Below are 230686 nucleotides of genomic sequence, written 5' to 3' on the forward strand. Positions count from 1 at the left end.
ACGAACAGATCCTTGGCGCTGAGCACCCGGCAATCGGCGGGAATCATGTCGCCGGCCGAGAGCACGATCAGATCGCCCGGCACCAGTTGCTTGATCGGCAGTTCAGTGCGCGGCGCATCCCGGCGCAGCACGGTGGCGGTGTTGCTGACCATCGCCTTGAGCGCGTCGGCCGCCTGGTTGGATTTGCTTTCCTGCCAGAAGCGCAGCAGGGTCGAGAGCACCACCATCGAGAAAATCACGGTGGCGGCTTTCAGGTCGTCAGTCAGCCACGAGATCACCGCCAACAGGGTCAGCAGCAGGTTGAACGGGTTTTTGTAGCAGTGCCACAGGTGGGTCCACCACGGCAGCGGTTGCTCATGCTCGACTTCGTTGAGGCCATGCTGTGCACGCAGCACATCGACTTCGAAATCGGTGAGGCCGTCGGTGTGCGTGCCGAGGTTCGACAGCAGCACGCCGCTGTCGCAATGGGCGGCGTCCACCAGCGTATTGGCCAGGGTGGGCGGCACTTCACGGCTGACCGTGGTGTCGCGAAGACTTTCCAGCACGGCCAGACGACGGAAGTGCCGGGCGATGTGACGGGTCCGCAGGAAGCCTGCGAAAAATTCCTTGAGCGTAAGTTTCATGGCTGTTGCCCCTATGGTCAGCCGGGAAACCGTCAAGCAGGTACGTCCAGCCCTCTTGCACCGAAAATTCGGCACGGCAAGGGTTGGCGCGCCAGTCAAAAAAGACAGGCGTGTCGATAGGGCTGCGATTGCGACAATGAAGTCGAAACCACGCTCTTTTCAGCGTCGATGAGAAGGACGTCGGGACATGGTCTCAGCTGACCATGATCGGGATGCCGCTGCTCGCTGTTCGGCGAGACAACGGCACAAAGGAATGCGCGTTATCTTGCCGAGAATCTGCCGGTTACAAGGACCGGCCGACAACTGTCACTCGAACAAGTACCCACTGTGGGTCTCCGCTATTGATGAAAACGCGCGAAGCTTACGCCCCGATGCCTGGAGAGTAAACCCGTAAAAGGAATGAGGTTGGGGGATGTGGAGGTCATTCAGGAAGGGTTCAGGATTGGCCCGGAAACGACTCCCGCGCTCGGCGCGGGAGTCATCAGGACGTCATCAGCTGGCAGTCGCCAACAACAGATCCATCACCGAGCGGCTGTGCCCACGGTTCTTGCCATGCTCATACAGCGAGCCGGCAATTTCGTCCGCGCGGATCGGCAGGATCGACAGCAGCGTATCGCTCAGACCGTGGCTGGCCTGGCAGAAGCCCTGCATGTACAGACCGGCCTTGCAGCGCTCGTCGGTGATCAGTTTGTAGTTGCGATCGACCTCGAAGTCGCCCAGGTACTCTTCCAGCGGCGCCAGCAGCTTGCGGTGCATCTGACGCTCGTAACCGGTGGCCAGCACCACGGCGTCGTAGACGCGGACGGTAACTTCACCCGTGGCGTTGTTGCGCACCGCCAGTTCGATGCCGCGTTCGGTAGCGGTGGTTTTCTCGACAGTGGTCAGGGTGCGGAACGCGTGGCGTGCCACGCCCGAGACTTTCTGGCGGTAGAAGATGCCGTAGATGCGCTCGATCAGGTCGATGTCCACCACCGAGTAGTTGGTGTTGTGGTACTCGTTGACCAGACGCTCACGCTCGCTGCTCTGCTGCTGGAAGATCAGGTCGGTGAATTCCGGCGAGAACACCTCGTTGACGAACGGGCTGTCGTCCGCCGGTTTCAGCGCCGAGCCGCGCAGGATCATGTCGACCTGCACTGACGGGAACGAATCGTTCAGGTCGATGAAGGCTTCCGCCGCGCTCTGGCCGCCGCCGATGATCGCGATGCTCATCGGCTGGTTGCTCACGCACGGTTGCTTGGCCATCTCGGCCAGGTATTGCGAGTGATGGAATACCCGGGCATCGCCCTTGAGCGCCTTGAACGATTCGGGAATGCGCGGGGTGCCACCAGCGCTGACCACAACGGAACGTGCGGTGCGCACGAATTGCTGGCCGTCGGTGCCACGGGAAATCACTCGCAACGCTTCGACCTGATGGTTGTGCAGCACCGGCTCGATGGTCAGCACTTCTTCGCCATAACGACTCTGTTCGGTGAACTGCGCGGCCACCCAGCGCAGGTAGTCGTTGTACTCCATGCGGCACGGGTAGAAGGTGCCGAGGTTGATGAAGTCCACCAGACGACCGTGGTGCTTGAGGTAATTGACGAACGAGTACGGGCTGGTCGGGTTGCGCAGGGTCACCAGATCCTTGAGGAAGGAAATCTGCAATTCGCTCTGGGTCGACAGCGTATTGCCGTGCCAGCTGTAGGTCGGTTGTTTGTCGAGAAACAGCACATCCAGCTCGCCGAGGGTCGGAGCACGCTCCTGCAGAGCGATGGCCAGCGCCAGGTTCGAAGGGCCGAAACCGACGCCGATCAGATCGTGAACGATGGGCGATGCAATTGCCTGTGTCATTTCCAGTGTCCTCTGGATGAACCCCCGAACAGCGCGGAGGAAGAGCTTGGGTGACCGGCCGGCCCGGGACAGGACAACAGGTCGTCTGTTGAGTAGGAACGAGGACAGTGAAATAAAATTTAACGCAGGGGCTTCAGTGAGCATCCCATTGCTTGATTCGCTGGCGGCAATGCTTCATGGCGTTGACGATGTGCTTTTCCACCAGGGCCTTGGAAATGCCAAGGCGTTCGGCGATCTCGGGATGGGACATGCCTTCGATCTTGCGCAGCAGAAAACTGTCGCGGCACAGCGGCGCAAGCTCGGCCAATGCGCGTTGCAACATGTCCAGGCGCTGGCCGTGGTCGAGGGTGCTGTGGGGCGACGGGGTGAAATAGCGCTCTTCGCTGTCGAGCACTTCCAGGGATTCGACCTGACGCAGGGCATTGCGCCGATGATCGTCGATCACCAGATTCAGCGCGGTGCGATAGAGGAAGGCCCGGGGTTGTTCGATCGGCGTATCGCTGGAGCGCTCCAGTACCCGCACATAGGCGTCATGCACCACATCTTCGGCCACCTGTCGGTTGCCGAGCTTGGCGTTCAGGAAACACACCAGCTCGCGATAGTAGTTTTCCAACATGACTCCCGGCCGCTTGAGTGCGGGTTCTGTCCTTGAGCACACCGTTTTTTCGGCCCCCGCGAAGCGGTAGCACGATGGTGGCAACGTGAGGCGCGTAATTTATAGTAATTCTCATATAGATTTAAAGTGGTGATTCTCCTTCGCTGACAAATAGCCCGTTCCGGCAACCTGTAACTTCGTGTGTGAACACTTAAATTCCCTTGCACATGCATCGTTTACAGGACAGCTCCCCCGTGTCTGTCGTGCCTTGCGACAGCGTTCAGCGACCGACCGAACCTGCTCACCTGCTGAACGACGGGCCGAATTCCACTGGCCGGAACCCTGCATGAAACGTCCCCTCCCCGCCCGCCGTGCCCTGTTCGTTGCCCTTTGCCTGATCCCCGTCATCGCGGTTGCCGCGTGGCAGGTACTGCCGCCCGGTCGTGAAACGCTTGCCACCGTTCAAGTAACCCGTGGCGAAATCGAAAACAGCGTGACCGCCCTGGGCACCCTGCAACCACGTCGCTATGTGGATGTCGGTGCGCAGGCGTCCGGGCAGATCCAGAAAATTCACGTCGAGGCCGGTGATGTGGTCAAGGAAGGCCAGTTGCTCGTGGAAATCGATCCCTCCACGCAAAAGGCCAAACTCGACGCTGGCCGGTTTTCCATCGAGAACCTGAAGGCGCAGTTGCAGGAACAACGCGCCCAGCATGAGCTGGCGCAGCAGAAGTACCAGCGCCAGCAGAAACTCGCCGCCGGGGGCGCCACCCGCGAGGAAGACGTCCAGACCGCCCGGGCCGAAGTACGCGCCACCCAGGCCCGGATCGACATGTTCCAGGCACAGATTCGTCAGGCCCAGGCCAGTCTGCGCAGTGACGAGGCCGAGCTTGGCTACACACGCATCTACGCGCCGATGTCCGGCACAGTGGTGGCCGTGGGTGCCCGGGAAGGCCAGACACTTAACGCGCAACAACAGACCCCGTTGATTCTGCGGATCGCACGGCTTTCCCCGATGACCGTGTGGGCCGAGGTTTCCGAAGCCGACATCGGTCACGTCAAGCCGGGCATGACGGCTTACTTCACGACCCTCAGTGGCGGCACCCGGCGCTGGAGCAGCACCGTGCGGCAGATCCTGCCGGTGCCGCCGCGTCCGCTCGAACAGAGTCAGGGCGCCAGTCCCACCAGCGGTCGCAGCGGCAGCGAACGGGTGGTGCTTTACACGGTATTGCTGGATGTCGAAAACACCGACAACAGCCTGATGACCGACATGACGGCCCAGGTGTTCTTCGTTTCACAGCAGGCGCAAAACACCCTGACCGTGCCCACCGCTGCCCTGCAGCGCAGCAGCCGTGCGGAATGGCAATCGGCGCAGGTCGTCGCCGCCAATGGCGAGATTCAATCCCGGGAAGTCCGGATCGGCATCCGCGACCGCTTGCGCACGCAAATCCTCGAAGGGCTTGCCGAAGGCGATCACGTCCTGAGCAGTCCGGCCACCGGCAACGGAGGCTGAATGCAAACGCCCCTGATTGACCTGCGGCAGATCCGCAAAGCCTACGGCGGCGGAGACAGCCCGCTGGTGGAAGTGCTGCGCGGCATTGATCTGTCGATTCATGCCGGCGAATTCGTGGCGATCGTCGGTGCCTCCGGCTCCGGCAAATCGACACTGATGAACATCCTCGGCTGCCTCGACCGTCCCAGCAGCGGCGAGTACCTGTTTGCCGGGGAAAATGTCGCCCGGCTGGACACTGACGCCCTGGCCTGGCTGCGACGCGAAGCGTTCGGATTCGTGTTCCAGGGCTATCACCTGATTCCGTCCGGTTCAGCCCAGGAAAACGTCGAGATGCCGGCGATCTATGCCGGCACACCGGCCGCCGAACGTCACGCCCGGGCCCACGCCCTGCTCACCCGCCTGGGCCTCGGCAGCCGCACCGCCAACCGCCCGCACCAGCTCTCCGGCGGACAACAGCAGCGGGTGTCAATTGCCCGGGCGCTGATGAATGGCGGCCATATCATTCTTGCCGACGAACCCACTGGTGCGCTGGACAGCCACAGTGGCGCCGAAGTCATGACCCTGCTCGATGAGCTGGCGGATCAGGGCCACGTGGTGATCCTCATCACCCACGACCGCGAAGTCGCGCAACGCGCCAAACGCATCATCGAAATCCGCGACGGCCTGATCATCAGCGATACCGCCAACCCGCAATCGCCTGCCACACCCGCCGCCGGTTCCGGCACATTGCAAGCCGTGGATCTGCGCGAGCGTCTGACCACCGGCAGCACCCAGAGCGGCGCCTGGAAAGGCGAACTGGTGGATGCCGTGCAAGCGGCCTGGCGCGTCATGTGGGTCAACCGCTTCCGCACCGCGCTGACTCTGCTTGGGATCGTCATCGGCGTCGCGTCCGTGGTGGTCATGCTGGCGGTGGGCGAAGGCAGCAAGCGCCAGGTGATGGCGCAGATGGGGGCATTCGGCTCCAACATCATCTATCTCAGCGGCGCGGCGCCCAACCCGCGCACACCGCCGGGCATCATCACCCTCGATGACGTCGCCGAACTGGCCGCCCTGCCTCAGGTTGAACGCATCATGCCGGTCAACGGCGCCACCGCCGGCGTGCGTTTCGGCAATGCCGACCACACCAGTTACGTAGGTGGCAACGACACCAACTTCCCGACCATCTTCAACTGGCCGGTGATCCAGGGCAGCTATTTCACCCAGGCCGATGAAGACAGCGCCGCTGCCGTCGCGGTGATCGGGACCAAGGTGCGCGACAAACTGCTCAAGGATGTCGCCGACCCTGTCGGTCAGTACATCCTGATCGAAAACGTGCCGTTCCAGGTGCTCGGGGTGCTCGCGGAAAAAGGCTCCAGCTCCGGCGACTCGGACAGTGACAACCGGATCGCCGTGCCCTACTCCGCTGCCAGCATGCGCCTGTTCGGCAGCCGCAATCCGGAATACGTGGTGATTGCCGCGCGGGATGCGCGCCGGGTCAAGGAAGCCGAGCACGCCATCGAACAAGCGATGCTGCGCCGGCACAACGGGAAGAAGGATTTCGAGCTGACCAACAACGCCGCGATGATTCAGGCCGAGGCCCGTACCCAGGGCACGCTGTCGCTGATGCTCGGAGCGATTGCCGCCATTTCCCTGTTGGTGGGCGGTATCGGCGTGATGAACATCATGCTCATGACCGTGCGCGAACGCACCCGGGAAATCGGCATCCGCATGGCCACCGGCGCCCGCCAGCGCGACATCCTGCGCCAGTTCCTGACCGAAGCGGTGATGCTCTCGGTGGTCGGCGGCATTGCCGGGATCAGCCTGGCGATGCTGGTCGGCGGTGTGCTGCAACTCAGCGGTGTGGCCATGGCGTTCCAGTGGATCGCCGTGATCGGCGCCTTCGGTTGCGCGCTGGCCACCGGCGTCATCTTCGGCTTCATGCCGGCCCGCAAGGCCGCCCGGCTCGACCCGGTCAAGGCCCTCACCAGTGAATGATCGACCTATGAAAGCCCACCTGACACTTCTCGCCGCCAGCGTTTTGCTGGCGGCCTGCGGCAGCCCCGCGCCGCGCCCCGACAGCGGCCTGCAACCACCGCCGGCATGGCAATCGCCGGAACCTCCCGGCGCCAGCCAGAGCGATCGACAATGGTGGACGCACTTCGGCAGCTCGGAACTCGATCAACTGATCGATCAGGCAAGACTGGGCAGCCATGACCTGGCCGCCGCCGTCGCCCGGGTCAGGCAGGCCCAGGCCGGTGCGACCATCGCCGGCGCCCCGCTGCTGCCGGAAATCAAGGCCGGCCTGAATGCCAACCGGCAGAAACTCCTGCACGGCAAAGGCTATAGCCAGCTCGATGTGAACCCGAACAAACGCTCGCTGGATTATTACGATGCCGAGTTGAGCGCCAGTTACGAAATCGATTTCTGGGGTGGTAAACGTGCCGCCCGGGACAGCGCGGTGTTCGCCGTGCAGGCCAGTGAGTTCGACCGCTCGACGGTGGAACTGACCCTGCAAAGCGCCGTCGCCAACAGCTACACCCAGGCGCTGGCGCTGCGTGAGCAGGCGCGAATTGCCGAGCTCAACCTGGCCAATGCACAGAGCGTGTTGCATCTGGTGCAGACGCGCTACGACGCCGGCGGCGCCACCGCGCTGGAGCTGGCCCAGCAAAAAAGCCTGGTCGCCGAGCAACAACGCAAACTGCCGTTGACGCAACAACAGGGGCGTGAAGCCCTGATCACTCTGGCGGCACTGCTCGGCCAACCCGTACAGGAATTGCCATCGCCCAAACAGTCGTTCGCCCAATTGCAATGGCCAGACATTGCCAGCGGCGTGCCCAGCGAGCTGCTGCAACGACGCCCGGACATCGCCAGCGCCGAAGCAAAACTGGCCGCTGCCCAGGCGGATGTGACCGTTGCCCGCGCCGCCATGCTGCCCAAGTTGACGCTGACCGCCAGCCTGGGTACCGGCGCCGACCTCGCGGCGGATTTGCTGCGTACCACCTTCTACAATTTGTCGTCGGGCCTGGTGGCGCCGATTTTCAACAACGGTCGCCTCAGCGCCGAGCGCGACAAGGCCACGGCGCGTCAGGAAGAGCTGCTGGAAACCTATCGCGGCGCGATCATCAATGGCTTTGCGGACGTCGAAAAAGCCCTCACGAGCATTCGCGGCCTCGATGAACAACGTCAGTGGCAAAGCGAAGAACTGCGCCAGGCACAGACCGCGTTCGACATTGCCCAGAGCCGCTATCAGGCCGGCGCCGAGGATCTGCTGACGGTGCTGCAGACTCAACGCACGCTGTACGCCGCCCAGGACTTGAACGTGCAACTGCGGCTGTCACGCCTGCAGGCCAGCATTGCGCTGTACAAGGCGCTGGGCGGGGGCTGGCAAGTGATCTGAAAACAGCCCTGTTCCAGGCAAAAAAATCGCAGCCACCGGGCTGCGATTTTTTTGTCTTCAGAGCTGCCGCCCTTTGACCTTCAGGTGCCTGGCGTACCACGGCCGCTGCGGAATCCGGCGAAACAGATCGGCCATGTTGTTTTCATCGCCGAAGGTGATGCGCAGCGCCAGTTTCATGGTTTCCGGGTCCATCTCCACCGAGCGCCCCACCTGCAGGCCGGGAACGGTGCTGCAACCATGGGTGTCCGGGCCGAGCCACGGGTCATCGACCTCGACCCATCGCCCCGGCGCAAACCATGGCACGCCATTGACCTGCATGCGGCTCACTTCACCCGGATGAAAGCGTTCGTGAGCGCGATACCAGTCCTCGATGCGGTCGTCGATCCAGCCATGGAAGCGCCAGAACACCGGGTTCACATGGGAGGAAAACGGGTCGCCGAGGAAGTCGTTTTCGGCGGCGTACCAACGGGCCGCGAAGTCCGCCTGATCCCGGGCCATCGGCAGCGGAATATCGTTGGAAGGATCGCGCGCCACTGACGCCCAGCGCATGTGCAGCCAGTCGTGCAGGCCCAGTTCGACTTCCGAGCCGAACTGGCCGAGGGTCAGTTTCGAGAGATAGCGCGGATCGGTGTACTGCGACTCCCAGACCTGGAAGTTGCTGTGATAGGTCTCGGCGGCCTTGATGTCGCTGACCCACTTTGTGTATTCGTCATCGCCCTCCGCCAGCCAGGTCGGCGGCAAGGCGTTGCCGTCGTGGTTGTCGAAGTAGCGGGCAAAACCCTGACGGTCACGTTCCAGTTCCGGTTGCGGCGCGGGGAATCTCGACCACGACGGCAGATCCTGCATCGAACGGGCGACGCCCAGCATGTGGCGATGCATGAAGAAAAAGTCGACGCCAGAACCGTTGCGATCCTTGCGCGGGCCACGCGCGTCGCGCTCCTTGTCCCGAGGGCCGGGTTGCCAGCCGATGCCGCGCAACGCGTCGCGTTTTTTCTCCGACAGTTTGTGCCACTTGTCCCGCGAGGCATGCCAGAGCTGGTGAAACAGGCGATGTTCGGGCGACACCAGCCACGCCAGCAATGTCGGGTTCAGGCCGGTCCGCTCACGGGCCTCGGGGAAGCGGCGCTTGATGGCGATGAAACGATTGTCGAGTTCCGGCAGAGCCAGCGGCCGGTCCAGCCGCAGCACCTGCCCGGTAAACGTGCCGCTGCCGGCATTGCCGAAGGCCGCCCAGACTTCGTCCAGCTTGACCCTGAACTCATAGACTGCCGGCGCTTGCGGCATGTCCGTACGCATCAGGCGCCAGTAAAGCTCCGCGCCATTGCCCGGAGCCAGATCGCCAATGACTTCATAGTGCGGCGTAGCGTCGGTGCGCAAGCGCGGGCCGGTATCGAGACACCCGCGCAAACCGCGCCCGCGCTGGGCAATATCGAGAAACAGTTCCAGGCCTTCACGGGGCAAACCGTCGAGTCCGGCATTGGCCCCCGTGAAGCGGATGTCCCAGATCCCGCGCAGGTTGTCGGCCAGTTGCTGCCCGGCGGTGTCCGCCAGATCGACCGTGGCCTCGCCCGGCGTGATCGGCTCCTCCTCGCGGGTCAGCTCACGATGTGCATAAAAAGCGGCAGGCAGCGCAGCGCCCGTGAGTGCCATGCCCGCCATGAACCAGCGTCGAGAGATCGTCATTGCCCTACCTGTGTCAGCCATGAAGCAGGCTTTATCCAAGCTAGAACGTTTGCTGGATCGGTAAATTTATCGCTGTCCGAAAAGAACCTCGTCATGCTCGGCTGTCTTCGCCCGTTGTTTTGCCGCCACGCTAAATTCTTTGTCGCCTCAGTCGTTCCTCCCAGATAGCAAAGGCCCCTGCGCCTGTAACTCGACGGCGAACCTGAATGAGATGGCAATGACAAAACCGCGTTCGAAAAAGGCTCTATACATTGGCCTGCCGCTGGCCATGGCAATCAGTGCCGGCTCAGGCTTCCTGGCCTGGGATTACTGGTTCAGGGACAACCCCGGCTACCCGGTCAAGGTGATGAAACAGGCCACCGAACTGCAGGACCGGATCCTGTCCTTCGACAGCCACATCACCGTGCCCCTGAGTTTCGGCGCTCACGGTAATGAAGCCGACAAGGATGGCTCCGGGCAGTTCGACCTGATCAAGGCCAATCGTGGACGGTTGTCCGGCGCGGCGCTGACCGTGTTCGGCTGGCCGGAAATGTGGAACGGCCCGAACGCGCCACACCGCCCTACCGACGGTTTCGTCGAAGAAGCGCGCAATCAGCAGGAGGTGCGCTACAAGATCATTTCCGGACTGGTGCGCGACTTTCCCAATCAGGTCGGCATCGCCTACACCCCGGACGATTTCCGCCGCCTGCACGGCGAAGGCAAGTTTGCGATTTTCATCAGCATGCTCAACGCCTACCCGCTGGGCAACGACCTGAGCAAACTGGACCTGTGGGCCGGTCGCGGCATGCGCATGTTCGGCTTCAGCTACATCGGCAACAACAGCTGGGCGGACTCTTCGCGCCCGCTGCCGTTTTTCAATGACTCCCCGGATGCACTTGACGGTCTCTCCGACATCGGCAAACAGGCCGTGCACCGTCTCAACGACCTGGGCGTGATCATCGATGTCTCGCAGATGTCGACCAAGGGCCTGGAACAGGTCGCGCAGCTGAGCCGCACCCCGCTGGTGGCGTCGCACTCGGCGCCGAGAGCGGCCGTGGACATTCCGCGCAACCTCAGCGACAAGGAATTGCAGCTGATCAAGAACAGCGGCGGCGTGGTGCAGGTGGTCGGCTTCTCGCAATACCTCAAGCCGCTGACCCAAGGCACCCAGGACAAGCTCAACGCGCTGCGTGCGCGTTTCGATCTGCCGCCACTGCCGAACCTGGCCATGGCCCTGATGCCGGGCGACCCGATCATCACCGCCTGGTCTGAACAGAAACTCGGCCAGTACGCCAGCGGCCTGTACGGGATTCTCGAAGAAGAGCCGAAAGCCACCCTCAAGGATCTCGGCGACGCCATCGACTACACCGTGCGCAAGATCGGCATCGACCACGTCGGCATCGCTTCCGACTTCAACGACGGCGGCGGCATCAAGGGTTGGGAGAACGTCGGCGAGATCCGCAACGTCACCGCCGAACTGATCCAGCGCGGTTACTCCGAAGCGGACATCGCCAAGCTGTGGGGCGGCAATTTCCTGCGGGTCTGGGAACAGGTACAGAAAGCCGCCAAACCTGCGCTGCTTTCTCGCCAGGACACGACCCGACCATGACCGACCGCCGCACTTTCCTGAAACAGGCCGGCGTACTGGCGGCCACCCTGCCGCTGGGCGTCAGCCTGGCTGCACCGGCCCGGGCGGCCGATCCGCAGGCCTCGCCGCAAGACAAATGGACGACCCTGCGCGGGATGTTCGAACAGGATCCGCAGTCGATCCACTTCGCCAACTTCCTCGTCACCTCCCACCCAAGACCCGTGCGTGAAGCCATCGCTCGCTACCGTGCAGACATCGACCGCAATCCGGGTCTGGCCATGGACTGGGATCTGGGCGTCACCGAAAAACGCGAGGAAAACGTGCGGGTCTGGGCCGGCAAATACCTGCAGGCCAGGCCGAGCCAGATCGCCCTGACCGGCAGCACCACCGAAGGTCTGGCAATGATCTACGGCAGCGTGCAGGTGCGCCCGGACCAGGAAATCCTGACCACGGTTCACGAGCATTACTCGACCCGCAACATCCTCGATTTCCGCACCGCCCGCGACGGCACCCGGGTGCGCAAACTCAAGTTGTTCGAGACCCCGCAAGACGTGTCGATGGATCAGGTGCTCGACACTATCAATCGCAATATCCGCCCCGAAACCCGCGTCCTCGGCATGACCTGGGTGCATTCGGGCAGCGGCGTGAAACTGCCGATCGGCGACATCGCCCACCTCGTCGACCAACACAACCGGAATCGGGACGACAAGGACCGGATCATTTACGTGGTCGACGGCGTGCACGGTTTCGGCGTCGAAGACCTGGATTTCCCGCAGATGAATTGCGACTTCTTCATCGCCGGCACGCACAAATGGATGTTCGGCCCACGCGGCACCGGGATCGTCTGCAGTCGCAGCGACGAAGTGAAATACGTCAGTCCCAGCGTGCCGACCTTCTCCGAAGCCACGACCTTCGCCAACACCATGACCCCGGGCGGCTATCACGCCTTCGAACACCGCTGGGCGGTGGACGAAGCGTTCAAGCTGCACCTGCAACTGGGCAAGGCCGACGTGCAGGCCCGCATCCATCAGCTCAACAGCTACCTGAAACAGCGTTTGCAGGAACAGCCAGGAATCGAACTGGTGACGCCGGTCGATCCGAAGTTCTCCGCCGGTTTCAGTTTCTTCCGGGTCAAGGGTCGCGACAGCGATGACATCGCCGCCCGCCTGATGAAACACCGCGTGGTCTGCGATGCCGTCAGCCGCGACGTCGGCCCGGTGATCCGTACCGCACCCGGCCTGCTCAACACTGAAGCCGAAGTAGACCGTTTCCTCGATTTGCTGGGCAAGACGCTGCGCGCCTGAACCCTGCGCCCCGGTTTCCTTTACACAGAGACGACCCATGAAAAAGCCTCATGCCTCAACCGCCTTCAAGGCGTTGCCCGCCCTGGCCCTGACCGCCCTGTGCGCGGCCCTTCTGCCCGGCACTGCCTCGGCCGCCACCCCGCCGGCCCCCGGCAAGGTGTTCAAGGACTGCAAGGACTGCCCGGAAATGGTGGTCCTGCCGACCGGCAGTTTCACCATGGGCACACCCGACGACGAAGTCGGCCGCGAACCCGACGAAGGCCCGCGCCATCAAGTGACCTTCACCCGACCGTTCGCCATCAGCCGCTTTCAAGTGCTGGTCGGCGAGTGGGACGCCTACGTCCGCGAGACCGGCGCCAAGCCCTATGACTTCGATGATCGCCCGGGCCGTCGCTGCACCGCTGGCAAGCCGGAATTCAAGCAGACCAAGCGCGATCCGGCCGTGTGCATGAACGTCGCCGAAGCCCAGGGCTACATCGACTGGCTGTCGAAAAAGACCGGCCACAGCTATCGCTTGCCGAGCGAGTCGATCCGCGAATACGCGGCCCGTGGCGGCAGCACCGGCCCGTTCCCCTTCCCGTTCGATGAAGGCAGCGATTACCAGATCTCCAAACATGCCAACACTTATGGCGCCGCCGACGGTTACAACTTCACCTCCCCGGCCGGCACCTTCCCGGCCAACGCCTTTGGCGTGTACGACGCCCACGGCAACGTCTACGAGTGGACCGCCGACTGCTATCACAAGGATTACTCCGGCGTGCCCGACGACGGCCGTCCATGGACCCAGGAGAACTGCGAACGCCAGGTCATGCGCGGCAACGACTGGGGCGAAGCACCGGTGTTTTCCCGCTCGGGCAACCGCAACAGCAGCTGGCCGACCAGCAAGGGCGACTGGCTCGGTTTTCGCGTAGTGCGCGACCTCTGATCCTGCCTGTCGGCGACCGCAGCCCGTCTGCGGTCGTTGTTAAAGAAACCCCGTGACCATTCGTTTTCCTTACATACCGGCACTCCCTCCGCACCGAAGCAGGAATCCTCCATGACCAAGCCAACGCGTGGGGCGATCAACGAATTGTTCGCCCTGCTCAAGCCCTTCCGCCTGATTGTCTGCGTGTCCATCGTGCTCGGCATGATCGGCGGCCTGAGCGTCACCGTGCTGCTGGCAACCATCAACAACGCCTTGCACTCGTCCGACGGACTGACCCGCACCGTGGTGATGATTTTCGCCGGGCTGTGCGCCCTGGCCTTGCTGACCACGATCCTGTCCGATATCGGCACCAACTATGTCGGTCAACACATCATCGCCCGCCTGCGCAAGGAGCTGGGGGAGAAGGTGCTGTCGGCGCCGATCGACCAGATCGAGCGCTACCGCAGCCATCGCCTGATCCCCGTGCTGACCCATGACGTGGACACCATCAGCGACTTCGCCTTTGCATTCGCACCGCTGGCCATTTCCATGACGGTGACCCTGGGCTGCCTCGGCTACCTGGCCATGCTGTCCTGGCCGATGTTCCTGATGATGCTGGTGGCGATTGCCATCGGCACCACCATCCAGGCGATTGCCCGGGCCAAGGGCATGCGCGGTTTCTACGCCGCGCGCGACTCCGAGGACGAACTGCAGAAGCACTACAACGCGATTGCCGAAGGCGCCAAGGAACTGCGCATCCACCGTCCGCGCCGCCAACGCATGTTCGTGTCGGGCATCCAGAAAACCGCGGAAAAGATCTGCTACACCCAGATCCGCTCCATCAACACCTTCGTGATCGCCAAGTCGTTCGGCTCGATGCTGTTCTTCGTGGTGATCGGCATGGCGCTGGCCCTGCAATCGTTCTGGCCGAGCGGTGACCAGGCGGTGATGAGCGGTTTCGTGCTGGTGCTGCTGTACATGAAAGGCCCGCTGGAACATCTGGTCGGCACGCTGCCGATCATCAGCCGCGCACAGATCGCGTTCCGCCGGATTGCCGAACTGAGCGAACAGTTCTCCTCGCCCGAGCCACACCTGTTGCTGGAGGATCACGGCAGCAAACCCGGCGTGGTCAGCCACCTGGAACTGAACAACGTGCGCTACGCCTTCCCGCCCGTCCCCGGCAGCGAGCCGTTCCGCCTCGGGCCGGTCAACCTGCGCATCGAGCAAGGCGACATCGTGTTCATCGTCGGTGAAAACGGTTGTGGCAAGACCACCCTGATCAAACTCCTGCTGGGCCTGTATGCGCCCACCGAAGGTGAAATCCGGGTCAACGGCCAGCCGATCACCGCCCTGAACCGCGACGACTATCGACAGAACTTCACCACGATCTTTGCCGACTACTACCTGTTCGACGACCTGATCCAGGGTGACCGCGAAGTGCCGCAGGACGCCACCCGCTACCTCGAACGGCTGGAGATCGCGCACAAGGTCAGCGTGCGTGACGGCGCCTTCAGCACCACCGACCTGTCTACCGGCCAACGCAAGCGCCTGGCGCTGGTCAATGCCTGGCTCGAAGAGCGTCCGGTGCTGGTGTTCGACGAATGGGCCGCCGACCAGGACCCGACATTCCGGCGGATTTTCTACACCGAACTGCTGCCCGACCTGAAACGTCTGGGCAAGACCATCATCGTGATTTCCCACGATGACCGTTACTTCGACGTCGCCGATCAACTGGTGCGCATGGAGGCCGGCAAGGTCAAAAGCGAACTGCAAACCGCTTGATCGATGAAGCCGCGGCCAGACCGGAAAAAATATTTCCGGTTTACCGCGGCTTCCTCGTCTCAATCAGACAAATAAGAACCATTAACAACTATACCTGCCAAGGTCTTAATCACATGTCCGCATCCCGCTTCATGCTTCGACCACTGACCCGAGCCCTGCTCATGCACGGTGCCTCCCGCTCTCGCCTGGCCACCACTTGCCTGGGACTGGCAATGACGCTGGCCGTCACCCCGTATGTCCAGGCCCAGGAATGGACCCTGAACATCCCGGCGCAGCCACTGGCCCAGGCCCTGCAATCGCTCGGTCAGCAGACCAGCCTGCAGATCATCTACAGCCCGGAAAGCCTGCAAGGCCTGCGTTCCACCGCCCTCAGCGGCCGATACGCAGACGACAGCGCAATCGCGGCCATGCTCAAGGGCACCGGCATCCGCCATCAGCGTGACGGCAACACCGTGACCCTGCTGGCACCCGCCACCGGCAGCGCGATGGAACTGGCACCGACCAACATCAACGGCCAGCGTCTGACAGAGACCACCGAAGGCAGCAACTCCTACACCACCGGCGGCGTGACCATCGGCAAGGGCGTGCATTCGCTGAAGGAGACCCCGCAGTCGGTCACGGTCATGACCCGCAAGATGCTGGATGACCAGAACCTCAACACCATCGAACAAGTGATGGAAAAGACCCCGGGCATCACCGTTTACGATTCGCCCATGGGCGGCAAGTATTTCTATTCCCGCGGTTTCCGCATGAGCGGCCAGTACCAGTACGACGGCGTGCCGCTGGACATCGGCAGCAGCTACGTACAGGCCGACAGCTTCAACAGCGACATGGCCATTTATGACCGCGTCGAAGTGCTGCGCGGTGCCGCCGGCATGATGAAAGGCGCAGGCGGTACGGCCGGTGGCGTCAACTTCGTGCGCAAGCGCGGCCAGGACACCCCGCACACCCAACTGTCGCTTTCGGCAGGCTCGTGGGACAACTATCGCGGTCAGGTCGACACCGGCGGCCCGCTGAACGACGCCGGCACCATCCGTGGCCGCGCCGTGGTCACCCAGCAGACCCGTCAGTACTTTTATGACGTGGCCAGCCGCAAGGACCAGATCTACTACGGCGCCCTGGACTTCGACCTCAACCCCGACACCACACTGGGCCTGGGCATGGCCTATGAAGACGTCGACGCCACACCTTGCTGGGGCGGTCTGCCGCGCTACGCCGACGGCTCCGACCTGCACCTCAAGCGCTCCACCTGCCTGAACACCTCGTGGAACAACCAGCGCAGCAAACGCGCCACCTACTTCGGCGACGTGAAACACCAGTTCAACGACGACTGGTCCCTGAAGGTGGCCGGGGTCTTCTCGCGCAACACCCAGGACATGGAATACGCGTTCCCGAGCGGTGCGGTACCGGTCGGCGCCACCAGCTCGAACACGCTGATGCTGGGGAGCATCTACGACTACGAGCAGACCGACTACGGCTTCGATGCCTACGTGGACGGCAAATTCGACGCGTTCGGCCAGCAGCACGAAATCACCGTCGGCGCCAACGCCAGCCGCTCCCGCAAGGATGACTTCTACGCCGTGGCGGCCCTGCCACAGCGCCAGAACGTGCTGGACCCGAACCATCACCTGCCCAAGCCTGACGAAAGCTACTACCTGGCCAATGCCTCCCGGGGCGGTCCGGTAGACATCAGCATCAAGCAATACGGCGTTTACTCCACCGCCCGCCTGAAACTGGCCGATCCACTGACCTTCGTACTGGGCAGCCGTGTCAGCTGGTACAAGTCCGACTCCGACTCCGTGCAGTACTTCCGCGGCGAGGGCACTCCGGTCAACACCAAGTCCACCGAAACCGGACAGGTCACCCCGTTTGCCGGGCTGTTGTTCGATCTCAATGACAACCTGACCGCGTATGCCAGCTACACCGATATCTTCACCCCGCAGGGCGGCTACAAGACCATCGACGGCGGCACCCTCAAACCGCTGATCGGCCAGAGCTACGAGCTGGGGATCAAGGGCGAGTGGTTCGACGGTCGCCTGAACAGCTCCTTCAACCTGTTCCGCACCATTCAGAAAGATGCGGCCCAGGATGACCCGCGCTGTGAAGACAGTTCCTGCTCGCTGAACTCCGGCAAGGTCCGCGCCCAGGGCTTCGAAGCGGAAGTCAGCGGTGAAGTGATCGATCGCCTGCAACTGCTGGCCGGCTACACCTACACCCAGACCAAAGTGCTGGAAGATGCCGACGCCACCCAGGACGGCGTGGTCTACAACTCCTACGTGCCGCGCCACCTGCTGCGCGTCTGGGGCGACTACAGCCTGAGCGGTCCTCTGGATCGCGTCACCATCGGTGCCGGCGTCAACGCCCAGAGCGGCAACTACCGCACCTCGCCACTGGGCGGTGACAACATCACCCAGTCGGGTTACGCGGTCTGGAACGGTCGCATCGGCTACCGCATCGATGACACCTGGTCCGTCGCCCTCAACGGCAACAACCTGTTCGACAAACGCTACTACGCCACTGTGGGCACCGAAGGTTTCGGTAACTTCTATGGCGATCCGCGCAACTTCGTGATGTCGGTCAAAGCCGACTTCTGATTGCAGCGATCATGAAAAAACCCCGCATTGCGGGGTTTTTTTTGGCCTGCGATCGGGTCTGTGGCTCAGTTCAAAACGCGATGCAGCGCACGGCTCAGGGTTTCGTGTACCTGCAGGACATCGGGCATCACCGACGCCAGCCTGAGCAAGTCGTGCGTCAGCCCCTGGCAATGCTCGAGCTCGACGCTCACACCGTGCTCACGCAACTTGTCGACATACGCCTGCCCCTCATCGAGCAGCGGATCGAACCCGGCCAGCACCACAATGGCCGGGGCGACACCCCGCAGATCTTCGGCCAGCAACGGCGAGAAACGCCAGTCCAGATAATCTTCCGGGGTGCGCGCGTAATGCCCATAAAACCAGTCCAGTGTCTCGTCTTCGAGCAGATAGCCTTCGCTGAACAGGGCCCGCGAATCATGGGCACGCGAGGCGTCGGTAACCGGATAGCACAACAACTGAGCCTTGGGCGCGATGGCCACGGTGTGCGGCTGGACCACCGCTTGCACCGCCAGTACCGTGGCCAGCGTGGCCCCGGCGCTGTCACCGCCGAACGCGACCCGGCCCGGGTCCAGGCCCAACGACGCCGCGTGTTCGGCCAGCCACGACAAGGCGTCCTCACCGTCTTCCAGCGCCGTCGGGAAACGGTGCTCCGGCGCCAGTCGATAGCCCACCGAGAGCACCGCGCACGGCGTGCGCCGGCAGAACTCGCGGCACACGCCGTCATGGGAATCCAGGCTCCCGACCACAAACCCGCCACCGTGGAAATACACCAGCACCGGCATTGGCGCTGACTCACCGTGCGGGCGATACAGGCGCAGCGCCAAAGGCGCACCGTCCCGAGCGGTCGCGCTGATGGCTTGCACGTCCAGGTCCTCGGGCGCCGTCCAGCGCAACTGCGCGGTGGTCTGTTCGAAGGTATCCCGGGCCTGGGCCGGGGTCATTTGGTGCAGCGCCGGCAGACCGGCCTCCTGGCTGTCTTGAGCCAGGTCGAGAAAGGCTTCCAGATCAGGGTGTAACGACATCGCGAAGATCCTTGTATCAGCAAAAAAGGGGCGCGCCTCGGCAACGCCCCCCAAAAATGATCCAGCGTGCGAGGGTCAGCCCACACGCGCCATGCAATGCTCGATCAGCGCTTCAAGTTCACGCTGGTAATCCTGCATCAAGGCGTCCATGGTGCCGGCCCGGTAACGCTGGCTGCTGTAGATGCAGCGCAACGCCAACTGGCCGTCATACACCTGGCCGACAATTTCCAGCCAGTTGCCCAGGTTCGCCGTCAGGCTGTAGTTGTCACCGGTTTCTTCCAGCGCCGGCACCAGCAGGGCCTGCTCGTCGAAGCTCTGGTCGAACTGCCCCAGGTAGTTGAACGTCACCCGCGCCTGCGGCAGATCCGCCAGTTGCCGGGACACCTCGGCGCCCGCCAGATGACGCAGCACGCCATACCCGATGCCCTTCTGCGGCACCGCCGCCAGTTGCGCCTGTACGTCGATGATCGAACGTCCGATATCGTCGCTGTCCGGACGCAACCGTACCGGGAACATGCTGGTGAACCAGCCAAGGCTGCGGCTCAGGTCGATGGACTCGAACAGATCCTCGCGGCCGTGCCCTTCCAGCAGAATCAGCGCCGATGGCTGGCCGCTCCAGCGGCACAGCGCCCGGCCGAGTGCCGACAGCAGCAGGTCGTTGATTTGCGTGCGATAGACCGCCGGCGCCTGCTTGAGCAATTGTTCGGTGTGCTCGCGGGACAACTTGAGCCGCGCCTGCGCCTGCTGGCGCACCTGGTTCTTGCCACGGTAGTTGTCGCACGGCAGGTCGACGCCCGGCTGATCCAGTTGCTCCAGCCAGTACGCCAGTTCCTGCTCCGCAATCGCCGGGGCCCGGGCCTGCAAGGCCTCGGCAAACGAACGGTAGCTGCTGGTACGAATCGGCAGTTGCGGCGCCAGACCCTGCACACACGCTTCATAAGCGGTTTTCAGGTCATCGAGCAGGATCCGCCAGGACACGGTGTCGACCACCAGGTGATGAATCACCACCAGCAGTCGCGCCTGACCGTCAGGCAGGGCGACATGCATCACCCGCCAGACCGGCCCGTCGTCCAGCTTCAGACTGCGCTGGGCGAGGTTGGCCAGCGCTTCGACCTGTTCGCTGTTCTCGGCTTCACGGCGCCAGAGCACCGCATCGCCCTGTTCGCTGGCGGTGCAGTAACGTTGCAGCCAGCGACCGCCCTCCTGAGTGAAGCGCAGGCGCAGCGAGTCGTGGTGTTGCTCGATCCAGCCCAGAGCCTGTTCGAGCGCATCCAGATCCAGTGGCTGGCGCGCACTCAACAGCAGTGACTGGTTGTAGTGATGGGCTTCGGACATGCCCTCGGCGAAGAACCACTCCTGGATCGGCAACAGATTGAACAACCCCTCGCCCGCCATTTGCGTGACGTCCACCATCGGCTGTCCGGCGCCCTCCTTCGTCACGTTCTGTTCGACGATGCCGGCGATGGTCTGATAGCGCATCAGATCGCGCAGCTTCAGTTCCATCTGCAAGGTCGGGTGGTTCCTGACCCGGGAAATGACCTGCAGGCTGAGGATCGAGTCGCCGCCCAGTTCGAAGAAGTTATCCGTGATGCCCACCTGCTCGACTTGCAGCACCTGGGCCCAGATCTCGGCCAGCAGTGTTTCCTGCTCGTTGCGCGGGGCGACATATTCCTCGCTCTTGAAGTCCGGCTCCGGCAGCGCCTTGCGGTCGAGCTTGCCGTTGGGCGTGACCGGGAAAGCACTCAGGCAGACAATCTGCGCCGGCACCATGTACTCCGGCAGCGAGGCGCGCAGCCCGGCCTTCAGCTCATCGCCTACGTCTTCACCCGTTGGCGTCACGACATAACCGATCAGTTGCTTGCCGGACGCATTGTCCCGGGCGATCACCAGCGCATCGGTCACACCCTCCAGTCGGCGCAGGCTGGCCTCGACTTCACCCAGCTCGATGCGGAAACCGCGCACCTTGACCTGATGGTCGATGCGCCCGACGTAATCGACCACGCCGTCCTGACGCAAACGCACCAGGTCGCCGCTGCGATACAGGCGCTCGCCGGCCGCGAACGGATTGGGCACGAAGCGCTCGCCGGTCAGATCCGCACGGCCGTGGTAACCACGGGCAACCCCGTAACCGCCGATGTACAGCTCACCGGCAAAACCTGGCGGCAGCGGGTTCAGATCTTCGTCCAGCACGTACAGCGAACGTGCCCCGACGGCACGCCCGATCGGTGCATAGGCCGCTTCACAATGCTGGCTGACCGGCACCTTCCAGAGCATCGGCGTGACCACGGTTTCCGTCGGGCCATAACCGTTGGTGAAATACTCGGGACGCAGGGCCGCTTTCACCTGTTCGAAGGTCTGGTCCGGCACGGCATCGCCGCCGAAGCAGTAGATGCGCACCGCTGGCGGCGCGATGCCGCTGGCCGCCGCGTACTCCGCCAACTGCTTGAGATAGGCCGGCGGGAAGCAGGCGATGGTGACGCCATACTCGTGCAGGGCGGCGTAGGTCTGCTCCGGCGTCCACAGGCAACCGTCGCGAATCACCAGACGGCCACCGCTGTAGAGCGTGCTCAACCAGCGTTCATGGGCACCGTCGAAGGCAAATGACATGAAGTGCAGCTCGCAGCTGCTGGCGTCCATTTCATACAGTTCGGCGATGGCCTGACAGTGCATGCTCAACGGCCCTTGCGTGACCGCAACGCCCTTTGGCCGACCGGTGGAACCGGAGGTGTAGACCAGATACGCCAGCCCCTGCTCCTGAACACGGCAGACCGGTGCGTGATCGGGGTAACGGGTCTCGTCGAGATGATCGATCTCCAGGCGCAGCAGTCCCTCGGGCGCCGGCAACGTGGCGCGCAGGCTGCTCTGGGTCAGCAACAGGGCCATGCCCGAATCCTCGATCATGTACGCCAGTCGCTCAGGCGGATAATCGATGTCCAGCGGCACGTACGCCGCACCGCTCTTGAGCACGGCGAGGAAGCTGACGACCATCTCCAGCGAACGCGGCAGCGCCACGCCGATCACCACTTCCGGGCCCGCACCGTGTTCGGTCAGGCAGTGGGCCAGACGATTGGCCCGCTGTTCGAGTTCGGCATAGCTCAGGCTCAATCCGGCGCACTGCAGGGCGATGGCCTCTGGCTGCTGCTGTGCATGCCGGCTGATCAGCTGCGGCAGCAGCACCGGCTCGTGGCTGGAGACCGGTTCGGCACTCCAGGCCTGGATCGCCTGCCACTGCTCGTGCGACAGGCGCTGCAGATTGCCCAGTCGCTCGTAAGGCGCACGCATCATCGCTTCGAGGGTGTTTTCCAGCGTCAGGCGAATGCCTTCCACGGCCTCGGCGCTGAAGTGGCTGCGCAGGTACAGGTACTCGATCGACAGCTCGTCACCGAGCATCACCGCCAGGTCCATCGGTACGTTGGTCACGCCGTGGCCGATGGATTTGCCGAAGGTCAGGTCGGTGTCGTTTTCTTCTTGCAGGCGATCATCGATCGGGAAGTTCTCGAACACGATGATGCTGTCGAACAGCGCCTGGCCACCGAGGTTGGACCAGCGCTGCACATCGGCCAGCGGCGCCTGGGAATAGTCACGAATATCCAGGTTGTAGGCCTGCACGTCGCCCAGCCAGTCCGCCAGACGCTGATCGGCCTGCGGCGTCTGGATGATCGGCAAGGTGTTGATGAACAGACCCAGCATGTTGCCGACATTCGCCAGCCCTTCGGGGCGCCCCGAAACCGTGGCACCGAACGTGACCGTGCGCTGCCCGGTGTAACGCTGCAACAGCAGCAGCCAGGCCCCCTGAATCAAGGTGTTGGGGGTGATGCGCAGGTCGCGGCAGAACTGCAGCAGGCGCGCGGTTTGCGCCTGATCCCAGTTCGAGTAGATCGCGTCGTGGCCGGAGACATCGGCCGAATGCCGCGGATGGATCGCCTGGCTCAACGCCGTCGGCTCGTTGACCGCCGCCAGACGCGCTTTCCAGAACAGCTCCTGCGCATCCTGGTCCTGTGCCTGCAACCAGGCGATGAAGTCACGGTAACGACCGTTCTCACCGCTGACCTTGCCCTTGGAGTAGTACTGCAAGACTTCGCCGAACAGCCGCGAGCTGCTCCAGCCGTCCATCAGGATGTGGTGGCTGGTCCAGATCATCTGATAGCGGTCATCACTCAGGCGCAACAGCGTCACTCGCTGCAGACGTGCCTCGGACAGGTCGAAGCCGAGGGCACGATCATCGCTGGCGAACCCGGCGATCAACTCATCGCTGACCTCGCGCTCGCGCCAGTCGAGCACCTGCATTTGCAGCGGGGCCTGGCGATGGACCACTTGCAACGGTTTGGCCAGCCCGTCCTGCCAGTGGAAACTGGTCCGCAGGATCGCCTGGCGCTCGATCACAAACTCCCAGGCGCCCCGGAAGCGTTCCACATCCAGGCCCTGGATCGGCAGGCTGACCTGGTTGACGTACAGGCTGCTGCCATTGTCCGAGAGTGTGTGGAACAGCATGCCCTCCTGCATCGGCGACAGCGGGTAAACGTCCTCGATCAGATCCGCCGGCACCGGCAACGCATCGAGCTGCGCCTGCTCCAGACGCGCCAGCGGGTAGTTGTCTGGCGTACCGTCGGCCTGCTGCGCGGACTCCAGCGACGCCACCGTCGCCAGTTTCTGCACGGTCTGCTGTTGGAACAGATCCTTGGGGGTAAAGCGGATGCCCTGCTGGCGCGCACGGCTGACCAGCTGGATGGAGATGATCGAATCACCGCCCAGGCTGAAGAAGTTATCGGTCACACCGACCCGGTCAATCTTCAGGATGTCTTGCCAGACCACGACCAGTTGCTGCTCGAGTGCCGTGGACGGGGCGACATAGTCCCGGGCCGACTGATTGACGTCCGGTGCCGGCAAAGCCTTGCGGTCCAGTTTGCCGTTGGGGGTCAGCGGCAGCGCGTCGAGGCACAGCCACTGCGCAGGCACCATGTAATCCGGCAGGTGCGCCTTGAGGGCGGACTGCAGCGATTCGCTCAGCTCATCCTGTTCCTGAAGGCTGAGGCCGGAATGGGTCGGCACCACATACGCCACCAGTTGTTGGCCGCTGAGGCCGTCCACCGCCAGCACCACGCCTTCGCGCACGCTGTCATGGGCCAGCAGGCGCGCTTCGATTTCACCCAGTTCGATGCGAAAACCGCGCACCTTGACCTGATGGTCGATGCGCCCCACGTATTCGATCCGGCCGTCATCGCCCAGGCGCGTCAGGTCGCCGGTGCGGTACATCCGCTCGCCGGTTGTCGAGGCCGGGTTCGGCACAAAACGCTCGGCGGTCAGGCCTGGACGGAACAGGTAACCACGGGTGATGCCGTCGCCGGCCAGGTACAGCTCGGCCGCCACCCCGATCGGCGCCGCTTGCAGTTGCCCGTCCAGCAGGTACGCCGTAGTGTTGACCAGAGGGCGGCCGATGTTCGCCTGGCCGCCGGCTTCGCGGCGTGTCCAGGTCGAATACGTGGTGTCTTCCGACGGCCCGTACAGGTCATAGACGTGCTCGACCGACGTCTCGCGGTACAGGCTGTCGACCACACTTTGCTTGAGCGGCTCGCCGGCCAGATTGATGATGCGCACGCCACCCGGAATATGTCCGGCGCGGTGCAAGGCCGCGATGGCCGACGGCACGGTGTTGATCAGGCGCACCTGATCGCGCTCCGGCAGATCCGGCAGTTCCAGGGCATTGCGCGCCATGACGATCGAACCGCCGCGCGCGAGGGTGACGAAAATCTCCCACACCGACAGGTCGAAGCACACCGACGTCGAGGCCAGCACGCCTTGCAGGTCAGCCTCGCTGTAGACGTCGGCGGACCAGTGGATCAGCGCCTGGACGTTACGGTGGGCAATCGCCACGCCTTTGGGTTTGCCGGTGGAGCCGGAGGTGTAAATGACGTAGGCCAGACTGGCCGAATCGGCCCGCACTTCAAGGTTGTCGCTTGCGATGTCGGTAAAGGCCTCGCCGCCCGCCTCCACCAACACCACCTGAGCGTCGGTTTGCGGCAGTTGCGCCAGCAGCGATTGTTGCGTCAGCAAAACCTTCGCCTGACTGTCTTCCAGCATGTACGCCACACGGTCGGCCGGGTAGTCCGGATCCAGCGGCACGTAGGTGCCACCGGCCTTGAACACCGCCATCAAGGCAATCACCAGCTCCGCCGAGCGCGGCATCGCCACTCCCACCCGAACCTCGGCGCTGACGCCCAGCGTCGACAGATGACGGGCCAACTGGTTGGCCCGGCGATTGAGTTCGGCGTAACTCAGGGCCACACCGCCATGGCTCAGGGCCACAGCCTGTGGACGGGCCTCGACCTGCGCCTCGAAGCTTTGATGAATCAGACGTTGCGACGGATACGCGGCGTGGTTGTCGTTCCACTGCGCCAGCGTGGTGTGCTCCGCACTCGACAGCATTGCGACTTCACCCAGCAACCGCTGCGGTGCATCGAGGAACTGCTGCAGAACGGTTTCCAGGTGCGTGGCCAGTCCGACCACGCCGCGCTCGGAAAACTGCTCGGTCAGGTAGTTGAAGTCCAGACTCAGGACCTCGCCGGCTCCGGCAATCAGGGTCAGGCCATAGTTGGTCTGCTCGCGGTGTTCCAGACCACCGAAGCGCAGGCCGCCCGGGTTGGCCTCCAGCGTCTCCGAGACCGGATAGTTTTCGAATACCAGCAAGGTGTCGAACAGCGCTTCACCGTTGAGTTCAGCCAGACGCTGAATGTCTTGCAGCGGCGTCTGTTCGAAGTCGCGCAGCAACAGGTTCTTGTCCTGCACGCTGCGCACCCAGTCGCGTACGCTGATACCCGGCTGCGGGCTGGCGATCACCGGCAAGGTGTTGATGAACAGCCCCAGTTGCTGCTCGATGCCCGGCAAGTCCACCGGACGCCCGGACACCGTGGCGCCGAAAGCGACCGTGGCCTGACCGGTGTAGCGCTGCAGAATCAGCAGCCACGCCGCCTGCACCAGGCTGTTGAGGGTGACTTGCTGCTGCCGGGAGAAGCTGTTCAGGCGACGAGTGAAAGCGGCGTCGAAGGTGAGGCGATGCACACCCTTGCCCGCGCCCGGCTGAACCTTGCCCGGACACGCCGAAGCCAGTCGCGTCGGCTCGTCCAGTTCGGCCAGTTGCCCGCGCCAGAAATCCTGTGCGGCAGTTTTGTCCTGGCCTTGCAGCCAGGCCAGGAAGTCGCGATAACGCCCCTGCGCGCCTGGCACCGGATAGCCGGCGTAATCCTGCAGCACTTCACCGAACATCCGCGAGTTGCTCCAGCCATCCATCAGGATGTGGTGGCAGGTGAAGATCAGACGATGGCGATCATCGGCCGTGCGCAACAGGCACAGGCGCAGCAGCGGCGGGTTCTGCAAATCGAACCCGCGCTCCAGGTCGGCCCGTGCGCGGGCCTCCATGGCCACGGCCTGATCCGGTTCGTGGCGCAGGTCCACTTCCGGCATTTCCAGGGTCAACTGGCGATGGATGACTTGCAGCGGCGTATCGAGGCCATCGCGGCCCCAGATGAATCCGGCACGCAGCACTTCGTGACGGTCGACGACCCGCTGCCAGGCTTGCTGGAAACGCGCCACGTCGAGCCCTTCGATGTCCAGCAGCATCTGATAGACATAAGCGCTGGCATCGGCGTCGTAGAGGCTGTGGAACAGAATCCCCTGCTGCATCGGCGCCAGCGGATAGATGTCTTCGATCCGCTGGGCAGTGATCGGCAGGCTGTCCAGATGCGTCTGGGACAACCCGGCCAGCGGCACGTCGGACGGTGTGAGGCCGCCGCTCGAAGGGCTCAGGCAATGCTCGATCAGCTCGGCCAGCGCCACTTCGTAAGCGCGGGCCAGGGCATGAATCGTCGAGTCTTCGAACACGTCGCCACTGTAGGTCCAGGTCAGACTCAGTTGCCCCTGGTAAACCCGGCCGTCGATGCTCAGGGTGTTGGCCATCGGCGCGTGCTCGTCCTGCCCCGCGCCCTTGTCTTCGGTGGCTGGCACCCACAGCGCGCCCTCATCGAAGTTGTTGTCGAACTGGCCGAGGTAGTTGAACGTCACTTTCGGCTGCGCTGCGCCGCCCAGTACGGCTTGTGCTTCGGCACTGCCCAGATAACGCAACAGACCATAGCCGATGCCCTTGTCGGGGATCGCGCGCAGTTGTTCCTTGATGCCTTTGATCGAGGCTTCGAAACCGGCGCCCGGGGTCAGGCGCACCGGGAACATGCTGGTGAACCAGCCCACCGTGCGACTCAGGTCGACGTCGTCGAACAGGTCCTCACGGCCGTGGCCTTCGAGTTGCACCAGGGCACTGTCGGCGCCGGTCCACTCGCACAGCACCTTGGCCAGCGCAGTCAGCAACAGGTCGTTGACCTGAGTGCGATAGACCGCCGGCGCCTGTTGCAGCAACTGCCGGGTGCGCTCGGCATCCAGACGGGTATCGACGCTGCGCTCGAAACGGTTGCTCGACTGACCTTGCGGGTTGTCCAGCGGCAGCTCGACGACGGCCCCTTCCAGTTGCCCGCGCCAGTAATCCAGCTCGGCTTCCAGCCCGGCGCTGTGCGCATGCTTTTGCAGGCGCTCGGCCCAGTCCTTGTACGCCGTGGTCTTGGCTGGCAGGCGCACGGCCTGGCCCGATGTCAGTTGTTGATAAACGGTTTGCAGGTCTTCCAGCACGATCCGCCAGGACACCCCGTCGACCACCAGGTGATGGATCACCAGCAACAGTCGCTGACTGGCGTCCGGCAAATCCACCAGCGCCGCACGGATCAGCGGACCGTCGTGCAGATCGAGGCTGCGTTGCAATTCCTGGCACAGCGCGGGCAACGCCGCACTGTCCTGCAAGGTGACCGTGCGCAGCAGTTCCGAACTCGGCTCGACAGCAGCGTGGGTCTGTTGCCAGCCGTCCCCGGTGTCGCGATAACGCAGACGCAACGCGTCATGGTGCCGTTGCAAATGCTGCAACGCCTGCTCCAGTGGTGCAGCCGCCAGCGGCGAGGCCGGGGTCAGCAGGATCGACTGGTTCCAGTGATGACGCGCCGGAATATCGCTGTGGAAAAAATACTGCTGGATCGGCGTCAGCACCGCCTCGCCCAGCACATCGCCCTGGGTCGCGAGCACGCCGTCGCTCTGCTGCGCGACCGTGGCCAGACGCTGCACGGTCTGATGCTGGAAGATGTCCTTGGGTGTGAAGCGTATGCCCGCCTGACGGGCGCGGCTGACCACCTGAATCGAAATGATCGAATCGCCGCCCAGTTCGAAGAAGTTGTCGTTGAGGCCGACACGCTCGACCTTTAGCACGTCCTGCCAGATCGCGGCCAGTTGCTGCTCCAGCTCATTGCGCGGCGCGGCGTAGGCTTCCTGGGACTGAACGACCTGCGGCTGCGGCAGTTGCTTGCGATCAAGCTTGCCGTTGGCGGTCAGCGGCAGGCGTTCAAGGAATGCCCAGCTCACCGGCACCATGTAATCGGGCAAGTCATCGCGCAACCGGGCCTTGATCGACTCGCGCAACGTCGCCTCGGCATCGGCGTCCAGCGTCTCGTTCGCTACGATCCAGGTCGCCAGTTGCTGCCCGCTCGGACCTTCCACCGCGAGCACCACCGCTTCGCGCACGGCAGGGTGCTTGAGCAGTTGGGTTTCGATTTCCCCCAGCTCGATGCGGAATCCACGGATCTTCACTTGATGGTCGATACGACCGATGTACTCGATCACCCCGTCGCCCCGCAGGCGCGCCAGGTCGCCGGTGCGATACAGACGCTCGCCGGCCTGCGGGTTGAACGGGTCCGGAACAAAACGCGTGGCGCTCATGCCCGGCTGATTCAGATAGCCCCGGGCCAGGCCGGCACCGGCAATGTACAACTCACCGATGCAGCCTTGCGGCACCAGGTTCAGCGCGTTGTCGAGCAAGTACCACGACAGGTCGACAATCGGCTCGCCGATCGGGCTGCTGTGGCTTTGCTCGAGGTCGGCCATGGACAGCGGACGGTAAGTCACGTGCACCGTGGTTTCGGTGATGCCGTACATGTTCACCAGCGTCGGTGCGCAGTCGCCGAAACGCTCGAACCATGGGCGCAGGTTCTGCACTTCCAGGGCTTCGCCGCCGAACACCACATAACGCAACGCGTTGTCGCGCGAGGACTCGCTGGCCAGTTGCATCAACGGTTTGAACGCCGACGGCGTCTGGTTCAGGACCGTGACGTTTTCATCGCACAGCAGCGTGTAGAAATCTTCCGGCGAGCGGGTGATGTCGTGCGGCACGACCACCAGTTTGCCGCCGTACAGCAGCGCACCGAAAATCTCCCACACCGAGAAGTCGAACGCGTAGGAATGGAACAGCGTCCAGCTGTCGTCCGGACCGAAACCGAACCAGTGGTCGGTGGCGCTGAACAGGCGGATGACGTTGCTGTGCGGCAGCAATGCGCCTTTGGGTTTGCCGGTCGAACCGGAGGTGTAGATCACATACGCCAGGTTTTCCGGCGTGGTTCGGCAGACCGGGTTTTCGCTGTGGCCCTGCTCCGGCGGCTGGCTCAGGTCCAGGCAGGCAAGTCCCGGTGGAATCGGCAGTTGTGCCTGCAAGTGCCCCTGGGTCAGCAGCAGCGCGATGCCACTGTCTTCGATCATGTAGCTCAGGCGGTCTTGCGGGTAGCTCGGGTCCAGCGGCACGTAGGCACCGCCAGCCTTCAGCACCGCGACGATGGCAACGATCATGTCCAGCGAACGCTCGACCGCGACACCGACCCGCACATCCGGACCGACACCGCTTGCAATCAAGCGGTGTGCCCACTGGTTGGCCCGGCGGTTGAGTTCGGCGTAGGTCAGTTGTTGCCCGGCACAAGTCACGGCGACCGCCTCGGGATGCCGTTCGGCCTGGACCTCGATCACCTGATGGATGCACTGCTCGACCGGATGCTCGACCCGGGTCGGGTTCCATTGGGTCAACAACTGCTGCTGACGCGCGTCATCGAGCATCGGCAACTGGCCGATGCAACGCGACGGATCTTCGACGATGGCCTGCAACAGCGCGTTCCAGTGCTGGGCCAGGCGCTCGATGGTGGTGGCGTCGAACAGGTCGGTGGCGTACTTGAGCACCGCTTCGATGCCGTGGGCCTGTTCGGTGGTATTGAGGGTCAGGTCGAACTGGGCGGTCTGGCTCTGCCATTCCAGCGGCTCGATGCTCAGGCCGTTGAGGCGGGTTTCGACACTGCTGCGGCGTTCCGCCTGATGGTTGAACATGACCTGGAACAACGGACTGTGGCTCAGGCTGCGGCCCGGCTCCAGCGCCTCCACCAGTTGCTCGAACGGCAGGTCCTGATGGGCCTGGGCTTCCTGCGCGGTCTGTTTGACCTGACGCAGCAACTCGACGAACGGGGTCTGGCTGTCAATGTCGGCCTTGAGCACCTGGGTGTTGACGAAGAAGCCGATCAGGCGCTCGATTTCCACCCGGCCACGGTTGGCCACCGGCACGCCGACACGGATGTCCGACTGGCCGCTGTAACGGTGCAAAAGCGCCTGGAACGACGCCAGCAGCAAGACGAACAGGGTGACGTTTTCCTGCCGCGCGAAGGCTTTCAGGCCTTGGGTCAATTGCGCATCGAGAATCAGGTTGTGGCTGGCCCCGGCAAAGCTCTGATCGACACTGCGGGCGCGGTCGAGCGGCAGTTCCAGCACCGGCTGTTCGCCACCGAGTTTTTCCTGCCAGTACGCCAGTTGCCGCGCCAGCTCGCCGGCCTCCATCCACTGGCGCTGCCACAAGGCGTAGTCAGCATATTGAATCGGCAGGGCCGGCAGGCCGGCGTCGTGACCGAGGCTGAAACCGGCATACAGCTGCACCAGTTCTTCGATCATCACTTGCAGCGACCAGCCGTCGGAGACGATGTGGTGCAAGGTCAGGACCAGCACATGGTCGTTGGGGTTGACCTGCAGCAGGGCCGCGCGCAACAGCGGGCCTTGCTGCAGATCGAAAGTCTTCTGGCTCTGGGTCTGGACGAACGCCTGGATCGAGGCATCCGGGTCGCTCGCCAGCTCAGGGCTCAGCGGGTAAGTCTCCAGTGCAAACGACCCTGCCGGCAGGATCGTTTGCAGCGGTTGCTCGGATTCCTGGGAGAACACCGTGCGCAAGGTTTCGTGTCGTTCGATCAGCGCCTGAAGGCTGCGCTCCAGCGCGGACACATTCAGCGGGCCCTGCAAGCGCAGGGCCGTGGGAATGTTGTAGGCCGCGCTGTGCGGCGCCCATTGCCAGAGAAACCACTGGCGCTGCTGGGCGTAGGACAGCAGCAGCGGCTCTTCGGCCGTGCGCTTGAAAACCGGGGCAATGTCAAAGAGGTTGACGCCTTTCTGCTTGAGCAGAACCGCCAGAGCCTTTCTTTGCTTAGCCGAAAGTTGTCCTACCGACTCGATTAACTCTTGCACGCGTTTTTCCCTCTCAAGAAATCAGTTTTTCCAGATCATCGAGGGATAGACGTTTGAGGGCCTCCAGGGATTTAGCCAATTCATCCTGAACCGGCGACATTTCGACGCGCAGCGCCTCGATCCGGTTGCAGAACGCTTTCAGCGTATCGGCTTCGAACAGCTCCTTGAGCGGCACCTTGTCGCCCAGACGCTCCTTGATCCGGGTCACCACCAGCGTCGCCAGCAACGAATGGCCGCCGAGCTGGAAGAAGTTGTCCGCCAGGCCCACGCGCTCGACTTCCAGCACCTCCTGCCAGACCGTCGCCACTTCCCGTTGCAGGTCTGTCTGCGGCGCTTCGTATTGCTGCTGCGCCGGACTGGTACCCAGGGCCATCAGCGCCTTGCGGTCGAGCTTGCCGTTCGGGGTCAACGGCACCGCCTCGATCACATGCAGATGTCCGGGCACCATGTGCGCCGGCAGACGACTGGCCAATGCCCCGCGCAGACGTTCGATCAGCGCCGCCGGATCGCTCACCGCTTGCGCCGCCACGACATAACCGTGCAAGAGCTTGCCCGCCGCGCCGTCCTGGGCCAGCACCACCGCTTCGCGAACTTCATCCTGCTCCAGCAACCGCGCTTCGACTTCGCTGAGTTCGATACGGAAGCCACGGATCTTCACCTGATGGTCGGCACGTCCGAGGTACTCGATGTTGTCATCCGCGCCCTCGCGCACCAGATCCCCCGTGCGGTAAAGCCGCTCGCCGTTGCCGGCATACGGGTTGGGCACGAAGCGTTCGGCGGTCAGGCCCGGTCGCATCAGATAGCCCCGGGTCACGCCGGCACCGCCGAGGTACAGCTCGGCAGCTACGCCGGCCGGCAATACGTTCAGCTGAGTGTCGAGCAGGTACGCCACGGTGTTGGCCAGCGGCCGGCCGATATTGGCCTGACCTTGCGCGGTGCGCAGGGTGAACGTCGAATAGGTCGTGTCTTCCGACGGCCCGTACAGGTCGTAGACCTGCCGGACCGCCGTGGTCGCATACAGGGTGTCCACCAGGCTCTGCTTCAGCGGTTCACCGGCCAGGTTGATGGTCGTGACCGACGCCGGAATCTGCCCCGCCCGTTGCAGCGCGGCAATCGCCGACGGCACCGTATTGATCAGCGTGACCCGTTCCCGGGCCGGCAAGTCCGCCAGGGCCAGCGCGTTGTCCGCCAGCACCATGCAGCCGCCGCTGGCCAGGGTGACAAAGATCTCCCACACCGACAGGTCGAAGCAGATCGAAGTCGAGGCCAGCACGCCGCGCAATTGTTCCTCGCGGTAGACCCCTTGCGACCACTGGATCAACGCCGAGAGGTTGGCGTGGCTGATGGCGACGCCTTTCGGCTTGCCGGTGGAGCCCGAGGTGTAGATGACATAGGCCAGGTTCTGCCCGGTGATACCGGCCACCGGCGCGCTGGAGGGATAACCGGCCAGCCACTGCTCGCCCGCCTCCACCAGCACCACCCGGGCACTCAATGTCTCGGGCAGCATCGCCTGCGCCGCCGGCTCGGTCAGCAGCACCGCCGCACGGCTGTCGTCGAGCATGTGCAGCAAACGCTCCTGCGGGTAGTCCGGGTCCAGCGGCACATAGGCGCCACCGGCCTTGAGGATCGCCAGCAGCGCCACCAGCATGTCCGGCGTGCGGCGCATGCACACGCCGACCCGCACTTCCGGCCCCACGCCCAGCGTTTGCAGCTTGTGCGCCAGACGATTGGCCCGCTGGTCGAGCGCGCGATAGTCGATCTGCTGCTCGGCATACACCACCGCCGGTGCGTCGGGTCGTTGCGCGACGCGTTCTTCGATGAATTCCAGCACCGTGCGCGGCGCCAGCGCCGTGACGTCAGCCTTGCCCCAGGCGATCGCTTGCTCGCGCTGCGAGTCGTCGAGCAATTGCAGCGCGCCCAGTGCTTGGGTGGCGTTGTCGAGGAACTGGCGCAGCAGGCGTTCGAGCTGTTGGCTCAGATCAACGATCGTCGCAGCATCGAACAGGGCCTGATCGTAACTGACACCCAGGCTCAACTCGCGACCGGTGACCGCCACCAGCGTCAACGGGTAGTTGGTCTGCTCCTGTCGGCGGATCGCCGAGAACACCAGACCGGTGTCCGGCCCCTGTTGCAGGGCTTCGGCCATCGGATAGTTCTCGAACACCAGAATGCTGTCGAACAACGCCCCGGCGCCAAGTCCGGCCCAGCGCTGAATGTCATACAACGGCGTGTGCTCGTGTTCACGCAGCGCCAGGTTGAGGCCCTGCACCTGCTGCAACCACTGTTCCGCCGACAGGTCGGCGGACGGCGCGGCCACCACCGGCAAGGTATTGATGAACAGGCCGATCTGCTGTTCGACGCCGGGCAAATCGGTCGGGCGACCGGCGACCGTGGCACCGAAGGCCACGTGATCCTGACCGGTATAGCGCTGCAACAGCACCAGCCACGCCGCTTGCACCAGGGTATTGAAGGTAACTTTCTGCTCCCGTGCGAAGCGATTCAGATCTGCCGTCAGTTGCTCGCTGAACACATGCTGGTGATCGGCATAACCGCTGGCGCCGGCCAGCGGCGCAGGCACGGCACTGGCCAGTCGCGTCGGCTCTTCAAGCTCGGCCAGCGCCTGTTTCCAGAACGCCTGACTGGCCGGCTGATCACGCTGGCCCAGCCATTCGATGTAATCGCGGTAACGCCCCTGAGCGCTGGCCGGGCTCATGCCCGCGTAACGCTGCAACACCTCGCCGAACAACTGCGAAGTACTCCAGCCGTCCATCAGGATGTGGTGACAGGTGTAGATCAGGTGATGCGTCGACTCGTCCGTACGCACCAGGGCCACCCGCAACAGCGGCGCACCGGTCAGCTCGAAACCGTTGGCCAGATCGTCGCCGGCCAGTTGCTCCAGAGCGCTGTCGAGATCGTTGCGGCCACGCCAGTCCTGCACGCTCCATGGCATCTGCACGTTCTGGCGAACCACTTGCACCGCCGCAGCGGCATCGCCCGGCCAGACAAACGCCGTGCGCAGAATGTCGTGGGCGTCGAGGGTCTGCTGCCAGGCCTGACGGAACCGCTCGACCTGCAGATGCTGCACGTCGACCCGCAACTGGTTGGTGTACGCCGGACTGTCGGGATCGTTGAGGCTGTGGAACAGAATGCCCTGCTGCATCGGTGACAACGGATACAGATCGCTGATTTCCCGGGCCGAGATTGGCAGTGCCGAAAGTTGCGCCTGAGTCAGGGTCGCCAGACTGAAATCCGACGGCGTGACGCCAGCGTGGCCGCTGTCGCAGCAGTGCTCGATCAGGCGTTCCAGCTCGACCCGGTAAGCGTCGGCCAGCGCCTGCATCGTTTCGACGCGGTACATCTGCGCACCGAACGTCCAGGTCAGTTCCAGCTCGCCGCCATACACCTGACCGTCGATGCTCAGCCAGTTGCCCAGCGGCGCCGCAGCGTCCTGATTGGCCCCGGTGCTTTCACCGGACGGCACGAACAGCGCACCCTCGGCGGCACTGAAATCGCCGTCGAACTGCCCCAGGTAGTTGAACGTCACCCGTGGTGGCGCCAATGAGCGCAGCTCGGTCGCGTTACTCAGATAGCGCAGCACGCCATAGCCGATGCCTTTGCCCGGCACGGCGCGCAGTTGTTCCTTGATCGCGCACAGCGATTCGCCCGGCGCCGCCTGCGGCGTCAGACGTACCGGGAACAGGCTGCTGAACCAGCCCACGGTACGGCTCAGATCGAGGTCGTCGAACAGGTCTTCGCGACCATGCCCCTCCAGCTGAATCAGCACCGACGGCTGCCGGCTCCAGTCGCACAACACCCGTGCCAGCGCAGTGAGCAACAGATCGTTGATCTGCGTGCGGTAGGCGGCCGGTGCCACCTTGAGCAACTTGTGGGTCAATGCCTGGTTCAGGCGTGAACTGACGCGTTGCGCCTGTTGCTGAGTCTGCACGTCCTGGGCAAAGTCCCGTGGCAACTCGGCGTCGCCGTCGCTCAGGGTTTTCAGCCAGTACGCGCGCTCCGCGTTCAGCCCTTCACTCTGCCCATAACGATGCAGATGTTCGGCCCAGCTCTGCAGCGAGCTGCTCTTGCCCGGCCACACCAGCGGTTGGCCGGCGGCCAGTGCGGCGTAAGCGGATTGCAGATCCTCCAGCAGGATGCGCCAGGACACGCCATCGACCACCAGGTGATGGATCACCAGCAACAGGCGTTGCTCACCGCCCGGCAGATTCGCCAGCACCGCACGCAGCAATCGCCCTTGTTGCAGGTCCAGGCTGCGCTGCGCCAGATCCGCCAGCTCGGTCAGTTGCTCCAGGTTGTCCAGCTCGCGCACCCATAGCCGTTCGGGGTCGCGTTGCGTCTGGAAAGTGGCCTGCCACCCATCGCCCGACGCCTGGAAATTCAAGGTCAGCGCATCATGCTGCTCGACCACGGCCGCCAGGGCGGCTTGCAAATGTCCGGCATCGAGCGGCACCTGCGGTTGCAGCATCAGCGACTGGTTCCAGTGCTCGCGCCGGGCGATCGGGGTTTCAAAGAAGCGTGCCTGAATCGGCAGCAATGCCAGTTGCCCGCCGACCTTTTGCGGCGCCGCCACAGGTTTGGCTTCGATCAGCTTGGCCACTGCCGCCAATTGGCCGACGGTCTGTTTCTCGAACAGTTGCTTGGGGCTCAGCTTGATGCCCTGACGCTTGGCCCGGGCAATGATTTGCAGGCTGAGGATCGAGTCCCCGCCCAATTCGAAGAAGTTGTCAGTGCTGCCCACACGCTCAAGCTTGAGCACATCGGCCCAGATTGCCGCGAGTTTTTCCTCGACCTCGCCCACCGGCGCAACATAACGCTGCGTCACCACACCCGGCACCGGCAAGGCGCGCTTGTCCAGTTTGCCGTTGGCCGTCAGCGGCAATTGCTCCAGCACGACAATCTGCGCCGGCACCATGTAATCCGGCAGACAGGCTTGCAGTTGTTCGCGCAGGTTTTCGGGCGTCAACGCTGCGCCCGCCGTTGGCACACACCAGGCCACCAGTTGCAGGCGTGCCGGGTCGTCATCCATCGCCAGTGCAAGCACCGCCGCTTCGCTGACACCGTCCAGACCGAGCAGCACCCGGGCGACTTCCGCCGGCTCCACCCGATAGCCGCGCACCTTGACCTGATCGTCGGCGCGACCGATGAATTCCACCGCCTGCCGGCGATTGCGGCGCACCCGGTCGCCGCTGCGATATACCCGCGCACCGGCCAGCCCGAACGGATCAGGCACGAAACGTTCGGCCGTCAGCCCCGGTTGACCGAGATAGCCGAGGGCGACACTGTCACCGCCGATATACAGCTCACCCGCAACCTGATCGGCCACGCTGTTGAGCACATCGTCGAGCAAATACACATGAGCCCCGGCCAGCGCCGTGCCGACCGGCACGCTGCGCACACCGGTTTCCAGCGAGCCGACTTCATGGGCCAGCACGCCCACGGTGGTTTCGCTCGGGCCGTAGTGGTTGATGATCCGGCAGCCCGGCTTGAGTTGCCGCACACGCTCCACCAGCGCCGGCGAACAGGCTTCGCCGCCGACGATCAGCGCCTGCTCCGGCAGCACGTCTGCCGCGCGGGATGCCTGCAGCAGCGCGGCCAGATGCCCCGGAACGATCTTCAGCATGCCCACCCGATGGCTGGCCATGTACTCGGCGAAACGATCGGGATCGAAGCCCAGTTCTTCCGGCAATACATGCAGCAAGCGGCCGGAACACAACGCGCCGAACAGCACGGTGAAACCCAGGTCTGCCGCAATGGTGGAGACCAGCGCCATGCTGGTGTCCGGCGTCGGTTCGAGACGCTCCAGCACCCCGCGCACATAGCTGGCTAACGCGCCGTGGCTGACCAGCACGCCCTTGGGCTGGCCGGTGGAGCCGGAAGTGTGAATCACATAGGCCGGGGATTGCGCCGACAACGCGCAGACCGGGGCCGTCACTGGTTGCTGTTGCCATTGCGTCGCATCGAACGCCAGCCCCTGACAACCGGCGACCGCCAGTTCCGAAACCCGCAAATCCCCCTCTGCACACACCACTGCCCGAGCCTTGGCAGCGCCGAGCATCTGCTGCAAGCGCGCCGTCGGTGCCTTGACGTCCAGCGGCATGTACACCGCTCCGGCCTTGAAGATCGCCAGCACGCAGGTCAGCCAGTCGAGCGAACGCTCCAGCAGCACGGCCACCGGTTGACCGGCGACCGCGCCTTGGGTCAGCAGATGATGAGCGAGGCGATTGGCTGCCTGATCCAGTGCCTGAAAGCTCAGCCCGCCGTTCAGGTCACGGGCGGCCATTGCCTGCGGCTGGCGCGCAACTTCGCGCGCCCAGTGCTGCAGCACCGGCAATGCCGGTTCGCACGGTGCCACCAGAGCGTCCGGCGAAATCGTCGCCACCGTGTGCAACGGCGCCTTTGGTGCTTTCAGCAATGCACCGAACAACCCGAGCAACGCCGGGACAAATCCTTCAACGGTCGCGTGCTGATAGAGGTCGCTGGCGTAGGTCATCTGGCCGTGGATCAGCGTGCCGTCGTCGGTGATGTCCAGCGCCAGATCGAAGTGGGTGCCGTCCTTGTCCAGCGGGTATTCCGCCACGCTCAGGCCCGGCAGCGCCATCGAGCGTTGTTTCTGCATGCCGACGTTCTGGTTGAACTTGGCCTGGAACAACGGGTTATGTCCCAGCGTGCGTTCGGCGATCAGTTCGTCCACCAGTTGTTCGAACGGCAGCTCCTGATGAGCCTGGGCGCCAAACGATGCCTCGCGCACCCGCGCCAGCAGGTCCTCGAAACTGCCCCGCTCGTCCACCTCGCAGCGCAGCACCTGGGTGTTGACGAAGAAACCGATCAGCCCTTCGACTTCGGCGCGGCTACGGTTGGCATTGGGCACGCCGACGCGGATGTCACGCTCCCCGGCCTGACGCGACAGAAACAACGAGAAACCGGCGAGCACCAGCATGAACAGACTGATGCCTTGCGCACGGGCGAAGCCGTTGAGCTGACGCGACAAGTCCGCGCCGAAATCGAAGCTCAGGGTCCGGCCTTCAAAGCTCTGGGTCAGCGGTCGAGCGAAGTCCGGGGCGACCTCCAGCAGCGGATGTTCCTCGCCCAGTTGCCCGCGCCAGTAGTCGAGCTGACGTTCGCCCTCGCCGGCTTCCAGCCAACGTCGCTGCCAGATGGCGTAGTCGGCGTATTGCAAGGCCAGTTCCGGCAATTGTGGCTCGCGCTCCAGGCTGAACGCTTGATAGCACTGCACGAATTCCTTGACCATCACGTCCATCGACCAGCCGTCGGAGACGATGTGATGCATGCTCACCACCAGCACGAATTCATCGTCGGCCAGGCAAAACAGACTGGCGCGCAACAGCGGACCATGACGCAGATCGAACGGCTGCGCCGTCACCTCCTGCACTTGCTCGGCCAGGGCCTGCTCACGTTCCTGCGCGGCAACACCGGTCAAATCGATGCGTTCCAGCGCGACGCCCTGGGATTCGAGAATCACCTGATGCGGCTGGTCACCGTCGGTGCGAAACACCGTGCGCAGCACTTCATGACGCGCCATCAGGTGATCCAGCGAGCGGGTCAGCGCCGACTCGTCCAAACGCCCTTTCAAGCGCAGGCCGGCGGCCATGTTGTACGCGGCGCTCTGCGGTTCGAGCTGCCAGAGAAACAGCAGGCGCTGCTGGGCGAACGACAACGGGATCTGCGCACAGTCGTGACGACTGACCGGCAGCGGCAACAGGCTGAAGTCCTTGCCCTCTTCGCGCAGCTTCGCCAGAAACTGCCGGCGCTGCTCAAGCGGCAAACCGACGAACCTTTTAGCGATGCGTTCCGCCATGTTGCCGCTCATACTTCTTCTCCTTCCAATTCATTCATGAACAGGTCCATGTCGGACCAGTCGTTATCCGTTGCACCCTCGGCCAGCTGTGCCACCGCCTGAGCCAGATCGCCGAGCAACGGTTGTTCGAACAGGTTGCGCAGCGGCAACACCACGTTCAGTTGTTTCTTGATGCGGCCGATCACCTGGGCCGCCAGCAGCGAATGGCCGCCGAGTTCGAAGAAGTGATCGTCGAGCCCGACCCGGGGCACTTGCAGGACATCCGCCCAGATCTGCGCCAGGGCTTGTTCGATGTCCGATTGCGGGGCCCGGTAGTCGACCTGCAATTGATCCACGTCCGGCGCCGGCAAGGCCTTGCGGTCGAGCTTGCCGCTCGGGGTCAACGGCAATTGCGCCAACAGCAGCAGATGGCCCGGCACCATGTAGTCCGGCAGCCTGGCTTGCAGCGCCGTCCTGATCTGCTGACGGAACGCCGACTGCCCGGCCACGCCCTCCAGCACGTCCTGCTCGACCACCAGATACGCCACCAATTGCTGACTGCCGTTCAGCGGCAAGGCCAGCACCACCGCCTCGCGGATGCCCGGGCATTGCTGCAGGCGCGACTCGATCTCGCCCAGCTCGATGCGGAAGCCACGGATCTTCACCTGATGGTCGACCCGACCGACGTACTCCACGGCACCATCGGCGCGCAAACGGGCACGATCCCCGGTGCGATACAGGCGTTCGCCATGGGCAAACGGATCGGCGATGAAACGTTCGGCGCTCAGCATCGGCTGGCGGTGATAACCCCGCGCCAGGCCCGGGCCGCCGATGTACAGCTCGCCCACCGCGCCTTGCGGCAGCAGGTTCAAATCATCGTCGAGCACGTACAGGCGACGGCCAGCCAGGCCATGGCCAATCGGGATGCCACGCCACGACACGGCGTCTGCGGTGAGCGTCGAGCAGTCATGGATGGTCGACACCACCGTGGCCTCGGTCGGCCCGTAGGTATTGAGCAGGCGCACATGACCCAGCCCGGCCTGTTGCCACAGACGCAGACCGTCCACCGCCATGGCCTCGCCGCCCACGTGAATCTGGCGCAGCGCACCGAAGTGCGGCGGCGGATTGGCCGCGTATTCCTGCACCAGCCAATACCAGTACGCCGCCGGCAAGTCGGCCAGGGTGATGCCGTGTTCGAGGATGGCTTGATGCAATGTCGCGCTGTCCCACAGACGCGCGTCGCGCAGCACCACGCCGGCACCGTGGCACAGCGGCGGGAAAAACTGCTCGACGAACCCGTCGAAACTGCTGGTCGCGAACTGCAGCACCCGGTCGCCTTCGCGCAGGTCGCTGTAGTCGATGGCGCGCTCGATGAACTCGCTCAGGGCGGCGTGACTGATCGCCACGCCTTTGGGCCGGCCGGTCGAACCGGAGGTGTAGATCACGTACGCCAGGTTTTGCGGCGCGACGGTCACCGGCAGATTGTCGCTGGCGCCGCTGTCCGGCAGCGTGTCCAGGCACAGGCTTTCCACGCCGTCGAGGGTTGGCAGAGCGGCCAGTGTCTGGCGGTCGGTCAACAACAGTTTCAGCCCGCTGTCGTCGAGCACATGACGCAGGCGCTCGGGCGGGGTTTGCGGGTCCAGCGGCACATAGGCGCCACCGGCCTTGAGCACGCCGAGCAAGGCGACCGCCAGTTCCAGCGAACGCCCCAGCGCCACGCCGACCAGCACGTCCGGGCCGACACCCCGGGCGCGCAGTTGGTGGGCCAGACGATTGCTGCGTTGATTCAGTTCGGTATAGCTGATCGAAGGCGCCGACTCGTTCGCCAGAACCACCGCCAATGCCTCGGGCGTACGCGCCACCTGGGCTTCGAACAGGGCCTGAATGCTGGCCTGTGGAGGGCTGGTTTCGGCGACCTGAATCAGGCCTTCGCGTTCGGCAGCGGCCAGCATCGAAACCTCGCCGATCAACTGCTGCGGATCGCGGCAGACCGATACCAGCACGTTGCGCCAGTGCCCGGCCAGCGCGGCAATGGTGGACGCGTCGAAAATGTCGGTGGCGTAGGTGAACGCGGCGAACAATTGCTCGCCCTCTTCCCGGGTATCGAGCATCAGGTCGCTGGTGGCCGCATGCTCACGACCACTGCCGGTCAGTTGTTCCTCGGTCAGGTAACCGACCTGCAAGCCGGCCGTCAGTTGCGCCTGCTGCAAATCCGTCACCAGCGGCTGATGGTTGAACATCACCTGGAACAGCGGGTTGTGACTCTGGCTGCGGGCTGGTTGCAGCGCTTCGATCAGGGCATCGAACGGCAGGTCCTGATGGGACTGCGCGCCGGCGGCGGCCTGGCGCACGCTCTGCAACAGATCGGCAAAACGGGTATTGGCAGTGACCACGCTGCGCAGGATCTGCGTATTGACGAAGAAGCCGATCAGGCCTTCGGTTTCACTGCGGGTACGGTTGGCAATCAGGCCGCCGACGCGGATGTCGGTCTGGCCGCTGTAGCGATGCAACAAGGTCTTGAACGCCGCCAGCAAGACCACGAACAGGGTCACGCCCTGACGTTGTGCGAGGTTTTTCAGTTCCTGCCGCAGGCCCGCGTCGATCACCGTTTCCAGACGCGCGCCACGGTGACTGGCCTGGGCCGGATAGGCGCGATCGGTCGGCAGCTCAAGCACCGGGTGTTCGTCGCCCAGTTGCGCACGCCAGTAGTCGAGCTGACGCTCGCCCTCACCCGCCTCCAGCCAACTGCGTTGCCACAGCGCGTAGTCGCGGTAGTGCACGGTGATCGGCGGCAATTGCGGCTCCGTTCCCGCCACCAGCGCTGCGTAGGTGCGCATGAATTCATCGATGAGAATGTTCATCGACCAGCCGTCGGCGATGATGTGGTGCAGCGTCAGCAACAGCACGTGTTCCTGCGCGTCCAGCCGCAACAGGCGCAGGCTCAGCAACGGCCCGTTTTCCAGGTCGAAGGCTTGCGTGGCCTCGGCCATCATGTGCTGCCGAGCCAGCGGCCAGCGTTGTTCTTCAGGCAACACGCTCAGGTCAGTGAGGGTCAGCTTGACGGGCTGCGGTTCGGCGACTTTCTGGAAGGCTTGTTCGCCCTCCTGCCCGAACGTCGTGCGCAGGCACTCATGCCGCGCCACCAACCGACTGAACGCCTGCTCCAGCGCCTCGGGCTGCAACTCACCGCTCAGGCGCACGGCCATCGGCAGGTTGTAGGCGGCACTTTGCGGGTCCATCTGCCAGAGAAACCACATCCGCTGCTGGGCATAGGACAGGCCGTCGCGCTCGGCGACGCCGATGCAGGCGGTCATGGGCAGCTGCGCAAAATTGATCCCTTCACGGGCCATGCCGGCGAGGAACAAACGGCGTTTGTCCTGAGGCAATTCGATAAAGCGGCGGGCTAGTTTCTGTGCGTCTGCGGCATTCATGCATTGGGTCCTTGCTGATCGGCGGCGTGACCAGGAGGCCCGGTCGTATCAACAAGAACGAATGACAAACGCAATGATTTAGCGGGGCCGGGCAATCCCCGGGCGATAACCAAAGGGATCGACACGCAAATGCCGAAGCCGGTACAGAACCGGCTTCGGCACCCTGTCACTCAAGCGGCGCGCCCCTTCAGAGCGCGTCCTGCGAATGCCCCTCGGCCATGGCGACGATGACCTTGCGCGGGCCTTCGAACGGCGAACGGGCATGAGCCGACAACATGTTGTCGAGCATCAGCACATCACCTTCCTGCCACGGGAAACTGATGGCGCATTCATCAAGTACCGCGCGGATCTGGCTCAGGACCTCATCTTCAATGGGCGAGCCATCGCCGTAATAGACGTTACGCGGCAAGTCCTCTTCATCGACGATGTCCAGCAGACTCTCGCGCACTTCCGGTTGCAGGTTGGAAATGTGGAACAGGTGCGCCTGATTGAACCAGACCATGTCCCCGGTGACCGGATGCTGCGCCACGGCCTGACAGGTCTGGCGGGTGCGCAGTTCTCCGTCGTCCTTCCATTCGCAGATGATGCCGTGGGCCTGGCAATAGGCTTCGACTTCAGCCTGGTCGTCGGTGTTGAACACATCCTCCCAGGCCACATCCAGGCCGTTGCCGAAATTGCGCACGTACATCAGGCCCTTGCTGACGAAGCGTTCGCGGATCGCTACCGGAATCCGCCGATACACTTCGCGACTGTCGGCAATCGGCGTTTCACCACCGGATCTGGCCGCGATCATGCTGTAGAACCAGATCTTCATCGGCCAGTCCCGGGAGTAGGCCTGCTCGTTGTGCAGCGGAATACTCTGGTGCGCCGGGTACTCGGTGGAGGTGTACACGCCCTGGGTCACGTTGGTGCGTGGCGTGGAGCCAAACTCGTAGTTCAACAATGGATGGCCGAAGCTCGCGGCGAATTCGCGAAAGCGCTCCGCGCCATCCAGGCGGAACCCGCGAAACAGCAGGCCGCCATCGCGCAGCAAATGCTCATCCACCAGTTCTTTCAGCTCATCGAACACCGCCAGCAGATCCGTATCGGCATCGCTCGCCTCCACCAGCAGCGGCAGGCGACCGCGTTGCGGCAACAACGGACGGACGGAAAATCCCTCAGCAACAGCCATGACTGGCCTCCTCAAAACACTCGATAGGTGAACCGCGCTTCACAGCGCCGGTGCCGCCGACAGCACATGGCGCCGGTGATGGACTTCCAGGTGACTCTTGAGCGTGCGGATGACCCGGGCTTCATGTTCATGAATGAAGAAGTGCCCACCGGTCATCATGTCCACCGAGAAGCTGCCAAGGGTCTCTTTGCTCCAACCGATCAATTGTTCGGTGGTCGCCCGGTCTTCCTTGCCGCCCAGCACATGCACCGGGCAATTGAGCAGTGGCCGTTCCACCGGCGTGAAGCGGCCGCACATCATGAAATCGGCACGCAGCACCGGCAGGGTCAGGCTCATCAGCTCCTGGTTGGCCAACACTTCTTCGCTGGTGCCCTGAAAGGTGCGCAACTGGTCGATCAATTCTTCGTCACTGCGCGCCTCGGCAAAACCGCGGTCGTAATCGCTGCGCATGCTCGGGGCAGCCGTGCCGGAAGCGAACAGCGCCACCGCTTCGGGCGCGCCAAGATCGCGAAAGGCATGGGCCAGCTCACACGCCAGCAGCGCGCCCAGGCTATGCCCGAACAACGCGTACGGCGTTTGCAATGTGGGTTTGAGTTCACGGGCCAGTTGCCGGGCCAGCGCCCGCATGTCGATTTGCAGGGGTTCGTCGTAGCGCGCGCCGCGCCCGGGCAACTCCACCGGTTGCAGTTGCATCCACGACGGCAACTGGCGCCGCCAGCGGCTGTAGACCATGGCGCTGGCGCCCGAATAGGGCAGGCACAGCAGTGTCAGCTTTGTCACCGCGTTTACCTCAATGGGTTATCTGTAAAAGAGAACGGATGAGGTACTTCGGGAATTAGTCTGCTGCGTCGATCACTTCAAGTGACGGAAACTCTGCACCGCCGACGCCAGCACCACCGCCCCGGCCACTATCGCCAGCCAGAACCCGCTGCGGGCGCCGAACGCATCCACCAGCGCGCCGGAACCGGCAGCGCCGATGGCCACGCCGATGCTCAGGCCGGTCACCAGCCAGGTCAGGCCTTCGGTGAGTTTGGCCGGCGGCACGATGCGTTCGATCAATGCCATCGCCACGATCAGGGTCGGCGAGAAGAACAGCCCGGCAATGAACACTGCCACGGCCAGGCCGAAGATGTTGGTCGCCAGCAACAGCGGCAGCGTGGTCACCGCCGTCGCTAGACCGCCGTAAAGGAACAGGCGCGGCAACGGCAGCTTCGAGCGCATCGCCCCGAACGCAATGCCGGCCAGGCAGGAACCGATGGCATACACCGACAACACGATGCTCGCCGCCGCCGGTTGCCCCTGCTGCTGGGCGAACGCGACGCTGACCACATCGACCACGCCGACGATCATGCCCATGGCGACCATCAACAACAGGAGCCATTGCACGTCGGTGGAACGAATGATCGAGCCCTGATGATGCGATTCATGCGGATGCACCGGCGGCTCGGTGCCGCGCTGGGCGACGAATGCCGTCACGCCGATCGCCAGCATTATCAGCGCCGCCAGTGGCCCGGCTTCAGGAAACACGCCGACGCACAGCCCCACCGACAGCGGCGGCCCGACAATGAAGCAGACTTCATCGAGCACCGACTCCAGCGCATACGCGGTCTGCAATTGCGGCTGGCCGCGATAGATTTCCGTCCAGCGCGCCCGCACCATCGCCGACATGCTCGGCATGCAACCGGCCAGCGCGGCGCAGACGAACAGCGTCCAGTTCGGCGCCTGCAAACGGGTGCACAGCAGCAACATCAGCAACGCCCCGCCACCGATCAGCGCCGACACCGGCAGAATCCGCCCCTGACCGTAACGGTCCACCAGTCGCGACACCTGCGGCGCACAGAATGCCGTGGCCAAGGCGAAGGTTGCCGCCACGCCACCGGCCAGCGCATAGCCGCCGGTCAACTGCGAAAGCATAGTGATCACGCCGATGCCAGTCATGGAAATCGGCATGCGCGCGATCATCCCGGCCATCACAAAGGCCCGGGCGCCGGGGGCGTTGAACAGTTCGCGGTAAGGGTTTGCCATCGTTTGTTGCCTCATCAGGGGCGGCCAACTTGCCACAAAGCCCGAGGGGCGCGAAAGCGAGGAATTGTTGGTGGAATGTGAAGTCCCCAATGCGTGCAAGGCCAATCGCTGGGCTGCAAAGCTGTCGATCATTTCATGTACGCGGATGAACTCTCGCCGCCGGCCGCCAGTCAGCTAAGTAAGCCCTCAACCCAAGGCGCGACCCTGCATGCAGATTTCCCTCGCTCGCCAGGTGGCACTGGTCACCGGCGCCAGTTCCGGCATCGGCCACGGCGCCGCCAAAGCCCTGGCCGCCGCCGGTGCCGCCGTCGTCATCAACTACAACCGTCAGGCCGATCCCGCCGAAGCGCTGGCCCGGCAGATCGTCGCCGACGGTGGCCAGGCCATCGCCATCGGTGCCGATGTTTCGAAGGAAGAGGATGTGGAGCGACTGTTCCAGCAGACCCTCGACGCCTTCGGCACGCTGGACATTCTGGTGGCCAATTCCGGCCTGCAAAAAGACGCGGCGGCTGTGGATATGTCGCTGGCCGACTGGAACACGGTGATCGGCGTCAACCTTACCGGCCAGTTCCTCTGCGCGCGCGCCGCGCTGCGGATCTTCAATCGCCAGGGTATTCGCGAAGGCGTGTCCCGGGCCGCCGGCAAGATCATCCACATGAGCTCGGTGCACCAGCGCATTCCGTGGGCCGGGCACGTGAACTACGCGGCGTCCAAGGGCGGCGTTGATCAGTTGATGCAGACCCTGGCCCAGGAAGTCAGCCACCAGCGAATCCGCATCAACGGCATCGCGCCGGGAGCGATTCGCACGGCGATCAATAAAGAGGCCACCGAAGGCGACGCCGGCCAGGCTTTGCTCAAACTCATCCCTTACGGGCGCATCGGCGATGTCGAGGACGTGGCCAACGCGGTGGTGTTCCTCGCCTCCGATGCCTCCGACTACATCGTCGGCACCACCCTGTTCATCGACGGCGGCATGAGCCTCTATCCGGAGTTCCGTGGCAATGGCTGAGCATCCTTCCGAACGACAAAGCCCCATCGACGCCCACGGCATCATTGGCGACATGCGCAGTGCGGCGCTGGTCAATGACAAGGGCAGCGTGGATTTCTTCTGCTGGCCGGAGTTCGACAGCCCATCGATTTTCTGTTCGCTGCTGGACACGCCCGATGCGGGGATTTTCCAGTTGGCCCCGGACCTGCCCGATGCCCGCCGCGAGCAGATTTATTTGCCGGATACCAACGTTTTGCAGACCCGCTGGCTGAGCGATCACGCCGTGGTGGAAATCACCGATCTGCTGCCCATTGGCGACAACGATGAGGCATTACCGGTTTTGATCCGCCGGGTTCGAGTGGTCAGTGGGCAGGCAACGTTTCATCTGCGTTGCGCCGTCCGGCATGACTATGCCCGCGCTGAAACTCACGCCGCAATCGACAAGAAGGATGTGCTGTTCAGCGCCAGCGGGCAGCCGACACTGCGGCTGGCCTCAGATCAAGCCTTGAGCGTCGATCACGATGCGGCAATCGGGCAATTCACCCTCAAGCAGGATGAAACGGCAGCGTTCATGCTCGGCGCCAGCGACGATCCGCGTTTTGCCGAAGGAGCCGCCAAGCTGTGCATCGAGCGCACGCTGAAGTTCTGGCGCGACTGGATCGGCCAGTCCAACTATCGCGGGCGCTGGCGGGAAATGGTCAACCGCTCGGCCCTGGCCCTGAAGTTGCTGACCTCACGCCAGCACGGCGCAATCCTCGCCGCCGCCACGTTCGGCCTGCCGGAAACCCCCGGCGGCGAGCGCAACTGGGACTATCGCTACACCTGGATCCGCGATGCCTCCTTCACCGTTTACGCCTTCATGCGCCTGGGCTTTGTCGACGAAGCCAACGGCTACATGCGCTGGCTGCGCGGGCGGGTCAGCGATTGCAGTGGCCAGCCGATGAAACTGAACATCCTCTACGCCATCGACGGCCGCCAGGAACTGCCGGAAACCGAACTCACGCATTTGTCCGGGCATGGCGGCGCAAAACCGGTGCGCATCGGCAATGGCGCCTACGACCAGATTCAACTGGATATCTTCGGCGAACTGATGGACGCCGTTTATCTGGTCAACAAGTACGGCGACGCGATTTCCCACGAAGGCTGGAAACATGTGATGGAAGTGGTCGATCAGGTCTGTGAGACCTGGCAGACCAAGGATGTAGGCATCTGGGAAATGCGCGGTGAGCAACATCACTTTCTGCACTCGCGGCTGATGTGCTGGGTGGCGCTGGACCGGGCGATCCGCCTAGCCTCGAAACGCTCGCTGCCGGCGCCGTTCGCCCGCTGGGACCAGACCCGCCAGGCAATCCACGCCGACATCTGGGACAACTTCTGGAACGAAGAGCGCGGGCACTTCGTGCAATACCAGGGCGGCACCGCGCTGGACGGTTCGATGTTGCTGATGCCGCTGGTGCGTTTCGTCAGCGCCAAGGATCCGCGCTGGCTCGCGACGCTGGAGGCCATCGAGAAGCATCTGGTGCGCGACGGCATGGTTTACCGCTATCGCAATGACGATTCGGGGATCGACGGCTTGTCCGGCACCGAGGGCGCCTTCGCCGCGTGCTCGTTCTGGTACGTGGAATGTCTGGCAAGGGCCGGGCAACTGGAAAAGGCCCATCTGGAGTTCGAGCAACTGCTGCGTTATGCCAATCCGCTGGGGTTGTACGCGGAGGAATTCGACAACCGTGGCCGGCATCTGGGCAATACGCCTCAGGCATTGACGCATCTGGCGCTGATCAGTGCGGCGAGTTTTCTCGATCGCAAGTTGAGTGGGGAGAAGAATTACTGGCAGCCGTAGTCATCCTTATTCGCCAGTGCCTGTAAGAAAGATCTCAACCCCAATCGCCGCTTGTAGGATGCCCACCTACGAGCGGCAAACACTCCCGAGCCTTGCAGTTGAAGGGCTGGCCCACACAATCGATTCCTTTCGATACAACTTGTTGATGGCAAGGCCTACAAAAACCTGCCAACCCCGTGTAACGCTTGGCCCGCAACTCGCACTTACACCCCGAAATACCTTGTTGCCAGCTGTTACATCCCCCCCTACCATCCACCGCAACGGGCACAGCGGAGCTGTCCAATAAAAACCCGATTCAAGGAACCAGAATGAGCCAACGCATCCACCGCCCCATCGATTCCCCTCTGCGCACGGGCCTGACCCGCGACGAGCTGTGGGAAGCCGCCGACAAGGGCCTGATCAAATGCTGGGAAATCGGCCGCCAGCGCGCCGCCCGCTTCCCCGACCTCGCCCAACGCTGCAGCGCCGACGAACTGCCGGTGCTGGGCTGGAAAGGTGGCGTCAGTCGCAGCCTGAAGAAGAATGAAAAGTACGGATCGTTGAAATACCTTGCCCAGTGGCAGGGGCTGCGCGGGGAAGATCTGGATATTGATCTGGGTTCAGAGCGGGTCATGACCTGCTCGCGGACGAAAATGGTGGTGACGTTTACCCCGGATCGCAGCAAGTATTTCAATCAGGTGGCGGAAGCCGAAACTTGAGGAATCCCGTATGACCCAAGCCGTGATGCAGTTTTGCAAGACTGAAAGTCTGACCATCGCCTATGAGCATCACGGCCCGGAAAACGGCACGCCGGTCATCCTGCTTCATGGTTTCCCCTACTCCCCCCGCACCTACGACGAAATCGCCCCGCCCCTCGCCGCCAAGGGTTACCGGGTGATCGTGCCGTATCTGCGCGGCTACGGGCCGACCCGTTTCAACCGCCCGGACACGCTGCGTTCCGGCCAGCAAGCAGCGCTGGCTCAGGATCTGCTGGATCTGATGGACGCACTGGGTATCGAGCAAGCGACGTTGTGCGGTTATGACTGGGGTGGTCGGGCGGCGTGCATTGTGGCGGCGCTGTTTCCGGAGCGGGTGCGCGGTTTGGTGACGGGCGATGGCTATAACCTGCAGGACATTCCGAATTCAATCCAGCCGTTGGATCCCGAGACCGAGCATCGTTTCTGGTATCAGTACTACTTCCACACGCCCCGTGGCGTTGAAGGACTGACGCAGAATCGTCGGGCGCTGTGCGAGTTGCTCTGGCAGTTGTGGTCACCGACCTGGGCGCGGAACGCCGAGCGTTATCCGCTGAGCGCACCGGCCTTCGACAACCCGGATTTCGTCGAGGTGGTGATTCACTCTTATCGCCATCGCTTCATGTATGCGCCGGGCGATCCGGCGCTGGAGTGGATGGAGCAGGCGCTGGAGAAACAACCGGTGATCAGCGTTCCGACGATTTCGCTGTGCGGTGCCGATGATGGCGTCGGCCCGGCACCGGAGGACGATGAAGATGCACACCGCTTCACAGGGATTTACGAGCGGCGGGTGCTGGCCGGTGTCGGGCATAACATTCCCGAGGAAGCGCCGAACGAGACGCTCAAGGCATTACTGGATCTGCTCCGGCACTGACCGAAAACCGCTCCCGATAAGCCTGCGGCGTCACGCCCATGGCCCGCAGGAAACTGCGTCTTAACGTCTCTTCACTGCCAAATCCACAATTGGCCGCCACCCGTTTGATCGGCAATCCCGTATCGCTCAGCAACCGGCGCGCAGTTTCAACGCGGATCAGTTCGATGGCACGGGCCGGGGTCTGGCCGGTGTCGGCGCGGTAGTGGCGCACGAAACTGCGTTCGCTCATGCCGGCCTGTTCGGCGAGCGTCGGGATGCCCAGATCGCAGGTCAGGTGTTCGGCAATCCACGCGTGCAAATCGTCAAAACGGTTGCCCTGCTTTTGCAGTGACAGCGTCACGCTGAATTGCGACTGCCCGCCCGGGCGCTTGAGGAACACCACCAGTTGCCGGGCGACGTCCAGGGCCATGTCGCGACCGAGGTCGTCTTCGACCATGGCCAGCGCCAGGTCGATGCCGGCGGTGACGCCCGCCGAGGTCCAGACCGGGCCGTCGTTGATGAAGATCGGATTCGGTTCGACCTGCAAGCGCGGGTGTTGCTGTGCCAGTTGCTCGCAGCGGGTCCAGTGGGTGACGACCCGGCGACCGTCGAGCCAGCCACTGGCGGCCAACAGAAATGCGCCGGTGCAGACCGAGGCCACGCGTCGGCAGCCGTTCGCGTGCTCTCGCACCCAACTCACCAACTCGACATCTTCGGAAGCCGCATACACGCCCCAGCCGCCGGCGATGATCAGGGTATCGCTGGGCTGTTTCGGCAGTGGTTCGGCCAGCATCGCCAACCCGGCGGACGAGTTCACCGCCCCACCGCCGCTGGCAATCACCGTTGGCGCGTAAGGCGCAGGCAAACCCTGCTGGCGGGCGATGTCGTTGGCCGAGGCGAAGACCTGCAACGGCCCGGTGACATCGAGCAATTGCACATTGGCGAACGCGAGGACGTGGATGGTTTTCGGCATTTGGCGTAATTCGAGGGCTGATTGGCGTATGCGCCAAAACCTACGCGCCTACAGTGAAGCCGTCCACCCCTTTTCACGGAGATGAATCATGGCGTTGCAGATCGGTTTTCTGTTGTTTCCACAGGTGCAGCAACTCGACCTGACCGGCCCGTATGACGTGCTGGCCTCGTTGCCGGACGTGCAGGTGCATCTGGTCTGGAAGGATCTGGTGCCGGTCACCGCCAGCACCGGGCTGGTGTTGAAACCGACCACTACCTTCGAGGACTGCCCGGATCTGGATGTGATCTGCGTACCCGGCGGCGCCGGGGTCGGGCCGTTGATGGAGGACGAGCAGACGCTGGCGTTCATCAAGGCGCAAGCGGCGCAGGCGCGGTACGTGACGTCGGTGTGCACCGGTTCGCTGGTGCTCGGGGCGGCGGGTCTGTTGCAGGGCAAACGGGCGACTACGCACTGGGCGTATCACGATTTGCTGCCGACACTGGGCGCGATTCCGGTGAAGGATCGGGTGGTGCGTGACGGCAATCTGTTTACCGGGGGCGGCATCACGGCCGGGATCGATTTTGCCCTGACACTGGCGCAGGAACTGGTCGGTGCCGACACGGCACAACTGGTGCAGTTGCAGCTGGAATATGCACCGGCTCCGCCGTTTGATTCGGGCAGCCCGGACACTGCGCCGAGCGGGATTGTCGATGAGGCGCGCAAGCGTGCAGCGCCTTCGCTGAAACTGCGCCGGGAAATCACCGAGCGCGCGGCGGCGAAGCTCAATCTGCGCTGATTCGTGCGTAGCACAGGCCCTGTGGGGATCAACCCACAGGGCCCGCGTCCCGGTTTCCCCCTGCACCTTCACTTGTCCCCTCGCCCCCACCCGTGTAGAAAGCCTGTCCACAAATCGTGCACAAGGACTTTCCATGACAGCTCTGCCATGGCTCTATCTCGGGCTTCTCAGCCTTGGTTACGGATTGGCGCTGAGCTTCGGCCAGCTCGGCTGGCTGGCGCTGATCTCCATCGCACTGCTGGTTTTCGCCGGTTACGCCGTGCGCCAGCAAACCGTGCCGGTCGGGCGCTTTCTCGGTCATGGCCTGTTTATCGTGCTGGCCGTGGCGCTGGCCATGCACTGGCTGCCGGGCTTCTATAACGGCCGGGCCATTCCGGCGCAGCGCTTCACTGACAACGCCGTGCCGTTCTCGATGTTCGTGAATCTGGACAAACCGCTGATTGGCTTCTGGCTGTTGCTGGTCTGCCCGTGGATCGTCGCGCGGCGCTCGTTGCGCCTGACCGTTTACGCCACCGCACTGGCACTGACGTTGAGCGTGATCCTGGCGCTGGGCGGCGCGGTGTTGCTGGGCATGATCACCTGGGCGCCGAAATGGCCGGATCAGGCGTGGCTGTGGGTGCTGAACAACCTGCTGCTGGTGACGCTGGTCGAAGAAGCGCTGTTTCGCGGCTATATACAGGGCGGCTTGAGTCGGCAATTCAAACACCTGGCCTACGGCGAAAACCTCGCGCTGCTGCTCGCGTCCCTGCTGTTCGGCCTGGTGCATGTGGGCGCCGGCTGGCAATGGGTGTTGCTGGCGGGCCTGGCGGGTGTCGGCTATGGTCTGGCCTATCGTTTTGGCGGGCTTGCTGCAGCGATCGCCACGCACTTTGGTCTGAACCTGCTGCATTTCGGCCTGTTCACCTATCCGATGCTCGCGGGTTGAAGCAAGCCCCGTTTTGCGACGCCGTACTTATAAATGAAAAAAAACTTCAACAAATCGCCGACCCCGCCGACAACCTTTCAAAGCCTTGCGGATTGAAAAACCATGCGTAATAACCAGCCCATTACACAACGCGAACGGACTTTCCCGGCTCAGCAACGGTTGATTTCCACAACCGACGCCAAAGGCGTGATCACCTACTGCAACGACGCTTTCGTCGAAATCAGCGGGTTTTCGCGTGAGGAACTGATCCGTGCGCCGCACAACCTGGTTCGTCACCCCGACGTCCCGGCTGCGGTGTTTTCGCACATGTGGGGCACACTGAAACAAGGCTTGCCATGGATGGGCATTGTCAAGAATCGCTGCAAGACCGGTGATCATTACTGGGTGAACGCCTATGTAACGCCGGTGTTCGATGGCAGTCAGGTGGTCGGTTACGAGTCGGTGCGGGTCAAACCGTCCGCCGAACAGATCCGCCGTGCCGAAGCGCTCTACCAACGCATCAACCAGGGCAAGTCGGCGATTCCTTCGAGCGACAAATGGCTGCCGATCGTACAGGACTGGCTGCCGTTCATTCTGGTCAGCCAGTTGAGCTTCATGATCGGCGCCACCCTGAACTCGCAGTGGGGCTTCGCCCTCGCCGCCGGCCTGTCGGTGCCGCTGGGCCTGCTGGGCCTGCAATGGCAGCAACGCGGGCTCAAGCGCCTGCTGCGTCTGGCCGAGCAGACCACGTCTGACCCGCTGATCGCGCAGATGTACACCGACAGCCGTGGCGCCCAGGCGCGTCTGGAGATGTCGATCCTCAGCCAGGAAGCGCGCCTGAAAACCTGCCTGACCCGCCTGCAGGACACCGCCGAGCACCTGACCGATCAGGCCAAACAGTCCGACGCCCTGGCGCACAACAGCTCCAGCGGTCTGGAACGTCAGCGTGTGGAAACCGAACAGGTCGCCACCGCCGTCAACCAGATGGCCGCGACTACTCAGGAAGTGGCGAGCCACGTCCAGCGCACCGCCGACGCCACCCAGGAAGCCAATCGCCTGACCGGCCGCGGCCGCGACATCGCCGGGGAAACCCGCGAAGCCATCCAGCGCCTGTCGGTCGTCGTCGGTGAAACCGGCCTGACCGTCACTCAACTGGCCAAGGACAGCGACGAAATCGGCGGCGTGGTCGACGTGATCAAAGGCATCGCCGACCAGACCAACCTGCTCGCGCTCAACGCTGCGATTGAAGCCGCGCGGGCCGGCGAGATGGGCCGTGGTTTTGCCGTGGTCGCCGACGAAGTCCGCCAACTGGCACAACGCACCAGCGAATCCACCGGCCAGATCCACGCCCTGATCGCCAAGCTGCAACAGACTGCCTCCAGCGCCGTGCAAACCATGGAAGCCGGCCATCGCCAGGCGGAAGAAGGTGTCGCACGGGTTCTGGAAGCGGATCAGGCCTTGGTCGGCATCAGCGAAGCGGTGGCCAACATCACCGACATGACCACCCAGATCGCCGCCGCGACCGAAGAGCAAAGTGCCGTGGCTGAAGAAATCAGCCGCAACATCAGCAACATCTCGGAACTGGCAGACCAGACCTCGGAACAGGCGCATAACTCGGCGTTGCTGAGTGAAGAGCTGACCAAGACTGCCAACACGCAGTATTCGTTGGTTGAGCGGTTTAACCGCTGATTGCTCTGGCAATAAAGAAACCCCGGACAGCGAAAGCTTCCGGGGTTTTTATTGCCTGTCTGAAATGTATGTGGCCATAACCGCCCTCTTCGTGGGCAAGCCCACTCCCACAGGGTTTCGCATTGGTCAAAAAATCTCGCAACACCACCATCATTGTGGGAGCGGGCTTGCCCGCGAAGAGGCCCGGCCTGCTGGCGAAAATCTCATTCGAAAAGCGCGGACGGTGCCTACAACTGAATCAGACCCAACTGACTGGCACGCGATGAAGCCTGGCTCTACTTTGTCGTTCAAACTTATTCACACGAGCTAGCCAGCATGAATACATCACCTATGCAGAATCCGAGGGTCAGGACCGACAAGTCTGTGAGAAAGGAAATCCGGGGTGAACTGACATTCCTTGACGTGCAGCGAGCAGCGCGTGATGGGCAGAAAGCATTCGATGAATTTGTGATCACTGGCAGGCTGTGACCTTTTGATAGCGATAAAAAAACCGGAAGCCAAACGCTTCCGGTTTTTTGTGCCGTTTACTCCTTCGGCACGAGGTTATCCAGCGCCTGATTCACCGCCAATTCCCCCAACATCACCACTTGCGCAATGCCCAACAGCGTCTTGCGGTTAGGCCCTTCCAGCAGCCCGGCAAAATCACCGAGCATGACCGTGGCTGACGCGAGGGATTCGCAGGCATTGGCTAGCAAGGACTCCGTGTCAATTTGCGGGTTGACCCTGAACATGTCGTTTGGGGTGTAGGGCGTGGCCATGATCTTGGCTGCGGGGGTCAAGTAATAGTCGAGGGCGCGTTCGGCGGCGTCGTGGAGTTTTCTTGAATCGGGAAACTCGTAGGGGGACACCGGATCTTCTAACGGTGGAATGACGGTCGTGGACATCAGCTGGAACTCCGGACAAGAGTCGCTTGAGGATTTGTGTAGACGGCTGCCAGGCAGTGAGAGGACAAGCCCCTCACCGAGGCGGCAACTACCGCGAGACGTGATGGTTATCCAGCACGCGATTGACCAGCAGCTCACTCAGCATGATGACCTGCTGCAGTATCTGCATCGCCTTGCGCTGCGACGTATCGACGGTGTCGCCGATATCCCGGGCCATGTCGCTGGCCGACGACAGCGTTTCGCACGCTTCGACCAGCAGCGTTTCGTCATCCACCGTTGGATTGACCAGATAGATCCTGCCCGGCTTGCGCGACGGCTTGGACGTCTTCTGCGCCCCGGGATCGAGGTAATGATTGATCGCCCGCTCGGTGGCCGTTTTTATGTTTTCGGCTTCGAGTGCGGCGTCGTAGGGGATTGAATCGGTTTCTGGTGGGTTTGGTGTGGCTTTGAACATAGATAGAGCTCCAGTTTCGAATGTTTAGGAGCCATCACCCTCGCTACCAAACGAAGGGTGGTGGCCATACGCGGGTTGGTAGACCGGTCGAAACGGGAAACCCGGCGCTCACAAAGGAGCCCCGCGCATGCCCACCATAAAATCTGAGCCCCAAACAAGGGACTGCATATGGTGACGCCATACGACGGTTTCGAAGCGGGCTACCAAACCCGATCACTGTTTTTCAGTGACAGGGAAACGATATAGCCCTTTCCGAACCGCGTAAGCCGGCGGATTCTGGCGTACGCGTAGGCAACGACGCAAGGTGTTGTAGCCCTTATGGCGTAACGGTTCGTGTACTTTAAACGCCGTCTCGGAATTACGTTTACGCACAGAAAACAAGCAGATCTTTCCCTGCTGCAATCCGCATGGCTCCTCACCACTCAACACGATGAGCGTTAGCTCGAGTACCGCTTTTGATCTTGATCCACGGGCGACGTCGGAAGGCTGAGTGGAGGGATTTATCCGGGGGTGGGAGCGCAGCGACCGTTTGGCGAAGCCAAACACATCGAGAGGAGGTGCAGCGAAGCAAACCGGAGGCGATGCCCCCGGATGAATCCCGGAGCGAAGGAACCCCGAGCCTCAGCGAGCGGGCCGGACGTAGGAGCAAGACCTTTTGGTTACTTTTGGGGCGTTTGCCAAAAGTGACCCGCCGTAAGGGCGGAACCCTAAGCAGCCATAACCGCAGCAACGGATATACACCCCAAAACCAAACCTCAACGAAGAAACCCGGCAACCCTCTCCGCCGCCAAAGCCAAATGCTGCTCATGCGTAAACCCGGAAACCTTGAGCGGCTTCAAATCATGATCCCCAGAGGCCAACCAAAACACCTCAATACTCGGCGATAGATCGTAAGCCTCAACGACGTCCCGATTCCCCAACGCATCCCGCTCGCCTTGCACGATTAGAGTCCGAGTCTTCAACCCAGCCAAATGCTCAACCCGAGGCTTCTCCGGTTTCCCAACCGCATAAAACGGATAACCCAAGCAAACCAACGCATCAGCGCCAAGCTCATCGGCAAGCAAACTCGCCATCCGCCCCCCCATCGACTTCCCGCCAACCGCCAAAACCCCAGTGACATGAAGTCGCACCAAGCCATAAACCTCACGCCAACATTCGAGCAACTTCGGCGCCGGATTCGGCGGACGTTTACTGCCATCAACCCGCCGCTGCGCCATATAAGGAAACTCAAACCGCAACACGTTGATACCAAGCCCGGCAAGGCGCCCAGCCACATCCGTCATCCACTCACTGTCCATCGGCGCCCCCGCCCCATGCGCGAGAATGAGCGTCGCCGAAGCCTCCCCAACAGCCGCATCCCAAAGCCACCCGTGATCCCGCAGGCACTGCGCCCATTGATCCCCGTCAATACTGGCCTTGTGCTGTTTGTCCATGCTTGCCTCGCTTTTAGTCTGCCTATAACTCCAGGCGAAGGATTCGCGGCGTTTTCTGCGCGCGCTCACTTCGGCTGAACCGTGGATGGGGAACCATGAACACTTCTATCAGTACCGCCTACAACTACAAGGTGGTCCGCCAATTCGCCATTATGACGGTGGTGTGGGGCATCGTCGGCATGGGGCTCGGGGTTTTTCTCGCGGCTCAATTGGTCTGGCCCGAACTCAACTTCAACCTGCCGTGGACCAGCTTCGGACGCCTGCGCCCGCTGCACACCAACGCGGTGATCTTCGCGTTCGGCGGCTGTGCCTTGTTCGCCAGTTCGTTCTACTCGGTGCAGCGCACCTGCCAGACGCAATTGTTTGCGCCGAAAATTGCTGCGTTCTGCTTCTGGGGCTGGCAGCTTGTGATCCTGCTGGCGGCCATCAGCCTGCCGCTGGGTTACACCAGTTCCAAGGAATACGCCGAACTGGAATGGCCGATCGACATTCTGATCACCATCGTCTGGGTCGCCTACGCCATCGTGTTCTTCGGCACGATCATGCAGCGCAAGACCAAACACATTTATGTGGGCAACTGGTTCTTCGGCGCATTCATCATCACCGTGGCGATCCTGCACATCGTCAACAATCTTGAGTTGCCGGTGAGCTTCACCAAGTCCTACTCGGTGTACGCCGGTGCAACCGATGCGATGGTGCAATGGTGGTACGGCCACAACGCCGTAGGCTTTTTCCTCACCGCCGGTTTCCTCGGGATGATGTACTACTTCGTGCCGAAGCAGGCCGAACGTCCGGTGTATTCGTATCGCCTGTCGATCGTGCACTTTTGGGCGCTGATCACCCTGTACATCTGGGCAGGTCCGCACCACTTGCACTACACCGCGCTGCCGGACTGGGCACAGTCGCTGGGCATGGTGATGTCGCTGGTACTGCTGGCGCCAAGCTGGGGCGGCATGATCAACGGCATGATGACCCTCTCGGGCGCCTGGCATAAGTTGCGTAGCGACCCGATCCTGCGCTTCCTGGTGGTGTCGCTGGCGTTCTACGGCATGTCGACCTTCGAAGGTCCGATGATGGCGATCAAAACAGTGAACGCCCTCTCCCACTACACCGACTGGACCATTGGCCACGTACACGCCGGCGCCCTCGGCTGGGTGGCGATGATCTCCATCGGCGCGCTGTACCACATGATCCCGAAAGTCTTCGGCAAAGAGCAGATGCACAGCATCGGCCTGATCAACGCGCACTTCTGGCTCGCGACCATCGGCACCGTGCTCTACATCGCCTCGATGTGGGTTAACGGCATCGCCCAGGGCCTGATGTGGCGTGCGGTGAACGAGGACGGCACGCTGACCTACTCCTTCGTCGAAACCCTGGTGGCCAGCCACCCTGGCTTCGTCGTGCGGCTGATTGGCGGGGCGATCTTCCTCAGCGGCATGTTCCTGATGGCTTACAACACCTGGCGCACCGTGCGGGCCTCGCAGCCTGCTGACGTCGTTGCTGCCGCGCAGATGGCCTGAGGAGTCCGCCATGAAACACGAAACGATTGAAAAGAACGTCGGCCTGCTGATGCTGTTGATGGTGTTCGCCGTGAGCATCGGCGGCCTGACCCAGATCGTCCCGCTGTTCTTCCAGGACGTGACCAACAAACCGGTGGAAGGCATGAAGCCCTACACCGCGCTGCAACTGGAAGGCCGCGACATCTACATCCGCGAAGGCTGCGTCGGCTGCCACTCGCAGATGATCCGTCCGTTCCGCGCCGAAACCGAACGCTACGGCCACTACTCGGTAGCCGGTGAAAGCGTGTGGGATCACCCGTTCCTGTGGGGCTCGAAACGTACCGGTCCGGACCTGGCCCGTGTAGGTTCGCGTTACTCGGATGACTGGCACCGTGCGCACTTGTACAACCCGCGCAACGTCGTGCCGGAATCGAAAATGCCGGCCTACCCGTGGCTGGTCACCCAACCGGTCGACAGCAGCCACACCGAAACCAAGCTCAAGGTCATGCGCACCCTCGGCGTGCCGTACACCGACGACGACATCAGCGGCGCGGTGGCCAGCCTCAAGGGCAAGACCGAAATGGACGCCCTCGTCTCCTACCTGCAAGTGCTCGGCACTGCGATCAAGAGCAAGAGGTGATCGAGATGGCCTTAGAAATGAGCGCGGGGCTGATTCGCGGCCTCGGCACGGTCGTGGTGTTCGTGGCCTTCGTCGGCCTGACCCTGTGGGTGTTCAACCGCAAGCGCACGCCGGAATTCGCCGAAGCGCGCCTGCTGCCGTTTGCCGACGAGCCGCAACCCGACCCAACCCAAGCTAATGAAACAAGGAGTACCCGGCCATGACCACCTTCTGGAGTACGTGGATCTGCGTACTGACCATCGGCAGCCTGATCGGCCTGACCTGGCTGCTGGTCGGCACCCGTCGGGGCGAGACCAAGGGCAGCGTCGACCAGACCATGGGCCACAGCTTCGACGGCATCGAGGAGTACGACAACCCGCTGCCGCAGTGGTGGTTCATGCTGTTCGCCGGCACGCTGGTGTTTTCCGTGGGCTATCTGATCCTGTATCCGGGCCTGGGCAACTGGAAAGGCATCCTGCCCGGCTACGAGGACGGCTGGACCGGCGTCCACGAGTGGGAAAAGGAAATGAGCAAGGCCGACGCCAAATTCGGGCCGATCTTCGCCAAATTCGCCGCCATGCCGGTGGAAGAAGTGGCGAAGGATCCGCAGGCGCTGAAAATGGGTGGCCGTCTGTTCGCCTCCAACTGCTCGGTGTGCCACGGCTCGGACGCCAAGGGTGCCTTCGGCTTCCCTAACCTCGCCGACCAGGACTGGCGTTGGGGCGGCAGTGCCGAGACGATCAAGACCACCATCATGGGTGGCCGGATCGCGGCGATGCCGGCCTGGGGCGAGTCACTCGGTGAGGTGGGCGTGAAAAACGTCGCCGCTTACGTGCGTCACGAGCTGGCCGGGCTGCCACTGCCGGCGGACAACAAGGCCGACCTGCAAGCCGGACAGCAGACGTTCAGCACCATGTGCGTAGCCTGTCATGGGGCAACCGGCCAGGGCACTGAAGCCATGGGTGCGCCGAATCTGACGCACCCGGCCGGATTTATCTATGGCACCAGCCTGACCCAGCTTGAGCAGACCATTCGCCATGGTCGTCAGGGCCACATGCCGGCTCAGAACGAGCTGCTGGGCAACGATAAAGTGCAATTGCTGGCCGCTTATGTGTACAGCCTTAGCCATGGATTGAATACAGAAAAACTGATTACTGAAGACAACAAACAGTAATCGCTGCATACAAAACTGCCGCACGTTTCCAGTGCGGCAGTTTCCAGTCTCTTTGCGACGCATTGTCGCACCCCTTCTTGCCCTCTCCTTTCGGTTCCCCGGATTCGGGTCTACGCTTGCTCGATGCGGACTGGCCCGTGCCGGTTCCAGGTCGACCCCGAGCGAGGCGTTGAACGAATCGGCTGACTGACATGGCCGCAAAGGCCGGTAGATACCGGCTGTCGTGCCGATTACCGTCCGTCACCCGAACCGAGCGTTCGAACACACCCCGTTACATCCGACCGGAACCCCTCGCTTTTTTCGTCCGCTGCGACATTTTGCCCGAGGGCAATTTTGTCCTTACGCGGCGCATGGAAAGGCCGCAGAATCAGCGTTGGAAAGCATTGACCCAGGTCATGGCGCGTTGCATTGACCCCCTGCTTTCTACATACTTGCGGCCGATTTTAATCCTAATAAAACACCCAAACCGTGGAACCTTAGAATGAGCACAGCAATCAGTCCGACTGCTTATAACTATAAGGTAGTCCGCCAGTTCGCCATCATGACGGTGGTCTGGGGGATCCTTGGCATGGGGCTCGGTGTCTTCATTGCCTCGCAACTGGTCTGGCCGGAGTTGAACTTCGGTCTGCCGTGGACGAGCTTTGGACGCCTGCGCCCGTTGCACACAAACCTGGTGATTTTCGCCTTCGGTGGTTGTGCACTGTTTGCCACTTCCTACTATGTCGTGCAGCGAACCTGCCAGACGCGACTGATTTCCGACAGCCTAGCGGCCTTCACCTTCTGGGGATGGCAAGCGGTCATCGTCGGCGCGATCATTACCTTGCCGCTGGGTTACACCACCACCAAGGAATACGCGGAACTGGAATGGCCTCTCGCCATTTTGCTGGCCATTGTCTGGGTCACCTACGGTCTGGTGTTCTTCGGCACCATCACCAAGCGCAAGACCAAACACATCTACGTCGGTAACTGGTTCTACGGCGCGTTCATCGTCGTGACCGCGATGCTGCACATCGTCAACCACGCCTCGCTGCCGGTCAGCTTCTTCAAGTCCTACTCGGCCTACGCCGGTGCGACCGACGCGATGATCCAGTGGTGGTACGGCCACAACGCCGTGGGTTTCTTCCTGACCACCGGCTTCCTGGGGATGATGTACTACTTCGTGCCGAAACAGGCCGAACGTCCGATCTACTCCTATCGCCTGTCGATCGTGCACTTCTGGGCACTGATCACCCTGTACATCTGGGCCGGCCCGCACCACCTGCACTACACCGCGCTGCCGGACTGGGCGCAATCGCTGGGCATGGCGATGTCGATCATCCTGCTGGCACCAAGCTGGGGCGGCATGATCAACGGCATGATGACCCTGTCGGGCGCCTGGCATAAGCTGCGCACCGACCCGATCCTGCGCTTCCTCGTGGTCTCCCTGGCGTTCTACGGCATGTCGACCTTCGAAGGCCCGATGATGGCGATCAAGACCGTCAACTCGCTCTCGCACTACACCGACTGGACCATCGGCCACGTACACGCCGGCGCGCTCGGCTGGGTGGCGATGATCTCGATCGGCGCGATCTACCACATGATCCCGAAACTGTTCGGCCGTGCGCAGATGCACAGCGTGGGTCTGATCAACGCGCACTTCTGGCTCGCGACCATCGGTACGGTTCTGTACATCGCTTCGATGTGGGTCAACGGCATCACCCAAGGCCTGATGTGGCGTGCAATCAACGACGACGGCACCCTCACCTACTCGTTCGTCGAAGCGCTGCAGGCCAGCCACCCTGGCTACATCGTTCGCGCCCTGGGCGGTGCGTTCTTCGCCAGCGGCATGTTCCTGATGGCCTACAACGTGTGGCGCACCGTTCGCGCCTCGGACCCGGCTGAAGCTGAAGCCGCCGCCAAGATCGCCGTAGTTGGAGCTCACTGATGAAGCATGAAGCTGTCGAGAAGAATATTGGCCTGCTGGCTTTCTTCATGGTCATCGCCGTCAGCGTCGGTGGCCTGACCCAAATCGTTCCGCTGTTTTTCCAGGACGTCACCAACAAGCCGGTCGAAGGCATGAAGCCGCGCACCGCCCTTGAACTGGAAGGCCGCGACGTTTACATCGCCAACGGCTGTGTCGGCTGCCACTCGCAGATGATCCGTCCGTTCCGCGCCGAAACCGAACGCTACGGCCACTACTCGGTCGCCGGTGAAAGCGTCTGGGATCACCCGTTCCTGTGGGGTTCCAAGCGTACCGGCCCGGACCTGGCCCGTGTCGGCGGTCGTTACTCCGATGACTGGCAGCGTGCGCACCTGTACAACCCGCGCAACGTCGTGCCTGAGTCGAAAATGCCGGCTTACCCGTTCCTCGTGGAAAACAAGCTCGACGGCAAAGACACGGCCAAGAAAATGGAGGTGTTGCGCACGCTCGGCGTCCCTTACACCGACGAAGACATTGCCGGTGCAAAAGACGCTGTGAAGGGTAAAACCGAAATGGACGCGCTGGTGGCCTATCTGCAAGGCCTGGGCACCATCATCAAAAGCAAACGGTGATTCTTAATGGATATCGGGATGATTCGAGGCCTGGGCACCGTTGTCGTGATGGTTGCCTTCATCGGTCTGGCGTTGTGGGTGTTCAGCCCCAAGCGCAAGTCGGAGTTTGAAGACGCGACCTTGCTGCCCTTCGCGGATGATCCCGAAGCCATCAAGCACGTCGAGCAAGCTTCTAGGAGTAACAAAGAATGACTACATTCTGGAGTCTGTACGTCACAGTCCTCAGTCTCGGTACGATCTTTTCCCTGACCTGGCTGTTGCTGTCGACCCGCAAGGGCCAGCGCACCGAGCAGACCGACGAGACGGTCGGCCACTCCTTCGACGGGATCGAGGAGTACGACAACCCGCTGCCGAAATGGTGGTTCATGCTGTTCGTGGGCACCATCGTGTTCGCCCTGGGTTATCTGGTGCTGTACCCGGGCCTGGGCAGCTGGAAAGGTCTGCTGCCGGGCTACAACTACCTCGATAACGAAAAGCAGACCCCATTCGCCAACGGCCAGACCGGCTGGACCGGCGTTCACGAGTGGGAAAAGGAAATGGCTCGCTCGGACGCCAAGTTCGGTCCGATCTTCGCCAAGTTCGCTGCGATGCCAATCGAGGAAGTCGCGAAGGATCCGCAAGCCCTGAAGATGGGTGGCCGCCTGTTCGCCTCCAACTGCTCGGTCTGCCACGGTTCCGACGCCAAGGGCGCTTATGGTTTCCCTAACCTGACCGACGCCGACTGGCGCTGGGGCGGCGAGCCGGAAACCATCAAGACCACCATCATGGGCGGTCGTCACGCGGTGATGCCGGCCTGGGCTGAAGTGATCGGTGAACAAGGCGTGGCCGACGTGGCGGCCTTCGTGCTGACCAACCTCGATGGCCGCAAGCTGCCGGAAGGCACCAAGGCAGATCCGGCCAACGGCCAGAAACTGTTCGCCGCCAACTGCGTGGCGTGCCACGGTCCGGAAGGCAAAGGCACCCCGGCAATGGGCGCACCCAACCTGACCCACCCGGCCGCGTTCATCTACGGCTCGAGCTTCGCGCAACTGCAGCAGACCATCCGTTACGGCCGTCAGGGCCAGATGCCTGCCCAGGAACAACTGCAAGGCAACGACAAGGTGCACCTGCTGGCGGCGTATGTTTACAGCCTGTCCCATGGTGAAAAAGCACCGGAAGCCGAAGCCCAGTAAGGCCGACGCTTGAAGCAAAAGAAGGCCCCGCCAGTGAGAACTGGCGGGGCCTTTTTACTTCCCCTCTATTGATTCAAAGAATATTGCCTCCGCCGAGACTGTCCAGGCCTGAAGGTCTGTGCGGCCTGCCAGCATCGTCCTGCGGGTTGCGCTTCTGCCTGGTCTCCTCGGCAGCTTCGGCCGACTCAAGCGCTGCCAGAGCTGCTTGCAGGTGCGCGACGGCAATGGCGGCGCCCGGAATGGAGCTATTGAGAATGACGTTCAGTGCGTCCATTTCTTCCTGAGTAATGCCGAGTGCATTGAGAGTGCTTTTGTTCATACATTTTCATCCTTGAATAAAGTCCGGTGCTCCGGATAAAGCCAATGAAAGTGGTGCCTTTTACGTTACTCAGGGACGACTGGCCCAGATGGACTTCACTGGAACCGTGTGTACGAAATTCGGTTTGCGCCAGTCATTGTTCTCGATCAGGTTGATGTGCAACTGCTTGCGATCATCAGAAAAGCTGGCCGTCAGGTAGGTTTGCTGGGACGTTGCGCCGCTGAGAAACATCGGCACCTTACCCATCCAGCGCTTGCCTCCCCCTTGCGTATGGTAGTGACCGGCAAAAATGGCGGTGACTTCATATTTCTCGATCATGTCCCGAAAGCGCTGCTCCTGTTGCCAGTCCCCCTGCCAGTCATCCCACTTGTGCATGTTGAGGATGATGGCGTAACCCTGGGTCCTCGCCACCCTCAAATCGTTTTCCAGCCAGTCCAGTGCGCTGGTGATGTTGAAGGTTGTCGGGTTCAACGCATGAGCAATCCTCGTGGCGTAGGTAGGCTCGTTGTTGAGTTGCACCAGATGAACTTCTCCGACATTTTTCGAGTAAGCGAGACTGCCTGAATAGCGAATATCCAGAAACGCGCCAGTGACCTTTAGATCAAAGCTGTCCACTTTGTTCTTATGGTGCTCATTGAACTCGACAATGCTGCCCGCCGCACAACTATTACTGAAACAGTCATCCACGTTATTTTCGTAATCATGATTACCCAAGCCGTACAAGTAATCACCCTTGAAGTATTTCTCCAGGGCCGACTTCATATATGACCGCTGCCAGCCATGGCCAAAAGCGGTAATGTCACCATTGATCATCAACGGGGTTGCCGCCTGCCCACCGTGAGCTTTTCGAAACTCGGCGATGCTGCCCAACTGACTGTCCACCAGCCACTTGGCACGCTTTTCGAAGTCCGCATCGGACTCCGGCGCACTGCTGTCGGTCTTGTCAGTCCAGGGATATTGCGTGTCCGATGCGAACACCATATGCCGTGGCATGCCCTCAACGGCATGAGCCAAAGTAACAGAAGAGAATAAACAGACACCCAGCAGAAATTTTACAACTCCATTAAAAGCCATAGCCTTGAAACTCCATTCAACTTGAATAATAGCCAGCGACCGAATATCGCCAGGCGCAAACATATTCGATCAAACGAAACCTTTCAAAGCAGACAGCAGGAACAATTAAATAAACTTGTTTCAAACATACAAACAACAAAGATCAGAGCACCTTGTTTCAACAAAATCTCTCGAAGTTTGAACATTAAAAAGCGAACAACAAAGTACCGGTTTTCGGCCATGCGGATCATCAGGCAGCGCAACGGCGACGAATCGCCTAGACTGATTTATCGGCACGGGAAAAAAGGGTGATCCTTCACAAGTCAATTGATTCAAGTCATTACACCATCAATTGACTTTGCCCAACGCGACCAAAGGTCGCACCCGTTCGTCGGCATCACAGGCGTATCATTGCGCCACTGCAACACCCTTTCTGACCCCGGCCGGCACGTATCGACCGAGGCATTTTTCCACTGCCGTGGGATGCAATGATGAGTAATCAGATTCCGGTACACGACGTCACGCCCCCCAACAAGAACGCGAACAACAGCGTCGACCTTTACGCCTCTCGAGAAAAAATCTACACCCGTGCTTTCACCGGCCTGTTCCGCAATTTGCGGATGATGGGCGGCACGGCGCTGTTCCTGCTGTATTTCGGTACGGTGTGGTTGAACTGGGGCGGTCACCAGGCCGTGTGGTGGAACCTGCCGGAGCGCAAGTTCTTCATCTTCGGCGCCACCTTCTGGCCCCAGGATTTCATTCTGCTCTCAGGCCTGCTGATCATTGCCGCGTTCGGCCTGTTCTTCATCACGGTGTACGCCGGGCGGGTCTGGTGTGGCTACACCTGTCCGCAAAGCGTGTGGACGTGGATTTTCATGTGGTGCGAGAAGGTCACCGAAGGCGACCGCAACCAGCGCATCAAGCTCGACAAGGCGCCGATGAGCGCCAACAAGTTCCTGCGCAAGTTCGCCAAGCACGCCATGTGGCTGCTGATCGGCTTCGTCACCGGCATGACCTTCGTCGGCTATTTCTCGCCGATCCGTGAACTGGTGTTCGACTTCTTCACAGGCCAGGCCGATGGCTGGTCGTATTTCTGGGTCGGCTTCTTCACCCTCGCCACCTACGGCAACGCCGGCTGGCTGCGTGAGCAGGTGTGCATCTACATGTGCCCGTATGCGCGTTTCCAGAGCGTGATGTTCGACAAGGACACGCTGATCGTTTCCTATGATCCGCGTCGCGGCGAAAGCCGTGGCCCGCGCAAGAAAGGCGTCGACTACAAGGCCCAGGGCCTGGGCGATTGCATCGACTGCACCATGTGCGTCCAGGTCTGCCCGACCGGCATCGACATCCGCGACGGCTTGCAGATCGAGTGCATCGGCTGCGCCGCGTGCATAGATGCCTGCGACAGCATCATGGACAAGATGGATTACCCGCGCGGCCTGATCAGCTACACCACCGAACACAACCTGTCCGGGCAGAAAACCCATAAACTGCGTCCGCGACTGATCGGTTATGCCGTGGTGCTGCTGGCGATGATCAGCCTGTTGGTGACGGCCTTCTTCATGCGTTCGCTGGTGGGTTTCGACGTCAGCAAGGACCGCGTGCTGTACCGCGAGAACGCCGAAGGCCGGATCGAAAACGTCTACAGCCTGAAGATCATGAACAAGGATCAGCGCGACCATACCTACGTGCTGGAAGCCGCCGGTCTGCCGGATCTGCGCCTGCAAGGCAAGCGCGAGATCAAGGTGCCGGCCGGGGAAATCTTCAGCATGCCGGTCGAGCTGTCGAGCGCGCCCGAACAATTGCCGTCGAGCACCAACGAGGTGAAATTCATCCTCAAGGATGCCGATGACGACAGCGTCCACGTAGAAGCCAAGAGCCGGTTCATCGGCCCACAAAATCGTTGAGAGAACTGAACATGCCCGCAGCAAACGCCGCAAGCCCTTGGTACAAGCATCTCTGGCCGTGGATCATCATCGGAATCCTGGCCTGCTCGGTGACCCTGACGCTGTCCATGGTGACCATTGCGGTGAACAACCCGGACAACCTGGTCAACGACAACTACTACGAGGCCGGCAAGGGCATCAACCGTTCGCTGGACCGTGAATTGCTGGCACAGACCCTGAAAATGCGCGCCAACGTTCATCTGGACGACGTGACCGGGGAAGTCGATCTGCGCCTGAGCGGCGACAGCCAGCCGAAAACCCTGGAACTGAACCTGATCTCGCCGACCCAGCCGGACAAGGATCGCAAGATTGTCCTGACCCGCAGCGAAACCGAACAGGGTCGTTACATTGGCCAGGTGAACGACAAGGTCGAAGGCCGTCGTTTTGTCGAGTTGCTCGGATCGCAAGGTGACCAGGTGTGGCGCATGTTCGAGGAAGAAGTGGTCAGCCATGACAAGGATCTGTTGCTCGGTGACGAACCGCTGCAAGGCGCGGAAGACCTGGACAAGTAAGCAACTCTCCTGATGACCACCCCACTCCCCTGTTACCACTGCGCCCTGCCCGTTCCGTCGGGCAGCCGCTTCACTGCTGTCGTGCTCGGGGAGTCCCGCGAGTTCTGCTGTCCGGGCTGCGAGGCCGTGGCCGAAGCCATTGTCGCCGGCGGGCTGGAAAGTTATTACCAGCACCGCAGCGAAGCCTCGGCCAACCCCGAGGCGCTGCCGGTGCAACTGGTGGACGAACTGGCGCTGTACGACCGCGCCGACGTGCAGCAACCCTTCGTCCGCCACGAAGGTGAACTGGCCGAAACCACGCTGTTGATGGAAGGCATCAGTTGCGCCGCGTGCGGCTGGCTGATCGAGAAACACCTGCGCACGCTGCCCGCCGTGGCCGAGGCGCGGCTGAACCTGTCCAACCATCGCCTGCACGTGCGCTGGGCCGACGCCCAACTGCCGCTGAGCCAGATCCTCGGCGAACTGCGCCACATCGGCTACGCCGCGCATCCGTATCAGGCCGACCGCGCCAGCGAACAACTGGCCAGCGAAAACCGCCTCGCCCTGCGCCAGCTCGGCGTCGCCGGGCTGCTGTGGTTTCAGGCGATGATGGCGACCATGGCCACCTGGCCGGAATTCAACATCGACCTCAGCCCCGAGCTGCACACCATCCTGCGCTGGGTCGCGCTGTTCCTTACAACGCCGATTGTGTTCTACAGCTGCGCACCGTTTTTCAAAGGCGCCATGCGCGACTTGCGCACCCGCCACCTGACGATGGATGTCTCGGTATCGCTGGCGATTGGCGCGGCGTATGTCGCCGGGATCTGGACCTCGATCACCGGGGTCGGCGAGCTGTATTTCGACGCGGTGGGCATGTTCGCCCTGTTTCTGCTCGCCGGACGCTACCTCGAACGCCGCGCCCGGGAACGCACCGCCGCCGCCACCGCGCAACTGGTCAATCTGTTGCCGGCCTCGTGTCTGCGCCTCGATGACGTTGGCCAAAGTGAACGCATCCTGCTCAGCGAACTGCGCCTTGGCGACCGGGTACTGGTTCAACCGGGTTCTGTGCTGCCGGCGGACGGCAAGATCCTCGACGGCCAGTCAAGCATCGATGAGTCGCTGCTGACCGGCGAATACCTGCCACAGCCGCGCACACTGGGCGATGCCGTCACCGCTGGCACGCTGAATGTCGAAGGTGCGCTGACCGTCGAAGTGCAGGCGCTGGGTCAGGACACGCGGCTGTCGGCCATCGTCCGCCTGCTGGATCGCGCCCAGGCGGAAAAACCACGCCTGGCGGAAATCGCCGACCGCGCCGCGCAATGGTTCCTGCTGCTGTCGCTGATCGCGGCGGCCACCATCGGGCTGCTGTGGTGGGAGCTGGATTCGTCGCGGGCGTTCTGGATCGTTCTCGCGATGCTGGTCGCCACTTGCCCGTGCGCGCTGTCACTGGCAACGCCGACTGCCCTCACCGCCGCCACCGGCACCCTGCATAAACTCGGCCTGCTGTTGACCCGTGGCCATGTGCTGGAAGGCCTGAACCAGATCGACACAGTGATTTTCGACAAGACCGGCACCCTTACCGAAGGCCGACTGGTGTTGCGCTCGATCCGCCCCCTCGGCGCCCTCGACAGCGATCAGTGCCTGAGCCTCGCCGCCGCTCTGGAAAACCGCTCGGAACACCCGATTGCCCGCGCCTTTGGCCGGGCGCCGCTGGCCGCCGAAGAGGTTCACAGCACACCGGGACTGGGCCTTGAAGGTCTGGTCGGCGAACAGCGTTTGCGCATTGGCCAGGCGGAGTTTGTCTGTGATCTCAGCGGCGCGCCTGTGCCGAAGATGCCCGACGAACCGGGCCAATGGTTGTTGCTCGGCGACAGCAATGGACCGCTGGCCTGGTTCGCCCTCGACGACCGTCTGCGCGACGACGCCCCGGCCCTGCTCGCCGCGTGCAAGGCCCGCGGCTGGCACACGTTGCTGCTGTCGGGAGACAGTTCGCCGATGGTCGCCAGTGTCGCCGCCGAACTGGGCATCGACGAGGCCCGGGGCGGTCTGCGCCCGGACGACAAGCTGCAAGTGCTGCAACAACTGCACAAGGCCGGCCGCAAGGTGTTGATGCTCGGTGACGGGGTCAACGACGTGCCGGTGCTGGCCGCCGCGGACATCAGCGTGGCCATGGGTTCGGCCACGGATCTGGCGAAAACCAGTGCCGATGCGGTGCTGCTGTCCAACCGGCTCGACGCGCTGGTGCAAGCCTTCTCGCTCGCCCGCCGCACGCGCCGGGTGATCATCGAGAACCTGTTGTGGGCCGCGCTGTACAATGGCCTCATGTTGCCGTTCGCCGCCCTCGGCTGGATCACTCCGGTATGGGCCGCCGTCGGCATGTCGATCAGTTCGCTGACCGTGGTGCTCAACGCCCTGCGCCTGACTCGCCTGCCGAGTGCGCCGGCCGTCAACGCCTCGTCAGAAACCCGCCCGCTGCCGGCCTGAGCCGCGCGGGCATGGAGTACAGATGCCAGCTCTCTACGTGATGATTCCGGCCGCGCTGCTGATCGTGGCCATCGCCGTCTACATCTTCTTCTGGGCGGTGGACAGCGGCCAGTACGACGACCTCGACGGCCCGGCCCACAGCATCCTGTTCGACGACCAGGACCCGAAGCACACCGCCGCCGTGGACGAAGCCAACCCGACAAAACCGGACGACAAGGCGCCGCCCCATGCTTGAACTGGCGCCGCTGCTGGTGTCTGCGCTGATTCTCGGCCTGCTCGGCGGCGGCCATTGCCTGGGCATGTGCGGCGGCTTGATGGGCGCGCTGACCCTGGCAATCCCCAAAGAACAACGCAGCCGACGCTTTCGATTATTGCTGGCTTACAACCTCGGACGAATCCTCAGCTATGCCACGGCCGGATTGCTGATCGGGCTGGCGGGATGGGCAGTGGCCAACAGTCCTGCGGCACTGTTCATGCGTGTGCTCGCCGGGTTGCTGCTGATCGCCATGGGCTTGTACCTCGCCGGTTGGTGGAGCGGCCTGACCCGCATTGAAAGCCTCGGTCGTGGACTGTGGCGCTACATTCAACCGGTCGCCAACCGCTTATTGCCGGTGTCGAGCCTCCCCCGGGCCTTGCTGCTTGGCGCGCTGTGGGGCTGGCTGCCGTGCGGGCTGGTTTACAGCACGTTGCTGTGGTCGGCCAGTCAGGGCAATGCACTGGACAGTGCCTTGCTGATGCTCGCCTTCGGGCTCGGCACCTGGCCGGTATTGCTGGCGACCGGCCTCGCGGCCGAGCGGGTCACAGCGCTGTTGCGCAAACGCAGCGTGCGCATGGCTGGTGGATTGCTGGTGATCCTGTTCGGCATCTGGACCCTGCCGGGGCCGCACCAGCACTGGCTGATGGGCCACTGACCCAGGCTTGATGCAAATCAAGATGCCCCGCCGCGCCCTCCCCTAGACTCGCTCACACTGCCAGCCTATCCGGGGGAATGCCCGCATGCTCGACGCCATTCGTTGGGACACCGATTTGATCCGCCGCTACGACCTGGCGGGGCCGCGCTACACCTCGTACCCGACGGCCGTGCAATTCAACAGTCAGGTCGGCACCTTCGACCTGTTCCACGCCCTGCGCGACAGCCGCAAGGCCCTGCGCCCACTGTCGCTGTACGTGCATGTGCCGTTCTGCGCAAACATCTGCTACTACTGCGCCTGCAACAAGGTCATCACCAAGGATCGCGGCCGGGCCCTGCCGTACCTGCAACGGCTCGAGCAGGAAATCCAGCTGATCGCCTGCCACCTCGACCCGGCGCAGAAAGTCGAACAACTGCACTTCGGCGGCGGCACTCCGACCTTTCTCAGCCACGATGAGTTGCGGCAGTTGATGGCGCACCTGCGCAAACATTTCAATTTGCTGGATGACGACTCCGGCGATTACGGCATCGAGATCGATCCGCGCGAAGCCGACTGGTCGACCATGGGTCTGCTGCGGGAGCTGGGCTTCAATCGGGTCAGCATCGGTCTGCAGGATCTCGACCCGGCAGTGCAACGCGCAGTCAATCGCCTGCAAAGCCTGGAAGAAACCCGCGCGGTGATCGACGCGGCGCGGACCCTGCAATTTCGCTCGATCAACATCGACCTGATCTACGGTTTGCCCAAACAGACCCCGGACAATTTCGCCCGCACCGTCGAGGAAGTCATCAGCCTGCAACCAGACCGGCTCTCGGTGTTCAACTACGCGCACCTGCCGGAACGCTTCATGCCGCAGCGGCGGATCAACGGCAACGAACTGCCGAGCCCGACGCAAAAACTGGAAATGCTGCAACGCACCATCGAACAACTGACCGCCGCCGGCTACCGCTACATCGGCATGGACCACTTCGCCCTGCCCGACGATGAACTGGCGATTGCCCAGGAAGAATCGACCCTGCAGCGCAACTTCCAGGGCTACACCACCCACGGTCATTGCGATCTGATCGGCCTGGGCGTGTCGGCCATCAGCCAGATCGGCGATCTGTACTGCCAGAACAGCAGCGACCTCAATCAATACCAGAACACCCTGGCCGGCGCGCAACTGGCCACGAGTCGTGGCCTGGTGTGCAACGCCGATGATCGCTTGCGCCGCGCGGTGATCCAGCAGCTGATCTGCAATTTCAGCCTGGATTTCGCCGAGATCGAGCGCAGTTTCAACATCGATTTTCAGGGCTACTTCGGCGCGCTCTGGCCGCAGTTGCAAGGCATGGCAAAGGACGGGTTGATCGAACTGGATCGCGAACGGATCAACGTGCTGCCTGCCGGGCGCCTGCTGGTGCGCTCGGTGTGCATGGTGTTCGACGCGTATCTGGAACAGCAGAACCGCCAGCGTTTCTCGCGGGTGATCTAGCTCTTCATCAGCAAGGTATTGGTTTTCAGGTTCTGGTCCGCAGTCAGGCCCGATTGGTCGATGACCTTGGCCAGGGACAGGTTGGCGGTAATCAGACCGTTGTTGAGGGCAGAAATGGCGCCTTTGAGGGCAGCGATCTTGGCGAAACGCTCTTCGTTGGAGAGGGTTTTGTTAGCCATCAGCGCGTTGATCTGGGCGTTCTTTTCGGCGATCTGCTGGCGCAACTTGCGAATCATCTTCAGCAATTGCTGGACGTTTTCCGGCAAACCGCTTTCATCGATATCGCTGTTTTTCCCGCCGACACCGGCGGATTTTGCAATGGCGGCACCGGACAGCGACACTTTGACGCCCTCGACCAAGGTCGGGGTTCCCAACGATGCCGCGTCTGTGCCGGACTCATCGTCAACGGAGGTTTCAGCACTTTCCAGCAACGACGCAACGCCACTGTTACCGGGGGTCAGCGTGCCAATAGCAGTCATCGAAGCGGTTCCTTGCATGCCGTCAGATACCTGTTTATCGGCCGTCATCCCTGCGGCTTTATGCCGTGGAGGCAATCTCGCCACAGGCTGGCCTGAATGTCCTCCCCTGGGTTACCCTTACGCCTTATGTGTGTTTTCCCACAAGGATTTAAGAAATGTCCGAGCCAGTTAAACTGCGCGCTCATAACCAGGCTAATTGCAAGGATTGCAGCCTGGCCCCTCTCTGCCTGCCACTTTCGCTGAATCTGGAAGACATGGATGCGCTGGACGAAATCGTTAAACGTGGCCGCCCGTTGAAAAAGGGTGAGTTCCTGTTCCGCCAGGGCGACACCTTCGATTCCGTTTATGCAGTACGCTCCGGCGCCCTGAAGACCTTCAGCCTGAGCGATACCGGCGAAGAACAACTGACCGGTTTCCACCTGCCGAGCGAACTGGTCGGCCTGTCCGGCATGGACACCGAAAAACACCCGGTTTCCGCCCAGGCCCTGGAAACCACTTCGGTCTGCGAGATTCCGTTCGAACGCCTCGACGAGTTGGCCCTGCAATTGCCGCAGCTGCGCCGCCAGTTGATGCGCGTGATGAGCCGGGAAATCCGCGACGACCAGCAAATGATGTTGCTGCTGTCGAAGAAGACTGCCGACGAGCGCATCGCCACGTTCCTGGTCAACCTGTCGGCGCGTTTCCGCGCTCGCGGTTTCTCGGCCAATCAGTTCCGCCTGAGCATGTCGCGCAATGAAATCGGCAATTATCTGGGGCTGGCGGTGGAAACCGTGTCCCGGGTCTTCACCCGCTTCCAGCAGAACGAACTGATCGCCGCCGAGGGCAAGGAAATCCATATCCTCGACCCGATCCAGCTCTGCGCTCTGGCTGGCGGCTCGCTCGAAGTGTGATCTCGACCCGCGGCCGAGCGTATCGTTTCAGCCGCGGGTATACTGCGCCGTTTGCAGCCCTGCCAGGACACCTCGACGATGGTCTTCGACTCCTTCGACATCAAATCCCTGATCCGCCCTGTGATCGATTTCCCGAAACCGGGCGTGATCTTTCGCGACATCACCCCACTGTTCCAGTCGCCCAAGGCTTTGCGCCTGGTGATGGACAGCTTCGCCCACCGTTACGTGGAAGCCGATTTCACCCACATCGGCGCGATGGACGCGCGTGGCTTCCTGATCGGTTCGGTGCTGGCCTATCAACTGAACAAGCCGCTGGTGCTGTTCCGCAAGCAAGGCAAACTGCCGGCGGACGTGCTGGCTGAAGGCTACGCGACCGAGTACGGCGAAGCGTTCCTCGAAGTGCACGCCGACAGCCTGTGCGAAGGCGACTCGGTGGTGATGTTCGATGACCTGATCGCCACCGGTGGCACGCTGATCGCAGCGGCCAACCTGATCCGCCGCATGGGCGCCCGCGTTCATGAAGCGGCAGCGATCATCGATCTGCCGGAGCTGGGTGGCTCACAGCGTCTGGAAGACATGGGGATTCCGACGTTCTGCCTGACGCAGTTTGCGTTGACCGATAAGTAAGCAACGCCTTCCATTACGCCTTCGCGAGCAAGCCCGCTCCCACATTCGACCGCATTCTCCTGATGGAGCACGATTGAATGTGGGAGCGGGCTTGCTCGCGAAGGGGCCGGCAGCCTCACTGCAAAACCTAAAGCCCCATCTGTTTGCTGATGATCTCGTTCATCACTTCCCGCGTCCCGCCGCCAATCGACAGGATGCGGTTATCCCGATACAGCCGCTCCACCAGGCTTTCGCGCATATAACCCAGCCCGCCGAGAATCTGCACCGCTTCGGTGGTAATGCGGTCCGAGGTGCCCGTGGCAAAGTTCTTGGCCATGGAGATTTCCTTGATCACGCTCTGCCCCGCCGCCATCTTCGCCGCCTGCCGGTAGGTGAACTCCCGCGAGACTTCCAGCGCCGTGGCCATCTCCGCGAGGCGATGCTTGATCACCTGAAACTTGCCGATGGGTTTGCCGAACGCCTCACGCTCCTTCGCCCACTTCAGGCTTTCTTCCAACGCCAGTTGCGCGGTCATGTTGGCCATCAATGCCAACGCCAGACGCTCGCTCTGGAAGTTGCCCATGATGCAGGCAAACCCCATGTTCTCCGCGCCGATCAGGTTTCCCACAGGCACCCGGCAATCGTCGAAGAACAATTCAGCGGTGTCCGACGCCCACCAGCCCATTTTCTTCAACTGCCGGCCGACGGTGAAACCAGGCGTGCCCTTCTCGATCAACAACAGGCTGATGCCGCCAAAACCCGGCGCACCGGTACGCACCGCGACGGTGTAGTAATCCGCGCGTACGCCACTGGTGATGAAGGTTTTGCTGCCGCTGACCCGATAGTGATCGCCATCGCGTACGGCGCGGGTCTGCAGGTTGGCAACGTCGGAGCCACCGCCCGGCTCGGTCACCGCCAGCGCGCTGATTTTCTCGCCGCTGAGCACTTGGGGGACGACACGTTCACGGACTTCGGGCCGGGCCCATTTGACGATCGGCGGCAAACCGATATCCAGCGAGCCGAGCCCGGCCACCAGGCCGCCAGAGCCGCAACGCATCAGTTCTTCGCTGGCGGCGATCTTGGCGAACAGATCACCTTCGTGACTGCCGCCCAGCGCTTCGGGATAACCGATGCCTAGGATGCCGGCCGCACCGGCCTTGAGATACAGCTCACGGGGGAAGCTTTCGGCTTCTTCCCACGCATCGATGTCCGGCAGGATCTCGCGCTCGACGAAACGTCTGACGCTGTCTCGGACCAATTGATGACTGGGGTCGAAGTATTCCTGGAAGGCGGGCATCGGCGAACTCCATGGAAGGGTTCGCCGAACTTAACCGAGCGCTTGCTTGGTTTTCAACAGGATTGTGTGGCTCAGAGAGAAATCGGCTTGCGCCCGGCAAACGAGTGCGCCAGCGTGCCGCCGTCCACCAGCTCCAGTTCGCCACCCAATGGCACGCCGTGAGCGATACGCGAGGCGATCAAACCTTTGTTGTTGAGCAATTGCGCGATGTAGTGCGCTGTCGCTTCACCTTCCACGGTCGGGTTGGTGGCGAGGATGACTTCGGTAAAAGTACCCGCCTCTTCGATCCGCGCCATCAGTTGCGGAATGCCGATGGCCTCCGGGCCGAGCCCGTCCAGCGGCGACAGGTGCCCCTTGAGCACGAAGTAACGGCCACGGAATCCGGTCTGCTCGACCGCGTACACATCCATCGGCCCTTCCACCACGCACAGCAACGTGTCGTCACGGCGCGTATCAGCGCATTGCGGGCACAGATCGTCTTCGGTCAGCGTGCGGCACTGGCGGCAGTGTCCGACCCCTTCCATGGCCTGGCTCAAGGCCTGGGCCAGGCGCGTGCCGCCGCTGCGGTCACGTTCGAGCAACTGCAACGCCATACGCTGGGCAGTTTTCTGACCCACACCCGGCAGAATTCGCAGGGCGTCGATCAGTTGGCGAATCAAAGGGCTGAAGCTCATGGGGAAAAAGTCCGACAAAACAACGAGACGCGGTTTATACCCGCGCCTCCGGCCAGCGTCAAATCCTCAGTCCTGGGCGACCCGTACCACCAGTTTGCCGAAGTTGCGCCCCTCCAGCAGCCCGATAAACGCCTGCGGCGCCTGCTCCAGGCCGTCGACCACGTCTTCGCGAAATTTCACCTTGCCCTCGCGCACCCACGGCACCATGGCGCTGATGAATTCCGGCTGACGATCGCCGTAGTCGTCGAACACGATGAAGCCCTGAATGCGTACACGCTTGGTCAGCAGGGTGCGTTGCAAGGCAGGCAAGCGATCCGGGCCTTTAGGCACTTCCGTGGCGTTGTAGCCGGCAATCAGGCCGCACAGCGGGATCCGTGCCTTGGGATTGAGCAGCGGCACGACCGCATCGAAGACATGGCCGCCGACGTTTTCATAATAGATGTCGATGCCTTTCGGACAGGCCTTGGCCAGTTGTTCGGCGAAGTCCGGCGCCTTGTGATCGATACAGGCGTCGAAACCCAACTCCTCGACCACGTATTTGCATTTCTCGGCACCACCGGCCACGCCGACGGCGCGCAGGCCTTTGATCTTGGCGACCTGACCCACCACCGAGCCCACCGCACCGGAAGCCGCAGCGACAACCAGTGTTTCACCCGCCTTCGGCTGACCAATGTCCATCAGCCCCATGTAAGCGGTCATGCCCGGCATGCCCAGCACGCCGAGGGCCATCGACGGGCTCGGCAGCCCCGACGGGATCGGGATGATGTTGCGACCGTCGCTGATGCTGTGGCTTTGCCAACCCGTGGCGCCGACCACCAGATCGCCGACCTGGAATTTCGGATGACGCGATTGCTCGACCCGGCTGACAGCCCCGCCGGTCATCACCTCGCCGATTTGTACCGGCGCAGCGTAGGACGGTGCGTCACTCATGCGGCCGCGCATGTAGGGATCGAGGGACAGGTAAAGGGTCTTGAGCAGCAACTGGCCGTCTTCAAGTGCCGACAGCGCTTCGCGCTCCAGACGGAAATTCTCGGGGGTCGGCGCGCCCACCGGCCGTGAGGCCAGCACGAAGCGTTGATTGAGGGTCAGGGGGTCGGACATGTCAGCGTCTCCTGTGAATAGTGAATTCGTCGGTATAGGGAGCAGACCGTTGCAGCTATTGCGCGTTCGATGTTTCGTCAGCCGGAAACGAAAATGCCAGGCGCGATGCCTGGCATTTTTTGTAGCTCATCTGCCACCCGAAGGCGAATCAGAACGGCAGTTTCATACCGGCCGGCAGGTTCATGCCAGCGGTCATGCTGCCCATTTTCGCCTGGCTGTTGGCTTCGATCTGACGCACGGCGGCGTTGACGGCAGCGGCTACCAGATCCTCGACCACTTCACGGTCGTCTTCGTCCAGGCCCGGCAGCACGCTTGGATCGATGCTGACTTTTTTCACGTCATGACGGCCGGTCATCACCACGGTGACCAGATCGCCGCCGGCCTTGCCGGTGACTTCTGCGTTGGCCAGTTCTTCCTGCATCTTGGCCATTTTTTCCTGCATCTGCTGCGCCTGCTTCATCAGGCCGGCCATGCCACCTTTCATCATGGTAATCACCTCAAAAGTACTTGGATCAATACAGCGCCCGGCCATTTCAGCCGAACGCCTTCAGTTATTAGCCCTGACTGACCAGGGCGTCGACAGGTTCAATAGTATCGTGTCGCACGACCGCACCGAACTGCTGGACCATCTGCTGGATGAACGGATCGCCGTGGATCGATTCCTCCGCCTCGCGCTGACGGTTGGCACGGCGCCGGGACGCGGCCTGGGCCGGGGTTTCCTGCTCGGGCTTGATCAGTTCCATGCTCAGGTTCAGCGTGCGGCCATGGTACTGGTTCAAGGCATCGTTCAGACGCCGCTGCTGAGTGGCGTTGAACAAGGCGCTGTGGGCCGGGTCCAGGTGCATCAGCCAGTTGTCGCCATCGACCGCGATCAGCGTGCAGTTGGCGGCGATGCTGCCGGTCATGCCGGAAATCGGCAGTTTCGGGAATAGCTCCAGCCATTGCAGGGCCAGGCCGGTGGCCGGCGCGGCGGCGGGTTCCGGCTCGGGTTCGGGGGCCGGTTCTGCGGCGTGCTCGCTGGCCAGATCATCGAGGTAGCTGTAGGCCGAATCCATGTCCGACTCGATGTAGTCCTCGTCCAGCGGCGGTTCGTCGTCCATGTCCATGCCTGGCGTGAAGGCATCGACTTCGGCCACGGACGGCTCAGGGATCGGCGTGGCGGCCCACTCAGGGGCATCCGGCACGACGCTGTCCGGGGTCGGCAACGGCATCGGTGGCAGCTCTGGCTGCTCGGCGGCCGTTTCCAGCACCGGTTCTACCGCTGGCTGTTGCACAGGCACCGGTTCTACCGGGTCATTCCACGGCAGATCGACGACTTCTTCGACAGCGACCGCCTCGGGCTCTGGCTCCGGCACGGGCTCAGGTGCAATTACCGGGGCAACCGGCGCGGGCTCAGGAACAGGTGCAGGTGCAACCACCGGAGCCGGCGCAACAGCCGCAGCAACTACCGGCGCAGGTTTCGGCGCGGCAGCCACTGAGTTTGCGGAATCAACTGTGGCCTGGCTGATCCCCACTGGCTTTAGCGGTTGCCTCGGGGCGTCCGCCGTGTCTGCCGGCCGGAAGGCCAGCATCCGCAGCAGGACCATTTCGAAACCGCCGCGCGGGTCCGGCGCCAGAGGCAGGTCGCGGCGGCCGATCAGGCCCATCTGGTAGTAAAACTGTACGTCTTCGGCCGGCAAGGCCTGGGCCAGTGCCAGCACCCGGTCACGGTCGCCGTGGCCGTTGTCGACACCTTCCGGCAGGGCCTGGGCGATGGCGACGCGGTGCAGCACGTTGAGAATTTCCGAGAGTACGCCGTTCCAGTCCGGCCCTTGTTCGGCCAGGTGGCGTACGGCTTCGAGCAACGCCTTGGCGTCGCCTTCAATCAAGGAATGCAATACGTCATAGACCTGACCGTGGTCCAGCGTGCCGAGCATCGCCCGTACGTCGGTGGCCAGAACCTTGCCTTCACCGAAGGCGATAGCCTGGTCGGTCAGGCTCATGGCGTCGCGCATCGAACCGTCGGCCGCGCGGCCGAGCAGCCACAGCGCGTCGTCTTCGAACGGTACGTTTTCGGCGGTCAGGACGTGGGTCAAATGCTCGACCACACGCTCCGGTGTCATGTTCTTCAGGGAGAACTGCAGGCATCGCGACAAAATCGTTGCCGGAAGTTTCTGCGGGTCGGTGGTCGCCAGGATGAATTTGACGTAGGGCGGCGGCTCTTCGAGGGTTTTCAGCAGCGCATTGAAGGAATGGCTGGAGAGCATGTGCACTTCGTCGATCAGGTAAACCTTGAAGCGCCCACGGCTCGGGGCGTACTGCACGTTGTCGAGCAGCTCGCGGGTGTCCTCGACCTTGGTCCGGCTCGCGGCGTCGATCTCGATCAGGTCGACGAAGCGGCCTTCATCGATCTCGCGGCACACCGAACACTCGCCGCAGGGGCTTGAAGTGATACCTGTTTCACAGTTCAGACATTTGGCGATGATCCGCGCAATCGTCGTCTTGCCGACGCCCCGCGTCCCGGTGAACAGGTAGGCGTGGTGCAGGCGCTGGCTGTCCAAGGCATTGATCAGAGCCTTGAGCACATGGGTCTGGCCGACCATTTCGCGGAACGAGCGCGGACGCCATTTACGTGCAAGAACCTGATAACTCATCGAAAACCGTCGCGGCAAAGGAAGCAGAAGCGGCTAATGCTAGCGGAGCAAGGGCAAAATTGCATCCGGTGCGCTCTTCTATTCTGGCTAAGCTGCATGGGCGGAGGCTTTTGTCGGCACGGGAACGGGAATTACCGGAGCATTTATGCGGTGGGCCGTGGGGGCAATACTGGGAATCAGCCTGAACGCGATGGCCGCGCAGCCGCCGCTGCGTTTTGCCATGGCCGACAGCTGGGCGATGCCGCTGGTGCAATACGAACGTGGCCGCCCGACCCAGGGCATTCTTTACGACATGATGCTCAGCCTGGCGACTCAGGTGGGCGTGCCGGCGGAGTTTCACGTCCTGCCCCGCACCCGCGTGCAGAGCGCCATGGAACACGGTGAAGTCGACGTGCGCTGTTATGCCGCGCAATCCTGGCTGCCGAACCAGTCCGGCGATTACATCTGGAGCATTCCGCTTTTTTTCCAGCGCGACCTGCTGATCAGCCGCCAGGATCAACCCTCCAGCGTCGATCCGGCCCACCTGCCCCGCCAGTCGGTCGGCACCGTGCTCGGCTACAGCTACCCCACGCTGCAACCGCTGTTCGACGCCGATCGCTTATGGCGCGAAGACGCACGCAACCAGGAACAGGTGCTGGAAAAACTCCTGGCCGGTCGCTACCGCTACGCCGTGAGCAATCAATGGACCCTGGACTGGTTCAACCAGCGCCTGCTGCCGGGGCAGCAACTGCAAGGGGTGGCGGTATTGCAGGAGCAGCAGGTCGGCTGCTACGTGCGCAACGATCCGAAAGTGCCGGTGCAGCGGATACTGAGGACGCTGCTGCAGATGAAGATGTCGGGGGAGATTGATGACATTATTCGGTTGTATACCGGTACCCCCGAAAGCGCCCCATGAGCCTTTGAATCGCTCGATCAATGCCCCGCCGTATCGCGGAATTTCTGGTACTCGTGATACTCGACCCAAGCAACCACATCGTACGGCACGTAAAGCTTCAGCCTGGCGCGGGAGATGGCGATGTACACGGCGCAGATCCTTTGATCGAACGCGTAGGCATCTTTGAATTTCTCGTTTGTCAGCAACCCCGGCGTCAGCAGAACCTTGTCAAACTCCATGCCCCCTGCCTCTTCCGCCAGCATCAGCATGCAGCCGTTGCCAGTGTTGTCGATCATTCGGTTCAGGCGTGTCAGGTCGGCGATCATGAAGCCGTTTTCCAGCTTGGCCCTGACCCGCAGAAACGATTCGTCGAACCGGTTGGCGTCGCACACCGCTTGCCAGTCAGGCAGGTCGCTGAAGTATGGATGCACGCCGTTTTCGCTGAATTCGGAGCGGTAGAAATCCGGTTTGAACAGTTCGATGGCGGTAGCCATGAAATGCTTCAGATCATCCTGGGTGCGCTTGTCCGGGAATCTGAATTTGCAGTTGGAATCGTGCAGGTCGATGGCCCAGATCATGGTGTCCCACGGCGATGCCGTCAGCACCACGCAACCCTCGGACGGCACAAAACCTTCCGGGTATTCCTTGATGACGACGTCGGCGTCACTGGCACCTTCGAACGGAATCTTGCCCTTCTGCGAGTGCCGGGCGATAAGCGGGTTGACCAGCCGTTCGACGTTGCGGCCCGAGCGCACGGAATAGCTGATATCGCTTTGGCGAACCTCACGGTGACGCTTGACCGGCACGCCGCTGGCCTGTTGATACTCGTCGCCGAGGGTGATCAGCACCTGGCGGCCGCGTTCGATGATCTGCAACAGCGAGCCGGGAATATCCTGGCTTTCGTCGATCAGCACGTGCGTGTAACGCGCCGGCACCACGCAACCGGCGATACAGGCGCGCTTGATCATCAACAGCGCTTCGAAGCCGGTCTGGCTGCCCCACGCCGGATTGAGTTCGAGGTAGCCCCACAGCCGGCTCGAATACTCCAGTAACACTTGCGCGTCCACGCTGGAGAGCGGCTGGTTGAAATGCGGCAGATGCTTCGCGGAAAAGGTGTGATCTCGGAAGCGGCAGTAGCGTTCGATCACCTTCAGGCAAAGTTCAAGGGTCGCCTGCCCGTCGTGGTGGCGAAAACCGTAGATGTTCAGTTCCTGCGCCAGCGCCTGCCGGGTCGGGATTCGCCCCCCCTCCGCCTGAGGCCTGCGACCGAGCATCAGCGACTGCGCAAACGCCAGGAAGGTCTTGCCGGCCTTCTTCTCGCTCGGCCCCACCATGCGCTGGCGAAGGACTTCCAGCTTGGCCGGGGTGCGCGCCAACAATAACGTCTTCTCCGGCCGCAAATGCTCCAGCAACGCCACCAGCAGATGGCTTTTGCCAATCCCTGCGTAGCCTTGAACGTGCAGGTCTTCGTCCAGATTGGCGCGGAAGGTCCTGACCAGTTTGTCCTGTGCCGGGCTCAACCAGCGCTCGCGCTGCCGGGGCGTCACGATCGGCTGACTGAACGGGTCATGGCTGCGATGGCGTCGAACCTTGTATTCGAAATCCCACTGACCATCGGGCAACAAATAGTCGCGTGCCGACACTTCTTCGGGCAGCAGAAAACGCAGGTTCAGCGGTTGGAGGACCTTCAGGCCGAAATACAGTTTGCGCGGGTCGAAAAGTCGCTGTGCTTCCGACAGCAGGCCCGCCGTTGCTGACTGCCGCTTTTCGGCAGCCCAGGACAAGAGCTTGGCCAGAATCTTTTCTGCCGCCACGGCGCCGAGATCCTGCTCTGTCGTCTGCACCAGATTCTGGATGACCAGCACTGCCGCCAACTCTGGGTCGGTCAGGGCTTCGAGGGCTTTGGTGCCACTCGCCTGCAACAGGTTCGCGCAGGTTTCATCCGTGACGGGCAAGAACACGGGGCTGGATAGATCGGAATGTTCCGGGAGCATAAAACCTCGCGGCCAGGGCCCAGACCTTACAAGGTCGATCCTGGCCAGACTCTTCATTTATTTCGGTTGTGGCGAGTATGCGGGATCGCAAGGGAAATGATTACCCCGCGTCGACGCCGTTGCTAGCAGAGGGTTTGGGGACGAACCGCCAAATCGCAGGCATAAAAAAACCGCAGTGGGCAAAACCCATGCAGTTCGGCGTTGATTCGTTCGATGTTCGTTAAGGTGGTAACCCTACCAGCCACACCCCGGCACACAATGTTCCCGCTGTGGCTGCTGCCTTCCGGCTCTGACCAGGTTCACGGGTAATCGTTGCGGGGGGACCGATAGGGTCACCATAACGACACTCACCTGTCGGCGAGCCGCGCCATTGTACCTATCTGAGACGAAGTTACAACCGCTGGTTGCAGATTAAAAATATGAAGGGCTTCAAGCACTTGCTATTGAGCCTGCAGCACCTCGTCCGCCCGGCCGCCCTCTTGCTGGATCACCAGATGAATGAAGTGCAGCTTGGCGATCGCCGCAGGCGGCAGCACGAACGGATAGAAGTCCGGCTGGCCCATGCTGCGTGACAGTTCGTTGAGCATGCCGGCCAGTTCGATCCACGCGTTGACGAAGGACAGGAACGCCGCGCCGCCGGGATGCTCGGGGTCGTACAGCGTGCTCGACGGAAACGGCTGATAGTCGAGATCCATCTCCCGGGCGCTCATGCCAAAACCCAGCGCTGTGTCCACCGCGTCCATCATGTGCAGGTAATGCGCCCAGGTTTCCGCCCAGTCTTCCCACGGATGCATGGTGGCGTAGGCGCTGACGTAATGCTGCGACCAGTCCGCTGGCGCGCCCTGTTGATAGTGCCGCTCCAGCGCCTCGGCATAACTGGCGCGTTCGTCGCCGAACAGGTTGCGGAACGAACCCAGCCAGGGGCCGTTGGCGATCAAGCGATCCCAGTAGTAATGCCCGACCTCATGGCGAAAATGCCCGAGCAGCGTGCGATAGGGTTCGTGCATCTGCGCCCGGACCTGTTCGCGGTGGGCGTCGTCGGCTTCTGCGATGTCGAGAGTGATCAAGCCATTGGCGTGGCCGGTCATGGGAGCATTGCCCTCCAGATCGACGCCGATGAAATCGAACGCCAGGCCGGTTTCTTCGTCGACGGTTTTCGGGATGACCGGCAAGCCGAGGCTGATCAGTTGCGCCACCAGTCGCCGCTTGGCGATTTCCACCTTGCGCCAGCGCTCGGGGTTTTCCGGGACGGACAGATCGGGAATGGTGCGATTCAGATCGCAAGCCGCGCACAGCGTGTCGTGATCGTTGGCGGGCAGCAGCCAGTTGCAGGCGGCCGGTGTGTTGAGGTTGGCGCAGCGCCGGAACAGTCCGGCTTCGGGATCGACGTCGAGCGTCCACGTGCCCTCTTGTGGCCCCGGTTGCAGCGAGGTCAGCCGACTGTGTTCCGGTTGATAACCCAGCGCTGCGTTGCAGGCCAGACACTGGCTGTTGCGAAAGAACAGCGACTGGCCGCAGCGGCACGGCCAGACTTTGCTGTTGCGCGAGGATTCGCCCATGAACGGCGCGACGATGCGGGAACTGAGCTGCTCGAAAAAGCGGTACATGGCGATCTCTCCCTGGGGCTTGCCAAGACTAGATCATTCCCGCGAGTCGATCGTTCCCGCGCGTTGCGTCAGGCGGAAATACCGTGCCCTTTCAGGAACGCGATAAACGCCTCTTCGTCCATGACCTTCACGCCCAGCTCGTTAGCCTTGGTCAGTTTCGACCCGGCGCCTGGCCCCGCGACCACGCAATGAGTCTTGGCCGACACGGAACCGGCGACTTTGGCGCCGAGGCTTTCCAGGTGCTCCTTGGCGACGTCGCGGCTCATCAGCTCGACCTTGCCGGTCAACACCCAGGTCTCCCCGGCCAGCGGCAGGCCTTCGACGACTTTCTTTTCGCTCTGCCAGTGCATGCCGAAATCACGCAGTTGTTTCTCGGCACTTTCCGCCAGTTTCCGATGCTCGGGCAGTTCGAAAAACTCACGCACCGAGTTCGCCTGTTTCTCCGGCAATGCCTGGCGCATGTCCAGCCAGTCAGCGTTCATCACCCCTTCCAGCGTTTCGAACTTGTCGGCGAGCTTCTGCGCCCCGCCCGGCCCCACCGAAGGAATGTGCAGCTTGTCGAGGAAACCGCCCAGCGTGGTGCTCGCGGCAAACTCGGCGCCCAGCTCGCCCTGATCCTGAATCAGCAAACCGTGACCCAGTAGCTCAGTGATCACTTGCTGGTTATGCGCATCTTCAAAGAAGCTGTGAATCTCGTGGGCCACTTCCAGGCCGATGTCCGGCAGGTACGTCAGCACTTGCGGCAAGGCCTGTTGAACGCGCTCCAGCGACCCCAGCGAGCGCGCCAGCACCTTGGCCGTCTCCTCGCCGACATCCGGGATACCCAGCGCATAGATGAAGCGCGCCAGACCCGGCTTCTTGCTGTCTTCGATGGCGGCCAGCAACTTGTTGCTCGACACTTCGGCAAAGCCTTCTAGGTCGACGATGTCGTCGAACTTCAGCGCATAAAGATCTGCCGGCGAACTGACCAGGCCTTCGTCCACCAACTGCTCGACGCTCTTGTCGCCGAGACCTTCGATGTCCATCGCACGGCGCGATACGAAGTGAATGATCGCCTGCTTCAGTTGCGCACCGCAGGCCAGACGACCGACGCAGCGATACACCGCGCCTTCGCTGATGGTTTCCTTGCCTTTGCTGCGTTTGACCAGTTGCGTGCGTTCGACGTGGGAGCCGCAGACCGGGCAGCTCTCGGGAATCTGCACCGGCCGCGCATCTTCCGGGCGGCGCTCGATGACCACTTGCACCACTTGCGGGATCACGTCACCGGCACGGCGAATGATCACCGTGTCGCCGATCATCAGGCCCAGTCGCGCGACTTCGTCCATGTTGTGCAGCGTGGCGTTGGCCACGGTGACGCCAGCAACCTTCACCGGTTTCAAGCGCGCCACCGGAGTGACGGCGCCGGTGCGGCCGACCTGGAATTCCACGTCGAGCAGTTCGGTGAGTTCTTCCATCGCCGGGAATTTGTGGGCAATGGCCCAGCGCGGTTCACGGGCGCGGAAGCCCAGTTCGCGCTGGTCGGCAATGCTGTTGACCTTGAACACCACGCCGTCGATTTCATAGGCCAGCGAGTTACGGCGCTCACCGATATCGCGGTAATAATCCAGGCATTCGCCGATGCCCTTGGCCAGTTTCAATTCGTGGCTGATCGGCATGCCCCAGGCTTGCAGTTGCTTGAGGTTGCCGATGTGAGTGTCGGAAATATCGTGAGAGACCTGGCCGATGCCGTAGCAGCAGAATTCCAGCGGGCGGTTGGCGGTGATCTTCGAATCCAGCTGACGCAGGCTGCCGGCGGCGGCGTTGCGCGGGTTGGCGAACGTCTTGCCACCGACTTCCAGTTGCGAGGCGTTGAGACGCTCGAAACCGGCCTTGGACATGAACACTTCACCGCGCACTTCCAGCGTCGCCGGCCAGCCTTCGCCGTGCAGCTTCAGCGGGATGTTGCGCACCGTGCGCACGTTGACGCTGATATCTTCGCCGGTGGTGCCATCGCCACGAGTGGCGCCGCGCACCAGCACGCCGTCCTGATACAGCAGGCTGACCGCCAGGCCATCGAGTTTCGGCTCGCAGCTGTATTCCACTGCCGCACCACCGCCGAACAGATCACCGGCCGGCAGGTCCAGACCTTCGGTCACCCGGCGGTCGAACTCGCGCATGTCGGTTTCTTCGAAGGCGTTGCCGAGGCTGAGCATCGGCACTTCGTGACGCACCTGGGTGAATGCGGTCAGCGCCACGCTGCCGACGCGCTGGGTCGGCGAGTCGCTGGTGATCAGTTCCGGGTTGGCCGCTTCCAGCGCCTTGAGCTCGTGGAACAACCGGTCGTACTCGGCATCCGGAATGCTCGGTTCGTCGAGGACGTGATAACGGTAGTTGTGCTGATCGAGTTCAGCGCGCAGCTCTAGAATGCGGTCTTTGGCGGCAGTCATGGGTGTTCTCTCATAAAGCAAAAGAGCAGCCGAGGCTGCTCAATCTATTTTGCCGATTGCCCCTTTATTGCGAGGCAACCTTTTCAATCAACGCTTCTGGGTCAGGGCGCGGCGTTCGAATTCGACGATGCGCTGACGGTAGTGCTCGATAGTTTGCGCGGTCAGGACGCTGCGCTGGTCATCTTTCAACTCGCCGTTCAGTTCCTGGGACAGCTTGCGGGCTGCTGCGACCATCACGTCGAAGGCCTGCTTCGGATGACGCGGGCCTGGCAGGCCAAGGAAGAAGCTCACCGCCGGGGTGCTGAAATGGTCGATGTCGTCCAGATCGAAAATACCCGGTTTGACCGCGTTGGCCATGGAGAACAGCACTTCGCCGTTGCCGGCCATGCTTTCGTGACGGTGAAAAATGTCCATCTCGCCGAAACGCAGACCGCTTTCCAGAATGTTCTGCAACAATGCCGGGCCCTTGAAGCCGGCCGGGTCGCGGCAGATCACGCTGATCACCAGTACTTCTTCGGCTTGCAGCTGATCCTTGTCGGCAACGGCCGGCGACGACTTGGCGACCGGCTCGATGAAGTCATCGTCACGACTGCTGAAGCTCGGGCCGCCGTCCAGGTCCAGATCGAGGTTCAGGTCGCCCTGGGCCGGACCGTTGTTGCCACGCTTGCCGCGCTTGGAACCGGATTCGCGAGGCTCGCGTGGTTCGCGGGCCGGCATGCTCACCGATGGCAGGTCGTGTTCGTCCAGTTGCGGCTCTTTATGGGTATCCAGCACGCGGGCCGGGCCCAACAGCTCGGCGCTGGTGTCCTCGTCCGGCAGGTTGGACAGACTTCGGTCAAGACGGAATTTCAGTTTTCCCTTGCCGCCGCGCATACGGCGCCAGCCATCGAAAAGAATACCGGCTATCACAATGATGCCGATGACGATCAGCCACTCGCGCAGACCGATTTCCATGTAATCCCGTGCCTCTATAAAAAATGCTGAAAAATAAGGGGTTTACACTGTGCAAACCGCTTTAAAACGTGGCGCCAACTCTATGTTCTGACAGGCGTTTTGCCCACGTATACGAAAAATTGACATTAAACTAGCACGACCAAAGACAACTTTACACCGTCTGTCTCATTGGCTTGCGCGATTATGTCGATTGGCCAGCAAGTCGAAGCGGGTAAATATGTCCTACAGACTGCAAATACCTTTCCGACAGCGCCGGCTCAGGCATCCACCATCGCCATCGCCTCCTCGACATCCACGGCTACCAGTCGCGAACATCCCGGCTCGTGCATCGTCACGCCCATCAACTGCTCGGCCATTTCCATGGCGATCTTGTTGTGGGTGATATAGATGAACTGCACGGTCTGCGACATCTCTTTGACCAAGCGTGCGTAGCGTCCAACGTTAGCGTCATCCAGTGGCGCGTCAACCTCATCGAGCATGCAGAACGGCGCCGGATTCAACTTGAAGATCGCAAAAACCAGTGCCAGTGCGGTGAGGGCTTTTTCGCCGCCGGACAGCAAATGGATGGTGCTGTTCTTCTTTCCGGGCGGCTGCGCCATGATCGTCACCCCTGTATCGAGTAGATCTTCGCCCGTCAGTTCCAAATACGCGCGTCCTCCACCGAAAACTTTCGGGAAAAGCGCCTGTAAACCGCCATTGATCTGATCAAAGGTATCTTTGAAACGGTTACGGGTTTCCTTGTCGATCTTGCGGATGACGTTTTCCAGCGTCTCCAGTGCTTCGACCAGATCGGCGTCCTGGGCATCCAGATAACGTTTACGCTCGGATTGTTGCGTGTATTCGTCGATCGCCGCGAGGTTGATCGCGCCCAGGCGCTGAATGCGTGCGGCGATGCGTTCCAGTTCTTCTTCGGCCTCCTTCTCACTGGCCTCGGCGCTCAAGGTATCGAGCACGCCGTGCAAATCGTAGCCGTCTTCCAGCAGTTGATCCTGCAGGGCCTTGCGGCGCACGGTCAGGGCTTGCCATTCCATGCGTTGCTGTTCGAGCTGGCCACGGATCAATTGCGATTGCTGTTCGGCCTGGGTCCGGCGCTTTTCCGCGTCGCGCAGTTCGCGGTCGGCGTCTTCCAGGGCGATCTGTGCGGTCTTGAGTTCATCGTCGACGCTCATGCGCTTGTCGAGCAACTCTTCGAGTTTGAGGCGCAGCTCCTCCAGCGGCGCCTCGCCCTCCTCCAGATTCAGGCTGAGCTGTTCACGCTTTTCGGTGAGGCGCTCGGCCTGCATTTCCAGACGCTCAAGGGCCTGGCGGGTCGAATCATGCTGCGCCCGCAGCGAGCCAAGACGCACGGCCAATTGATGGGCGTGATCCTTGTGCTGACGAGCCTCCTGACGCACACGGTCGAGGCGTTCGCGCAGACTGTCACGCTGGGCCAGCAACAATTCGCGCTGTTCTGTGTCGAGAGCCATGGCATCGAGGGCGTCCTGTAACTGGATCCGCGCTTCGCCGATGTTTTCGTGTTCCAGCTCGCGTTGCTCGGCGAGCTCGACCAGCTCCTCGTCGAGACGGGTACGACGCAGGGTCAACTGCTCGGCCTTGGCTTTGCCGGCGGACAGTTGAGCTTTCAATTCACCTTGCTGACGAGCTTCGTCCTGCAGCAAACGACGCAGATGTTCGCGACCGTTTTCCTGCTGACGCTGTTGCGCGCGCAGGGTCTGCAAACGGGTTTCCATGGCTTCGACCGTGGCTTCGCGTTCTTCACGTTCCGCATGCAGAGATTCGATTTCCTGGCCGCGCGCAAGCATGCCGCTTTCGGCTTCGCTGGCGCGGCGCACCCGCAGGAAGTGCCGACCGACCCAGTAGCCGTCGCGACTGATCAGGCTCTCGCCGGCAGCCAGTTGGCCGCGCAAAGCCAGTGCCTGCTCAAGGCTGTCGACCGGTTTGACCTGACCCAGCCATGGCGACAGATCAACCTGCGCCTCGACCTTGTCCAGCAGGCTGCCGGCCACGCGCACGCCTTCATTGCCGGGGCTGAGCAAACGCAGATCGCCCTGGGCAAAACCGGACAGATCGAAACCGTCGAAATCATCCACCAACACCGCTTGCAGGTCGGCACCGAGCACGGTTTCCACCGCCAGCTCCCAACCCGCCTCGACCTTCAGGCCTTCAGCCAGACGCGGGCGCTCGGTGAGGTTGTGTTCCTTCAGCCATTCGGCGGTGCCGGTGCCCGGATCGAGCGCGGCTTGCTGCAAGGCTTCAAGCGATGCGAGGCGACCATTGAGGCGCTGCAAATCGCCCTGCGCCTGTTGCTGTGCAGTCAGTGCCTGCTGCAATTCCTGACGCAGTTGCTCGAGTTTTTCGACCTGGGCTTCTTCGCTGGTCTGCAGATCTTCAAGGGTGGCTTCGGACTCGGCGAGCTGTTCGCTGAGTTCCATGATCGCCGCGTCTTCCGGATCAGCCGAGAGCAGCGCCCGCTCTTCGCCCAGACGCTTTTGCCGATCCGCCAGACGCTCCATGCTGGTTTCCAGCTGCTGGATCCGCGACTGCTGCACTTCGGCCTGACGGCGCGGTTCGGCGGCGGTCAGGTTGAAGGCGTCCCACTGCTCCTGCCAACCGTGCATGACGGTTTCGGAATCTTCCAGCGCTGCGGCGGCTTCTTCGGCGGCGGCGTTGGTGATTTCCTGCTCGGGGGTCAGTTGATCGAGTTCTTCGCCGAGGGTCAGCAGCAAGGTGCGGTCGTGGCCCAGGTGCGATTCGGTTTCGAGGCGCGCGCGCTCGGCTTCCTTCAGGTCGTCCTGCAACTGGCGCAAGCGTTGCTGGCCGTGCTGGATGCTCTGCTCGACCCGGGCGATGTCGCCGCCGACCGAATAGAAGCGCCCCTGCACCAGATTGAAGCGCTCGGACAGGTCATGGTGACCGTCGCGCAGGCGCTCAATGGCGGCGTCGGCGTTGCGCTGCTCGGCGACCAGCGCTTCGAAGCTGATTTCCTGGTTGCCGATAATCGATTCGCGCTGACCGACCTGATCGTTCAGATCCTGCCAGCGCAGGGCCGACAGTTGCGCCTTGAGCTGGCGCTCCTCGGCCTTGAATTCCTGATATTTCCTCGCGGCTTCGGCCTGACGGTGCAAGCGTTCGAGCTGGCGCTCAAGCTCTTCACGCAGGTCGGTCAGACGGGCAAGGTTTTCGTGGGTGCGGCGAATGCGATTTTCGGTCTCGCGCCGGCGCTCCTTGTACTTGGAGATACCGGCGGCTTCTTCGATGAAGTTACGCAGATCTTCCGGTTTGGACTCGATCAGCTTGGAGATCATCCCCTGCTCGATGATCGAGTAGCTGCGCGGGCCGAGGCCGGTGCCGAGGAAGATGTCGGTGATGTCGCGACGACGGCATTTGGCGCCGTTGAGGTAATAAGTGGTCTGGCTGTCGCGGGTCACTTTGCGGCGGATCGAAATTTCCGCGTACGCCGCCCACTCGCCCAGCAGTGTGCCGTCGGAGTTGTCGAACACCAGTTCGATGCTGGCCTGGCTCACCGGTTTGCGGCTGGTCGAGCCGTTGAAGATGACGTCGGTCATCGACTCGCCGCGCAGGTTCTTGGCCGAGCTTTCGCCCATTACCCAGCGCACGGCGTCGATGATGTTCGACTTGCCGCAACCGTTCGGCCCGACGACTGCCGCCATGTTGCTGGGGAAGTTCACCGTGGTCGGGTCGACGAAGGATTTGAACCCCGCCAGTTTGATGCACTTGAGGCGCAAGGTCAGGCAACCGTCAGGGCGGACACCACCAGATCGCAGCTGCGCTGGGCGTAAGCCGTCAGCACGATGCGGATCTGCGGCAGGTCACGGGCGAGGACGGCGGCCAGCAAGCGCTCGAACAGTTCGAGGAACTCGCTCATCTCGGCCTTGCGCTGTTCCAGCGCGAGGAAGTACGCACGGCTCATGGCCGGTTGCAGGTTTTCGACGGTTTCCTGCAGGTACGGGTTGTTGGCGAACGGGTACGCGGCGCGCATCACGTTGAAGCTGTCGTCGACGAAGGTGCGGATGTCCTGACGCTCGTAGCTGGCGCTCAGGCGCTGCTGGATCTGCACGAACGGCGCCATGTCGGCCTGGACTTGCCAGCCGTTGGCCACTGCGTTGCCGAGCAGGATGTACAGCTCGCTCATCAACGTGCACAGGCTCTGCACCTTGTGCGCCGTCAGCTCGGTGACGTGGGCGCCGCGGCGCGGCAGGATCGCGATCAGATGACGGCGCTCGAGGATCAGCAAGGCTTCGCGGACCGAGCCGCGGCTGACGTTCAGCGCCAGCGTGACCTTCTGTTCCTGGATACGCTCTCCCGGCTTCATTTCGCCACGAATGATCCGTTCGGCGAGGTGGTGAGCGATTTGCTCGGCGAGGCTGTCCGGCGCCTTGAACGTCATGGTTGTCCTTCAAACTCTTCGATCTGCACAAGCGGCGCAGTGTAGCGCAATGCGCGTTCATGGCGGAGTGCCCGCACAGCGGTTTTTGGCACGAATCCCGCAAAAAAGCAGTTGATCCAATGAGGGTCAATACTGAAGAGACACGTTGCAAAGCGACAAAACGGTTTTTCCTGACCTTTAAGTCAGAAAACCATTGACCGAAAAGTCAGACCTGCTAAATTCGGCTCAAGTCGCTTAACAACAATAATGAGTCTGCGAGGCCTTCCGTGATCCAGTTTTTACTCAACCAGGAACTCCGTAGCGAGCACGCCCTGGACCCGAACCTGACTGTGCTCAACTACCTGCGTGAACACGTGGGCAAATCCGGCACCAAAGAAGGCTGCGCCAGCGGTGACTGCGGCGCGTGCACGGTGGTGGTCGGCGAGTTGCAGACGGATGACGACGGCCGCGAGCACATTCGCTATCGCAGCCTCAACTCGTGCCTGACGTTCGTTTCGTCGCTGCACGGCAAACAACTCATCAGCGTCGAGGACCTCAAGCACCAGGGCGAATTGCACAGCGTGCAGAAAGCCATGGTCGAGTGCCACGGTTCGCAGTGTGGCTTCTGCACCCCCGGTTTTGTGATGTCGCTGTTCGCGCTGCAAAAGAACAGCGATGCACCGGACCATGCCAAGGCCCACGAAGCGCTGGCCGGCAACCTCTGCCGCTGCACCGGCTACCGGCCGATCCTGGCCGCCGCCGAGCAATCCTGCTGCGGCAAGCAACCGGACCAGTTCGACGCCCGTGAAGCGGAAACCATCGCCTGCCTCAAAGCCATTGCCCCGACATCGATCGGCGAACTCAACAGCGGCGACAAACGCTGCCTGGTGCCGCTGACCGTGGCCGACCTCGCTGACCTCTACGACGCGTATCCACAGGCCCGCCTGCTGGCGGGCGGCACCGATCTGGCGCTGGAAGTCACGCAGTTCCACCGCACCCTGCCGGTAATGATCTACGTCGGCAATGTCGCTGAAATGAAGCGCATCGAGCACTTCGATGACCGCATCGAAATCGGCGCCGCTACCGCCCTCTCCGACTGCTACGAAGCGTTGAACGCCGAGTACCCGGACTTCGGCGAGCTGCTGCACCGCTTCGCCTCGCTGCAGATCCGCAACCAGGGCACCCTCGGCGGCAACATCGGCAACGCCTCGCCGATCGGTGACTCGCCACCGCTGCTAATCGCCCTCGGCGCGCAGATCGTGCTGTGCAAGGGCGAGACCCGCCGTACGCTGAACCTGGAAGATTACTTCATCGATTACCGGGTCACCGCGCGCCAGGAAAGCGAGTTCATCGAGAAAATCATCGTCCCTCGCGCCACCGCCGAGCAGCGCTTCCGCGCCTACAAAGTCTCCAAGCGTCTGGACGATGACATCTCTGCCGTCTGCGCCGCATTCAATTTGCGCGTCGAAAACGGTGTGATCACCGACGCCCGCGTCGCCTTCGGCGGCATGGCCGCGATCCCGAAACGCGCCGCCCATTGCGAAGCCGTGCTGCTCGGCCAGCCGTTCAACAATGCTGTGGTCGAACGTGCCTGCACCGCGCTGGGCGAGGATTTCACCCCGCTCTCGGACTTCCGCGCCAGCAAGGAATATCGCCTGCTCAGCGCGCAGAACCTGCTGCGCAAATACTTCATCGAACTGCAAACACCGCACATCGAGACTCGGGTGACCGCTTATGTCTAACCATCACGGCGTAGAGAAAACACAAGCTGAACTGGCTGAACTGTTCGCCAGGGACCTGACCACCGGTGTCGGCCGCAGCGTCAAGCACGACAGCGCCGCCAAACATGTGTCCGGTGAAGCGCAGTACATCGATGACCGCCTGGAATTTCCCAACCAGTTGCACGTTTACGCACGGCTGTCGGATCGCGCCCACGCAAAAATCATCAGCATCGACACCAAGCCCTGCTACGCCTTCGAAGGCGTGCGCATCGCCATCACCCACGAAGACGTGCCGGGCCTGAAAGACATCGGCCCGCTGCTGCCGGGCGATCCGCTGCTGGCCATCGATGACGTGCAGTTCGTCGGTCAACCGGTGCTGGCCGTGGCCGCGAAAGATCTGGAAACCGCACGCAAGGCCGCCATGGCCGCGATCATCGAATACGAAGATCTGGAGCCGGTGCTGGACGTGGTCGAAGCCCTGCGCAAACGCCACTTCGTGCTCGACAGCCACACCCACCAGCGCGGCGATTCGGCCAATGCCCTGGCCACCGCTGAACATCGCATTCAAGGCACGCTACACATCGGTGGTCAGGAACACTTTTATCTGGAGACGCAGATCTCTTCGGTGATGCCGACCGAAGACGGCGGCATGATCGTCTACTGCTCGACACAGAACCCCACCGAAGTGCAGAAACTGGTGGCCGAAGTCCTCGACGTTTCGATGAACAAAATCGTCGTCGACATGCGCCGCATGGGCGGTGGTTTCGGTGGCAAGGAAACCCAGGCCGCCAGCCCGGCGTGCCTGTGCGCCGTGGTCGCACACCTCACCGGCCAGCCGACCAAGATGCGCCTGCCACGGGTCGAAGACATGCTGATGACCGGCAAGCGTCACCCGTTCTACGTCGAATACGACGTCGGCTTCGACAGCACCGGGCGCCTGCACGGCATCGCCATGGACCTGGCCGGTAACTGCGGCTGCTCGCCTGACCTGTCGGCCTCGATCGTTGACCGGGCGATGTTCCACTCGGACAACTCGTACTACCTCGGTGATGCGACCATCAACGGTCACCGCTGCAAGACCAACACCGCGTCGAACACCGCGTACCGTGGTTTCGGCGGCCCGCAAGGGATGGTCGCAATCGAAGAAGTGATGGATGCCATTGCCCGTCACCTGAACCTCGATCCGCTGGCCGTGCGCAAGGCCAACTACTACGGCAAGACCGAGCGCAACGTCACTCACTACTACCAGACCGTCGAGCACAACATGCTCGAAGAGATGACCGCCGAACTGGAAGAAAGCAGCCAGTACGCCGAGCGCCGCGAAGCGATCCGTCGCTACAACGCCAACAGCCCGATCCTGAAAAAAGGCCTGGCCCTGACCCCGGTGAAATTCGGCATTTCCTTCACCGCCAGTTTCCTTAACCAGGCCGGTGCGCTGGTGCACGTCTACACCGACGGCAGCATCCACTTGAACCACGGTGGTACGGAAATGGGCCAGGGCCTGAACACCAAAGTCGCGCAGGTCGTGGCCGAAGTGTTCCAGGTGGAAATGGACCGGGTGCAGATCACCGCGACCAACACCGACAAGGTGCCGAACACCTCGCCGACGGCGGCGTCCAGCGGTGCCGACCTCAACGGTAAAGCCGCGCAGAATGCCGCCGAAATCATCAAGCAGCGCCTCGTCGAATTCGCCGCGCGGCACTACAAGGTCAGCGAAGAAGACGTGGAATTCCACAACGGCCACGTCCGTGTGCGCGACCACATCATGACCTTCGAAGCGCTGATCCAGCTGGCGTATTTCAATCAGGTGTCGCTGTCGAGCACCGGGTTCTACAAGACCCCGAAAATCTACTACGACCGCAGCCAGGCCCGTGGTCGGCCGTTCTACTACTTCGCCTTCGGCGCGGCGTGCTGCGAAGTGATCGTCGACACTCTGACCGGCGAGTACAAGATGCTGCGTACCGACATCCTGCACGACGTCGGCGCCTCGCTGAACCCGGCCATCGATATCGGCCAGGTCGAGGGCGGCTTCGTCCAGGGCATGGGCTGGCTGACCATGGAAGAGCTGGTCTGGAACAACAAGGGCAAGCTGATGACCAACGGCCCGGCCAGCTACAAGATCCCGGCCGTGGCGGACATGCCGCTGGACCTGCGGGTGAAGCTGGTGGAAAACCGCAAGAACCCGGAAGACACCGTGTTCCACTCCAAGGCTGTGGGTGAGCCGCCGTTCATGCTCGGCATCGCCGCGTGGTGTGCGATCAAGGATGCAGTGGCCAGCCTCGGCGACTACAGGCATCAGCCGAAGATCGACGCGCCGGCGACCCCGGAGCGGGTGTTGTGGGGTTGCGAGCAGATGCGTCAGCTCAAAGCGGTGAAGGCCGTCGAAGCTGAAACCGAGTTGGCTCCGCTCTAGGACCGAGGCGCGGCCTTCGCGAGCAGGCTCGCTCCCACATTTGGAATGCATTTCCCTGTGGGAGCGAGCCTGCTCGCGAAGAGGCCCGAACAGACAACGACAGATGTCGAGGTGAACATGTACAACTGGATCGACGCCCTCGCCGACCTGCAGAACCAGGGCGAACCCTGCGTTCTGGTGACGATCATCGAAGAGCTCGGCTCGACGCCGCGCAATGCCGGCTCGAAAATGGTCGTCAGCGCCTGCCAGACATTCGACACCATCGGTGGCGGGCACCTGGAATACAAAGCCATGCAGATCGCCCGCGAGATGCTCGCCAGCGGCAGGCAGGACACCCATCTGGAGCGCTTCAGCCTCGGCGCCAGCCTCGGCCAGTGCTGCGGTGGCGCCACGGTATTGCTGTTCGAGCCGATGGGCCAGGTGCAGGCGCAGATCGCCGTGTTCGGCGCCGGTCATGTGGGCCGCGCACTGGTTCCCTTGCTCGCCGGCCTGCCCTGCCGGGTGCGCTGGATCGATTCCCGGGAAGAGGAATTTCCCGAACAGATTCCCCACGGCGTGCGTAAAATCGTCGCCGAAGAGCCTGTGGATGAAATCGACGACCTGCCCGCCGGCAGCTACTGCATCGTCATGACCCACAACCATCAGCTGGATCTGGAACTCACCGCCGCGATCCTCAAGCGCAACGACTTCACCTGGTTCGGCCTGATCGGTTCGAAGACCAAACGCGCCAAGTTCGAACACCGCCTGCGTGACCGTGGCTTCGACGCCAGTGTCGTGCAACGCATGCGCTGCCCGATGGGCATCAGCGAAGTCAAAGGCAAGTTGCCTGTGGAAATCGCCATCTCCATCGCCGGCGAAATCATCGCCACCTATAACGCCAATTTCGGCCAGCACACCGCCAGCGCCGAACCGATTGCCAAACTGCTGCCGGTTTCGCGCCGCAGTCAGGCCGCCACACTCAAAGCCTCAAACTGATTAGAGAAATCTCATGCCTCTGACTCGCAAAGCCTACCGCGCCGCCATCCTGCACAGCATCGCCGACCCTGCCGAGGTCGGCATCGAAGCCTCCTACGAGTATTTCGAGGACGGCCTGCTGGTGGTCGATGGCGGCAAGATCAGCGCCCTCGGCCACGCCAGCGAACTGCTGCCGACCCTGCCGGCGGACATCGAGATCACGCATCACAAGGATGCACTGATCACCCCGGGTTTCATCGACACCCACATCCACCTGCCGCAGACCGGCATGGTCGGCGCCTACGGCGAGCAACTGCTGGACTGGCTGAACACCTACACTTTCCCGTGCGAAAGCCAGTTCGGCGACAAGGCCCACGCCGATGAAGTGGCGGAGATCTTCATCAAGGAACTGCTGCGCAACGGCACCACCACCGCGCTGGTGTTCGGCAGCGTGCACCCGCAGTCGGTGAACTCGTTCTTCGAAGCGGCCGAGAAGCTCGACCTGCGGATGATCGCCGGCAAGGTGATGATGGACCGCAACGCGCCGGACTACCTGACCGACACCGCCGAATCCAGCTACGTCGACAGCAAGGCGCTGATCGAGCGCTGGCACGGCAAGGGCCGCCTGCACTACGCTGTAACCCCGCGTTTCGCCCCGACCAGCACCCCCGAACAACTGACCCTCGCCGGTCAGTTGCTGACCGAATACCCGGATCTGTACATGCAGACCCACATCAGCGAAAACCTCAAGGAAATCGAGTGGGTCAAAGAGCTGTTCCCGGAGCGCAAGGGCTACCTCGACGTCTACGATCACTACCAGTTGCTCGGCGAGCGTTCGGTGTTCGCCCACGGCGTGCACCTTTGCGACGACGAATGCGCGCGCCTGGCGGAAACCGGTTCGGCGATCTCGTTCTGCCCGACCTCGAACTTCTTCCTCGGCAGCGGCCTGTTCAACCTGCCGATGGCCGAGAAGCACAAACTGAACGTCGGCCTCGGCACTGACGTCGGCGGCGGCACCAGTTTCTCGCTGCTGCAGACCCTGAACGAAGCCTACAAGGTGATGCAACTGCAAGGTGCGCGCCTGAGCCCGTTCAAGTCGCTGTACCTCGCCACTCTCGGCGGCGCGCGGGCGCTGCGCCTGGAAGACAAGATCGGCAACCTGCAACCGGGCTCCGACGCCGACTTCCTGGTACTCGACTACAACGCCACGCCGCTGCTGAGCTACCGCCTGAAGCAGTCCAACAACATTGCCGAGACGTTATTTGTACTGATGACGCTGGGCGATGACCGCACCGTGGCCCAGACCTACGCGGCGGGTGCGCTGGTGCACCAGCGCTAGTTTTCTGCAGACAAAAAAATCCCCCGGTGGTGTTCACCCCGGGGGATTTTTATTGCCAGTCGATTCGTTTCAGAGCTTGGCCGCAGGCCGCCCCGGCTTCTTGGTTTGCAACAGATGCGAGAACACTGCATGCAGATCGTCCGACGCGCTTTCCTCGTCGAGGTTGAGCTTGCTGTCGATGTGATCCATGTGATGCATCATCAGGTCCACCGCCAGCTCGCCGTTGCGCGCTTCGATGGCGTCGATCAGCTGGGTGTGTTCGTCGTAGGAACAGTGCGAGCGGTTGCCGCTTTCATATTGGGCGATGATCAGCGACGTCTGCGAAACCAGGCTGCGCTGGAAGCTGATCAACGGCGCGTTCTTCGCCGCTTCGGCCAGTTTCAGGTGGAATTCGCCGGAGAGACGGATACCGGCACCGCGATCGCCACGGGAGAAGCTGTCGCGTTCGTCGTTGACCATCTGCCGCAGTTCGGCGATCTGCTCGGCAGTGGCGTGCTGCACCGCCAGTTCAGTGATCGCGCGCTCCACCAGACGCCGGGCGAGGAACACCTGACGCGCCTCCTCGACGCTCGGGCTCGCCACCACCGCGCCACGGTTCGGCCGCAACAGCACCACGCCTTCATGGGCCAGACGCGAGAGTGCGCGGCGAATGATGGTGCGGCTGACCCCGAAAATTTCCCCCAGCGCTTCTTCGCTCAACTTTGTACCGGGCGCCAGGCGCTGTTCGAGGATGGCCTCGAAGATATGCGCATAGACAATATCGTCCTGGGTTCCGCTGCGGCCGGCTTTGCCTGCTCGCGGTTGTTTCTTGAGGGGTTGCAACTGTTCGTTCATGGGCACTCGAGTCGGGAAGAGCGGCGGCGAATTGACCGTGACTGTAATACGGCACAGTGGGTCGCTGGCAAGTATCGCGTAAAAAACAGCGCGATTGTACACAATGGAAGGTGGCAACACGACTGTACGGCTATTTGTGACTTCGGCTGTATTGCAACGCATCGTTACGTTTGAGTTTAGGCTTAAACCCGAAATCCGTGGCTTGAACAAGGAACGCCGCTGTCATGAACGAAATCACCCACACCCGACTGCGCCCCTTCGCGGACACATCGCCCTCCGCCATCGTCGCCGGATTCATCGCGATGATGACCGGTTACACCAGTTCGCTGGTGCTGATGTTCCAGGCCGGGCAGGCAGCGGGCCTGACCAGCGGGCAGATTTCCTCGTGGATCTGGGCAATTTCCATCGGCATGGCGGTGTGTTCGATCGGCCTGTCGCTGCGCTATCGCACGCCGATCACCATCGCCTGGTCGACCCCCGGCGCAGCGCTGCTGATCACCAGCCTCGGCGGCGTCACCTACGGCGAAGCGATTGGCGCCTATATCACTTGTGCGCTGCTGGTGACCATTTGCGGCCTGACCGGCAGCTTCGAACGCCTGGTGAAAAAGATCCCGGCCTCTCTGGCGGCCGCCTTGCTGGCGGGGATTCTGTTCAAGATCGGCAGCGAAATCTTCGTCGCCGCGCAGCACCGCACCGGGCTGGTACTGGGGATGTTCTTCACTTACCTGCTGGTCAAGCGCCTGACGCCGCGTTATGCGGTGCTCGCCGCGCTGCTGATCGGCACCGCGTTGTCGGGCTTCATGGGGCTGCTGGATTTCAGCGGTTTTCACCTGGAAGTGGCAACACCGGTCTGGACCACGCCGCACTTTTCTCTCGCCGCGACCATCAGCATCGGCATTCCGTTGTTTGTGGTGGCGATGACCTCGCAGAACATGCCTGGCGTCGCCGTGTTGCGCGCCGACGGCTACAACGTCCCGGCCTCGCCCTTGATCACCACCACCGGCATTGCCTCGCTGCTTTTGGCGCCGTTCGGTTCCCACGGCATCAACCTCGCAGCGATCAGCGCCGCGATCTGCACCGGCCCCCACGCCCACGAGGATCGCAACAAACGCTACACCGCCGCCGTGTGGTGCGGGATTTTCTACGGGATTGCCGGGGTGTTCGGCGCCACGCTGGCGGCGCTGTTTGCCGCGCTGCCCAAGGAGCTGGTGCTGTCGATTGCTGCTTTGGCCCTGTTCGGCTCGATCATCAATGGCTTGAGCATCGCCATGACCGAGGTGAAGGAACGGGAAGCGGCATTGATCACCTTCATGGTCACGGCGTCGGGGCTGACGCTGTTCTCCATCGGTTCGGCGTTCTGGGGGATTGTTGCGGGGGTGCTGACCTTGCTGATCCTCAACTGGCGCAAGGCCTGACTCGTTAAAAAGCAGGCATAAAAAAACGGCGACCCGAGGGTCGCCGTTTTTTTCAGTATCACTTGGCCGCGTTGATCGGCTTTTCCGGATACCAGACGTCCAGCAGCGGGCTGATTTCAGTGGTGGTCAGCTCGGAGCGGGTTTTCAGCCAGGCTTCGACAGCAGCGCGCTGCTCTTCGGAGACCGAGCCACGCTTCTGCAGGCAAACCAGACCGAAGTCTTCGCCGCCGACATAGCCCAGACCGTTGGCTTCCATGGCTTCTTTGATGAATGCTTCGAGGAAAGCGTCAATGGCTTCTTCGGACAGGTCTTCTTTGAAGCCCAGGTTCAGTTCGAAACCCAGCTCTTGAAATTCATCGACGCACAGTTTTTTGCGCAGACGCTGGGAACGGTTAGTCGCCATTGGAACAATCCTCTTAAGTAATAACGGCCGGCACTTTACCAGTTTAAGGCGGCGATTGCCCGCCTATCCGGGACGTGCGTACGACCGCCCGTAAAAAAATAACCGATTGGGCCCCTTGGGAAAGGCACAAGCTGTTACACCTTGGGGCATAATGCCGACACTTTCATGACCACTGAGGGCCTTTTCATCCATGTCCTCGTCTTTTTCCCCTCGGCTGTAGGGTTTTATTTCATATGATCAAATCGTTGCGTCCTCTGCTCCTGGCCGGCCTTCTTCTTCCCCTGGCCCTGCCCGTCTCCGCTGCCACCATCAACACGTCCCTGACCCCCAACGTCGAAAAAGCCCTCAAGGCCAGCAAGCTGCAGCCTACTGCCCTGTCGCTGGTGATGGTGCCGCTGGACGGCCCGGGCACGCCGACCGTTTACAACGCCGATGTGTCGGTCAACCCGGCCTCGACCATGAAACTGGTGACCACCTACGCGGCGCTGGAAATGCTCGGCCCCAACCATCAGTGGAAAACCGAGTTCTACACCGACGGCGACCTGAGCGGCGGCATCCTCAACGGCAACCTCTACCTCAAGGGTGGCGGCGATCCGAAGCTGAACATGGAAAAACTCTGGCTGCTGATGCGCGACCTGCGCGCCAACGGCGTGACCCAGATCACCGGCGACCTGGTGCTGGACCGCAGCTTCTTCATTCAGCCGCAACTGCCTGAGTTCAACGATGACGGCAATGACGAGAACAAGCCGTTCCTGGTCAAGCCCGACTCGCTGCTGGTCAACCTCAAAGCCCTGCGCTTCGTGGCCCGCAATGACGGCGGCCGGGTACTGATTTCAGTAGAACCGCCGATTGCCAGCATCAAGATCGAGAACACCGTCAAGGCGCTCAACTCCAAGCAATGCACTGGCGGCGTTCGCTACAACCCGGTGACGCAGGCCGATGGCAGCGTGACGGTGACCGTGGCCGGTCAGTTGGGTGAAGGCTGCAGCTCGCAGACTTACCTGTCGCTGCTCGACCACGCGACCTACACCGCCGGCGCCGTGCGGGCGATCTGGAAGGAACTGGGCGGCAGCATCCAGGGCAAGGACCGTCTGGCCCCGACGCCGAGCAACGCCAAGGTGCTGGCTCGTGCCTTCTCCCCGGATCTGGCGGAAATCATCCGCGACATCAACAAATACAGTAACAACACCATGGCCCAGCAGCTGTTCCTGAGCCTTGGCCAGAAATTCCGCAACGAAGCCGACGGCGATGACGCCAAGGCCGGGCAGCGCGTGGTCCGCCAGTGGCTGGCGAGAAAAGGCATCACCGCGCCGCATCTGGTGATGGAGAACGGTTCCGGCCTGTCCCGTGCCGAGCGGGTCAGCGCCCGGGAAATGGCCGCGATGCTGCAAGCCGCGTGGCACAGCCCTTACGCGGCCGAGTACATCAGCTCGCTGCCGATCGCCGGCATGGACGGCACCATGCGCAAACGCCTGAAGACCACCGCGATGCGTGGCGAAGCCCACGTCAAGACCGGCACCCTGAACACCGTACGCGCCATCGCCGGCTTCAGCCGCGACGTCAACGGCAACACCTGGGCCGTGGTGGCGATCCTCAACGACAAGGCGCCGTTCGGCGCGTCGTCGGTTCTGGATCAGGTGCTGTTGGATCTCTATAAGCAGCCGCGAGTGCCGCAGACCGCTTCGGTTCTGTAAGCACACCATAGACACTGTGGGAGCCAGCCTGCTGGCTCCCACAAGTCCGATGCTTAACTCATCTGCCGCTCGACCCGATCCCGCCCGCCCTGCTTCGCCGCGTAAACCCCCGAATCCGCCCGCAACAACAGCGAGTCGGCGCCCTCTCCCGGCCGCCAGCTGGCAATCCCGAAACTCGCGGTCACCACACCGACCACATCCACCGGCGCCCCGCGCAAGCCTTGCCACAACTCCACGGCCAGCATGTACGCGTGATCGCCGTCGATGTCCGGGCACAGCACCATGAACTCTTCGCCACCGAGACGACAGAACACATCGGTCCGCCGCAGGCGATGGCCGATGCGCTCGCACACCGCTTGCAACACCCGGTCGCCGACCGCATGGCCGTACTGATCGTTGATCCGTTTGAAGTGGTCGATGTCGAGCATGATCACCGACAATTCGCCGCCCCCACGCTCGACCCGGGCCATTTCGGTGGTCAGGCGCTCCTGGAAATAGCGCCGGTTGTGGATGCCGGTCAGCGCATCGGTCACCGACAGTGCGCGCAGTTCTTCCTCCACGCGCTTCAGGTCGGAGATGTCCGAAATGTAGCCATGCCACAGCACGCCACCACCCGGCAGTTCCTCGGGCGTCGCTTCGCCGCGCACCCAGCGCAGGCCGCGCTCGGGCAATTGCACGCGGTACTCTTCACGCCACGGACTGAGGTTGTCCGCCGAGGCACGGATCGACTTGCGCACACGGCTGACGTCCTGCGGATGAATCCGGGTGAAGATTGATTCGGCATTGAGCAGCAGTACGTCGGGTTCCAGCTCGTAGATCTCGCGGATGCCGTCGCTGGCGTAAATCACGCTGAAGCGCCCATCGAATTCCATCTTGAACTGATAGATGCCGCCGGGAACGTGGGCACTGAGTTTCTTCAGCAGCACGTCCCGCGCCGCCAGCGCTTCGTGTACGCGCTTGCGTTCGGTGATGTCGATGCAGATCGCCAGGTGTCCGACCCACAGGCCCTGCTCGTCCAGCACCGGGGTGGCCAGCATGTTCACCGGCAGATGACTGCCGTCCTTGCGCACCAGCGTCCACTCGCGCGCCTCATGCCCGCCGACTTCACCGCCCTCCACCAGCATCGCCTGGCAGGTCGGGATGGCCTTGCCATAGCGGGCGCTCAGCTCCGCCGCACGGGTAATCAGCTCACGGGGGAAATGCAGGTTTTCCAGGGTCATGTGGCCAACCACCTCGGCGCTGCGATAGCCGAGCATCTGCTCCGCGCCGGGGTTGAAGGTGTTGATCACGCCGCGCAGGTCGGTGGCGATGATCGCCACTTGAGTCGCCGCGTTGAGCACCCCGCGCAACTGGCCATGGGTGCCCCGCAGCTCCTGTTCACGTTCATGTAGTTCCTGGGTGCGCAGCTCGACCATGCGCAAGGCCCGCTGACGCTGACTGACCAACACATACAGCAGCGCACTGAGCAACAGGCTGAGCAGACCGCCGAGAATCACCACGCTGCCAACCGACGAATGGTTCGCCTGCAAAAAGGCTTCGCTGGGCGAGATATCGACCTGATAGTCATGATCGGCCATGCGCACCAGCCGCGTGGTCGACAGATCGCTGGGCGCCGGATCATTGGTCGACTCGAACAGCACCTCGTGCTGATCATTGGTCGACAGGTCGAGGATGCGCACCGACAGGTAATCATGCAGGGCGTCCGGCAGCCCGTCGGCGAGCAACTGGCGCATGCTGATCACCGCCATCACATAACCGAAGGAGTTGGGCTCACCCTCGCGCCGCACCGGCGCCACCAGCAGCACGCCCCGCGCATAGGCCGGTTCGATACTGACCAGATGCATCGGCTGCGACACCGCCAGGCCGCCGAGCTGGTCGGCGCGCTCCAGGGTCGAACGACGCAGCGGCTGGGCCAGCAAGTCATAACCCAGCGGTGAGCCGAGGCGGCTCTGGGTCTGGCTGTACACCACGACGACGTATTCATCCCGGGCGGCGGCCAGTTGCAGTTCGCCGCGAGCATTGAGTTCGCGCACGCTGAAGGTGGTAATGCCTTCGTCACGCACCCGTTGCTCGAACGCGGCGCGCTCGGCACCGCTCACTCGCAAGGCGAACGAATAGGCCTGGGTGCGCAGTAATAAAGGTTGGGTGTAGCCGTCGAATTCGGCGCGGGACACCGATTCGGAGTTGGCGAAGAACCGGCGCAGGCCGTCGAGGCGTTGCTCCTGATCCTGGAAGCGTTCTTCGATACGGCTGTAACGCTCATTGGCCAGCAGTTGAAAACGCTGGCGCAACTGGCTGTGAAACTGATTGAGGGTGGCCCAGGCCAGCAGCCCCGTGAGAATCCCGCCGGCGAGCAATACCAGCAGCGCGACCAGCCAGGCCGAGACTTCTTCGCTGATGAAACCCAGGATCTTTGGGCGCACGGGGTGCAACGACATATGGGCCACTCACTACGCCAGTACTTGCGGGATAACCCCATTGGCCGTGAGTGAGTTATAGCTATTAGCCATTAATTTGGCTAGCTCTGATCGGATCCAAGAACCTTTAAAATCAAGGCTCTGTGGATCCAATCAGACAAAGCGTCAACGAGCCGTGATTTTCCAGGCGCGGTGGATCTTGCCGTTGCGGGCGAAATCCGGATCGATGGTGCTGGCAGTGATTTCCTCGACCGCATAACGCTCGGCCAGGTTATCTTCCAGCTGGAACTTGCGGAAGTTGTTGGAGAAGTACAACACGCCGCCGGCTGCCAGACGGGCCATGGCCAGGTCGATCAACTGCACCTGGTCACGCTGCACGTCGAAGATCCCTTCCATGCGCTTGGAGTTGGAGAAGGTCGGCGGGTCGATGAAGATCAGGTCGTACTCTTCCCGGCAGCTTTCCAGCCACGCCATTACATCGCCCTGCTCCAGACGGTTCTTGTCTGAGAAGCCGTTGAGCGACAGGTTACGGCGCGCCCAGTCGAGGTAGGTTTTCGACAGGTCGACGCTGGTGGTGCTGCGCGCGCCGCCCTTGGCCGCGTGCACACTGGCGGTCGCGGTGTAGCAGAACAGGTTGAGGAAGCGCTTGCCGGCCGCCTCTTTCTGGATCCGCATGCGCATCGGCCGGTGATCGAGGAACAGCCCGGTGTCGAGGTAGTCGGTGAGGTTCACCAGCAGCTTCACGCCGCCTTCGGTGACTTCGTTGAACTTGCCCTGAGCCGCCTGACGCTCGTACTGCTTGGTGCCGCTCTGACGCTCGCGGCGCTTGACCACTACGCGGCTCTTGTCGATGTTCAGTGCCTGCGGGATGGCCGCCAGGGCGTCGAACATGCGGATCGAGGCTTTTTCCGGGTCGATCGACTTCGGCGCGGCGTATTCCTGAACGTGCACCCAGTCGTGGTACAGGTCGATGGCCATGGCGTATTCCGGCATGTCCGCATCGTAGACGCGGTAGCAGTCGATGCCTTCGCGCTTGACCCACTTGCCCATCGCCTTGAGGTTCTTCTGCAGGCGGTTGGCAAACATCTGCCCGCCTTCGCTCAGGCGTGGCTGCTCGATCACCGGAGCCGGGGCCGGCGTCGGTTTGATCGGGTTGCCGTTTTTGTTGTACTTGCGCTCTTGCGGCTCGTCCGGCGCCTGATCGTAGGCAGCCTGCTCGCGCTCGGCCTGACGTTGCTCCGGAGTACGACGCTCGCCGGTGACGAACTGATCCGGCAACACTTTGATCAATAGCAGCTTGCACGGCAGCGCGCCGTTCCAGAACGAATACTGCTTGTGGCTGCGGATGCCCATGCGCTTGCCCAGATCCGGCGCGCCGGTGAACACCGCGGCTTCCCAGTTCAGGCAAGCCTGACGCAGGCGCTCGCCAAGGTTCTGGTAGAGGTACAACAGGCTGGCTTCATCGCCCAGACGCTCGCCGTATGGCGGGTTGCAGATCACCAGACCTTTCTGGTTCTGGTCCGGACGCGGTTCGAACGTCGCGACTTCGCCCTGATAGATCTTGATCCACTCGCTCAGGCCGGCGCGCTCGACGTTGTTGCGGCCCGGCTGGATCAGTCGAGGGTCGGCTTCATAACCACGGATCCACAGCGGCGGCTTGGCCAGACCGGCAGCGGCACGCTCGACGGCTTCTTCATGCAATTTCTTCCACAGCGCCGGGACGTGACCGAGCCACGCGGTGAAGCCCCACTGCTCGCGACGCAGGTTCGGCGCCATATCGGCGGCGATCATGCCGGCTTCCACCAGGAACGTGCCGACACCGCACATCGGGTCAGCCAGCGCGCCACCTTCGGCAGCAATGCGCGGCCAGCCGGAACGGATCAGGATGGCGGCTGCAAGGTTTTCCTTCAGCGGCGCAGCGCCCTGCTGCAAGCGGTAGCCGCGCTGGTGCAGGCTGTGGCCGGAAAGGTCGAGGGACAGGATCGCTTCGCCGCGATCCAGACGCAGGTGAATGCGCAGGTCCGGGTTGAGCTTGTCGATGCTCGGGCGATCACCCTGCGGGGTGCGCAGTTTGTCGACGATGGCGTCCTTGACCTTCAAGGCGCCGAAATGGGTGTTGTCGATGCCCGAGCCGTGGCCGCTGAATTCAACAGCCAGGGTGCCGTCGGCCAGCATGTGGTCTTGCCAGTCGACGTCGAGCACGCCGTGGTACAGGTCTTCGGCGTTTTTCATCGGGAAGCGTTTGAGCACCAGCAACACGCGGTTGGCCAGACGCGACCAGAGGCACAGGCGATAAGCGGTTTCCATGGTCGCCATGCCACGCACGGCGGAGGTGTGCTCGCGGGCTTCTTCAAGGCCAAGCCCGACGGCTTCCTCGATGAGCAGGCCTTCAAGGCCTTTGGGGCAAGTGAGGAAGAGTTCGAAACGGTCGGACATGTTTTTTCCAGAGCCTTTGGCTAATGAACCGGCAACGCATTGCCGATCCGGTTTTGAATCAGGCGCTTTTCTACAAGAGCGCCCGCGTGGCACGAAGGTGTGCCGTTCCATCCCCGCTGCTCGGATTAAAAGAGCTTAGATGCCGGGACAGATAAAAAAGTTGATGCAACAAAATGACTCAAAGCAACCCTTCGTCGAAAAGTACCCGACGGTAAACGTGGGTCATTCTCACTAAGGCATTAAACCTGTCATACAGCGCAGGGCCGATCATACCGGGGTTTGGTGAATAAACATTCATGAAACCTGCCGTTACTTATCGCCATAGCACCCTTTTCGTTACGTCCTTATGACAAAACGGTCATTCCCTCGATGTGACTCATTGGTTAGAACTGGACACAGGTTGACGTCGCAACGGCGTCAACACCTTGGCTCGCCACGCCGGCAGCGAGCCGCCAACGGCAGAGTTTTTCTGCCAGACCTCAATTGAGGTCGACGCGACAAAAACAGTCAACAAGTGAGGGAAACACCCTATGAGAAGACTTAAGCGTGATCCGTTGGAAAGAGCATTTTTGCGCGGATATCAATATGGCGTTGGTGGCAAATCCCGTGAGCTTTGCCCATTTACTCTACCGTCGGTACGTCAAGCCTGGATCAACGGCTGGCGAGAAGGACGCGGCGACAACTGGGACGGTATGACCGGCACTGCGGGAATCCACAGACTCAACGAACTTCACGCCGTCGGCTGACACAGGGCATTTATTCCGACACGACAATCTGATTTCGCAACACCCTGATCACCATGCACGTCCTTCCCGGACGGCGGGCTACGGCCCAGGGGCTCCTTCGAGGAGCCCTTTTTTATGCCTGCCGTTTATGTCCGATGATCAGCGCCGGGCAGCGATCGCGTCCACGGATTCGCGGATCAGCGCCGGGCCTTTGTAGATGAAGCCGGAGTAGATCTGCACCAGGCTCGCGCCGGCAGCGATCTTCTCGGCCGCATGCTTGCCTTCGGTGATGCCGCCCGCCGCGATGATCGGCAGTTTGCCGCCCAGCTCGGACGCCAGCACTTTCACGGTGTGGGTGCTCTTCTCACGCACCGGCGCGCCGGACAGACCGCCCGCCTCGTCACCGTGTTCCATGCCTTCGACGCCCACGCGGCTGAGGGTGGTGTTGGTCGCGATCACCGCGTCCATCCCGGTTTCGATCAGTGCTTGCGCGACTTGCGCCGTTTCTTCGTCGGTCATGTCCGGCGCGATCTTGATCGCCAGCGGTACATGCTTGCCGTGGCGCAGGGCCAGTTCGGCGCGACGTGTGGCCAAGTCCGCCAGCAACTGCTTGAGCGAATCGCCGAATTGCAGGCTGCGCAGGCCCGGAGTGTTCGGCGAACTGACGTTGACCGTGACGTAACTGGCGTGGGCGTAAACCTTGTCCAGGCAGATCAGGTAATCATCCACCGCACGCTCGACCGGGGTGTCGAAGTTCTTGCCGATGTTGATCCCCAGCACGCCCTTGTATTTGGCCGCCGCCACCCGCGCCAACAGGTTGTCCACACCGAGGTTGTTGAAGCCCATGCGATTGATGATCGCCTCGGCTTCCGGCAGGCGGAAAATCCGTGGTTTCGGGTTGCCGGGCTGCGGACGCGGAGTCACGGTACCGATTTCGACAAAACCGAAACCCAGCTGCGCGAAGCCGTCGATGGCCGCGCCGTTCTTGTCCAGACCGGCCGCCAGACCCACCGGGTTCGGGAACTGCAGGCCCATCACGTTCACCGGCAGCGACGCCGGCGCCTTGCACAACAAGCCGTTGAGGCCCAAACGCCCGCCCGCGCCGATCAGATCCAGCGACAGATCGTGGGAGGTTTCCGGGGAAAGTTTGAACAACAGCTGACGGGCCAGGGTGTACATGGGCGGCTATGACTCGGGCGGCGAAAAGAGGCGGCGATTATAGCCGGGCATCGCCCTGCCGCGCGAGGCGCATGCGCAAATCCGCTGCGCTGGCATATGCCTTGCACCTTCCCCGATATCAGCCCACAGGCCAATGGTGGCGTGCAGGCAAGGACAATGGCGTCGTCTCTCGGTTTTGCGCGGGCAAAGCCTCGGACGGCGTTTTTTTTGAGGGTGGCTTCATGACTCAAACCTCCGTCGGGCCACTGGCCTGGGTCAACGGCAGCGATGCTCCGGAAAAAAGCGCGATCAACCTGGGTTTCATGGCCCTGAGCGACTGCGCTTCGGTGGTGGTCGCCGCCACGCAGGGCTTTGCCCAGCCTTACGGCCTGACCCTGAACCTCAAGCGCCAGAGCTCATGGGCCAACCTGCGGGACAATCTGGTCAGCGGTGAACTCGACGCCGCCCACAGCCTCTACGGCCTGATCTACGCGGTACACCTGGGCATCGGTGGCGTCGCACCGACCGACATGGCAGTGCTGATGGGCCTGAACCAGAACGGCCAGAGCCTCAACCTGTCCCACGGCTTGCAGGGGCTGGGCGTGACCGGTCCTGAGGCGCTGGACCGTCATGTGCACCAAACCCGCGCAAGGCTGACCTTTGCCCAGACCTTCCCCACCGGCACCCATGCCATGTGGCTGTATTACTGGCTGGCGAGCCAGGGCATCCATCCGTTGCAGGATGTCGACAGCGTGGTGGTGCCGCCGCCGCAAATGGTCGCGCACCTGCAGGCCGGTCGCATCGACGGCTTCTGCGTCGGCGAGCCGTGGGCCGCCAGCGCGGTGCAGCGGAATCTCGGTTTCACACTGGCGACCAGCCAGACCATCTGGCCCGATCACCCGGAAAAGGTCCTCGGCTGCACCCGCGCCTTCGTCGAGCAATACCCCAACACGGCCCGGGCGCTGGTGATGGCGATCCTCGAAGCCAGTCGTTTCATCGAAGAAAGCCCGGAAAACCGCCGCAGCACCGCGCAGCTGCTCAGCGCCGCCGAGTACCTCGACGCCCCGGTTTCCTGCATCGAACCGCGTTTTCTCGGCGCCTACGACGACGGTCTGGGCAACCGCTGGCAAGACCCGCACGCCCTGCGCTTTCACGGCGATGGCGCGGTGAATCTGCCGTACCTGTCGGATGGCATGTGGTTCATGACCCAGTTCCGTCGTTGGGGTTTGCTGCGCGACGACCCGGACTACCTCGCCGTCGCCCGCCAGGTGCAGCAACTGGCGCTGTACCGCGACGCCGCCAGCGCTGTCGGTGTGCCGGTCGGCACCGAAGACATGCGCAGCAGCCAGTTGATCGACGGCAAGGTCTGGGATGGCAGCGACCCGGTTGCCTACGCGCAAAGCTTCAAGCTGCACGCGTTGAGCAACAACGCCCATCTTCTCGCCCACCGCTGACAGGAGACCGCGAACATGCTGCGCATTCTGCTGATCAACGACACGGCGAAGAAAGTCGGCCGCCTGAAAGCTGCGCTGACCGAGGCCGGTTTCGAGGTCATCGACGAGTCCGGCCTGACCATCGACCTGCCGGCGCGCGTCGAAACGGTGCGCCCGGACGTGATCCTGATCGATACCGAGTCACCGGGCCGCGATGTGATGGAACAAGTGGTACTGGTCAGCCGCGACCAGCCCCGGCCGATCGTGATGTTCACCGACGAGCACGACCCCGGCGTGATGCGCCAGGCAATCAAGTCCGGAGTCAGTGCCTACATCGTCGAAGGCATTCACGCACAACGCCTGCAGCCGATTCTCGACGTGGCCATGGCCCGCTTCGAAAGCGACCAGGCCCTGCGCGCCCAGCTTCAGGCTCGCGACCAGCAGCTGGCCGAGCGCAAGCGCATCGAACTGGCCAAGGGTCTGTTGATGAAAATGAAGGACTGCAACGAAGAAGAGGCCTACACCCTGATGCGCCGCCAGGCCATGAGCCGCCAGCAGAAACTGATTCAGGTGGCGGAGCAGATCATTGCCATGAGCGAGTTGCTTGGCTGAGCTGGCACAGATCTCGCTAAGCAATTCCTACAGGTAACCAACGGCGGTTGCCCCACCCACGACAAAGACGTCGCTCACCTTCTTCGCCCCTTTCGGCGATCCGGGTAGCGGCGTTTTTGCGTTTTGGCCCCACTGACCGGGGCCGGTGGTGCGGCCGTGGCGGCGCCCCACTGTGCTGGTTCTGACTCCTTCTCGAGATTCTCTACCGCTGAGGTGCGCGATGAATAAAAGCTTCTGGAAATCCGGCCACACCCCGACCCTGTTCGCGGCCTTCCTGTATTTCGACCTGAGCTTCATGGTCTGGTACCTGCTTGGCCCGTTGGCGGTGCAGATTGCCGCCGACTTGCACCTGACCACTCAGCAACGCGGCCTCGTCGTCGCGACGCCGATTCTGGCCGGTGCCGTGTTGCGCTTTGCAATGGGCATGCTCGCCGATCGCCTGTCGCCGAAAACCGCCGGCCTGATCGGCCAGGTGATCGTGATCTGTGCGCTGTTCGGCGCCTGGAAACTCGGTATCCACAGCTACGAACAGGCGCTGCTGCTTGGCCTGTTCCTCGGCATGGCCGGCGCTTCGTTCGCCGTAGCGCTGCCGCTGGCCTCGCAGTGGTATCCGCCCGAGCATCAGGGCAAGGCGATGGGAATCGCCGGGGCCGGCAATTCCGGCACCGTGTTCGCGGCACTGATCGCTCCGGTACTGGCAGCGGCGTTCGGCTGGAGCAATGTGTTCGGTTTCGCCCTGATCCCACTGATCCTGACCCTGGTGCTGTTTGCCTGGCTGGCGAAAAACGCGCCGGAGCGACCAAAAGCCAAATCCATGGCCGATTACTTCAAGGCCCTGGGCGACCGCGACAGCTGGTGGTTCATGTTTTTCTACAGCGTCACCTTCGGCGGCTTCATCGGCCTGGCCAGCGCCCTGCCCGGCTACTTCAACGATCAATACGGCTTGAGCCCGGTCACCGCCGGTTACTACACCGCCGCCTGCGTGTTCGGCGGTAGCCTGATGCGCCCGCTGGGCGGCGCGCTGGCCGACCGTTTCGGCGGAATTCGCACGCTGTTGGCGATGTACACGGTGGCGGCAGTCTGCATCGCAGCGGTCGGCTTCAACCTGCCGAGTTCCTACGCGGCACTGGCACTGTTCGTCTGCACCATGCTCGGTCTCGGCGCCGGTAACGGGGCGGTGTTCCAACTGGTGCCGCAGCGCTTTCGCCGGGAGATCGGCGTGATGACCGGGCTGATCGGCATGGCCGGCGGCATCGGCGGTTTTGCGTTGGCGGCGGGCATGGGCGCGATCAAACAGAGCACCGGCAGCTATCAACTGGCGCTGTGGTTGTTTGCCAGCCTTGGCGTGTTGGCATGGTTCGGTCTGCACGGGGTCAAACGCCGCTGGAGAACCACCTGGGGTTCGGCGGCCGTGACCGCTGCCCGGGTCTGAGGCCCGCATGGCTCTGCAACTGAGCTTCGCTGAAGCCAGCGCCACCGGACCACGCGCGGAAAATCAGGACGCCTTGCGCCTGGTCACGCCGGCCCCGGCGCTGGCCGCCAGCAAAGGATTTCTGTTCGCCCTCGCCGACGGTGTCAGCCAGTGCGCCGATGGCGGTCTGGCTGCGCGCTCGACCTTGCAGGCGCTGGCGCTGGACTACTACGCCACCCCGCAGACCTGGAGCGTGGCCCAGGCGCTGGATCGCCTGCTGCTCGCGCAAAATCGCTGGCTGCAAGCCAATGGCGGTGGCCAGCCGTTGCTTACCACCGTCAGCGCGCTGGTCCTGCGCGGCAGACGCTTCACGCTGGCGCATGTGGGGGATTGTCGGGTCTATCGCTGGCACGCCGACACCCTGCAGCGGATCACCGAGGATCACGTCTGGGAGCAGCCGGGCATGCAGCACGTGCTCAAGCGTGCACTGGGCCTGGATCAGCATCTGGTGCTGGATTTTCTCGACGGTGAGCTGTGTGAGGGCGAAAGCTTCGTGCTGCTCAGCGACGGTGTCTGGGCCGTGCTTGGCGACACGGCCATCGCCGGAATCCTGCGCGATCAACCGGATCTGCACAGTGCGGCACAAACGCTGGTCAACGCCGCACACCTGGCCGGCAGCCAGGACAACGCCAGCGCCTTGCTGGTGCGGGTGGATGCCGTGGGGGAAGCGAGCATCGGCGATGCGCTGATCCAGTTGCAGCAATGGCCGCTACCCCCGACGCTCAAACCGGGCCAGAACTTCGAGGGTTGGCAGGTGCAAGGCATTGTCGGCCAGAGCCAGCAATCGCTGCTGTATCGCGTCCTCGACAACCAAGGCCAGGCGTGGCTGTTGAAGACCTTGCCCACACGGCTGGCGGACGATGCCCACGCAGGCCAGGCATTGCTGGCGGAGGAATGGTTTCTCAAACGTGTGGCCGGGCGACATTTCCCTGAAGTCCATGGCGGCAGTCAGCGTCAGCATTTGTACTACGTGATGCGTGAATATTCCGGAATTACGTTGGCGCAGTTGTTCGAGCGAGCCGGCCCACTGCCGTTGGCTCAGTGGCAGGACGTGGCCGAACGCCTGTTGCGGGCCATCGGCCTGCTGCATCGGCGGCAGATTCTGCACCGCGACATCAAACCGGAAAACCTGCTGCTGGGGGATGACGGCGAGTTGCGTCTGCTGGATTTCGGTCTGGCGTATTGTCCCGGCCTGTCGCAGGACACACCGTCGACGCTGCCGGGAACCCCGAGTTATATCGCCCCGGAGTCCTTTCGAGGGGAAGCACCCGAGCCTCGTCAGGATCTGTATGCGGTGGGCGTGACGTTATATTTCCTGCTCACCGGGCATTTCCCCTACGGAGAAATCGAAGCCTTTCAGCGTCCGCGTTTCGGGGTGCCGGTAAGTGCGGCTCGTTACCGGCCGGATCTGCCGGAATGGCTGGCGCAGTGTCTGGAACGTGGCGTCTCGGCCGATCCTTTGCAACGCTATGAAACCGCCGAGGAATGGCTGCTGACGCTGGAACAGGGTGAGCGCCGCAGCCTGAATGTACGCCCTCGCCCCTTGCTTGAACGGGAGCCGCTTAAGGTCTGGCGAACATTGGCGTTGCTGGCGCTGCTGGGCAATCTGGTGCTGATGTTTCTGTTGTTTCATGGCTAATCCAGCGCTCCATTAACGGGCGTGCCGCTTCCATTCAGTGCAAAAACCACAATGAACATCTGGCCAATTCCATAACTATCCCAGTGAATTCGGGGCTCCGCGCGACTTGGCACAACCACTGCATTATCGTTTTCAACTGACATAAAGCCCGACCTTCAACGATGAAGGCCAGGCTTCCCGAGAGAACGGGACAAGGACAAAGGCGTCCTCGCCAGGTAACTGGCGGGACGCCTTTTTTGTTTGCGCCATTTTTGTCGAGCAAGGCCTGACTGCCCACAAGAGGCAAGCCCGAAGCTCCCCGGAGAACCTGATGAAAAAACTCAAACTGGTGATGATCGGCAATGGCATGGCCGGGGTCCGTACCCTGGAGGAACTGCTCAAGCTGAGCAACGAGCTGTACGACATCACGGTCTTCGGCGCCGAACCCCACACCAACTACAACCGCATCCTGCTGTCACCGGTATTGGCCGGCGAGCAGACCTTCGAAGAGATCGTGCTCAACGACCTCGACTGGTATCTGCAAAACAACATCAAGTTGCTGCTCAACCGTAAAGTGGTGGAGATCGACCGGGTCAAGCGCCGGGTGATCGCCGAGGACGGCACCGAGGCCGAATACGATCGCCTGCTGATCGCCACCGGCTCGACCCCGTTCATCCTGCCAATCCCCGGCAATACCTTGCAGGGCGTGATCGGTTACCGCGACATCGCCGACACCCAGGCGATGATCGACACCGCCAAGACCCACAAGCACGCCGTGGTGATCGGCGGCGGCCTGCTCGGCCTCGAAGCGGCCAACGGCCTGATGCTGCGCGGCATGCACGTCACCGTGGTGCACCTCGGTGAATGGCTGCTGGAGCGGCAACTGGACAAGACCAGCGGCCAGCTCCTGCAAACCGCCCTCGAATCCCGTGGCCTGCACTTTCGCCTGTGCGAACAGACCCAGGCCCTGCACGACGCCGGCAATGGTCGCGTCGGCTCGGTGCAATTCAAGAACGGCGACATCATCCCCGCAGATCTGGTGGTGATGGCCGCCGGCATTCGCCCCAACACCGAACTCGCGGAAAAGGCCGGCATCCCGTGCAATCGCGGGATTCTGGTCAACGACACCCTGCAAACCTACGACCCGCGCATCTATGCCATCGGCGAATGCGCCAGCCACCGTGGCATTGCCTACGGCCTGGTCGCGCCGCTGTTCGAACAGGCCAAGGTCTGCGCCAACCACCTGGCGCAACTGGGCTTTGCCCGTTATCAGGGCTCGGTGACGTCGACCAAATTGAAAGTCACCGGCATCGACCTGTTTTCCGCCGGCGACTTCATGGGCGGCGAAGGCACCGAGACCATCACCTTCTCCGACCCGATCGGCGGGGTGTACAAAAAACTGGTGATCAAGGATGACGTTTTGGTCGGCGCCTGTCTGTACGGCGATACGGCAGATGGCGGTTGGTATTTCCGGCAGATTCGTGAGAATCACGCCATCGGCGAGATCCGCGATCACCTGATGTTTGGAGAAAACGCTTTAGGCGACGTAGGACATCAAGGCCAGGACAAAGCCATGAGCATGGCCGACAACGCCGAAGTCTGCGGCTGCAACGGCGTGTGCAAGGGCACCATCGTCAAGGCGATTCAGGAACACGGCCTGTTCAGCGTCGACGAAGTGAAGAAACACACCAAGGCGGCCAGCTCCTGCGGCTCCTGCGCCGGGCTGGTCGAGCAGATCCTGATCAACACGGTCGGCGGCGCGGCGGACGTCAAACCGAAAAGCGAAAAAGCCATCTGCGGCTGCAGCGACCTCAATCACGGCCAGATCCGCCAGGCCATTCGCGAGCAGCACCTGCTGACCATCGCCGACACCATGAGTTACCTCAACTGGCGCACCCCGAACGGCTGCGCCACCTGCCGCCCGGCCCTCAACTATTACCTGATTTCCACCTGGCCCGGTGAGGCCAAGGACGATCCGCAGTCGCGCCTGATCAACGAACGGGCCCACGCCAACATCCAGAAGGACGGCACCTACTCGGTGGTGCCACGGATGTGGGGCGGCGTGACCAACCCCTCGGAACTACGACGGATCGCCGACGTGGCGGACAAATATCAGGTGCCGATGGTCAAGGTCACCGGCGGCCAGCGCATCGACTTGCTGGGGATCAAGAAACAGGACCTGCCCGGCGTGTGGAAAGACCTCGACATGCCGTCCGGTCACGCCTACGGCAAATCCATCCGCACCGTGAAAACCTGCGTCGGCAGCGAGTTCTGCCGCTTCGGCACACAGAATTCGACTCAGTTGGGCATCGACCTCGAACATGACTTATTCAACATGTGGTCGCCGCACAAAGTGAAGCTGGCGGTCTCCGGATGTCCTCGCAACTGCTCGGAAGCGGGGATCAAGGACGTAGGAATCATCGGCGTCGATTCCGGCTGGGAGATGTACATCGGTGGCAACGGCGGGATCAAGACCGAAGTCGCCGAGTTCTTCGTCAAGCTCAAGACCGCCGAGGAAGTCCGCGAATACAACGGTGCGTTCCTGCAGCTGTACCGCGAAGAAGCCTTCTACCTCGAACGCACCGTGCACTACCTGCAACGGGTCGGCATGGAGCACATCAAGAAAGCCGTGCTGGAAGATCCCGAGCGCCGCAAGGCCCTGAACGAACGCCTGCAATTCTCCCTGTCGTTCGAACAGGACCCATGGAAAGAACGCCTCGCCCAGCCGCAACTGAAGAAAGAGTTCGACGTGATCCCCGTGAAAAACCTGGAGGTGCCGGCATGAACTGGCTCGATATCTGTGCCCTGGAAGAGATCAATGCCCTCGGTTCGCGGATCATCGCCGGCCCCAAAGGTGACATCGCGATCTTTCGCACAAGCGACGACGAAGTTTTCGCACTCGACGACCGCTGCCCGCACAAGGGCGGCCCGTTGTCACAGGGCCTGATCTATGGCAAGCGCGTAGCCTGCCCGCTGCACAACTGGCAGATCGACCTGCAATCCGGCGAAGCCCAGGCGCCGGACGTCGGTTGCGCGCACCATCACCCGGCCCGGGTCGAAAACGGCCGTGTACAACTGGCCCTGCGGGACGCCGTCTGATGAACCGCCAGACGACCGCCTCGACCTGCTGTTATTGCGGGGTCGGCTGCGGCGTGCTGATTGAGCATGACGGCGAGCGCATCCTCGGCGTCAGCGGCGATCCGGCGCACCCGGCCAACTTCGGCAAATTGTGCAGCAAGGGCTCGACCCTGCACCTGACCGGCGATCTGGCGGCGCGGGCGTTGTACCCGGAATTGCGCCTGGGCAAAGGCCTTGCGCGCAGCCGCTGCGACTGGGACACCGCGCTGGAACACGCCGCCAATGTGTTCGCCGAAACCATCGCCGAACATGGCCCGGACAGCGTGGCGTTCTACATCTCCGGGCAGTTGCTGACCGAGGACTACTACGCCTTCAACAAACTGGCGCGGGCGCTGGTCGGCACCAATAACATCGACAGCAACTCGCGGCTTTGCATGTCTTCGGCAGTGGTCGGCTACAAGCGCAGCCTCGGCGCCGACGCACCACCGTGCAGCTATGAAGACCTGGAGCTGAGCGACTGCGTGATGATCGTCGGCAGCAACATGGCCTACGCCCATCCGGTACTTTTCCGCCGCCTCGAAGAAGCCAAATCCCGCCGCCCGCAGATGAAAGTCATCGTCATCGACCCTCGACGCACCGACACTTGCGACCTCGCCGACCTGCATCTGGCCATTCTGCCGGGCACCGATGTCGCTTTGTTCCATGGGATTTTGCATCTGTTGTTGTGGGAAGACTGGATCGACCGCGACTTCATCCAGGCTCACACCGAAGGCCTCGCCGAGCTGAAAAGCCTGGTGCGCGATTACACGCCGGCCATGGTTTCGCAGTTGTGCGGAATCAGCGTCGAGCAGCTGCAGCAATGCGCCGAATGGGTCGGCACCGCGCCGAGCTTTCTGTCGCTGTGGTGCATGGGCCTGAATCAGTCCACCGCCGGCAGCGCGAAGAACAGCGCCCTGATCAATCTGCACCTGGCCACCGGGCAAATCGGCCGGCCCGGTGCAGGACCTTTCTCCCTGACCGGTCAGCCGAATGCCATGGGCGGGCGGGAAACCGGCAGCCTCTCCAACCTGTTGCCCGGTCATCGTGAGGCTGCCAACCCGGAGCACCGCGCAGAAGTGGCGGCGTATTGGGGCGTGGATTCGCTGCCGGAAAACACCGGCCTCAGCGCCATTGAGCTGTTTGAACAGGTGCGCAACGGCAAGATCAAGGCGTTGTGGATTGCATGCACCAACCCGGCGCAATCGATGCCGGACCAGAACGCCGTGCGCGCAGCGCTGGACGCCTGCCCCTTCGTGGTGTTGCAGGAAGCGTTTCGCACCACCGAAACCGCAGCGTTTGCCGACCTGCTGTTACCGGCGGCCAGTTGGGGTGAGAAGGAAGGCTCGGTGACCAACTCCGAGCGGCGGATTTCCCACGTCCGCAAAGCCATTGCCGCACCGGGTGAAGCGCGACCGGACTGGGCGATCACGGTGGATTTCGCACAACGACTGGAAAATCGTCTGCGCCCGCAACGGCCGAGCCTGTTTGCGTTTGATCGCCCCGCGCAGCTGTTCGATGAATTCAAGGTACTGACCCGTGGCCGCGATCTGGACTTGTCCGGCATCAGCCATGAATTGCTCGACGCAATCGGGCCGCAGCAATGGCCGTTTCCTCAGGGAGCCCGAGAAGGTACGCCACGGCTGTACTGCGACGGCATATTTCCTACAGCCAGTGGTCGCGCACAGTTCGTTGCCGATCCTTATCGTGCAGCCAAGGAGCAACGCGACGCGCGCTTTCCGTTGACGCTGATTACCGGTCGCCTGCGTGATCAATGGCACGGTATGAGCCGCACCGGCACAGCGGCGCAGTTGTTCGGGCATGTCAGTGAAGCCGTGCTGAGTCTGCACCCGGACGAATTGCGCCGGCACCGTTTGCAGCCGGGGGATCTGGTGAATCTGAAAAGTCGTCGTGGCGCAGTGGTTGTGGCGGTCGGCAGCGATGACAGTGTGCGTCCGGGCCAGGCGTTTCTGCCGATGCACTGGGGTGACCGTTTTCTCAAGGGCGGCGTGAATTGCCTGACCCTGCCCGCTTTCGATTCCCTGTCCAAACAACCGGAACTCAAGCACAGCGGTGTACGCCTGGAACCGGTGAATCTGCCCTGGCAGCTTTTCGCACTGATCGAGGGCGATGTTCAACAGCATTTTGAGGCGCTTCGGCCGCTGTGTGAGGCGTTTTCCTACGTCAGCCTCAGCCTTGTCGGTCGCGAGCGTCCGGCGCTGCTGATACGCGCTGCCAGCGCCGCGGCGCCCGATCCGCAATTGCTGCGCGAAATCGACCGGTGCCTGGCCCTGATCGAAGGCCCGGTGCTGGCCTATGACGATCCGCGCCGGGCCATCGGCAAACGGGTACGCATCGAGAGCGGGCGAATCACGGCGATCCGCCTCGCTGGCGAGACCCTCGCCCAGCATTGGCTGCAAGGCCTGTGGCTGGAGGGCCGCGCAGATGAACAACTGCGGCGCTGGCTGCTGGCGCCGATGAGCGCGCCGCCGGGTAATGCCGGCGTGCAAAGCGTTGCCGACAAGACCTTGTGCAATTGCAGGAACGTCAGCCATAGCGCGGTCTGCGCCGGGATTCGTGAAGGTCTGGATTTGCAGGGTTTGAAAAACACACTGGGCTGCGGCACGCAATGCGGTTCCTGCGTCCCGGAAATCAAGCGTTTGCTGGCCGCCGAAGCACGGCCGGTCGCCGTTATCTGAAGAGGAAAACACCATGAACGCAAAAGTCTGGCTGGTGGGCGCAGGTCCTGGCGACCCTGAATTGCTGACGCTCAAAGCCGTGCGTGCCCTGCACGAAGCGGATGTGGTGCTGATCGACGATCTGGTCAATGACGCAGTGCTGGAGCACTGCCCTGGCGCGCGGATCATTCCGGTCGGCAAGCGAGGCGGCTGCCGCTCGACGCCTCAGGCATTCATTCATCGGCTGATGCTGCGTTATGCGCGTCAGGGTAAATGCGTGGTTCGCCTCAAGGGCGGCGATCCCTGCATCTTCGGCCGTGGCGGCGAGGAAGCGCAGTGGCTGCATGAGCGCGGGGTTGAAGTGGAGTTGGTCAATGGCATCACTGCCGGGCTGGCCGGGGCGACGCAGTGTGATATTCCGCTGACTTTGCGCGGCGTGGCACGGGGTGTAACGCTGGTCACCGCGCACACCCAGGACGACAGCCAATTGAACTGGCAGGCTCTGGCGCAAAGCGGCACGACGCTGGTGATCTACATGGGAGTGGCCAGGCTCAGCGAGATTCGCGAGCAATTGCTGGCAGGCGGGATGGCGGTGGAGACGCCGGTGGCGATGATCGAGAACGCCTCCCTGCCGCAGCAACGGGAATGCCGGAGCGATCTGACGGGGATGGAGGAAGCGGCCAGCAGGTTCCAGCTCAAGAGTCCGGCCATTCTGGTGATTGGTGCGGTGGCAGCCTCTGCGGCCCGACCCGGTTTGCTCGCCTGGCCAGCCGATCAGTCAGCCTGATCATCTGGTTTTTACCAAATCGCAGACAAAGAAAAGCCCGGCATAAGCCGGGCTTTTCTCAAAGCAGCGAGCTAATTACTTAGCTTGAGCTTCAACCTGAGCTTCTACGCGACGGTTAACGGCGCGGCCAGCTTCGGTTTTGTTGTCAGCAACTGGACGGGTTTCGCCGTAGCCAATCGACTGAACGCGGGACGATTCAACACCGTACTGGTTAACCAGAACTTGCTTAACGGCGTTTGCACGACGCTCGGACAGTTTCTGGTTGTAAGCGTCAGGACCGACGGAGTCAGTGTGACCTTCAACAGTGGTGTGAGTCGATGGGTACTGCTTCATGAAGTCAGCCAGGTTCTTGATGTCAGCGTAGCTGTTTGGCTTGACGACCGACTTGTCGAAGTCGAACTTCACGTCCAGCTCTACACGAACAACTTCAGCAACTGCCGGGCAGCCATCAGCGTCAACAGTTACGTTGGCTGGGGTGTTCGGGCACTTGTCAACGTTGTCGCAAACGCCATCGTTGTCGCTGTCGGAGCAGACTTCAGCTGGAGCTGGAACTGGAGCAGCAGCAGGCTTGTTGCCGCCACCGAAGTTCACGCCCAGACCGATTACTGGAGCGTAGTTCCAGCGACCGTTGTCCAGTTTGTAGTCAGCGTCTACACCAGCACGGGCGTAGAAGTTTTCAGCGAAGTAGTACTTAACGCCAGCGCCAGCGTTCAGGTAGGTCGACTGGTCGCGACCGGTGTGGCCGTCAGCGGCTACGTTGGTCAGGCTGCCGTGCTTCACACCGCCAGCAACGTAAGGACGCAGAGCGTCACCAGCGTTGTTGAAGTGGTACTGAGCGATCAGGCCGAAGTTGTCGCCATCCAGCTTCTGGCTGCCAGTGCCGTCGTTCGAACGGGTGTGGTTGTTCTTGTCGTAGGTGAAGTTCAACGACACGTCGTCGGTCAAGAAGTAACCGATAGAGGCGCCTGGGTTGAAGCCGTCTTCGACATGGTTAACGCTGTCGTTGTACTGCTTCTTGTAGAACAGTTCGCCTTCAACTGCGCCTTGGCCTTGTGCCAGTGCGCCGAACGAAGTAGCGGCAATCAAAGAACCAATGGCCAAGCCCAAGGTGTTTTTCAGTTTCATCCGTTAAATCCCCATCTGGTGATTGTGAAGCAGTCCCGCAAACCGGGGGACAACTCGGCGGCAAGTCTATCAGAACTTGCCTACACGTAAGAGATATTTGCGCCGAACTAAGTTTCAGCAATGCCTGCAAATTTCTCACGCAATTTATCTAGAGCACGTTTGTACCGCATTTTTGTAGCACTCAAACCCATGTGCATGATGTCTGCGATCTCCTGAAATTCCAGCTCTGCGACAAAACGTAGCACCAGAATTTCACGGTCAATCGGGTTCACATACACCAGCCAGCGATCAAGTCCGCCCTTCTCCTCGGGTTTCGGCGCCTTTTCTTCGGACGCTTCCTCGAGGGGGTCAAGACTCAGTGCGTCCATCAAGCGACGCTTTCGCCGTTCCTTCCGATACTGCGTGATGCATTCGTTGTAAGTGATGCTATATAGCCATGTCTTGAACTTCGATTTCCCCTCGAAGTTCTTCAGGCCGTACAGCACCTTCAACATCACTTCCTGACAGACATCGTCTGCGTCGCGATCGTTCCCAAGATACCGCGCACAAACGTTAAATAGTGTTCGCTGGTAACGCCGCATCAGTTCTTCATAGGCGCGCGTCACGTGAAACAGCTCGGTATGCGAGCGCGCGACCAACTCCTCGTCAGAGAGCTCGCGGGGGTCGTAGCGCGTGGATAGCGTTTGGGCTTTATTCAAAACAAGTCGTGCCGACAGTCAGGTCAATGTCCACCGCTGCCAGCATCAGCTGGCATTTTGCGGCGGCATACATTAGCAGGGTTTGCCGGATTAGCGGCTACTCACATGCTGTTCCAGCAGGATCCGATTGGAGAGAGAGACTAGCTCACCCTCATCGGTCAGCAATGTGGTCTTAACCGTGCCGATCTCTTCGATCTGGCCTTCGACCTCGCCAACACGCACTTGTTGCCCAACCTGATACAACTCACGCACATAGATTCCCGCAAGAATCTGACCGGCAATTTCCCGGCTTCCCAAACCCATGGCCAGCGCAACCGCCAGACCAACGGTAATCAATACAATGACGATCACATGGTTCAGCAGGTCGGTCTTGACCTCGAGCTGACTGATCGCGACCGAGATACTGATGATGATCACCAGGCCCTGGGCAATACGCCCAAGTCCTGAAGCGTAGTCCAGTCCGACGCCTTCTGCCGCACCGCGCACCAGACCGTTGGCCAGTTGCGCCAGCAATACACCCACCAGCAATACCAACGCAGCGCCGAAAACTTTCGGCACATACAGCGCCAACATGTCCAGCGTAGCTGAAACCCGCTCAAGTCCAAGGGATTCTGCCGCAGAAACCAGGAAAATCAGCAGAACGAACCAATAGACGATTTTTCCGATCAGGGTCGAGATCGGCACTTGCAGTCCCGCACGGGACATCAATTTGGTCAGGCCGGTGCCGCCCATCAGGCGGTCGAGGCCGAGTTTGGCGAGCAACTTGGACAGCAAGGTGTCCAGCAACTTGGCCACGACGAAGCCCAACAGCAGCACCACCAGTGCGCCGAACAGGTTCGGGATGAAATTAGCGACTTTGGTCCACAACGCAGTCATTGCCGTGACGAGGCTCTGAGTCCAGAGATCAAGTTCCATATTCAATCAGCCTTATCAGCAGTGCGAGCGTTAGGTTTACGGAGACGGGAAACCGGCGCGACATGAGCCGAGCCGTTGTTCAGGGCGATCATCAGCGCGGGCAGCCAGCGGCCCAGCAGGCTGAACAGATCACCGGCGCCGACCTGGCGGTTGGCGGTTTTGAGTACGCGGCCCAGGCAGGCATCGTCGTCGCGGCCGGACGGCGAGGCGTTGAGCATGTCGCGCAAAGACTGTTCAAACGGATCGTGCATACGCACCTCTCGTGATGTCTGTGAAAGACGCGGGCAGATTTGGTCGGGTCACATGATGCATCGTCATACCCAGCGCAATCGGCGGAACAACCACCATTGTCCGAGGGCCACCAGAACCATCAGCAGGCATGCCACCAGGAAACCGTAAGGGTTTCCGGAAAGCGGAATTCCGCCAACGTTGATCCCCAGCAGGCCGGTGAGAAAACTCATCGGCAGGAAGATCCCGGTGATGATCCCGAAGCGGTACATGGTGCGATTCATGCGCACGCTCAAACGCCGGTCTTCGGTGTCCAGCACAAGCCCCACGCGCTCTCGGGTCAATTCGAGCTCCTCGAGATAGCGGGTCAGGCTGTTGTTCAATTCGTTCCAGTAGTCCGCGTCGTCATCGACGAACCATGGCAGTTTTATCCGTGTCAGCTGTCCAAAAATATCCCGCTGCGGTGCGAGAAAACGCTTCAGTCCGGCCGCCCGGCGACGGATGTGCAAAACCGCCCCATGCTCAGGGGTATACCGTTCGTCGGCATCCAGCTTTTCTTCTTCATCATCGACCACTTCCGAGAGGCAAGTGACCAGATCCTGCACCTTGTTGGTGAGGTATTGCGCCAGATAAAGAATGAGTTCGGACGAGGTTTTCGGGCCCTTGCCCTCCCCCAGCATCGCCAGCAGTTCATCGGTGGCGCGCAAGGGGCGCAAACGCAGGGAAATCACACGCTGGGCCGACGCGAAAATCCGCACCGAGACCATATCTTCCGGCTCGGCACCGGGATTGAGGTTGACCCCGCGCAAAAACAGCAGCAATTCGGAATCGGGCAACGGCAGCAGCCGTGGACGCGTGTTCTCTTCCAGCAGCAAATCGCAGGTGAATTCGTTGAGTCCGCTGGACTTGCGCAGCCAGGTCTGGGTCTGCGGGTGACTGCGATCCCAGTGCAGCCACAGGCTTTCATGGGCCTGCAGCTGCAGATCGTCGAGTTCAGTCCGGGCTATCGAACGCGCACCGCCTTTACCGTCCAGCACCAGGGCATGCACCAGCCCCCATTGCGCGTTTTCTTCCTCGAACATCCTCACCCCGGTAGTTGCCGCGATTTATTCAGGCATTTTCAGCGGGCTCGGCGAGATGATCACGCCGTTGTTGTCCGCATAAATGTATTGGCCCGGATGAAAGGTGACACCCGCGAAAGTCACCGGCACGTTGAGATCGCCGATACCGCGCTTGTCGGTCTTCATCGGGTGGCTGGCCAGTGCCTGCACGCCGAGATCGGTCTGGGCGATGACATCCACGTCACGGATGCAACCGTAGATCACCAGCCCTTCCCATCCGTTTTTCGAGGCCTTGTCGGCCAGCATGTCGCCCAGCAGCGCACGCCGCAGAGAACCGCCGCCATCGACCACCAGCACCTTGCCGTTGCCCTTGAGTTCGACCTGTTCCTTGACCAGCGAGTTGTCTTCGAAGCACTTGATGGTCACGATTTCGCCGCCGAAGGAATCACGGCCGCCGAAATTGCTGAACATCGGTTCCAGCACCTGCACCAGCTCCGGATAGGCGTCGCACAGGTCAGGCGTGAGGTAATGGTTCATCGAATAACTCCTGTAACAAGGAAGACGATCAAGGATGTCGCACTCTTTTGAAACGAGATCCGGCGGTCGCTGTTTACCTTAGTTCATGCAATGGTCGCTGAGCGAACCTGAACACAAGCTGAAACGTAATAGCGAAACAGTCACCAAATGTGACCGGAACCGTCCAATGCGTCATATCTTAGCCGCAAGCCGACTCGAACGAAATGCCCTTTTCAGAGCCCTCCGCTCATCCTGCCGCCGCCAGATCCACCTTTTCGCCGACCAATGGCGTGTGCTGGTCAGTCAACCAGCGCGCCACCAGCGGCCAGACTTCAGCCTGGGCAGCCTTGCTCACCAGCATCTCGACATGGCCGAAATTTTCGCTGAAGCCCTGCTCACGTCCCAGATTGATGAATTGCTTGTGCTCGGAGCCGATCTGCTCGAACAGCTTGCGGCAGGCCCAGGCCGGATCCTGATGATCGCCGGCCGCCGTCACCGCCAACACCGGCACCTGAACGTCGGCAAGACCCGCCCACCAATCCTTGTCCTTGTCACCGAAGCGCCCGAACAGGCCGTACCAGCGCATGCTTTCCAGCGCGAGACCGATCGGTTCGTCCTCCGGGCCACGCTTGAGCCGCGAGCCGGACAACTGGGCAAAGCGCTTGAGAATGAAGCGCCCGCTCCACTCCACCGGTGGAATCTTAAGCGGCCAGTAAGTGCGACTGACCTGCGTGCCAAAAAACGCTGCCGACGCCACGGCCGGTTCACCGAGGTATTCACCGCCCAACGCGGCCGCGAGCGTAATGCCGCCCAGCGAATGACCGATCCAGTGCGGAATCTGCCCGCTCTGTTCACGCACGAACGCGGCGATGGCCGGCAGATCGTAACGGGCGTAGTCGGCGACGCGGTTGCGGCGGTAGTCCTCGTTACGCTGAGACATGCCGTGGCCACGCATTTCCGGGATCCAAACATCGAAGCCCAGGCGCGTGAGGTAAGCGCCCAGACCCAGGCCTTTCGGGGAAAACCAGAAACGTCGGTTGGAGAAGCTGCCATGCAGCAAGATCACCGGCACACCGCGTGTCGCCGGCTCATCGGCCATGCCGAGACGGGTCACCGCGATTTCCACGGACCAGTCGGGGCTATTGCCCGGTTTCAAACGGTAGATGTCTTCGCTCAGATCACCACGGCGTTCGGCGCTGATCAGAGCGACAGGAAAAAGGTTGCTGCTGCTTTGCATAATGCTCTTGCACAAAAAAGGGCGGCATCCGGAGAGCTCGCCCTACTTAAATCTTAAAGCCCCGGCCCGGTTCAGAGGGCCGGGGCTTCATTCACGGCTTATTCCGCCTGACCTTCGGCCAGGAAGAACCAGGTTTCCAGCACGGTGTCCGGGTTCAGGGAAACGCTTTCGATGCCCTGCTCCATCAGCCACTTGGCCAGGTCCGGGTGGTCCGAAGGGCCCTGACCGCAGATACCGATGTACTTGCCGGCCTTGTTGCACGCGGCAATCGCGTTGGCCAACAGCTTCTTGACCGCCGGATTACGCTCGTCGAACAGGTGCGCGATGATCCCGGAGTCACGGTCCAGCCCCAAAGTCAGCTGGGTCAGGTCGTTGGAACCGATCGAGAAACCGTCGAAGAATTCGAGGAATTCTTCAGCCAGGATCGCGTTGGACGGCAGTTCGCACATCATGATCACGCGCAGGCCGTTGTCGCCGCGCTTCAAGCCGTTTTCTGCCAGCAGATCGACCACCTGGCTCGCTTCGCCCAGGGTACGGACGAACGGCACCATGATTTCGACGTTGGTCAGGCCCATCTCGTTGCGCACACGTTTCAGTGCACGGCATTCGAGCTCGAAGCAGTCACGGAACGATTCGCTGATGTAACGCGAAGCGCCGCGGAAGCCCAGCATCGGGTTTTCTTCTTCCGGCTCGTACAGCTTGCCGCCGATCAGGTTGGCGTATTCGTTGGACTTGAAGTCCGACAGACGCACGATGACCTTCTTCGGTGCGAACGCAGCGGCCAGGGTGCTGATGCCTTCAACCAGTTTCTCGACATAGAAGCCGACCGGATCGTCGTAACCGGCGATGCGCTTGTCGACGCTTTCCTTGATGTCCTGCGGCAGGCCGTCGTAGTTCAACAGCGCTTTCGGGTGCACGCCGATCATGCGGTTGATGATGAATTCCAGGCGGGCCAGGCCCACACCGGCGTTCGGCAGCTGCGCGAAGTCGAAGGCACGGTCAGGGTTGCCGACGTTCATCATGATCTTGAACGGCAGCTCCGGCATGGCGTCCACGGAGTTCTTCTTGATGTCGAAGCCCAGTTCGCCTTCGAAGATGTAACCGGTGTCGCCTTCGGCGCAGGACACGGTCACGCCCTGGCCATCCTTCAGCAGCTGGGTGGCGTTGCCGCAACCGACGACTGCAGGAATACCCAGCTCACGGGCGATGATCGCCGCGTGGCAGGTACGGCCGCCACGGTTGGTGACGATGGCGCTGGCGCGTTTCATCACAGGTTCCCAGTCCGGGTCGGTCATGTCGGAGACCAGCACGTCGCCCGGCTGGACTTTGTCCATTTCCGACACGTCGCGGATGATCCGCACCTTGCCCGCGCCGATGCGCTGACCGATGGCACGGCCTTCCACCAGCACGGTGCCGGTTTCCTTCAGCAGGTAACGTTCCATGACGTTGGCCTGGGTGCGGCTCTTCACGGTTTCCGGACGGGCCTGCACGATGTACAGCTTGCCGTCGTCACCGTCCTTGGCCCATTCGATGTCCATCGGGCAGCCGTAGTGCTTCTCGATGATCATCGCCTGCTTGGCCAGTTCGCTGACTTCAGCGTCGGTCAGGCAGAAACGTGCGCGGTCGGCCTTGTCGACATCGACGGTCTTCACGGAACGACCGGCCTTGGCCTCGTCGCCGTAGATCATCTTGATGGCCTTGCTGCCCAGGTTGCGACGCAGGATCGCCGGACGACCGGCCTCCAGCGTGCCCTTGTGGACATAGAATTCGTCCGGGTTCACCGCGCCTTGTACGACGGTTTCGCCCAGGCCGTAGGCGCCGGTGATGAACACCACGTCACGGAAGCCGGATTCGGTATCGAGGGTGAACATCACGCCGGCGGTGCCGGTTTCCGAACGCACCATGCGCTGCACGCCGGCAGACAGGGCGACCAGTTTGTGGTCGAAGCCCTGGTGCACGCGGTAGGAAATGGCACGGTCGTTGAACAGGGAAGCGAACACTTCCTTGGCCGCGCGGATGACGTTTTCCACGCCACGGATGTTCAGGAAGGTTTCCTGCTGACCGGCGAACGAAGCGTCCGGCAGGTCTTCGGCGGTGGCGGAGGAACGCACGGCCACGGCCACATCGGGATTGCCGGCCGACAGCGCGGCGAACGCGGTGCGGATCTCGGTGTTCAGTTTTTCAGGGAATTCGGCTTCCATGATCCATTGGCGGATCTGGGCGCCGGTCTTGGCCAGCGCGTTGACGTCATCGACGTCCAGGGCGTCGAGAGCCTTGTGGATCTGGTCGTTGAGGCCGCTCAGCTCGAGAAAGTCGCGATAGGCCTGCGCGGTGGTGGCGAAACCGCCGGGGACCGACACACCGGCACCGGCCAGGTTGCTGATCATCTCGCCCAGGGATGCGTTCTTGCCCCCCACATGCTCAACATCGTGTTTGCCGAGCTTATCGAGGGAAACTACGTACTCTACCAAGGTGATCTCTCCACTAACTGTGTTGGAAAAGCTCAGAAACCGGCGGCTCGGGGGAGCATCGGCCGGTTGTATGGCCTGGACCTGGAAAATAAGTGAGAATGCGGGCCATTGGCGGCCGACAAATCGCGCCTATCATATCCAAGATTCGTCACTAGCTTAAGGCCCAAGGTGCAAATGAAACGATCTGCTTTCTTTATCTCCGATGGCACCGGCATTACTGCCGAAACCCTGGGTCAAAGCCTTCTGGCGCAGTTCGAAAACATTACCTTCACCAAACTCACGCGGCCCTACATCGACAACGCGGACAAAGCGCGGGCCATGGTACAACAAATCAACAAAGCCGCTGAAACCGATGGTTTCCGGCCGATTATCTTCGACACCATCGTCAATCAGGACATCCGTGAGATTCTCGCAACCTCCAATGGTTTCATGATCGACATTTTCTCGACGTTCCTCGCCCCGCTCGAACAGGAACTGACCGAGCATTCTTCCTACACCGTCGGCAAATCTCATTCGATCGGCCACAACTCCAACTACATGGAGCGGATCGAGGCGGTGAACTTCGCCCTCGACAACGACGACGGCGCGCGCACCCACTATTACGACAAGGCCGACCTGATACTAGTGGGGGTGTCGCGTTGTGGTAAGACGCCGACGTGTCTGTACATGGCGATGCAGTTCGGCATCCGCGCGGCCAACTATCCGCTGACCGAAGACGACATGGAGCGCCTGCAATTGCCGGCCGCCCTGCGCGCCCACCAGCACAAGCTGTTCGGCCTGACCATCGATCCGGACCGCCTCACCGCGATCCGCAACGAACGCAAACCCAACAGCCGCTATTCGAGCTACGCCCAGTGCGAATTCGAAGTGCGCGAAGTGGAGAACCTGTTCCGCCGCGAAAACATCCCGCACATCAACTCCACGCATTTTTCCGTGGAAGAGATTTCGGCGAAGATCCTGGTGGAAAAAGGCGTGGAACGGCGGTTCAAGTAACCCCGACGCGGCCAACCTGTCCGCAGGCTGAATGAAGTATCACAAGCCCGGTCCCGGGCCGTGTTTTTTACGACTCTGTAACATTCCGAAATATACAATCCGCGCAAGTTGCGTATCCGGCCGCAAACCGGATGCGCCAACCCTCTCGGCCCGTTGAATTCACCGGGCCCGCAGCATCCAGCCTCCCCATTGAAGTCAAGGAATGAGCGTCCGTTCATTCCCGGGTGCGTCGTGCAGACTGAAGCTACGCTCAGACTGCCGCGCCTCCATTCAGAGCACTGCAGGAATCACTGCTTATGAATAAAGTGTTCCGTCACTACATACCGGCCTCGACCCGACGCCTGCTGCCCAATCGCTGGGACTTGATCGCCATGCCGCTGGTGATCGGCTTCCTGCTGTTTTTCTCGATCGGTGCCCGGGAAACCTGGGCCCCGATCGGCACGCTGCAAAGTGAAGTGGTCTCGCTCGACCCCGCCAACCTGCCGGAATACGCCATGCGCACCACTTTGCGCATGCTCGCGGCGATGGTCGCGGCCCTAGTGTTCACACTGCTCTACGGCACGCTGGCCGCGAAAAGCCGCCGGGCCGAAAAACTGCTGGTGCCGGTGCTGGACATCCTGCAATCGGTGCCGGTGCTGGGTTACATCTCCTTCACCGTGACCTTCTTTCTGTTGCTGTTTCCCGGTCGGGTTCTGGGCGCGGAATTCGCTGCGATTTTTGCCATTTTCACCAGTCAGGCGTGGAACATGACGTTCAGCTTCTATCAGTCGCTGCGCATGCTGCCGGGGGATCTGGTGGAGGTCTCGACCAACCTGCAACTGTCCGGCTGGCAGAAATTCTGGAAGCTCGACGTGCCCTTCGCGATGCCCGGGCTGGTCTGGAACATGATGATGAGCATGTCCGGCGGCTGGTTTTTCGTGGTGGCCTCGGAAGCGATCACCGTGGGTGACCAGACCATCACCCTGCCCGGGATCGGCTCGTTCCTGGCCCTGGCCATCGCGCAAAAAGACATGCACGCGGTGGGCTACGTCATCCTGACGATGATCCTGGTCATCCTGATCTATGACCAGTTCCTGTTCCGCCCGCTGGTGGCCTGGGCCGACAAATTCCGCATGGAAAACACCGCCTCGCAAACCGCAGCACCGGAGTCCTGGGTACTGAATCTGATCCAGCGCACCCGGATGATCCAGCGCATTCTGCGTCCGATCAGCCGCGCCATCAGCCGCCTCGGCAACATGCGCCTGAACCTGCCGCGCTCGGCGCGCAAGGTCATGACCTCGGAAAGCCCCGCCACCACCAAGGCCATCGACTGGATCTGGGGCTCGTTTATCGCGCTGCTGACTGCTTATGCGCTCTATCACATCGTGCTGTATGTCGGCACGGAAGTGACGTTCGCCGAAGTCGGGCATGTGTTGCTGCTGGGGCTGTACACCCTGTTGCGGGTGGCCGGGCTGATCTTTATCGCCTCGCTGATCTGGGTGCCGCTGGGCGTGATGATCGGTCTGCGTCCGGCCCTGGCGGAAAAGATCCAGCCGCTGGCGCAGTTCCTCGCGGCGTTCCCGGCGAACCTGCTGTTCCCGGTGTTCGTCATCGTGATCCTGCGTTACCAGTTGAACCCGGATATCTGGCTGAGCCCGCTGATCGTGCTCGGGACGCAGTGGTACATCCTGTTCAACGTGATCGCCGGGGCCAGCGCCTTCCCCAATGACTTCAAGGAAGCCGCCGCCAACTTCCGCATTCGCGGCTGGCTGTGGTGGCGCAAGGTGATGCTGCCGGGGATCTTCCCGTATTACGTGACCGGCGCCATCACCGCTTCGGGCGGGGCGTGGAACGCCAGCATCGTTTCCGAATTCGTTTCCTGGGGACAGGACAAGGTCGTCGCCCATGGCCTCGGCGCCTATATCGCGCAGACCACGGCCGCCGGTGACTTCCCGAAAATCACCCTCGGCGTGGTGGTCATGGCGTTTTTTGTCGTGGCCTTCAATCGCCTGGTCTGGCGGCCGATGTACGCCATGGCCGAAAACAAACTTCGCCTGAACTGACGGGATTCGATGTGATGAATACCTATACCGAACACACTGGTGCCACACCCGAAATCTACTCGCTCACCGACGTGAACCGGGTGTTCGGCAAGGGCAAGGACGAGTTGCAAGTGCTCAGCGGGGTCAACCTGGCCCTGCACGAAGGTGAAATCGTCGGCATGCTCGGCCGCTCCGGCTCGGGCAAATCCACCCTGTTGCGGATCATCGCCGGCCTGATCGAGCCTTCGTCGGGCGAGGTCCTGTACAACGGCAAGCCGCTGGAGGGTCCGGCCGAAGGCGTGGCCATGGTGTTCCAGACCTTTGCCCTGTTCCCGTGGCTGACGGTGCTGGAAAACGTCGAGGCCGGCCTGCAAGCCTTGCAGGTCGAACGCAAGGAAGCGCGCAAGCGTGCGCTGGCGGCCATCGACCTGATCGGCCTGGACGGTTTCGAAAACGCCTACCCTCGCGAACTGTCCGGCGGCATGCGCCAGCGCGTGGGGTTCGCGCGCGGACTGGTGGTCAACCCGACGCTGCTGTTGATGGACGAACCTTTCTCGGCGCTGGACGTGCTGACCGCCGAAACCCTGAGAAACGATCTGCTGGACCTGTGGAGCGGCAAGCAACTGCCGATCAAATCGATCCTGATCGTCACGCACAACATCGAAGAAGCGGTGCTGATGTGCGACCGCATTATGGTGCTGTCGTCCAACCCCGGACGGCTGGTGGCGGAAATCAAGGTGCCCTTCGCCCATCCGCGCAATCGCCTCGACCCGGCCTTCCGGCAGATGGTCGATGACATCTACGCGCAGATGACCGACCGCCGCAGCGCCGACGCCAGCACCGGCAAACCCGAACTGAAGATCAGCAGCCCGCTGCAGGAAGTGTCCACCAACCTCATGGCAGGCCTGATCGAAACCCTGGCGGCCGAGCCCTACAACGGCCACGCCGGTCTGCCCACCGTGGCCGAGCGGCGTTTGCTGGAAGTGGATGATCTGTTCCCGGTGGCCGAGATGCTCGAATACCTGGGCTTCGCCGAACTCAAGGGCGCGGACATCACCCTGACCGATGCCGGCAAACTGTTCGCTGACTACGGCACCCAGGAACGCAAGACTCTGTTTGCCGAACACCTGATCCGCTACATACCGCTGGCCGCGCGGATCCGCCAGGTATTGCTGGAACGCAACGGCCACCGGGCGCCACGGGTGCGTTTCGAGCAGGAACTGGAAGACTCGCTGACCGAAGCCTTCGTCGAGAAAAACCTGGAAATCGTGATCGCCTGGGGCCGTTACGCCGAGATTTTCTCCTACGACGACCACACCGAAACGTTCAGCCTGGAAGATGTCGAGGGCAGCCTGTAGCCCTCGACAATCCCGGCGTTTCAGATCACGAACAAGTCGACAAAACGGTTCACCGGCGTCGCCGCAAGCCGCGCCTGATCCTTGCACAGCGCAAGGATCTCGGCGCTGCGCTGGCCGGTGAAACGCGTGGCCAGGTTCGCCCTGAACTTGTCCTCCAGCAACGGAATGCCCTCGGCTCGACGCCGGCGGTGACCGATCGGGTATTCCACCACCACGTTTTCGGTGCTGGAACCGTCCTTGAAAAACACCTGCACCGCGTTGGCAATCGAACGTTTGTCGGCTTCGAGGTATTCGCGGGTGAAACGTGGATCTTCGACGATGACCATTTTTTCGCGCAGCACATCGATGATCGGATGCGCCGCGTGGAAATCGTCTTCGTACTGCTCGGCCACCAGATTGCCGAACGCCAGCGGCACGGCGGTCATGTACTGGATGCAGTGATCGCGATCGGCGGCGTTGGCCATCGGCCCGACCTTGGAAATGATGCGGATCGCCGATTCGTGGGTGGTGATGACGATACGGTCGATCTCATGCAGACGATTGCGCACCTGCGGGTGCAAAGTCACGGCGGCTTCGCAGGCAGTTTGCGCATGGAATTCGGCGGGGAAGCTGATCTTGAACAGCACGTTTTCCATCACGTAACTGCCGAAGGGTCGCGAGAAGCTGAAGGCGCGTTTGCCTTCAGGCTTGAGCGCCAGATCGTTGTTGGTGTGGCTGAACAGCACGTCGTAGAAGCCCCACTGCTTTGCCGTCAACACGCCGGGAATGCCCATTTCGCCGCGCATCGCGATATCCGCCAGACGCACCCCGCGACTCGACGCATCCCCCGCTGCCCAGGATTTGCGCGAACCGGCGTTCGGCGCATGCCGGTAAGTGCGCAGCGCCTGACCATCGGCAAACGCATGGGATAACGCCGACAGCAGTTGCTCGCGATTGGCGCCCATGAGTTTGGCGACAACGGCTGTCGAAGCCACTTTCACCAGAATCACATGGTCGAGGCCTACCCGGTTGAAGGAGTTTTCCAGGGCGATCACGCCTTGAATCTCGTGGGCCATGATCATCGCTTCGAGCACATCGCGTACCGTCAACGGCGCTTCGCCATTGGCCAGACGCTTCTGCGACAGGTGATCGGCCACCGCGAGAATCCCGCCGAGGTTGTCCGACGGATGCCCCCATTCGGCGGCGAGCCAGGTGTCGTTGTAGTCGAGCCAGCGCACGATGCAGCCGATATCCCACGCGGCTTTGACCGGATCCAGGCGATAGGACGTGCCGGGGACTCGCGCGCCGAATGGCACGACGGTGCCTTCGACGATGGGCCCGAGGTGTTTGGTGCATTCGGGGAAACGCAGGGCCAGCAGGCCGCAGCCCAAGGTGTCCATCAGGCAGTTGCGGGCGGTGTCGAGGGCTTCGGTGGATTCGATTCTGTAGGTGAGGACGTAATCGGCGATGTCCTGCAGGACACGGTCGTAGTCGGGGCGGTTGTTCAGGTCGACGTTGGCGCTCATGTTCGATTCACTCTTCAAAGTGGTTCGTTGATGGGACCTCGGTTCAGGGCTAATTTTTCTTGTTATTGAAATACGCAAAGCGCCGAGAGCGATCAGGCTCGCTCTCGGCGACTGTCCGTCAGAACGAATCTCCAGGCACGCGGACGTAACCTTCCATCAACACCCGCGCACTTCGGCTCATGATCGCTTTCTTCACGACCCACTCACCGTTTTCCAGGCTGGCCTCGGCCCCGACGCGCAACGTCCCGGACGGATGCCCGAAGCGCACGGCATTGCGTTCAACGCCACCGGCCGCGAGGTTCACCAAGGTCCCGGAAATCGCCGCCGCAGTACCAATCGCCACCGCCGCCGTGCCCATCATCGCGTGGTGCAACTTGCCCATCGACAACGCCCGCACCAGCAGATCCACATCCCCGGCGCCAATCGCCTTGCCACTGGACGCCACGTAATCCGCAGGCCGAGCCACGAAAGCCACCTTCGGCGTGTGCTGACGCTTGGCCGCTTCGTCAATGTTGGAAATCAGGCCCATGCGCAGCGCACCGTAAGCACGGATGGTCTCGAACATCTGCAAAGCCTTCGGATCGCTGTTGATCGCGCTCTGCAATTCGGTGCCGGTGTAACCGATGTCTTCGGCGTTGACGAAGATCGTCGGGATACCCGCGTTGATCATGGTCGCCTTGAAGGTGCCGACGCCCGGCACTTCCAGTTCGTCGATCAGGTTGCCGGTGGGGAACATCGAGCCACCGCCGCCCTCTTCTTCCGCCGCCGGGTCCATGAATTCGACCTGCACTTCGGCAGCAGGGAAGGTCACGCCGTCGAGTTCGAAATCTCCGGTTTCCTGGACTTCGCCGTTGGTGATCGGCACGTGGGCAATGATCGTTTTGCCGATGTTGGCCTGCCACACGCGAACCACCGCCACACCGTTGTGCGGAATGCGGCTGACATCCACCAGGCCGTTGCTGATGGCAAACGAACCGACCGCCGCCGACAGGTTGCCGCAGTTGCCGCTCCAGTCCACGAACGGCTTGTCGATCGACACCTGACCGAACAGGTAATCGACGTCGTGATCGGCCTTGATGCTTTTCGACAGGATCACGGTTTTGCTGGTGCTGGACGTGGCGCTGCCCATGCCGTCGATCTGCTTGTCGTAAGGGTCGGGGCTGCCGATTACCCGCAGCAGCAAGGCATCGCGGGTCGGGCCGGGAATTTGCGCCGCTTCAGGCAAGTCGGTGAGGCTGAAAAACACGCCTTTGCTGGTGCCGCCGCGCATGTAGGTGGCGGGGATTTTTATTTGCGGTGCGTGAGCCATGGTGCTCCTTAACGAAAGCATGGGACTTGAAGTCCCATGCCCACATCGATTGATTTAAACGGCAACCGCCGATTCTTCGAGGAAGTCCTGAGCGAAGCGCTGCAGCACACCGCCGGCCTCGTAGATCGACACTTCTTCGGCGGTATCGAGGCGGCAGGTCACCGGTACGTCGACGCGTTCGCCGTTCTTGCGATGGATCACCAGCGTCAGGTCGGCGCGCGGCGTGCGGGCGCCGATCACGTCGTAGGTTTCACTGCCGTCGATGCCCAAGGTCTTGCGGTCGGTGCCCGGTTTGAACTCCAGCGGCAGCACGCCCATACCCACCAGGTTGGTGCGGTGAATGCGCTCGAAACCTTCGGCGGCAATCGCTTCCACACCCGCCAGACGCACGCCTTTGGCCGCCCAGTCCCGGGACGAACCCTGGCCGTAGTCGGCGCCGGCGATGATGATCAGCGGCTGCTTGCGTTCCATGTAGGTTTCGATGGCTTCCCACATGCGCATCACGTGGCCTTCCGGCTCCACACGGGCCAGCGAGCCCTGCTTGACCTTGCCGTTTTCCACGACCATTTCGTTGAACAGTTTCGGGTTGGCAAACGTTGCGCGCTGCGCGGTCAGGTGGTCGCCACGGTGGGTCGCGTAAGAGTTGAAGTCCTCTTCCGGCAGGCCCATTTTCGCCAGGTATTCGCCGGCGGCGCTGTCGAGCATGATCGCGTTCGACGGCGACAGGTGATCGGTGGTGATGTTGTCCGGCAGCACCGCCAGCGGGCGCATGCCCTTGAGCGGACGCGCCCCGGCCAGCGCGCCTTCCCAGTACGGCGGACGGCGGATGTAGGTGCTCATCTCGCGCCAGTCGTACAGCGGCGTGACTTTCGGGCCGGTGTCTTCATGGATGGCGAACATCGGGATGTAAACCTGACGGAACTGCTCGGGCTTCACCGACGACTTCACCACCGCATCGATTTCTTCGTCGCTCGGCCAGATGTCCTTCAGGCGGATTTCCTTGCCGTCGACCACGCCGAGCACGTCTTTTTCGATGTCGAAACGGATGGTGCCGGCAATCGCGTAGGCCACCACCAGCGGTGGCGAAGCGAGGAATGCCTGCTTGGCGTACGGGTGAATCCGGCCGTCGAAGTTGCGGTTGCCGGACAGCACGGCGGTGGCGTACAGATCACGGTCGATGATCTCTTGCTGGATCACCGGATCCAGCGCCCCGGACATGCCGTTGCAAGTGGTGCAGGCAAACGCGACGACGCCGAAACCGAGTTGCTCCAGCTCCGTGGTCAGGCCCGCTTCATCGAGGTACAGCGCCACGGTTTTCGAGCCCGGCGCCAGCGACGACTTGACCCAAGGCTTGCGGGTCAGCCCGAGCTTGTTGGCATTGCGCGCCAGCAGGCCGGCGGCGATCACATTGCGCGGGTTGCTGGTGTTGGTGCAACTGGTGATGGCAGCGATGATCACCGCGCCGTCGGGCATCTGGCCGGGCACGTCTTCCCATTTCCCGGAGATGCCTTTGGCCGCCAGATCCGATACCGCCACGCGAGCGTGCGGGTTGCTCGGGCCGGCCATGTTGCGCACCACCGAAGACAGGTCGAAGGTCAGGCCGCGCTCGTACTGCGCGCCTTTCAGGCTGTCGGCCCACAGGCCGATCTGTTTGGCGTATTGCTCGACCAGTTGTACCTGCTGGTCTTCACGACCGGTCAATTTCAGGTAATCGATGGTCTGCTGGTCGATGTAGAACATCGCGGCAGTAGCGCCGTATTCCGGGGCCATGTTGGAGATGGTCGCGCGGTCGCCGAGGGTCAGCGCGGAAGCACCTTCGCCGAAGAACTCCAGCCATGCGCCCACGACTTTCTGTTTGCGCAGGTATTCGGTCAGTGCCAGCACCATGTCGGTGGCGGTGATGCCCGGTTGCAGCTTGCCGGTCAGTTCGACGCCGACGCTTTCCGGCAGGCGCATCCACGACGCACGACCGAGCATCACGCTCTCGGCTTCAAGCCCACCGACGCCGATGGCGATTACGCCCAGTGCATCGACGTGCGGGGTGTGACTGTCGGTGCCGACGCAGGTGTCAGGGAAGGCCACGCCGTCGCGCACCTGGATCACCGGAGACATTTTCTCCAGGTTGATCTGGTGCATGATGCCGTTGCCCGGCGGGATCACGTCGACGTTCTTGAACGCCTTCTTGGTCCAGTTGATGAAGTGGAAACGGTCTTCATTGCGACGGTCTTCGATGGCGCGGTTCTTCTCGAACGCCTGCTTGTCAAAACCGCCTGCCTCCACCGCCAGCGAGTGGTCGACGATCAGTTGCGTCGGCACCACCGGGTTGACCTGCGCCGGGTCGCCGCCCTGCTGGGCAATCGCGTCGCGCAGGCCGGCCAGATCCACCAGCGCGGTCTGGCCGAGAATGTCGTGGCACACCACACGAGCCGGGAACCACGGGAAGTCGAGGTCGCGCTTGCGCTCGATCAGTTGCTTCAGGGAATCGGTGAGCGTGGCCGGGTCGCAGCGACGCACGAGGTTTTCCGCCAGCACGCGAGAGGTGTACGGCAGGGTGTCGTAGCTGCCGGGCTGGATCGCATCGACAGCCGCACGGACGTCGAAAAAGTCCAGCGGCGTGCCGGGCAGGTTCTTGCGAAATTCTGTGTTCATCGGTCAGGACTCGGTCACGGTAGTTTCAAAGAGGGGGCGCCTGTACCGGCGCCCTCCCCGGTCAGCGCTGTTCGATCGGCACGAACTTGCGCTGTTCGACGCCGGTGTACTCGGCGCTTGGACGGATGATGCGGTTGTTGGCGCGCTGTTCGAACACGTGCGCTGCCCAGCCGGTCAGGCGCGAGCAGACGAAGATCGGGGTGAACAGCTTGGTCGGGATGCCCATGAAGTGGTACGCCGAGGCATGGTAGAAGTCGGCGTTGGGGAACAGTTTCTTCTGCTCCCACATGGTCTTGTCGATGGCTTCGGAAACCGCGAACAACACTTTATCGCCCACTTCGTCGGCGAGTTGTTTCGACCAGCCCTTGATCACCTCGTTGCGCGGATCGCTGTCCTTATAGATCGCGTGGCCGAAGCCCATGATCTTGTCCTTGCGCTCGAGCATGCCGAGGGTGCCCTTGATCGCCTCTTCCGGCGACGAGAAGCGCTCGATCATTTCCATCGCCGCTTCGTTGGCGCCGCCGTGCAGCGGGCCGCGCAGCGAGCCGATGGCTGCAGTGACGCAGGAATACAGGTCGGACAGGGTCGAAGCGCACACCCGGGCGGTGAAGGTCGAGGCGTTGAACTCGTGCTCGGCGTAGAGGATCAGCGAGACGTTCATCACTTTGACGTGCAGCTCGCTCGGTTTCTTGTCGTGCAACAGGTGCAGGAAATGACCACCGATGGACGGCTCGTCGCTCACGCAGTTGATGCGTTTGCCGTCGTGGCTGAAGCGATACCAGTAGCACATGATCGCCGGGAACGCGGCCAGCAGGCGGTCGGTCTTGTCGCGTTGCTCGGAGAAGTCCTTTTCCGGCTCAATGTTGCCCAGGAACGAGCAGCCGGTGCGCATCACGTCCATAGGGTGGGCGTCGGCGGGGATGCGTTCCAGCACTTCCTTCAGCGCTTGCGGCAGGTCGCGCAGCTTGCTCAGCTTGCCTTGATACTCGGCGAGCTGGGCCTTGGTCGGCAGCTCTCCGTAGAGCAGCAGGTACGCCACTTCTTCAAATTGTGCGTCTGCCGCCAGTTCGCGCACGTCGTAGCCGCGATAGGTCAGCCCGGCACCGGCCTGGCCCACGGTGGACAGTGCGGTTTGCCCGGCAACCTGGCCCCGGAGCCCGGCGCCACTGAGTACTTTTGCTTCGGCCATTGTTGTCTCCAATCTTGAATTTGTTAGGGAGTACGGTCGCGGCTTACTTCTTCGCCGCAAACAACGCGTCGAGCTTCTGCTCGAAGGTGTGGTAATCGATGCGATCGTAGAGCTCCATGCGAGTCTGCATGGTGTCGATGACATTCTGCTGGGTGCCGTCGCGGCGAATCGCGGTGTAGACGTTTTCCGCTGCCTTGTTCATCGCGCGGAACGCCGACAGCGGGTAGAGCACCAGCGACACATCCGCTCCGGCCAACTGCTCGGTGGTGTACAGCGGCGTCGAGCCGAACTCGGTGATGTTGGCCAGGATCGGCGCTTTCACGCGGTTGGCGAACAGCTTGTACATCTCAAGTTCGGTGATGGCTTCCGGGAAGATCATATCGGCACCGGCCTCGATACACGCGGCGGCGCGATCCAGTGCCGATTCCAGGCCCTCAACGGCCAGCGCGTCGGTGCGGGCCATGATCACGAAGCTGTCGTCGGTACGGGCATCGACGGCGGCCTTGATGCGGTCGACCATTTCCTGCTGAGTCACGATCTCTTTGTTCGGACGGTGGCCGCAGCGTTTGGCGCCGACCTGGTCTTCGATGTGGATCGCAGCGGCGCCGAACTTGATCATCGACTTCACGGTACGCGCCACGTTGAACGCCGAGGCGCCGAAACCGGTGTCCACATCCACCAGCAGCGGCAGGTCGCAGACGTCGGTGATGCGGCGCACGTCGGTCAGCACGTCATCCAGACCGGTGATGCCCAGGTCCGGCACGCCGAGGGAGCCGGCAGCCACCCCGCCACCGGAGAGGTAAATCGCCTTGAAACCGGCGCGCTTGGCCAGCAGCGCGTGGTTGGCGTTGATCGCGCCGACCACTTGCAACGGATGTTCGCTGGCGACCGCATCGCGGAAACGCTGGCCTGGAGTGCTCTTGTTGGAACTCATGACTCACCTCGTTCAGTGGCTGTCTTATTGTCGGCGCCGTCCTGGTAATGACGGGCGATGTTGCGTTTCGAGGCGCCGATGTGGCGGCGCATCAACAATTCCGCGAGCTCGCCGTCACGGTCGGCGATGGCATCGAGAATCCGGTGGTGTTCGGCAAAGGCCTGGCGCGGGCGGTTGGGCGTGGTGGAAAACTGGATGCGGTACATGCGCACCAGTTGATACAGCTCACCGCAGAGCATCTGGGTCAGGGTGCGGTTGCCGCTGCCCTGGATGATCCGGTAGTGAAAGTCGAAATCGCCTTCCTGCTGGTAGTAGCCGACGCCGGCCTGAAACGCCGCATCGCGCTCGTGGGTTTCCAGCACCCGGCGCAGTTCGTCGATTTCTTCGACGCTCATGCGTTCGGCCGCCAGACGGCAGGCCATCCCTTCAAGGGATTCGCGGATTTCGTAGAGTTCGAGCAGTTCGGCATGGCTCAACGAGACCACCCGCGCGCCGACATGCGGCACGCGCACCAGCAGGCGCTGGCCTTCCAACCGGTGAATCGCCTCGCGCAGCGGCCCGCGACTGATGCCGTAGGTGCGCGCCAGTTCCGGCTCGGAGATCTTGCTGCCCGGGGCGATTTCGCCTTTGACGATGGCGGCCTGGATACGCCGGAAGACGTTTTCGGACAGGGTTTCCGAATCGTCGCCGCTGATGACCGGGGGATCGAGTTGATCCAGCATATTGTCGACACCTTTAAATCCAATGCGGCAAAAACTAGCGAATCAGCCCGCAGCAGTCAAAGGATAAATGGATATTGTCGACAATCGTCTAATAACGCCCGATATCAGCCCCAAGGGTTATAGACCCGCTCGGGCGCTGGCGCCATAAAACCACCGTGCTAGAATGCCGCCCGCATTTGCCAGTCACTTGCACGGCTTGTCATAAAAAGCTGATAGGCACACGAAGGCGCGCGCAGACAGGATCTCCTGATGCCGTGGCCCTGAACCGAGAACGGAACGCTGCTCGCCAGGATTTATGAGACTCAAGCCCTTCCCCACCTTTTTCTATCTGTTTTGCCTGCCCGGCCTGGCCGTGGCGGGGGAAAAGACTGTGTACGGCCTCAACGAGTACGCCGCCCTCGACGGGATCAACCTGGAAGTGGCGGCGAAACTCGATACCGGGGCGAAAACCGCCTCCCTGAGCGCCCGCGACATCAAACGCTTCAAGCGCAACGGTGAATCCTGGGTGCGTTTCTACCTGGCCATCGACGCTGCGCATTCGCACCCGATCGAACGGCCGCTGGCCCGGGTCAGCAAGATCAAGCGCCGCGCCGGCGACTACGACCCGGAAGAAGGCAAGAAGTACACCGCACGCCCGGTGATCGAGCTGGATATCTGCATGGGTTCGGCGATGCGCAGCATCGAAGTGAACCTGACCGACCGCAGTGCGTTCCAATACCCGCTTTTGATCGGCTCCGAGGCGCTGAAACGCTTCGATGCGCTGGTCGATCCCAGTCTTAAATACGCTGCCGGCAAACCCGCCTGCGCCATCGCCGCTCATACCGCCGAGTAATTTCCATGCGTTCTCTAACCTTCCACCTGAAAATCCTGATCACCATCCTGGTGCTCCTGGGCGTTTCGGTTACGGCCTATCAGATTTTCGTGCTCGGCATTCCGGTGACCGAAGACGCCACCGACGACTTGTGGAACATCGACGCCAAGGTCGAGTTCGTCGCCAGCACCAAGGATCCGGTCAAGATCCAGATGTTCGTGCCGCCCCTGAGCCGCGATTACGTCAGCCTCAATGAAAGTTTCATCTCCAACAACTACGGCGTGGCGGTCAACCGTGTCGACGGCAACCGCAAGGTCACCTGGTCGGCGCGCCGGGCCAAGGGCAACCAGACCCTTTATTACCGTCTGGTGCTGACCAAGCGTTACACCGCCGAGAAAACCAAGGTCAAAGGCCCGACTTTCCGCGACAGCATGGCCATCGAAGGCCCGGAAAAAATCGCCGCCGAAGCCCTGCTCGCGCCGATCCGCCAGCACTCGGCAGACGTCGAAACCTTCATTGGCGAGGCGATCAAACGTGTCAACAACACCAACGACGACAACGTAAAACTGCTGCTGGCGGGCGACCCGTCAACAGCCCACAAGGCAAAAATCGTAGAACTGCTGCTGTCCATCGCCCACGTTCCGGTCGAGAAAGTCCACACCATCCGCCTCGTCGCCGATCAGCCGCAAACCCCTGAACTGTGGCTGCGCAGCTTCAACGGCAACGACTGGCTGTACTTCAACCCGGAAACCGGCGAACAAGGCCTGCCGACCGACCGCCTGCTGTGGTGGACCGGCGATGAAAACCTGATCACCGTCGACGGCGCGAAGAAAGCCAACGTGACCTTCAGCCTGAACAACAGCGAGATGAACGCGATTCGTCTGGCCAAGCTGACCGACGAAAACACCGATGCCAACTTCCTCGAATACTCGCTGTACGGCCTGCCGCTGCAAACCCAGCAAACGTTCATGATCATGGTGATGATCCCGATCGGCGTGCTCGTGATCCTGATCCTGCGCAATCTGGTCGGCCTGCAGACCCTCGGCACATTCACCCCGGTGCTGATCGCCCTGGCCTTCCGCGAGACGCAGCTGGGCTTCGGCATCCTGTTGTTTACCGTGATCACGGCGCTGGGGCTGTCACTGCGCTCCTATCTGGAACATCTGAAACTGCAAATGCTGCCGCGACTGTCGGTGGTGCTGACGTTCGTGGTGGTGCTGATCGCGGCGATCAGCCTGTTCAGCCACAAGCTCGGTCTGGAACGCGGTCTGTCGGTGGCGCTGTTCCCGATGGTGATTCTGACCATGACCATCGAACGCCTGTCGATCACCTGGGAAGAGCGTGGCGCCAGCCATGCCTTGAAAGTGGCGATCGGCACGCTGTTCGCGGCGTCCCTGGCGCACTTGATCATGACCGTTCCGGAGTTGGTGTATTTCGTGTTCACCTTCCCGGCGATCCTGCTGATCCTGGTGGGCTTCATGCTGGCCATGGGTCGCTATCGCGGTTATCGCCTGACCGAACTGGTGCGCTTCAAGGCCTTCCTGAAGAAGGCTGACGCCTGATGTTCGGTTTCTGGAAAACCTGGAAGGCCCTGGAAGCCCGGGGCATCATGGGCATCAATCGGCGTAACGCGGACTACGTGCTCAAGTACAACAAGCGCAGTCTCTACCCGATCGTCGATGACAAGATCATCACCAAGGAGCGCGCGATCAAGGCCGGCATCCATGTGCCGGAACTGTATGGCGTGATTTCCACGGAGAAGGAAATCGACAAGCTCGACGAGATCATCGGCGGGCGCAACGACTTCGTGATCAAGCCGGCCCAGGGCGCCGGCGGTGACGGCATCATCGTCATCGCCGACCGCTTCGAAGGTCGCTATCGCACGGTGTCGGGCAAGATCCTCACCCACGAGGAGCTGGAGCACCATATCTCCAGCATCCTCACCGGCCTGTATTCGCTCGGCGGCCACCGTGACCGGGCACTGATCGAATATCGGGTGACTCCGGACCAGATCTTCAAGAGCATCAGCTACGAAGGTGTGCCGGACATCCGCATCATCGTGCTGATGGGCTACCCGGTGATGGCCATGTTGCGCCTGCCGACCCGGCAGTCCGGCGGCAAGGCCAACCTGCACCAGGGCGCCATCGGCGTCGGTGTCGACCTGGCGACCGGCCTGACCCTGCGCGGCACCTGGCTGAACAACATCATCGCCAAACACCCGGACACCACCAACGCGGTGGACGGCGTGCAACTGCCCTACTGGGACGGTTTCATGAGGCTCGCCGCCGGTTGCTATGAGCTGTGTGGCCTGGGTTACATCGGCGTGGACATGGTGCTGGACCAGGAGAAAGGCCCGCTGATTCTGGAGCTGAACGCGCGGCCGGGGCTGAATATCCAGATTGCCAATGACTGCGGGCTGACGGCACGGACCCATGCGGTGGAAGCGCATCTGGAGGATCTCAAGACCCGCGGCGTGACTGAAACGGTTGAAGAGCGGGTAGCGTTTGCTCAGGAACTGTTCGGGCATATTCCGGTGATCGAAGGCTGAGTCGCGTTACCTGCTCCCGATCTGCCAATCCCCGACATCCCCTCTAGGAGCAATTCCCTGAGGGGACTACAATCCCCACCCCGCCTCGATGGCCGATCTGCCCCGCCCATGTTGACCTGTTCCGTACACCCGCTGCCCTACCGCGCCAACCCCGCCGACTATTTCGCGGCAATCCGCCATGCGCCCGGCGCCGTGCTGCTCGACAGCGGCCGACCGAGTGCCGACCGTGGCCGTTATGACCTTCTCAGTGCGTGGCCGCTGGAACAACTGGCGGTGTTGCCCGACGAGCGTGGCGACGATTTCCTGCAACGCCTGCGAGACAATCTGGCGCGCCTCGGCGAGGCACAGCTGCCTTCGGAATACGAGCTGCCGTTCGCCGGTGGCCTGATCGGTTACCTGAGTTACGACTTCGGCCGGCATCTGGAAAACCTGCCTAGTCAGGCGCTGGACGATCTGCAACTGCCGGATGCGCGATTCGGTCTGTATGACTGGGCATTGATCAGCGATCACCAGAAAGCGACCAGCCAACTGGTGTTTCACCCGTCGGTAAGCGACAGCGAGAAACAACGGTTGGTCGATCTGTTCAGCCTACCGGTGATCGTTGAGCTGACGCCGTTCAAGCTGAACACAGCGATGACTGCCGACCTTTCGGCCGACGACTATCGTCAGGCGCTCGAACGCATTCATCAATACATCCAGGCCGGCGACTGCTATCAGGTGAACTTCGCCCAGCGCTTCCGCGCACCGTGTGAAGGTGACCCATGGCTGGCTTACTGTGCGTTGCGTGAGGCCTGCCCGACGCCGTTTTCCGGGTTCCAGAGCCTGCCCGATGGCAACGCAGTGCTGAGCCTGTCACCCGAGCGATTCGTCAAAGTCAGCCAGCGCCAGGTGGAAACCCGCCCGATCAAAGGCACCCGCCCCCGTGGCGCGACCCCGGCCGAAGACGCGGCCAACGCCGCCGAACTGCTGGCCAGCCCCAAGGACCGTGCGGAAAACCTGATGATCGTCGATCTGTTGCGCAACGATCTGGGCCGCACCTGCCGAATCGGCTCGGTGCGGGTGCCGGAGCTGTTCAGCCTGGAAAGCTATCCGAACGTGCATCACCTGGTCAGCAGCGTGACCGGTGAGCTGGCGGTGGATCGCGATGCCCTGGATCTGATTGCCGGCAGCTTCCCCGGTGGCTCGATCACCGGCGCGCCGAAGATTCGTGCGATGCAGATCATTGATGAACTGGAGCCGACTCGACGCGGCTTGTATTGCGGCTCGTTGCTGTATCTGGACGTGCGTGGCGAGATGGACAGTTCCATCGCGATTCGCAGTCTGTTGGTTAAGGATGGGCAGGTGTGCTGCTGGGGCGGCGGCGGGATCGTCGCCGATTCGGATTGGGAGGCGGAGTATCAGGAGTCGATCACCAAGGTCAGAGTCCTGCTCGAAACCTTGCAGAACCTCTGACGCTTGTGGCGAGGGTGGTTGCGCCCTCGCCGCCGCATGACTTACAGGCTCAGATCGCGGTTCGAAGCCTTGAGAAACTCCTGCTTCAACTCGGCAAAGCTGTGCACCGCCGGAAACTGCGGAAACTCGCGGATCACGTTATCCGGCGCATGGAACAGAATCCCCGCATCCGCCTCGCCCAGCATGCTGGTGTCGTTGTAGGAATCCCCCGCCGCAATCACCCGGTAATACAGACTCTTGAACGCCAGGACCGACTGACGTTTCGGATCTTTCTGACGCAACTGGTAGCTCGTCACCCGCCCGCCGTCGTCGGTAATCAGTCGATGGCAAAGCAAGGTCGGAAAGCCCAGCTGACGCATCAGCGGCTGGGAAAATTCGTAGAAGGTGTCCGAAAGAATCACCACCTGAAACCGCTCGCGCAGCCAGTTGACGAACTCCACCGCGCCGTCCAGCGGCTTGAGGGTGGCGATCACTTCCTGAATGTCCGAAAGCTTGAGGCCATGTTCGTCGAGGATGCGCAGGCGCTGTTTCATCAGCACGTCGTAGTCGGGAATGTCCCGGGTGGTGGCCTTGAGCGATTCGATTCCGGTTTTTTCGGCGAAGGCGATCCAGATTTCCGGTACCAGCACTCCTTCAAGATCAAGACAGGCAATTTCCACAGGACACTCCGTTTGTAATGTTTATTGAGTCGAGCGAGGCGGAACTCTAGCGGCTCGTTCCGGGCCACGCAACGCAGAGTGCCCCCCCGACCTGCGCCGCTTTTTGTTAACATCGCCGCCATATAGAGCGCCCAGCGCCACCGACCTGTAGGAAGCCGCCCTGATGAGCCCAACGTTCGACGTCGTGGAACTCGCCACGACCTATGCCAACAAATCCGCCCAGGACATCCTCAAACTCGCATTCGCCGAGTTCGGCGATGACCTGTGGATATCTTTCAGCGGCGCCGAGGATGTGGTGCTGGTGGACATGGCCTGGAAGCTGAACAAGAACGTCAAGGTGTTCAGTCTCGACACTGGCCGTCTGCACCCGGAAACCTACCGTTTCATCGATCAGGTGCGCGAGCACTACAAGATCGACATCGAACTGGTCTCGCCGGACTACACGAAACTCGAACCGTTCGTGAAGGAAAAAGGCCTGTTCAGTTTCTATAAGGACGGCCATGGCGAGTGCTGCGGGATCCGCAAGATCGAGCCGCTGCGCCGCAAACTGTCCGGCGTCAAAGCCTGGGCCACCGGCCAGCGCCGCGACCAGAGCCCGGGCACCCGCAGCGCGGTCGCGGTGATGGAAATCGACAGCGCGTTCTCCACCCCGGAGCGCACCCTGTACAAATTCAACCCGCTGGCGCAGATGACCAGCGAGGAAATCTGGGGCTACATCCGCATGCTGGAGCTGCCGTACAACAGCCTGCATGAACGCGGTTTCATCAGCATCGGCTGTGAACCCTGCACCCGCCCTGTCCTGCCGAACCAGCACGAGCGCGAAGGCCGCTGGTGGTGGGAAGAAGCGACCCAGAAAGAATGCGGGTTGCACGCCGGGAATATCATCAGCAAGGCGTAAACCGCTCGCCCCACAGTTGTCTCTGCCAGACATGAAAAATGTGTACACACGAATGTCACCATCGGTGCCATTTATGTGTGCACTTTTCATTTCCGCGCCCTGAAAAGTTACATCCCGCTGCCAAAGCGATCCCTTCCGGCGTCCGCCAAAATCCCTTCCGAAAAATAAATACCTGTTCGAACGGTCAATTTATATCGCCTTAATTTCAGCGACTTAGCGCACTTCAATAACTTTTCGAAATCAGTGGTGGTTTTCATAGATCGCTGGCTGGCACAGATTTGGCTTAAGTGCATACATGTTTTGTATACAAAACTGCAAAACATGAACCCACACTTTCGATCCGCAAGCCTGAAGCGCCCTATCCCGTACAGGCTGCAGATGCCCCGTAACCAGTGATGTTTCAGCGTCGCGACGAAGATCTGCCGAGCCCGAGCGCTCATGCACAGTCATCGCGGCCCGAACATCAGGAGCCTGCCGGAATGCGTACGAGTCTTTCGAACAACAACATCGCGCTGAATCTGCCCTCCTCCTCAACCCTCGATCACACCGTGCCCGGTGACGGCATCGCCGAACCGCTGCAACTGAGCCCGCGCCTGCATAACAGCGACCTCGCACCGACCAAGGTCGAAGGACGGCGCTGGGGCAAATACAGCATCTTCGCCCTGTGGACCAACGATGTGCACAACATCGCCAACTACTCGTTTGCCATCGGTCTGTACGCCCTGGGCCTGGGCGGCTGGCAGATTCTGCTGTCGCTGGGGATCGGCGCGGCGCTGGTGTATTTCTTCATGAATCTGTCGGGCTACATGGGGCAGAAAACCGGCGTGCCGTTTCCGGTTATCAGCCGCATCAGTTTCGGCATTCACGGGGCACAGATTCCTGCATTGATCCGGGCGGTTATCGCCATCGCCTGGTTCGGGATTCAGACGTACCTGGCGTCGGTGGTATTTCGCGTGTTGCTCACGGCGATCCATCCCGGTTTCGCCGACTACGACCACAACTCGATCCTCGGCCTGTCGAGCCTGGGCTGGGTGTGTTTCGTGGCGATCTGGTTCGTGCAACTGGGGATTCTGGCCTACGGCATGGAAATGGTCCGACGCTATGAAGCGTTCGCCGGTCCGGTGATTCTGCTGACCGTCGCCTGCCTCGCCGCGTGGATGTACACCCAGGCCAACGCGACCATCGCCTGGTCGATCCGCGAACCGCTGACCGGCGGTGAGATGTGGCGCAATATTTTTGCCGGCGGCGCTTTGTGGCTGGCGATCTACGGCACGTTGATCCTCAACTTCTGCGACTTCGCCCGTTCTTCGCCGTGCCGCAAAACCATCAAGATCGGAAATTTCTGGGGCCTGCCGGTGAATATTCTGGTGTTCGCCGGGATCACCGTCCTGCTGTGCGGTGCGCAATTTCAGATCAACGGCCGGATCATCGAGAGCCCGACCGAAATCATCGCCTCGATCCCCAACACCTTCTTTCTGGTACTCGGCTGCCTGGCGTTCCTGATCGTCACCGTAGCGGTGAACATCATGGCCAACTTCGTCGCCCCGGCCTTCGTGCTCAGCAACCTGGCGCCGAAGTACCTGACGTTCCGCCGCGCCGGGCTGATCAGCGCCACCATCGCCGTGCTGATCCTGCCGTGGAATCTCTACAACAGCCCGCTGGTGATCGTGTATTTCCTGTCCGGCCTCGGCGCCCTGCTCGGCCCGCTCTACGGCGTGATCATGGTGGACTACTGGCTGATCCGCAAAGGCCGGATCCACGTGCCGCAGCTGTACAGCGAAGACCCGAACGGTGCGTATTTCTACAGCCGCGGGGTCAATCTGCGGGCGGTTGCGGCGTTCATTCCGGCCGCGCTGATCGCCATCGTCCTGGCGCTGGTGCCAGGGTTCCACAGCGTTTCGCCGTTCTCCTGGCTGATCGGTGCCGGCATCGCCGGAATGCTTTACCTGATCGTCGCCAAACGCCAGCCGCACTACGCCGACGTGGACGGTGAAGCCATCGCTGTCGACAACGTCAGCCACTGAATCTTTTGGCGGCCCTTCGCGGGGCCGCAGAACCAACCGCAATAAGGACTTCCCATGCGAATTCTCGTGGTCAACGTCAACACCACCGAATCCATCACTCAGGCCATCGCCCGCTCGGCGCAGGCTGTGGCTTCCCCCGGCACCGAAATCGTCGGTCTGACGCCGTACTTCGGGGCTGATTCAGTCGAAGGCAATTTCGAAAGTTACCTGGCGGCCATCGCCGTGATGGACCGGGTGATGTCCTACGACCAGCCGTTCGACGCAGTGATCCAGGCCGGCTACGGCGAACACGGTCGCGAAGGTTTGCAGGAATTGCTCAACGTGCCGGTGGTGGATATCACCGATGCGGCGGCCAGCACCGCGATGTTTCTGGGCCACGCCTATTCGGTGGTCACCACGCTGGATCGCACCGTGCCGTTGATCGAGGATCGCCTGAAACTCTCGGGCCTGTGGGATCGCTGCGCCTCGGTGCGGGCCAGCGGCCTGGCGGTTCTGGAGCTGGAACACGAACCTCAGCGAGCGCTGGAGGCGATCGTGCATCAGGCCGAACTGGCGGTGACTCAGGATAAAGCCGAGGTGATCTGCCTCGGTTGCGGCGGCATGGCCGGGCTCGATGAGAAGATCCGCCAGCGCACCGGGGTGCCAGTGATCGATGGCGTCACCGCTGCCGTGACCATCGCCGAATCGCTGGTTCGACTGGGGCTATCAACGTCCAAGGTGCGGACGTATGCGACCCCACGGCCGAAAACCATCATCGGCTGGCCAGCACGTTTTGCGCGTTGAACCGCTCGGCGAGCCCCTGGGTTGCAAATTGTTCGATGATGAAATCGACGAACGCCCGGGTCTTGCCCGGCAGCAGTTTGTGTTCGGCGTAATAGATGGAGATGTTGCCGTCGTCGACGTACCAGTCGGGCAAGACCCGCTGTAACGTTCCCGCCTCCAGATAGCCGACGGCGAACGGCATGCTCACCAACGCAATCCCCAATCCCTGCGCCGCCGTGGCGCAGGCGGCTTCGGAATCGCTCATGGTCATTCGCGCCGTGAGGGTCAACGGGCTGTGTTGCTGCGTGCGATGGGTCAACTGCCAGGAACGCACACGACCGGTCTGCGGCGAACGGATCAGGATGCCCTCGTGCAGTTTGAGGTCGTCCGGTTCGCTGATCGGCGCGTGCCGATCCAGATAATCCGCCGAAGCCACCAACACCCGATGCGCCGGCGTCAGCCTGCGTGCCACCACGCCTTGGGGCAGCTCGAAGCCGCCGCCAATCGCCGCATCAAAACCCTGGCCGATCAGATCGACCTGTCGGTTATCGAAATGCCAGTCCGGGTTGATCGCCGGAAACCTTGTCAGGAATTCCCCCAGCAACGGCACGATGTACAAGCGGCCGAACACCGTGCCCATGCTGACTTTCAGCGTGCCGGCCGGTTGACCGCCGGCGCTGGCCAGATTGCTCACGGCATTCTGGATGGTGGTCAGGCTGCCGCTGACCTCACTCAGAAACAATTGCCCCGCTTCCGTCAGGGTCAATCTTCGGGTGCTACGCTGGAACAGCCTCACGCCAAGGCGCGCTTCCAGTTTCGCCACGCTTTTGCCCACGGCGGCCGGTGTCAGGCTCAGGCGACGCGCGGCTTCGGCAAAGCTGCCGACTTCGGCGCTACGCACGAAGCATTCGATACTGCTGAAGGTTTCCATGGCCGCCATTCCATACTTTTGGTTTACACAGACTATAGCAACCACGGTCTACTCGCCCGGTGGCGAGGGGCAGATACTCGACACCACACCAAGGCAGCCTGCCTTGAAATTTCTGGAGATCGAACATGACCACTCAACACCTCAGCGGTAAAGTCGCTCTGATTCAAGGCGGCTCTCGCGGCATCGGTGCCGCCATCGTCAAGCGCCTGGCCGCCGAAGGCGCCGCGGTTGCCTTCACCTACGTCAGCTCCGCCGCCAAGGCTGAAGAACTGCAAAACAGCATCACCGCGAGCGGCGGCAAAGCCCTGGCGATCAAGGCCGACAGCGCCGACGCCAGCGCCATCCGCAACGCCGTGAACGCCACCGTCGAAACCTTTGGCCGCCTCGACATTCTGGTCAACAACGCCGGCGTATTGGCCGTCGCCCCGCTGGAAGACTTCAAACTGGAAGACTTCGACCAGACCCTGGCAATTAACGTGCGCAGCGTGTTCATCGCCAGTCAGGAAGCCGCCAGACACATGGGCGAAGGCTCGCGCATCATCAACATCGGCAGCACCAACGCCGACCGCATGCCCTTCGCCGGTGGCGGCGTGTATGCGATGAGCAAATCCGCCCTGGTGGGCCTGACCAAAGGCCTGGCCCGCGACCTCGGCCCACGGGGCATCACCATCAACAACGTGCAGCCCGGCCCGGTGGACACTGATATGAACCCGGCCCACGGCGACTTTGCCGAAAGCCTGATTCCGCTCATGGCGGTCGGTCGTTACGGCAAAGCCGAGGAAATCGCCAGCTTCGTCGCCTACCTCGCAGGCCCGGAGGCCGGTTACATCACCGGTGCGAGCCTGAGTATCGACGGTGGTTTCGGCGCCTGATTGTTTCGAGTGATCGAAAAACGCCGCCCCTCTGTTAATAGAGGGGCGGCGTTTTTTATCTGTGGTCTGGTCAGGCCCAATCGAGCGCTGGCAAACCACAGGCACTCGGCGTGAACGCTTTCAAACTACGAAGAATCCCGTCAGCGTGTGCGTATTTTTCATCGGCCATGGCGGCATCGGGAATCGCGATGGCGGTCATGCCGGCTGCTTTCGCGGCTGTCACGCCGAACGGCGAATCCTCGAACACCAGACAATCTTCCGGCGCCACACCGAGGCGGCGAGCGGCGGTGAGGAAAATGTCCGGCGCCGGTTTGGCCGCGCCGACTTCCGGGTCGTCGGCGGTAACGATGAAGTCGAACAACGCAAACCAGTCGCGGTGCAACGTGGTTTTCTGACCGAACGACTGGCGCGACGAACTGGTACCGACGGCAATCGGAATGTTGTGCGCCTTGAGGTGACGAATCAGTTCCTCGGCACCCGGCATCGCTTGCGCGGTGGGAAAACGCTCGCGCATCAGCGGCTCGCGGATCACCAGAAATTCTTCGGCGGTGATCGGCAGATCCAGCGCCTCGACCACATAACGGGCCAGATCGCCGGCGCCACGCCCGATGATGTTTTGCTTGATGCTCCAGTCGAACGTGCGCCCGTAACGCTCGGCAATCAGCGAGGTGACCTCGGTGTAGATGCCCTCGGTGTCCAGCAGCAAACCGTCCATATCGAAAATCACGGCCTTGATCGGGCCGAACGCCTTCAGCGGTGCATTCATCATCGGATCCGTTATCAAAAACATCCCAGGCGGCATCGGGTACCGCTGCTCGGATCTGATTAAAGGGTTCAGCAGCATAACGAGCGCGGCCGAGGTTGAGCAACGGGCAATGTCGGTTGTCCGCCGAATCGCATTTAGAGAATTGCCCTACAGACATCGCCTACTTGCCTGACTTCTTTCCTGTTTGATCCCCCGCAAAGTTTCGCGCCATCCCCTTGATGCGCGCGAGTGACTGCGAATGCTTCCATCTGACCAACTCCTGAAACTGAACAACAGCATCGGTTTGCTGGTGGTCGCTGCGCTGAACCCTGACCAGCCCGACGCCGAGAAGCTGTTTCAGGAGTTCCGTCTCTGCCTCAACGACTATGAAAGCTGGGCCGAGCAGTTCTGGACGGGAACCGCGCTGGATGTCGATCAGGTGTTCAAGGTCGGCAACGATGTCCAACTCAGTGCGCCGATTGCCAGCCGAAAACCCATCAGCTCCTCAGTGGCCATGTGTTCTGCCACTGGCTCCCTGACGCTGGTGCACATGTTCGAAGCCGCGCGCTTCGTGCCGATCGGCGATACGCCGGTGACCCTGGAACCGCTCATTTCCGATGTCGGCGGTGTGCTGAAATTCGGCGAACCGCAGCATTACACCATCGGCCCCAGCGGCATTCTCGAGGTCGACGACTGCGACCGGGGCCAGCGTTATCGCATCACCTTCTTTCCCGATGTTTCTACCGCGCATATCCAGACGCTGTATGCCTCGTATCAGGGGCTTATCGATGGCCTGGAAAAATGGTTGCGTGAGGAATGGGTCGGGTTTCAACCGCAATGGGCCGAGTTTTCCAGCGCGGGTTTCCTGGAGCGTTACGGTCAGTTGCAGCAGGCCGACTGGCGCGGTTTCGAAACGGCGCTGAATGGCGTCTGGGATGACGTGAAACAGCTGTTCGCCCTGCTCGCCGACTTACAGGCCAACAGCGAAAAACTTCTGCAATACCTGTCCGGCGTCGAGCTGGAAGCCTTGCTCGAGGCCTCCTCCGAAGCCATCGCCAATGGCTTGCTGATGCTCAGCGACGAGCCGTTGCTGTTCATTCATCTGGCAGCTTTTACCAGTTGGCTGAAGATGCTGCCGCCGCAGTACCTCGCCGAGGTGGTGGCTGAAGTCCGGGCGGAGTTACTGGTCAGTTTTCTGCTGATGTGCATGTCGGGCGGTATGGGCGTGCCGCTGCGGTTGAGCGCCAAGGTGCTCGGCAAGATCAAGTCGCCACGTACCCGGGAATGGCTGGCGGCGTCGGCGTTGCGGTTGGCGGAGCTGACTTCGGCACCCGATCTGACGCGGCATGCGGGCGCTTTGAAACCGCTGATGATCAATGCACGTCCGGCACCATTGCGGCCGACACCTGCGGTTCCGCTGGAGATTCGCACGGCGGATGCGCGGGTGTTGACGGTGCCCAATCCGGCGGCCATTGCCCGTAACAAGTCCCACGGCTCGACGCGAATGGAGCGGCATGAGCCTCGCGACGATGCTTCGAATCAGGCGAAAAATCCCAACGGCGACAGCGCCGACTGTGTGCCCCGGACCTGCACCAACGGTTGTCCGGTGTCGATGGTCACCGGCGAGGAACTGCTGACGCTGACCGATGGCGTGCTTGATGGGCTGCTGCCGTTCGAGTTCAGCCGGTTGTATCGCACCAGCGCAGTCGAGATCGATGTCGGGTTGGGGTTTGGTTGGAGTCATTCGCTGGCGCATCGGCTGGAGGTCGAGGGCGACGGCGTGGTCTGGGTTGACCATGAGAACCGGCGCACGCGGTTTCCGCTGCCGAGTGTCGAGCGTCCGGCGATTCACAACAGTCTGTCGCGGGCGGCGATCTTTCTTGGGGATGAGCCGGAGGAACTGATCGTTGCGCTGGCGGGGGATGCGGCGCGGTTTTATCACTTTCGGGCTGGGCGTCTGACGGCTGTCAGCGATGCGTATGGCAACCGGTTGCGTATTACGCGTGATCGTCTGGATCGCGTTGAGCGCCTCGATAACGGGGCCGGTCGTTCATTGTTGCTGCGCTATGAGCGGGCGCATCTGGTCGCGGTCGATTATCAGGTTTTTTCTGAGTCCGCCTGGCGTACCGAGCAGACGCTGGTCAGTTACTGCTTTGATGCCCGTCATCGGTTGATCGAAGCGACCAACGCCGTCGGCGAAAGCGAGCGTTACGACTACGACGATGCCCACGTCATCCTGCAGCGGCAGTTAACCGGCGGTGCGAGCTTCTTCTGGGAGTGGGAGCGTTCCGGCAAGGCCGCGCGCTGCGTGCGGCACTGGGCGTCGTTTTCGCAGATGGACACGCGTTACGTCTGGGACGACGCCGGCAGCGTGCGGGTGCAGTACGTCGACGGTCGCGAAGAGGTTTACGTCCACGACGACACGGCGCGGCTGGTGCGTCAGGTGGCCGCCGACGGTGGCGAACAGCTCAAGGCCTACGATTCGGCGGGCCGGCTGGTCGCCGAGCAGGATGCGCTGGGGGCGGTCACCGAGTACCGCTACGACGATGTCGGACGGCTGGTCGCGCTGATTCCGCCGGACGATGCGCCGACATCCTACGAATACCGCAACGGTTTCCTGCACCGCCGTAGCCGGGGCGAGGCGGAGTGGGCCTACCGGCGTAATGCCCAGGGTGATATCACCGAATCGGTCGATCCCGACGGCCATGTCACCCACTACCACTACGACCCGCAGGGGCGGCTGCTGTCGATCCGTTATCCGGACAGCGGCCGGCACGTGTTCGTGTGGAACGACCTTGGGCAACTGGTCGAGGAAAGCCTGCCGGACGGTGGGGTTCGGAAGTTTTCCTACGATGCCTTGGGACGGCGGATTACTGCGCAGGACGAACATGGCGCCGTCACCCGCCATGTGTGGGACGCCGTCGGCCGGCTGATCCAGACCACCTCGCCGACGGGTGCCACCCGTGCCTGGTCCTACAGCGCCTACGGGCAGATCACCGCCGAACGCGATGAACTGGGGCGCATCACCCGTTACGAGTATGACGACGACCTGCACCTGGTCAGCCGGCGCATCAATCCCGACGGTACGCGGCTGCAGTATCGCTACGACCATGCGCAGCTGTTGCTCACGGAGATCGAGAACGAGTCCGGCGAAAAGTACCGGCTGGACTACACGCCGACCGGATTGATCCGACAGGAAACCGGTTTTGATGGCCGGCGCACGGCCTACGTCTACGATCGCAACGGCCATCTGCTGGAAAAGACCGAGTACGGCGACGACGGCTCGACGCTGGTTACTCATTACGAGCGTGACAGCGCCGGGCGTCTGCTGCTCAAGACCCTGCCCGACGGGATCGAGGTCAGCTACCACTACGACCGTCTCGGTCGGCTGGTCGGCGTGGATGACGGCCAGAATCACCCGCTGGCCTTCGAATACGACCTGCAGGACCGCCTGGTGCGTGAGCATCAGGGCTGGGGCACCCTGCGCTACACCTACGACGCCTGCGGCCAGCTCAGCCGAATGCGCCTGCCGGACAACAGCAAGCTCGACTACCACTACGCCAAGGGCGGCGCGCTGACCGCGATCGACCTCAACGGCGCCTTGCTCACCCGCCACGTCTACCAGAACGGTCGCGAGCAACAGCGCCAGCAAGGCCTGCTGCTCAGCGAATACGCCTACGACGAACAAGGACGGTTGCTGTCCCACGCCGTAGGCCATCAACGCAGTGCGCTGTACCGCCGCGACTTTGCCTACAGCGCCAACGGCAACCTCGAACACATCGCCGACACCCGCCACGGCCAGCGCAGCTACCAGTACGACGCCCTCGACCGGCTGATCCGCGTGCGCCACACCCGCGACGATGTGCCGGAAAACTTCGCCCACGACCCGGCCGGCAACCTGCTGATGCAGGACCGTCCGGGCCCGACACAGATCAAGGGCAACCGCCTGCTGATGCAGGGCGACCGCCACTACGACTACGACGCCTTCGGCAACCTGATCCACGAACGCCGTGGCCGCGTCCAACAGCTCGTCACTGCATACCGCTACGACAGCCAGCACCGCCTGATCGGCCTGACCCGTCCCGACGGCACCAGCGCCACCTACCAATACGACGCCTTCGGCCGCCGCATCCGCAAAACCGTCGACGGCCAGACCACCGAGTTCTTCTGGCAAGGCGACCACCTGATCGCCGAAAGCAGCCCGACTCAGCACCGCAGCTTCATCTACGAACCCGGCACCTTCCGTCCACTGGCGATGCTCGACGGCCAAGGCCCGAAACGCGCCTGCCCGTTCTACTACCAGCTCGACCACCTCGGCACGCCGCAGGAACTGACCGACTACAGCGGCGACATCGTCTGGTCGGCCAAATACAGCGCCTACGGCAAGGTCACCTCGCTGGAACTGGCGACCGACGACTACCTCGACCAGCCACTGCGCTTTCAGGGGCAGTATTTCGATGAAGAAAGCGGACTGCATTACAACCGGCACCGGTACTACGACCCGGACGTTGGACGGTACCTGACGCCGGATCCGGTGAAGCTGGCAGGTGGGTTGAATCAATACCGGTACGTGCCGAATCCGACAGGGTGGGTGGATCCGTTGGGGTTGACGTCCAACTGCCCACCGCCGAACAGACCGGGATGTTCGGTGCCGGATAGGACAGCAGGCACTAAAGTAGATGAAGGCGAGCCAAAAACTCCTAGCCCAATACAAGAAAATCACTATCTGTACAGAGGTGATGAACGAGAGCCATGGGATATCTTTGAAGGAGGATTTGAACCATGGGGCGAGAGTAAGGACTTATTTTTGCACGCATTAGATAACAAAAGTCCTCCCAGCTGGTTCGTAAGCACATCAATCTCGGAAAAAGAAGCCGCGAAGTTTGCAACTGGATACGGGTATGCCGAAGGATACATCTACATCCTGAAAAACATTCGAGGAATCGATGTAAACAAAGAGTTAGGCGCTATGTCACCACATCGACGCGAGAAAGAGATAGCAGTCCCTGGCGGTATCAACAATCGAGATATCGTGGGTGCTACACCTGTCAATGAAGATGGTAGCTACGTCGGGTATTCAATACCTAATCCGTATAGGAGGTAACAGTGAAAACAATAGAAATTCAAATCCTGAAAAATCAAAGAAAAGAAACAGCAGAAGTCGAATTTGATAGAAAAAAAAGATCGCTAACACTCACCATGAAGGATGGATTAATAAAAACCTGCACTGCAGAGGACCTATATGAATGCTTCGGCATAATTAGGGCACATTTTCCAGAAATAATTTTTCTTTGCAAAGGAGCACGGAAAAATGTTCACCCCTCCCGTATGACTTCGCAGATGTCATGCGGGCTAGTCGCATATCAAGTCAGGCTTGGCCATCCAACCGAAGAAGAAGACATTGTCAGAATTTTTGACTACGAAGAAGAAGATCTAACAAACGATATAAAGGAGCAAAAAGAATTCTACTCATCTTGGATAAAATCACTTGCTTCATAATTCGAGTATTTTCTTACCTTTTTAATCAAGGGGATCCCGCCCCCCCATAAAACTTGCAGACCCACTCTCACTCATCATCATCAAAATCCTCATACTCAAGCTCCTCCCCCTCACCCTCCCAAAGCGGAACCGTCGCATCATCCATCAACGACCCTGGATCTTCATTCCCCGGATCATTGATAAACGGCAACCCGCTCGGGCCTTTTTCTTCCTTGCCTTCGGTTTCGGGAGTCATGGTGCACCTCGGAAGCTCAGCGTGTAGACGTTCGAAAAGTATGGTCGCTAAACGTTCCGGCGCATTACGTGCGAACACAAAAAACCCGGCACAAGGCCGGGTTTCAGTAACTCCGCTTGCTCAGCGGTGACGATATTTGTGTTTGTGCTTGTGGCCGCCACCGGAATGCGATTTTCCGCCATCGCCTCCCAGGCTGTTGCCCACTGCACCACCTGTCGCGCCGCCGAGCCCGGCACCGACAGCCGAGCCGGTAGATCCACCGACGCTGTTGCCGAGCACTGAACCACCCGCCGCGCCAAGACCACCACCAATCGCGGCCTCCGTACGATTACGCTTGTTCGCCCCGACGGCACTGCCGGCTGCACCGCCCACACCGGCACCGACTGCTGCGCCGGTGCTGCCGCCGAGTTGTCCGCCGACCACGTTACCCAGCACACCACCCAGACCACCACCGACCGCCGCGGAACCATCGCCGGCAGCCATGGCGCCTTGCGCCACGAGCAATCCTAAAACCAACGCAGTTAAAGTCGATCGCATACAGACCTCGCAGGTCCCGGATCGGGACGGTACGCCCGGAAGGGGCTATACGGAATTGGAGGCGAATTCCGGAAAAACGTTCAGCAACGAAAAGGCCCGGCATAAGCCGGGCCTTTTCAGACATGCATTCGCAATCAGTGACGCTTGTGGCCCTTGGACAGGTTGCTGCCCACCGCGCCGCCCGCTGCGCCGCCCAGGCCGGCGCCGATGGTCGCGCCGTTCTTGCCACCCAGGCTGTTGCCGATGATCGAACCACCTGCCGCGCCTACACCGCCGCCAATGGCCGCTTTGGTACGGGCACCTTTCTTCGCTGCCAAAGCACCGCCAGCCGCGCCAGCCAGGCCAGCGCCGATGGCCGCGCCGCTGCTGCCGCCCATTTTCTGGCCGACCACATTACCCAGCGCGCCACCCAGGCCACCACCCAGTGCGGCGGTGCCATCACCGGCCATTGCACCTTGAGCGACCAGAAGCCCCAGAACCAGAGCAGGCAGAGTTAAACGCATGACGAAAACCTCAAAAGAAGGAAGAAAAAGGGCGCAGATTGAATGCTGTTGCCGAGGCAATGTCCAGTGCCACAGTGCACTTGGCGCCGATTGGACAGCGATTTTGGAAAAGGTTTTATCGCAGGCAAAAAAAAGCCCGCTGGGGAGACGGGCTGGAGACTTGCTTTCTAACGGATGGCTTCACCCTACGTAGACCGGTGTGAAAAGTTTGTGAAAGAAACCGGACGGTTCCGCAATTTCCGTAGGACGCTTCTCTAGAAAATCAGCAATCAAAAACCCCGCTCAATGGCAGGGTTCTGTGGCATCCGGATTACTTCCTGGAACGTGTCGTCACCTTGGGCAGAAATTTTGCTTTCGGCCCCTTGGGTGCTGTCGACTTGATCTTGCCGGTCTGCACCGGATCTTCGCCAAAGCCCGCCTGATACTCGGTCTGGCCACAGCGCACGCAATTGTTGAATGGAAATTCAGCCCCGTCGTCTTCGATGTACGGATCAGTCATCTCTTCACCCCTTTCAAAAGCGGGCCGATACCGGCAAGACCCTTTTGCCTGAAAAAATATCGACCTCCAAGGCTTTTGAGACTAGCCGGTCATTCCTGGACTTGTGATTCAGATCACCCGAAGCCCGACGAATGGCCTACAGAAATTAAACACAATGTTCAGACCACTGATCCTACGGAGCTAAAGATTCCCAACCACAGGCCGTTGCCCTTTTTCCTACGCAATGAATCTCAAGGAGAGAACATGGAAATCAAAGGATTCCCACCGATGCCTGTTGTAAAGCTCACGGACGAGCAGATCGCCGCTGGTAAAGCCGGGGCGGAAAAATTCAAGGAGAAGCTTGCCTCAGGCGAGATCGTCATCAAGCCGCTCGACGGACCTAGTCCTGTACAGCCTGGCAAACCTGGCGTCATCTACCATCCAGACCCGGTCCAGCCTGGCGGTACGCCCATGGTTGCCATCGATACCCCCCTGACCTACGACTCTAAAGGCACTGTCGTACTCAAACCGCAGGGCTGATTCATGGCAGGGAGCCCATTCCGTTGAATGGGCTCACGCACGCTAAACCAACGATCAACGCAACTTGACCGCCGTGCCGGTCGCGAACACTACAACCATGCCGCCCTTCCCCGCCGGCATGCTGATCTCGAAATCTACTCCGACCACCGCATCCGCCTGCAAGGCCCGCGCACGCTCCTTGATTTCGTCTGTCGCCTGAACACGCGCCTCCTTCAACGCCCGCTCCAGCGTCTGCGAACGTCCACCGAAAAAGTCCCGCATCCCGGCGAACATATCGCGAATCACATTCACGCCCTGCACCGACTCGGCACTGACAACGTCCAGATACGCCGTGATCTGCCGGCCTTCGATGGAGTGAGTGGTGGAAATGATCATGGAAGTCGTCCTTTTACATACAGATAAAACCGCGATTGTACTGCCACGGCAAAGTGAAGCCGAACCCAACTCTGTGAGCAAAAAAATCCGGACACCTGAATGCACAAAACCCCTGGCTTCTCTCGAAACCAGGGGTTCTGTTTACATCGAATTTGGCGGTGAAGGAGAGATTCGAACTCTCGATACAGTTTCCTGTATACACACTTTCCAGGCGTGCTCCTTAAGCCACTCGGACACTTCACCGTATCTCTTCAAACATGTTCTGTCTGTCGAGGCGCGCTAATGTAGTCGAAAGCTTTTCTGATGGCAAACTTTTTTTCAGAATTTTCATGCGGTTAAGAGAAAAAGTCGTTTCTACTGTCGATGGGCCATGGCGATCCGGCCAATCTCGGGTGGGCGCAGCCCTTCTATATAGGCGCGCAGGCGTTTGTCGTGGGGCACGTTGCAGCGGATCAGCCGCTCAAGGGTGACCGACGGGTCAGTCACAGTGCTTTACCTGACCGGCGACGGTGGGTAACGTCTGCCCATCTTTCTAATAAGGAATTGCGCCATGAGCGACCTGATTGCCTACCACCTCGAAGACGGTATCGCGACCCTGACCCTGAGCAACGGCAAGGTCAACGCCATTTCCCCGGACGTGATCGCGGCCTTCAACGCGGCGCTGGATCAGGCGGTGGCGGATCGTGCAATCGTGATCATTACCGGCCAGCCGGGCATTCTGTCCGGCGGCTACGATTTGAAAGTGATGACCGCCGGCCCTAAAGAGGCCGTGTCCCTGGTAACCGCTGGTTCGACCCTCGCCCGTCGTCTGCTGTCGCACCCGTTCCCGGTGATCGTTGCCTGCCCGGGTCATGCCGTGGCCAAAGGCGCTTTCATTCTGTTGTCCGCCGATTACCGGATCGGTGTCGATGGCCCGTTCAGCATTGGTCTGAACGAAGTGCAGATCGGCATGACCATGCACCACGCCGGCATCGAACTGGCTCGTGATCGTCTGCGCCGCTCGGCCTTTCACCGTTCGGTGATCAACGGCGAGATGTTCGATCCGCAAAGCGCTGTGGATGCCGGTTTCCTCGACAAGGTGGTTTCTGCCGAAGAACTGCAAGGTGCCGCCCTCGCCGCCGCGCGTCAGTTGAAGAAGATCAACATGACCGCGCACAAGAATACCAAGCTCAAAGTACGCAAGGCGCTGCTGGAAACCCTGGATAACGCGATCATTCAGGATCAGGAGCACCTGGGCTGAGTCCTCTTCGCTGCGAAACAGAAAAGCCCGACCGTCGTGTCGGGCTTTTTCTTACGCGCGCGGTTTAAAACTCTTCGGCAGCTCTAGGACGCCTCTGACCGACAAGTCGGAAACATGCGCTTAAACATCGCCCATCTCCTGACTCTATAGCGGCAATTGCCGAAAACAGTGCACATCCGTACACTGCGCCACCTTTTGTCCCGGTGGGCCTGAAAATGCTGTTCGTGTTTCGTATGTTATTGATGGGCCTGCACTTTATGCTGGCGGGTGTGCTCGGGGTGATTCTCGGGCTGTGCCGGCCATTCAATCCGGACAACAGTCGTCTGTGTGCCCGTCTCTATGCCCTGCCGGCCATGTGCATTCTGCGCCTGCGAGTGAAGGCCGACGTCGGTCAGCTGATGAACAAGCCCGATAGCTGCGTGATCATCGCCAACCACCAGTCCAACTATGACCTGTTCGTGTTCGGCAACGTAGTGCCGCGACGGACCGTGTGCATCGGCAAAAAGAGCCTGAAATGGGTGCCGCTGTTTGGCCAGTTGTTCTGGCTGGCCGGCAACGTGTTGATCGATCGTGGGAACCCGCACAAGGCGCGTCAGTCGATGCTGACAACCACCGACACCTTGCAGCACAAAGACACCTCGATCTGGGTCTTCCCGGAAGGCACCCGAAACCTGGGCGAAGAACTGCTACCGTTCAAGAAAGGCGCGTTCCAGATGGCCATTGCCGCCGGTGTGCCGATCGTTCCAGTCTGCGTCAGCAGCTACATCAAGCACATGCGCCTGAACCGCTGGCGCAGCGGGAAAATTCTCATACGCTCGCTGCCGGCGATTCCTACTGCCGGCCTGACCATGGACGACATGCCCATGCTTATCAGCCAGTGCCGCGAGCAGATGCGCGAGTGCATCGATGCGATGGATCGGCAGCTTCAAGCTGCGTGAAAAAGAAACCCGCCCTGTGCGGGTTTTCTTTTGCCCGGTGAACTGTGCAGATTTCACTGACTCTCAAGCAACGACACGGCTAAGCTGAAGCCATGTCTCCCCTGCCATCTGCCAAGAAGAAGTGAACCACCACCATGGGTCGAGTTGTTGCTGCTGCGGTTTACAGCGCCGGTAAGAAAGTCACCAATATTTCCCTCGATGAAGGCGCCGCCTGGGCCGCCAAGACCGGGCACTTTGTCTGGATCGGCCTCGAAGAGCCGAACGCCCAGGAGCTGGCCAACCTGCAGCGCCAGTTCAACCTGCACGAACTGGCCATCGAGGATGCCCTGGAAAAACACAGCCGTCCGAAACTGGAAACCTTCGGCGACGCTCTGTTCATCGTCACCTACTCCCCCGTTCGCGAACACGGCATCCTGCAGTTCATCGAAACTCATATCTTCGCCGGCAAGGGCTACATCATCACTGCCCGCAATGGCCATTCGGCGTCCTACGCCCATGTCCGCCAACGCTGTGAGGCGCGGCCGCTGTTGCTGGAACACGGGGAAGATTTCGTACTGTATGCGCTGCTGGATTTCGTGATCGAAAACTATCAGCCGGTGGGTGAAGCGATCCACGCCGAGATCGATGAACTGGAGCGCAACGTGTTGTGCAGCGCGCTGAATGAGCACGACATCCAGAAGCTTCATGGCCTGCGCCGCGATGTATTGCGCTTGCGTCGATACGCGGCGCCGATGGTGGAGATCGGCGAAGAGTTGCAGAAGCTGAGCTTCCCTTTCATCGACAAGAACATGCGCCCTTACTTCCGCGATGTGCAGATCCATGTCACACGGCAGATGGAAGACCTGACCACCCTGGCCGACATCGCGAGCCAGACCATCGAGATCGGTGTACTGCTGGAGGCGTCACGGCAAAGCGTGGTGCAGCGCAAGTTTGCGGCATGGGCGGCGATTCTGGCGTTCCCGACGGCGGTCGCCGGGATCTACGGGATGAACTTCCAGAACATGCCGGAGCTGAGCTGGCATTACGGCTACTTCGCCGTGCTGGGCTTTATCACCGTAGGTTGCGTGGGGCTGTGGGCGAGCTTCAAGAAATCAGGCTGGCTGTAAGGAAAAAAAGCCCCCGTGCAGGACACAGGGGCTTTCGGGTTCAAGCGGCGTCTGGCTTGTGCGCCACAAAACGCATCATCCATTCCGCCACCGTAGTGCCGTGGTGATCGCTCTCAAGACTGGCCACGCCCTTGCTGTAGATCTGCTCGCCCAGCGCTTCCTGACGCAGATCCAGCAGCGCCCGCGAATAATCGTGAATGAATTCCGGATGCCCCTGGAAGCACAGCACCTGATCGTTGATGTGGTACGCGGCGAACGGGCAGAAATCGCTGGAAGCAATCACCGTGGCGTTCTCCGGCAACGCCGTGACCTGGTCCTGGTGGCTGATCAACAGGGTCAGTTCTTCACGCACCGGGCTCATCCACGGAGCCTTGGCCGCCAGCTTGTAGTTGTGGGTGCCGACGCCCCAGCCCTGGGTCGCACGCTCGCTCTTGCCGCCCAGCAGCAGCGCCAGCAGTTGATGGCCGAAGCACACGCCCAGCAGTTTGTCGCCGCGCTCATAGCGGGTCAGCAGGTATTGCTTGAGGGTCTGGATCCACGGATCGGTGCCGAACGAGTCAGCCTTGCTGCCCGTGATCAGGTACGCATCGAAGGTCAGATCATCACTCGGATAGTCGCCCTGCATCACGTTGTACACCGTGAACTCGGCGGCAATCGGCTGTTGCGAGAACAGGCGCTGGAACATCTGCCCGTATCCCTGATATTCATCGACCAGTTCCGGACGCAGGATGTCGGTTTCCAGAATGCAGATGCGTAGCGACATAAAAAATTCCTGACACGTGATGGGAATAATGCACACCCCAGAGCCTGCCCTGAAACCACCCGGCAAGGCAAGCCCCGGAATGCTTCCCCGACCCGCTAGAACAGCTCGCCGCTGGCAGCCTTTTGCAGCAGCAGCGCTGGCGGTGCAAAACGCTCGCCGTACTGTTCAGCCAGGTACTGCGCCCGCGCGACAAAGTCCTTCACGCCATATTGATTGATGAACTGCAACGCGCCGCCCGTCCACGCCGCGAAACCGATGCCGAAGATCGAGCCGACGTTGGCGTCCGCCGTCGACGTCAGTACGCCCTCCTCCACACAGCGCACGGTTTCGATGGCTTGCACGAACAGCAACCGGTCACGCACATCTTTCGGCGAAATCTGCCCGTCGGCTTTCTCGAAACGGGCTTTCAACTCCGGCCACAAGTGTTTCTGACCGCCCGCCGGGTACTCGTAAAAACCGCCTCCTGCCGCCTTGCCCGGCCGCTTGTATTCGTTGAGCAGCAAGTCAATCACGGCGAACGCCGGGTGCTCGATCAGTGGTTTCCCTTCTGCTTGAAGGTCTTTGGCCGTTTGTTGACGGATATGGCTCATCAGGCTGAGGGAAACTTCGTCGGAGATCGCCAGAGGCCCGATGGGCATGCCGGCCTTGCGCGCTTCGGTCTCGATCATCGGCGCGCTGACACCCTCACCCAACATGGCGATGCCTTCGTTGGTGAAAGTGCCGAACACCCGCGAAGTGAAGAAGCCGCGACTGTCGTTGACCACAATCGGGGTTTTCTTGATTTGCAGTACGAAATCGAACCCGCGTGCGAGGGTTTCGTCGCTGGTTTGCGCACCCTTGATGATTTCCACCAACGGCATTTTTTCCACCGGACTGAAGAAGTGCAGGCCGATAAACTTGCTCTGATCCGGCACCGCAGCCGCCAGGCCGGTGATGGGCAAGGTCGAAGTATTGGAGGCAATCACCGCGTCGGCGCCAACCACCTGTTGCGCCGCTGCCGAGACCTTGGCCTTGAGTTCACGATCCTCAAACACCGCCTCGATGATCAGGTCGCAACCCGCCAGATCGGCATCGCTTTCAGTGGTCCGGATACACGCCAGCACCGCTTCACGCTGCTGCGCAGACATTTGCCCGCGAGCGACTTTCTTGTCCAGCAACGCCGCCGAATGTGCTTTGCCCTTTTCGGCAGCCGCGAGGTTGATGTCCTTGAGCACCACATCGATTCCGGCCGAGGCGCTGACATAGGCGATTCCCGCGCCCATCATCCCGGCGCCGAGGACACCCACGCGCTTCGTCACATAAGGCACAAAGCCCTGCGGCCGCGAACCGCCGGCATTGATTTCATTGAGCTGGAACCAGAACGTGCCGATCAGGTTTTTCGAGATCTGGCCGGTGGTCAGTTCGGTGAAGTAGCGGGTCTCAATCAGGTGCGCCGTGTCGAAATCCACCTGCGCGCCTTCCACCGCCGCACACAGAATCTTCTCCGGCGCCGGCATCGTGCCCTGGGTTTTGCTGCGCAGGATCGACGGTGCAATCGCCAACATCTGCGCGACTTTCGGGTTCGACGGCGTGCCGCCGGGAATCTGATAGCCCTTCACATCCCAACGCTGCACCGCCGCAGGATTGGCCAGAATCCAGGCCCGGGCCTTGGCCAGCAGCTCATCGCGATCGGCTGCCAGTTCATCGATCAAACCGGCCTGCAATGCCTGCTGCGGACGGACTTTCTTGCCCTCGAGCAGATACGGCAGGGCTTTTTCGATGCCGAGCATGCGCACCATGCGCACCACTCCGCCGCCGCCCGGCAACAGGCCGAGAGTCACTTCCGGCAGGCCGAGTTGCACCGAAGCATCGTCCAGCGCCACGCGGTGGTGGCAGGCCAGGCAAATTTCCCAGCCGCCGCCGAGCGCCGCGCCGTTGATCGCTGCGACCACCGGTTTGCCGAGGGTTTCCAGGGTGCGCAACTGGCCCTTGAGGGTCAGCACCATGTCGTAGAAGGCCTTGGCTTCGGGCTTGCCGACCTTGATCAGTTCATTCAGGTCGCCACCGGCGAAGAAGGTTTTCTTGGCCGACGTGATGATCACCCCGGCGATGTCATCTTTTTCCGCGAGCAGTCGGGCGACGCTTTCGGCCATGGCTTCGCGGTACACCGCATTCATGGTGTTGGCGCTCTGGCCCGGCATGTCGATGGTCAGGAGGACGATGCCGTCCTGGCCTTTTTCGTAACGAATGGCTTGGGTCATGACAGGTTTCCTTGAGGTCAGAGGCGTTCGATGATGGTGGCGATACCCATGCCGCCGCCGACGCACAGCGTCGCCAGGCCGTAGCGCAGGCGCCGGGCTTCCAGTTCATCGAGCAAGGTGCCGAGAATCGCGCAACCGGTGGCGCCCAGCGGATGGCCCATCGCAATCGAACCGCCATTGACGTTGACCTTGTCCGGGTCGACGGCCATGTCCTTGATGAATTTCAGCACCACCGAGGCGAACGCCTCGTTGACTTCGAACAGGTCGATGTCTTCGACCCGCAGCCCGGCCTTGGCCAGCGCCTTGCGAGTGGCCGGCGCCGGGCCGGTGAGCATGATGGTCGGGTCGGTACTGGTGACCGCCGTGGCAACGATTCGCGCCCGGGGTTGCAGGCCCAACTCGCGCCCCTTGGCTTCGGAGCCGATCAGCATCAGCGCCGCACCATCAACGATTCCCGAACTGTTGCCCGGTGTGTGCACATGGTTGATGCGCTCGACATGGCTGTAGACCCGCAGCGCCGTGGCGTCGAAGCCCATTTGGCCGATCATTTCGAAACTCGGCTTGAGCTTGCCGAGCCCTTCAAGGGTCGACTCGGCACGAATGAACTCATCGTGATCGAGCAGGATGATGCCGTTCTGATCCTGCACCGGCACCAACGATTTGTTGAACGAGCCGTCAGCCCGGGCCCGGGCGGCTTTCTGTTGCGAGTGCAGCGCGTAGGCGTCGACGTCCTGACGGCTGAAGCCTTCAAGGGTGGCGATCAGGTCGGCGCCGACACCTTGAGGGGTGAAATGGCTGTGCAGGTTGGTCTGCGGGTCCAGCGCCCAGGCGCCGCCATCGCTGCCCATCGGCACGCGGGACATGGATTCGACGCCGCCGACCACCACCAGCTCTTCGAACCCGGAACGCACTTTCATCGCCCCCAGGTTCACCGCTTCCAGCCCCGAGGCGCAGAAGCGGTTGATCTGCACGCCAGCGACACTGACATCCCAATCGGCCACCTGCACGGCGGTTTTGGCGATGTCCGAACCTTGATCGCCAATCGGCGTGACACAGCCGAGCACCACGTCATCGACCTGGCTGGTGTCCAGCGCCGTGCGCGCCTGCAGCGCGGTCAGCAACCCGGCCACCAGGTTCACCGGTTTGACGCTGTGCAGCGAACCGTCGGCCTTGCCTCTGCCACGGGGCGTGCGTAATGCGTCGAAAATCAAAGCTTGGGTCATGGCGTTCTCGAACCTGTGCGGTGAGTGAAATTCGTGCCTCCACTCTTGGCCGGGACGGTCACGGATTCAATGACCACAGCGCTCAATGACGTTGACGTGCACGCTCAGACGGACGGTCATTCCCGATCAGGTTAACCGGTTCAGGTCACCGAGCTGTCTAGCAAAAGGGCGGCAAAGAAGCTGGCAATGGGCCTCATACCTTTTTAATCGCGACTGGTAGCAAATACATATGAAATGGATCTAAGCCAAGCGTGACGCGGGCCCTAAGGTGAACATGTACGTCGTTGTCGTCGGGTTTTGCCGAGGCAGGCGTTCTTCAACAGGAAGTGCAGCGCTTGCCGTCATGGATATGCAGGCAGGCATCAGGAAATAACAAAAAAGGCGGTCAAGCCATGTTCAAACAACCGAAAGTTCGTCAAGCAGGGCTCATTCTTTTCGCCACGACGCTGTTGTTGATTTTGCCGAACCTGACCAAGGTCATCGGCTGACTCAAGCGGCAGGTATTGCTCATCGCCACTGAAAATTTGACTGGCCCGCTATCCGGGCCAGCGTGGCTGTGCCAACCTTTGCGCACTTCCACGACATGGACGGCGATCACTTGAAAACGCTCATTCTGTTCGGGGCCATGCTGCTGAGCCTGCCCCTGTCTGCCGCGCAGCTGAACCTGGAGCTGGGCGCGAACAGCCGCACCTGGCAGACCGAGGAATTGCTCAAGCATCCTCAGGTGCAAACCCTCACGGTCAAGAACGACGTTTCCTACAAGCAAGACATGACTTATCGCGCCGTGCCGATTGCCGCGCTGCTGACCGGCATCAAACCCGAAGATCACCTGCAAGCCGTAGCGCTGGACGGTTTTGCCGCAGAGCTGTCCGCCGCGCCGCTACTGAACAACAAAGGCTCACGCGCCTGGCTGGCCATCGAAGACCCGGTCCACCCATGGCCGCCGCTGTCGGAAGGCAAGCACAGCGCCGGGCCGTTCTATCTGGTGTGGACCGACCCGCAGGCCGGCAATATCAGCCCGGAACAATGGCCGTTCGAAGTTGCCAGCATCAAGCGCATGGCGCCGGTGGCCGAGCGTTTCCCTGCCCTGCTGCCGGATCCTGCGTTGAAGGCCGATGACCCGGTGAACCAGGGTTTTGCGCTGTTTCAGAAAAACTGTCTGGCCTGCCATCGCCTGAATGGTGCGGGGGATGCGCAGTTCGGGCCGGACCTGAATATTCCCTACAACCCGACCGAGTACTTCGGCGCGGACTTCCTCAAGCGCTACATTCGCGATCCGCAGAGTCTGCGTCAGTGGCCGCAGGCGAAAATGCCGGGATTCTCCGCCGAAGTGTTACCGGACGCGGATCTGCAGAAGCTGATCGGGTATTTGCAGCACATGGCCGGGCGCAAGGTTGCGCCCGCCAAGTAACCCAATTACATCGTTTACTGCTGCTGCACCGAGATGACTGGCGCTGGTGTCGGCGACACCAGCACTTTCGCATGCATCTGCTCTGACCCGCCGCCCCGACGCATGCCCCGCACCGGGCAGGCGTCGAGGTAATCCAGTCCCACCGCCAGTTTCAGGTGCCGCTCCGGCCGCGCCAGTTCATTGGTCACGTCGAAGCTGTACCAGGCGTCATCGATCCAGGCCTCGGCCCAGGCGTGACTGGCCAGGTGTTCGCAATCCTCGCTGTAGAGATAACCCGACACATACCGCGACGGCACCCCGAGACTGCGCGCGCAAGCCAGAAACGCGTGAGCGTGGTCCTGGCAAACACCCGCCCGCCCGGCAAACGCCTCGGCGGCGCTGGTGTCGACCTCGGTGGAACCCGGCGTGTAGGTCATGTGCTGATTCAGCCCATGCATCAGGTCAATCAATGCGTTGCGGTCCCGTCGTTGTTTGCAGGACTTCTCGGCAAACGCCCGCAGCGCCTCGTCAGCCTCGGTCAGCCGGGTGAAACGCAGGAACGGCAGCGCCGACTGGCTCTCATGTTCCGCTTCGCGCAATTCGTCGATATCGACCTGCCCCCGAGCGCCGATGATGATCGCTTCGTGGGGCTCGTCCATGGTCAGCACATGCAGGATGTTGCCGAACGGATCGAGCTGGGCCCGTACCGGGCGCGGCAGGTCGAGCTGCCAGCTCAGTACGTGCTGGCGTTCGCTGTCGTGGGGTGTCAGGCGCAGATACTGGATGCTCGCCCGCACCTGATCTTCGTAGTGATAGGTGGTCTCGTGGCTGATGGAAAGTCTCATGCGGCCTCCAGGTAGGAGCTGTGAATGGCGTTGCCCAGCTGGCGCACCAGCGGGATGAACTCGGTGAGCCAGGCGTGCAGCCCTTCCTCGAGGATTTCTTGGATGCCGGTGTAGCGCAGGCGTGCGTCCATTTCCGCCGCCAGCCGTTGCGCCGGACGACCATTGGCTCCCGGCAGTTGCGCCAGGATCTGGTCGATCTCTTCGGTGCAGGCCCGCAGCGAACGCGGCACGTCGGCACGCAACAGCAGCAGTTCGGCGACATGCCGGGCGCCGGGCGCATCGCGGTAGATTTCGGTGTAGGCCTCGAACGAGGACAAGGCCCGCAACAAGGCGCTCCACTGGTAATAGGCGTGGGCGGTGCCGTCGCTGACCGCTTCCGCCTGATCACCGGCCATTTCGTAGCGGGCGTCGAGCAGGCGCAAGGTGTTGTCGGCCCGTTCGATGAACGTACCCAGGCGAATGAAGCGGAACGCGTCGTTGCGCATGATGGTGCCGTAGGACGCGCCACGGAACAGATGCGAACGTTCCTTGATCCACTCGCAGAAGCGGCTCATGCCATAACGGCTGAGGCCCTGATTGGCGATCCCGCGGATCTCCAGCCAGGTGGCGTTGATGTTCTCCCACATGTCAGCGGTGATCCGTCCGCGCACCGCATGGGCACTGGCCCGCGCCGCACCGAGGCAGCTATAGATGCTCGCCGGGTTGGCCGCATCGAGGGCGAAGAAATGCAGCAATCGCTCGGCATGCAGCTCGCCGTGGCGTTCCAGGTAATCGTCCAGGGTGCCGGTAATCATCAGCGGCATCGCTAGTTCGTGCAGACCGTCGCCACGGCCGTCCTGCGGCATCAGCGACAGCGAATAGCTGACATCGAGCATGCGGGCGAGGTTTTCCGCCCGCTCCAGGTAACGCGACATCCAGTACAGATCCGAGGCAGTTCTACTTAACATGGCAGGCTTCCTTCAATCCTCGACCACCCAGGTGTCCTTGGTTCCGCCGCCCTGGGATGAGTTCACCACCAGAGAGCCTTCACGCAGGGCGACACGGGTCAAACCGCCGGGCACGACCCGGGTTTCGCGGCCGGACAATACGAACGGGCGCAGGTCGATATGGCGCGGCGCAATGCCGTTTTCGACAAAGGTCGGACAGGTCGACAGCGACAGCGTCGGTTGCGCGATGTACGCGTGAGGCTTGGCCTTGATCCGCTCGCGGAACGCATCGATTTCCGCGGTCGTCGCTGCCGGCCCCACGAGCATTCCGTAACCGCCGGAGCCCTGGGTTTCCTTGACCACCAGATCCGGAAGATTGGCCAGCACATGGGAAAGTTCAGACGGATTGCGGCATTGCCAGGTCGGCACGTTCTTCAGGATCGGCTCTTCATCGAGGTAGAAACGGATCATCTCGGTGACGAACGGATACACCGACTTGTCGTCCGCCACCCCGGTGCCGATGGCATTGGCCAGCACCACGTTGCCGGAGCGATAGGACGACAGCAGCCCCGGCACGCCAAGCATCGAATCCGGGCGGAACGCCAGCGGATCAAGAAACGCGTCGTCGAGTCGGCGATAGATCACGTCCACCGCTTTCGGGCCGTCGGTGGTGCGCATGAAGACCTTGTCGTCGCGCACGAACAAGTCGGCGCCCTCGACCAGTTCCACGCCCATTTCCCGCGCCAGAAACGCATGCTCGAAAAACGCGCTGTTGAACCGCCCCGGAGTCAGCACCACCACACTCGGGTCGTCGATCGGGCTTGAGCTTTTCAGGGTGTCGAGCAGCAGGTTCGGGTAATGGTCGATCGGGGCGATGCGCTGGGCCGCGAACAGTTCGGGGAACAGGCGCATCATCATCTTGCGGTCTTCGAGCATGTAGCTGACGCCGCTGGGCGTGCGCAGGTTGTCCTCGAGCACGTAATACGTGCCGTCGCCGTCGCGCACCAGATCGACGCCGGAGATGTGCGAATAGATATCGCGGTGCAGATCCAGGCCCTGCATCGCCAACTGGTATTGCTCGTTGGCCAGCACCTGCTCGGCGGGAATGATCCCGGCCTTGATGATGCGTTGCTCGTGATAGAGGTCGGCGAGGAACATGTTCAACGCCTTGACCCGCTGGATGCAGCCGCGCTCGACGATCCGCCACTCGCTGGCGGGAATGCTGCGCGGAATGGTGTCGAAGGGAATCAGGCGTTCTGTCCCTTGCTCGTCCCCGTAGAGCGTGAAAGTGATCCCGGCACGATGGAACAGCAGATCGGCCTCGCGTCGCCGCTGGGCCAGCAGTTCGTCAGGCGTGTCCGCCAGCCAGCGGGCAAACTCCCGGTAATGCGGACGGACCTGGCCGCCGGCATCGTACATTTCATCAAAATAGGTGCGGATCATGCCGTACTCCTTGTCACCCCGGACCTACAGGCCTTCGCAAGGCCCGTGCCATCGGCATAAACGCTTTGATTTCAATCGGTTGGATATTCACGCCACACGCACCGCACCATTCCTGTGCGGCAAATGCCCCAACCTGATCGCCCCCGCTTCATTGCGACGCAGTCCTGTCGCCTATCACCAGCATAGTCAGAGTTGATTTCACTGCCCGGCGCCTGCTGCGGATAATCCGCACATCCGCTGCAAAACGTCCCTGACGAAGCACGCAGCCCAACTGACATGGCTTGCCCCGGCAGCCCTCCCGGCCGTAACCCTGACCGGTTTCCTCTCCTTCCGGTCTTCCCTTTCAGCCACCTCTCCTGGTGGCTTTTTTTTGCCTCGGATTCTTGTTTCAGGGTTTTGCCGTGCAATGTTCAAGGTGCAGAAACGACAACGGCCGACCCGAAGGTCAGCCGTTGCTCGACGTGTTGCGAGGGTGATCAGTTCAAACGATGGCGGTTGCGCACCTCCTGCTTCACGCCCCAGCCTTCGATGATGCCGCCCAGAGGCTCGACCACCGCCGAAAAGCCCTGTTCGAAATCGCCGATGTCGTCGTAGGTTGCGTACATCACCTTGCTCAATTCCAGGGACCACGCGCCGTCGTCGCGCGCACTGACCTGGGCATTGATGGATTCACCGCGAAACTTGCCTGCCGCCCTGCGCGCCCGCTCCTCGTCCGGGAAAATGGCGTAGAACTCGATGGGATGGAATCGGGAAAAATCGAAACCGCCTTCTTTCATGCGGCGCAGCACGTTGCTGCTGATGTCTTCTTGATAGGCTGTGCTCATGAACGTCCCCCTCGCATAGATGGATAGACTTTCCGTATTCCCTGCGCCTGGCCGAACGGCTCAGGCGTTACGGCAACCGTGTTGCCGACGGGAAACAAGCATGTAGCTGACAAGACCAGACCTTAGCGATCCGTTCGCTGATCTCGCTTGCAGAGTAGCCCCAAGATAGAGCCGCTGCCAAGGCCTGGTGCGTTACTGACAAGAAGATTTTCAGATGGGTGTGATGCTGCGGATTTCGATGCTGTTCTGGGTTTTCAGGCTTTTGGCGCCTGCATCGGAGGTGCGCCCTTCCAGATCGTTCAGATCCAGTGCGGCGGCGACAGGAAGGAGTCGTTCCTTGATCAGTCGTGCGGCCTCATCATCGCTGGGGCATTCCGCACGCTCGAAGACTTCATCGACAATTTCACCGTGATCATCCACGAAAGTGACTTTCCACTTTTGCATTGGAGCCTCCTCGAACAAACCCGCAAATGGGCTTACATCTATCTCGACTTTTGTCAGGATTGATCGTTCAAAAGCTTTACACCGATGAAACATGAAAAACCTTTCATCTACGGGAGCGAATCACCCCGCTCCCGCAGATGACGACCGAGTGATCAGTCGTTGCTTGGCTTGTTCACCGCTTGCAGTACGTATTGCGGCAAGGCGAAGGCGCCGATGTGGATTTCCGGGTTGTAGTAACGGGTGACGATGCCGCTGCCGATGAAGCGCTGTTGCAGGACTTCACGGCTCAGCTTGCGGTAGGCCGGATTGGTCGAACCCCAGGCGAAAGTCATCGAGCCGCCGATGTAGGTCGGCACGGCCGCCTGGTAGAAGTGCCAGTCCGGGAACAGGCTGCGCAGGCGACCGGCGGTGGTCTTCACTTCGTCGATCTGCATGAACGGCGTGCCGTTCTGGGTCACGAGGATGCCGCCCTCGTTCAGGCAGCGGTGGCAGGCCTGGTAGAAATTTTCCGAGAACAGCACTTCGCCCGGGCCGATCGGGTCGGTGGAGTCGGAAATGATCACGTCGAACTTTTCAGTGGTGGTGGCGACGAAACGCATGCCGTCATCGATCACCAGGTTCAGGCGTGGATCGTCGTAGGCGCCCTTGGAGTGGTTCGGCAGGAATTCCTTGCACATGTCGACCACGGTGCCGTCGATCTCGACCATGGTGATGTGCTCGACGCTGGCGTGTTTGGTCACTTCGCGCAGCATGCCACCGTCGCCGCCGCCGATGATCAGTACGCGCTTGGCGGTGCCATGGGCGAGGATCGGCACGTGGGTGAGCATTTCGTGGTAGATGAATTCATCGGCTTCGGTGGTCTGGATCACGCCGTCCAGCGCCATCACCCGGCCCATGCGCGGGTTCTGGAAGATCACCAGGTGCTGGTGTTCGGTGCGCACTTCGTGCAGCAGTTTTTCCATGCGAAAACGCTGGCCGTAGCCTTCGTAGAGGGTTTCCAGGTATTCGCTGGTCTTGGTGACGGTCATGGTGAAGTGCTCCGATGAATGCGCGGGCGCCAATCGTCAGGTTCGATTGCCCGGGAAAGGCGCGCATTCTACGTTGCCGAAGATGACAGGTCGAACCTCAGTTCATCGGCCCCGCGCAATCCATGGTGCGAACGCTCAGATCCGCACATTGCCCCGCGGCCCGGCGATCGCCCAGATGATCAGGCCCAGCACCGGCAGGAGGATGATCAACAGCACCCAGAGGATTTTCATCCCGGTCTCGGCGCCGCTTTTCAGCACGTTGATGATCGCCCAGATGTCGAGGGCAAGAATGATCAGGCCGATCAGGCCGTTGAACGTGGAACCCATGGTGTCGCTCCAGAATAGTGGCATGCACTTTTAGGATAGACGGTCGCGCGCAGGGTTCCCTTTTATTGCGTTCAGACGTGAACGGCGACCTTCAAGGCTTCCAGCGACGGCGCGGCGGCGATGCCGGCTTCGGCGCACAGTTCCAGCACACGCGGCACGTCGTTGCCGTAGACCAGCACCACTTGCAGCTCGTCGTCGAGAAGCTGACTGAAGTTCATCAGCGTGTAACCGCCGTTTTCCTTGTTCAGGCTGCTCATCTGCACCTGGATGCGGTTGAGCGCGGTCAGCGCTTCGGTCTTGGCCAGTTGCTTGGGCTTGAGGTTGAACTCCACGCCGGGGCCGAACGACGCCACGATCTGTGTGAACAGGTCGACATAGGTGTCGGCCTGGAACAGCACGGTCTCCGGCAGACTGCCGACCACCACCCATTCGCCCAAAGGAATCGGGAAGGTGTCGTCGTAGTTGATGTCCGGGTTGGCGGTCAGAAAAGCGTCGGCATCGGCGTAGGCCTGTGCGGCTTCATCGGCGACTTTCTGAATCTCGTCGTCGCCCATGCAGCCGGAGCTGATTTTGCTGATGAGTTCGGCGAGTGCGGCTTTCATGGGGGCGGATCCTGTGGCGAAGGGAGTTTTGAGGGCGCGAAGGATAGCGCATTCTCGCCTTCGCCACAGAGCGGGTTCCGGCCAGCGGCGTTAGCCCAGCAGTTTTTCCAGCTGCGCGGTGGTGTCCACGGCGCCCATGGTGCGGGCCGCGTCCAGCGCGGTGATGCCGTTGGCATCCTTGGCTTTCGGATCGGCGCCCTGATCGATCAGGAAGTCGACGATTTCAACGCGGTTGAACATCGCCGCCATCATCAGCGCCGTGCGGCCATCGAAAGAGGCGCCTTCAATCTGCGCGCCACCCGCCACCAACGCCTTGACCACCGCCAGATCACCCTTGAACGCCGCGCCGGCAATCGGGCTCTGGCCGTTGCCATTGCGTTGTTCCGGGTCAGCCTTGTGCTTGAGCAGCACTTGCACCGCGTCCACATGTCCGTAGTAGCTTGCGAGCATCAGCAGGGTGTCGCCCTTGCTGTTGGTCAGGTTCACCGGCAGACCGGCGGTGATCAGGCGGTCCAGCATCACCGCATCACCTTCGCGCGCCTTGTTGAATACCTGCTCGGTGAATTCGGCAGCTTCTTCGGGGGTCATCTGGCGGCTTTGGTCGGACATGGGGCAACTCCACTTTCGGTCAATCGGAAAGCCGCTAGTTTCCCGAGCGCGGCGATAGCTGTCATCCCCTTTTTTCCAAGCTTCGCGATAGCCAATATCAATAACGGAACTTGCCTGCCTGGATGTCCGCCAGGATTTCATCCGTGACTTGCGCGTAGGTTTCGGTGCCCGGCAACCAGGCATAGATCGGGTCATCGCCTGTCTGGCCGGGGTCGAAACCTTCGTTTTTCAGGCGCGTCTTCTGGTATTTGAAGGTGCCGGTGGTTTCCATTTTCACCTTGACCCGCAAAAACAACGGCACCGCATAGGCCGGCATGCGTTGACGGGCGAAGGCCAGCAGCTCGGTGAAGTCCAGGGTCGCCAGAGACTCGGCCGGGGTGATCGCCGCCATGCCGGCGCGACCGTTGGTGTCGGGGATTTCCACGCCATAGGCCACAGCTTCGGAAATGTGCGGATGCTGGAGCAGCAGGTTCTCGACCTCGGTGGTCGAGACGTTCTCGCCCTTCCAGCGGTACGTATCTCCAAGGCGATCGACAAACTGCGCATGGCCGAAACCGATGTTGCGCAGCAGATCACCGGTATTGAAGAAGCGGTCGCCCTTGGCGAATACGTCCTGCAGCACGACTTTCGCGGTTTTCTGCGGGTCGGTGTAGCCGTCCAGCGGCGCCTTGTCGTCGATCCGCGCCAGCAGCAGGCCCCGCTCGCCCCGGCCGACCTTGCGCATGAAGCCGTCGCCACCGCGAATCGGCTCGCCGCTGTCCTGATCGTAGGCGACCAGTTCCCAGGCCATCAGCGAGAAGCCGATGGTGTTGTCGAAATTGAGAATGTTGGTGAAGCCGATGTTGCCGTCGCTGGCCGCATACAGTTCGCAGATGTGATCCACCGCAAACCGGGTCTTGAACTCGGCCCAGGCACCGGGCCGCAAACCGTTGCCGATCATCTTGCGCACGTCATGGCGGCTATCATCGCTGCTGACCGGTTGATCCACCAGATAACGGCACAACTCGCCGACGTAGCCGATGGTAGTGGCGCGGTAGCGACGCACATCGCTCCAGAACTGCCGGGCGCTGAACTTGCGGCGAATCGCGAAACCCGACGCGCCATTGACCGCCGAGCCCCAGCACACGCAAAGCCCGGTGGCGTGATACAGCGGCAAGGTGCAATAGACGATGTCGTCCGGGCGCATGTCGAGGGCGATCATGCCGAAGCTCGCCGAGCTGCGCATCCAGCGGCCGTGCTTGAACACCCCGGCCTTGGGCAAGCCGGTGGTGCCGGAGGTGTAGATGTAGAAGCACGGGTCATCGAAGAAAATCTGTCGGCTGCTGGCCGGGTTGTCGCTCGATGCATCGGCACTGGCGCTGATCAGGTTGGTGTAACCCTCCGGGGCGATGCCCGGATGGCTGAACGTATCCTGATCGGCCACGAACCAGGTACGGGCCGACGCAATCGTCACTTGTTCGCGCACCGCCGCGAAGGCTGGCAGCAGTTCCTCGCCGACGACAATCGCCACCGGCGCCACCAGATTGATGCTGTGAATCAGCGTGTCGCGGGTCTGTGAGGTATTGAGCAGCGCGCTGACGGCGCCGACCTTGGCCAGCGCCAGAATCGTCACCAGCAGTTCCGGACGGTTCTCGATGAACACCGCCACCACATCGCCTTTGCCGATGCCCTGCCCGATCAGATAGTGGGCGATGCGGTTGGCCCACTGGTTGACCTGTGAATAACTCAGCACCACCTCGCCCGACAGCAGCGCGGGGCCGTCCGGATTGCGCAGGGTCGCTTGCTCGAATGTCCAGCCCAGGCCACAGGTTTGGGTCGGATCCTTGACGTTGGCCACCTTCATGCCTTTCACCACCCGAGGGATGGCTTTGGCGATCATCGGCAGTTTGCGGAGCATCATGCCCCAGGTAATCGTGTCGCTAGGCGCGTGACTCATGGCAGCTCCCGTTCGACCTTGACGTGCAGGCCGGATTTTTATTGTCGGGCAATCGAGTGAGGCAACCGGCGCTTCTCGAGCGAGGGTCGAGGCCGAAAATACGTCAGGGCTTCTCGGGCTGTACACGCGGTTTTTGCAATGTTTTGTATCCGCCAGCGCTACAAGGCGAAAGGTGATTGCGGCCGCAGGGAATGGTTCCATCGGATCGACAGCGATCCCGCAAAATGCAGGATGCACGATGGCCATTCATGCAGAATGCACGACGAGCTGAATTTGCATAATTTATAACTTGTTGATTTATAAGGAATTTATAAAAACAAAATACTGGCACAATCGCTGCAACCTCCTCCGCATGCTTGCCATTCAAGTGCATACGGAGCTGAAAGACATGAGCCTGATCCAAGAAAAATTTACCTCCCTGTTCTCCAACTTCGCAGTTACCACCCAACCGCGTCCCGATGGCGGGATCCTGCTGACGCTGAAGAGCGCCGACGGCAAAGTGTTCAAACGTGCCCTCACCTATCAGCAATTGCATGCCGGCGACCAACTGTCGTGGGCGATCAGCGCGATTCGCCGTGACCTGGCGGAACAGGCCAGCGAGCTGCCGCAGATCGGCATGCTGCAAAGCCAGCAGCGTTTTGCCCTGCCGACTTATCACTCGATGTAATACGAACACCCCATAAACAAACAGGCCGTGGAGCTTTCGCTTCACGGCCTGTTTTTTTTGCGCGTCGATGGGTGGAATCAGAACGCTTCCGGTTCGATCCCGGTAAAGCTGTCGACGGTCACATGCCCTTCCAGCTCACCGCCCTCGCGGGCCAGACCGCAGGTTTGCAGGCCGGCGGTCTGAGCGGCGTCGAGTTCTTGCACGATGTCGGACAGGAACAGGATTTCCTGCGGCTCGACCCCGATGGCCTGCTGAATATTGCTGTAGGACTGCGCTTCGCGCTTGGGGCCCGACGTGGTGTCGAAGTAACCGCTGAACAGCGGCGTCAGATCCCCGGCTTCCGAGCAGCCGAAGATCAGCTTCTGGGCCTGGATCGAGCCGGACGAGTAAACAAACAGTTGATACCCGGCCTGATGCCAGTGCTGGAGCGCTTCGACAGCGTCCGGATAAACATGGCCTTTCAACTGCCCGGCCTGATATCCCTGTTCCCAGACCATGCCCTGCAACGCTTTCAGCGGCGTGGCTTTGCGGTCTTCGGCGATCCAGGCCAGCAAAATTTCCACGACCCGTTCAACGTCGGCCTGCGGTTCGTTGCTGTCGCGACGCACGGCGTCCAGTTGCTCGGCGACATCGGCGCGCGTGGCGTTCTGGCGAACGAAGTCTGGCAGGTGTTTCGCCGCATACGGGAACAGCACGTCAAACACAAAACTCACCGCGCTGGTGGTGCCTTCGATATCGGTGAGGATGACCTTGATCGACATCGGCTCAGTCCTCCAGACGCGGGAAGCGACCGGCAATGTCTTCGCCGGTGAAATTGGCAACCCAGCCTTCAGGGTTGTTGAACAGGCGGATTGCGACAAAGTGCGGGTTCTCGCCCATGTCGAACCAGTGTTTAGTGCCCGCCGGCACCGAAATCAGGTCGTTCTTCTCGCACAGCACGGCGTAGACGTAATCGTCGATGTGCAGGGTAAACAGGCCACGGCCGGCAACGAAAAAGCGTACTTCGTCTTCACCATGGCGATGTTCTTCGAGGAACTTGGCACGCAGCTCGGCTTTTTGCGGGTGATCGCTGTTGAGGCTGACCACATCGACGGTGATGTAACCGCGCTCGGTCATCAGTTTGTCGATCTGTTCTTTATAGGCGCCGATCACTTCTTCCTGGCTGGCACCGGGCTGGATCTTCGCGGCGGCTTGCCAGCGGTCGAAGCGCACGCCCTGCTCGGCCAGGGTCGAGGCGATGTCTTCGAAATGGGTCAGCACCTTGTTCGGAATTTCAGGGCTGGAAACGTGATAGACGGACAGGCTGCTCATGGGGCAATTCCTCGGTATCGGCCTTGCCGTCCGGTTCTTCGAGACCGGTCGGGCACTGCATTCATCAGGCAAATGGGCTGGTTCTGGTGAAGTCAGCCTTGGCGGTTCATGACGCTGCGGGTCTTCAACTCGCATTCAAACAGGAATTCAAAGGCTTCGATCTGGCGCAACGCGTCACTCATCTGTGCGCCCCAGGTGTAGAGGCCGTGGCCGCGAATCAGATAACCAACGCAATCGGGATGGGCGTCGAGCCAAGGCTGCACCTTGGCGGCGAGGCGTGCAATGTCCTGATCGTTGTCGAAGATCGGCACACGCACCCGGGATTCGTGGGTCGAAATGCCGCTGAAGGCTTTTTGCAATTCGTAGTCTTCGAACTCGATGAAGTCTTCCGGCGTCAGGCGCGACAGCACCGTGGCGTTCACCGAGTGGGTGTGCAGCACGGCGCCGATCTCCGGGCGCCAGCTATAAAGCTGGGTGTGCAGCAGGGTTTCGGCGGACGGCTTTTTGCCCGGTTCCAGGCTGTTGCCGGACAAGTCGGTGGCAAGCACGTCGTCCAGACCCAACTGGCCCTTGTGCTTGCCGGACACGGTCAGCAGCGCTTCGCTCGGCGACAGGCGCGTCGAATAGTTGCTGCTGGTGGCCGGCGACCAGCCGCGACCGTAAAGAAAACGCCCGGCGTCGACGATTTGCTGGGCAAGCTGTTCACGCGTAAGGCTCATGGCCTGTCCTCTTGCATACGTGTGGCAATGATAACGGCAGCAGCGAGCGCCGCGAGACTGGCAATACTAAAGGTCAATGTCGCGCCAAGGGCATTCCAGCTGTAGCCGGAATACAACGCGCCCAGCGCACCGCCGGTGCCGGCCAGTGCCGCGTACAACGCCTGGCCCTGCCCTTGCTGACGGGCGCCGAAGCTACGTTGCACGAACGCGATGGCAGATGCATGAAAGCTGCCGAATGTCGCGGCGTGCAGCACCTGGGCAAACAGCAGCACCCAGAGGAATTCGGCGAACGAACCTAGCAGCAACCAGCGCAACGCCGCCAGCAGAAAACTCGCCATCAGCACGCGGCGCAGGGAAAACCGCGCAAGGATCCGGCTCATGGCAATGAACATCAGCACTTCCGCCACCACGCCAACGGCCCAGAGCATGCCGATCACGCCACGGCTGTAACCCAGTCGTTCGAGGTGCAAGGTCAGAAAGGTGTAATACGGCCCGTGGCTCATCTGCATCAGCGCCACGCAACCGTAGAACGCCAGCACTCCGGGACTGCGCAACTGCTTGAGAAACCCCTCCCCCGTCGGCCGGTTGCCCTGCGGCGGCTGCGCGTTCGGCACCCACAAACTGCTGAGCACGATTCCGGCCATGATCAACACCAGCGCCGCCGGGTAGATGTCGAGGCTCAGCCATTCGAACAATCGCCCGAGCGCGACCACGGTGATGATGAAACCGATGGAGCCCCATAGGCGGATCTGGCTGTAACGGGAGGTCTGGCCCTGCAAATGTGCAAGCGTGATGACTTCGAACTGCGGCAACACCGCGTGCCAGAAGAACGCATGCAGCGCCATGACCATCGCCAGCCAGGCGTAAGTCTTGCTGACGAAAATCAACGAGAAGGTCAGCAGCGTGCACACCGCGCCGAAGCGCACGATGGCCAGGCGTTTGCCGGTGTAGTCACCAAGCCAGCCCCAGATGTTCGGCGCCACGCAGCGCATCAGCATCGGAATCGCCACCAGCTCGCCGATGCGCGCGGCGCTGAATCCAAGGTGATCGAAGTACAGCGCCAGAAACGGCGCCGTCGAACCGAGCAAGGCGAAATAGAACAGATAGAAACTGGACAGCCGCCAGTACGGGAGCGCCGCCACGGTCAGACCGCAGCGGCTGTGAGTTGACCCATCAGAGCTGGCCCAGAACCGGGGTCTTCACGCGCACATCGGCGTTCTGGCCACGGTGACGCAGCAGGTGATCCATCAGCACGATGGCCATCATCGCCTCGGCAATCGGCGTGGCGCGGATGCCGACGCACGGATCGTGACGGCCCTTGGTGATCACTTCGACCGGGTTGCCGTCGATGTCGATCGAACGGCCCGGGGTGGTGATGCTCGAGGTCGGTTTCAGCGCCAGATGGGCGACGATCGGCTGACCGGACGAGATGCCGCCGAGGATGCCGCCGGCGTTGTTGCTGAGGAAACCTTCCGGGGTCATTTCATCGCGGTGTTCGGTGCCACGCTGGGCGACCGAAGCGAAACCGGCGCCGATTTCCACACCTTTGACCGCGTTGATGCTCATCAGCGCGTGGGCCAGTTCGGCGTCGAGACGGTCGAAGATCGGCTCGCCCAGGCCCGGCATCACGCCTTCGGCAACCACGGTGATCTTGGCCCCGACCGAGTCCTGATCGCGACGCAACTGGTCCATGTAGGCTTCCAGCTCCGGAACCTTGTCCGGGTCCGGGCTGAAGAAGGCATTCTGCTCCACCGATTCCCAGGTCTTGAACGGGATTTCGATCGGGCCGAGCTGGCTCATGTAGCCGCGAATGACGATGCCCTGGGTCGCCAGGTATTTCTTGGCAATCGCACCGGCGGCCACGCGCATGGCGGTTTCCCGCGCCGAGCTGCGGCCGCCGCCGCGGTAATCGCGCTCGCCGTATTTGTGGTGGTAGGTGTAGTCGGCGTGGGCCGGACGGAACAGATCCTTGATCGCCGAGTAGTCCTTGGACTTCTGGTCGGTGTTGCGGATCAGCAGGCCGATGGAGCAGCCGGTGGTGCGGCCCTCGAACACGCCGGAGAGGATTTCGACTTCGTCCGCTTCCTGGCGCTGGGTGGTGTGGCGGCTGGTGCCCGGCTTGCGGCGATCGAGGTCGCGTTGCAGGTCCTCAAGGGAAATCTCCAGGCCCGGCGGGCAGCCGTCGACAATGGCGACCAACGCCGGACCATGGCTTTCGCCCGCGGTGGTGACAGTGAACAACTTGCCGTAGGTATTGCCGGACATGCAGGACGCTCCGTGAAATCAAACCCAAATTCATGATGCGCGCCAGTATACGCAGGCTAACCGAGTAGTTCATCCTCGAACCTTGGCGGTGTTGGTGAGTCCAACCGGCACCTTTGCAAATGATGGCGTGATGATGCTGCGAGTTTTGATCTTGAGCCTTACCCTGTTTACTGGCTTCGTCCAGGCAACTGTCCTGCAACGTCCGGTGACTCTGGACACCGGCAGCGGCGAACTTTTCGGCTCGCTGTTGCTGCCAAAGTCTGACAATCCGGTGCCGGTTGTCCTCATTCTTTCTGGCTCGGGTCCTACGGATCGTGACGGAAACAACCCCGATGGCGGGCGCAACGACAGCCTCAAGCGACTGGCCTGGGTGCTGGCCAAGCACAATATCGCCAGCGTGCGTTTCGACAAGCGCGGGGTGGCCGCGAGCCTGGCCGCGACGCCGGATGAGCGCAATTTGTCGGTGGACGCCTACGTGGCGGACGCCGTGGCCTGGGGCCAGAAGCTCAAGGCTGACCCGCGTTTCGGCCCGTTGATCCTGTTGGGTCACAGCGAGGGCGCACTGATTGCCAGCCTGGCCGCACCGCAAGTCGACGCCGCGGCGGTCATTTCGCTGTCCGGCACAGCCCGGCCAATCGATCAGGTGTTGCGCCGACAACTGGCGCGCAGCCTTCCACCGCCACTGATGCAGCGCAGCAATGAGCTGCTCGACCGCCTCAAGGCCGGGCACACCGACGACAATGTTCCACCGCCGTTGCAGGCAATTTTCCGCCCTAGCGTGCAGCCGTATCTGATTTCGCTGTTCCGGCAGGATCCGTCCGCTGCCTTCGCCCAACTGAAAATGCCGGCCCTGATCGTCCAGGGCAGCAACGACATTCAGGTGCAGGTCGATGACGCCAACCTGCTCAAGGCGGCAAAACCCGACGCGACCCTGGCATTGATCGAAGGCATGAACCACGTGATGCGCATCGTGCCCAACGACGTGAAGCGGCAAATGGCCTCCTACAAGGACCCGAATTTGCCTCTGGCAGCCGAGCTGGGGACCCGAATCCTCGAATTTATTGACGGACTTCGCACCCGTTAAGGTCTTTTCACCCTCCAGTCCTGAAAAAAACGGCCGATAAGCCTTTGTCGCCAGCGTACTGGCTGGCGGCAAGCAGCTTGGACAGGATCTCGCCGTTATGACTGATACCCAGACTTCACCCGACACCACCGCTGAAAAAGACGCACCGCCAGCGGTCGAGCTGCCATGGGCGGATGTCCACGTCGAGCACCACAAGATGCTCCGCCTGGCGCCGCTGCAGACCGACCGCAACACCGGCGGGCGGCCGTTGCGCTTCGTCGAATTCGGTTACGCCGAGCGCAACAGCAAAGAACACAGCCTGATGCGCATGTCGATCAAACTACCCGCGCAGCGTGTGCGCAAAGAGCAGAACCAGCTCGACGTGTGGGTCGACCACAAGACCAAACGCGTGCACTTCGGCCCCGACAGCGGCTTGCAGATCGAACCGCTGAACCGTGGCATCGGCCGCTTCATGGCTGCCCAAGGCATCAACTGGGCGAAAAAGCGCTGGCCCACCTACACCGTCGACGGCATGGACTTGAACAACAAGGACGCGCTGAACGAAGACACACGCCTGCGCCGCGATCACTTTCTGCGCGTGCATGGCTTTGATGTGGTGTACGCCGACGCCCAGCATTTGAAGGGTAGCGTCAAGGAAGTCCAGGTCGGTGACTTGCTGGGCGACTGGAACAGCGAAAAGCTGCAGATCGTCGAGATTCTCGAAGCCGCGCAGATGTTGCAGCAGGCCGAGCAGAACCTGGCCGAGCAGGAAGTGAAGCTGAAGAAGCAGGAAGACAAGGTCAGCAAGTTCAAGCGTGAAGACGCGGGTTTGCGCTTCACCATTACGTGTCTGGTGGCATTTGCGGTATTCCAGGCCGGTTTGTTGATCTGGATTGCCACGCACCGCTAAGCCAATGATCGTTCCCACCGAGGTGGGAACGATCGGTTCAGGTCAGACGCGGGAAGCGAACAGGGCCTGATGATCGCGGCACTGTTCAGCGGTCAGCATGAACACGCCATGCCCGCCGCGCTGGAATTCCAGCCAGGCGAAATCGACTTCCGGGTACAGCGCTTCGACGTGTACCTGGCTGTTGCCCACCTCGACGATCAGCAAACCTTTCTCGGTCAGATGATCCGCCGCTTCGGCGAGCATCCGGCGCACCAGATTCAAACCATCATCGCCGCAGGCCAAGCCCAGTTCCGGCTCGTGCTGGTATTCGTCGGGCATGTCGGCGAAATCTTCCGCATCGACGTAGGGTGGGTTCGATACGATCAGGTCGAAACGTTGACCCGGCAGACCATCAAAACCATCGCCCTGCACGGTGAACACGCGCTCATCGACGCCATGGCGCTCGATGTTCTGGTTCGCCACTTCCAGCGCTTCGAACGACAGGTCCGCCAGCACCACTTCGGCATTCTGGAACTCGTAGGCGCAGGCGATACCGATGCAACCGGAGCCGGTGCACAGGTCGAGAATCCGCGCCGGTTCGTCGCCGATCCACGGTGCAAAACGGTTTTCGATCAACTCGCCAATCGGCGAACGCGGGATGAGTACGCGCTCATCGACGATGAACGACATGCCGCAGAACCATGCCTCACCCAACAGGTAAGCGGTCGGAATGCGTTCTTCGATGCGGCGCTTGAGCAGGCGTTGCAGATTGACCAGCTCGTCGTCTTCCAGCGCGCAGTCCAGATAGCTGTCGGCGATTTCCCATGGCAGGTGCAAGGCACCGAGCACGAGTTGCCGGGCTTCGTCCCAGGCATTGTCGGTGCCATGGCCGAAAAACAGATCCTCCCCATGGAAGCGGCTGACGGCCCAACGGATGTGGTCGCGCAGGGTACGAAGTCGGGAAGTGATCACGGGGCAGAACTCCAGAAAAAACGACTGGCGATTCTACCAGCCAAAACGCGCCACGACGACGCAGGAAAAATCCCGGGCCGACGGTAGGAGTGTTCCGAATTCCTTATCGGCTATTGAACAGAACGTGTAACTTGACGAGGCTGCAGGCCAGTAACGACGGTGCCTACGATGGTAGCGATTCACAGAACCGCTCAGCCAGAGGACAATGTCGCAAAAGCCCCACCCCAAGGAGCCCCAGAATGTCCGTTCCAAAAACGATGTTTCAACTCAGCGGTCGCGGTTACGCAGCGGCCACGTTGAGCCATGCCACCGTGGTCATCATCGATGCCCAGAAAGAGTACCTCAGCGGCCCGCTGGCCCTGAGCGGCATGGACGCGGCTGTCGCGAACATCAAACAACTGGTTGCCGCCGCCCGCGCAGCCGGCCGTCCGATCGTGCACGTACGCCACCTCGGCACCGTCGGCGGTCTGTTCGACCCGCAAGGCGAACGCGGCGAATTCATCCCCGGCCTGGAACCCCAGGGCGATGAAACCATTATTGGCAAACTGCTGCCGAGCGCTTTCCACGGCACCGAACTCTACGATCGTCTGCAAACCCTCGGTTCGCTCGACCTGATCGTCTGCGGTTTCATGAGCCACTCCAGCGTCAGCACCACCGTGCGCGCCGCGAAAAACCTGGGTTTCCGTTGCACCCTGGTCGAGGACGCCTGCGCCACCCGCGATCTGCCGTTCAAGGGTCGCGTGCTCAGTGCCGAACAGGTTCAGGAGGCGGAAATGGCGATCATGGCCGACAACTTCGCCACCCTCGCGCTGACCAATGACCTGATCTGATCGACCGCCAATGAGCGGCTCAGCCCGCCGCTCATCCGCAAAAGCCTCGCATTTGCTTCAATTACCCTAGCCTCAGGAACAACCCGGTCAACTCCCGGTCGAAGGGCCGATACCCATTGAGGAAGGTCGGAATGAAGTTATCCGATGGATTTGACGCACGCCGCTTGCGGCCCAAAGGCCAAAGCAACTGGCGTTTTCGATTCGGCGCAGCGATCGCCGCCATTCTGGCGACGTTCGGTGTGCTGTTGGCGATGGCCGGGGCTGCCAGCCTGATCGGGCATCCGCCGGCACTCGGCGACTTGAATGCGACGCCGACGGGCTCGGCGATCATTCTGGCCGTCGGCCTGTTGTTCCTGTATTTCGGCGTGGCCCTGTGGCGTCGTTGCCGGCGGCGCGCACGGCAATCGCGGGAGCTGAACATGTCCCCGCACCTGATGAAAAAACACGACTGAATCGACGGCCTGGCTTTTTGCCGGGCCGTTTTGTGTCTGTTTGGGTAAACTGGCCGCCCTTCGCGGAGGCTGATATGCAAGACGACGATTTTTCCCTGTTCAAAAGTGCGATCCAAGGCGTCAAGCCGATCAAGCACGACCGCGCCGACACCGGCAAACCCAAGACTGACCGCGCGCAAATCGCCAAGCTGCGCCAGTCCGCGACCATCCGCACCGAAACCACTACCGTTGACGGCCTGTCCGACCAGTTCGTGATCGACGTCGGGCCGGAAGACGAGCTGATGTGGGCCCGCGACGGCGTGCAGGAAAGCCAGATGCGCAAGCTCAAGATCGGGCAGATCCCGTTCGAAGGCAGCCTCGACCTGCACGGCATGAGCGTCGAAAAGGCCCGGGAAACCCTCTGGGCGTTTCTGGCCGAAGCGACCAAGTTCGAAATCCGCTGCGTGCGCGTCACCCACGGCAAGGCTGTGCGACTCGACGGCAAACGACCGATGATCAAGAGCCATGTCAACACCTGGCTGCGCCAGCATGCGCAAGTGCTCGGTTTCTGCTCGTGCCAGGCCAGACACGGCGGTGCCGGCGCGGTTTACGTGATGCTCAAACGCACCATGATGGAAGGCCGCGACGAATAATCCCGTCACACCGAACTTGCAGGGTCGTGTCCGCCACCGTACCCTTGCCCTTTGCGAAAATCCCCACAGGTAGTTTCATGTCCCTGGAACAGAATTACACCGCGATTCTCGGCCAACTGGGCGAGGACGTGTCCCGCGAGGGCCTGCTCGACACGCCAAAGCGTGCCGCCAAAGCCATGCAGTACCTCTGCCGCGGTTATGAACAGACGCTCGAAGAGGTCACCAACGGTGCCCTGTTCAGCTCCGACAACAGCGAAATGGTGCTGGTCAAGGACATCGAGCTCTACTCGTTGTGCGAACACCACCTGCTGCCGTTCATCGGCAAGGCCCACGTCGCGTATATCCCGAGCGGCAAAGTGCTGGGCCTGTCGAAGGTCGCGCGGATCGTCGACATGTACGCCCGCCGCCTGCAGATCCAGGAAAACCTCAGCCGCCAGATCGCCGATGCGGTCCAGCAGGTCACCGGCGCGCTGGGCGTAGCCGTGGTGATCGAGGCCAAGCACATGTGCATGATGATGCGCGGTGTGGAGAAACAGAATTCGTCGATGATCACTTCGGTGATGCTCGGTGAGTTCCGTGAAAACGCGGCGACCCGCAGCGAGTTTCTCAGCCTGATCAAGTAATTGATGGCAAAAAAAACCGGCGTTGATCGCCGGTTTTTTTTCGTCCGTGAAAAATCGGGTAAGCTGCGCGCCTTCTTCAATGTCCCTGTGAGGCTTGTAACGTGTTCGTCAAAGCGCTTCGTGTCGGCCTCGGCCAACTGATCATCTTCGTTGACTTCCTGACCCGCCCGGGCAAGAAACAGCGCCCCGCCGCTGCCCAGGCTCAGGTTGACGCCGCCGCCAAGGACCTGACCCTGTATCAGTTCCACGCATGCCCGTTCTGCGTGAAGACCCGCCGCAGCCTGCGTCGCCTCAACGTTCCGGTGGCCCTGAAGGATGCGAAGAACAACGAGCAGGATCGCCAGACCCTGCTGGAACAGGGCGGCAAGATCAAGGTGCCGTGCCTGCGCATCGAAGAGAACGGCCAGACCACCTGGATGTATGAGTCCAACACGATCATCGAATACCTGAACAAGCGGTTCGCCGCCGTCTGAATCAAAAAAAACCGGCCTGATGGCCGGTTTTTTCATGCAGCCTGCGCGGCCTGTGCCTGGCGCACCACCGCTGCCAGACGCTTGAGCCCTTCGTCCAGGCGGGCCGGGTCAATGTGACTGAAGTTCAGGCGCAGATGGCCGGGGTTGCGATCCGGCTCGGGGAAGAACGGCTCGCCCGGCATGAACGCCACATCGTTGGCCAGCGCGGTATTGAGCAAGGTGCGCGTGTCCAACGGCTGTTTAAGGGTCAGCCAGAAAAACAGCCCGCCCTGCGGCGTGTTCCAGTCCGCCAGATCGGCGAAGTGAGTTTCCAGCGCCGCTTGAAATGCGTCACGGCGCTGACGGTAGAAGCCACGCAGTTCACTCAAGTGCTGCTGATATTTCTCACTGCCGATCCACTGCAACGCCTGCCATTGGCCGATACGGTTGGTGTGCAGATCCGCCGACTGCTTGAGTTTGAGCAAATGCGGGAACAGATCCGGGCTCGCGATCAGGTAGCCGACGCGCAAACCCGGCAACAGGGTTTTCGATACGGTGCCGGTGTAGATCCAGCTGGATTTCTTCAGGCGTCCGGCGATTGGTCGGGCGCTACCGCCGTCGAAGGTCAGTTCGCGGTAAGGCTCGTCTTCGATCAGGGTCACGCCGAACTCGTCAAGCAGCGCCGCAACAGCTTCACGCTTGGCTTCGCTGTAACGAACGGCAGACGGGTTCTGGAAGGTCGGGATCAGGTAGATGAACGCTGGATGATGTTGCTCCAGGCGTTGACGCAACTGCGCCAGGTTTGGGCCGTCAGCCTCCAGTGGCACAGTCAGGCAATCGGCGCCGAACAGCTGGAAAATCTGCAACGCTGCCAGATAGGTCGGTGCTTCGAGCAGGATTTCGGTGCCCTTGTCGATGTACAGCTTGGCCGCCAGATCGAGTGTTTGCTGGGAACCACTGACCACCAGCACCTGACTCGCCTCACACGGCAAACCCAGCGCCCTCGCCTCTGCCGCCAGGGCTTCGCGCAATGCAGGCTCACCTTCGCTCATGCCGTACTGGCCGAGAGTCAGCGGCATGTCGGCCCACTCGACCTTCGGCAACATGGCTTCAGCCGGCAGACCGCCAGCGAAAGACATGACTTCCGGGCGCTGGGCCGCAGCAAGGATTTCACGGATCAGAGAACTTTTGAGACGCGACACACGTTCGGAAAAAGCCATGGAAGTCACCGCTAGCGAGGCATGGGAAAAATGAGTCAAACTTGTTGACTGAAATTACGTCACCCTCACTGGAAGCGTCAATATGCTTGACCTTAAAAACTGCGCCAGCCAACAACAAGCCATGGAAGCGTTCTTCTTCGGTTACCAGGCGTTTACCGCCAAGGCTGACGAAATGCTTGAGCGCCGCGGCCTGTCCCGAGTGCATCAACGCATCGTGTTTTTCATCGCCCGTTATCCGAATTTGAGCGTCAAGGAGTTGCTCGCGCTGCTCGGTGTGAGCAAACAGGCGTTGAACATGCCGTTGCGTCAGCTGCAGGAAATGCACCTGGTGGACAGCGTGGCGTCGGAAGACGACAAACGTAAACGGCTTCTGACGTTGACCGTCGAAGGCGCGAAGTTTGAACAGGCATTGCGCCGCGAGCAGGTGAAATTACTGGAGCGGGTGTTTGCCGAAGCGGGAGAAACGGCGGTCAACGGCTGGCTCGCGGTGAATATGGCGCTGGGGAAAAACCGCTCGGCCGAGTGATATAGCGCGATCCTCAAAACTTTCGTCAACAAAACCAAAAACATTATTTGCTTTATTTGTATACAAAAGCATAATCCACTGCGTGCGAGTTCCTGACCGCATGGTCAACAAATTCGCGTATGCCTCAAAGGGCCGCTGCCACCCCCTCATAGGGTCCGGCCCTGGAAATAACAATAAAACTCTTGAGGAGTACTCGCTGTGGAAAGCCGCAAATCCGAAGCATCGACGCTGGAACTCTCGCCGCCGTTACGCAATGGCCTGCTGGAACGCCTCTTTAAACTCAGCTTGCATGGCACCACGGTGAAGACCGAGCTGATCGCCGGTCTGACAACCTTCATCACCATGGCCTACATCATTTTCGTCAACCCGAACATCATGGCCGATGCCGGGATCGATCACGGTGCGGCCTTCGTCGCCACCTGCATCGCCGCCGCACTGGGCTGCCTGCTGATGGGCCTGTACGCCAACTGGCCGGTGGGCCTGGCGCCGGGCATGGGCCTCAACGCATTCTTCACCTACACCGTGGTCGGCACCATGGGCTACAACTGGGAAACCGCCCTCGGTGCGGTGTTCGTCTCGGGCGTGCTGTTCATGATCCTGACCTTTTCGCGGATCCGAGAATGGCTGCTCAACAGCATCCCGGTCAGCCTGCGCTTTGCGATGGGTGCCGGTGTGGGTCTGTTCCTCGGGCTGATCGGCCTGAAAACCGCCGGTATCGTCGTCGACAGCCCGGCCACGCTGATCAAGCTCGGCTCGCTGCGTGAACCGGGCCCGCTGCTCGCCGCCATCTGCTTCCTGATGATCGCGATCCTCAGCTACCACAGGGTATTTGGCGCAATCCTCATCAGCATCATCACAGTGACCCTGGCAGGCTGGGGCCTGGGCATCGTGCACTACTCGGGCATCATGTCGACTCCTCCAAGCCTGGCGCCGACCTTCATGGCCATGAACGTCGCCGGCGTGTTCAACGTCAGCATGATCAGCGTCGTGCTGGCCTTCCTTTTCGTGCACATGTTCGACACCGCCGGCACCCTGATGGGCGTTGCCCAGCGCGCCAATCTGGTGGGCGCTGACGGCCGCATCGAAAACCTCTCCCGCGCCATGAAAGCCGACTCCGCCTCCAGCGTATTCGGTGCAGTGGTCGGCGTACCGCCGGTCACCAGCTACGTGGAAAGTGCCGCCGGTGTAGCCGCTGGTGGTCGGACTGGTCTTACCGCAGTGACCGTTGGTGTGCTATTTATAGCCGCGATGTTCTTTGCCCCGCTGGCCGGCATGATTCCCGCCTATGCCACTGCAGGCGCGCTGATTTATGTAGCGATGCTGATGATGGGCGGCATGGCGCACATCGAATGGGACGAAGCGACCGACAGCATTCCGGCCATCGTCACCGCGATCATGATGCCACTGACCTTCTCGGTCGCCGACGGTATCGCGCTGGGCTTCATTACCTATGTCGCGCTGAAGGCCGGCACCGGTAAGTACAAAGAGATTTCGGTCAGCCTGTGGGTGCTCTGCGCGATCTTCATCGCCAAGTTCATCTTTCTGTAAGCGACACGCGGTTCGAGCGTCAAAACAGCCTCACCCTTGCGGGTGGGGCTTTTGCACATTCTTGATAACGATAAAAAGGAGAAAGTGATGAGTCTGGAAACCTGGCTGCTGTTCAGCGGCGCTGCGCTGGTGGTGATCCTGATTCCGGGGCCACTGTCGTTGCTGATGATCAGCAACAGTCTGAATTACGGTCTGCGTCGTTCTTACCCGGCGTTTCTGGGTGGTGTCAGTGCGTCGATCTGCCTGCTCAGCGCTTCGGCACTGGGGCTGGGCGCCCTGCTGCTGGCGTCGGAAAAACTCTTCAGCGCGCTGAAGATCGTCGGTGCAATTTACCTGTTCTACCTCGCCTGGCAGAGCTGGCAGCAATCGCGTCAGCCATCGGTTGGCGCAGAAGTGCCGCAGGCGGCACCGGTTCCACGCTTTCGTGCACTCTTCGGACGTGCATTCATGCTGGGCGCCAGCAATCCGAAAGATATCCTGTTCTTCGCCGCGTTTCTGCCGCAATTCCTCAGCGCCGAACAGCCGTTTCTGCCACAACTGCTGGTGATGATCGCGACCTGGACCGTGCTTGATCTGCTGTGCAAATTGACCTACGGCCTCGGCGCCCACGGTGCCGCGCGCTACTTGCGCAGCGGCAAGGGCCAGAGCTGGTTCAACCGCATCAGTGCCGGACTGTTTGGCGGCGCAGGCGCAGCCTCATTGTTGAGCAGTCACTGAGGCCATCGAGAGCGGGCAACACCCGGCAATATTTCGCCTGGCGCATAGATATATGTACCGCACCTCGCAGCGTTGATTCACCGAACATCCAGCCTCTTCTGGCCAGATCAACGTGAATCGACCTTGCGAGTGAAATACCCATGAGCCCCAAACGCCCAATAAAACCCGGTGCATCGACCACCTCCCCCGAAACGCCTTTCACCCTTCCCGACGTCGGGCCTCCGGCACTCCACAGATTGCCGCTGAACATCGCGCCCCACGGCGAAGACCGAGTATCTGTCGATCACCTGAGGACGTCGGATCAATCAAGCGCCTCCCGGCATGCACCTCTGGAGATCGTCGACCTTCCGGCCGAGACCCATATCACCCCTGTCGTAATCCATGCGCCGATCGAGCACTTTTTCCTTGCACCCAATCAGCTATCCAGACTTCCGGAGCCGAATGCGCTTTCCGGCATTCGGGAACTCGGGACGCAGAGACACTTCGTGGATCTTCAGGAAGGGGGAACCGTGTTGCTGGGCATTGATTCGGAAAACCATTTCCGGGCCAGATTGAACAGCGACTACAGACCTTCCGGTCCGCGACTCGAACGGGTGGAAGGTACCCTCACCTGGCGCGTGAAACCCAGCGACGAGAGTGCCGGCGGCGGCGATTCCAGATTGACGCTCAAGCGCCTGCGAAACCCGGATGATGATCCGCAAGACGTTGTCGCGCCCAAACGCTCTTCCACCGCGACGGGTGAGGAATGGTCCGACCCGTGGAAGAAATGGGATGCGCCACCCCAGCAGGCATCCATCGGCAGCATTGAAGTCGATGGCATCCGGTTTCTGCTTGTGCCGCGCGGTACCGACCCGGATCACCCGATCGTCTACATCAAGAATCCGGAACACTGGGTGTATGACTTCGACTACATGGAACGCATCCTCGGCACTGACCTGATGCAGCAACCCAGAGGTGCGATCCGTGTTCCGCCTGCCAATCAGTGGGAGATCGATCCAAACCTGCCCTTTCAACACCCGCTGAAGCAGTACATCGCGACTTATTTTCCACTGTTGTCGGAGACCTCGGTGAACAAGGTGGCCAGACATCAATTCGCACTGGCCAACGATGGGGATATTGCAACCGGCGTGGGTCTGACTCGCCTCAGGCAAACGTTCAACGATTGGAAAAGTGGCAACAGCGCGCCTCGACCTCAGTTGGCCGATCCGTTGCTGATGCTCCCGACTCTCCCGACGTCCAGCAGCGGTCCGGGACTCGCCCGGACCCTGAACCTGCCAGCCCTGACCCCGGAAGGCCCCCTTGAACGACTGGACTTCGACCTGACGAAGCAGGAATGGGACTATTTCAAAACGACACAGACCGGCCTCGAACTCAAACGGCTCATGGCAGACATTCTGAAACGTCAGGGCTATGACGTTTTCACGCCCACGCCTTCGAATGCCTTTCCGGCCCTGGTGTTTCGTCGGAAGAATCATCCCTTGGTCTTTTTCATCAGCCTGCATCGCGTCAGGGGCAAGAAAATTCATCAACCTTTGAATTCCGGCCCCGATGCTGCCGACGCCCGGTTGAACACCCAGGTCGGGTACCCGGCATTGCAGGAAATCCTCCAGGCGCACGCCGAAAAAAGGCTTGCGTGGCTCAAGGGTGGATCTCAGATTCATGCTTCGCAACCGGACAGCATTTTCATCGTCAGGGATGATGAGTCGAGGCTCGGAACGCTTGCGAACCTGTGATCCGGAACGCTTTTGACGAGGCGAAAAAAAGCCCGCAGTGTGAGCGGGCGAAAGACCAAAGAAGCTATATGCGCAGTCGCTTCCCGGCAGGGGCAGCTGCTTGGGGGTCAGCTGCCCCGGTACGTGGAATAGCTGTAAGGCGAGATCAGCAACGGTACGTGGTAGTGATCCTGTTCGGCAGAAATGCCGAACCGCAGCACCACCACGTCCAGGAATGCCGGCTCAGGCAACTGGACGCCACGGGCGCGGTAGTAATCGCCAGCGTGGAACTGAACCTGATAGACACCGGTACGGTAGTCATCGCCTTGCAGCAGCGGCGCATCGACCCGGCCATCGCTGTTGGTAAGCGCACTGGCGACCAATTCCAGGTGCGAACCTTCAACGCGGTACAGCTCGACCTTGATCGAGCTGCCCGGGCAACCGTGTGCAGCGTCCAAAACGTGTGTTGTCAAACGTCCCATTGATTCTGCGCGCCTGCCTGCGTGGAGCAGTCAGACTTCGCGCCTCCCGAAGTCAGTTGAAAGGAGACCGCACCGTTTCGGAGCACGAAAAGCTGCGGCGAGCGACTGATTAAGACACTTTTCAAAAAAATTGTACACAATAAAAACGACATTTTTCCGCTCACCTCCGCCATCCCGCGATTTCCCGGGGATCTGCCCGAGAAGCAAGCATTCATTGAACCCCTGAACCATTAGCTGACTGGTCAGGCAGGTTTCTTGCAGGTTCACGCCGTTAACAGCAAAAGATGACAGCCGGTGAAAAATGCGAAAATTCAGGCTTACAAATTGAGAATAAAGTTGTATACAATCAGCCCATCGCTGTGACGCCAGCCTGCCATCCGACCTCCAGGGCGCCACACAATCTGTCAACGAATAAGAAGGAAGACTGCAGTGAGCGCTGACTACCCACGCGACCTGATCGGTTACGGCAGTAACCCTCCTCACCCACACTGGCCGGGCAATGCCCGCATCGCCCTGTCGTTCGTGCTCAATTACGAAGAAGGCGGCGAGCGCAACATCCTGCACGGCGACAAAGAGTCGGAAGCCTTCCTCTCGGAAATGGTTGCCGCTCAACCGCTGCAAGGCGCGCGCAACATGAGCATGGAATCGCTTTACGAGTATGGCAGCCGTGCCGGCGTCTGGCGGATCCTGAAACTGTTCAAGGAATTCGACATTCCGCTGACCATCTTTGCCGTGGCCATGGCCGCCCAGCGTCACCCGGACGTGATCCGCGCGATGGTCGAAGCCGGTCACGAGATCTGCAGCCACGGCTACCGCTGGATCGACTATCAGTACATGGACGAAGCCCAGGAACGCGAGCACATGCTCGAGGCGATCCGCATCCTCACCGAACTCACCGGCGAACGCCCGCTGGGCTGGTACACCGGTCGCACCGGCCCGAACACCCGTCGTCTGGTAATGGAAGAAGGCGGTTTCCTTTACGACTGCGATACCTATGACGACGACCTGCCCTACTGGGAACCGAATAACCCGACCGGCAAGCCGCACCTGGTGATCCCGTACACCCTGGACACCAACGACATGCGCTTCACCCAGGTCCAGGGTTTCAACAAGGGTGACGATTTCTTCGAATACCTCAAAGACGCGTTCGACGTGCTCTACGCCGAAGGCGCCGAAGCACCGAAGATGCTGTCGATCGGCCTGCACTGCCGTCTGGTGGGCCGTCCGGCGCGTCTGGCTTCGCTCAAGCGCTTTATCGAATACGCTAAAAGTCATGAACAGGTGTGGTTCAGCCGTCGCGTCGACATCGCCCGTCACTGGCACGAAACCCACCCGTACCAAGGGGCTGCCAAATGAGCACCTTTCAAACCCTGAAACCGTCGACCCTGAGCCGCGACGCCTTCGTCAAAGCCTTCGCCGACATCTACGAACATTCGCCATGGGTGGCCGAGAAGGCCTTCGACCTGGGCCAGGACGCCTCGATCGACCAGATCGAAACCCTGCACCAGCGCATGAGCGACATCCTGTTGAGCGCCGATCACGCCAGTCAGCTGGCACTGATCAACGCTCACCCGGACCTGGCCGGCAAAGCCGCTGTCCAGGGCCAACTGACCGAGGCCAGCACCAATGAACAGGCTGGCGCCGGTATTCACCAATGCACGGCCGAAGAGTTTTCTCGCTTCACCGAGCTGAACGACGCCTACAAGGCCAAGTTCAAGTTTCCCTTCATCATGGCGGTAAAAGGCAGCAACCGGCATCAGATCCTCGCGGCGTTCGAAACGCGCATTCACAACCCGGTCGACACCGAGTTCAAATGTGCGCTGGCGGAGATCAACAAGATTGCCCTGTTCCGTTTACTGACTCTCTAGCAAGCCTGGCCCGAGCGTGTCAGACGCGGAGAACGCCCAGGGCCTCGCAAGCATCCCAAGCCACTTATTTAAAGGCAGACAAGAAGAATGAAAGCTTACGCCGTACCTTTCGAGAAGTTCGTCAACCTGGCCGATGCCCGTCTGGGCACCAAAATCATCTCGGTCACCGATGACTGGTTCGCAGACGCCAATCGTCTGTTTCAGCCGACCCCGGCCGTGTGGAAGGAGGGCGTGTTCGACGACAACGGCAAGTGGATGGACGGCTGGGAATCGCGCCGCAAGCGCTTCGAAGGCTACGACAGCGCGGTAATCCGCCTGGGCGTACCGGGTTCGATCAAAGGCGTGGACATCGACACTTCATTCTTCACCGGCAACTTCCCGCCATCGGCCTCGCTGGAAGCGTGCTTCCTGGCCTCGGGCGAGCCGGACGAAAACACCCAGTGGACCGAAGTGCTGTCGGCCGTCGAGCTGCAAGGCAACAGCCACCACTACCACGAAATCAGCAACGACAAGGCATTCAGCCACCTGCGCTTCAACATCTACCCGGATGGCGGCGTGGCCCGTCTGCGCGTGTACGGCATTCCGTTCCGCGACTGGTCGGCAGTTGGCGACAACGAGCAAGTCGACCTGGCTGCAGCCCTCAACGGTGGCCGCGCCCTCGCCTGCTCCGACGAACACTTCGGCCGTATGAGCAACATCCTCAACCCGGGCCGTGGCATCAACATGGGCGACGGCTGGGAAACCGCACGTCGTCGCACGCCAGGCAATGACTGGGTGATCGTCGCACTGGGCCACCCGGGCGAGATCGAGAAAATCGTCGTCGACACCCTGCACTTCAAGGGCAACTACCCGGACAGCTGCTCGATCCAGGGCGCGTTCGTAAAAGGCGGCACCGACAGCCAGATCGAAACCCAGTCGCTGTTCTGGCGCGAACTGCTGCCGAGCCAGAAGCTGGAAATGCACGCCGAACACACCTTCGTCGAGCAGATCAAGGCACTGGGCCCGATCACCCACATCCGTCTGAACGTATTCCCGGACGGTGGTGTGAGCCGCCTGCGCCTGTTCGGCAAGGTCGCCAAGTAAGCGTTGAATCCTGTAAGGGGGGAGCTTGCTCCCTCCTTACACAAAGCAGAACCAACAACACAGAATTCGGAAAAGAACAGCATGCGCACATTGACGATTGAACCGCTGACCAAAGAAGCCTTCGCCCCGTTCGGTGACGTGATCGAAACCGACGGCAGCGATCACTTCATGATCAACAACGGTTCGACCATGCGCTTCCACAAACTGGCGACGGTCGAAACCGCTACGCCCGAGGACAACGCGATCATCAGCATCTTCCGCGCCGACGCGCAGGACATGCCGCTGACCGTAAGCATGCTGGAACGCCATCCGCTGGGCAGCCAGGCTTTCATTCCGCTGCTCGGCAACCCCTTTCTGATCGTGGTCGCGCCACTTGGCGATGTACCTGTATCAGGCTTGGTCCGCGCCTTCGTCACCAACGGCAGGCAGGGCATCAATTACCATCGCGGCGTCTGGCACCACCCGGTGCTGACGATCGAAAAGCGGGATGACTTCCTGGTGGTTGATCGCAGTGGCACAGGCAATAACTGCGATGAGCATTTTTTCAAAGAGGATGAGCGTTTGATCCTCGCCCCCCACCAATAAGAGAAGGTCCGATCACTCGACAACAAGAGTGACGGGCGAGAGGTAAAGACTGTGGAAGCACATCTGTTGGAATGGCTGAACCTGAGCGTGCGCTGGGTTCACATGATCACTGGCGTGGCCTGGATCGGCGCGTCGTTCTACTTCGTCTGGCTGGAGAACAACCTCAACCGCGTCAACCCGAAAACCGGTCTTGCCGGTGATCTGTGGGCGATCCACGGCGGCGGTATCTATCACCTGGAAAAATACAAACTGGCCCCTCCGTCGATGCCGGAGAACCTGCACTGGTTCAAATGGGAAGCCTATTTCACCTGGATGTCGGGGATAGCGCTGCTGTGCGTGGTGTTCTACTCCAACCCCGTGCTCTACCTCGTGGCACCCGGCAGCGGCCTGACCGGCCCTGAAGGTGTGGCCATCGGCATCGGTTCGCTGATCGCCGGCTGGTTCATCTACGACTTCCTCTGCGATTCGCCCCTCGGCAAGAAACCTGCTCTGCTTGGCTTTATCCTGTTCGTGCTGATCATCGGCGCGGCGTTTGGCTTCAGCAAGGTGTTCAGCGGTCGTGGTGCGTACCTGCACGTCGGCGCGATCATCGGCACCATCATGGTCGGCAACGTGTTCCGCATCATCATGCCGGCACAGCGCGCACTGGTGGCCGCGATCGCCGAGAACCGCACGCCGGATCCGGCGCTGCCGGCCAAAGGCCTGCTGCGTTCGCGTCACAACAACTACTTCACCCTGCCGGTGCTGTTCATCATGATCAGCAACCACTTCCCGAGCACTTATGGCAGCCAGTACAACTGGCTGATCCTGGCCGGGATCGCAGTGTTGGCGGTGTTGGTGCGTCACTACTTCAACACCCGTCACGACAGCCACAAGTTTGCCTGGACCCTGCCGGTGGCAGCGGTAGGCATGATCACCCTGGCCTACGTCACCGGCCCTGCGCCGATGCCGACCGCGCCAGACGTGGCCAAGGCTCCTGCGAAAATCGAGTACCAGCCGCTGCCGGAAACGGCCCTGGGTGGTGGCGCGAAACCGGCTGAAGCGGCACAACCAGCTGCTGCTGCACCTGCTGCACCGGCCGCCGCTCCGGCTCAGGCGTCCAACGCCGGCCCAGCGTTCGACAAGGTGCACAACGTGATCCAGGAACGCTGCGCGGTCTGCCATTCGGCCAAACCGACCAGCCCGCTGTTCAGCGCTGCCCCGGCCGGTGTGATGTTCGACACCCCCGAGCAGATCCGCCAGAACGCGGCGCGGATCCAGGCGCAAGCCATCACCACGCAGATCATGCCACTGGGCAACATCACACAGATGACCCAGCAGGAACGTGACCTGATCGGTGCATGGATCGCCCAGGGAGCCCAGACCAACTAAGCAGTAAAAGCATCGCTGGCAAGCCAGCTCCCACAGGGTTTTGCACTGCCTGTGTGGGAGCTGGCTTGCCAGCGAATTGCCGCAACGCGGTTTACCTGATGCAAAGAAACAGCTGTGAGCAACCCGGCAGCTGTTCAATCACAAGAATAAAAAAGATCCGAGGTGTTGCATGTCCGAGCTGTCCAAAGCGCGCATCCCCGACGCACCCGCCATTCAGCGTTTGCCCCTTTTGCAACTGATCCTGGTCGGTTTGCAACATGTTCTGCTGATGTACGGCGGCGCCATCGCGGTACCGCTGATCATCGGACAGGCCGCTGGCCTGAGTCGTGAAGAAATCGCCTTCCTGATCAACGCCGACCTGCTGGTCGCCGGCATCGCCACCATCGTGCAATCCCTGGGGATAGGCCCGATGGGCATTCGCATGCCGGTGATGATGGGCGCCAGTTTCGCCGCCGTCGGCAGCATGGTCGCCATGGCCGGCATGCCCGGCATCGGTCTGCAAGGGATCTTCGGCGCGACCATTGCCGCCGGGTTCTTCGGCATGATCATCGCGCCGTTCATGTCCAAGGTCGTACGTTTCTTCCCGCCGCTGGTGACCGGCACGGTCATCACCTCGATCGGTCTGTCGCTGTTCCCCGTGGCCGTGAACTGGGCCGGTGGCGGCGCTGGCGCCGCTCAATTCGGTTCACCGATTTATCTGGCCATCGCCGCTTTGGTGCTGGCGACCATTCTGCTGATCCACCGCTTCATGCGCGGTTTCTGGGTCAACATTTCCGTGCTGATCGGCATGTGCCTGGGCTACGTGCTCTGCGGCGCCATCGGCATGGTCGACCTGAGCGGCATGGCCAACGCGCCATGGGTTCAGTTCGTCACCCCGCTGCATTTCGGCATGCCGAAGTTCGAACTGGCGCCGATCCTGTCGATGTGTCTGGTGGTGGTGATCATCTTTGTCGAGTCCACCGGGATGTTCCTCGCGCTGGGCAAGATCACCGGTCAGGAAGTCTGCCCGCGCATGCTGCGTCGCGGCTTGCTGTGTGATGCCGGCGCATCGTTCGTTGCCGGTTTCTTCAACACCTTCACCCACTCCTCCTTCGCGCAGAACATCGGTCTGGTGCAGATGACCGGCGTGCGCTGCCGCTCGGTGACCATCGTTGCCGGCGGTCTGTTGATCGTCCTCAGCCTGCTGCCGAAAGCGGCGTTCCTGGTGGCGTCGATTCCACCGGCAGTACTCGGTGGTGCGGCGATTGCGATGTTCGGCATGGTGGCGGCCACCGGTATCAAGATCCTGCAGGAAGCCGACATCGGTGACCGACGCAATCAATTGCTGGTGGCGGTAAGCATCGGCATGGGCCTGATTCCGGTGGTACGTCCGGAATTCTTCGCCCACCTGCCATTGTGGATGAGCCCGATCACCCACAGCGGGATCGCCATGGCCACCCTCAGCGCGCTGACGCTGAACCTGTTGTTCAACATCCTGGGCGGCGCCGAGCGCGCGGCCATCAACGACTGTCACGCACACCCGCACTGATCCGAAGAGTAAAAAAGGGGGCTCGCCAACGCCTGCCCCCTCGCGACAGCTTTGCCTCAAACAATAAAAACAAGAGGGAGCAACAGATGATCCGGACTCAAACCAACGTGTTGTTGAGCGGCGGCCTGCTGGCCGCATCACAAGCCATGGCCGGCGATTTATTGCTGTGGCAGACCAACAGCCTGAGCTACCTGTACGGCAAGAACTTTGCGATCAACCCGTCGATCCAGCAGACGGTGACGTTCGAGCATGCCGACAAGTGGAAGTACGGCGACAACTTCCTGTTCGTCGACAAGATCTTCTACAACGGCCAGGAAGACCGCAACAAAGGCCCGCACACCTACTACGGCGAATTCACCCCGCGCTTCTCGTTCGGCAAGATCTTCGACCAGAAGATCGAATTCGGCCCGATCAAGGACGTGCTGCTGGCGATGACTTACGAGTACGGCGAAGGCGAGAGCGAGGCCTATCTGATCGGCCCCGGCTTCGACCTGAAAGTGCCAGGCTTCAACTACGTCACCCTGAACATCTTCCGCCGCCAGACCGAAGGCCCGCGCCCGGGCGATGGTGTCTGGCAGATCACTCCGGGCTGGTCCTACAGCTTTCCGCTGGGCAATTCCGACGTGCTGATCGACGGCTATCTCGACTGGGTCGTCGACAACGACGAGAACTCCCGCGGCACCTATCACGCCAACCTGCACATCAATCCGCAGATCAAATACGACCTGGGCAAAGCCCTCGGCTGGCGTCAGAAGCAGCTGTATGTCGGCACCGAATACAGCTACTGGAAGAACAAATACGGGGTCGAAAGCAGCCACAACCTCGACACCAATCAGAACACCGCCAGCCTGCTGGTGAAGGTGCACTTCTAAGATGACCCGCAACCGTGCCGCCTACCTGTCGTCGGTGCTCTGTTGCGGGGCACTTGAGGCCTGGCCGTTGAGTCAGTATTCTCCGCGGCCTCCTGAATTCGGTCTAAAAAAAAGCCCGGATTTAATTCCTGACCGACAGGCCAACTTATCCCGGCCCCGGTCAGTACCGAGGCGTCCCGAAAACACGCTCAATCGACTGTTTTTCAGCAGCCGACGGGCGTTTTTTTGCTTTTCGAAAAGCCTTGGCTCAGCTCTTGCTAACAGCATTAAAGCTGACCGAATGGATGATTTTTGCGGTAACGAAAAAAGGCGCCACACCAGAGCGCCGACTCAAAAAAATAAACGTGGAATACCTACTTTGGGAGCAACCGAATGAAACGTATGAGCACCAGCCTGATGCTTGCGGGAACCATGCTGGCGGGGGGCCAGGCCATGGCCGACGGCCTGCTGCAATGGCAGAACAACAGCCTGACCTACCTGTACGGCAAAGACTTCAAGGTCAACCCGGCCATCCAGCAGACCGTCACTTTCGAGCACGCCGATGCCTGGAAGTACGGCGACAACTTCCTGTTCGTCGACAAGATTTTCTACAACGGCAAGCCTGACGGCGGCGTCGGCAACAACACCTATTACGGTGAGTTCCAGCCACGTATCTCGCTGGGCAAGGTGCTCGACCAGAAGATCGAATTCGGCCCGATCAAAGACGTACTGCTGGCCATGACCTACGAGTTCGGCGAAGGCGACGTCGAGTCCTACCTGATCGGTCCAGGCTTCGACCTGGCGATTCCGGGCTTCGACTACTTCCAGCTGAACTTCTACCAGCGCCACACCGAAGGCTCGCGTCCGGGTGACAACGTCTGGCAGATCACGCCGGTCTGGTCCTATACCATTCCGGTCGGCAACTCGAACGTGCTGATCGACGGCTACATGGACTGGGTGGTCGACAACGACGTCAACAGCAAAGGCGAATACCACGCCAACCTGCACTTCAACCCACAGGTCAAATACGACCTGGGCAAGGCGCTGAATTTCGGCGAGAAGCAGCTGTACGTCGGTGTTGAATACGACTACTGGAAAGACAAGTACGGGATCGACGACACCCGTGGCTTCACCACCAATCAGAACGTGACCAGCTTCCTGGTGAAGTTCCACTTCTGATAGTGATACCGATGGCGCCCACCCGGGCGCCATCGGTTTCAAGCCGGAATCACCGCCTCGCCAATCCCGAGAAACCGGCACAGCTCATCGCGCTTGGCCAGCGCATCGCGCCGTCCAAGGTCGATCAGTTCACTGCAATACCCCGCCTCGAACAGCAAGTAACTCAACACCCCTGCCCCGCTCGTTTTAGTCGCCCCCGGCCCACGCAAGAACAGCCGCAATGCCGCCGGCAGTTCCTGACGATGCCGCGCCGCGATTTCATCGATCGGCTGACTTGGCGAGATCACCAGCACGTCCACCGGCGCCACGCCCAGCGTGCGTATCGGCGTGCCTTCGGGCATCAGATGGCTGAACTGGTTCAGACGCTGGAGCAGCTCGATATCGCTCTCCAGGCTGTCAATGAAGGTGCTGTTGAGCATGTGCCCGCCGATCTGCGCCAGCGTCGGCTGCTGACCGGTATAAGTGCGCTCCAGCGGTTGTGCCGGGTCGAACCCGCGCGGGTTGCCGCTGACACCGACCACCAGCACCCGGCTCGCGCCCAGGTGCAGCGCCGGGCTGATCGGCGCCGACTGCCGCACCGCGCCATCGCCAAAGTATTCCTCGCCGATTTTCACCGGCGCGAACAACAGCGGGATCGCCGAACTGGCGAGCAAGTGCTCCACGGTCAGTTGAGTCGGCACGCCAATGCGCCGATGGCGCAGCCAGGCATCGATGCTGCCGCCGCCCTGATAGAAGGTCACCGCTTGTCCGGATTCGTAGCCGAACGCGGTCACCGCCACCGCATGCAATTGCTTGCGGGCGATGGACTCGGCAATGCCGGGCATGTGCAGTTTTTCGTTGAGCAGATGACGCAGCGGCGAACTGTTGAGCAGCGCCACCGGCATTTGCCGGCCCATGCCCAGCAGGCTGTGACTGACGAAACGACTGGCCTGGCGGATCACCCCCGGCCAGTCGCTGCGCAGCACGCGATGGCTGCGAAAGCCTTGCCAGAACAGGGTCAGGCGTTCGATGGCGGCGCGAAAGTCCGTGGCGCCGCTGGCGAGGCTGACCGCGTTGATCGCCCCGGCCGAGGTACCGACGATCACCGGGAACGGATTATCCGCGCCCAGTGGCAGCAATTCGGCAATCGCCGCCAGCACCCCCACCTGATACGCCGCCCGAGCCCCGCCGCCGGAAAGAATCAAACCTGTGACCGGTTCAGCTGGGCTCATCGCAACGCTCCGTGGTGCTTATGGGGTGGGGTGAATCAACGACGTTTGGCGTACAGCTTCGGCTCGCCCGGTGGACGGCTCTTGAAGCGCCGGTGCGCCCACAGGTATTGCTCGGGGCAATCGCGCAACACGCCTTCCACCCACTGATTGATGCGGAGGCAATCGGCTTCTTCGGTCTCGCCGGGGAAACCTTCCAGCGGCGGATGGATCACCAGACGATAGCCGCTGCCGTCCGCCAGGCGCTCCTGAGTGAACGGCACCACCAGCGCCTTGCCCAGCCGGGCGAACTTGCTGGTGGCGGTGACGGTGGCGGCCTGAATGCCGAACAGCGGCACGAAGATGCTCTGCTTGGCGCCGTAATCCTGATCCGGTGCGTACCAGATAGCGCGCCCGGAACGAAGCAGCTTGAGCATGCCGCGCACGTCGTCGCGCTCCACTGCCAGCGAATCGAGATTGTGCCGCTCGCGGCCCTGACGCTGGATGAAATCGAACAGCGGGTTCTTGTGCTCGCGGTACATGCCGTCGATGGTGTGCTGCTGACCGAGCAGCGCCGCGCCGATTTCCAGGGTGGTGAAATGCACCGCCATCAGAATCACGCCCTTGCCTTCGCGCTGGGCGTTTTGCAGGTGCTCGAGGCCTTCGACATGGGCCAGTTTTGCCAGACGCTGACGGGACCACCACCAGCTCATCGCCATTTCAAAGAACGCGATGCCGGTGGAGGCGAAGTTTTCCTTGAGCAGGCGTTTGCGCTCGGCGGCGGATTTTTCCGGGAAACACAGTTCCAGATTGCGTTTGGCAATGCGCCGCCGGTCGCCGGCGAAGCGATACATCAGGGCGCCGAGAAAACGACCGATGGCCAGCAATGCCGGATAGGGCAACTGCACCGTCAGCCACAACAGCCCCAGGCCGCACCAGAGCGGCCAGAAGCGTGGCGCGAGAAATGCTTTTCGAAAACGCGGGCGATCCATTAAAGCTTCCGTAAATAAGTGGCCGCGCATTCTACATCGTTCAGCCCGGCTTGCGGCTGGCGGGCGTTCTCGTTATAAGTCTCGGCACTTTTAGTGACAAGCCGTTGTATGCCGACATGAGCCAAAACGAATCGCCAGACCAAGATCCCGTGTTCCAGTTGAAGGGCAGCATGCTCGCCATCACGGTGCTCGAGCTGTCCCGTAACGACCTGGACAGCCTCGATCGGCAACTGGCCGCCAAAGTCGCCCAGGCACCGAACTTCTTCAGCAACGCGCCGCTGGTCCTGGCGCTGGACAAGCTGCCGCCGGGCGAAGGCGCGGTCGATCTGCCGGGCCTGATGCGCGTGTGTCGCCAGCACGGCCTGCGCACCCTGGCGATCCGCGCCAGTCGCATCGAAGACATCGCTGCCGCCATCGCCATCGACATCCCGGTGCTGCCGCCGTCCGGCGCCCGCGAACGGCCGCTGGAAACCGCCGAACCCGTTGCACCGAAGAAGCCGGAAAAGCCGCCGGAGCCGACCGTCAAACCGACCCGCGTCATCACCACGCCAGTACGTGGTGGCCAACAGATATATGCGCAAGGTGGCGATCTGGTGGTGGTGTCCTCGGTCAGTCCGGGGGCGGAACTTCTCGCCGATGGCAACATCCATGTATACGGCCCGATGCGCGGTCGTGCGCTGGCCGGGGTCAAGGGCGACACCAAGGCGCGGATTTTCTGTCAGCAATTGAGCGCTGAACTGATCTCCATCGCAGGCCACTACAAGGTTTCCGAAGACCTGCGTCGCGATCCGATGTGGGGTTCGGGCGTACAGGTCAGCCTGTCGGGCGACGTGTTGAACATCATTCGGCTTTAACGGATACTGCCGCATTTTCCAAGCATCTCTAAAACGTAGCGAAAACGGCTCAAACGAAGTAGGAAAAAGGCCAAAAGCCGAATTCCAGCCAAGGCTGTCCGACTGCAGTAGTTTTCAAGAGATGTTTTTCAGGGGCTGAACAGTCCTTCTTCCTTAGGGGTGAAACACCTTGGCCAAGATTCTCGTGGTTACATCCGGCAAGGGTGGTGTGGGTAAGACCACCACCAGCGCCGCTATCGGTACCGGCCTCGCTCTGCGCGGCCACAAAACAGTGATCGTCGACTTCGACGTGGGCTTGCGTAACCTCGACCTGATCATGGGTTGCGAGCGCCGCGTGGTGTATGACTTCGTCAACGTGGTCAACGGCGAAGCCAACCTGCAACAGGCCCTGATCAAAGACAAGCGCCTGGAAAACCTCTACGTACTGGCCGCCAGCCAGACCCGTGACAAGGACGCGCTGACCCAGGAAGGCGTGGAAAAAGTCCTGATGGAGCTCAAGGAACAATTCGAGTTCGTGGTCTGCGACTCCCCGGCGGGCATCGAGAAAGGCGCCCACCTGGCCATGTACTTCGCTGACGAAGCGATCGTCGTGACCAACCCTGAAGTCTCCTCGGTACGTGACTCGGACCGCATGCTCGGCCTGCTGGCCAGCAAGTCCCGTCGCGCCGAACGCGGCGAAGAGCCGATCCAGGAACACCTGCTGATCACTCGCTACCACCCGGAGCGCGTCGAAAAAGGCGAAATGCTGGGCGTCGAAGACGTCAAGGAAATCCTCGCCGTGCGCCTGCTGGGTGTCATTCCGGAATCCCAGGCCGTGCTCAAGGCTTCCAACCAGGGCGTCCCGGTTATCCTCGACGACCAGAGCGACGCCGGCCAGGCCTACAGCGATACCGTTGATCGCTTGCTGGGCAAGGAAAAAGAACACCGGTTCCTGAATGTCGAGAAGAAGGGATTCTTCGAGCGTCTGTTTGGAGGTAGGTAATGAACCTTTTTGACTTCTTTCGTGCCAACAAAAAGCCAAGTACCGCCTCGGTCGCGAAAGAGCGTCTACAGATCATCGTGGCGCATGAACGCGGCCAGCGCAGCACCCCTGACTACCTGCCATCCTTGCAGAAGGAACTGGTGGAAGTGATCCGCAAGTACGTCAACATCGGCAACGACGACGTACACGTGGCACTGGAAAGCCAGGGCAGCTGCTCGATTCTGGAACTCAACATCACCCTGCCCGATCGCTGAGTCGATCCGGCAGGAACGACGGCGGCTCAGGGCCCTTCCGACACCGGAGGGGCCCTGAGCCGCCGTTGGCATTTGTTACGAGGCTGTTTTAATGCCGCTGTCCAACATCCACATCATTTATCAGGACGCCGCCGTACTGGTGGTGAACAAACCGACCCTGTTGCTCTCGGTGCCCGGCCGGGCCGACGACAACAAGGACTGCCTGATCACTCGCCTGCAGGAAAACGGCTACCCGGAAGCACGTATCGTCCATCGTCTGGACTGGGAAACCTCCGGCATCATCCTGCTGGCCCGCGACGCCGACACCCACCGCGAACTGTCGCGGCAGTTTCACGACCGCGAAACCGAAAAGGCCTACACAGCCCTGGCCTGGGGCCAGCCGGAACTGGACAGCGGCAGCATCGACCTGCCCCTGCGCTACGACCCGCCAACCAAACCACGCCACGTCGTGGACCACGAATTCGGCAAACACGCCCTGACCTTCTGGCGCGTGCTGGAGCGTTGCGGCGACTGGTGCCGTGTCGAGCTGACGCCGATCACCGGCCGTTCGCACCAGTTGCGCGTGCACATGCTGTCCATCGGTCATCCGCTGCTCGGTGACGGGCTCTACGCTCACGAACAAGCCCTCGCCGCCTGGCCGCGTCTGTGCCTGCACGCCAGCATGCTCAGCTTCACCCACCCGCAAACCGGTGAGCGCTTGCGCTTCGACTGTCCGGCACCGTTCTGACCCCACCACAATGTCCCAAGCATCAGGCCGATGCGTTAAACTCCCGCCCATTGCTGTCTGGAGCTTCTTATGCGCGAAGAGTTGAACCAAGGCCTGATCGACTTCCTCAAGGCCTCCCCTACCCCGTTTCACGCCACCGCCAGCCTTGTTCAACGCCTGGAGGCCGCCGGTTATGTGCGCCTCGACGAGCGCGAGACCTGGCACACCGAAGCCAATGGCCGTTACTACGTCACCCGTAACGACTCCTCGATCGTCGCGATCAAGATGGGCCGCAACTCCCCGCTGCACGACGGCATCCGTCTGGTCGGCGCCCACACCGACAGCCCGTGCCTGCGGGTCAAGCCGCAACCGGAATTGCAGCGCCAGGGCTTCTGGCAACTGGGCGTCGAAGTCTACGGCGGCGCACTGCTGGCACCGTGGTTCGACCGCGACCTGTCGCTGGCCGGTCGTGTCACCTTCCGCCGCGACGGCAAGGTCGAGAGCCAGTTGATCGACTTCAAGGCCCCGATCGCGATCATTCCCAACCTGGCGATTCACCTCAATCGTGAAGCCAACCAGGGCTGGGCCATCAACGCCCAGACCGAACTGCCGCCGATTCTCGCGCAGTTCGCAGGTGACGAGCGTGTGGATTTCCGCGCCGTCCTGACTGATCAACTGGCCCGCGAGCACGGTCTGAATGCCGATGTGGTGCTCGATTACGAGCTGAGCTTCTACGACACCCAGAGTGCTGCGGTCATCGGCCTGAACGGTGATTTCATCGCCGGTGCCCGCCTCGACAATTTGCTGTCGTGCTACGCCGGCCTGCAAGCCCTGCTGACCGCCGACACCGAAGAAACCTGCGTGCTGGTGTGCAACGACCACGAAGAAGTCGGCTCCTGCTCGGCCTGCGGCGCCGACGGCCCGATGCTCGAGCAGACCCTGCGTCGTCTGCTGCCAGAAGGCGACGAATTCGTTCGCACCATCCAGAAATCCCTGCTGGTCTCGGCCGACAACGCCCACGGCGTGCACCCGAACTACGCCGAGAAACACGACGCCAACCACGGCCCGAAACTCAACGCCGGCCCGGTGATCAAGGTCAACAGCAACCAGCGCTACGCCACCAACAGCGAAACCGCCGGTTTCTTCCGTCATCTGTGCATGGCCGAAGAAGTCCCGGTGCAAAGCTTCGTGGTGCGCAGCGACATGGGCTGCGGCTCGACCATCGGCCCGATCACCGCCAGCCACCTGGGCGTGCGCACCGTCGACATCGGCCTGCCGACGTTCGCCATGCACTCGATCCGCGAACTGTGCGGCAGCCATGACCTGGCGCATCTGGTGAAAGTGCTGAGCGCGTTCTACGCCAGCCGCGAACTGCCGTAGAAACCATGGGGATCGCAACTCCGCGTTGCGATCCCTGCCCTGCGAAACCGGCTCATTTCTGATACACATCACCACCGGTCGGCAAAAAGCGACCTAGACTCAAGTCATCCCCTTCGACAAGGCTGTCGCCATGATCTCGATGTCTGCGTTCCACTCCATGCTCATTCCGATCCTGTCCGGAATGATTCTGCTGGCGATCGGCTTCAACTTCCGCGACAAGAACGCCGGAGTGTTCGCCATGTGGATCGGCATGCTGATGATCCTGGCCACCGTGGTCTACAAGATCCTCGCCAAACTCAACGAATAAATCCGCGCCCGGCTCGCATTGATTCTGGCGGGCTCGTACACTCGCCCGATCCGCCCCTTGCGAGGTTGACCGCCTAGTGTTCGCTCGTTTCTTTGCCCTGCCCTGCCTTTTCCTCGTCTGCCTGATGACGCTGCTGCCGTCGGCGCCTGCCCACGCGGTGAGCCTGCCCGGCCTGCTCAATGGCTCGAACAAGGCGCAACCGGAAGCCCAGGAACCGCTCGGCCAGTCACTCGACGAAGTCATCAAGTCCCTGGAAAACGATCAGCAGCGCACCCAGTTACTGGGCGACCTGAAAAAACTGCGCGACGCCACGAAAAAAGCCCAGGCCACCCCGGAAGAAGGCGTTCTGGGCCTGATCGGCGGCACCCTGGCCAATTTCGAAAAACAGTTCACCGGCAGCGACAGCCCGCTCAATCGCTGGTCCGCCGAATTCGAACTGGCCAAGGACGAACTGTCCGCCCTGATAATGCCGGCCAGCGAATGGCTACCGATCATCTTCGGCTTCGCCATGATCCTGATGGTCTGGAGCCTGCTGGCCGCCGCGCTGATCTGGCTCGGCCACCGGGTGCGCATGCGTTTCGGCCTGACCGAAGAACTGCCGCAACACCCCCGGGCCCTCGACATGCTGCGCTTCGCCCTGCGCAAGCTCGGACCGTGGATGATCGCCCTGGTCATCACCGTCTACATGAGCTACGCGCTGCCATCGTCCCTGGGCAAAAGCCTGGCGATGGTTCTGGCTTACGCACTCGTGGTCGGCACCTGTTTCTCGGCGATCTGCGTGATCGCCTTTTCCGTACTCGACGGCCCGCACCGCCACCGTGCGCTTTACATCCTGCGGCATCAGGCCTTCCGCCCGCTGTGGCTGATCGGCAGCTTCGCCGCGTTCGGTGAGGGGCTGAACGATCCGCGTCTGGTGGCAGGGCTGGGCGTACACCTGGCCCACACCGCCGCCACCGTCACCAATGTGCTGGCAGCGCTCTCGACCGGCCTGTTCATCCTGCGCTTCCGCCGCCCCATCGCGCACCTGATCCGCAACCAGCCACTGTCCCGCCGCCTGACCCGCCGCGCCCTCAGCGACACCATCGATATCCTCGGCACCTTCTGGTACGTGCCGGCGCTGGTACTGGTGGGGATTTCCCTGTTCGCCACCTTCGTCTCCGCCGGAGACACCAGCACAGCCTTGCGCCAGTCGCTGATCTGTACCGTGCTGCTGGTGTTGTGCATGGTGATCAACGGCCTCGTCCGCCGCCACGCCCTCAAACCCCAACGCGGGCCAAAACGCCATGCGTTGTATTCCGAACGCCTGAAAAGCTTTTTCTACACCCTCGCGCATCTGCTGGTGTGGCTGGCCTTCATCGAACTCGGCCTGCGGGTCTGGGGCATGTCGCTGATCGGCTTCACCGAAGGCGAAGGCCACGACATCAGCGTCAAACTGTTCAGCCTGATCGGCACGCTGATCTTCGCGTGGCTGATCTGGATCCTCAGTGACACCGCCGTCCACCACGCCCTCACCCGCTCCCGCAAAGGCCTGGCCAACGCCCGCGCGCAAACGATGATGCCGCTGATCCGCAACGTGCTGTTCGTGGCGATCTTCATCATCGCCCTGATCGTCGCGCTAGCGAACATGGGCATGAACGTCACGCCACTGCTGGCCGGTGCCGGCGTGATCGGCCTGGCGATCGGCTTCGGCGCCCAGTCGCTGGTGGCCGACCTGATCACCGGCCTGTTCATCATCATCGAAGACTCCCTGGCCATCGACGACTACGTCGACGTCGGCGGCCACCTGGGCACCGTCGAAGGCCTGACCATCCGCACCGTACGCCTGCGGGACATCGACGGCATCGTCCACACCATCCCGTTCAGCGAAATCAAAAGCATCAAGAACTACTCCCGGGAATTCGGCTACGCGATCTTCCGCGTGGCAGTGCCGTTCAACATGAACATCGACGAAGCCATCAAACTGATGCGCGAAGTCGGCCAGAAAATGCGCACCGACCCGCTGCAGCGACGCAACATCTGGTCGCCACTGGAGATTCAGGGTGTGGAAAGTTTTGAATCGGGCAACGCGATATTGCGCGCCCGCTTCAAGACCGCCCCGATCAAACAGTGGGAAGTTTCACGGGCGTTCAACCTGTCGCTGAAACGGCATCTGGATGAGGCAGGACTGGATCTGGCGACGCCGAGGATGAATGTGCAGGTGATTACCGCAGGCGGTGGTGGCCAAGCTCAGGAATAGCCCAATCTTCCCACCACTCACCACCCACCACTCACCACGATGAGCGTTAGCTCGAGTACCGCTTTTGACGTGCCGGCCCCATCGGCAGGCTGAGTGGAGGGATTCATCCGGGGGTAGGCGCGTAGCGCCGTTCGACGAAGTCGAACACATCGAGAGGAGGTGCAGCGAAGCAAACCGTAGGCGATGCCCCCGGATGAATCCCGGAACGAAGGAACACCGAGCCAAAGCGAGGTGCCGTACGCCGGGGCCCAGACCTTTGCTTCCTTTGGGGCGTTTGCCAAAGGGAGTCGCTGTAAGAGCGAAACCGTCAGCCGCAACACCCGAAGCAACGGATATTCACCCCAATCAACCCAAAACCTGGTCGGCCCAGAGGCCGCCAAGGTCAAGGTCAAACAACGTCAACCCCAACGTGAATCGCATCATGCCGCCAAAACTCCAGATCACAATCAATCAACCGCCCCGACTGATCATAATTGACCCGAGCAATCCGCAACCCCGGACTCCCCACCGAAACCCGCAACGCCGCCGCCGCATCGACCGATAAAGACGTAGGCACAATCTCAAACCGCACCCGCCCATAGTGCAAATCGTAATGCCGCGCATACAGCTCGGTAATCGACTGATTCAAATCAAACTCCAGAATCCCCGGGAAATATTGCGGATTCAGATAATGCTCCACATACAACACCAGCCGCCCATCGATCCGCCGCGACCGGCAGATCTGAATCACACTCGACAGCGCCGGCAACTGCAACCACGCACAGACTGCCGCTGACGCCGGTTGAAGCCGCGCCGAAATCACCTCGGTCGACGGCACCCGCCCCTGCGCACTGACCATCGCGTGAAAGTGACTGCGCTGCATCAGGTTGTAAGCCAGTCGCGGTGGCGACACGAACCAGCCCCGGCGCTCCTCGCGATAAATCTGCCCTTGCGCCTCCAGTTGCAACAAGGCTTCACGCACAGTAATGCGCGTAGTGCCGAACAACTCGCTGAGCTTGCGCTCGGCCGGCAACTTGCTGCCCGCCACGAGCAAACCGTGGTCGAGCTGCTCCTGAAGGATCTGCCCAATGGCTGTCACCGCTTTTGTTGCCTCATCGCGCATCAACGTTACCTATCTGGACTAGACCAGCACTGTTTCGGGGCAAAACCGCACGACTATTGCGCCGTTCGGTCGTGTTGCAAGCCTAGGCAGTGCAGATGACCGAGAGATGACAAAACTACCGAGCGGTCGCGCTGACAACTTGCAATACATCGGCCAAGTCCCTTGCCTGCCGGGACTTTGAGGGTGGTCTACGCTTACCGGGCAGCCGCCTGTACCGAAGAAAATAATCGCTGGTCAGGCGTGCGCCGACATCAAAGTGTCATCCAGCCCCCCTACATTGGCTCAGGTATTGCTGACCTAGACCAACACAAACCGCAATCGCAGCGTTGAACACGACCAAGGAGCTTCGGAATGAAACAGCTTTTCCTGGCAACACTGTTAGGCTCGACCATTGCCATGTGCACTGCCGCCATGGCGGCTGATGATCTGAAAACCCTCGAAGCCGCTGCGAGAGCGGAAGGCGCCGTCAACAGCGTCGGCATGCCCGATGACTGGGCCAACTGGAAAGGCACCTGGGAAGACCTGGCCAAGACCTACGGCCTGAAACACATCGACACCGACATGAGTTCGGCCCAGGAAATCGCCAAGTTCGCTGCCGAGAAAGACAACGCCACCGCCGACATCGGCGACGTCGGCGCCGCTTTCGGCCCGATCGCGGTCAAGCAAGGCGTGGTGCAACCGTACAAGCCGACCACCTGGGATCAGGTTCCTGCATGGGCCAAGGACAAGGACGGCAACTGGGCACTGGCCTACACCGGCACCATCGCTTTCATCGTCAACAAGAAACTGCTGCACGGCTCCGAAGTACCGACCAAATGGGCTGACCTCAAGGGCGGCAAATACAAGGTGTCCATCGGTGACGTGAGCACTGCCGCACAAGCGGCCAACGGCGTACTCGCCGCAGCACTGGCCAACGGCGGCGACGAGAAAAACATCCAGCCTGCCCTGCTGCTGTTCGCAGACATCGCCAAGCAGGGTCGACTGTCGATGGCCAACCCGACCATCGCCACCATGGAAAAAGGCGAGATCGAAGTCGGCGTGGTCTGGGACTTCAACGGTCTGAGCTACAAGGCCAAGATGGCCAACCCGGATGACTACGTGGTGCTGATCCCGTCCGACGGCTCGGTGATTTCCGGCTACACCACCATCATCAACAAATACGCGAAAAACCCGAACGCCGCCAAGCTGACCCGCGAATACATCTTCAGCGACGCCGGCCAGACCAACCTTGCCCGTGGCAACGCCCGTCCGATCCGCGCCGAGCACCTGACCCTGCCGGAAGACGTGAAAGCCAAGCTGCTGCCGAACGAGCAGTACAAGAAAGTCACGCCGATCAAGGACGCCGATGCGTGGGAAAAAACCTCGAAGGCTCTGCCGCAGAAGTGGAACGAAGAAGTCATCGTCGAGATGAAGTAATTCTGTAGATCCCACGTCCGGGATCGCTGGAAATCCCTTGCGGGAGTGAGCTTGCTCGCTCCCGCAAGGGCATCTGCATTGAATTCGAATCTGATCTGTTTCGCGGAGTTTTTGCCCCTATGAAGCACAACGTCATCCTTGTCGTGCTCGACGGCCTCAATTACGAGGTCGCGCGTCACGCCATGGGGCATCTGCAGGCTTACGTTGGCGCAGGACGCGCCGCGCTCTACCAGTTGGAGTGCGAGCTGCCGGCCCTGTCCCGACCGCTTTACGAATGCATCCTCACCGGCGTGCCGCCCATCGACAGCGGCATCGTCCACAACAACGTCTCGCGCCTGTCCAACCAGCGCAGCATCTATCACTACGCCCGCGATGCCGGTCTGAAAACCGCCGCCGCCGCGTACCACTGGGTCAGCGAGCTCTACAACCGCTCGCCGTTCGTAGCCGCCCGGGATCGTCACACCGATGACCCGACGCTGCCGATCCAGCATGGCCACTTCTACTGGAACGATCACTACCCGGACTCGCACCTGTTCGCCGACGCCGAAAACCTGCGTCTGCGCCACGCCCCGGACTTTCTGCTGATCCACCCGATGAACATCGACGACGCCGGCCACAAACACGGCCTCGACACCCCGCAATACCGCAACAGCGCACGCAGCGCCGACATCATCCTTGCCGACTATCTGCAAGGCTGGCTCGACGCCGGTTATCAGGTGCTGGTGACCGCCGACCACGGCATGAACAACGACCGCTCGCACAACGGCCTGTTGCCGGAAGAACGCCAGGTGCCGCTGTTCGTGCTCGGCGACGCCTTCAGCCTGAACGCGGACGCCACACCGAAGCAGACCGACCTCTGCGGCACCGTTTGCGAGTTGCTCGGCGTACCTCACGACAAACCTGTGTGCCGGGAGTTGCTCAAGTGAACTCAATGACTCGCGGCAAATGGCTGGCCGCCCTGTGCCTGGTGCCTTTTGCGCTGTTCTTTATCGTGTTCGAAATCGCCCCGCTGGTCTGGGTGATGATCAACAGCCTGCAATCAGAAGAATTCGGCTGGGGTTTCGCCAACTTCAGCAAGATCTTCAATTCGAAGTTCTATCTGCAGGCGATCCAGTACAGCCTCGAAATCAGTTTCTGGTCGAGTGTGTTCGGGATCATCATCGCGGTGCTCGGCGCCTACTCCCTGCGTCGGGTCGATTCGAAACTGCGCAATTTCGTCAACGCTTTCGCCAACATGACCAGCAACTTCGCCGGCGTGCCCCTGGCCTTTGCCTTCATCATCCTGCTCGGCTTCAACGGCAGCATCACCATCATGCTGAAACAGGCCGGGATCATTCAGGATTTCAACCTGTACTCGAAAACCGGGCTGATCATCCTCTACACCTACTTCCAGATTCCTCTGGGCGTCCTGCTGCTGTACCCGGCGTTCGATGCCCTGCGTGAAGACTGGCGTGAATCCGCAGCGCTGCTCGGCGCTGACGGCTGGCAGTTCTGGCGCCACATCGGCCTGCCGGTGCTGACCCCGGCGCTGCTCGGCACCTTCGTGATCCTGCTGGCCAACGCCCTCGGCGCCTATGCCACGGTGTACGCGCTGACCACCGGCAACTTCAACGTGCTGCCGATCCGCATTGCGGCGATGGTGTCCGGCGACATTTCCCTCGATCCGAACCTGGCCAGCGCCCTGGCCGTGGTGCTGGTGGCGCTGATGACCCTGGTGACCGTCGTGCATCAACTGCTGCTGAAGAGGAGCTACCATGTCTCGCGCTGAATCCGGCCCGGCCGGCGTCTACCACCGCGTCGTGGTCTACCTGCTGTTCGCCATTCTGCTGCTGCCGCTGCTGGGCACCCTGATCTATTCGATCGCCAGCAGTTGGTCGGCCACCGTGCTGCCCAGCGGCTTCACCTTCAAGTGGTACATCCAGTTGTGGAGTGATCCGCGCTTTCTGCACGCCTTCGGCCAGTCGCTGCTGGTGTGCGTCGGCGCGCTGATCCTCTCGGTGGTGCTGATTTTGCCGCTGCTGTTCGTGGTGCATTACCACTTCCCGAAACTTGATGCGCTGATGAACATCCTGATCCTGCTGCCCTTTGCGGTGCCGCCGGTGGTGTCGTCGGTGGGTCTGTTGCAGCTCTACGGTTCCGGGCCGTTCGCAATGGTCGGCACGCCGTGGATCCTGATCGGTTGCTACTTCACCGTGGCGCTGCCGTTCATGTACCGGGCGATTACCAACAACCTGCAGGCGATCAACCTGCGCGACCTGATGGATGCCGCCCAACTGCTTGGCGCCAGCACCTTTCAGGCGGCTTTCCTGGTGGTGCTGCCGAACCTGCGCAAGGGCCTGATGGTCGCGTTGCTGCTGTCGTTCTCGTTCCTGTTCGGTGAGTTCGTGTTCGCCAACATCCTGGTCGGCACCCGCTACGAAACCCTGCAGGTCTACCTCAACAACATGCGCAACAGCAGCGGTCACTTCACCAGCGCACTGGTGATTTCCTACTTCTTTTTCGTGCTGGTCCTGACCTGGGTCGCCAACATCTTGAACAAGGACAAAAGCGAATGAGCTATGTCAGCGTCCAACACCTGCAAAAAAACTACGCCGGCACCACGGTGTTCAGCGACATCAACTGCGAAATCCAGAAGGGTGAGTTCGTCACCCTGCTCGGCCCGTCCGGTTGCGGCAAATCCACCCTGCTGCGTTGCATCGCCGGCCTGACACCGGTGGATGGCGGCAAGATTCTGCTCGATGGCGTCGACATCGTGCCGCTGACGCCACAGAAACGCGGGATCGGCATGGTGTTCCAGAGCTACGCGCTGTTTCCCAACATGACCGTGGAGCAGAACGTCGCCTTCGGTCTGCGCATGCAAAAGGTCAATCCGGACGACAGCCACAAGCGTGTCACCGAGGCGTTGAAACTGGTTGAACTCAACGACTTCGCCAGTCGTTATCCGCATCAACTCTCCGGCGGTCAGTGTCAGCGTGTCGCCCTCGCCCGCTCGCTGGTCACCCGTCCGCGTCTGTTGTTGCTGGATGAACCGCTGTCGGCCCTCGATGCACGGATTCGCAAACACTTGCGTGAACAGATCCGTCAGATCCAGCGCGAACTCGGCCTGACCACGATTTTCGTCACCCACGATCAGGAAGAAGCCCTGACCATGTCTGACCGGATTTTCCTGATGAATCAGGGAAAGATCGTACAGAGCGGCGACGCCGAAACCCTCTACACCGCACCGGTCGATGTGTTCGCCGCCGGCTTCATCGGCAACTACAACCTGCTGGATGCCGAGAGTGCCTCGAAGCTGTTGCAACGGCCGATCAACCACCGCATCGCGATTCGCCCGGAGGCCATCGAACTGAGTCTGAACGGTGAACTCGATGCGCAGATTCGCAGCCACAGCCTGCTGGGCAACGTGATCCGCTACCGCATCGAAGCCCGAGGCGTTGAATTGGTGGTGGATGTCCTCAACCGTTCGGCGGCGGATCTGCATCCCGACGGTCAGCGCCTGGCGCTTTCCATCGATCCGACAGCCCTGTGTGAGGTAGCCTGATGACTTTGCTGACGTTGAAGAGAGAACTGCACTGATGGCCCTGGCAATTTTTGATCTGGACGAAACCCTGATCCACGGCGACTGCGCCACCCTCTGGAGCGAGCAGATGGGCCGCCTGGGCTGGGTCGATCCCGAGTCGTTCATGCGCAAGAACAATGAACTCATGGACGCCTACAGCCATGGCAAGTTGCGCATGGAAGACTTCATGGAGTTCAGCCTAGAACCCTTGATCGGCCGCACCCCGGAAGAGGTCGATCATCTGGTCGGGCCGTGGGTGGAAGACTTTATCGAGCCGATCATCTTCAGCGATGCGACCAAAACCATCGCTGCCCACCGCAAGGCCGGCGACCGGATTCTGGTGATCTCGGCTTCGGGTACACACTTGGTCAAACCCATCGCCGAGCGGTTGGGCATCGACGAGATTCTGGGGATCGAACTGGAAGTGGCCCATGGCGTGTACAGCGGCCACACCGTGGGCACCCTGACCTATCGCGAAGGCAAGATCACCCGTTTGCTGGAGTGGCTGGACGCCGAAGAGGAAAACCTTGAGGGCGCGAGCTTCTATTCCGACTCACGCAATGACCTGCCGCTGCTGCTGAAAGTGGATTTCCCGCACGTGGTCAATCCGGATCCGGTGTTGCGCGAGCAAGCCGAGAAATTCGGGTGGCCGATTCATCTCTGGAAGTAAGCGATTGTCTTGTGGGAGCAAGCCTGCTCCCACAAGCATCGGTGATCAGCTCAGGCTTTCGTCGATCACCAGCACCAGTTTCCCCGCCACCGTATTGCTCGCCAGCTCGGCAAACGCCGCTTCGGCATCCTTGATCGCAAAGGTCCTGGCCAGTTGCGGCTTCAGGCGCCCTTCGGAAAACAGCGGCCACACATGCTGGCTCAGGTCGCTGAACAGATCCGCCTTGAACTGATCGTCACGGCTGCGCAGGGTCGAGCCCAACAGTTGCACACGCTTGGCCAGCACCTGGGCCAGATCGAGTTTCGCTTCGCGGCCACCCATCAGGCCGATCAGCACCCAGCGCCCGTCCTGAGCCATCAGCTTCAGATTCAGCGCCGAGTAATTGCCGCCGACCGGATCCAGAATCACATCGAACGGCCCGAAGTCCCGCAGGCTTTCCAGATCGTCAGTGCGTACCACACCGCCCTGGGCGCCCAGCGCTTCACAGTAGGCCAGACGCTCGGTCGATCCGACGCTGACCCAGCACGGATTGCCAAACGCCTTGCACAGTTGAATGGCGGCAGAACCGATGCCACTGGCGCCGGCATGCAGAAGAACTTTCTCACCCGGTTTGAGCGCAGCGAGTTGAAACACATTCAGCCAGACGGTCGCGTACACCTCGGGCAGTGCAGCCGCTTCGATCAGCGACACACCTTCCGGAACCGGCAGTACATGCCGCCCGTCGACGACCACTTCTTCGGCCATCCCGCCCCCGGCCAGCAAGGCGCAGACCCGATCACCGACCTGCCAGGACGAGCCGGCGCCGACTTCGCTGATCACTCCGGAGCATTCAAGCCCAAGCACCTGACTGGCACCCGGCGGCGGTGGATAAAGCCCCGCCTTCTGTAATAAATCCGCGCGATTGAGGCCCGCTGCCGCCACCCGGATGCGAACTTGTCCTACATCACACGTAGGACTTGGTTCATCAACCCATGCCACTTGACCTTCAACGCCTTGCAATGCCTTCACAGTGCCTCCATAGTGAGTCTGGACTGAGCCCGAAGCTGTAGCGCCGGGCTTTTTGCATTATGCGACCGGCCCTGGGGTCTGAACGATCGCTGAACAGCAGTTATCGTACAGAGCGTAGAGGTACCGGCGACTTCAAAGACGGCCTAATATGCGTTATCAATTGTCCCCGCGTCGAATCAGCATGAAGCATCTGCTCCCCAGCACCGCCCTCGCTCTATTCATCGGTATCGGCCTCTTGCCGGTGTCGGGCAGCACATTCGCAGCCAACAGCTGGGACAAGTTGCAGCCTGATCGCGATGAAGTGATTGCCAGTCTGAACGTCGTCGAGTTGCTCAAGCGCCACCACTACAGCAAGCCGCCGCTCGACGATGCGCGCTCGGCGATCATCTACGACAGCTACATCAAGCTGCTGGACCCGTCGCGCAGCTACTTCATGGCCAGCGACATCGCCGAATTCGACAAGTGGAAGTACCAGTTCGACGACTTCCTCAAGAGCGGCGACCTCAACGCCGGCTTCACCATCTACAAGCGTTATCTGGACCGCGTGAAGGCGCGTCTGGACTTCGCCATCGCCGAGCTGGACAAAGGCGTCGACAAGATGGACTTCACCACGAAGGAAACCTTGCTGATCGATCGCAAGGATGCTCCGTGGCTCAAATCCACCGCCGAACTCGATGACCTGTGGCGCAAACGCGTGAAGGACGAAGTGCTGCGGCAGAAGATCGCCGGCAAAGAGCCGAAGCAGATCCAGGAAACCCTGACCAAGCGCTACAAGAACCAGTTGGCGCGTCTGGACCAGACCCGTGCCGAAGACATCTTCCAGGCGTACATCAACACCTTCGCCATGTCTTACGATCCGCACACCAACTATCTGTCGCCGGATAACGCGGAAAACTTCGACATCAACATGAGCCTGTCCCTCGAGGGCATCGGCGCCGTGTTGCAGAGCGACAACGATCAAGTGAAGGTCGTGCGTCTGGTGCCGGCAGGTCCTGCCGACAAGACCAAGCAGGTTGCTCCTGCCGACAAGATCATCGGCGTTGCCCAGGGCAACAAAGAGATGGTCGACGTGGTCGGCTGGCGCCTGGACGAAGTGGTCAAGCTGATCCGCGGTCCGAAAGGCACCGTGGTGCGTCTGGAGGTCATCCCGGCCAGCAATGCGCCGAACGACCAGACCAGCAAGATCGTGCCGATCACCCGTGAAGCGGTGAAGCTCGAAGACCAGGCCGTGAAGAAATCCATCCTGAGCCTCAAACAGGACGGCAAGGACTACAAGCTCGGCGTGATCGAGATTCCGGCCTTCTACCTGGACTTCAAGGCGTTCCGTGCCGGTGATCCGGACTACAAGAGCACCACTCGCGACGTCAAGAAACTGCTGACCGAACTGCAGAAAGAGAAAGTCGACGGCGTGGTCATCGACCTGCGCAACAACGGCGGCGGTTCCCTGCAGGAAGCCACCGAGCTGACCAGCCTGTTCATCGACAAGGGCCCTACCGTGCTCGTGCGTAACGCCGATGGCCGGGTCGATGTGCTCGAAGATGAAAACCCGGGCGCGTTCTACAAAGGCCCGATGGCACTGCTGGTCAACCGCCTGTCCGCCTCGGCTTCGGAGATCTTCGCCGGCGCCATGCAGGACTACCACCGCGCGCTGATCATCGGTGGCCAGACCTTCGGCAAAGGCACCGTGCAGACCATTCAGCCGCTGAACCATGGCGAACTGAAACTGACCCTGGCCAAGTTCTACCGGGTTTCCGGCCAGAGCACCCAGCATCAGGGCGTACTGCCGGACATCGACTACCCGTCGATCATCGACACCAAGGAAATCGGCGAGAGCGCCCTGCCGGAAGCCATGCCGTGGGACACCATCCGCGCGGCAATCAAACCGGCGGTCGACCCGTTCAAGCCGTATCTGGCCCAGCTCAAGTCCGAGCATGACGCCCGTTCGGCCAAGGACGCGGAGTTCGTGTTCATCCGCGACAAGCTGGCCCTGGCGCAGAAGCTGCTGGAAGAGAAAACCGTCAGCCTCAATGAAGCCGATCGTCGCGCCCAGCACGCCGACATCGACGCCAAGCAACTGGCGATGGAAAACATCCGTCGCAAGGCCAAAGGCGAAGAACCGCTCAAAGAGCTGAAGAAAGAAGACGACGACGCCCTCGCGGCAGCCGAGCCGGACAAGGTCAAACCGGAAGACGACGCCTACCTGAGCGAGACCGGGCGCGTGCTGCTGGATTACCTGAAGCTGAGCAATCAGGTGGCCAAGAAGTAAGGTGATGGCAATTTAATGGTGACGATCCCCGGATCGTCATCAAACAGTCATCATTCTGTCGTGCAATAAAGGACTGGGAGCGGTTCTCTTCATCGAGAGCGCTCCCAGTCCTTTTTTTATCGCCAGAGATTGCCATGACCACGACCGAACAGCTGAGTGCCTTGAGCTCGATCCTGACTCAAAGCGGTTTGCACAGCCTGTTCCAGCCGATCATTTGCCTCTCCGAACGACGCATTCTCGGTTATGAAGCCCTGACTCGCGGCCCGTCCAACAGCCCGCTGCACTCCCCCATCGCCCTGTTCGCCGTTGCCCGCCAGGCCGGGCGTTTGAGCGAACTGGAAATCGCCTGCCGCCAAAGCGCGTGCCGTCGTTTCAACGAACAGCAACTGCCGGGCAAACTGTTTCTCAACGTCTCTCCCGAATCCCTGCTCGAAGCTGCACACCAGCCGGGGCGTACGCTGCAACTGCTTCAGGACTTCGGCATTCCACCGAGTCAGGTGGTGATCGAACTCACCGAGCAGACCCCGATCGATGACTTTCAGTTGCTGCAAACGGCATTGCATCACTACCGGGCGATGGGTTTTTCGATTGCACTGGACGATCTTGGCGCGGGTTATTCAAGCTTGCGCCTGTGGTCGGAGCTGCGGCCGGATTACGTGAAGATCGACCGGCACTTTATCGACGGCATTCACCAGGACGCGTTGAAACGCGAGTTCGTCGGATCGATCCTGCAAATCGCCAAAGCCTCCCGGGCGCAGGTGATTGCCGAAGGCATCGAACTACCGGAAGAGCTGGCGGTGCTGACCGAGATGGGGGTGGATCTGGTCCAGGGCTACTTGCTCGGGCGCCCGCAGGAACACCCGCCACGCGACGCCCGGGCCCTGATGCCCAAACACGACAGCAGCGCAGTGGCACTGAATGACGAAGGCAGCGACCTCAGCGCCCTGCTCAACGATCAACCGGCCGTAAATCGCGACACCCCCACCGCCACCGTCCTCGAAGCGTTTCGTCGTCAGGCCAACCTGAACTCGCTGGCAGTGCTGGACGAACAAGGCCAGCCCTGCGGCATCGTGCATCGTCATTCACTGTCCGATGCGCTGCTCAAGCCGTTCGCCACCGACCTGTTCGCCCGCAAACCCATCAGTCGCCTGATGAACGACGACTTCCTCGCCGTGGAAATGAGCCAGTCGCTGCAACAGGTCAGCCGCCTGATCACCAGCCGCGCCCGGCAGCGCATCGAAGAAGACTTCATCATCACCCTCAATGGCAGCTATCTGGGATTGGGTCGGGTAATCGACGTGCTCAAACTGATCACCGAGCTGAAAATCCAGCAGGCTCGGTATGCCAACCCGCTGACCTTGTTGCCGGGGAATGTGCCGATTCAGCAATGCCTGACACGGTTGCTGCAACAGGGACGGGAGTCGGTTATTTGCTATGTCGATATCGATAGCTTCAAACCCTTTAACGATATCTATGGGTATGGGCGGGGGGATGAGGTGTTGTTGTGTCTGGCGCAATGCCTGAACGAACGTGTCGACCCATCCCGTGATTTCGTCGGGCATATTGGCGGGGATGATTTTCTGTTGGTGCTAGGCCCGGAAGATTGGCGTAAACGGCTGAATCAATTGCTTGATGATTTTCAGAGTCAATGTCGACGGTTTTATCGGCCCGAACACCTTGAGGCTGGGTGTTTTGTTGCGCCGAATCGCCAGGGGATTCGGCAGGAGTTTCCGTTGTTGTCACTGTCCATTGGCGTGGTGCATTTGCATCCTGAAGCTTGTGCGCAACTGGATGCTAGTCAGTTGGCGGAGATGGCTTCGCAGGCGAAGCATCATGCGAAGAATGTGCCGGGGTATAGTGTGCATTTGATTGATAGCATAAGCGCGCTACCTTTTAACGAAGCACTCGTTTCAGGTCATCGCTGATTTAAAGGCTCGATAACTACCATGTTGACCGATCCTCTCCAGCGGCTTTCGCAAGATCCTCCCCCCAAGCTTCCTTCGCAAACTTATAGATATCTTGGAAGAAGCCGCGTGGATCCTCTAGAGAGTACCATTCTCCCCGCGGCCAACTTGCTGCTTCGTATTCATCGACCTCGAATAGCTCTTGAAAGTCATAATTTTGCTCCAAGAGCAGCAATTCCAAACTTTCAACTAGCACTAGCTTATGCCTATAGGAAAGGTATGGCAGATTAAGACAATACTTCCTGATAAGAAGCTCTCTATCAACGGAATCATTAGGATTGTAAACCTCGAGTTCCGCACCTCGAGTTTCCTCCCGGTCATAAACGTCGAAAACGCCTATAAACCACATCAAATCCGGTTCAAACTTTTCATCTAAATATGGATCTTTCAACATCACTTCACCTCGGTAGGAAATGCTGTAAACGGGTTTTGCGTATTTACCTGATCGAACTTAACTTCAAACCAATTCAAGTTTTCATTCAAGCTAGGATTTTGAACGTCTTTTTTATTCGGCCTGTACCCACGCCCAGCACCAGGTAGTTCTAATCTCACTATTGGATTTTTGTTTTGATCTTTTCCGGTGTGCATAATCAAGCCATTCTTATCCTTCGTCATCGCCTTATTTATCGCGCCCAAATGCATGCGCCAATTATGAAATTGAGAACTCCGGTTGCCTTTTGCACCTTTTGGGATTGATCCAGTGTGAGGATTCGCACCATTGATTGCTCTCTGTTCAAGAGCTTTATCAGAAATTTCTGAACTGTGCTTTTCGACAGTGTGCATTCCATAACGTTTTTCATATTCCCACACACGCCTCTTCGCATTCGCCTCCGCCAACTCATCAATTCTCGCCCTCCGCTCTTGCGCCGTCATCTTCGGCAGCGCTGGCTCACCCTCGTCAACAACCGAACCACCCACCCCATCCGGCACCGGACATCCCGGCCTGTTCGGCGGCGGACAATTGGAAGTCAACCCCAACGGATCCACCCACCCCGTCGGATTCGGCACGTACCGGTACTGATTCAATCCACCCGCCAGCTTCACCGGATCCGGCGTCAGGTACCGTCCAACGTCCGGGTCGTAGTACCGGTGCCGGTTGTAATGCAGCCCGCTTTCCGCATCGAAGTACTGCCCCTGAAAGCGCAGCGGCTGGTCGAGGTAGTCGTCGGTCGCCAGTTCCAGCGAGGTGACCTTGCCGTAGGCGCTGTATTTGGCTGACCAGACGATGTCGCCGCTGTAATCGGTCAGTTCCTGCGGGGTGCCGAGGTGGTCGAGTTGGTAGTAGAACGGGCAGGCGCGTTTCGGGCCTTGGCCGTCGAGCATCGCCAGCGGGCGGAAGGTGCCGGGTTCGTAGATGAAGCTGCGGTGCTGTTCGTGGCTGCTTTCGGCGATCAGGTGGTCGCCTTGCCAGAAGAACTCGGTGGTCTGGCCGTCGACGGTCTTGCGGATGCGGCGGCCGAAGGCGTCGTATTGATAGGTGGCGCTGGTGCCGTCGGGACGGGTCAGGCCGATCAGGCGGTGCTGGCTGTCGTAGCGGTATGCAGTGACGAGCAGTTGGTCGCGGCCACGGCGCTCGCGGATCAGGTTGCCGAAGGCGTCGTAGTCGTAATGGCGGTCGCCCTGCATCAGCAGGCGATTGCCTTTGATGCTGGTCGGGCCCGGCCGGTCCTGCGTCAGCAGGTTGCCGGCCGGGTCGTGGGCGAAGTTTTCCGGCACGTCGTCGCGGGTGTGGCGCACGCGGATCAGCCGGTCGAGGGCGTCGTACTGGTAGCTGCGCTGGCCGTGGCGGGTGTCGGTGATGTGTTCGAGGTTGCCGTTGGCGCTGTAGGCAAAGTCGCGGCGGTACAGCGCACTGCGTTGATGGCCTACGGCGTGGGACAGCAAGCGGCCCTGTTCGTCGTAGGCATATTCGCTGAGCAGCAAGCCCTGCTGGCGTTGCTGTTCGCGACCGTTCTGGTAGACGTGGCGGGTGAGCAAGGCGCCGTTGAGGTCGATCGCGGTCAGCGCGCCGCCCTTGGCGTAGTGATAGTCGAGCTTGCTGTTGTCCGGCAGGCGCATCCGGCTGAGCTGGCCGCAGGCGTCGTAGGTGTAACGCAAGGTGCCCCAGCCCTGATGCTCGCGTACCAGTCGGTCCTGCAGGTCGTATTCGAAGGCCAGTGGGTGATTCTGGCCGTCGTCCACGCCGACCAAACGGCCTAACCGGTCATAGCGATAGCTGACCTCGACCCCGTCCGGCAGGGTCTTGAGCAGCAGACGCCCAGCAGCATCACGTTGGTAGCCGGTGACCAGCGTCGAGCCGTCGTCGCCGAACTCGGTTTTCTCCAGCAGGTGACCGTTGCGGTCATAGGCATACGCGGTGCGCCGGCCATCAAAACCGGCTTCCTGTCGGATCAATCCGGTCGGCGTGTAGTCCAGCCGGTACTTTTCACCGGACTCGTTCTCGATCTCCGTCAACAGCAACTGCGCATGGTCGTAGCGATACTGCAGCCGCGTGCCGTCAGGGTTGATCCGCCGGCTGACCAGGTGCAGGTCGTCGTCATACTCGTAGCGGGTGATCCGTCCCAGTTCATCACGTTCGGCGGTGATCTGGCCGTAGGCGCTGTAGGACCAGGCACGGGTGGCGCCATTCGGCGAGGTGGTCTGGATCAGCCGGCCAACGGCATCCCACACATGGCGGGTGATCGCGCCATGTTCGTCCTGCGCAGTAATCCGCCGTCCCAAGGCATCGTAGGAAAACTTCCGAATCCCACCGTCGGGCAGGCTTTCTTCGACCAACTGGCCGAGGTCGTTCCACACGAACACATGCCGACCCGAATCCGGATAACGGATCGACAGCAACCGCCCCTGCGCATCGTAGTGGTAATGGGTGACATGGCCGTCGGGATCAACCGCCTCGGTGACGTCGCCCTGGGCATTGCGCCGGTAGGTCCACTCTGCCTCGCCCCGGCTACGGCGGTGCAGGAAACCGTTGCGATACTCGTAGGACGTCGGTGCATCGTCCGGCGGAATCAGCGCGATCAGCCGCCCGGCGTCGTCGTAGCGATATTCGGTGACCGCGCCGAGCGCATCCTGCTCGGCGACCAGCCGGCCCTGCGCATCGTAGGCCTTGAGCTGCTCGCCACCGTCGGCGGCCACCTGACGCACCAGCCGCGCCGTGTCGTCGTGGACGTAAACCTCTTCGCGACCATCGACGTACTGCACCCGAACAGAGCCGGCATCGTCCCAGACGTAACGCGTGTCCATCTGCGAAAACGACGCCCAGTGCCGCACGCAACGTGCCGCCTTGCCGGAACGCTCCCACTCCCAGAAGAAGCTCGCGCCGCCGGTTAACTGCCGCTGCAGGATGACGTGGGCATCGTCGTAGTCGTAACGCTCGCTTTCGCCGACGGCGTTGGTTGCTTCGATCAACCGATGACGGGCATCAAAGCGGTAACTGGCCAGCGTCTGCTCGGTGCGCCAGGCCACATCGCGCCAGACTTGATAGTCCACGGCCACCAAGTGCGCCCGGTCGTAGCGCAGCAGCAGCGAACGACCGGCCCCGTTGTCGAGGCGCTCAACGCGATCCAGACGATCACGCGAAATGCGCAACCGGTTGCCGTACGC

General features: G+C 61.4%; 184 protein-coding genes, 1 tRNA gene and 1 other RNA gene (2 of these 186 cut by a window edge). 100 read left to right on the forward strand and 86 right to left on the reverse strand.

Annotated elements, in window-relative coordinates; genetic code table 11:
* The 3 genes from mgtA to AC07NR_RS04075 form a co-directional block, all read right to left on the reverse strand.
* On the reverse strand, positions 1-623 hold the 5' end (the start) of the coding sequence (gene mgtA / locus AC07NR_RS04065) for a magnesium-translocating P-type ATPase (RefSeq protein WP_248738775.1). The gene continues 2077 nt to the left of window position 1, outside the view; 623 of the gene's 2700 nt are visible here — the first part of the coding sequence; its start codon is at positions 621-623; its stop codon lies beyond the left edge, outside the window.
* A gap of 492 nt (positions 624-1115) precedes the next feature.
* Positions 1116-2453, reverse strand: coding sequence for a lysine N(6)-hydroxylase/L-ornithine N(5)-oxygenase family protein (locus AC07NR_RS04070; protein ID WP_495077858.1), 1338 nt, complete (start codon positions 2451-2453; stop codon positions 1116-1118).
* Between the two features lie 133 nt (positions 2454-2586).
* On the reverse strand, positions 2587-3069 hold the full coding sequence (locus tag AC07NR_RS04075; RefSeq protein WP_134826047.1) for a sigma-70 family RNA polymerase sigma factor: 483 nt from the start codon (positions 3067-3069) through the stop codon (positions 2587-2589).
* Between the two features lie 325 nt (positions 3070-3394).
* Between AC07NR_RS04075 and AC07NR_RS04080 the strand changes: the two genes are divergently transcribed.
* The 3 genes from AC07NR_RS04080 to AC07NR_RS04090 are packed head-to-tail and all read left to right on the forward strand — an operon-like array spanning position 3395 to position 7934.
* Entirely contained in the window at positions 3395-4558 is a 1164-nt protein-coding gene (locus tag AC07NR_RS04080) for an efflux RND transporter periplasmic adaptor subunit (RefSeq protein WP_495077859.1), read from the forward strand.
* The gene (locus AC07NR_RS04085; RefSeq protein WP_495077860.1) at positions 4559-6532 is read left to right on the forward strand and encodes a MacB family efflux pump subunit; all 1974 of its coding nucleotides are present in this window, start codon (positions 4559-4561) and stop codon (positions 6530-6532) included.
* A gap of 7 nt (positions 6533-6539) precedes the next feature.
* Positions 6540-7934, forward strand: coding sequence for an efflux transporter outer membrane subunit (locus AC07NR_RS04090; protein WP_495077861.1), 1395 nt, complete (start codon positions 6540-6542; stop codon positions 7932-7934).
* 57 nt (positions 7935-7991) lie between these two features.
* Here the strand turns inward: AC07NR_RS04090 and pvdP are convergent, their stop codons facing one another.
* Positions 7992-9617 (reverse strand): pyoverdine maturation tyrosinase PvdP, encoded by a 1626-nt coding sequence (gene pvdP / locus AC07NR_RS04095; RefSeq protein WP_495077862.1) that lies wholly within the window; start codon positions 9615-9617, stop codon positions 7992-7994.
* 217 nt (positions 9618-9834) lie between these two features.
* Here pvdP and pvdM point away from each other — a divergent pair, with 217 nt between their 5' ends.
* The 5 genes from pvdM (at position 9835) to AC07NR_RS04120 (ending at position 17768) form a co-directional block, all read left to right on the forward strand.
* Entirely contained in the window at positions 9835-11205 is a 1371-nt protein-coding gene (gene pvdM, locus AC07NR_RS04100) for a pyoverdine-tailoring dipeptidase-like protein PvdM (protein ID WP_495077863.1), read from the forward strand.
* Positions 11202-12488: a pyoverdine-tailoring periplasmic protein PvdN gene (pvdN, locus tag AC07NR_RS04105; protein ID WP_495077864.1), complete on the forward strand. Its 1287-nt coding sequence runs from the start codon at positions 11202-11204 to the stop codon at positions 12486-12488. Before pvdM ends, pvdN begins: the two co-directional genes overlap by 4 nt.
* A gap of 37 nt (positions 12489-12525) precedes the next feature.
* Positions 12526-13413, forward strand: coding sequence for a dihydropyoverdine dehydrogenase (gene pvdO, locus AC07NR_RS04110; RefSeq protein ID WP_085711965.1), 888 nt, complete (start codon positions 12526-12528; stop codon positions 13411-13413).
* Positions 13414-13524: 111 nt separating this feature from the next.
* A complete protein-coding gene (locus AC07NR_RS04115) occupies positions 13525-15174 on the forward strand; it encodes a cyclic peptide export ABC transporter (protein WP_495077865.1) in 1650 nt (549 codons plus the stop codon).
* A gap of 113 nt (positions 15175-15287) precedes the next feature.
* Positions 15288-17768 carry a TonB-dependent siderophore receptor gene (locus AC07NR_RS04120; RefSeq protein WP_495077866.1) on the forward strand — a complete coding sequence of 827 codons (2481 nt, stop codon included), beginning with the start codon at positions 15288-15290 and terminating at the stop codon, positions 17766-17768.
* A 65-nt stretch (positions 17769-17833) separates the two neighbouring features.
* On the opposite strand, the gene AC07NR_RS04125 is transcribed toward AC07NR_RS04120, so the two are convergent.
* The 7 genes from AC07NR_RS04125 to AC07NR_RS04155 form a co-directional block, all read right to left on the reverse strand.
* The gene (locus tag AC07NR_RS04125) at positions 17834-18790 is read right to left on the reverse strand and encodes an alpha/beta hydrolase (RefSeq protein WP_248738767.1); all 957 of its coding nucleotides are present in this window, start codon (positions 18788-18790) and stop codon (positions 17834-17836) included.
* 75 nt (positions 18791-18865) lie between these two features.
* On the reverse strand, positions 18866-31192 hold the full coding sequence (locus AC07NR_RS04130) for a non-ribosomal peptide synthase/polyketide synthase (protein WP_495077867.1): 12327 nt from the start codon (positions 31190-31192) through the stop codon (positions 18866-18868).
* A 13-nt stretch (positions 31193-31205) separates the two neighbouring features.
* The gene (locus AC07NR_RS04135; protein WP_495077868.1) at positions 31206-39038 is read right to left on the reverse strand and encodes an amino acid adenylation domain-containing protein; all 7833 of its coding nucleotides are present in this window, start codon (positions 39036-39038) and stop codon (positions 31206-31208) included.
* Positions 39035-42436, reverse strand: a complete 3402-nt coding sequence (locus AC07NR_RS04140; RefSeq protein WP_495077869.1) for an amino acid adenylation domain-containing protein — start codon at positions 42434-42436, stop codon at positions 39035-39037. Before AC07NR_RS04140 ends, AC07NR_RS04135 begins: the two co-directional genes overlap by 4 nt.
* Before the next feature lie 187 nt (positions 42437-42623).
* Positions 42624-43607 (reverse strand): TauD/TfdA family dioxygenase, encoded by a 984-nt coding sequence (locus AC07NR_RS04145; RefSeq protein WP_495077870.1) that lies wholly within the window; start codon positions 43605-43607, stop codon positions 42624-42626.
* Positions 43608-43646: 39 nt separating this feature from the next.
* Positions 43647-44387 (reverse strand): thioesterase II family protein, encoded by a 741-nt coding sequence (locus tag AC07NR_RS04150; RefSeq protein ID WP_495077871.1) that lies wholly within the window; start codon positions 44385-44387, stop codon positions 43647-43649.
* A gap of 72 nt (positions 44388-44459) precedes the next feature.
* On the reverse strand, positions 44460-45632 hold the full coding sequence (locus AC07NR_RS04155; protein WP_248744226.1) for an MFS transporter: 1173 nt from the start codon (positions 45630-45632) through the stop codon (positions 44460-44462).
* 208 nt (positions 45633-45840) lie between these two features.
* Here AC07NR_RS04155 and AC07NR_RS04160 point away from each other — a divergent pair, with 208 nt between their 5' ends.
* From AC07NR_RS04160 to AC07NR_RS04175, 4 genes are all read left to right on the forward strand, one after another.
* Positions 45841-46641, forward strand: coding sequence for a glucose 1-dehydrogenase (locus AC07NR_RS04160; protein WP_305835246.1), 801 nt, complete (start codon positions 45841-45843; stop codon positions 46639-46641).
* Positions 46634-48460, forward strand: a complete 1827-nt coding sequence (locus AC07NR_RS04165) for a glycoside hydrolase family 15 protein (protein WP_495077872.1) — start codon at positions 46634-46636, stop codon at positions 48458-48460. Before AC07NR_RS04160 ends, AC07NR_RS04165 begins: the two co-directional genes overlap by 8 nt.
* Before the next feature lie 308 nt (positions 48461-48768).
* The gene (locus AC07NR_RS04170) at positions 48769-49158 is read left to right on the forward strand and encodes a hypothetical protein (protein ID WP_085703523.1); all 390 of its coding nucleotides are present in this window, start codon (positions 48769-48771) and stop codon (positions 49156-49158) included.
* A 10-nt stretch (positions 49159-49168) separates the two neighbouring features.
* The gene (locus tag AC07NR_RS04175; protein WP_495077873.1) at positions 49169-50068 is read left to right on the forward strand and encodes an alpha/beta fold hydrolase; all 900 of its coding nucleotides are present in this window, start codon (positions 49169-49171) and stop codon (positions 50066-50068) included.
* On the opposite strand, the gene AC07NR_RS04180 is transcribed toward AC07NR_RS04175, so the two are convergent.
* The gene (locus AC07NR_RS04180) at positions 50037-51020 is read right to left on the reverse strand and encodes a GlxA family transcriptional regulator (RefSeq protein WP_495077874.1); all 984 of its coding nucleotides are present in this window, start codon (positions 51018-51020) and stop codon (positions 50037-50039) included. The two genes, AC07NR_RS04175 and AC07NR_RS04180, sit on opposite strands and share 32 nt — an antisense overlap.
* 88 nt (positions 51021-51108) lie before the next feature.
* Between AC07NR_RS04180 and inhA the strand changes: the two genes are divergently transcribed.
* The 3 genes from inhA (at position 51109) to AC07NR_RS04195 (ending at position 54388) form a co-directional block, all read left to right on the forward strand.
* The gene (gene inhA, locus AC07NR_RS04185) at positions 51109-51795 is read left to right on the forward strand and encodes an isonitrile hydratase (RefSeq protein ID WP_495077875.1); all 687 of its coding nucleotides are present in this window, start codon (positions 51109-51111) and stop codon (positions 51793-51795) included.
* Between the two features lie 133 nt (positions 51796-51928).
* On the forward strand, positions 51929-52720 hold the full coding sequence (locus AC07NR_RS04190; protein ID WP_495077876.1) for a CPBP family glutamic-type intramembrane protease: 792 nt from the start codon (positions 51929-51931) through the stop codon (positions 52718-52720).
* A 102-nt stretch (positions 52721-52822) separates the two neighbouring features.
* Positions 52823-54388 carry a methyl-accepting chemotaxis protein gene (locus tag AC07NR_RS04195; protein WP_085711948.1) on the forward strand — a complete coding sequence of 522 codons (1566 nt, stop codon included), beginning with the start codon at positions 52823-52825 and terminating at the stop codon, positions 54386-54388.
* 524 nt (positions 54389-54912) lie between these two features.
* On the opposite strand, the gene AC07NR_RS04200 is transcribed toward AC07NR_RS04195, so the two are convergent.
* The 3 genes from AC07NR_RS04200 to AC07NR_RS04210 form a co-directional block, all read right to left on the reverse strand.
* On the reverse strand, positions 54913-55272 hold the full coding sequence (locus AC07NR_RS04200) for a DUF6124 family protein (RefSeq protein ID WP_085711946.1): 360 nt from the start codon (positions 55270-55272) through the stop codon (positions 54913-54915).
* A gap of 88 nt (positions 55273-55360) precedes the next feature.
* Positions 55361-55726, reverse strand: coding sequence for a DUF6124 family protein (locus AC07NR_RS04205; protein WP_495077877.1), 366 nt, complete (start codon positions 55724-55726; stop codon positions 55361-55363).
* Positions 55727-56481: 755 nt separating this feature from the next.
* On the reverse strand, positions 56482-57159 hold the full coding sequence (locus AC07NR_RS04210) for an alpha/beta family hydrolase (RefSeq protein WP_495077878.1): 678 nt from the start codon (positions 57157-57159) through the stop codon (positions 56482-56484).
* 95 nt (positions 57160-57254) lie between these two features.
* Between AC07NR_RS04210 and ccoN (AC07NR_RS04215) the strand changes: the two genes are divergently transcribed.
* The 8 genes from ccoN (AC07NR_RS04215) (at position 57255) to ccoP (AC07NR_RS04250) (ending at position 64155) form a co-directional block, all read left to right on the forward strand.
* Positions 57255-58679 carry a cytochrome-c oxidase, cbb3-type subunit I gene (ccoN, locus tag AC07NR_RS04215; RefSeq protein ID WP_011333291.1) on the forward strand — a complete coding sequence of 475 codons (1425 nt, stop codon included), beginning with the start codon at positions 57255-57257 and terminating at the stop codon, positions 58677-58679.
* Positions 58680-58689: 10 nt separating this feature from the next.
* Positions 58690-59298 carry a cytochrome-c oxidase, cbb3-type subunit II gene (gene ccoO, locus AC07NR_RS04220; protein ID WP_085700207.1) on the forward strand — a complete coding sequence of 203 codons (609 nt, stop codon included), beginning with the start codon at positions 58690-58692 and terminating at the stop codon, positions 59296-59298.
* A gap of 5 nt (positions 59299-59303) precedes the next feature.
* Positions 59304-59501 carry a cbb3-type cytochrome oxidase subunit 3 gene (locus AC07NR_RS04225; RefSeq protein ID WP_495077879.1) on the forward strand — a complete coding sequence of 66 codons (198 nt, stop codon included), beginning with the start codon at positions 59304-59306 and terminating at the stop codon, positions 59499-59501.
* The gene (gene ccoP, locus AC07NR_RS04230) at positions 59498-60451 is read left to right on the forward strand and encodes a cytochrome-c oxidase, cbb3-type subunit III (protein ID WP_085711943.1); all 954 of its coding nucleotides are present in this window, start codon (positions 59498-59500) and stop codon (positions 60449-60451) included. Before AC07NR_RS04225 ends, ccoP (AC07NR_RS04230) begins: the two co-directional genes overlap by 4 nt.
* A 481-nt stretch (positions 60452-60932) precedes the next feature.
* The gene (ccoN, locus tag AC07NR_RS04235) at positions 60933-62375 is read left to right on the forward strand and encodes a cytochrome-c oxidase, cbb3-type subunit I (protein ID WP_085711942.1); all 1443 of its coding nucleotides are present in this window, start codon (positions 60933-60935) and stop codon (positions 62373-62375) included.
* Entirely contained in the window at positions 62375-62983 is a 609-nt protein-coding gene (gene ccoO / locus AC07NR_RS04240; RefSeq protein WP_007905434.1) for a cytochrome-c oxidase, cbb3-type subunit II, read from the forward strand. Before ccoN (AC07NR_RS04235) ends, ccoO (AC07NR_RS04240) begins: the two co-directional genes overlap by 1 nt.
* Before the next feature lie 6 nt (positions 62984-62989).
* Positions 62990-63175: a CcoQ/FixQ family Cbb3-type cytochrome c oxidase assembly chaperone gene (locus AC07NR_RS04245; RefSeq protein ID WP_003175465.1), complete on the forward strand. Its 186-nt coding sequence runs from the start codon at positions 62990-62992 to the stop codon at positions 63173-63175.
* The gene (gene ccoP / locus AC07NR_RS04250; protein ID WP_085711941.1) at positions 63172-64155 is read left to right on the forward strand and encodes a cytochrome-c oxidase, cbb3-type subunit III; all 984 of its coding nucleotides are present in this window, start codon (positions 63172-63174) and stop codon (positions 64153-64155) included. Before AC07NR_RS04245 ends, ccoP (AC07NR_RS04250) begins: the two co-directional genes overlap by 4 nt.
* A 73-nt stretch (positions 64156-64228) precedes the next feature.
* Here the strand turns inward: ccoP (AC07NR_RS04250) and AC07NR_RS04255 are convergent, their stop codons facing one another.
* Positions 64229-64474, reverse strand: a complete 246-nt coding sequence (locus AC07NR_RS04255) for a hypothetical protein (RefSeq protein ID WP_495077880.1) — start codon at positions 64472-64474, stop codon at positions 64229-64231.
* 69 nt (positions 64475-64543) lie between these two features.
* Positions 64544-65548, reverse strand: a complete 1005-nt coding sequence (locus tag AC07NR_RS04260; RefSeq protein WP_495077943.1) for a metallophosphoesterase family protein — start codon at positions 65546-65548, stop codon at positions 64544-64546.
* A gap of 470 nt (positions 65549-66018) precedes the next feature.
* Here AC07NR_RS04260 and ccoG point away from each other — a divergent pair, with 470 nt between their 5' ends.
* The 6 genes from ccoG to hemN all read left to right on the forward strand — a co-directional run bounded on the left by ccoG (position 66019) and on the right by hemN (position 72827).
* Positions 66019-67434, forward strand: a complete 1416-nt coding sequence (gene ccoG / locus AC07NR_RS04265) for a cytochrome c oxidase accessory protein CcoG (protein WP_119426411.1) — start codon at positions 66019-66021, stop codon at positions 67432-67434.
* A gap of 11 nt (positions 67435-67445) precedes the next feature.
* Positions 67446-67985, forward strand: a complete 540-nt coding sequence (locus tag AC07NR_RS04270; RefSeq protein ID WP_248744239.1) for a FixH family protein — start codon at positions 67446-67448, stop codon at positions 67983-67985.
* A 12-nt stretch (positions 67986-67997) separates the two neighbouring features.
* Positions 67998-70448 (forward strand): heavy metal translocating P-type ATPase, encoded by a 2451-nt coding sequence (locus tag AC07NR_RS04275; RefSeq protein ID WP_495077881.1) that lies wholly within the window; start codon positions 67998-68000, stop codon positions 70446-70448.
* 22 nt (positions 70449-70470) lie between these two features.
* Positions 70471-70683: a cbb3-type cytochrome oxidase assembly protein CcoS gene (gene ccoS / locus AC07NR_RS04280; RefSeq protein ID WP_114882055.1), complete on the forward strand. Its 213-nt coding sequence runs from the start codon at positions 70471-70473 to the stop codon at positions 70681-70683.
* Entirely contained in the window at positions 70676-71359 is a 684-nt protein-coding gene (locus tag AC07NR_RS04285; protein WP_039770036.1) for a sulfite exporter TauE/SafE family protein, read from the forward strand. The genes ccoS and AC07NR_RS04285 overlap by 8 nt, the downstream gene beginning before the upstream one ends.
* Before the next feature lie 85 nt (positions 71360-71444).
* On the forward strand, positions 71445-72827 hold the full coding sequence (gene hemN / locus AC07NR_RS04290; protein ID WP_102622558.1) for an oxygen-independent coproporphyrinogen III oxidase: 1383 nt from the start codon (positions 71445-71447) through the stop codon (positions 72825-72827).
* Here hemN and AC07NR_RS04295 read toward each other — a convergent pair.
* Positions 72824-73306, reverse strand: a complete 483-nt coding sequence (locus AC07NR_RS04295) for a hypothetical protein (RefSeq protein WP_119426416.1) — start codon at positions 73304-73306, stop codon at positions 72824-72826. The two genes, hemN and AC07NR_RS04295, sit on opposite strands and share 4 nt — an antisense overlap.
* Positions 73307-73461: 155 nt before the next feature.
* On the opposite strand from AC07NR_RS04295, the gene fnr reads away from it, so the two are divergent.
* Both fnr and AC07NR_RS04305 read left to right on the forward strand, forming a co-directional pair.
* A complete protein-coding gene (gene fnr, locus AC07NR_RS04300; RefSeq protein WP_007951654.1) occupies positions 73462-74196 on the forward strand; it encodes a fumarate/nitrate reduction transcriptional regulator Fnr in 735 nt (244 codons plus the stop codon).
* 78 nt (positions 74197-74274) lie between these two features.
* Positions 74275-74823 carry an adenine phosphoribosyltransferase gene (locus AC07NR_RS04305; protein WP_003223345.1) on the forward strand — a complete coding sequence of 183 codons (549 nt, stop codon included), beginning with the start codon at positions 74275-74277 and terminating at the stop codon, positions 74821-74823.
* Between the two features lie 127 nt (positions 74824-74950).
* On the opposite strand, the gene AC07NR_RS04310 is transcribed toward AC07NR_RS04305, so the two are convergent.
* From AC07NR_RS04310 to dnaX, 5 genes are all read right to left on the reverse strand, one after another.
* A complete protein-coding gene (locus AC07NR_RS04310) occupies positions 74951-76099 on the reverse strand; it encodes an acyl-CoA dehydrogenase family protein (RefSeq protein WP_495077882.1) in 1149 nt (382 codons plus the stop codon).
* Positions 76100-76170: 71 nt separating this feature from the next.
* On the reverse strand, positions 76171-76773 hold the full coding sequence (recR, locus tag AC07NR_RS04315) for a recombination mediator RecR (RefSeq protein WP_085711931.1): 603 nt from the start codon (positions 76771-76773) through the stop codon (positions 76171-76173).
* 66 nt (positions 76774-76839) lie between these two features.
* A complete protein-coding gene (curA, locus tag AC07NR_RS04320) occupies positions 76840-77874 on the reverse strand; it encodes an NADPH-dependent curcumin/dihydrocurcumin reductase (protein WP_495077883.1) in 1035 nt (344 codons plus the stop codon).
* Positions 77875-78022: 148 nt separating this feature from the next.
* Positions 78023-78361, reverse strand: a complete 339-nt coding sequence (locus AC07NR_RS04325) for a YbaB/EbfC family nucleoid-associated protein (protein ID WP_007951650.1) — start codon at positions 78359-78361, stop codon at positions 78023-78025.
* Positions 78362-78428: 67 nt separating this feature from the next.
* Positions 78429-80507 carry a DNA polymerase III subunit gamma/tau gene (dnaX, locus tag AC07NR_RS04330; RefSeq protein ID WP_495077884.1) on the reverse strand — a complete coding sequence of 693 codons (2079 nt, stop codon included), beginning with the start codon at positions 80505-80507 and terminating at the stop codon, positions 78429-78431.
* Between the two features lie 145 nt (positions 80508-80652).
* On the opposite strand from dnaX, the gene AC07NR_RS04335 reads away from it, so the two are divergent.
* Positions 80653-81402: a substrate-binding periplasmic protein gene (locus AC07NR_RS04335; RefSeq protein WP_495077885.1), complete on the forward strand. Its 750-nt coding sequence runs from the start codon at positions 80653-80655 to the stop codon at positions 81400-81402.
* Between the two features lie 17 nt (positions 81403-81419).
* On the opposite strand, the gene AC07NR_RS04340 is transcribed toward AC07NR_RS04335, so the two are convergent.
* From AC07NR_RS04340 to AC07NR_RS04370, 7 genes are all read right to left on the reverse strand, one after another.
* Positions 81420-83375 carry a hypothetical protein gene (locus tag AC07NR_RS04340; protein WP_495077886.1) on the reverse strand — a complete coding sequence of 652 codons (1956 nt, stop codon included), beginning with the start codon at positions 83373-83375 and terminating at the stop codon, positions 81420-81422.
* Between the two features lie 232 nt (positions 83376-83607).
* An RNA gene (gene ffs, locus AC07NR_RS04345) (signal recognition particle sRNA small type) lies at positions 83608-83704 on the reverse strand.
* 111 nt (positions 83705-83815) lie between these two features.
* Entirely contained in the window at positions 83816-84982 is a 1167-nt protein-coding gene (locus AC07NR_RS04350) for a zinc-binding metallopeptidase family protein (RefSeq protein WP_495077887.1), read from the reverse strand.
* Positions 84983-85050: 68 nt separating this feature from the next.
* Positions 85051-87408 (reverse strand): NAD-dependent DNA ligase LigA, encoded by a 2358-nt coding sequence (gene ligA, locus AC07NR_RS04355; protein ID WP_495077888.1) that lies wholly within the window; start codon positions 87406-87408, stop codon positions 85051-85053.
* A gap of 87 nt (positions 87409-87495) precedes the next feature.
* On the reverse strand, positions 87496-88362 hold the full coding sequence (gene zipA, locus AC07NR_RS04360) for a cell division protein ZipA (protein ID WP_495077889.1): 867 nt from the start codon (positions 88360-88362) through the stop codon (positions 87496-87498).
* A 257-nt stretch (positions 88363-88619) separates the two neighbouring features.
* The gene (gene smc / locus AC07NR_RS04365) at positions 88620-92108 is read right to left on the reverse strand and encodes a chromosome segregation protein SMC (RefSeq protein WP_495077890.1); all 3489 of its coding nucleotides are present in this window, start codon (positions 92106-92108) and stop codon (positions 88620-88622) included.
* Positions 92109-92110: 2 nt separating this feature from the next.
* On the reverse strand, positions 92111-92770 hold the full coding sequence (locus tag AC07NR_RS04370) for a GntR family transcriptional regulator (RefSeq protein WP_096822502.1): 660 nt from the start codon (positions 92768-92770) through the stop codon (positions 92111-92113).
* 266 nt (positions 92771-93036) lie between these two features.
* Between AC07NR_RS04370 and xdhA the strand changes: the two genes are divergently transcribed.
* The 4 genes from xdhA (at position 93037) to guaD (ending at position 99176) form a co-directional block, all read left to right on the forward strand.
* The gene (xdhA, locus tag AC07NR_RS04375) at positions 93037-94491 is read left to right on the forward strand and encodes a xanthine dehydrogenase small subunit (RefSeq protein ID WP_495077891.1); all 1455 of its coding nucleotides are present in this window, start codon (positions 93037-93039) and stop codon (positions 94489-94491) included.
* A complete protein-coding gene (xdhB, locus tag AC07NR_RS04380; RefSeq protein ID WP_085711920.1) occupies positions 94484-96883 on the forward strand; it encodes a xanthine dehydrogenase molybdopterin binding subunit in 2400 nt (799 codons plus the stop codon). The genes xdhA and xdhB overlap by 8 nt, the downstream gene beginning before the upstream one ends.
* A 117-nt stretch (positions 96884-97000) precedes the next feature.
* Complete coding sequence (xdhC, locus tag AC07NR_RS04385) at positions 97001-97858, forward strand: xanthine dehydrogenase accessory protein XdhC (RefSeq protein WP_305835218.1); 858 nt, start codon at positions 97001-97003, stop codon at positions 97856-97858.
* Positions 97859-97871: 13 nt separating this feature from the next.
* Entirely contained in the window at positions 97872-99176 is a 1305-nt protein-coding gene (guaD, locus tag AC07NR_RS04390; protein WP_305835217.1) for a guanine deaminase, read from the forward strand.
* Between the two features lie 69 nt (positions 99177-99245).
* Here the strand turns inward: guaD and AC07NR_RS04395 are convergent, their stop codons facing one another.
* Positions 99246-100010: a GntR family transcriptional regulator gene (locus AC07NR_RS04395; protein ID WP_064378756.1), complete on the reverse strand. Its 765-nt coding sequence runs from the start codon at positions 100008-100010 to the stop codon at positions 99246-99248.
* A gap of 224 nt (positions 100011-100234) precedes the next feature.
* On the opposite strand from AC07NR_RS04395, the gene AC07NR_RS04400 reads away from it, so the two are divergent.
* Entirely contained in the window at positions 100235-101425 is a 1191-nt protein-coding gene (locus tag AC07NR_RS04400) for a benzoate/H(+) symporter BenE family transporter (RefSeq protein WP_114882039.1), read from the forward strand.
* A 58-nt stretch (positions 101426-101483) separates the two neighbouring features.
* Here AC07NR_RS04400 and AC07NR_RS04405 read toward each other — a convergent pair whose 3' ends face one another.
* Entirely contained in the window at positions 101484-101828 is a 345-nt protein-coding gene (locus AC07NR_RS04405) for a YggL family protein (RefSeq protein WP_085711916.1), read from the reverse strand.
* A gap of 233 nt (positions 101829-102061) precedes the next feature.
* On the opposite strand from AC07NR_RS04405, the gene dacB reads away from it, so the two are divergent.
* Positions 102062-103522 (forward strand): D-alanyl-D-alanine carboxypeptidase/D-alanyl-D-alanine endopeptidase, encoded by a 1461-nt coding sequence (gene dacB / locus AC07NR_RS04410; protein WP_495077892.1) that lies wholly within the window; start codon positions 102062-102064, stop codon positions 103520-103522.
* Positions 103523-103575: 53 nt separating this feature from the next.
* Here dacB and AC07NR_RS04415 read toward each other — a convergent pair whose 3' ends face one another.
* Both AC07NR_RS04415 and rlmKL read right to left on the reverse strand, forming a co-directional pair.
* Positions 103576-105960 carry a sensor domain-containing diguanylate cyclase gene (locus tag AC07NR_RS04415; RefSeq protein WP_495077893.1) on the reverse strand — a complete coding sequence of 795 codons (2385 nt, stop codon included), beginning with the start codon at positions 105958-105960 and terminating at the stop codon, positions 103576-103578.
* 144 nt (positions 105961-106104) lie between these two features.
* Positions 106105-108375: a bifunctional 23S rRNA (guanine(2069)-N(7))-methyltransferase RlmK/23S rRNA (guanine(2445)-N(2))-methyltransferase RlmL gene (gene rlmKL / locus AC07NR_RS04420; RefSeq protein WP_495077894.1), complete on the reverse strand. Its 2271-nt coding sequence runs from the start codon at positions 108373-108375 to the stop codon at positions 106105-106107.
* Between the two features lie 530 nt (positions 108376-108905).
* On the opposite strand from rlmKL, the gene rmf reads away from it, so the two are divergent.
* The gene (gene rmf, locus AC07NR_RS04425; protein WP_003223300.1) at positions 108906-109121 is read left to right on the forward strand and encodes a ribosome modulation factor; all 216 of its coding nucleotides are present in this window, start codon (positions 108906-108908) and stop codon (positions 109119-109121) included.
* 138 nt (positions 109122-109259) lie between these two features.
* Here rmf and AC07NR_RS04430 read toward each other — a convergent pair whose 3' ends face one another.
* Positions 109260-110279 (reverse strand): quinone-dependent dihydroorotate dehydrogenase, encoded by a 1020-nt coding sequence (locus AC07NR_RS04430; protein ID WP_495077895.1) that lies wholly within the window; start codon positions 110277-110279, stop codon positions 109260-109262.
* A 221-nt stretch (positions 110280-110500) separates the two neighbouring features.
* Here AC07NR_RS04430 and AC07NR_RS04435 point away from each other — a divergent pair, with 221 nt between their 5' ends.
* The 8 genes from AC07NR_RS04435 to cobA all read left to right on the forward strand — a co-directional run bounded on the left by AC07NR_RS04435 (position 110501) and on the right by cobA (position 121971).
* Positions 110501-111712: a CmpA/NrtA family ABC transporter substrate-binding protein gene (locus AC07NR_RS04435; protein ID WP_495077896.1), complete on the forward strand. Its 1212-nt coding sequence runs from the start codon at positions 110501-110503 to the stop codon at positions 111710-111712.
* Positions 111713-111727: 15 nt separating this feature from the next.
* Entirely contained in the window at positions 111728-112303 is a 576-nt protein-coding gene (locus tag AC07NR_RS04440) for an ANTAR domain-containing response regulator (protein WP_134826004.1), read from the forward strand.
* A gap of 220 nt (positions 112304-112523) precedes the next feature.
* Positions 112524-113735 (forward strand): nitrate/nitrite transporter, encoded by a 1212-nt coding sequence (locus tag AC07NR_RS04445; RefSeq protein WP_007952035.1) that lies wholly within the window; start codon positions 112524-112526, stop codon positions 113733-113735.
* Positions 113736-113742: 7 nt separating this feature from the next.
* Positions 113743-115413, forward strand: coding sequence for a bifunctional protein-serine/threonine kinase/phosphatase (locus AC07NR_RS04450; protein ID WP_495077897.1), 1671 nt, complete (start codon positions 113743-113745; stop codon positions 115411-115413).
* A gap of 310 nt (positions 115414-115723) precedes the next feature.
* Positions 115724-118177, forward strand: coding sequence for a nitrite reductase large subunit NirB (gene nirB / locus AC07NR_RS04455; RefSeq protein ID WP_495077898.1), 2454 nt, complete (start codon positions 115724-115726; stop codon positions 118175-118177).
* Positions 118174-118491: a nitrite reductase small subunit NirD gene (gene nirD, locus AC07NR_RS04460; protein ID WP_007951992.1), complete on the forward strand. Its 318-nt coding sequence runs from the start codon at positions 118174-118176 to the stop codon at positions 118489-118491. The genes nirB and nirD overlap by 4 nt, the downstream gene beginning before the upstream one ends.
* Positions 118491-121205 carry a nitrate reductase gene (locus AC07NR_RS04465; RefSeq protein ID WP_495077899.1) on the forward strand — a complete coding sequence of 905 codons (2715 nt, stop codon included), beginning with the start codon at positions 118491-118493 and terminating at the stop codon, positions 121203-121205. The genes nirD and AC07NR_RS04465 overlap by 1 nt, the downstream gene beginning before the upstream one ends.
* A 13-nt stretch (positions 121206-121218) precedes the next feature.
* A complete protein-coding gene (gene cobA / locus AC07NR_RS04470) occupies positions 121219-121971 on the forward strand; it encodes a uroporphyrinogen-III C-methyltransferase (protein WP_248741047.1) in 753 nt (250 codons plus the stop codon).
* Positions 121972-122046: 75 nt separating this feature from the next.
* Here cobA and AC07NR_RS04475 read toward each other — a convergent pair whose 3' ends face one another.
* The 8 genes from AC07NR_RS04475 to ppsA form a co-directional block, all read right to left on the reverse strand.
* Positions 122047-123096 (reverse strand): OmpA family protein, encoded by a 1050-nt coding sequence (locus AC07NR_RS04475; protein WP_085711904.1) that lies wholly within the window; start codon positions 123094-123096, stop codon positions 122047-122049.
* 107 nt (positions 123097-123203) lie between these two features.
* A complete protein-coding gene (gene sigX, locus AC07NR_RS04480; RefSeq protein ID WP_011333251.1) occupies positions 123204-123794 on the reverse strand; it encodes an RNA polymerase sigma factor SigX in 591 nt (196 codons plus the stop codon).
* A 90-nt stretch (positions 123795-123884) separates the two neighbouring features.
* A complete protein-coding gene (locus AC07NR_RS04485; protein ID WP_065259736.1) occupies positions 123885-124709 on the reverse strand; it encodes a mechanosensitive ion channel family protein in 825 nt (274 codons plus the stop codon).
* A gap of 2 nt (positions 124710-124711) precedes the next feature.
* On the reverse strand, positions 124712-124960 hold the full coding sequence (locus AC07NR_RS04490; protein WP_065259737.1) for a CrfX protein: 249 nt from the start codon (positions 124958-124960) through the stop codon (positions 124712-124714).
* Between the two features lie 63 nt (positions 124961-125023).
* Positions 125024-126019: a zinc transporter ZntB gene (locus AC07NR_RS04495; protein WP_085711903.1), complete on the reverse strand. Its 996-nt coding sequence runs from the start codon at positions 126017-126019 to the stop codon at positions 125024-125026.
* 24 nt (positions 126020-126043) lie between these two features.
* Positions 126044-126535, reverse strand: coding sequence for a ribonuclease E activity regulator RraA (rraA, locus tag AC07NR_RS04500; protein WP_085711902.1), 492 nt, complete (start codon positions 126533-126535; stop codon positions 126044-126046).
* Positions 126536-126761: 226 nt separating this feature from the next.
* The gene (locus AC07NR_RS04505) at positions 126762-127751 is read right to left on the reverse strand and encodes an alpha/beta fold hydrolase (RefSeq protein ID WP_423205211.1); all 990 of its coding nucleotides are present in this window, start codon (positions 127749-127751) and stop codon (positions 126762-126764) included.
* Positions 127752-127849: 98 nt separating this feature from the next.
* A complete protein-coding gene (gene ppsA, locus AC07NR_RS04510; protein WP_085711900.1) occupies positions 127850-130222 on the reverse strand; it encodes a phosphoenolpyruvate synthase in 2373 nt (790 codons plus the stop codon).
* A 174-nt stretch (positions 130223-130396) separates the two neighbouring features.
* Here ppsA and ppsR point away from each other — a divergent pair, with 174 nt between their 5' ends.
* The 3 genes from ppsR (at position 130397) to AC07NR_RS04525 (ending at position 134594) form a co-directional block, all read left to right on the forward strand.
* On the forward strand, positions 130397-131215 hold the full coding sequence (ppsR, locus tag AC07NR_RS04515; protein ID WP_085711899.1) for a posphoenolpyruvate synthetase regulatory kinase/phosphorylase PpsR: 819 nt from the start codon (positions 130397-130399) through the stop codon (positions 131213-131215).
* 296 nt (positions 131216-131511) lie between these two features.
* Positions 131512-133257, forward strand: coding sequence for an ABC transporter permease (locus AC07NR_RS04520; RefSeq protein ID WP_248741043.1), 1746 nt, complete (start codon positions 131512-131514; stop codon positions 133255-133257).
* Positions 133258-133271: 14 nt separating this feature from the next.
* Positions 133272-134594, forward strand: coding sequence for an ABC transporter ATP-binding protein (locus AC07NR_RS04525; protein WP_495077900.1), 1323 nt, complete (start codon positions 133272-133274; stop codon positions 134592-134594).
* A 20-nt stretch (positions 134595-134614) separates the two neighbouring features.
* Here the strand turns inward: AC07NR_RS04525 and prpD are convergent, their stop codons facing one another.
* From prpD to AC07NR_RS04555, 6 genes are all read right to left on the reverse strand, one after another.
* A complete protein-coding gene (gene prpD / locus AC07NR_RS04530) occupies positions 134615-136099 on the reverse strand; it encodes a 2-methylcitrate dehydratase (protein ID WP_495077901.1) in 1485 nt (494 codons plus the stop codon).
* Between the two features lie 118 nt (positions 136100-136217).
* Positions 136218-137408, reverse strand: a complete 1191-nt coding sequence (gene prpF, locus AC07NR_RS04535) for a 2-methylaconitate cis-trans isomerase PrpF (RefSeq protein WP_495077902.1) — start codon at positions 137406-137408, stop codon at positions 136218-136220.
* 54 nt (positions 137409-137462) lie between these two features.
* Positions 137463-140057, reverse strand: a complete 2595-nt coding sequence (gene acnD / locus AC07NR_RS04540) for a Fe/S-dependent 2-methylisocitrate dehydratase AcnD (RefSeq protein WP_495077903.1) — start codon at positions 140055-140057, stop codon at positions 137463-137465.
* Between the two features lie 61 nt (positions 140058-140118).
* Positions 140119-141246 (reverse strand): bifunctional 2-methylcitrate synthase/citrate synthase, encoded by a 1128-nt coding sequence (prpC, locus tag AC07NR_RS04545; protein ID WP_495077904.1) that lies wholly within the window; start codon positions 141244-141246, stop codon positions 140119-140121.
* A 43-nt stretch (positions 141247-141289) separates the two neighbouring features.
* On the reverse strand, positions 141290-142180 hold the full coding sequence (prpB, locus tag AC07NR_RS04550; protein WP_085711892.1) for a methylisocitrate lyase: 891 nt from the start codon (positions 142178-142180) through the stop codon (positions 141290-141292).
* Positions 142177-142899 (reverse strand): GntR family transcriptional regulator, encoded by a 723-nt coding sequence (locus AC07NR_RS04555; protein ID WP_169432611.1) that lies wholly within the window; start codon positions 142897-142899, stop codon positions 142177-142179. The genes prpB and AC07NR_RS04555 overlap by 4 nt, the downstream gene beginning before the upstream one ends.
* Positions 142900-143197: 298 nt before the next feature.
* Here AC07NR_RS04555 and rloA point away from each other — a divergent pair, with 298 nt between their 5' ends.
* From rloA to pabB, 4 genes are all read left to right on the forward strand, one after another.
* Positions 143198-143734 carry a retropepsin-like aspartic peptidase RloA gene (gene rloA / locus AC07NR_RS04560; RefSeq protein ID WP_065258027.1) on the forward strand — a complete coding sequence of 179 codons (537 nt, stop codon included), beginning with the start codon at positions 143198-143200 and terminating at the stop codon, positions 143732-143734.
* Between the two features lie 5 nt (positions 143735-143739).
* Positions 143740-145275, forward strand: a complete 1536-nt coding sequence (gene rloB / locus AC07NR_RS04565; protein WP_085711890.1) for an osmotic stress tolerance membrane protein RloB — start codon at positions 143740-143742, stop codon at positions 145273-145275.
* On the forward strand, positions 145275-146261 hold the full coding sequence (locus tag AC07NR_RS04570; protein ID WP_495077905.1) for an alpha-L-glutamate ligase-like protein: 987 nt from the start codon (positions 145275-145277) through the stop codon (positions 146259-146261). The genes rloB and AC07NR_RS04570 overlap by 1 nt, the downstream gene beginning before the upstream one ends.
* Before the next feature lie 108 nt (positions 146262-146369).
* A complete protein-coding gene (gene pabB / locus AC07NR_RS04575; protein ID WP_495077906.1) occupies positions 146370-147713 on the forward strand; it encodes an aminodeoxychorismate synthase component I in 1344 nt (447 codons plus the stop codon).
* Positions 147714-147754: 41 nt separating this feature from the next.
* Here pabB and thrH read toward each other — a convergent pair whose 3' ends face one another.
* A complete protein-coding gene (gene thrH / locus AC07NR_RS04580; RefSeq protein ID WP_305835201.1) occupies positions 147755-148372 on the reverse strand; it encodes a bifunctional phosphoserine phosphatase/homoserine phosphotransferase ThrH in 618 nt (205 codons plus the stop codon).
* A gap of 163 nt (positions 148373-148535) precedes the next feature.
* On the opposite strand from thrH, the gene AC07NR_RS04585 reads away from it, so the two are divergent.
* The 3 genes from AC07NR_RS04585 (at position 148536) to AC07NR_RS04595 (ending at position 152077) form a co-directional block, all read left to right on the forward strand.
* On the forward strand, positions 148536-149270 hold the full coding sequence (locus AC07NR_RS04585) for a phosphoadenylyl-sulfate reductase (protein ID WP_085711886.1): 735 nt from the start codon (positions 148536-148538) through the stop codon (positions 149268-149270).
* A gap of 479 nt (positions 149271-149749) precedes the next feature.
* Positions 149750-151294: an NCS1 family nucleobase:cation symporter-1 gene (locus AC07NR_RS04590; protein ID WP_192553144.1), complete on the forward strand. Its 1545-nt coding sequence runs from the start codon at positions 149750-149752 to the stop codon at positions 151292-151294.
* Positions 151295-151348: 54 nt separating this feature from the next.
* Positions 151349-152077, forward strand: coding sequence for an aspartate/glutamate racemase family protein (locus tag AC07NR_RS04595; RefSeq protein ID WP_085711883.1), 729 nt, complete (start codon positions 151349-151351; stop codon positions 152075-152077).
* On the opposite strand, the gene AC07NR_RS04600 is transcribed toward AC07NR_RS04595, so the two are convergent.
* A complete protein-coding gene (locus tag AC07NR_RS04600) occupies positions 152046-152987 on the reverse strand; it encodes a LysR family transcriptional regulator (RefSeq protein ID WP_495077907.1) in 942 nt (313 codons plus the stop codon). The genes AC07NR_RS04595 and AC07NR_RS04600 overlap by 32 nt on opposite strands.
* Before the next feature lie 125 nt (positions 152988-153112).
* On the opposite strand from AC07NR_RS04600, the gene AC07NR_RS04605 reads away from it, so the two are divergent.
* Positions 153113-153859: a 3-oxoacyl-ACP reductase family protein gene (locus AC07NR_RS04605; RefSeq protein WP_248741033.1), complete on the forward strand. Its 747-nt coding sequence runs from the start codon at positions 153113-153115 to the stop codon at positions 153857-153859.
* A gap of 70 nt (positions 153860-153929) precedes the next feature.
* Here AC07NR_RS04605 and AC07NR_RS04610 read toward each other — a convergent pair whose 3' ends face one another.
* On the reverse strand, positions 153930-154625 hold the full coding sequence (locus AC07NR_RS04610) for an HAD-IA family hydrolase (protein WP_495077908.1): 696 nt from the start codon (positions 154623-154625) through the stop codon (positions 153930-153932).
* Between the two features lie 238 nt (positions 154626-154863).
* Between AC07NR_RS04610 and AC07NR_RS04615 the strand changes: the two genes are divergently transcribed.
* Positions 154864-159708 carry an RHS repeat-associated core domain-containing protein gene (locus tag AC07NR_RS04615; RefSeq protein WP_495077909.1) on the forward strand — a complete coding sequence of 1615 codons (4845 nt, stop codon included), beginning with the start codon at positions 154864-154866 and terminating at the stop codon, positions 159706-159708.
* 2 nt (positions 159709-159710) lie between these two features.
* Positions 159711-160103: a hypothetical protein gene (locus AC07NR_RS04620; RefSeq protein WP_495077910.1), complete on the forward strand. Its 393-nt coding sequence runs from the start codon at positions 159711-159713 to the stop codon at positions 160101-160103.
* Between the two features lie 67 nt (positions 160104-160170).
* Here AC07NR_RS04620 and AC07NR_RS04625 read toward each other — a convergent pair whose 3' ends face one another.
* From AC07NR_RS04625 to AC07NR_RS04640, 4 genes are all read right to left on the reverse strand, one after another.
* Entirely contained in the window at positions 160171-160338 is a 168-nt protein-coding gene (locus AC07NR_RS04625) for a hypothetical protein (RefSeq protein ID WP_167443766.1), read from the reverse strand.
* Between the two features lie 120 nt (positions 160339-160458).
* The gene (locus AC07NR_RS04630; RefSeq protein WP_495077911.1) at positions 160459-160875 is read right to left on the reverse strand and encodes a hypothetical protein; all 417 of its coding nucleotides are present in this window, start codon (positions 160873-160875) and stop codon (positions 160459-160461) included.
* Positions 160876-161009: 134 nt separating this feature from the next.
* Positions 161010-161378: a bacteriocin gene (locus tag AC07NR_RS04635; RefSeq protein ID WP_085710666.1), complete on the reverse strand. Its 369-nt coding sequence runs from the start codon at positions 161376-161378 to the stop codon at positions 161010-161012.
* Positions 161379-161688: 310 nt separating this feature from the next.
* Positions 161689-161877, reverse strand: a complete 189-nt coding sequence (locus AC07NR_RS04640) for a hypothetical protein (protein ID WP_085701198.1) — start codon at positions 161875-161877, stop codon at positions 161689-161691.
* 243 nt (positions 161878-162120) lie between these two features.
* On the opposite strand from AC07NR_RS04640, the gene AC07NR_RS04645 reads away from it, so the two are divergent.
* The gene (locus tag AC07NR_RS04645) at positions 162121-162396 is read left to right on the forward strand and encodes a hypothetical protein (protein ID WP_169429541.1); all 276 of its coding nucleotides are present in this window, start codon (positions 162121-162123) and stop codon (positions 162394-162396) included.
* A 54-nt stretch (positions 162397-162450) separates the two neighbouring features.
* On the opposite strand, the gene AC07NR_RS04650 is transcribed toward AC07NR_RS04645, so the two are convergent.
* The 3 genes from AC07NR_RS04650 to AC07NR_RS04660 form a co-directional block, all read right to left on the reverse strand.
* Positions 162451-162771, reverse strand: coding sequence for a YbjQ family protein (locus AC07NR_RS04650; RefSeq protein WP_114882012.1), 321 nt, complete (start codon positions 162769-162771; stop codon positions 162451-162453).
* A gap of 153 nt (positions 162772-162924) precedes the next feature.
* A tRNA-Ser gene (locus AC07NR_RS04655) sits at positions 162925-163014 on the reverse strand.
* Between the two features lie 111 nt (positions 163015-163125).
* Complete coding sequence (locus AC07NR_RS04660) at positions 163126-163257, reverse strand: hypothetical protein (protein WP_495077912.1); 132 nt, start codon at positions 163255-163257, stop codon at positions 163126-163128.
* A 64-nt stretch (positions 163258-163321) separates the two neighbouring features.
* Here AC07NR_RS04660 and AC07NR_RS04665 point away from each other — a divergent pair, with 64 nt between their 5' ends.
* From AC07NR_RS04665 to AC07NR_RS04675, 3 genes are all read left to right on the forward strand, one after another.
* The gene (locus AC07NR_RS04665) at positions 163322-164011 is read left to right on the forward strand and encodes a crotonase/enoyl-CoA hydratase family protein (RefSeq protein WP_085732367.1); all 690 of its coding nucleotides are present in this window, start codon (positions 163322-163324) and stop codon (positions 164009-164011) included.
* 215 nt (positions 164012-164226) lie between these two features.
* Positions 164227-164949, forward strand: coding sequence for a 1-acylglycerol-3-phosphate O-acyltransferase (locus tag AC07NR_RS04670; protein WP_495077913.1), 723 nt, complete (start codon positions 164227-164229; stop codon positions 164947-164949).
* Positions 164950-165083: 134 nt separating this feature from the next.
* A complete protein-coding gene (locus AC07NR_RS04675) occupies positions 165084-166055 on the forward strand; it encodes a magnesium and cobalt transport protein CorA (protein ID WP_134825980.1) in 972 nt (323 codons plus the stop codon).
* Between the two features lie 40 nt (positions 166056-166095).
* Here the strand turns inward: AC07NR_RS04675 and AC07NR_RS04680 are convergent, their stop codons facing one another.
* The 3 genes from AC07NR_RS04680 to AC07NR_RS04690 all read right to left on the reverse strand — a co-directional run bounded on the left by AC07NR_RS04680 (position 166096) and on the right by AC07NR_RS04690 (position 170281).
* Complete coding sequence (locus tag AC07NR_RS04680; protein ID WP_085710661.1) at positions 166096-166818, reverse strand: amidotransferase; 723 nt, start codon at positions 166816-166818, stop codon at positions 166096-166098.
* Positions 166819-166913: 95 nt separating this feature from the next.
* A complete protein-coding gene (locus AC07NR_RS04685; RefSeq protein ID WP_495077914.1) occupies positions 166914-169058 on the reverse strand; it encodes a 3-hydroxyacyl-CoA dehydrogenase NAD-binding domain-containing protein in 2145 nt (714 codons plus the stop codon).
* 17 nt (positions 169059-169075) lie between these two features.
* On the reverse strand, positions 169076-170281 hold the full coding sequence (locus AC07NR_RS04690) for an acetyl-CoA C-acetyltransferase (protein WP_114882009.1): 1206 nt from the start codon (positions 170279-170281) through the stop codon (positions 169076-169078).
* 583 nt (positions 170282-170864) lie between these two features.
* Between AC07NR_RS04690 and AC07NR_RS04695 the strand changes: the two genes are divergently transcribed.
* A complete protein-coding gene (locus tag AC07NR_RS04695) occupies positions 170865-171692 on the forward strand; it encodes a c-type cytochrome (RefSeq protein WP_495077944.1) in 828 nt (275 codons plus the stop codon).
* Positions 171693-171706: 14 nt separating this feature from the next.
* Here AC07NR_RS04695 and AC07NR_RS04700 read toward each other — a convergent pair whose 3' ends face one another.
* The 10 genes from AC07NR_RS04700 to AC07NR_RS04745 form a co-directional block, all read right to left on the reverse strand.
* The gene (locus AC07NR_RS04700; RefSeq protein WP_085705298.1) at positions 171707-172516 is read right to left on the reverse strand and encodes a transglutaminase family protein; all 810 of its coding nucleotides are present in this window, start codon (positions 172514-172516) and stop codon (positions 171707-171709) included.
* Entirely contained in the window at positions 172513-173463 is a 951-nt protein-coding gene (locus AC07NR_RS04705) for an alpha-E domain-containing protein (protein WP_085710656.1), read from the reverse strand. Before AC07NR_RS04705 ends, AC07NR_RS04700 begins: the two co-directional genes overlap by 4 nt.
* Before the next feature lie 12 nt (positions 173464-173475).
* Positions 173476-174885: a circularly permuted type 2 ATP-grasp protein gene (locus tag AC07NR_RS04710; protein ID WP_025113343.1), complete on the reverse strand. Its 1410-nt coding sequence runs from the start codon at positions 174883-174885 to the stop codon at positions 173476-173478.
* Between the two features lie 476 nt (positions 174886-175361).
* The gene (locus AC07NR_RS04715) at positions 175362-175709 is read right to left on the reverse strand and encodes a ribonuclease E inhibitor RraB (RefSeq protein WP_007960698.1); all 348 of its coding nucleotides are present in this window, start codon (positions 175707-175709) and stop codon (positions 175362-175364) included.
* Positions 175710-175919: 210 nt separating this feature from the next.
* Positions 175920-176153, reverse strand: a complete 234-nt coding sequence (locus AC07NR_RS04720) for a hypothetical protein (protein WP_085710655.1) — start codon at positions 176151-176153, stop codon at positions 175920-175922.
* A gap of 152 nt (positions 176154-176305) precedes the next feature.
* A complete protein-coding gene (speE, locus tag AC07NR_RS04725) occupies positions 176306-177181 on the reverse strand; it encodes a polyamine aminopropyltransferase (protein WP_085608797.1) in 876 nt (291 codons plus the stop codon).
* A 135-nt stretch (positions 177182-177316) separates the two neighbouring features.
* Positions 177317-177508: a PLDc N-terminal domain-containing protein gene (locus AC07NR_RS04730; RefSeq protein WP_003223221.1), complete on the reverse strand. Its 192-nt coding sequence runs from the start codon at positions 177506-177508 to the stop codon at positions 177317-177319.
* A 71-nt stretch (positions 177509-177579) separates the two neighbouring features.
* Entirely contained in the window at positions 177580-178110 is a 531-nt protein-coding gene (locus AC07NR_RS04735) for a hypothetical protein (RefSeq protein WP_495077915.1), read from the reverse strand.
* Positions 178111-178200: 90 nt separating this feature from the next.
* A complete protein-coding gene (locus tag AC07NR_RS04740; protein ID WP_085608799.1) occupies positions 178201-178719 on the reverse strand; it encodes an ankyrin repeat domain-containing protein in 519 nt (172 codons plus the stop codon).
* A gap of 97 nt (positions 178720-178816) precedes the next feature.
* Positions 178817-180655 (reverse strand): long-chain-acyl-CoA synthetase, encoded by a 1839-nt coding sequence (locus tag AC07NR_RS04745; protein WP_495077916.1) that lies wholly within the window; start codon positions 180653-180655, stop codon positions 178817-178819.
* Positions 180656-181043: 388 nt separating this feature from the next.
* Between AC07NR_RS04745 and AC07NR_RS04750 the strand changes: the two genes are divergently transcribed.
* Positions 181044-181322 carry a DUF3509 domain-containing protein gene (locus AC07NR_RS04750; protein WP_085710651.1) on the forward strand — a complete coding sequence of 93 codons (279 nt, stop codon included), beginning with the start codon at positions 181044-181046 and terminating at the stop codon, positions 181320-181322.
* A gap of 77 nt (positions 181323-181399) precedes the next feature.
* Here AC07NR_RS04750 and mtnC read toward each other — a convergent pair whose 3' ends face one another.
* The 5 genes from mtnC to aroC form a co-directional block, all read right to left on the reverse strand.
* Complete coding sequence (gene mtnC, locus AC07NR_RS04755; RefSeq protein ID WP_423205198.1) at positions 181400-182083, reverse strand: acireductone synthase; 684 nt, start codon at positions 182081-182083, stop codon at positions 181400-181402.
* A gap of 4 nt (positions 182084-182087) precedes the next feature.
* The gene (locus tag AC07NR_RS04760) at positions 182088-182633 is read right to left on the reverse strand and encodes a 1,2-dihydroxy-3-keto-5-methylthiopentene dioxygenase (protein ID WP_085710649.1); all 546 of its coding nucleotides are present in this window, start codon (positions 182631-182633) and stop codon (positions 182088-182090) included.
* Between the two features lie 92 nt (positions 182634-182725).
* Positions 182726-183352, reverse strand: a complete 627-nt coding sequence (locus tag AC07NR_RS04765) for a methylthioribulose 1-phosphate dehydratase (RefSeq protein ID WP_085710648.1) — start codon at positions 183350-183352, stop codon at positions 182726-182728.
* The gene (locus AC07NR_RS04770; RefSeq protein ID WP_495077917.1) at positions 183349-184494 is read right to left on the reverse strand and encodes an MFS transporter; all 1146 of its coding nucleotides are present in this window, start codon (positions 184492-184494) and stop codon (positions 183349-183351) included. The genes AC07NR_RS04765 and AC07NR_RS04770 overlap by 4 nt, the downstream gene beginning before the upstream one ends.
* A gap of 31 nt (positions 184495-184525) precedes the next feature.
* Complete coding sequence (aroC, locus tag AC07NR_RS04775; RefSeq protein WP_495077918.1) at positions 184526-185617, reverse strand: chorismate synthase; 1092 nt, start codon at positions 185615-185617, stop codon at positions 184526-184528.
* A gap of 130 nt (positions 185618-185747) precedes the next feature.
* Between aroC and AC07NR_RS04780 the strand changes: the two genes are divergently transcribed.
* Positions 185748-186701, forward strand: coding sequence for an alpha/beta hydrolase (locus AC07NR_RS04780; protein ID WP_495077919.1), 954 nt, complete (start codon positions 185748-185750; stop codon positions 186699-186701).
* A gap of 97 nt (positions 186702-186798) precedes the next feature.
* Positions 186799-187590 carry a hypothetical protein gene (locus AC07NR_RS04785; protein WP_096822947.1) on the forward strand — a complete coding sequence of 264 codons (792 nt, stop codon included), beginning with the start codon at positions 186799-186801 and terminating at the stop codon, positions 187588-187590.
* A 42-nt stretch (positions 187591-187632) separates the two neighbouring features.
* On the opposite strand, the gene prmB is transcribed toward AC07NR_RS04785, so the two are convergent.
* Complete coding sequence (gene prmB, locus AC07NR_RS04790; RefSeq protein WP_085710643.1) at positions 187633-188541, reverse strand: 50S ribosomal protein L3 N(5)-glutamine methyltransferase; 909 nt, start codon at positions 188539-188541, stop codon at positions 187633-187635.
* 239 nt (positions 188542-188780) lie between these two features.
* On the opposite strand from prmB, the gene AC07NR_RS04795 reads away from it, so the two are divergent.
* The 5 genes from AC07NR_RS04795 (at position 188781) to AC07NR_RS04815 (ending at position 191551) form a co-directional block, all read left to right on the forward strand.
* Positions 188781-189371, forward strand: a complete 591-nt coding sequence (locus tag AC07NR_RS04795; protein WP_085732351.1) for a cysteine hydrolase family protein — start codon at positions 188781-188783, stop codon at positions 189369-189371.
* Positions 189372-189502: 131 nt separating this feature from the next.
* Positions 189503-189823: a hypothetical protein gene (locus tag AC07NR_RS04800; protein WP_085710641.1), complete on the forward strand. Its 321-nt coding sequence runs from the start codon at positions 189503-189505 to the stop codon at positions 189821-189823.
* 74 nt (positions 189824-189897) lie between these two features.
* Positions 189898-190455: a Smr/MutS family protein gene (locus AC07NR_RS04805; protein ID WP_423205194.1), complete on the forward strand. Its 558-nt coding sequence runs from the start codon at positions 189898-189900 to the stop codon at positions 190453-190455.
* A 77-nt stretch (positions 190456-190532) separates the two neighbouring features.
* Positions 190533-191078, forward strand: coding sequence for a GTP cyclohydrolase I FolE (folE, locus tag AC07NR_RS04810; RefSeq protein ID WP_003204506.1), 546 nt, complete (start codon positions 190533-190535; stop codon positions 191076-191078).
* A 101-nt stretch (positions 191079-191179) separates the two neighbouring features.
* The gene (locus tag AC07NR_RS04815; RefSeq protein WP_007960011.1) at positions 191180-191551 is read left to right on the forward strand and encodes a glutathione S-transferase N-terminal domain-containing protein; all 372 of its coding nucleotides are present in this window, start codon (positions 191180-191182) and stop codon (positions 191549-191551) included.
* Positions 191552-191583: 32 nt separating this feature from the next.
* On the opposite strand, the gene AC07NR_RS04820 is transcribed toward AC07NR_RS04815, so the two are convergent.
* Complete coding sequence (locus AC07NR_RS04820; protein ID WP_495077920.1) at positions 191584-192750, reverse strand: aminotransferase-like domain-containing protein; 1167 nt, start codon at positions 192748-192750, stop codon at positions 191584-191586.
* 82 nt (positions 192751-192832) lie between these two features.
* Here AC07NR_RS04820 and AC07NR_RS04825 point away from each other — a divergent pair, with 82 nt between their 5' ends.
* The 4 genes from AC07NR_RS04825 to AC07NR_RS04840 all read left to right on the forward strand — a co-directional run bounded on the left by AC07NR_RS04825 (position 192833) and on the right by AC07NR_RS04840 (position 197274).
* Complete coding sequence (locus AC07NR_RS04825; RefSeq protein ID WP_495077921.1) at positions 192833-193276, forward strand: MarR family winged helix-turn-helix transcriptional regulator; 444 nt, start codon at positions 192833-192835, stop codon at positions 193274-193276.
* Between the two features lie 198 nt (positions 193277-193474).
* A complete protein-coding gene (locus tag AC07NR_RS04830; protein WP_114881997.1) occupies positions 193475-194824 on the forward strand; it encodes an NCS2 family permease in 1350 nt (449 codons plus the stop codon).
* A gap of 87 nt (positions 194825-194911) precedes the next feature.
* Positions 194912-195541, forward strand: coding sequence for a LysE family translocator (locus AC07NR_RS04835; RefSeq protein WP_134825967.1), 630 nt, complete (start codon positions 194912-194914; stop codon positions 195539-195541).
* 140 nt (positions 195542-195681) lie between these two features.
* Positions 195682-197274: a hypothetical protein gene (locus AC07NR_RS04840; protein WP_495077922.1), complete on the forward strand. Its 1593-nt coding sequence runs from the start codon at positions 195682-195684 to the stop codon at positions 197272-197274.
* Positions 197275-197381: 107 nt separating this feature from the next.
* On the opposite strand, the gene uraH is transcribed toward AC07NR_RS04840, so the two are convergent.
* Positions 197382-197735 carry a hydroxyisourate hydrolase gene (gene uraH / locus AC07NR_RS04845; protein ID WP_011333195.1) on the reverse strand — a complete coding sequence of 118 codons (354 nt, stop codon included), beginning with the start codon at positions 197733-197735 and terminating at the stop codon, positions 197382-197384.
* A 429-nt stretch (positions 197736-198164) separates the two neighbouring features.
* Here uraH and puuE point away from each other — a divergent pair, with 429 nt between their 5' ends.
* The 8 genes from puuE (at position 198165) to AC07NR_RS04885 (ending at position 206200) form a co-directional block, all read left to right on the forward strand.
* Entirely contained in the window at positions 198165-199091 is a 927-nt protein-coding gene (gene puuE / locus AC07NR_RS04850) for an allantoinase PuuE (protein WP_007960032.1), read from the forward strand.
* Complete coding sequence (gene uraD / locus AC07NR_RS04855; protein ID WP_085710634.1) at positions 199088-199603, forward strand: 2-oxo-4-hydroxy-4-carboxy-5-ureidoimidazoline decarboxylase; 516 nt, start codon at positions 199088-199090, stop codon at positions 199601-199603. Before puuE ends, uraD begins: the two co-directional genes overlap by 4 nt.
* Before the next feature lie 87 nt (positions 199604-199690).
* Positions 199691-200686 carry an allantoicase gene (alc, locus tag AC07NR_RS04860; RefSeq protein WP_085710633.1) on the forward strand — a complete coding sequence of 332 codons (996 nt, stop codon included), beginning with the start codon at positions 199691-199693 and terminating at the stop codon, positions 200684-200686.
* 81 nt (positions 200687-200767) lie between these two features.
* Positions 200768-201271, forward strand: a complete 504-nt coding sequence (locus tag AC07NR_RS04865) for an ureidoglycolate lyase (protein WP_027613342.1) — start codon at positions 200768-200770, stop codon at positions 201269-201271.
* A gap of 51 nt (positions 201272-201322) precedes the next feature.
* Entirely contained in the window at positions 201323-202642 is a 1320-nt protein-coding gene (locus AC07NR_RS04870) for a urate hydroxylase PuuD (protein WP_495077923.1), read from the forward strand.
* Between the two features lie 169 nt (positions 202643-202811).
* Positions 202812-204170, forward strand: a complete 1359-nt coding sequence (locus AC07NR_RS04875) for a nucleobase:cation symporter-2 family protein (protein WP_085608811.1) — start codon at positions 202812-202814, stop codon at positions 204168-204170.
* A gap of 86 nt (positions 204171-204256) precedes the next feature.
* Positions 204257-205042: an outer membrane protein OmpK gene (locus AC07NR_RS04880; protein WP_085710631.1), complete on the forward strand. Its 786-nt coding sequence runs from the start codon at positions 204257-204259 to the stop codon at positions 205040-205042.
* Between the two features lie 372 nt (positions 205043-205414).
* Positions 205415-206200, forward strand: coding sequence for an outer membrane protein OmpK (locus AC07NR_RS04885; RefSeq protein WP_119428451.1), 786 nt, complete (start codon positions 205415-205417; stop codon positions 206198-206200).
* Positions 206201-206238: 38 nt separating this feature from the next.
* Here AC07NR_RS04885 and AC07NR_RS04890 read toward each other — a convergent pair whose 3' ends face one another.
* Together AC07NR_RS04890 and AC07NR_RS04895 are read right to left on the reverse strand one after the other, a co-directional pair.
* Positions 206239-207411 (reverse strand): patatin-like phospholipase family protein, encoded by a 1173-nt coding sequence (locus tag AC07NR_RS04890; protein WP_495077924.1) that lies wholly within the window; start codon positions 207409-207411, stop codon positions 206239-206241.
* A 35-nt stretch (positions 207412-207446) separates the two neighbouring features.
* Positions 207447-208379 (reverse strand): lipid A biosynthesis lauroyl acyltransferase, encoded by a 933-nt coding sequence (locus AC07NR_RS04895; RefSeq protein WP_495077925.1) that lies wholly within the window; start codon positions 208377-208379, stop codon positions 207447-207449.
* Between the two features lie 116 nt (positions 208380-208495).
* On the opposite strand from AC07NR_RS04895, the gene minC reads away from it, so the two are divergent.
* The 7 genes from minC to AC07NR_RS04930 all read left to right on the forward strand — a co-directional run bounded on the left by minC (position 208496) and on the right by AC07NR_RS04930 (position 215098).
* Positions 208496-209233: a septum site-determining protein MinC gene (gene minC / locus AC07NR_RS04900; RefSeq protein ID WP_305838188.1), complete on the forward strand. Its 738-nt coding sequence runs from the start codon at positions 208496-208498 to the stop codon at positions 209231-209233.
* 169 nt (positions 209234-209402) lie between these two features.
* Positions 209403-210215 (forward strand): septum site-determining protein MinD, encoded by an 813-nt coding sequence (gene minD / locus AC07NR_RS04905; protein WP_064378705.1) that lies wholly within the window; start codon positions 209403-209405, stop codon positions 210213-210215.
* Positions 210215-210469, forward strand: a complete 255-nt coding sequence (minE, locus tag AC07NR_RS04910; RefSeq protein WP_007960071.1) for a cell division topological specificity factor MinE — start codon at positions 210215-210217, stop codon at positions 210467-210469. The genes minD and minE overlap by 1 nt, the downstream gene beginning before the upstream one ends.
* Before the next feature lie 91 nt (positions 210470-210560).
* The gene (locus AC07NR_RS04915; protein ID WP_495077926.1) at positions 210561-211196 is read left to right on the forward strand and encodes an RluA family pseudouridine synthase; all 636 of its coding nucleotides are present in this window, start codon (positions 210561-210563) and stop codon (positions 211194-211196) included.
* Between the two features lie 69 nt (positions 211197-211265).
* Positions 211266-212555, forward strand: a complete 1290-nt coding sequence (locus tag AC07NR_RS04920; RefSeq protein ID WP_085710626.1) for a M18 family aminopeptidase — start codon at positions 211266-211268, stop codon at positions 212553-212555.
* 130 nt (positions 212556-212685) lie between these two features.
* Entirely contained in the window at positions 212686-212862 is a 177-nt protein-coding gene (locus AC07NR_RS04925) for a hypothetical protein (protein WP_169429504.1), read from the forward strand.
* A 76-nt stretch (positions 212863-212938) separates the two neighbouring features.
* Entirely contained in the window at positions 212939-215098 is a 2160-nt protein-coding gene (locus AC07NR_RS04930) for a mechanosensitive ion channel domain-containing protein (RefSeq protein WP_495077927.1), read from the forward strand.
* Positions 215099-215486: 388 nt separating this feature from the next.
* Here AC07NR_RS04930 and AC07NR_RS04935 read toward each other — a convergent pair whose 3' ends face one another.
* Positions 215487-216200, reverse strand: a complete 714-nt coding sequence (locus tag AC07NR_RS04935) for a UTRA domain-containing protein (protein ID WP_134825959.1) — start codon at positions 216198-216200, stop codon at positions 215487-215489.
* Positions 216201-216551: 351 nt separating this feature from the next.
* Between AC07NR_RS04935 and AC07NR_RS04940 the strand changes: the two genes are divergently transcribed.
* The 6 genes from AC07NR_RS04940 (at position 216552) to AC07NR_RS04965 (ending at position 221845) form a co-directional block, all read left to right on the forward strand.
* The gene (locus AC07NR_RS04940) at positions 216552-217616 is read left to right on the forward strand and encodes an ABC transporter substrate-binding protein (protein ID WP_495077928.1); all 1065 of its coding nucleotides are present in this window, start codon (positions 216552-216554) and stop codon (positions 217614-217616) included.
* A gap of 119 nt (positions 217617-217735) precedes the next feature.
* On the forward strand, positions 217736-218542 hold the full coding sequence (locus tag AC07NR_RS04945; protein ID WP_134825957.1) for an alkaline phosphatase family protein: 807 nt from the start codon (positions 217736-217738) through the stop codon (positions 218540-218542).
* 5 nt (positions 218543-218547) lie between these two features.
* Positions 218548-219384: an ABC transporter permease gene (locus AC07NR_RS04950; RefSeq protein ID WP_167748736.1), complete on the forward strand. Its 837-nt coding sequence runs from the start codon at positions 218548-218550 to the stop codon at positions 219382-219384.
* Positions 219371-220171: an ABC transporter permease gene (locus AC07NR_RS04955; RefSeq protein WP_065261898.1), complete on the forward strand. Its 801-nt coding sequence runs from the start codon at positions 219371-219373 to the stop codon at positions 220169-220171. Before AC07NR_RS04950 ends, AC07NR_RS04955 begins: the two co-directional genes overlap by 14 nt.
* On the forward strand, positions 220168-221157 hold the full coding sequence (locus tag AC07NR_RS04960; protein ID WP_134825956.1) for an ABC transporter ATP-binding protein: 990 nt from the start codon (positions 220168-220170) through the stop codon (positions 221155-221157). The genes AC07NR_RS04955 and AC07NR_RS04960 overlap by 4 nt, the downstream gene beginning before the upstream one ends.
* A 34-nt stretch (positions 221158-221191) precedes the next feature.
* Entirely contained in the window at positions 221192-221845 is a 654-nt protein-coding gene (locus AC07NR_RS04965) for an HAD family hydrolase (protein WP_495077929.1), read from the forward strand.
* A gap of 45 nt (positions 221846-221890) precedes the next feature.
* On the opposite strand, the gene AC07NR_RS04970 is transcribed toward AC07NR_RS04965, so the two are convergent.
* A complete protein-coding gene (locus tag AC07NR_RS04970) occupies positions 221891-222853 on the reverse strand; it encodes a zinc-binding dehydrogenase (RefSeq protein WP_495077930.1) in 963 nt (320 codons plus the stop codon).
* Between the two features lie 181 nt (positions 222854-223034).
* Here AC07NR_RS04970 and AC07NR_RS04975 point away from each other — a divergent pair, with 181 nt between their 5' ends.
* Complete coding sequence (locus AC07NR_RS04975) at positions 223035-225119, forward strand: carboxy terminal-processing peptidase (RefSeq protein ID WP_162803468.1); 2085 nt, start codon at positions 223035-223037, stop codon at positions 225117-225119.
* Positions 225120-225253: 134 nt separating this feature from the next.
* Positions 225254-227044: a bifunctional diguanylate cyclase/phosphodiesterase gene (locus AC07NR_RS04980; RefSeq protein WP_248744664.1), complete on the forward strand. Its 1791-nt coding sequence runs from the start codon at positions 225254-225256 to the stop codon at positions 227042-227044.
* Positions 227045-227060: 16 nt separating this feature from the next.
* Here the strand turns inward: AC07NR_RS04980 and AC07NR_RS04985 are convergent, their stop codons facing one another.
* A complete protein-coding gene (locus AC07NR_RS04985) occupies positions 227061-227477 on the reverse strand; it encodes a hypothetical protein (protein WP_495077931.1) in 417 nt (138 codons plus the stop codon).
* Positions 227477-230686: the 3' portion of an RHS repeat-associated core domain-containing protein gene (locus AC07NR_RS04990; protein WP_495077932.1), read on the reverse strand. The gene runs 1575 nt beyond the window's last position; only the last 3210 of its 4785 coding nucleotides appear in the window; its start codon lies off the right edge, out of view — the gene reads right to left on this strand; its stop codon occupies positions 227477-227479. The genes AC07NR_RS04985 and AC07NR_RS04990 overlap by 1 nt, the downstream gene beginning before the upstream one ends.

The sequence above is a fragment of the Pseudomonas sp. GW821-FHT09C09 genome, from assembly GCF_059418105.1.

Excerpts from the sequence above, each read along its gene's own strand:
- AC07NR_RS04070 (WP_495077858.1), bottom strand. The coding sequence starts at position 2,453 with ATGACACAGGCAATTGCATCGCCCATCGTTCACGATCTGATCGGCGTC.
- AC07NR_RS04075 (WP_134826047.1), bottom strand. The coding sequence starts at position 3,069 with ATGTTGGAAAACTACTATCGCGAGCTGGTGTGTTTCCTGAACGCCAAG.
- AC07NR_RS04080 (WP_495077859.1), top strand. The coding sequence starts at position 3,395 with ATGAAACGTCCCCTCCCCGCCCGCCGTGCCCTGTTCGTTGCCCTTTGC.
- AC07NR_RS04085 (WP_495077860.1), top strand. The coding sequence starts at position 4,559 with ATGCAAACGCCCCTGATTGACCTGCGGCAGATCCGCAAAGCCTACGGC.
- AC07NR_RS04090 (WP_495077861.1), top strand. The coding sequence starts at position 6,540 with ATGAAAGCCCACCTGACACTTCTCGCCGCCAGCGTTTTGCTGGCGGCC.
- pvdP (WP_495077862.1), bottom strand. The coding sequence starts at position 9,617 with ATGACGATCTCTCGACGCTGGTTCATGGCGGGCATGGCACTCACGGGC.
- pvdM (WP_495077863.1), top strand. The coding sequence starts at position 9,835 with ATGACAAAACCGCGTTCGAAAAAGGCTCTATACATTGGCCTGCCGCTG.
- pvdN (WP_495077864.1), top strand. The coding sequence starts at position 11,202 with ATGACCGACCGCCGCACTTTCCTGAAACAGGCCGGCGTACTGGCGGCC.
- pvdO (WP_085711965.1), top strand. The coding sequence starts at position 12,526 with ATGAAAAAGCCTCATGCCTCAACCGCCTTCAAGGCGTTGCCCGCCCTG.
- AC07NR_RS04115 (WP_495077865.1), top strand. The coding sequence starts at position 13,525 with ATGACCAAGCCAACGCGTGGGGCGATCAACGAATTGTTCGCCCTGCTC.
- AC07NR_RS04120 (WP_495077866.1), top strand. The coding sequence starts at position 15,288 with ATGTCCGCATCCCGCTTCATGCTTCGACCACTGACCCGAGCCCTGCTC.
- AC07NR_RS04125 (WP_248738767.1), bottom strand. The coding sequence starts at position 18,790 with ATGTCGTTACACCCTGATCTGGAAGCCTTTCTCGACCTGGCTCAAGAC.
- AC07NR_RS04135 (WP_495077868.1), bottom strand. The coding sequence starts at position 39,038 with ATGAGCGGCAACATGGCGGAACGCATCGCTAAAAGGTTCGTCGGTTTG.
- AC07NR_RS04140 (WP_495077869.1), bottom strand. The coding sequence starts at position 42,436 with ATGAATGCCGCAGACGCACAGAAACTAGCCCGCCGCTTTATCGAATTG.
- AC07NR_RS04145 (WP_495077870.1), bottom strand. The coding sequence starts at position 43,607 with ATGGCTGTTGCTGAGGGATTTTCCGTCCGTCCGTTGTTGCCGCAACGC.
- AC07NR_RS04155 (WP_248744226.1), bottom strand. The coding sequence starts at position 45,632 with ATGGCAAACCCTTACCGCGAACTGTTCAACGCCCCCGGCGCCCGGGCC.
- AC07NR_RS04160 (WP_305835246.1), top strand. The coding sequence starts at position 45,841 with ATGCAGATTTCCCTCGCTCGCCAGGTGGCACTGGTCACCGGCGCCAGT.
- AC07NR_RS04165 (WP_495077872.1), top strand. The coding sequence starts at position 46,634 with ATGGCTGAGCATCCTTCCGAACGACAAAGCCCCATCGACGCCCACGGC.
- AC07NR_RS04170 (WP_085703523.1), top strand. The coding sequence starts at position 48,769 with ATGAGCCAACGCATCCACCGCCCCATCGATTCCCCTCTGCGCACGGGC.
- AC07NR_RS04175 (WP_495077873.1), top strand. The coding sequence starts at position 49,169 with ATGACCCAAGCCGTGATGCAGTTTTGCAAGACTGAAAGTCTGACCATC.
- AC07NR_RS04180 (WP_495077874.1), bottom strand. The coding sequence starts at position 51,020 with ATGCCGAAAACCATCCACGTCCTCGCGTTCGCCAATGTGCAATTGCTC.
- inhA (WP_495077875.1), top strand. The coding sequence starts at position 51,109 with ATGGCGTTGCAGATCGGTTTTCTGTTGTTTCCACAGGTGCAGCAACTC.
- AC07NR_RS04190 (WP_495077876.1), top strand. The coding sequence starts at position 51,929 with ATGACAGCTCTGCCATGGCTCTATCTCGGGCTTCTCAGCCTTGGTTAC.
- AC07NR_RS04195 (WP_085711948.1), top strand. The coding sequence starts at position 52,823 with ATGCGTAATAACCAGCCCATTACACAACGCGAACGGACTTTCCCGGCT.
- AC07NR_RS04200 (WP_085711946.1), bottom strand. The coding sequence starts at position 55,272 with ATGTCCACGACCGTCATTCCACCGTTAGAAGATCCGGTGTCCCCCTAC.
- AC07NR_RS04205 (WP_495077877.1), bottom strand. The coding sequence starts at position 55,726 with ATGTTCAAAGCCACACCAAACCCACCAGAAACCGATTCAATCCCCTAC.
- AC07NR_RS04210 (WP_495077878.1), bottom strand. The coding sequence starts at position 57,159 with ATGGACAAACAGCACAAGGCCAGTATTGACGGGGATCAATGGGCGCAG.
- ccoN (WP_011333291.1), top strand. The coding sequence starts at position 57,255 with ATGAACACTTCTATCAGTACCGCCTACAACTACAAGGTGGTCCGCCAA.
- ccoO (WP_085700207.1), top strand. The coding sequence starts at position 58,690 with ATGAAACACGAAACGATTGAAAAGAACGTCGGCCTGCTGATGCTGTTG.
- AC07NR_RS04225 (WP_495077879.1), top strand. The coding sequence starts at position 59,304 with ATGGCCTTAGAAATGAGCGCGGGGCTGATTCGCGGCCTCGGCACGGTC.
- ccoP (WP_085711943.1), top strand. The coding sequence starts at position 59,498 with ATGACCACCTTCTGGAGTACGTGGATCTGCGTACTGACCATCGGCAGC.
- ccoN (WP_085711942.1), top strand. The coding sequence starts at position 60,933 with ATGAGCACAGCAATCAGTCCGACTGCTTATAACTATAAGGTAGTCCGC.
- ccoO (WP_007905434.1), top strand. The coding sequence starts at position 62,375 with ATGAAGCATGAAGCTGTCGAGAAGAATATTGGCCTGCTGGCTTTCTTC.
- AC07NR_RS04245 (WP_003175465.1), top strand. The coding sequence starts at position 62,990 with ATGGATATCGGGATGATTCGAGGCCTGGGCACCGTTGTCGTGATGGTT.
- ccoP (WP_085711941.1), top strand. The coding sequence starts at position 63,172 with ATGACTACATTCTGGAGTCTGTACGTCACAGTCCTCAGTCTCGGTACG.
- AC07NR_RS04255 (WP_495077880.1), bottom strand. The coding sequence starts at position 64,474 with ATGAACAAAAGCACTCTCAATGCACTCGGCATTACTCAGGAAGAAATG.
- AC07NR_RS04260 (WP_495077943.1), bottom strand. The coding sequence starts at position 65,548 with ATGGCTTTTAATGGAGTTGTAAAATTTCTGCTGGGTGTCTGTTTATTC.
- ccoG (WP_119426411.1), top strand. The coding sequence starts at position 66,019 with ATGAGTAATCAGATTCCGGTACACGACGTCACGCCCCCCAACAAGAAC.
- AC07NR_RS04270 (WP_248744239.1), top strand. The coding sequence starts at position 67,446 with ATGCCCGCAGCAAACGCCGCAAGCCCTTGGTACAAGCATCTCTGGCCG.
- AC07NR_RS04275 (WP_495077881.1), top strand. The coding sequence starts at position 67,998 with ATGACCACCCCACTCCCCTGTTACCACTGCGCCCTGCCCGTTCCGTCG.
- ccoS (WP_114882055.1), top strand. The coding sequence starts at position 70,471 with ATGCCAGCTCTCTACGTGATGATTCCGGCCGCGCTGCTGATCGTGGCC.
- AC07NR_RS04285 (WP_039770036.1), top strand. The coding sequence starts at position 70,676 with ATGCTTGAACTGGCGCCGCTGCTGGTGTCTGCGCTGATTCTCGGCCTG.
- hemN (WP_102622558.1), top strand. The coding sequence starts at position 71,445 with ATGCTCGACGCCATTCGTTGGGACACCGATTTGATCCGCCGCTACGAC.
- AC07NR_RS04295 (WP_119426416.1), bottom strand. The coding sequence starts at position 73,306 with ATGACTGCTATTGGCACGCTGACCCCCGGTAACAGTGGCGTTGCGTCG.
- fnr (WP_007951654.1), top strand. The coding sequence starts at position 73,462 with ATGTCCGAGCCAGTTAAACTGCGCGCTCATAACCAGGCTAATTGCAAG.
- AC07NR_RS04305 (WP_003223345.1), top strand. The coding sequence starts at position 74,275 with ATGGTCTTCGACTCCTTCGACATCAAATCCCTGATCCGCCCTGTGATC.
- AC07NR_RS04310 (WP_495077882.1), bottom strand. The coding sequence starts at position 76,099 with ATGCCCGCCTTCCAGGAATACTTCGACCCCAGTCATCAATTGGTCCGA.
- recR (WP_085711931.1), bottom strand. The coding sequence starts at position 76,773 with ATGAGCTTCAGCCCTTTGATTCGCCAACTGATCGACGCCCTGCGAATT.
- curA (WP_495077883.1), bottom strand. The coding sequence starts at position 77,874 with ATGTCCGACCCCCTGACCCTCAATCAACGCTTCGTGCTGGCCTCACGG.
- AC07NR_RS04325 (WP_007951650.1), bottom strand. The coding sequence starts at position 78,361 with ATGATGAAAGGTGGCATGGCCGGCCTGATGAAGCAGGCGCAGCAGATG.
- dnaX (WP_495077884.1), bottom strand. The coding sequence starts at position 80,507 with ATGAGTTATCAGGTTCTTGCACGTAAATGGCGTCCGCGCTCGTTCCGC.
- AC07NR_RS04335 (WP_495077885.1), top strand. The coding sequence starts at position 80,653 with ATGCGGTGGGCCGTGGGGGCAATACTGGGAATCAGCCTGAACGCGATG.
- AC07NR_RS04340 (WP_495077886.1), bottom strand. The coding sequence starts at position 83,375 with ATGCTCCCGGAACATTCCGATCTATCCAGCCCCGTGTTCTTGCCCGTC.
- AC07NR_RS04350 (WP_495077887.1), bottom strand. The coding sequence starts at position 84,982 with ATGTACCGCTTTTTCGAGCAGCTCAGTTCCCGCATCGTCGCGCCGTTC.
- ligA (WP_495077888.1), bottom strand. The coding sequence starts at position 87,408 with ATGACTGCCGCCAAAGACCGCATTCTAGAGCTGCGCGCTGAACTCGAT.
- zipA (WP_495077889.1), bottom strand. The coding sequence starts at position 88,362 with ATGGAAATCGGTCTGCGCGAGTGGCTGATCGTCATCGGCATCATTGTG.
- AC07NR_RS04370 (WP_096822502.1), bottom strand. The coding sequence starts at position 92,770 with ATGACGTTCAAGGCGCCGGACAGCCTCGCCGAGCAAATCGCTCACCAC.
- xdhB (WP_085711920.1), top strand. The coding sequence starts at position 94,484 with ATGTCTAACCATCACGGCGTAGAGAAAACACAAGCTGAACTGGCTGAA.
- xdhC (WP_305835218.1), top strand. The coding sequence starts at position 97,001 with ATGTACAACTGGATCGACGCCCTCGCCGACCTGCAGAACCAGGGCGAA.
- guaD (WP_305835217.1), top strand. The coding sequence starts at position 97,872 with ATGCCTCTGACTCGCAAAGCCTACCGCGCCGCCATCCTGCACAGCATC.
- AC07NR_RS04395 (WP_064378756.1), bottom strand. The coding sequence starts at position 100,010 with ATGAACGAACAGTTGCAACCCCTCAAGAAACAACCGCGAGCAGGCAAA.
- AC07NR_RS04400 (WP_114882039.1), top strand. The coding sequence starts at position 100,235 with ATGAACGAAATCACCCACACCCGACTGCGCCCCTTCGCGGACACATCG.
- AC07NR_RS04405 (WP_085711916.1), bottom strand. The coding sequence starts at position 101,828 with ATGGCGACTAACCGTTCCCAGCGTCTGCGCAAAAAACTGTGCGTCGAT.
- dacB (WP_495077892.1), top strand. The coding sequence starts at position 102,062 with ATGATCAAATCGTTGCGTCCTCTGCTCCTGGCCGGCCTTCTTCTTCCC.
- AC07NR_RS04415 (WP_495077893.1), bottom strand. The coding sequence starts at position 105,960 with ATGTCGTTGCACCCCGTGCGCCCAAAGATCCTGGGTTTCATCAGCGAA.
- rlmKL (WP_495077894.1), bottom strand. The coding sequence starts at position 108,375 with ATGTCCGACCGTTTCGAACTCTTCCTCACTTGCCCCAAAGGCCTTGAA.
- rmf (WP_003223300.1), top strand. The coding sequence starts at position 108,906 with ATGAGAAGACTTAAGCGTGATCCGTTGGAAAGAGCATTTTTGCGCGGA.
- AC07NR_RS04430 (WP_495077895.1), bottom strand. The coding sequence starts at position 110,279 with ATGTACACCCTGGCCCGTCAGCTGTTGTTCAAACTTTCCCCGGAAACC.
- AC07NR_RS04435 (WP_495077896.1), top strand. The coding sequence starts at position 110,501 with ATGACTCAAACCTCCGTCGGGCCACTGGCCTGGGTCAACGGCAGCGAT.
- AC07NR_RS04440 (WP_134826004.1), top strand. The coding sequence starts at position 111,728 with ATGCTGCGCATTCTGCTGATCAACGACACGGCGAAGAAAGTCGGCCGC.
- AC07NR_RS04445 (WP_007952035.1), top strand. The coding sequence starts at position 112,524 with ATGAATAAAAGCTTCTGGAAATCCGGCCACACCCCGACCCTGTTCGCG.
- AC07NR_RS04450 (WP_495077897.1), top strand. The coding sequence starts at position 113,743 with ATGGCTCTGCAACTGAGCTTCGCTGAAGCCAGCGCCACCGGACCACGC.
- nirB (WP_495077898.1), top strand. The coding sequence starts at position 115,724 with ATGAAAAAACTCAAACTGGTGATGATCGGCAATGGCATGGCCGGGGTC.
- nirD (WP_007951992.1), top strand. The coding sequence starts at position 118,174 with ATGAACTGGCTCGATATCTGTGCCCTGGAAGAGATCAATGCCCTCGGT.
- AC07NR_RS04465 (WP_495077899.1), top strand. The coding sequence starts at position 118,491 with ATGAACCGCCAGACGACCGCCTCGACCTGCTGTTATTGCGGGGTCGGC.
- cobA (WP_248741047.1), top strand. The coding sequence starts at position 121,219 with ATGAACGCAAAAGTCTGGCTGGTGGGCGCAGGTCCTGGCGACCCTGAA.
- AC07NR_RS04475 (WP_085711904.1), bottom strand. The coding sequence starts at position 123,096 with ATGAAACTGAAAAACACCTTGGGCTTGGCCATTGGTTCTTTGATTGCC.
- AC07NR_RS04485 (WP_065259736.1), bottom strand. The coding sequence starts at position 124,709 with ATGGAACTTGATCTCTGGACTCAGAGCCTCGTCACGGCAATGACTGCG.
- AC07NR_RS04490 (WP_065259737.1), bottom strand. The coding sequence starts at position 124,960 with ATGCACGATCCGTTTGAACAGTCTTTGCGCGACATGCTCAACGCCTCG.
- AC07NR_RS04495 (WP_085711903.1), bottom strand. The coding sequence starts at position 126,019 with ATGTTCGAGGAAGAAAACGCGCAATGGGGGCTGGTGCATGCCCTGGTG.
- rraA (WP_085711902.1), bottom strand. The coding sequence starts at position 126,535 with ATGAACCATTACCTCACGCCTGACCTGTGCGACGCCTATCCGGAGCTG.
- AC07NR_RS04505 (WP_423205211.1), bottom strand. The coding sequence starts at position 127,751 with ATGCAAAGCAGCAGCAACCTTTTTCCTGTCGCTCTGATCAGCGCCGAA.
- ppsR (WP_085711899.1), top strand. The coding sequence starts at position 130,397 with ATGAAACGATCTGCTTTCTTTATCTCCGATGGCACCGGCATTACTGCC.
- AC07NR_RS04520 (WP_248741043.1), top strand. The coding sequence starts at position 131,512 with ATGAATAAAGTGTTCCGTCACTACATACCGGCCTCGACCCGACGCCTG.
- AC07NR_RS04525 (WP_495077900.1), top strand. The coding sequence starts at position 133,272 with ATGAATACCTATACCGAACACACTGGTGCCACACCCGAAATCTACTCG.
- prpD (WP_495077901.1), bottom strand. The coding sequence starts at position 136,099 with ATGAGCGCCAACGTCGACCTGAACAACCGCCCCGACTACGACCGTGTC.
- prpF (WP_495077902.1), bottom strand. The coding sequence starts at position 137,408 with ATGGCTCACGCACCGCAAATAAAAATCCCCGCCACCTACATGCGCGGC.
- acnD (WP_495077903.1), bottom strand. The coding sequence starts at position 140,057 with ATGAACACAGAATTTCGCAAGAACCTGCCCGGCACGCCGCTGGACTTT.
- prpC (WP_495077904.1), bottom strand. The coding sequence starts at position 141,246 with ATGGCCGAAGCAAAAGTACTCAGTGGCGCCGGGCTCCGGGGCCAGGTT.
- prpB (WP_085711892.1), bottom strand. The coding sequence starts at position 142,180 with ATGAGTTCCAACAAGAGCACTCCAGGCCAGCGTTTCCGCGATGCGGTC.
- rloA (WP_065258027.1), top strand. The coding sequence starts at position 143,198 with ATGAGACTCAAGCCCTTCCCCACCTTTTTCTATCTGTTTTGCCTGCCC.
- rloB (WP_085711890.1), top strand. The coding sequence starts at position 143,740 with ATGCGTTCTCTAACCTTCCACCTGAAAATCCTGATCACCATCCTGGTG.
- AC07NR_RS04570 (WP_495077905.1), top strand. The coding sequence starts at position 145,275 with ATGTTCGGTTTCTGGAAAACCTGGAAGGCCCTGGAAGCCCGGGGCATC.
- pabB (WP_495077906.1), top strand. The coding sequence starts at position 146,370 with ATGTTGACCTGTTCCGTACACCCGCTGCCCTACCGCGCCAACCCCGCC.
- AC07NR_RS04585 (WP_085711886.1), top strand. The coding sequence starts at position 148,536 with ATGAGCCCAACGTTCGACGTCGTGGAACTCGCCACGACCTATGCCAAC.
- AC07NR_RS04590 (WP_192553144.1), top strand. The coding sequence starts at position 149,750 with ATGCGTACGAGTCTTTCGAACAACAACATCGCGCTGAATCTGCCCTCC.
- AC07NR_RS04595 (WP_085711883.1), top strand. The coding sequence starts at position 151,349 with ATGCGAATTCTCGTGGTCAACGTCAACACCACCGAATCCATCACTCAG.
- AC07NR_RS04600 (WP_495077907.1), bottom strand. The coding sequence starts at position 152,987 with ATGGAAACCTTCAGCAGTATCGAATGCTTCGTGCGTAGCGCCGAAGTC.
- AC07NR_RS04605 (WP_248741033.1), top strand. The coding sequence starts at position 153,113 with ATGACCACTCAACACCTCAGCGGTAAAGTCGCTCTGATTCAAGGCGGC.
- AC07NR_RS04610 (WP_495077908.1), bottom strand. The coding sequence starts at position 154,625 with ATGAATGCACCGCTGAAGGCGTTCGGCCCGATCAAGGCCGTGATTTTC.
- AC07NR_RS04615 (WP_495077909.1), top strand. The coding sequence starts at position 154,864 with ATGCTTCCATCTGACCAACTCCTGAAACTGAACAACAGCATCGGTTTG.
- AC07NR_RS04625 (WP_167443766.1), bottom strand. The coding sequence starts at position 160,338 with ATGACTCCCGAAACCGAAGGCAAGGAAGAAAAAGGCCCGAGCGGGTTG.
- AC07NR_RS04630 (WP_495077911.1), bottom strand. The coding sequence starts at position 160,875 with ATGCGATCGACTTTAACTGCGTTGGTTTTAGGATTGCTCGTGGCGCAA.
- AC07NR_RS04635 (WP_085710666.1), bottom strand. The coding sequence starts at position 161,378 with ATGCGTTTAACTCTGCCTGCTCTGGTTCTGGGGCTTCTGGTCGCTCAA.
- AC07NR_RS04640 (WP_085701198.1), bottom strand. The coding sequence starts at position 161,877 with ATGACTGATCCGTACATCGAAGACGACGGGGCTGAATTTCCATTCAAC.
- AC07NR_RS04645 (WP_169429541.1), top strand. The coding sequence starts at position 162,121 with ATGGAAATCAAAGGATTCCCACCGATGCCTGTTGTAAAGCTCACGGAC.
- AC07NR_RS04650 (WP_114882012.1), bottom strand. The coding sequence starts at position 162,771 with ATGATCATTTCCACCACTCACTCCATCGAAGGCCGGCAGATCACGGCG.
- AC07NR_RS04665 (WP_085732367.1), top strand. The coding sequence starts at position 163,322 with ATGAGCGACCTGATTGCCTACCACCTCGAAGACGGTATCGCGACCCTG.
- AC07NR_RS04670 (WP_495077913.1), top strand. The coding sequence starts at position 164,227 with ATGCTGTTCGTGTTTCGTATGTTATTGATGGGCCTGCACTTTATGCTG.
- AC07NR_RS04675 (WP_134825980.1), top strand. The coding sequence starts at position 165,084 with ATGGGTCGAGTTGTTGCTGCTGCGGTTTACAGCGCCGGTAAGAAAGTC.
- AC07NR_RS04680 (WP_085710661.1), bottom strand. The coding sequence starts at position 166,818 with ATGTCGCTACGCATCTGCATTCTGGAAACCGACATCCTGCGTCCGGAA.
- AC07NR_RS04685 (WP_495077914.1), bottom strand. The coding sequence starts at position 169,058 with ATGACCCAAGCCATTCGTTACGAAAAAGGCCAGGACGGCATCGTCCTC.
- AC07NR_RS04690 (WP_114882009.1), bottom strand. The coding sequence starts at position 170,281 with ATGACCCAAGCTTTGATTTTCGACGCATTACGCACGCCCCGTGGCAGA.
- AC07NR_RS04695 (WP_495077944.1), top strand. The coding sequence starts at position 170,865 with ATGGACGGCGATCACTTGAAAACGCTCATTCTGTTCGGGGCCATGCTG.
- AC07NR_RS04700 (WP_085705298.1), bottom strand. The coding sequence starts at position 172,516 with ATGAGACTTTCCATCAGCCACGAGACCACCTATCACTACGAAGATCAG.
- AC07NR_RS04705 (WP_085710656.1), bottom strand. The coding sequence starts at position 173,463 with ATGTTAAGTAGAACTGCCTCGGATCTGTACTGGATGTCGCGTTACCTG.
- AC07NR_RS04710 (WP_025113343.1), bottom strand. The coding sequence starts at position 174,885 with ATGATCCGCACCTATTTTGATGAAATGTACGATGCCGGCGGCCAGGTC.
- AC07NR_RS04715 (WP_007960698.1), bottom strand. The coding sequence starts at position 175,709 with ATGAGCACAGCCTATCAAGAAGACATCAGCAGCAACGTGCTGCGCCGC.
- AC07NR_RS04720 (WP_085710655.1), bottom strand. The coding sequence starts at position 176,153 with ATGCAAAAGTGGAAAGTCACTTTCGTGGATGATCACGGTGAAATTGTC.
- speE (WP_085608797.1), bottom strand. The coding sequence starts at position 177,181 with ATGACCGTCACCAAGACCAGCGAATACCTGGAAACCCTCTACGAAGGC.
- AC07NR_RS04730 (WP_003223221.1), bottom strand. The coding sequence starts at position 177,508 with ATGGGTTCCACGTTCAACGGCCTGATCGGCCTGATCATTCTTGCCCTC.
- AC07NR_RS04735 (WP_495077915.1), bottom strand. The coding sequence starts at position 178,110 with ATGAAAGCCGCACTCGCCGAACTCATCAGCAAAATCAGCTCCGGCTGC.
- AC07NR_RS04740 (WP_085608799.1), bottom strand. The coding sequence starts at position 178,719 with ATGTCCGACCAAAGCCGCCAGATGACCCCCGAAGAAGCTGCCGAATTC.
- AC07NR_RS04745 (WP_495077916.1), bottom strand. The coding sequence starts at position 180,655 with ATGAGTCACGCGCCTAGCGACACGATTACCTGGGGCATGATGCTCCGC.
- AC07NR_RS04750 (WP_085710651.1), top strand. The coding sequence starts at position 181,044 with ATGAGCCTGATCCAAGAAAAATTTACCTCCCTGTTCTCCAACTTCGCA.
- mtnC (WP_423205198.1), bottom strand. The coding sequence starts at position 182,083 with ATGTCGATCAAGGTCATCCTCACCGATATCGAAGGCACCACCAGCGCG.
- AC07NR_RS04760 (WP_085710649.1), bottom strand. The coding sequence starts at position 182,633 with ATGAGCAGCCTGTCCGTCTATCACGTTTCCAGCCCTGAAATTCCGAAC.
- AC07NR_RS04765 (WP_085710648.1), bottom strand. The coding sequence starts at position 183,352 with ATGAGCCTTACGCGTGAACAGCTTGCCCAGCAAATCGTCGACGCCGGG.
- aroC (WP_495077918.1), bottom strand. The coding sequence starts at position 185,617 with ATGTCCGGCAATACCTACGGCAAGTTGTTCACTGTCACCACCGCGGGC.
- AC07NR_RS04780 (WP_495077919.1), top strand. The coding sequence starts at position 185,748 with ATGATGCTGCGAGTTTTGATCTTGAGCCTTACCCTGTTTACTGGCTTC.
- AC07NR_RS04785 (WP_096822947.1), top strand. The coding sequence starts at position 186,799 with ATGACTGATACCCAGACTTCACCCGACACCACCGCTGAAAAAGACGCA.
- AC07NR_RS04795 (WP_085732351.1), top strand. The coding sequence starts at position 188,781 with ATGTCCGTTCCAAAAACGATGTTTCAACTCAGCGGTCGCGGTTACGCA.
- AC07NR_RS04800 (WP_085710641.1), top strand. The coding sequence starts at position 189,503 with ATGAAGTTATCCGATGGATTTGACGCACGCCGCTTGCGGCCCAAAGGC.
- AC07NR_RS04805 (WP_423205194.1), top strand. The coding sequence starts at position 189,898 with ATGCAAGACGACGATTTTTCCCTGTTCAAAAGTGCGATCCAAGGCGTC.
- folE (WP_003204506.1), top strand. The coding sequence starts at position 190,533 with ATGTCCCTGGAACAGAATTACACCGCGATTCTCGGCCAACTGGGCGAG.
- AC07NR_RS04820 (WP_495077920.1), bottom strand. The coding sequence starts at position 192,750 with ATGGCTTTTTCCGAACGTGTGTCGCGTCTCAAAAGTTCTCTGATCCGT.
- AC07NR_RS04825 (WP_495077921.1), top strand. The coding sequence starts at position 192,833 with ATGCTTGACCTTAAAAACTGCGCCAGCCAACAACAAGCCATGGAAGCG.
- AC07NR_RS04835 (WP_134825967.1), top strand. The coding sequence starts at position 194,912 with ATGAGTCTGGAAACCTGGCTGCTGTTCAGCGGCGCTGCGCTGGTGGTG.
- AC07NR_RS04840 (WP_495077922.1), top strand. The coding sequence starts at position 195,682 with ATGAGCCCCAAACGCCCAATAAAACCCGGTGCATCGACCACCTCCCCC.
- uraH (WP_011333195.1), bottom strand. The coding sequence starts at position 197,735 with ATGGGACGTTTGACAACACACGTTTTGGACGCTGCACACGGTTGCCCG.
- uraD (WP_085710634.1), top strand. The coding sequence starts at position 199,088 with ATGAGCACCTTTCAAACCCTGAAACCGTCGACCCTGAGCCGCGACGCC.
- alc (WP_085710633.1), top strand. The coding sequence starts at position 199,691 with ATGAAAGCTTACGCCGTACCTTTCGAGAAGTTCGTCAACCTGGCCGAT.
- AC07NR_RS04865 (WP_027613342.1), top strand. The coding sequence starts at position 200,768 with ATGCGCACATTGACGATTGAACCGCTGACCAAAGAAGCCTTCGCCCCG.
- AC07NR_RS04875 (WP_085608811.1), top strand. The coding sequence starts at position 202,812 with ATGTCCGAGCTGTCCAAAGCGCGCATCCCCGACGCACCCGCCATTCAG.
- AC07NR_RS04880 (WP_085710631.1), top strand. The coding sequence starts at position 204,257 with ATGATCCGGACTCAAACCAACGTGTTGTTGAGCGGCGGCCTGCTGGCC.
- AC07NR_RS04885 (WP_119428451.1), top strand. The coding sequence starts at position 205,415 with ATGAAACGTATGAGCACCAGCCTGATGCTTGCGGGAACCATGCTGGCG.
- AC07NR_RS04890 (WP_495077924.1), bottom strand. The coding sequence starts at position 207,411 with ATGAGCCCAGCTGAACCGGTCACAGGTTTGATTCTTTCCGGCGGCGGG.
- AC07NR_RS04895 (WP_495077925.1), bottom strand. The coding sequence starts at position 208,379 with ATGGATCGCCCGCGTTTTCGAAAAGCATTTCTCGCGCCACGCTTCTGG.
- minC (WP_305838188.1), top strand. The coding sequence starts at position 208,496 with ATGAGCCAAAACGAATCGCCAGACCAAGATCCCGTGTTCCAGTTGAAG.
- minE (WP_007960071.1), top strand. The coding sequence starts at position 210,215 with ATGAACCTTTTTGACTTCTTTCGTGCCAACAAAAAGCCAAGTACCGCC.
- AC07NR_RS04915 (WP_495077926.1), top strand. The coding sequence starts at position 210,561 with ATGCCGCTGTCCAACATCCACATCATTTATCAGGACGCCGCCGTACTG.
- AC07NR_RS04920 (WP_085710626.1), top strand. The coding sequence starts at position 211,266 with ATGCGCGAAGAGTTGAACCAAGGCCTGATCGACTTCCTCAAGGCCTCC.
- AC07NR_RS04925 (WP_169429504.1), top strand. The coding sequence starts at position 212,686 with ATGATCTCGATGTCTGCGTTCCACTCCATGCTCATTCCGATCCTGTCC.
- AC07NR_RS04935 (WP_134825959.1), bottom strand. The coding sequence starts at position 216,200 with ATGCGCGATGAGGCAACAAAAGCGGTGACAGCCATTGGGCAGATCCTT.
- AC07NR_RS04940 (WP_495077928.1), top strand. The coding sequence starts at position 216,552 with ATGAAACAGCTTTTCCTGGCAACACTGTTAGGCTCGACCATTGCCATG.
- AC07NR_RS04945 (WP_134825957.1), top strand. The coding sequence starts at position 217,736 with ATGAAGCACAACGTCATCCTTGTCGTGCTCGACGGCCTCAATTACGAG.
- AC07NR_RS04950 (WP_167748736.1), top strand. The coding sequence starts at position 218,548 with ATGACTCGCGGCAAATGGCTGGCCGCCCTGTGCCTGGTGCCTTTTGCG.
- AC07NR_RS04955 (WP_065261898.1), top strand. The coding sequence starts at position 219,371 with ATGTCTCGCGCTGAATCCGGCCCGGCCGGCGTCTACCACCGCGTCGTG.
- AC07NR_RS04960 (WP_134825956.1), top strand. The coding sequence starts at position 220,168 with ATGAGCTATGTCAGCGTCCAACACCTGCAAAAAAACTACGCCGGCACC.
- AC07NR_RS04965 (WP_495077929.1), top strand. The coding sequence starts at position 221,192 with ATGGCCCTGGCAATTTTTGATCTGGACGAAACCCTGATCCACGGCGAC.
- AC07NR_RS04975 (WP_162803468.1), top strand. The coding sequence starts at position 223,035 with ATGAAGCATCTGCTCCCCAGCACCGCCCTCGCTCTATTCATCGGTATC.
- AC07NR_RS04980 (WP_248744664.1), top strand. The coding sequence starts at position 225,254 with ATGACCACGACCGAACAGCTGAGTGCCTTGAGCTCGATCCTGACTCAA.
- AC07NR_RS04985 (WP_495077931.1), bottom strand. The coding sequence starts at position 227,477 with ATGTTGAAAGATCCATATTTAGATGAAAAGTTTGAACCGGATTTGATG.